The 229716-nt window shown below is 67.1% G+C and carries 208 protein-coding genes, 9 tRNA genes, 1 other RNA gene and 1 riboswitch (1 of these 219 only partly in view); of the genes, 167 read left to right on the plus strand and 51 right to left on the minus strand.

The features are described from left to right. Positions 1–174 precede the first annotated feature (174 nt). The 3 genes from IEW85_RS02260 to IEW85_RS02265 all read left to right on the plus strand — a co-directional run bounded on the left by IEW85_RS02260 (position 175) and on the right by IEW85_RS02265 (position 5720). The gene (locus IEW85_RS02260; protein ID WP_229658735.1) at positions 175–3480 is read left to right on the plus strand and encodes a restriction endonuclease; all 3306 of its coding nucleotides are present in this window, start codon (positions 175–177) and stop codon (positions 3478–3480) included. A 63-nt stretch (positions 3481–3543) separates the two neighbouring features. After that, positions 3544–5013, plus strand: coding sequence for a type ISP restriction/modification enzyme (locus tag IEW85_RS14270; protein ID WP_229658736.1), 1470 nt, complete (start codon positions 3544–3546; stop codon positions 5011–5013). Positions 5014–5126: 113 nt separating this feature from the next. Next, on the plus strand, positions 5127–5720 hold the full coding sequence (locus IEW85_RS02265; protein WP_188682520.1) for a DUF4145 domain-containing protein: 594 nt from the start codon (positions 5127–5129) through the stop codon (positions 5718–5720). Between the two features lie 173 nt (positions 5721–5893). Here IEW85_RS02265 and IEW85_RS02270 read toward each other — a convergent pair whose 3' ends face one another. Beyond that, positions 5894–8308 carry an ATP-dependent DNA ligase gene (locus IEW85_RS02270; RefSeq protein ID WP_188682521.1) on the minus strand — a complete coding sequence of 805 codons (2415 nt, stop codon included), beginning with the start codon at positions 8306–8308 and terminating at the stop codon, positions 5894–5896. Positions 8309–8468: 160 nt separating this feature from the next. Here IEW85_RS02270 and IEW85_RS02275 point away from each other — a divergent pair, with 160 nt between their 5' ends. Beyond that, positions 8469–8870 (plus strand): SHOCT domain-containing protein, encoded by a 402-nt coding sequence (locus tag IEW85_RS02275; RefSeq protein WP_188682522.1) that lies wholly within the window; start codon positions 8469–8471, stop codon positions 8868–8870. A 3-nt stretch (positions 8871–8873) separates the two neighbouring features. On the opposite strand, the gene IEW85_RS02280 is transcribed toward IEW85_RS02275, so the two are convergent. Then, entirely contained in the window at positions 8874–9668 is a 795-nt protein-coding gene (locus tag IEW85_RS02280; RefSeq protein ID WP_188682523.1) for an alpha/beta fold hydrolase, read from the minus strand. Between the two features lie 133 nt (positions 9669–9801). Between IEW85_RS02280 and ku the strand changes: the two genes are divergently transcribed. Further along, on the plus strand, positions 9802–10668 hold the full coding sequence (ku, locus tag IEW85_RS02285; RefSeq protein ID WP_188682524.1) for a non-homologous end joining protein Ku: 867 nt from the start codon (positions 9802–9804) through the stop codon (positions 10666–10668). 52 nt (positions 10669–10720) lie between these two features. Here the strand turns inward: ku and IEW85_RS02290 are convergent, their stop codons facing one another. Beyond that, the gene (locus tag IEW85_RS02290; RefSeq protein WP_188682525.1) at positions 10721–11155 is read right to left on the minus strand and encodes a DoxX family protein; all 435 of its coding nucleotides are present in this window, start codon (positions 11153–11155) and stop codon (positions 10721–10723) included. Between the two features lie 101 nt (positions 11156–11256). On the opposite strand from IEW85_RS02290, the gene IEW85_RS02295 reads away from it, so the two are divergent. Beyond that, complete coding sequence (locus IEW85_RS02295; protein ID WP_229658737.1) at positions 11257–11751, plus strand: MarR family winged helix-turn-helix transcriptional regulator; 495 nt, start codon at positions 11257–11259, stop codon at positions 11749–11751. Positions 11752–11787: 36 nt separating this feature from the next. On the opposite strand, the gene IEW85_RS02300 is transcribed toward IEW85_RS02295, so the two are convergent. After that, entirely contained in the window at positions 11788–12426 is a 639-nt protein-coding gene (locus IEW85_RS02300; RefSeq protein ID WP_188682527.1) for an NUDIX domain-containing protein, read from the minus strand. An 82-nt stretch (positions 12427–12508) separates the two neighbouring features. On the opposite strand from IEW85_RS02300, the gene IEW85_RS02305 reads away from it, so the two are divergent. Together IEW85_RS02305 and IEW85_RS02310 are read left to right on the plus strand one after the other, a co-directional pair. Further along, positions 12509–13810 carry a M16 family metallopeptidase gene (locus IEW85_RS02305; protein ID WP_188682528.1) on the plus strand — a complete coding sequence of 434 codons (1302 nt, stop codon included), beginning with the start codon at positions 12509–12511 and terminating at the stop codon, positions 13808–13810. A 266-nt stretch (positions 13811–14076) separates the two neighbouring features. Then, on the plus strand, positions 14077–15129 hold the full coding sequence (locus IEW85_RS02310) for a Fic family protein (protein ID WP_268234650.1): 1053 nt from the start codon (positions 14077–14079) through the stop codon (positions 15127–15129). A 57-nt stretch (positions 15130–15186) separates the two neighbouring features. On the opposite strand, the gene IEW85_RS02315 is transcribed toward IEW85_RS02310, so the two are convergent. Next, on the minus strand, positions 15187–15486 hold the full coding sequence (locus tag IEW85_RS02315; protein WP_188682530.1) for a MoaD/ThiS family protein: 300 nt from the start codon (positions 15484–15486) through the stop codon (positions 15187–15189). Between the two features lie 2 nt (positions 15487–15488). Beyond that, a complete protein-coding gene (moaA, locus tag IEW85_RS02320; RefSeq protein WP_188682531.1) occupies positions 15489–16634 on the minus strand; it encodes a GTP 3',8-cyclase MoaA in 1146 nt (381 codons plus the stop codon). Positions 16635–16674: 40 nt separating this feature from the next. Here moaA and IEW85_RS02325 point away from each other — a divergent pair, with 40 nt between their 5' ends. From IEW85_RS02325 to IEW85_RS02380, 12 genes are all read left to right on the plus strand, one after another. After that, positions 16675–18108 (plus strand): molybdopterin molybdotransferase MoeA, encoded by a 1434-nt coding sequence (locus tag IEW85_RS02325; protein ID WP_188682532.1) that lies wholly within the window; start codon positions 16675–16677, stop codon positions 18106–18108. Beyond that, on the plus strand, positions 18101–18592 hold the full coding sequence (gene moaC / locus IEW85_RS02330) for a cyclic pyranopterin monophosphate synthase MoaC (RefSeq protein WP_188682533.1): 492 nt from the start codon (positions 18101–18103) through the stop codon (positions 18590–18592). The genes IEW85_RS02325 and moaC overlap by 8 nt, the downstream gene beginning before the upstream one ends. A gap of 22 nt (positions 18593–18614) precedes the next feature. Further along, positions 18615–19151 (plus strand): MogA/MoaB family molybdenum cofactor biosynthesis protein, encoded by a 537-nt coding sequence (locus IEW85_RS02335; RefSeq protein ID WP_188682534.1) that lies wholly within the window; start codon positions 18615–18617, stop codon positions 19149–19151. Between the two features lie 5 nt (positions 19152–19156). Then, positions 19157–19648 carry a molybdenum cofactor biosynthesis protein MoaE gene (locus tag IEW85_RS02340; protein ID WP_188682535.1) on the plus strand — a complete coding sequence of 164 codons (492 nt, stop codon included), beginning with the start codon at positions 19157–19159 and terminating at the stop codon, positions 19646–19648. Further along, positions 19649–21502: a gamma-glutamyltransferase family protein gene (locus IEW85_RS02345; protein ID WP_188682536.1), complete on the plus strand. Its 1854-nt coding sequence runs from the start codon at positions 19649–19651 to the stop codon at positions 21500–21502. Positions 21503–21711: 209 nt separating this feature from the next. Further along, a complete protein-coding gene (locus IEW85_RS02350) occupies positions 21712–22473 on the plus strand; it encodes a GntR family transcriptional regulator (protein WP_188682537.1) in 762 nt (253 codons plus the stop codon). Between the two features lie 99 nt (positions 22474–22572). Beyond that, positions 22573–23571 (plus strand): Bug family tripartite tricarboxylate transporter substrate binding protein, encoded by a 999-nt coding sequence (locus IEW85_RS02355; RefSeq protein ID WP_188682538.1) that lies wholly within the window; start codon positions 22573–22575, stop codon positions 23569–23571. Between the two features lie 2 nt (positions 23572–23573). Next, entirely contained in the window at positions 23574–24026 is a 453-nt protein-coding gene (locus IEW85_RS02360) for a tripartite tricarboxylate transporter TctB family protein (protein ID WP_188682539.1), read from the plus strand. A gap of 13 nt (positions 24027–24039) precedes the next feature. Then, the gene (locus IEW85_RS02365; protein ID WP_188682540.1) at positions 24040–25629 is read left to right on the plus strand and encodes a tripartite tricarboxylate transporter permease; all 1590 of its coding nucleotides are present in this window, start codon (positions 24040–24042) and stop codon (positions 25627–25629) included. A gap of 15 nt (positions 25630–25644) precedes the next feature. Continuing rightward, complete coding sequence (locus IEW85_RS02370) at positions 25645–26586, plus strand: ABC transporter substrate-binding protein (RefSeq protein ID WP_188682541.1); 942 nt, start codon at positions 25645–25647, stop codon at positions 26584–26586. A gap of 1 nt (position 26587) precedes the next feature. Beyond that, positions 26588–27484 (plus strand): ABC transporter permease, encoded by an 897-nt coding sequence (locus IEW85_RS02375; RefSeq protein ID WP_229658738.1) that lies wholly within the window; start codon positions 26588–26590, stop codon positions 27482–27484. Then, a complete protein-coding gene (locus IEW85_RS02380; RefSeq protein ID WP_188682542.1) occupies positions 27481–28257 on the plus strand; it encodes an ABC transporter ATP-binding protein in 777 nt (258 codons plus the stop codon). The genes IEW85_RS02375 and IEW85_RS02380 overlap by 4 nt, the downstream gene beginning before the upstream one ends. 295 nt (positions 28258–28552) lie before the next feature. Here the strand turns inward: IEW85_RS02380 and IEW85_RS02385 are convergent, their stop codons facing one another. Genes IEW85_RS02385 through IEW85_RS02395 form a run of 3 tightly spaced genes read right to left on the minus strand, consistent with a single transcriptional unit; the run spans position 28553 to position 31609 of the window. Beyond that, positions 28553–29170, minus strand: a complete 618-nt coding sequence (locus IEW85_RS02385) for a GntR family transcriptional regulator (RefSeq protein ID WP_188682543.1) — start codon at positions 29168–29170, stop codon at positions 28553–28555. Then, entirely contained in the window at positions 29167–30639 is a 1473-nt protein-coding gene (gene tcuA / locus IEW85_RS02390) for an FAD-dependent tricarballylate dehydrogenase TcuA (RefSeq protein ID WP_188682544.1), read from the minus strand. Before tcuA ends, IEW85_RS02385 begins: the two co-directional genes overlap by 4 nt. A 49-nt stretch (positions 30640–30688) precedes the next feature. After that, on the minus strand, positions 30689–31609 hold the full coding sequence (locus IEW85_RS02395; RefSeq protein ID WP_188682545.1) for a LysR family transcriptional regulator: 921 nt from the start codon (positions 31607–31609) through the stop codon (positions 30689–30691). Between the two features lie 243 nt (positions 31610–31852). Here IEW85_RS02395 and IEW85_RS02400 point away from each other — a divergent pair, with 243 nt between their 5' ends. The 5 genes from IEW85_RS02400 to IEW85_RS02420 all read left to right on the plus strand — a co-directional run bounded on the left by IEW85_RS02400 (position 31853) and on the right by IEW85_RS02420 (position 38584). Then, complete coding sequence (locus tag IEW85_RS02400) at positions 31853–32947, plus strand: PrpF domain-containing protein (RefSeq protein ID WP_188682546.1); 1095 nt, start codon at positions 31853–31855, stop codon at positions 32945–32947. A gap of 73 nt (positions 32948–33020) precedes the next feature. Then, entirely contained in the window at positions 33021–34127 is a 1107-nt protein-coding gene (locus IEW85_RS02405; protein ID WP_188682547.1) for a twin-arginine translocation signal domain-containing protein, read from the plus strand. Between the two features lie 31 nt (positions 34128–34158). Beyond that, complete coding sequence (locus tag IEW85_RS02410) at positions 34159–36204, plus strand: tripartite tricarboxylate transporter permease (protein WP_188682548.1); 2046 nt, start codon at positions 34159–34161, stop codon at positions 36202–36204. Positions 36205–36228: 24 nt separating this feature from the next. Beyond that, entirely contained in the window at positions 36229–37440 is a 1212-nt protein-coding gene (locus IEW85_RS02415; protein WP_188682549.1) for an MFS transporter, read from the plus strand. 46 nt (positions 37441–37486) lie between these two features. Continuing rightward, positions 37487–38584, plus strand: coding sequence for an isocitrate/isopropylmalate dehydrogenase family protein (locus tag IEW85_RS02420; protein WP_188682550.1), 1098 nt, complete (start codon positions 37487–37489; stop codon positions 38582–38584). 167 nt (positions 38585–38751) lie between these two features. On the opposite strand, the gene IEW85_RS02425 is transcribed toward IEW85_RS02420, so the two are convergent. Further along, on the minus strand, positions 38752–39195 hold the full coding sequence (locus IEW85_RS02425; protein ID WP_188682551.1) for a hypothetical protein: 444 nt from the start codon (positions 39193–39195) through the stop codon (positions 38752–38754). Between the two features lie 19 nt (positions 39196–39214). Next, the gene (gene dapB, locus IEW85_RS02430; RefSeq protein ID WP_188682552.1) at positions 39215–39976 is read right to left on the minus strand and encodes a 4-hydroxy-tetrahydrodipicolinate reductase; all 762 of its coding nucleotides are present in this window, start codon (positions 39974–39976) and stop codon (positions 39215–39217) included. A 139-nt stretch (positions 39977–40115) separates the two neighbouring features. On the opposite strand from dapB, the gene IEW85_RS02435 reads away from it, so the two are divergent. The 4 genes from IEW85_RS02435 (at position 40116) to IEW85_RS02450 (ending at position 44747) form a co-directional block, all read left to right on the plus strand. Next, positions 40116–40946 carry a DeoR/GlpR family DNA-binding transcription regulator gene (locus IEW85_RS02435; protein ID WP_188682553.1) on the plus strand — a complete coding sequence of 277 codons (831 nt, stop codon included), beginning with the start codon at positions 40116–40118 and terminating at the stop codon, positions 40944–40946. Next, positions 40943–42067, plus strand: a complete 1125-nt coding sequence (gene galT, locus IEW85_RS02440; RefSeq protein WP_188682554.1) for a galactose-1-phosphate uridylyltransferase — start codon at positions 40943–40945, stop codon at positions 42065–42067. The genes IEW85_RS02435 and galT overlap by 4 nt, the downstream gene beginning before the upstream one ends. A 1-nt stretch (position 42068) precedes the next feature. After that, positions 42069–43217 (plus strand): galactokinase, encoded by a 1149-nt coding sequence (gene galK / locus IEW85_RS02445; RefSeq protein ID WP_188682555.1) that lies wholly within the window; start codon positions 42069–42071, stop codon positions 43215–43217. A gap of 84 nt (positions 43218–43301) precedes the next feature. Further along, a complete protein-coding gene (locus tag IEW85_RS02450) occupies positions 43302–44747 on the plus strand; it encodes a sugar porter family MFS transporter (protein WP_188682556.1) in 1446 nt (481 codons plus the stop codon). A gap of 60 nt (positions 44748–44807) precedes the next feature. Here the strand turns inward: IEW85_RS02450 and IEW85_RS02455 are convergent, their stop codons facing one another. Further along, positions 44808–45989 carry a heparan-alpha-glucosaminide N-acetyltransferase domain-containing protein gene (locus IEW85_RS02455; RefSeq protein WP_188682557.1) on the minus strand — a complete coding sequence of 394 codons (1182 nt, stop codon included), beginning with the start codon at positions 45987–45989 and terminating at the stop codon, positions 44808–44810. 76 nt (positions 45990–46065) lie between these two features. Here IEW85_RS02455 and dapA point away from each other — a divergent pair, with 76 nt between their 5' ends. From dapA to dapF, 13 genes are all read left to right on the plus strand, one after another. Then, positions 46066–47028 (plus strand): 4-hydroxy-tetrahydrodipicolinate synthase, encoded by a 963-nt coding sequence (dapA, locus tag IEW85_RS02460; protein WP_188682558.1) that lies wholly within the window; start codon positions 46066–46068, stop codon positions 47026–47028. Between the two features lie 67 nt (positions 47029–47095). Continuing rightward, the gene (locus IEW85_RS02465; protein WP_229658775.1) at positions 47096–48730 is read left to right on the plus strand and encodes a ribonuclease J; all 1635 of its coding nucleotides are present in this window, start codon (positions 47096–47098) and stop codon (positions 48728–48730) included. Between the two features lie 94 nt (positions 48731–48824). Further along, a complete protein-coding gene (locus IEW85_RS02470) occupies positions 48825–51959 on the plus strand; it encodes an FtsK/SpoIIIE family DNA translocase (RefSeq protein ID WP_188682560.1) in 3135 nt (1044 codons plus the stop codon). A gap of 27 nt (positions 51960–51986) precedes the next feature. Continuing rightward, positions 51987–52616 carry a CDP-diacylglycerol--glycerol-3-phosphate 3-phosphatidyltransferase gene (gene pgsA / locus IEW85_RS02475; RefSeq protein ID WP_188682561.1) on the plus strand — a complete coding sequence of 210 codons (630 nt, stop codon included), beginning with the start codon at positions 51987–51989 and terminating at the stop codon, positions 52614–52616. Then, positions 52616–53284: a CinA family protein gene (locus IEW85_RS02480; RefSeq protein WP_188682562.1), complete on the plus strand. Its 669-nt coding sequence runs from the start codon at positions 52616–52618 to the stop codon at positions 53282–53284. Before pgsA ends, IEW85_RS02480 begins: the two co-directional genes overlap by 1 nt. 74 nt (positions 53285–53358) lie before the next feature. After that, positions 53359–53817, plus strand: a complete 459-nt coding sequence (locus IEW85_RS02485; protein WP_188682563.1) for a helix-turn-helix domain-containing protein — start codon at positions 53359–53361, stop codon at positions 53815–53817. A gap of 146 nt (positions 53818–53963) precedes the next feature. Then, a complete protein-coding gene (locus tag IEW85_RS02490) occupies positions 53964–54458 on the plus strand; it encodes a MarR family winged helix-turn-helix transcriptional regulator (RefSeq protein ID WP_188682564.1) in 495 nt (164 codons plus the stop codon). Then, positions 54455–54673, plus strand: a complete 219-nt coding sequence (locus tag IEW85_RS02495; protein ID WP_188682565.1) for a DUF3046 domain-containing protein — start codon at positions 54455–54457, stop codon at positions 54671–54673. The genes IEW85_RS02490 and IEW85_RS02495 overlap by 4 nt, the downstream gene beginning before the upstream one ends. A 207-nt stretch (positions 54674–54880) precedes the next feature. Next, on the plus strand, positions 54881–55936 hold the full coding sequence (recA, locus tag IEW85_RS02500; protein WP_188682566.1) for a recombinase RecA: 1056 nt from the start codon (positions 54881–54883) through the stop codon (positions 55934–55936). A gap of 26 nt (positions 55937–55962) precedes the next feature. After that, on the plus strand, positions 55963–56661 hold the full coding sequence (locus IEW85_RS02505; RefSeq protein ID WP_188682567.1) for a regulatory protein RecX: 699 nt from the start codon (positions 55963–55965) through the stop codon (positions 56659–56661). 27 nt (positions 56662–56688) lie between these two features. Further along, entirely contained in the window at positions 56689–58215 is a 1527-nt protein-coding gene (miaB, locus tag IEW85_RS02510) for a tRNA (N6-isopentenyl adenosine(37)-C2)-methylthiotransferase MiaB (protein WP_188682568.1), read from the plus strand. Positions 58216–58218: 3 nt separating this feature from the next. Beyond that, entirely contained in the window at positions 58219–59133 is a 915-nt protein-coding gene (gene miaA / locus IEW85_RS02515; RefSeq protein ID WP_188682569.1) for a tRNA (adenosine(37)-N6)-dimethylallyltransferase MiaA, read from the plus strand. 70 nt (positions 59134–59203) lie between these two features. Beyond that, a complete protein-coding gene (dapF, locus tag IEW85_RS02520) occupies positions 59204–60157 on the plus strand; it encodes a diaminopimelate epimerase (RefSeq protein ID WP_229658740.1) in 954 nt (317 codons plus the stop codon). A 36-nt stretch (positions 60158–60193) separates the two neighbouring features. Here dapF and IEW85_RS02525 read toward each other — a convergent pair whose 3' ends face one another. Continuing rightward, on the minus strand, positions 60194–60823 hold the full coding sequence (locus IEW85_RS02525) for a class I SAM-dependent methyltransferase (protein WP_188682570.1): 630 nt from the start codon (positions 60821–60823) through the stop codon (positions 60194–60196). A 266-nt stretch (positions 60824–61089) separates the two neighbouring features. Between IEW85_RS02525 and hflX the strand changes: the two genes are divergently transcribed. Further along, entirely contained in the window at positions 61090–62664 is a 1575-nt protein-coding gene (gene hflX / locus IEW85_RS02530; protein WP_188682571.1) for a GTPase HflX, read from the plus strand. Then, positions 62661–64688, plus strand: a complete 2028-nt coding sequence (locus IEW85_RS02535; RefSeq protein WP_308420859.1) for an ATP-dependent DNA helicase — start codon at positions 62661–62663, stop codon at positions 64686–64688. The genes hflX and IEW85_RS02535 overlap by 4 nt, the downstream gene beginning before the upstream one ends. A gap of 19 nt (positions 64689–64707) precedes the next feature. On the opposite strand, the gene lexA is transcribed toward IEW85_RS02535, so the two are convergent. After that, a complete protein-coding gene (lexA, locus tag IEW85_RS02540) occupies positions 64708–65424 on the minus strand; it encodes a transcriptional repressor LexA (protein WP_188682572.1) in 717 nt (238 codons plus the stop codon). A 223-nt stretch (positions 65425–65647) separates the two neighbouring features. On the opposite strand from lexA, the gene IEW85_RS02545 reads away from it, so the two are divergent. From IEW85_RS02545 to IEW85_RS02570, 6 genes are read left to right on the plus strand one after another with little or no spacing between them, the layout of a single operon-like run. After that, on the plus strand, positions 65648–65974 hold the full coding sequence (locus IEW85_RS02545; RefSeq protein WP_188682573.1) for a LysM peptidoglycan-binding domain-containing protein: 327 nt from the start codon (positions 65648–65650) through the stop codon (positions 65972–65974). Positions 65975–66018: 44 nt separating this feature from the next. Further along, a complete protein-coding gene (locus IEW85_RS02550) occupies positions 66019–67188 on the plus strand; it encodes a histidinol-phosphate transaminase (RefSeq protein WP_188682574.1) in 1170 nt (389 codons plus the stop codon). Positions 67189–67199: 11 nt separating this feature from the next. Beyond that, complete coding sequence (gene hisB / locus IEW85_RS02555) at positions 67200–67832, plus strand: imidazoleglycerol-phosphate dehydratase HisB (protein WP_188682575.1); 633 nt, start codon at positions 67200–67202, stop codon at positions 67830–67832. Beyond that, the gene (gene hisH, locus IEW85_RS02560; RefSeq protein WP_188682576.1) at positions 67832–68470 is read left to right on the plus strand and encodes an imidazole glycerol phosphate synthase subunit HisH; all 639 of its coding nucleotides are present in this window, start codon (positions 67832–67834) and stop codon (positions 68468–68470) included. The genes hisB and hisH overlap by 1 nt, the downstream gene beginning before the upstream one ends. 19 nt (positions 68471–68489) lie before the next feature. After that, positions 68490–69254, plus strand: a complete 765-nt coding sequence (gene priA / locus IEW85_RS02565) for a bifunctional 1-(5-phosphoribosyl)-5-((5-phosphoribosylamino)methylideneamino)imidazole-4-carboxamide isomerase/phosphoribosylanthranilate isomerase PriA (RefSeq protein WP_188682577.1) — start codon at positions 68490–68492, stop codon at positions 69252–69254. Beyond that, on the plus strand, positions 69251–70114 hold the full coding sequence (locus IEW85_RS02570; protein ID WP_188682578.1) for an SseB family protein: 864 nt from the start codon (positions 69251–69253) through the stop codon (positions 70112–70114). Before priA ends, IEW85_RS02570 begins: the two co-directional genes overlap by 4 nt. Here the strand turns inward: IEW85_RS02570 and IEW85_RS02575 are convergent. The 4 genes from IEW85_RS02575 to IEW85_RS02590 form a co-directional block, all read right to left on the minus strand. After that, a complete protein-coding gene (locus IEW85_RS02575; RefSeq protein ID WP_188682579.1) occupies positions 70083–70568 on the minus strand; it encodes a MarR family winged helix-turn-helix transcriptional regulator in 486 nt (161 codons plus the stop codon). The two genes, IEW85_RS02570 and IEW85_RS02575, sit on opposite strands and share 32 nt — an antisense overlap. A gap of 92 nt (positions 70569–70660) precedes the next feature. Beyond that, entirely contained in the window at positions 70661–71338 is a 678-nt protein-coding gene (locus IEW85_RS02580; protein WP_188682580.1) for a PepSY domain-containing protein, read from the minus strand. Between the two features lie 86 nt (positions 71339–71424). Then, complete coding sequence (locus IEW85_RS02585) at positions 71425–72108, minus strand: PepSY domain-containing protein (protein ID WP_188682581.1); 684 nt, start codon at positions 72106–72108, stop codon at positions 71425–71427. A gap of 31 nt (positions 72109–72139) precedes the next feature. Then, positions 72140–76054: an FtsK/SpoIIIE domain-containing protein gene (locus IEW85_RS02590; protein ID WP_188682582.1), complete on the minus strand. Its 3915-nt coding sequence runs from the start codon at positions 76052–76054 to the stop codon at positions 72140–72142. A gap of 198 nt (positions 76055–76252) precedes the next feature. On the opposite strand from IEW85_RS02590, the gene IEW85_RS02595 reads away from it, so the two are divergent. From IEW85_RS02595 to smpB, 14 genes are all read left to right on the plus strand, one after another. Next, the gene (locus tag IEW85_RS02595; RefSeq protein WP_188682583.1) at positions 76253–77476 is read left to right on the plus strand and encodes a TadA family conjugal transfer-associated ATPase; all 1224 of its coding nucleotides are present in this window, start codon (positions 76253–76255) and stop codon (positions 77474–77476) included. Beyond that, positions 77473–78330: a type II secretion system F family protein gene (locus IEW85_RS02600; protein WP_188682584.1), complete on the plus strand. Its 858-nt coding sequence runs from the start codon at positions 77473–77475 to the stop codon at positions 78328–78330. Before IEW85_RS02595 ends, IEW85_RS02600 begins: the two co-directional genes overlap by 4 nt. Then, a complete protein-coding gene (locus tag IEW85_RS02605) occupies positions 78327–79268 on the plus strand; it encodes a type II secretion system F family protein (RefSeq protein ID WP_188682585.1) in 942 nt (313 codons plus the stop codon). Before IEW85_RS02600 ends, IEW85_RS02605 begins: the two co-directional genes overlap by 4 nt. Positions 79269–79333: 65 nt before the next feature. After that, a complete protein-coding gene (locus IEW85_RS02610; RefSeq protein ID WP_188682586.1) occupies positions 79334–79489 on the plus strand; it encodes a hypothetical protein in 156 nt (51 codons plus the stop codon). Continuing rightward, on the plus strand, positions 79464–79892 hold the full coding sequence (locus tag IEW85_RS02615; RefSeq protein ID WP_188682587.1) for a TadE/TadG family type IV pilus assembly protein: 429 nt from the start codon (positions 79464–79466) through the stop codon (positions 79890–79892). Before IEW85_RS02610 ends, IEW85_RS02615 begins: the two co-directional genes overlap by 26 nt. Further along, positions 79879–80340 carry a hypothetical protein gene (locus IEW85_RS02620; RefSeq protein WP_188682588.1) on the plus strand — a complete coding sequence of 154 codons (462 nt, stop codon included), beginning with the start codon at positions 79879–79881 and terminating at the stop codon, positions 80338–80340. Before IEW85_RS02615 ends, IEW85_RS02620 begins: the two co-directional genes overlap by 14 nt. Beyond that, on the plus strand, positions 80337–80768 hold the full coding sequence (locus IEW85_RS02625; protein ID WP_188682589.1) for a pilus assembly protein TadG-related protein: 432 nt from the start codon (positions 80337–80339) through the stop codon (positions 80766–80768). Before IEW85_RS02620 ends, IEW85_RS02625 begins: the two co-directional genes overlap by 4 nt. Before the next feature lie 161 nt (positions 80769–80929). Next, positions 80930–82477 carry an AbgT family transporter gene (locus IEW85_RS02630; RefSeq protein WP_188682590.1) on the plus strand — a complete coding sequence of 516 codons (1548 nt, stop codon included), beginning with the start codon at positions 80930–80932 and terminating at the stop codon, positions 82475–82477. A 35-nt stretch (positions 82478–82512) separates the two neighbouring features. Next, positions 82513–83709, plus strand: a complete 1197-nt coding sequence (locus tag IEW85_RS02635) for a M20 family metallopeptidase (RefSeq protein WP_188682591.1) — start codon at positions 82513–82515, stop codon at positions 83707–83709. A 16-nt stretch (positions 83710–83725) separates the two neighbouring features. Beyond that, complete coding sequence (locus IEW85_RS02640) at positions 83726–84748, plus strand: Lrp/AsnC family transcriptional regulator (protein ID WP_188682592.1); 1023 nt, start codon at positions 83726–83728, stop codon at positions 84746–84748. Between the two features lie 41 nt (positions 84749–84789). After that, on the plus strand, positions 84790–85905 hold the full coding sequence (gene prfB / locus IEW85_RS02645) for a peptide chain release factor 2 (protein ID WP_188682593.1): 1116 nt from the start codon (positions 84790–84792) through the stop codon (positions 85903–85905). A gap of 1 nt (position 85906) precedes the next feature. Then, positions 85907–87457 (plus strand): cell division ATP-binding protein FtsE, encoded by a 1551-nt coding sequence (gene ftsE / locus IEW85_RS14275; RefSeq protein WP_229658741.1) that lies wholly within the window; start codon positions 85907–85909, stop codon positions 87455–87457. Continuing rightward, the gene (gene ftsX, locus IEW85_RS02655) at positions 87454–88371 is read left to right on the plus strand and encodes a permease-like cell division protein FtsX (protein WP_188682594.1); all 918 of its coding nucleotides are present in this window, start codon (positions 87454–87456) and stop codon (positions 88369–88371) included. Before ftsE ends, ftsX begins: the two co-directional genes overlap by 4 nt. A gap of 48 nt (positions 88372–88419) precedes the next feature. Next, the gene (smpB, locus tag IEW85_RS02660) at positions 88420–88941 is read left to right on the plus strand and encodes an SsrA-binding protein SmpB (protein ID WP_188682595.1); all 522 of its coding nucleotides are present in this window, start codon (positions 88420–88422) and stop codon (positions 88939–88941) included. A gap of 6 nt (positions 88942–88947) precedes the next feature. Here the strand turns inward: smpB and IEW85_RS02665 are convergent, their stop codons facing one another. Further along, entirely contained in the window at positions 88948–89208 is a 261-nt protein-coding gene (locus tag IEW85_RS02665; RefSeq protein ID WP_188682596.1) for a DUF6480 family protein, read from the minus strand. Between the two features lie 127 nt (positions 89209–89335). Here IEW85_RS02665 and IEW85_RS02670 point away from each other — a divergent pair, with 127 nt between their 5' ends. From IEW85_RS02670 to IEW85_RS02695, 6 genes are read left to right on the plus strand one after another with little or no spacing between them, the layout of a single operon-like run. After that, positions 89336–90289 (plus strand): metal ABC transporter solute-binding protein, Zn/Mn family, encoded by a 954-nt coding sequence (locus tag IEW85_RS02670; protein WP_188682597.1) that lies wholly within the window; start codon positions 89336–89338, stop codon positions 90287–90289. Next, positions 90282–91094, plus strand: coding sequence for a metal ABC transporter ATP-binding protein (locus IEW85_RS02675; RefSeq protein WP_188682598.1), 813 nt, complete (start codon positions 90282–90284; stop codon positions 91092–91094). Before IEW85_RS02670 ends, IEW85_RS02675 begins: the two co-directional genes overlap by 8 nt. After that, the gene (locus tag IEW85_RS02680; protein WP_188682599.1) at positions 91094–91960 is read left to right on the plus strand and encodes a metal ABC transporter permease; all 867 of its coding nucleotides are present in this window, start codon (positions 91094–91096) and stop codon (positions 91958–91960) included. The genes IEW85_RS02675 and IEW85_RS02680 overlap by 1 nt, the downstream gene beginning before the upstream one ends. Continuing rightward, positions 91957–92664, plus strand: a complete 708-nt coding sequence (locus IEW85_RS02685) for a metal-dependent transcriptional regulator (RefSeq protein WP_188682600.1) — start codon at positions 91957–91959, stop codon at positions 92662–92664. The genes IEW85_RS02680 and IEW85_RS02685 overlap by 4 nt, the downstream gene beginning before the upstream one ends. Before the next feature lie 13 nt (positions 92665–92677). Further along, positions 92678–93148: a fluoride efflux transporter FluC gene (locus IEW85_RS02690; RefSeq protein ID WP_229658778.1), complete on the plus strand. Its 471-nt coding sequence runs from the start codon at positions 92678–92680 to the stop codon at positions 93146–93148. Next, positions 93145–93540, plus strand: a complete 396-nt coding sequence (locus IEW85_RS02695; RefSeq protein ID WP_188682602.1) for a fluoride efflux transporter FluC — start codon at positions 93145–93147, stop codon at positions 93538–93540. Before IEW85_RS02690 ends, IEW85_RS02695 begins: the two co-directional genes overlap by 4 nt. A 191-nt stretch (positions 93541–93731) precedes the next feature. Here the strand turns inward: IEW85_RS02695 and IEW85_RS02700 are convergent, their stop codons facing one another. The 6 genes from IEW85_RS02700 to IEW85_RS02725 all read right to left on the minus strand — a co-directional run bounded on the left by IEW85_RS02700 (position 93732) and on the right by IEW85_RS02725 (position 98632). Continuing rightward, positions 93732–94004 (minus strand): hypothetical protein, encoded by a 273-nt coding sequence (locus IEW85_RS02700; protein WP_188682603.1) that lies wholly within the window; start codon positions 94002–94004, stop codon positions 93732–93734. 224 nt (positions 94005–94228) lie between these two features. Beyond that, positions 94229–94604, minus strand: a transfer-messenger RNA (tmRNA) gene (gene ssrA / locus IEW85_RS02705). A gap of 101 nt (positions 94605–94705) precedes the next feature. Further along, positions 94706–95530: a histidinol-phosphatase gene (hisN, locus tag IEW85_RS02710; RefSeq protein WP_188682604.1), complete on the minus strand. Its 825-nt coding sequence runs from the start codon at positions 95528–95530 to the stop codon at positions 94706–94708. Continuing rightward, positions 95527–96597 carry a ribosome small subunit-dependent GTPase A gene (rsgA, locus tag IEW85_RS02715; RefSeq protein WP_188682605.1) on the minus strand — a complete coding sequence of 357 codons (1071 nt, stop codon included), beginning with the start codon at positions 96595–96597 and terminating at the stop codon, positions 95527–95529. The genes hisN and rsgA overlap by 4 nt, the downstream gene beginning before the upstream one ends. Beyond that, positions 96594–97958, minus strand: a complete 1365-nt coding sequence (gene aroA, locus IEW85_RS02720) for a 3-phosphoshikimate 1-carboxyvinyltransferase (RefSeq protein ID WP_229658742.1) — start codon at positions 97956–97958, stop codon at positions 96594–96596. Before aroA ends, rsgA begins: the two co-directional genes overlap by 4 nt. A 32-nt stretch (positions 97959–97990) precedes the next feature. Next, positions 97991–98632 (minus strand): DoxX family protein, encoded by a 642-nt coding sequence (locus IEW85_RS02725; RefSeq protein ID WP_188682607.1) that lies wholly within the window; start codon positions 98630–98632, stop codon positions 97991–97993. 148 nt (positions 98633–98780) lie between these two features. Between IEW85_RS02725 and IEW85_RS02730 the strand changes: the two genes are divergently transcribed. Both IEW85_RS02730 and rsrA read left to right on the plus strand, forming a co-directional pair. Further along, positions 98781–99401 (plus strand): sigma-70 family RNA polymerase sigma factor, encoded by a 621-nt coding sequence (locus IEW85_RS02730; RefSeq protein ID WP_188682608.1) that lies wholly within the window; start codon positions 98781–98783, stop codon positions 99399–99401. Then, complete coding sequence (rsrA, locus tag IEW85_RS02735; RefSeq protein ID WP_188682609.1) at positions 99398–99739, plus strand: mycothiol system anti-sigma-R factor; 342 nt, start codon at positions 99398–99400, stop codon at positions 99737–99739. Before IEW85_RS02730 ends, rsrA begins: the two co-directional genes overlap by 4 nt. Positions 99740–99859: 120 nt before the next feature. On the opposite strand, the gene IEW85_RS14685 is transcribed toward rsrA, so the two are convergent. Genes IEW85_RS14685 through IEW85_RS02745 form a run of 3 tightly spaced genes read right to left on the minus strand, consistent with a single transcriptional unit; the run spans position 99860 to position 104459 of the window. Further along, positions 99860–99934: a 50S ribosomal protein bL37 gene (locus IEW85_RS14685; protein WP_373286539.1), complete on the minus strand. Its 75-nt coding sequence runs from the start codon at positions 99932–99934 to the stop codon at positions 99860–99862. A gap of 33 nt (positions 99935–99967) precedes the next feature. Beyond that, a complete protein-coding gene (locus IEW85_RS02740) occupies positions 99968–100579 on the minus strand; it encodes a GDSL-type esterase/lipase family protein (RefSeq protein ID WP_188682610.1) in 612 nt (203 codons plus the stop codon). Between the two features lie 19 nt (positions 100580–100598). Further along, complete coding sequence (locus IEW85_RS02745) at positions 100599–104459, minus strand: multifunctional oxoglutarate decarboxylase/oxoglutarate dehydrogenase thiamine pyrophosphate-binding subunit/dihydrolipoyllysine-residue succinyltransferase subunit (RefSeq protein ID WP_188682611.1); 3861 nt, start codon at positions 104457–104459, stop codon at positions 100599–100601. Between the two features lie 170 nt (positions 104460–104629). On the opposite strand from IEW85_RS02745, the gene guaB1 reads away from it, so the two are divergent. The 6 genes from guaB1 (at position 104630) to IEW85_RS02775 (ending at position 111379) form a co-directional block, all read left to right on the plus strand. Next, positions 104630–106087, plus strand: coding sequence for a GMP reductase (gene guaB1, locus IEW85_RS02750; RefSeq protein WP_188682612.1), 1458 nt, complete (start codon positions 104630–104632; stop codon positions 106085–106087). A 124-nt stretch (positions 106088–106211) separates the two neighbouring features. Continuing rightward, complete coding sequence (locus tag IEW85_RS02755; protein ID WP_188682613.1) at positions 106212–107600, plus strand: hemolysin family protein; 1389 nt, start codon at positions 106212–106214, stop codon at positions 107598–107600. Next, positions 107597–108670 (plus strand): hemolysin family protein, encoded by a 1074-nt coding sequence (locus IEW85_RS02760; protein WP_188682614.1) that lies wholly within the window; start codon positions 107597–107599, stop codon positions 108668–108670. The genes IEW85_RS02755 and IEW85_RS02760 overlap by 4 nt, the downstream gene beginning before the upstream one ends. A gap of 63 nt (positions 108671–108733) precedes the next feature. After that, positions 108734–109672, plus strand: coding sequence for a metal ABC transporter solute-binding protein, Zn/Mn family (locus IEW85_RS02765; RefSeq protein ID WP_188682615.1), 939 nt, complete (start codon positions 108734–108736; stop codon positions 109670–109672). Then, complete coding sequence (locus tag IEW85_RS02770) at positions 109665–110495, plus strand: metal ABC transporter ATP-binding protein (protein ID WP_373286536.1); 831 nt, start codon at positions 109665–109667, stop codon at positions 110493–110495. Before IEW85_RS02765 ends, IEW85_RS02770 begins: the two co-directional genes overlap by 8 nt. Continuing rightward, a complete protein-coding gene (locus IEW85_RS02775; protein ID WP_308420860.1) occupies positions 110492–111379 on the plus strand; it encodes a metal ABC transporter permease in 888 nt (295 codons plus the stop codon). Before IEW85_RS02770 ends, IEW85_RS02775 begins: the two co-directional genes overlap by 4 nt. Here the strand turns inward: IEW85_RS02775 and IEW85_RS02780 are convergent. Then, positions 111362–111793 (minus strand): Fur family transcriptional regulator, encoded by a 432-nt coding sequence (locus tag IEW85_RS02780; RefSeq protein WP_188682616.1) that lies wholly within the window; start codon positions 111791–111793, stop codon positions 111362–111364. The genes IEW85_RS02775 and IEW85_RS02780 overlap by 18 nt on opposite strands. A 37-nt stretch (positions 111794–111830) precedes the next feature. Between IEW85_RS02780 and IEW85_RS02785 the strand changes: the two genes are divergently transcribed. After that, entirely contained in the window at positions 111831–112265 is a 435-nt protein-coding gene (locus IEW85_RS02785; protein ID WP_188682617.1) for an HIT family protein, read from the plus strand. 166 nt (positions 112266–112431) lie between these two features. Here the strand turns inward: IEW85_RS02785 and IEW85_RS02790 are convergent. After that, positions 112432–112515: transfer RNA gene (locus IEW85_RS02790), tRNA-Leu, on the minus strand. 198 nt (positions 112516–112713) lie between these two features. Here IEW85_RS02790 and hrpA point away from each other — a divergent pair. Continuing rightward, positions 112714–116739, plus strand: coding sequence for an ATP-dependent RNA helicase HrpA (hrpA, locus tag IEW85_RS02795; protein ID WP_188682618.1), 4026 nt, complete (start codon positions 112714–112716; stop codon positions 116737–116739). Positions 116740–116742: 3 nt separating this feature from the next. Here hrpA and IEW85_RS02800 read toward each other — a convergent pair whose 3' ends face one another. Then, the gene (locus IEW85_RS02800) at positions 116743–117429 is read right to left on the minus strand and encodes a lysophospholipid acyltransferase family protein (protein ID WP_188682949.1); all 687 of its coding nucleotides are present in this window, start codon (positions 117427–117429) and stop codon (positions 116743–116745) included. A 47-nt stretch (positions 117430–117476) separates the two neighbouring features. Between IEW85_RS02800 and IEW85_RS02805 the strand changes: the two genes are divergently transcribed. The 4 genes from IEW85_RS02805 to IEW85_RS02820 all read left to right on the plus strand — a co-directional run bounded on the left by IEW85_RS02805 (position 117477) and on the right by IEW85_RS02820 (position 121921). Then, positions 117477–118187 (plus strand): alpha/beta hydrolase, encoded by a 711-nt coding sequence (locus IEW85_RS02805; protein ID WP_188682619.1) that lies wholly within the window; start codon positions 117477–117479, stop codon positions 118185–118187. After that, positions 118168–118560, plus strand: coding sequence for a hypothetical protein (locus tag IEW85_RS02810; protein WP_188682620.1), 393 nt, complete (start codon positions 118168–118170; stop codon positions 118558–118560). Before IEW85_RS02805 ends, IEW85_RS02810 begins: the two co-directional genes overlap by 20 nt. Positions 118561–118642: 82 nt before the next feature. Further along, positions 118643–120472, plus strand: coding sequence for an AMP-dependent synthetase/ligase (locus IEW85_RS02815; RefSeq protein WP_188682621.1), 1830 nt, complete (start codon positions 118643–118645; stop codon positions 120470–120472). A 78-nt stretch (positions 120473–120550) separates the two neighbouring features. Continuing rightward, positions 120551–121921, plus strand: a complete 1371-nt coding sequence (locus tag IEW85_RS02820; RefSeq protein WP_188682952.1) for a class II 3-deoxy-7-phosphoheptulonate synthase — start codon at positions 120551–120553, stop codon at positions 121919–121921. Positions 121922–121975: 54 nt separating this feature from the next. On the opposite strand, the gene IEW85_RS02825 is transcribed toward IEW85_RS02820, so the two are convergent. Together IEW85_RS02825 and IEW85_RS02830 are read right to left on the minus strand one after the other, a co-directional pair. Continuing rightward, positions 121976–123523: a protein kinase domain-containing protein gene (locus IEW85_RS02825; protein ID WP_188682622.1), complete on the minus strand. Its 1548-nt coding sequence runs from the start codon at positions 123521–123523 to the stop codon at positions 121976–121978. A gap of 18 nt (positions 123524–123541) precedes the next feature. After that, positions 123542–124636, minus strand: coding sequence for a polyprenyl synthetase family protein (locus tag IEW85_RS02830; protein ID WP_188682623.1), 1095 nt, complete (start codon positions 124634–124636; stop codon positions 123542–123544). Positions 124637–124658: 22 nt separating this feature from the next. Here IEW85_RS02830 and dinB point away from each other — a divergent pair, with 22 nt between their 5' ends. The 24 genes from dinB (at position 124659) to nrdR (ending at position 152562) form a co-directional block, all read left to right on the plus strand. Next, a complete protein-coding gene (gene dinB / locus IEW85_RS02835) occupies positions 124659–125873 on the plus strand; it encodes a DNA polymerase IV (protein ID WP_188682624.1) in 1215 nt (404 codons plus the stop codon). Between the two features lie 81 nt (positions 125874–125954). After that, positions 125955–126362, plus strand: coding sequence for an SCO2097 family morphological protein (locus IEW85_RS02840; RefSeq protein ID WP_188682625.1), 408 nt, complete (start codon positions 125955–125957; stop codon positions 126360–126362). A gap of 445 nt (positions 126363–126807) precedes the next feature. After that, complete coding sequence (mraZ, locus tag IEW85_RS02845) at positions 126808–127239, plus strand: division/cell wall cluster transcriptional repressor MraZ (protein WP_188682626.1); 432 nt, start codon at positions 126808–126810, stop codon at positions 127237–127239. A gap of 144 nt (positions 127240–127383) precedes the next feature. Then, positions 127384–128391, plus strand: a complete 1008-nt coding sequence (rsmH, locus tag IEW85_RS02850; RefSeq protein ID WP_188682627.1) for a 16S rRNA (cytosine(1402)-N(4))-methyltransferase RsmH — start codon at positions 127384–127386, stop codon at positions 128389–128391. Then, positions 128388–129062 (plus strand): cell division protein FtsL, encoded by a 675-nt coding sequence (gene ftsL, locus IEW85_RS02855; protein ID WP_188682628.1) that lies wholly within the window; start codon positions 128388–128390, stop codon positions 129060–129062. Before rsmH ends, ftsL begins: the two co-directional genes overlap by 4 nt. Before the next feature lie 25 nt (positions 129063–129087). Then, positions 129088–130878: a peptidoglycan D,D-transpeptidase FtsI family protein gene (locus tag IEW85_RS02860; protein WP_188682629.1), complete on the plus strand. Its 1791-nt coding sequence runs from the start codon at positions 129088–129090 to the stop codon at positions 130876–130878. 71 nt (positions 130879–130949) lie between these two features. Beyond that, entirely contained in the window at positions 130950–132635 is a 1686-nt protein-coding gene (locus tag IEW85_RS02865; RefSeq protein WP_188682630.1) for a UDP-N-acetylmuramoyl-L-alanyl-D-glutamate--2,6-diaminopimelate ligase, read from the plus strand. Further along, positions 132632–134146, plus strand: a complete 1515-nt coding sequence (locus IEW85_RS02870) for a UDP-N-acetylmuramoyl-tripeptide--D-alanyl-D-alanine ligase (RefSeq protein WP_188682631.1) — start codon at positions 132632–132634, stop codon at positions 134144–134146. The genes IEW85_RS02865 and IEW85_RS02870 overlap by 4 nt, the downstream gene beginning before the upstream one ends. Beyond that, complete coding sequence (gene mraY / locus IEW85_RS02875; protein ID WP_188682632.1) at positions 134140–135246, plus strand: phospho-N-acetylmuramoyl-pentapeptide-transferase; 1107 nt, start codon at positions 134140–134142, stop codon at positions 135244–135246. The genes IEW85_RS02870 and mraY overlap by 7 nt, the downstream gene beginning before the upstream one ends. Continuing rightward, positions 135243–136832 (plus strand): UDP-N-acetylmuramoyl-L-alanine--D-glutamate ligase, encoded by a 1590-nt coding sequence (murD, locus tag IEW85_RS02880; protein WP_188682633.1) that lies wholly within the window; start codon positions 135243–135245, stop codon positions 136830–136832. The genes mraY and murD overlap by 4 nt, the downstream gene beginning before the upstream one ends. Before the next feature lie 43 nt (positions 136833–136875). After that, the gene (gene ftsW / locus IEW85_RS02885; RefSeq protein ID WP_188682634.1) at positions 136876–138174 is read left to right on the plus strand and encodes a putative lipid II flippase FtsW; all 1299 of its coding nucleotides are present in this window, start codon (positions 136876–136878) and stop codon (positions 138172–138174) included. A 45-nt stretch (positions 138175–138219) separates the two neighbouring features. Beyond that, positions 138220–139338: an undecaprenyldiphospho-muramoylpentapeptide beta-N-acetylglucosaminyltransferase gene (gene murG, locus IEW85_RS02890; protein ID WP_188682635.1), complete on the plus strand. Its 1119-nt coding sequence runs from the start codon at positions 138220–138222 to the stop codon at positions 139336–139338. Beyond that, complete coding sequence (gene murC / locus IEW85_RS02895) at positions 139335–140771, plus strand: UDP-N-acetylmuramate--L-alanine ligase (protein ID WP_268234641.1); 1437 nt, start codon at positions 139335–139337, stop codon at positions 140769–140771. Before murG ends, murC begins: the two co-directional genes overlap by 4 nt. Continuing rightward, positions 140768–141571, plus strand: coding sequence for a cell division protein FtsQ/DivIB (locus IEW85_RS02900; protein WP_188682636.1), 804 nt, complete (start codon positions 140768–140770; stop codon positions 141569–141571). Before murC ends, IEW85_RS02900 begins: the two co-directional genes overlap by 4 nt. Positions 141572–141879: 308 nt before the next feature. Then, positions 141880–143136: a cell division protein FtsZ gene (ftsZ, locus tag IEW85_RS02905; RefSeq protein WP_188682637.1), complete on the plus strand. Its 1257-nt coding sequence runs from the start codon at positions 141880–141882 to the stop codon at positions 143134–143136. Positions 143137–143180: 44 nt separating this feature from the next. After that, positions 143181–143924: a purine nucleoside phosphorylase YfiH/LACC1 family protein gene (locus IEW85_RS02910; RefSeq protein ID WP_188682638.1), complete on the plus strand. Its 744-nt coding sequence runs from the start codon at positions 143181–143183 to the stop codon at positions 143922–143924. Next, positions 143921–144688, plus strand: coding sequence for a YggS family pyridoxal phosphate-dependent enzyme (locus tag IEW85_RS02915; RefSeq protein ID WP_188682639.1), 768 nt, complete (start codon positions 143921–143923; stop codon positions 144686–144688). The genes IEW85_RS02910 and IEW85_RS02915 overlap by 4 nt, the downstream gene beginning before the upstream one ends. A 48-nt stretch (positions 144689–144736) precedes the next feature. After that, a complete protein-coding gene (locus IEW85_RS14280; RefSeq protein ID WP_229658743.1) occupies positions 144737–145408 on the plus strand; it encodes a cell division protein SepF in 672 nt (223 codons plus the stop codon). A gap of 38 nt (positions 145409–145446) precedes the next feature. Beyond that, positions 145447–145734 (plus strand): YggT family protein, encoded by a 288-nt coding sequence (locus IEW85_RS02925; protein ID WP_188682640.1) that lies wholly within the window; start codon positions 145447–145449, stop codon positions 145732–145734. A gap of 133 nt (positions 145735–145867) precedes the next feature. Beyond that, positions 145868–146827, plus strand: coding sequence for a DivIVA domain-containing protein (locus IEW85_RS02930; RefSeq protein ID WP_188682641.1), 960 nt, complete (start codon positions 145868–145870; stop codon positions 146825–146827). 102 nt (positions 146828–146929) lie between these two features. Next, the gene (locus tag IEW85_RS02935; protein WP_229658744.1) at positions 146930–147529 is read left to right on the plus strand and encodes a signal peptidase II; all 600 of its coding nucleotides are present in this window, start codon (positions 146930–146932) and stop codon (positions 147527–147529) included. Beyond that, on the plus strand, positions 147526–148482 hold the full coding sequence (locus IEW85_RS02940; protein ID WP_188682642.1) for an RluA family pseudouridine synthase: 957 nt from the start codon (positions 147526–147528) through the stop codon (positions 148480–148482). Before IEW85_RS02935 ends, IEW85_RS02940 begins: the two co-directional genes overlap by 4 nt. A gap of 18 nt (positions 148483–148500) precedes the next feature. Further along, positions 148501–152049, plus strand: coding sequence for a DNA polymerase III subunit alpha (dnaE, locus tag IEW85_RS02945; protein WP_188682643.1), 3549 nt, complete (start codon positions 148501–148503; stop codon positions 152047–152049). A 9-nt stretch (positions 152050–152058) separates the two neighbouring features. Continuing rightward, complete coding sequence (nrdR, locus tag IEW85_RS02950; protein WP_188682644.1) at positions 152059–152562, plus strand: transcriptional regulator NrdR; 504 nt, start codon at positions 152059–152061, stop codon at positions 152560–152562. Positions 152563–152642: 80 nt separating this feature from the next. On the opposite strand, the gene rpe is transcribed toward nrdR, so the two are convergent. From rpe to IEW85_RS02995, 9 genes are all read right to left on the minus strand, one after another. Then, a complete protein-coding gene (rpe, locus tag IEW85_RS02955; protein ID WP_188682645.1) occupies positions 152643–153311 on the minus strand; it encodes a ribulose-phosphate 3-epimerase in 669 nt (222 codons plus the stop codon). 9 nt (positions 153312–153320) lie between these two features. Then, complete coding sequence (locus tag IEW85_RS02960) at positions 153321–154922, minus strand: RsmB/NOP family class I SAM-dependent RNA methyltransferase (RefSeq protein ID WP_229658745.1); 1602 nt, start codon at positions 154920–154922, stop codon at positions 153321–153323. Next, positions 154919–155977, minus strand: a complete 1059-nt coding sequence (fmt, locus tag IEW85_RS02965; RefSeq protein WP_188682646.1) for a methionyl-tRNA formyltransferase — start codon at positions 155975–155977, stop codon at positions 154919–154921. Before fmt ends, IEW85_RS02960 begins: the two co-directional genes overlap by 4 nt. Continuing rightward, positions 155958–156503 (minus strand): NUDIX domain-containing protein, encoded by a 546-nt coding sequence (locus IEW85_RS02970; protein WP_188682647.1) that lies wholly within the window; start codon positions 156501–156503, stop codon positions 155958–155960. Before IEW85_RS02970 ends, fmt begins: the two co-directional genes overlap by 20 nt. Beyond that, positions 156500–157045 carry a peptide deformylase gene (gene def / locus IEW85_RS02975; protein WP_188682648.1) on the minus strand — a complete coding sequence of 182 codons (546 nt, stop codon included), beginning with the start codon at positions 157043–157045 and terminating at the stop codon, positions 156500–156502. The genes IEW85_RS02970 and def overlap by 4 nt, the downstream gene beginning before the upstream one ends. Positions 157046–157061: 16 nt before the next feature. After that, positions 157062–158423: an HNH endonuclease signature motif containing protein gene (locus IEW85_RS02980; RefSeq protein ID WP_188682649.1), complete on the minus strand. Its 1362-nt coding sequence runs from the start codon at positions 158421–158423 to the stop codon at positions 157062–157064. 72 nt (positions 158424–158495) lie between these two features. Further along, complete coding sequence (locus tag IEW85_RS02985; RefSeq protein ID WP_188682650.1) at positions 158496–159359, minus strand: PD-(D/E)XK nuclease family protein; 864 nt, start codon at positions 159357–159359, stop codon at positions 158496–158498. A 57-nt stretch (positions 159360–159416) separates the two neighbouring features. After that, a complete protein-coding gene (locus IEW85_RS02990; RefSeq protein WP_188682651.1) occupies positions 159417–162011 on the minus strand; it encodes a DEAD/DEAH box helicase in 2595 nt (864 codons plus the stop codon). Further along, positions 162008–164077 carry a site-specific DNA-methyltransferase gene (locus tag IEW85_RS02995; protein ID WP_188682652.1) on the minus strand — a complete coding sequence of 690 codons (2070 nt, stop codon included), beginning with the start codon at positions 164075–164077 and terminating at the stop codon, positions 162008–162010. The genes IEW85_RS02990 and IEW85_RS02995 overlap by 4 nt, the downstream gene beginning before the upstream one ends. A 190-nt stretch (positions 164078–164267) precedes the next feature. Between IEW85_RS02995 and IEW85_RS03000 the strand changes: the two genes are divergently transcribed. From IEW85_RS03000 to IEW85_RS03190, 39 genes are all read left to right on the plus strand, one after another. Further along, positions 164268–164341 (plus strand) — tRNA-Gly (locus IEW85_RS03000). A gap of 33 nt (positions 164342–164374) precedes the next feature. After that, positions 164375–164445, plus strand: a tRNA-Cys gene (locus tag IEW85_RS03005). Between the two features lie 52 nt (positions 164446–164497). After that, positions 164498–164569 (plus strand) — tRNA-Val (locus tag IEW85_RS03010). Positions 164570–164592: 23 nt separating this feature from the next. Beyond that, a tRNA-Gly gene (locus tag IEW85_RS03015) sits at positions 164593–164666 on the plus strand. A gap of 107 nt (positions 164667–164773) precedes the next feature. After that, positions 164774–164916, plus strand: a riboswitch (FMN riboswitch). A gap of 94 nt (positions 164917–165010) precedes the next feature. Continuing rightward, the gene (gene pnuC / locus IEW85_RS03020; RefSeq protein WP_188682653.1) at positions 165011–165733 is read left to right on the plus strand and encodes a nicotinamide riboside transporter PnuC; all 723 of its coding nucleotides are present in this window, start codon (positions 165011–165013) and stop codon (positions 165731–165733) included. After that, complete coding sequence (ribD, locus tag IEW85_RS03025; RefSeq protein WP_188682654.1) at positions 165730–166842, plus strand: bifunctional diaminohydroxyphosphoribosylaminopyrimidine deaminase/5-amino-6-(5-phosphoribosylamino)uracil reductase RibD; 1113 nt, start codon at positions 165730–165732, stop codon at positions 166840–166842. Before pnuC ends, ribD begins: the two co-directional genes overlap by 4 nt. A 2-nt stretch (positions 166843–166844) precedes the next feature. Then, the gene (ribB, locus tag IEW85_RS03030; protein WP_188682655.1) at positions 166845–168848 is read left to right on the plus strand and encodes a 3,4-dihydroxy-2-butanone-4-phosphate synthase; all 2004 of its coding nucleotides are present in this window, start codon (positions 166845–166847) and stop codon (positions 168846–168848) included. Next, positions 168845–169345: a 6,7-dimethyl-8-ribityllumazine synthase gene (gene ribH / locus IEW85_RS03035; protein WP_188682656.1), complete on the plus strand. Its 501-nt coding sequence runs from the start codon at positions 168845–168847 to the stop codon at positions 169343–169345. The genes ribB and ribH overlap by 4 nt, the downstream gene beginning before the upstream one ends. Positions 169346–169398: 53 nt before the next feature. Further along, positions 169399–169662 carry a phosphoribosyl-ATP diphosphatase gene (locus IEW85_RS03040; protein WP_188682657.1) on the plus strand — a complete coding sequence of 88 codons (264 nt, stop codon included), beginning with the start codon at positions 169399–169401 and terminating at the stop codon, positions 169660–169662. A gap of 12 nt (positions 169663–169674) precedes the next feature. After that, complete coding sequence (gene hisG, locus IEW85_RS03045; RefSeq protein ID WP_188682658.1) at positions 169675–170538, plus strand: ATP phosphoribosyltransferase; 864 nt, start codon at positions 169675–169677, stop codon at positions 170536–170538. Between the two features lie 11 nt (positions 170539–170549). Further along, positions 170550–171320: an imidazole glycerol phosphate synthase subunit HisF gene (gene hisF, locus IEW85_RS03050; protein ID WP_188682659.1), complete on the plus strand. Its 771-nt coding sequence runs from the start codon at positions 170550–170552 to the stop codon at positions 171318–171320. Further along, a complete protein-coding gene (gene hisI, locus IEW85_RS03055) occupies positions 171320–171691 on the plus strand; it encodes a phosphoribosyl-AMP cyclohydrolase (protein WP_373286540.1) in 372 nt (123 codons plus the stop codon). The genes hisF and hisI overlap by 1 nt, the downstream gene beginning before the upstream one ends. Beyond that, entirely contained in the window at positions 171691–173283 is a 1593-nt protein-coding gene (locus IEW85_RS03060) for a chorismate-binding protein (protein ID WP_188682660.1), read from the plus strand. Before hisI ends, IEW85_RS03060 begins: the two co-directional genes overlap by 1 nt. Next, the gene (locus tag IEW85_RS03065) at positions 173283–173885 is read left to right on the plus strand and encodes a Trp biosynthesis-associated membrane protein (RefSeq protein ID WP_188682661.1); all 603 of its coding nucleotides are present in this window, start codon (positions 173283–173285) and stop codon (positions 173883–173885) included. The genes IEW85_RS03060 and IEW85_RS03065 overlap by 1 nt, the downstream gene beginning before the upstream one ends. A 58-nt stretch (positions 173886–173943) precedes the next feature. After that, entirely contained in the window at positions 173944–174321 is a 378-nt protein-coding gene (locus IEW85_RS03070; RefSeq protein WP_188682662.1) for an HGxxPAAW family protein, read from the plus strand. 7 nt (positions 174322–174328) lie between these two features. Then, positions 174329–175135: an indole-3-glycerol phosphate synthase TrpC gene (gene trpC / locus IEW85_RS03075; protein ID WP_188682663.1), complete on the plus strand. Its 807-nt coding sequence runs from the start codon at positions 174329–174331 to the stop codon at positions 175133–175135. 11 nt (positions 175136–175146) lie between these two features. After that, positions 175147–176436 (plus strand): tryptophan synthase subunit beta, encoded by a 1290-nt coding sequence (gene trpB / locus IEW85_RS03080; protein ID WP_188682664.1) that lies wholly within the window; start codon positions 175147–175149, stop codon positions 176434–176436. Next, positions 176433–177209 carry a tryptophan synthase subunit alpha gene (gene trpA, locus IEW85_RS03085; RefSeq protein WP_188682665.1) on the plus strand — a complete coding sequence of 259 codons (777 nt, stop codon included), beginning with the start codon at positions 176433–176435 and terminating at the stop codon, positions 177207–177209. Before trpB ends, trpA begins: the two co-directional genes overlap by 4 nt. Continuing rightward, the gene (locus IEW85_RS03090; protein WP_188682666.1) at positions 177206–178759 is read left to right on the plus strand and encodes a sodium-dependent transporter; all 1554 of its coding nucleotides are present in this window, start codon (positions 177206–177208) and stop codon (positions 178757–178759) included. The genes trpA and IEW85_RS03090 overlap by 4 nt, the downstream gene beginning before the upstream one ends. Next, a complete protein-coding gene (locus IEW85_RS03095) occupies positions 178759–178863 on the plus strand; it encodes a methionine/alanine import family NSS transporter small subunit (RefSeq protein ID WP_188682667.1) in 105 nt (34 codons plus the stop codon). The genes IEW85_RS03090 and IEW85_RS03095 overlap by 1 nt, the downstream gene beginning before the upstream one ends. 23 nt (positions 178864–178886) lie before the next feature. Continuing rightward, on the plus strand, positions 178887–179888 hold the full coding sequence (gene lgt / locus IEW85_RS03100; RefSeq protein WP_188682668.1) for a prolipoprotein diacylglyceryl transferase: 1002 nt from the start codon (positions 178887–178889) through the stop codon (positions 179886–179888). 171 nt (positions 179889–180059) lie between these two features. Further along, on the plus strand, positions 180060–184676 hold the full coding sequence (gltB, locus tag IEW85_RS03105) for a glutamate synthase large subunit (protein WP_188682669.1): 4617 nt from the start codon (positions 180060–180062) through the stop codon (positions 184674–184676). Then, a complete protein-coding gene (locus IEW85_RS03110) occupies positions 184669–186135 on the plus strand; it encodes a glutamate synthase subunit beta (protein ID WP_188682670.1) in 1467 nt (488 codons plus the stop codon). The genes gltB and IEW85_RS03110 overlap by 8 nt, the downstream gene beginning before the upstream one ends. A 94-nt stretch (positions 186136–186229) precedes the next feature. Beyond that, positions 186230–187747, plus strand: a complete 1518-nt coding sequence (gene pyk / locus IEW85_RS03115) for a pyruvate kinase (RefSeq protein WP_188682671.1) — start codon at positions 186230–186232, stop codon at positions 187745–187747. Between the two features lie 60 nt (positions 187748–187807). Beyond that, a tRNA-Leu gene (locus IEW85_RS03120) sits at positions 187808–187888 on the plus strand. A gap of 29 nt (positions 187889–187917) precedes the next feature. Next, the gene (locus IEW85_RS03125; RefSeq protein WP_188682672.1) at positions 187918–188535 is read left to right on the plus strand and encodes an ANTAR domain-containing response regulator; all 618 of its coding nucleotides are present in this window, start codon (positions 187918–187920) and stop codon (positions 188533–188535) included. 16 nt (positions 188536–188551) lie between these two features. After that, complete coding sequence (gene ilvD, locus IEW85_RS03130; protein ID WP_188682673.1) at positions 188552–190309, plus strand: dihydroxy-acid dehydratase; 1758 nt, start codon at positions 188552–188554, stop codon at positions 190307–190309. A gap of 271 nt (positions 190310–190580) precedes the next feature. Then, positions 190581–192404, plus strand: a complete 1824-nt coding sequence (locus tag IEW85_RS03135) for an acetolactate synthase large subunit (RefSeq protein WP_188682674.1) — start codon at positions 190581–190583, stop codon at positions 192402–192404. A 10-nt stretch (positions 192405–192414) separates the two neighbouring features. Then, complete coding sequence (gene ilvN / locus IEW85_RS03140; RefSeq protein ID WP_188682965.1) at positions 192415–192957, plus strand: acetolactate synthase small subunit; 543 nt, start codon at positions 192415–192417, stop codon at positions 192955–192957. 42 nt (positions 192958–192999) lie between these two features. After that, positions 193000–194028, plus strand: a complete 1029-nt coding sequence (ilvC, locus tag IEW85_RS03145; RefSeq protein WP_188682675.1) for a ketol-acid reductoisomerase — start codon at positions 193000–193002, stop codon at positions 194026–194028. Positions 194029–194120: 92 nt separating this feature from the next. Further along, complete coding sequence (serA, locus tag IEW85_RS03150) at positions 194121–195719, plus strand: phosphoglycerate dehydrogenase (RefSeq protein WP_188682676.1); 1599 nt, start codon at positions 194121–194123, stop codon at positions 195717–195719. Beyond that, positions 195716–197332 carry a methionine--tRNA ligase gene (gene metG / locus IEW85_RS03155; RefSeq protein ID WP_188682677.1) on the plus strand — a complete coding sequence of 539 codons (1617 nt, stop codon included), beginning with the start codon at positions 195716–195718 and terminating at the stop codon, positions 197330–197332. Before serA ends, metG begins: the two co-directional genes overlap by 4 nt. A 3-nt stretch (positions 197333–197335) precedes the next feature. Beyond that, positions 197336–198403 (plus strand): 3-isopropylmalate dehydrogenase, encoded by a 1068-nt coding sequence (locus tag IEW85_RS03160; protein WP_188682678.1) that lies wholly within the window; start codon positions 197336–197338, stop codon positions 198401–198403. Next, positions 198400–199473 (plus strand): branched-chain amino acid aminotransferase, encoded by a 1074-nt coding sequence (locus IEW85_RS03165; protein WP_229658746.1) that lies wholly within the window; start codon positions 198400–198402, stop codon positions 199471–199473. The genes IEW85_RS03160 and IEW85_RS03165 overlap by 4 nt, the downstream gene beginning before the upstream one ends. Positions 199474–199554: 81 nt before the next feature. Continuing rightward, a complete protein-coding gene (locus IEW85_RS03170; RefSeq protein ID WP_188682680.1) occupies positions 199555–200337 on the plus strand; it encodes a fumarylacetoacetate hydrolase family protein in 783 nt (260 codons plus the stop codon). A 29-nt stretch (positions 200338–200366) separates the two neighbouring features. Continuing rightward, positions 200367–201908 carry a glutamate--tRNA ligase gene (gene gltX, locus IEW85_RS03175; RefSeq protein WP_188682681.1) on the plus strand — a complete coding sequence of 514 codons (1542 nt, stop codon included), beginning with the start codon at positions 200367–200369 and terminating at the stop codon, positions 201906–201908. Positions 201909–202019: 111 nt separating this feature from the next. Beyond that, positions 202020–202091: transfer RNA gene (locus IEW85_RS03180), tRNA-Gln, on the plus strand. A 32-nt stretch (positions 202092–202123) separates the two neighbouring features. Continuing rightward, positions 202124–202199 (plus strand) — tRNA-Glu (locus IEW85_RS03185). A gap of 75 nt (positions 202200–202274) precedes the next feature. After that, a tRNA-Glu gene (locus IEW85_RS03190) sits at positions 202275–202350 on the plus strand. 170 nt (positions 202351–202520) lie between these two features. Here the strand turns inward: IEW85_RS03190 and IEW85_RS03195 are convergent. From IEW85_RS03195 to IEW85_RS03210, 4 genes are all read right to left on the minus strand, one after another. After that, positions 202521–202691 carry a hypothetical protein gene (locus IEW85_RS03195; RefSeq protein WP_188682682.1) on the minus strand — a complete coding sequence of 57 codons (171 nt, stop codon included), beginning with the start codon at positions 202689–202691 and terminating at the stop codon, positions 202521–202523. 376 nt (positions 202692–203067) lie between these two features. Next, positions 203068–203460, minus strand: a complete 393-nt coding sequence (locus IEW85_RS03200) for an MmcQ/YjbR family DNA-binding protein (RefSeq protein ID WP_188682683.1) — start codon at positions 203458–203460, stop codon at positions 203068–203070. Then, positions 203461–204072 (minus strand): class I SAM-dependent methyltransferase, encoded by a 612-nt coding sequence (locus IEW85_RS03205; RefSeq protein ID WP_188682684.1) that lies wholly within the window; start codon positions 204070–204072, stop codon positions 203461–203463. It lies immediately after the preceding gene. Positions 204073–204158: 86 nt separating this feature from the next. Beyond that, positions 204159–205409, minus strand: coding sequence for an HNH endonuclease signature motif containing protein (locus tag IEW85_RS03210; protein WP_229658747.1), 1251 nt, complete (start codon positions 205407–205409; stop codon positions 204159–204161). 115 nt (positions 205410–205524) lie between these two features. Between IEW85_RS03210 and thiL the strand changes: the two genes are divergently transcribed. Continuing rightward, positions 205525–206667, plus strand: coding sequence for a thiamine-phosphate kinase (thiL, locus tag IEW85_RS03215; RefSeq protein WP_188682686.1), 1143 nt, complete (start codon positions 205525–205527; stop codon positions 206665–206667). A 13-nt stretch (positions 206668–206680) separates the two neighbouring features. On the opposite strand, the gene IEW85_RS03220 is transcribed toward thiL, so the two are convergent. Then, entirely contained in the window at positions 206681–208024 is a 1344-nt protein-coding gene (locus IEW85_RS03220) for a UDP-glucose dehydrogenase family protein (RefSeq protein WP_188682687.1), read from the minus strand. Positions 208025–208063: 39 nt separating this feature from the next. Next, positions 208064–208882 (minus strand): IclR family transcriptional regulator, encoded by an 819-nt coding sequence (locus IEW85_RS03225; RefSeq protein WP_373286537.1) that lies wholly within the window; start codon positions 208880–208882, stop codon positions 208064–208066. A 173-nt stretch (positions 208883–209055) separates the two neighbouring features. Between IEW85_RS03225 and leuC the strand changes: the two genes are divergently transcribed. The 6 genes from leuC (at position 209056) to IEW85_RS03255 (ending at position 215549) form a co-directional block, all read left to right on the plus strand. Beyond that, positions 209056–210504: a 3-isopropylmalate dehydratase large subunit gene (gene leuC, locus IEW85_RS03230; protein WP_188682688.1), complete on the plus strand. Its 1449-nt coding sequence runs from the start codon at positions 209056–209058 to the stop codon at positions 210502–210504. A gap of 10 nt (positions 210505–210514) precedes the next feature. Beyond that, positions 210515–211114 (plus strand): 3-isopropylmalate dehydratase small subunit, encoded by a 600-nt coding sequence (leuD, locus tag IEW85_RS03235; protein WP_188682689.1) that lies wholly within the window; start codon positions 210515–210517, stop codon positions 211112–211114. Positions 211115–211227: 113 nt separating this feature from the next. Further along, the gene (murA, locus tag IEW85_RS03240; protein WP_188682690.1) at positions 211228–212550 is read left to right on the plus strand and encodes a UDP-N-acetylglucosamine 1-carboxyvinyltransferase; all 1323 of its coding nucleotides are present in this window, start codon (positions 211228–211230) and stop codon (positions 212548–212550) included. Between the two features lie 50 nt (positions 212551–212600). Further along, the gene (locus IEW85_RS03245; RefSeq protein WP_229658748.1) at positions 212601–213359 is read left to right on the plus strand and encodes a lysophospholipid acyltransferase family protein; all 759 of its coding nucleotides are present in this window, start codon (positions 212601–212603) and stop codon (positions 213357–213359) included. Next, complete coding sequence (locus IEW85_RS03250) at positions 213352–214386, plus strand: NAD(P)H-dependent glycerol-3-phosphate dehydrogenase (protein WP_188682691.1); 1035 nt, start codon at positions 213352–213354, stop codon at positions 214384–214386. The genes IEW85_RS03245 and IEW85_RS03250 overlap by 8 nt, the downstream gene beginning before the upstream one ends. A 5-nt stretch (positions 214387–214391) precedes the next feature. Continuing rightward, complete coding sequence (locus IEW85_RS03255) at positions 214392–215549, plus strand: D-alanine--D-alanine ligase family protein (protein ID WP_188682692.1); 1158 nt, start codon at positions 214392–214394, stop codon at positions 215547–215549. A gap of 21 nt (positions 215550–215570) precedes the next feature. On the opposite strand, the gene IEW85_RS03260 is transcribed toward IEW85_RS03255, so the two are convergent. Next, positions 215571–216092 (minus strand): DUF3515 domain-containing protein, encoded by a 522-nt coding sequence (locus IEW85_RS03260; RefSeq protein ID WP_188682693.1) that lies wholly within the window; start codon positions 216090–216092, stop codon positions 215571–215573. A 50-nt stretch (positions 216093–216142) separates the two neighbouring features. On the opposite strand from IEW85_RS03260, the gene IEW85_RS03265 reads away from it, so the two are divergent. The 4 genes from IEW85_RS03265 to rsmD are packed head-to-tail and all read left to right on the plus strand — an operon-like array spanning position 216143 to position 220937. Beyond that, entirely contained in the window at positions 216143–217189 is a 1047-nt protein-coding gene (locus tag IEW85_RS03265; protein WP_188682694.1) for an LCP family protein, read from the plus strand. After that, a complete protein-coding gene (locus tag IEW85_RS03270; RefSeq protein WP_188682695.1) occupies positions 217189–218172 on the plus strand; it encodes a DAK2 domain-containing protein in 984 nt (327 codons plus the stop codon). The genes IEW85_RS03265 and IEW85_RS03270 overlap by 1 nt, the downstream gene beginning before the upstream one ends. A gap of 2 nt (positions 218173–218174) precedes the next feature. Continuing rightward, on the plus strand, positions 218175–220361 hold the full coding sequence (locus tag IEW85_RS03275; RefSeq protein ID WP_188682696.1) for an ATP-dependent DNA helicase RecG: 2187 nt from the start codon (positions 218175–218177) through the stop codon (positions 220359–220361). Between the two features lie 27 nt (positions 220362–220388). Beyond that, the gene (gene rsmD / locus IEW85_RS03280; protein WP_188682697.1) at positions 220389–220937 is read left to right on the plus strand and encodes a 16S rRNA (guanine(966)-N(2))-methyltransferase RsmD; all 549 of its coding nucleotides are present in this window, start codon (positions 220389–220391) and stop codon (positions 220935–220937) included. A gap of 16 nt (positions 220938–220953) precedes the next feature. On the opposite strand, the gene IEW85_RS03285 is transcribed toward rsmD, so the two are convergent. Continuing rightward, complete coding sequence (locus tag IEW85_RS03285; RefSeq protein ID WP_229658749.1) at positions 220954–222294, minus strand: aminotransferase class I/II-fold pyridoxal phosphate-dependent enzyme; 1341 nt, start codon at positions 222292–222294, stop codon at positions 220954–220956. Between IEW85_RS03285 and coaD the strand changes: the two genes are divergently transcribed. The 9 genes from coaD to IEW85_RS03330 all read left to right on the plus strand — a co-directional run bounded on the left by coaD (position 222295) and on the right by IEW85_RS03330 (position 229671). Then, on the plus strand, positions 222295–222777 hold the full coding sequence (gene coaD, locus IEW85_RS03290) for a pantetheine-phosphate adenylyltransferase (RefSeq protein ID WP_188682698.1): 483 nt from the start codon (positions 222295–222297) through the stop codon (positions 222775–222777). It abuts the gene before it with no gap. Between the two features lie 26 nt (positions 222778–222803). Then, a complete protein-coding gene (gene galU / locus IEW85_RS03295) occupies positions 222804–223730 on the plus strand; it encodes a UTP--glucose-1-phosphate uridylyltransferase GalU (protein ID WP_188682699.1) in 927 nt (308 codons plus the stop codon). Positions 223731–223813: 83 nt separating this feature from the next. Beyond that, positions 223814–224365, plus strand: a complete 552-nt coding sequence (locus IEW85_RS03300; RefSeq protein WP_188682700.1) for a YceD family protein — start codon at positions 223814–223816, stop codon at positions 224363–224365. 27 nt (positions 224366–224392) lie between these two features. After that, positions 224393–224596: a 50S ribosomal protein L32 gene (gene rpmF, locus IEW85_RS03305; RefSeq protein WP_188682701.1), complete on the plus strand. Its 204-nt coding sequence runs from the start codon at positions 224393–224395 to the stop codon at positions 224594–224596. A gap of 16 nt (positions 224597–224612) precedes the next feature. Then, complete coding sequence (gene rnc / locus IEW85_RS03310) at positions 224613–225350, plus strand: ribonuclease III (protein ID WP_188682702.1); 738 nt, start codon at positions 224613–224615, stop codon at positions 225348–225350. 19 nt (positions 225351–225369) lie between these two features. Then, positions 225370–226281, plus strand: a complete 912-nt coding sequence (gene mutM, locus IEW85_RS03315; protein ID WP_188682703.1) for a bifunctional DNA-formamidopyrimidine glycosylase/DNA-(apurinic or apyrimidinic site) lyase — start codon at positions 225370–225372, stop codon at positions 226279–226281. A 41-nt stretch (positions 226282–226322) separates the two neighbouring features. Continuing rightward, positions 226323–227540, plus strand: a complete 1218-nt coding sequence (locus IEW85_RS03320) for an LCP family protein (protein ID WP_188682704.1) — start codon at positions 226323–226325, stop codon at positions 227538–227540. After that, the gene (locus tag IEW85_RS03325; protein WP_188682705.1) at positions 227540–228751 is read left to right on the plus strand and encodes a glycosyltransferase family 4 protein; all 1212 of its coding nucleotides are present in this window, start codon (positions 227540–227542) and stop codon (positions 228749–228751) included. The genes IEW85_RS03320 and IEW85_RS03325 overlap by 1 nt, the downstream gene beginning before the upstream one ends. Then, entirely contained in the window at positions 228748–229671 is a 924-nt protein-coding gene (locus IEW85_RS03330; protein ID WP_188682706.1) for a glycosyltransferase family 2 protein, read from the plus strand. The genes IEW85_RS03325 and IEW85_RS03330 overlap by 4 nt, the downstream gene beginning before the upstream one ends. Here IEW85_RS03330 and IEW85_RS03335 read toward each other — a convergent pair. Further along, positions 229641–229716, minus strand: the end of a protein-coding gene (locus IEW85_RS03335; RefSeq protein WP_188682707.1) for a glycosyltransferase family protein. It continues 2045 nt past the right edge of the window; the window shows 76 of its 2121 coding nt (coding positions 2046–2121); the start codon falls outside the window, past its right edge — the gene reads right to left on this strand; the stop codon is at positions 229641–229643. The two genes, IEW85_RS03330 and IEW85_RS03335, sit on opposite strands and share 31 nt — an antisense overlap.

Genomic DNA, 229716 nt, shown 5'->3' on the forward strand with positions numbered 1-229716 from the left:
TCCTGCAGTGATCCTCCATCATCCGCACTGCCCGGTCCTTGAACTCCGGGGTGTAGAACGTCCTGGTCCTGCTCATAGTCCGATCCTCCTGAATCAAGTAGGTCGGAACAAAACCCAGGACGGTTCATACGTCATACAACGGGCGAGTTCAGTAGCTTGAGCATAATGGTCCCTATGGCTTCACCAGGAGAGATCACGCTCGGACACGTCCTCGAGAGCTACTTTGAGAATCACACCGACTACCGTGATCGGGGCGACAAGTTCGAGCGGCTGGTCCGGACCTTCCTCACCACAGCTCCGGAGTGGGCCGACCAATTCTCCGACGTGTGGTTGTGGAAGGACTATCCCGACCGAGGCACCCGCCGTGACAACGGCATCGACCTGGTGGCCAAAGACCGCTTCACCGGTGGGCTGACAGCGATCCAGTGCAAATTCCACGACCCCACCGTCGCGATCGACAAGGGCGGGGTGCAGTCCTTCATCGCTGAGGCCACCCCGGAGGAGTTCGAAGACCGGATCTTCTTCCATACTGCGTTGAAGCTTGGCCGTGAAGCCGAGCGGACCTTGGCTCAGAACAATGTCCGAGTGGTCGACCTGCCCCAGATGGACCGGGCCGACATCGACTGGAGCGAGTTCCGGATTGAAGCCCCCGACCGGATGGTCCATAAGTCACAGAAGAAGACCCCCTTCGAGTACCAGCGGAGGGCCATTGACGAGGTCGCTGCAGGTTTTGCCGACGGGGACCGGGGCAAGATGATCATGGCCTGCGGTACGGGCAAGACCTACACCAGCCTGAACATCATGCTGGAGCAGACCCCAGTCAGCGGGTTCGTGCTGTTTTTGGTTCCCTCTATCGCTCTGCTTGATCAGACTCTGCGCGAGTGGAAGCGGGACTCCACCGAGGAGTTCCGGGCTCTGGCTGTCTGTTCGGATGTGAAGGTCGGTAAGAACCAGGACGAGGACATCTCCACCACGGAGCTGGTCGTGCCTGCCACCACGAATCCTGAGGCTCTGCTGCGGCGCCGCGCGGCTGGGGCTAACTACGCCGGCCGGACCGTGGTCTTCTCGACCTACCAGTCGATCGAGGTCATCCACCAGGCCCAGCAGCAGGGCTTCCCCGAGTTCGACATGATCATTTGCGACGAGGCCCACCGCACCACCGGTGCCACCGTTGCGGGCCAAGACGAGTCGGCCTTTACCAAGATCCACTCCAACAGCTACATCGCCGGGGCAAAGCGACTCTACATGACCGCCACTCCACGGGTCTTCGACGACGCAGCCAAGAAGAAGGCCGACGAGAAGTCCGTGGTCGTCGCTTCCATGGACGATGAGAACCTCTACGGGCGTGAGTTCCACCGGCTCGGCTTCGGCGAAGCCGTCGAGCACGGGCTGCTGACCGACTACAAGGTCCTCATCCTCGCGGTGAACGAAAACTCCGTGAACCGCCAGCTTCAGGGACTGCTGACAGACGACGACGGTGAACTGAAGATCGACGACGTCGCCAAAGTCGTCGGCTGTTGGAACGGACTCTCCCGCCGTGGCAAGGAAGACGACCAGCCCGGCGAAGTCCGGGCGATGCAGCGGGCAGTGGCTTTCGCGTCCAACATCAAGGAATCCCAGAGAGTGGCCGGGATGTTCGAGCGCATCACTGCCAAGCTCTCCGACGACACCGAGGGCGCGGGCCTTCTCTGCCAGGCCGAGCACGTCGACGGCGGAATGAACGTCGCTGAGCGCACCGGCAAGCTCAACTGGCTCGAGGCCGAGCCGGAGGACAACGAGTGCCGGATCCTCACCAACGCCCGCTGCCTCTCCGAAGGCGTGGACGTCCCTAGTCTGGATGCGGTGCTGTTCCTCAACCCCAGGAACTCTCAGGTCGATGTCGTCCAGTCCGTGGGCCGGGTCATGCGTAAAGCCAAGGGCAAGGACTACGGCTACATCATCCTGCCTGTCGGCATCCCTGTGGGTCAGGACCCCGCCACCGCGCTGAAGGACAACAAGAAGTACAAAGTCATCTGGTCGGTGCTGAACGCCCTGCGGTCCCACGATGACCGGTTCGAGGCCATGGTCAACAAGATCGACCTGGGCGAGAAGACACCGAATATTGAGATCGGCTCCGTCGGCGGCGACGAGACCGATGACGAGGCTTCGGTCACCACCAGCCAGCAGCTGACACTGGACCTGGACTTCAGCGGCCTGGAGAACTGGCGAGAAGCTATCTACGCCAAGATCGTCCAGAAGGTCGGCGACCGCGAGTACTGGGAGAACTGGGCCGGCACCATCGCCGACGTCGCTGACCGACACACACAACGGATCACCGCCCTGGTGAAGAACGACCCCGCCCCAGAGGTAGAGGAGAAGTTTGACACCTTCGTCGAAGCCCTCCGCCACAACCTTAACGAAGGCATCACCGCAGATGACGCGATCTCGATGCTCTCCCAGCACCTGATCACCAAGCCGGTCTTCGCTGCCCTGTTCGAAGGCTATGACTTCGCGGCGAACAACCCGGTATCCCAGGTCATGCAGGAGATGATCGACACTCTTGAGGGCAACAACCTCGACGCCGAAACCGCAGAGCTGAACAAGTTCTACGCCTCCGTGGCCCGTCGCGCCGAAGGTATCGAGAACGCCGAGGGCAAGCAGAAGATCATCAAGGACCTCTACGAAGACTTCTTCAAGAAGGCCTTCCCCAAACAGGCCGACGCCCTTGGAGTGGTCTACACCCCGGTGGAGATCATCGATTTCATCGTCCACGCTGTCGATGACCTCTCGAAGAAGCACTTCGACCGCGGCCTAACCGATGAGGGCGTCCACGTCCTCGACCCATTCACCGGCACCGGCACATTCATCGTCCGGCTGCTGCAGTCCGGGGTCATCACTCCGCACGACCTGGCCCGAAAGTACGCCAATGAGCTGCACGCCAACGAGATCATGCTCTTGGCCTACTACGTCGCCGCGATTAACATCGAGGCGACGTACCACGGCTTGGCCAAAGCCCAGGAGGGCGAGGCTGACTACCGGCCGTTCGAGGGGATCGTCCTCGGTGACACCTTCCAGATGACCGAAGAAGACAACACCTTCGATTTGGAGCTTTTCACCTCCAACAATGAACGCGCCAAGCGCCAGCTGGCCACCGACATACGGGTCATCATCGGTAACCCGCCCTACTCATCAGGGCAGACATCGGCCAACGACAACAACGCCAACGCGTCTTACCCGACGCTGGATGAGCGGATCCGTACCACCTACGCGGCAAAGACCCACGGGCAGAACAAGAACAGCCTCTACGACTCATACATCCGCGCCATACGTTGGGGCACTGACCGCATCGGCGACCAGGGGATCCTCGCCTACGTCAGCAACGGTGGGTACATCGACTCCAACTCAGCCGATGGTCTGCGCAAGACCTTCATCGAGGACTTCGACCAGCTCTATGTCTATAACCTCCGCGGCAACACTCGAACCCCTGGGGAGAGGAGATAAATCAACGGTCGCACTGTTTATGCGGAAGGAGGACAAACTTTTGGCTCCGGTAGCCGAGCCACAGTGGCGATCGTCGTGGGCGTCAAAGATCCGAACCACTTTGGCGACTGCGAGCTCCACTACCGGGACATCGGCGACTTCTTGAGCACTGAAGAGAAACTCGGCCTAATCCGCGAATCCACCATCGACTCCACCGCATGGGAAACCATCACACCCAACGCCAAGGGCGAATGGATCAACCAATCCAGCGACATCTTCGACACCCTCCTGCCGCTGGGCGACAAGAAGGGTGACACTGGCATGACCCCGGTGTTCAAGACCTACAGCCCGGGGCTCCAGACAAACCGCGACGCGTGGGTCTACAACTTCTCCCGCGACGCCGTCTTGCGGAACGTCGTGACGATGACCCAGACCTATGATGAGGTCCGTTACGCCTACCACACTGAACCCAGAGCCAAACGGAACGAGAAAGACGTTGCTGCCTGGCTCAGCGAACATCTGTCCTTCTCAGATCCGACCCAGATCTCGTGGGCACGGTCTCTCCGGAACTTCGTTGCTCGTGACCGCGAGTTGAAAATGGCTCCTGACAGCCACCGCGTGGGCCTCTATAGACCATTCACGAAGCAACACGTGTTCTTCGGGGCTGGTTACAACCACGAACGCAGCCAGCTTCCCTCGATGTTCCCCACTCCGGAACACTCAAACTACGGTTTTTACCTCCACGGCATTAACCCGGGCCAACCATTTGCGCTCCTAGCCACGGACCAGATTCCCTGCCTGGACCTTTTCGGCAAGGCTGGGCAGTTCTTCCCCCGCTACACATGGAAGCCGATAGAGGATGCTGAGACTGACCTGCTCAGCGGGCTCTCGGACTCCGATTCTGGTGAGGTAATTGATGGCTACAAACGGGTCGACAACATCAGCGACGAGACGCTCTCCCGCTATCAGAATGCATTCGGGCAAGACGTCACGGGGGACGCTATCTTCGCCCACGTCTACGCACTGCTGCATTCCGAGCAGTATCGGACCACCTTCTCAGCGGAACTCACGCGTCAGCTTCCCCGACTTCCGATGCCAACGTCCACGGCTGATTTCTGGGCGTTCGCAGAGACGGGTCAGAAGCTCCTCAACCTGCACATCAACTACGAGACAGTCGACCCCTACCCGCTCGTGGAAGAGAGCGCCTTCGAGGGGGACGACGATGCAAGCTTCTACCGTGTCGAAAAGCTGAAGTGGGGCGGCAAAGCACGCGCTGCAGATAAGACCCGCCTGGTCTACAACTACAACATCACGCTCTCCGGCATCCCAGATGAGGCTCACGAGTACATGCTGGGCAGTCGCAGTGCCCTGGAGTGGCTCATCGACCGTTACCAGGGCAAAAGGGACAAAGCTTCCGGCATCGTCAACGACCCGAACGCCTGGGCCGACGAGCATGAGGAGCCGCGCTATATTCTCGATCTCATCAAGCGGGTGACTACGGTTAGCGTTGAAACTGTCCGTCTCACCAAGTCATTGCCTGATCTGCGAATCTGAAAAATGGTTTCAGGCATGAACTTGGGACGGTCGGAGCAGGTCATAGGAGAGCGGGGGTTGGGGTGAGCATAAAAGGCCGGCACGCGTGGAACTGCCAAACATGTGCTAAAGCGGTGATTCTCGAAGTAATTGAATCTTGGTGGGTTAATCCAGAGGGTGAATGGGACGATTTTGAGCCCTATGAATGGCTCGTAGGAAAGTGTCCTGGTTGCGCGGGGCCCTATGTGCTAACTCGAGAGAGTGATCCAGATTGGCGAGAGCGTTATTATCAAGATGAGCCAGTAGCGGAGATGCCATATGTGCAGAGCTTCCCGGAAACTCATCGTGCTCTGTCACGCGCGGTCCCGTTGACCGTGAGGGAGTCATATGACGAAGCGATTTCTTGTTTTCGTTCAGGTCTAAACACCGCTGCGGTCATTATGGCGAGAAGAACGGTTGAGCTTGTTTGCAAAGAACAAGGTCTTAGCGAAGGGACTTTAGCGCAGAAGCTCCGTAAGATGAGGGAACAAGATCTCATCGATGAGAGGCTATTCGACTGGTCGTCCGTGGCGAAGGACCTCGGCAATAATGGGGCGCACGATTTTAATCCGGTCGCGCGTGAAGACGCCGATGATGCGCTCCTGTTCACGGAAGCCCTAGCAAGTTATCTCTACACGTTTGCTGAACGGTATGAGACCCACAGGCGGCGCGAAGTAGCGAGCGACTAGATGACTCGGTCCGACTAGCGGTTTACGGGAAATTGCCGCGCGTCTGCGCCCAGTCGCCGGCATATTGGATTTCCACGAGGGTAGTCCCAACTTTAGTGTTCTCGAATGCGGCAGTACGACGCGTGGCTGTGCCCGCGCGTTAGGCTTTGTCCTTTACAAGCTTCCGGGGACTCTTAGTAAGTGCCCACGGTCCGCCACGCGGGATGACGCAGCCGGTGGTCGCGAGTGAGGCCTGAGTGCTTCACCTCAGCCTGAAGCTTCGGGGTCACCCAAGTGGCGTCTGAGGAGTCCTCATCGGGGACGTCGTCCACTGGGGGAGTCTTGCGGACCAGCTTCTCGAGCTGAGTTCGGAGGTCCTTTAAGTCAGCACCGCTGAAGCCAGCGCCGACCCGGCCGGCGTAGTGGAGCTCGCCGCTGTCGTCGGGAAGTGCCAGCAGCAGGGAACCGAAGGTGTTCTTGCGGCTGCCCTTGCCCTGGCGCCAGCCGATGATGGTGACGTCCGCATGGTTGTCGTGCTTGATCTTCACCCAGTCCTCAGACCGGCGGCCGGCGGCGTAGGTGCTGTCAGTGCGCTTGCAGACTATCCCCTCCAGCTTCAGCTCCTCGCTGACCTCCATGGCTTCCTCGAGGGAATCGCCCAAGTCACCCGGGGCCTGGACACGTTGCCCCTCGCTGACCAGGTCCATGAGGATTCGTCGACGTTCTGAGTAAGGTTCGCCCGTCAGGTCGCCGTGCTCAGCGGCGTGCAGCACGTCGAAGAGCATGTAATGGACAGGGGTCTTCTTCGCGGCCTGCTCGATCTCGCGCTTCTTGGTGAGCCGCCCGCGCTTCTGGAGCAGGCCGAAGTCAGGACGACTGTTCGAGTTCAGCGCGACGACTTCGCCGTCCACGATCGTTCCTTCGGGGACGAGATCAGCCAGCTCAGTGAGCTCAGGGAAGGTTCCCGTCAGGTCTTTGCCGTTGCGGCTGCGCAGTGTGGCGCCGTCGGCGTCGACCCTGGCCAGTACCCGGTACCCGTCCCACTTGCCCTCGAAGGTCCATCCCTTCCCACGGATGTCTGCGGGCTTGCCGAGTGTGGCGAGCATAGGGGAGGGGAACTCCACGTCCTGCGGCTGAGACGGCGCCTCCTTGTCGGCGCTCTCAGCCTCCGAGCGCTTCGGCTGCTTCTTCATCAGGCGGATCAGCCATTGCTTGTCCTCATCACCAGCCTTCACCAGGGCGTAGCGCCGCGGCTTGCCGCCCAGGCCGCCGTCGGGCTGTCCGTGGAGGGTGAAGACCACCTTTGCCTCTTCCCACTTCTCGATGTCCACGGTGCCGGAGTCCCAGATGGTGACCTCACCGCCGCCGTACTCGCCCTTGGGGATGGTGCCCTCGAACTCGGCGTACTCCAGCGGATGGTCCTCGGTTTGCACGGCCAGTCGCTGAGTTCCCTGCTTCAGCGGCGGCGCCTTCGGAACTGCCCAGGAGACCAGGACACCGTCACGCTCCAGGCGGGTGTCGTAGTGCAGGCGGGTGGCGTGATGCTCCTGGATCACGAAGATGGGGTCCTCGCTGCGCGCGGCGGGGGAGGCGGCGGGGACCGGTTCCGGTGTCTTGCCGGCGTCGCGCATGGAGCGGTAGGTGGTGAGCCGGTCCTCGGGGTCGTCGGTGGGGGAGAGCGGAGATCCGAAGTCCTCCAGGGGGTCGACTCCCTCGGCTACCCGTTCCATGACCTGGCGGAAGTCCAGATGCTCCAGATCGGGGTCTTCTAATTCCTCCCAGGTGCGCGGCGCGGCCACATAGGGGCCAGCCGAGGAGCCCGGGCGCCCGCGCAGCGAGTAGGGGGCGACGGTGGTCTTGTTCCAGTGGTTCTGCGACCAGTCGATGAAGACCTTGCCCTTGCGCTGGGACTTCTTCATGGAGCTGATCACCTCGTCCGGGTGATCCTTCTCCAGGGAGGTCGCCAGCTCCTTGGCGACGTCGGAGACCTGCTCTGAGGTGTAGGAGCCGTCCAACGCTGCGTAGAGGTGCACCCCCTTCGAGCCGGAGGTCACCGGGACCGATGGCAGGCCCATGTCATCCAGGATCTCGCGGCACCAGCGGGCCACCTGTGCGCATTCGGGCAGTCCTGTGCCCGGGCCAGGGTCCAGGTCCAGGACCAGCCGGTCGGGATTGCGGCGCTCCGTAGGGGAGGGGCTCTTCTTACCTGCCTGTTTGGGTTCGCCGTCGAACCGCCACTGCGGCACGTGCAGCTCCAGGGCTGCGACCTGCCCGAACCACGCCAGCTCGGCCTCTGAGATGGCCACGGGATAGGTGTTCACGTGATCGGAGTGCTGCAGCGCCAGGCGATGGACCCACCGGGGTGCGGAGTCCTCGAGGTTCTTCCGGAAGAATGCGTCATTGGGCTCATCGGCAGTGCCCACGCCGTCGGGCCAGCGTTTGCGCGTGACCGGACGGCCGAGGACATGGGGCAGCATGACTGGCGCCACCGTCTGGAGGTACTCGATGACCTCGGCCTTCGTGGTGTCTGAGGCAGGGAAGAGCACCTTGTCCAGATTGGTGAGCTTCAGCTTCTTCCCGGAGATGGTGACGGTCTCCTGTGTGCCCATAGGGGCAGTGAATCATGTGCTGGGCCAAGGGTGAACAGTCCGGTCCTTTGAACGGCTCGTCATATCGATTCCCACGCTGCGATCGGTGAGTAGGATTTCAAGACATCGCACTGACAGAGGGGACAGAAAGATGCTTGGTGGTAAGAAGGGCTTGCGGGATATGAGCCGCGGATTCGAAGATATCTCGAAGGCCAAGGCCGACATGAAGATCGCTCGGGCCAAGACTCCTGAGGAAGCCCTTGGTCTTATGGAAGCGCAGCGAGATCGTCACCTAGAGCTGGCAGCGAAGCATCAGTCGAAGGCACGAGGTATTTTCACCGGACCCGCTGAACTTCGGGCGGCTAAAGCATCTGAAGCGAATGCCAACCAGTATCAGCGGAAGATAGACAAGCTGACCAAGAAGAATCCTCACCTGCAGAAGGACGCGGTTCAGCCAGTCGACCAACAGGTAGAGCCGAGCGTGGCCCAGAAACTGGAGGACTTGAAGCGCCTGTACGACCAGGGCATCGTCTCGGCTGAGGAATATGAGCAGAAGCGGGTGCAGCTGCTCGAGCAGCTCTGAACTTCAGCTGGAGAGGAACCGCCGCAACACCTCGGTGAACACCTGCGGCTGCTCCGCGTGCACCCAGTGGCCGGCGTTCTTGATGGTGGTCTGGAAGACCCGTGGGAACAGCTCGCGCATCACCGGCTCGGCACGTTCTTCCACGTAGTCGGACTTCGCTCCGGCGATCCACAGCACCGGGCCCTCGTACTGCTCCTCGCTGAACTCGGGGAAGTCGCCGATCTCCGCCAGGCTCTCGTGCAGCAGGTCCAGGTTGGACTTCCAGGCCAGGCCCTCGGGCCCGCTCTCCAGGCTCTGCAGCAGGAACCCGCGCACCATGTCCTCCGGGATGGGCTCGCGCAGCTGTGCGTCGGCATCGCGGCGTGAACTCAGCTGCTCCAGGTCCAGCTGGCGCAGGTTACCGAGCAGGTGGTCGAACTCATCCATGTTCTCCCGCTTCACCGGGGAGATGTCCACGATCACCAGGCTGCGGATCAGCTCCGGGTGCCGTAGCGCCAGGCACATGGCGACCTTGCCGCCCATCGAATGCCCCACCAGGTGCACCGGCTCCTCGGCCGCAGCTCCGGAACGCAGCTGCTCGGCCACCAGGTCAGCCTGCTCGATGTAGCTGAACGTCTCCGTCCAGTCCGAATCTCCATGATTGGGCAGATCCACCAGCACCGAACGGAACTCAGGCTGCAACGCCTTGGCGATCTGGGTGAAGTTCTTCCCCTGCCCGAAGAGCCCATGCAGGAAGACCACCGTCTGATCGGCGTCGCCGAGAGTCTGAGTGCTGAGGGAGAACGAACGGTCGGTCATCACGAGCCTTCCTGCTGTGCTGTCGTGTGCTGCGCCAGTGCTGAGGTTGTGCCGCGCCCGCGCTGCAGATGTGCTGAGCCGGACCAGGTCATGCGCCCTCGCCACTCTACGCGCTGGATGTTTGGATGGGCCCATGCGAGCTATCTGGTCAGGGGAAGTGTCCTTCGGGTTGGTCAGCGTGCCGGTCAAGCTGTACTCGGCCACGCAGAGCCACGATGTCAGTCTCCATCAGGTCCACGACGCCGACGGCGGGCGCATCCGCTATCAGCGCCGCTGTGAGGTCTGTGAGAAGAAGATCGACTTCAAGAACATCGACCGCGCCTATGACGACGGCGAATCCACGGTGGTCATCACCAAAGACGAAATGGAGGAGCTGCCGGCGGACGAATCCAAAGAGATCGCCGTCGAGCAGTTCGTGCCCGAGGAGCAGATCGACACCCTTGTCCTGGACAAGGCCTACTTCTTGGAACCCGCCGGAAAGTCTGCGAAGTCCTATGTGCTGCTGCGCCGGACCCTGGAGGACGCCGAGCGCGTCGCCGTCGTGAAGTTCACGCTGCGCTCCCGCACCCGACTGGCCGCCCTGCGGGTCCGCGACGACGTCATCATCCTGCAGACCATGCGCTGGGCCGATGAGATGCGCGATGCCGACTTCGACATCCCCCAGCCCAAGGTCTCCAAGAAGGAGCTGGAGATGGCGGCCTCCCTGGTGGAGTCCTACTCGCAGGACTTTGAGCCCGAGCGGTTCACCGACGAATACCAGGAGCAGCTCCAGGAGCTCATCGACGAGAAGCTGGAACACGGTGAGGAGATCGACACTGAGGCCACCTTCGGCGAGCCGGAGGAGGACGAAGGCCAGGGCAACGTCGTCGACCTTATGGAAGCGCTGAAGAAGTCCGTGGACGATCGGCGGAAGAAGAGCAGCGGCGGGTCTGGGAAGTCCGGCGGCTCCAAGTCTGGGAGTTCCAAGTCCGGGGGCTCCAAACAGAAGAAAGCCAGCTGACCCGAGCCTCAAGGGCTCAGGCCAACTGGCCTTCAACGGTGCTGCTCAGGCGTCAGGCCGCCCGGTTGAGGAGTCGGTCCACGCTGAAGCGGCCGGCGCCGCGGGCGGTGAGGATGATCAGCCCAGCGAAGATCGCCAGGACCAACTCGTAGCCGCCGGCGTCGACGAAGATCCCCGCCTCCAGGTGCACCAGGAACAGGGCGCTGAGCATGCTGATCACGTTGATCAGTGCCACCAGCGGGGTCAACACGCCCAGGATCAGCAATGCGCCGCCGACCAGCTCGGCGAAGGTCACTACGCCTGCCGTGACAGACGGTGCCGGCACGCCCATGCCCGCGAAGGAGTCGCCGGTTCCGGCGATGGTCCACTCATCGAACTTCTGCCAGCCGTGGGCGATGAGGATGATGCCCAGGGCGACGCGTGCCACCAGCAGGGCGAGGTCGGTGAGGATGGGGCTCTTGGACGAGGGGTTCACCAGAAGGCGCACGGGCTCTCTCCTGTTCGTTGGTGTTGCCAAGGTTGTAGGTACAACGAAAACCGTAGAGCATGAATAGTTGTAGCTACAAGCTGATGCGGGATAATGAGAGAGTGAACACTCGTTGGCTCTCCTCCCGTGAACTGTCCTCCTGGGCCCGGCTGGCCTCCATCCTGGAGGCGTTGCCGCCCCTGCTGGACTCTCAGCTGCGCCATGACGCCGGACTGACCCACTTCGACTACCGAGTGCTCGCCCTGCTCTCGGAGACGGAGGGACGCACGGTCCGGATGAGCTTCCTGGCCAAGGCCAACAACGCGACGCTGCCGCGGCTCTCTCACGTGATCCAGCGGCTGGAGGAGCGCGGCTATGTCGAAAGGCTCGCCTCAGCCGAAGATCGCCGGGCCACCGATGTCTGGCTCACCGACGAAGGGTGGGAGAAGATCCGCTTCGCCGCCCCGGGGCACGTGGAGATGGTCAGAGAGCATGTCCTGGACCCGCTCACCGAGGAGCAGGTGGACCAGCTCGGCACGATCGCCGAGCAGATCCTTCGCCGCCTGGATCCCGACGGAGAGCTGCGGCCCATCTACGGAAAGCACGACGACGACTGAGCAGCTCTGCCCCTGTCGACCGCTGGTGAGCCAGCCTCAGGGGCGGATCTCAGCTGCCCGCGGGTGATCAGTCCAGGGCGCGCGGGCCTCGCGGAGCTCTCCGGCCCCGGTGCGGACTGCGTGCAGCGCCAGGATGCCGTTGGCCGCGCTCGGGTTATGGATCCTGCCGGAGAGCACGGCCTGCACCGCCTCGGCCAACGGCAACCAGGCGGTGGTGATCTCGGCTTCCTCCGCCTCACGGGTATGGCGCTCAGCCTCAGGAACCTCGGTGAGGCCCTCGGCCAGGTAGATGCGGATGGCCTCATTGTTGGCGCCCGGGGTGGTGTAGAAGTCCAGGAGCGTGGACCAGGTCTGAGCCTGCAGATCCGCCTCCTCGACCAGCTCGCGCTGGGCTCCCTCCAGCATGGGTTCGCCGTCCACATCCAGCAGTCCCGCCGGGATCTCCCAGAGCTTCATCCGCACAGGGTGCCGGTACTGATTGATCAGCAGCACCCGGTCCTGCTCGTCCACCGCCAGCACGGCTACGGCGCTGAGGTGCTTGAGGTAGACCCGGCGCAGCGTCTCACCGCGCTCGCCGAAGGTGAAGGAGTCCTTCACCGCATCGAAGATCGGAGTGGTCAGAACCTTCTCGGAGCTCTGGACGGGCAGGTCAGCGGGGGAGTCCTGGATGCTCATACCTCACCCTATGCACGAAGGGAGACATTTGTGCAGAACCCGGACGCGGACGGCGTCGCTGACTCCTGTACCCTGACTCCCTATGCGCGTGACGATCGAACCCCATACCGAAGGCATCCTCAACGCCGACCTCGGCTCCACCGTCCGGCGCACCGTCCTCCCCTCAGGAGTGCGCGTGCTGACCGAGGAGATGCCCGGGCAGCGCTCGGTCACCATCGGGTTCTGGATCGCAGTGGGCTCCCGGGATGAGGCTGACCACCAGCACGGCTCCACCCACTTCCTGGAGCATCTGCTGTTCAAAGGCACCCAGCAGCGCTCCGCCCTGGACATCGCCGCGGCCTTCGATGCCGTGGGCGGCGAATCCAACGCCATGACCGGCAAGGAGTCCACGTGCTATTACGCCCGGGTGCTGGATGCGGACCTGACCATGGCCGTGGAGGTGCTGACCGATATGGTCACCTCCGCCACCATCGACCCGGCAGAGATGGAGACCGAGCGCGGGGTCATCCTCGAAGAGCTCGCCATGGACGAGGACGACCCGATGGATGTGGTCCACGAGCGCTTCGGCGAACAGGTCATGGACGGTCACCCGCTGGGCCGGCCCATCGGCGGCACCCCTGAGGAGATCAATGCCGCCACCCGCGACGACGTCTTCGCCCATTTCAAGCGCTGGTACACCCCCGGCGAGCTGGTCATCACCGCCGCCGGCGGCCTGGACCACGATCACCTCTGCCGCCTGGTCACCGAGGCCCTGGGGAAGTCCTCATGGGACATCAGCGTCCCAGGTTCGCCGGCTGAGCGGCGCGTGGGCCACGAGGAGCTCATCCCGGTCCGCGAAGGCGTGGAGACCATCACCAAACCCATCGAGCAGGCTCAGGTCATCCTGGGCGGGCGTGGCGGCTCAGCCTCTGACCCAGACCGGTTCGCGCTCTCGGTGCTGCATGCAGTCCTGGGCGGAGGCATGTCCTCCCGGCTCTTCCAAGAGGTCCGCGAGCGCCGCGGCCTGGCCTACTCCACCTACTCCTTCTCCGCAGCCTTCACCGACGCCGGCCACTTCGGCCTCTACGCCGGCTGCCTGCCGGAGAAGGTCGACCAGGTCACCGGCGTGCTGACCTCCGAGCTGGAACGCATCGCCACCGAGCCGGTCACCGAGGAAGAACTCGCCCGCGCCAAGGGCCAGCTGCGCGGCGCCACGGTGCTTGGCATGGAGGAGACCTCCTCGCGGATGTCCCGGCTGGGCCGGGCCGAGCTGGTCCGCGGCGAATTCGTGGACATCTCAGACACGCTCAGCCAGCTGGACCACGTCACCGCCGAGGACGTGCTGTGCGTGGGCCGCCGCATGGCGGAGTCGCCGCGCGCGGTGACAGTGGTCGCGCCGAGCTGAATCCGGGGCCGCTGAATCCGGGGCCGCTGAATCCGGAGCTTTGTAAGAAAACTAGTGTTTTTCTTGGACGGTGGCCCTGCTGCTCCAAGAAGACTTACATTCCTCTCCTGTGAATGTAAGTAAATCCCTCGTATGCTTACATTGTGAAGCCAGAGTAGTTCAGCCCGGAAGCGCCAGGCGCGCTCCGTCGCATCCAGGGTGTAGACCCTCGAACCCAGAAGAGCTGGGAGACCCATGCCTTCCTCCCGGAGGATCTGCCCCTTGAGCTGGCTCTCAGTCCCGAAGTCCAGCTCACGCTCGGACAAGCAGATCGCGCGCTGGGTGGGCTCAATGCATTCCTGTCCCTGATTCCCAATCCACAGCGGCTCGTCCGACCCTCCCTGTCTCGTGAAGCGGTCTCGACCTCGGCGCTCGAAGGGACATACGCGTCCCTGGAAGAGGTCATGGAGGCCGACTACCTGGATGAAAAGGCTCCAAGCGCTCAGGTCCGTGAAGTTCGAAACTACTTGGACGCAGCAGACCGTTCACTGGAGCTGTTGAAGACTCGTCCTGTCTCCCGACGACTTCTGGAAGAGCTTCAGCTCATTTTGGTCAAGGGCACGCGAGGGGAAGCCTACGACTCTGGGCAGATCAGGCAGAGGCAGGTATTCATCGGTGGCAGCGGCCGGTCCGTCCAGGACGCACGCTTTGTCCCGCCACCGCCGGGAGAGGCGTTGGACGAAGGAGTTTCATCATGGGAAAAGTGGATCAACACTGCTGAACGCATCCATCCTCTGGTGCGGGTGGCGCTCGGTCATTACCAGTTTGAGACATTACATCCGTTCTCCGACGGAAACGGACGCATCGGCCGGCTGGTGGTCACGCTCCAGCTCATCGACCAAGGGTTGCTCGACTACCCGGTTCTGAACCTGGCGTCCTGGCTAGAGCCACGACGTGATGAGTATATCGATCGTCTGTTGGCAGTCAGCCAGCGGGGAGCCATGGACGATTGGCTGGCGTTCTTTCTTCGAGGTGTGGCCGAGCAGGCAGAAACTACGACAAATACGATGAAGGACCTTCTGGCGCTTCGAGACAGCATGCTGAACCAGCTGCGGGAAGCGAAGGACCGGAGCATTGCCACGCGAATCGCCGGGGATCTGATCGAGACACCGATCTTTGACGTGGCGACCGTCGCCCGCCGCTACGCGGTTACTCATCAGGCGGCGAGCAATGCAGTACGCAAGCTGAAGGAGCTGAACCTAGTCGAGCAGGTGGGGCAGAGCGACTATAAGCGGCTCTACATCTCTCGGCACGTTATGGAGATTCTGAATTCCCTCTGATCGCGAGGCACTGAACGGTGCGGCTGAGCCCGAGCAGTCCTCAGGACCCTCTGACCCTCACCCCCCGGCAAACGGGGGCAGCACATCCAGCTGGTCGCCGGGGGAGAGGGCGCCGGTCTCGCGCTTGGTGCGCACGCCGTTGACCAGGAACGAGCTGCGTGAGCACACTCGCTCCAGCGACGGTGCCGCGATCAGCTCGGGCAGTCGGCTCAGGAACTCATCCAGCCCTTGCCCCTCGCTCAGCGGCAGCTGGCGCTCCTCGGCACCGGCGGCCTCGGCCGCGCCGGCGTAGAAGCGGACCGTGACCGCACCAGTGGTGGTGCTGCCGGCGTCGGGAACTGTGGTCTCTGCGCTCATGCTCAGCCTCCGATCGCGCTCATCGAACGTCCCGGCCGGTGGAAGGACTCCAGCTCGAAGCCGGGCCGGTCCGTGCCGTGGGCGGCGGGCTTGACCCACATCGCCTCAGCCCACCGCTGGGCCACATCGGCGTCGGTGGCCTCCGGGTCCCGAAGGATGTGCATCAGATCGAACTCCTCGTTGGAGAACAGGCAGCTCATGACCCGACCCTCCGCGGTGATGCGGGTGCGCCGGCAGTCGGCGCAGAACGGCTCGGTCACCGAGGCGATCACGCCCACCTTTCCCAGGAAGGCACCGGCACCGTGTGCGCCGGCGTCGTGCTTGTCATCGTCGTCCTTGTCGTTGCCGTGCGGCTCATAGACGTCGAAGCGCTCGGCCGGGGCGCCGTCGCGGTTCTCCTGCGACGGGACCAGCCGGAACCGCTGGGACAGCAGCTCACGGGTCTCGGCGGCACTGACGGTGCCTTCGCGCTTCCAGTTCTCCTCGCCGTCCAGGGGCATCTGTTCGATGAACCGCAGCTCATAGCCCTGCTCCAGGGACCAGGCCAGCAGCTCTGGGGCCTCCTGGTCGTTGATCCCGCGCATCAGCACTGCGTTGATCTTCAGCGGCGTCAGCCCGGCCTGTGCAGCGGCCTCCACTCCGGTGAGCACCTTGTCCAGCGAATCCCGGCGGGTCAGCTGTGCGAAAGTCTCCCGATGCAGCGAATCCAGGGAGACGTTGATCCGGCTCAGTCCGGCGTCGGCCAGCGCCTGGGCCTTCTTCTCCAGGCCGATCGCGTTGGTGGTCATCGCGATCGGCAGCTCCGGGTGATCGGCACGCAGCCCAGAGATGATCTCCAGCAGATCGGCTCTGACCAGCGGCTCACCACCGGTCAGGCGCAGCTCCCGGATGCCCAGAGTCTCCACACCGATCCGCACCAGACGCCGGATCTCATCCGGGGTCATCAGCTGGTCCTTCTTCAGCCACGGTAGACCCTCGGCAGGCATGCAGTAGGTGCAGCGCAGATTGCACTTATCGATCAGCGAGATCCGCAGATCCGTGGCTCGGCGCCCGAAGGAGTCCACCAGGCCGTGGGCAGGGTCAGCCCCTTCGACGTCGCGGGGGAGCGAGGGCATCCCCAGGGCAACGGGTGCAGCCGATCCAGTCATCCCTCCAGTCTAAAGGGCTGCGGTACGTAGACTGGAGCCCATGTCCTCCGATTCCCAACGCGCCTCCGTGGAGACGCACATCCAGCGGCTGACCGACGTCCTGGGTGCCGCGATCAGCAGCCGCGCCGTCGAGACCGTCCAGCTCGCCACCAGCGGGCTGGTGGGCCGACTGGCCGCTGAGACCGTCACTGCCCCCATCCCGCTGCCCGGGTTCGACAACTCGCAGATGGACGGGTTCGCTGTGCGGATCCACGACATCACCCCCGACGACGCCGGCCGGGCCACGCTGCCGCTGGTCGGTGCCGTCGCCGCCGGCTCCGACCACGCCGAGCTCCCACCCGGTGCCGCCATGGCGGTGATGACCGGTGCCCCCATCCCAGAGGGCGCGGATCTGGTCATCCCGGTGGAGAAGACCACAGCAGGCTCCTTCGATCACATGGAGCTGCCCGAGGAGCCCGAAGCCGCTCCGGAGGCCCCGCACCACCGCAAGCACCGCTTCTTCGGCTATAAGGCGCCGCTGCTGCTGAGCACTGAGCTCTACCAGACCGAACCGGCCGAATCGCCCCTGGAGGCCGGCACCAGCGTGGAGTTCCTCGGACTGACCCCGGCTGACCTGGAGCCCGGGAGGTTCATCCGTCGGGCCGGCTCCGACATCGCCGTGGGGGACACCCTGCTGGAGCCGGGCATGGTGCTCACCCCCGCCCGGCTGGGCGTGCTGGCCGCCTGCGGATTCACTGAGGTGCCGCTGCTCAGCCGCACCAAGGCCCTGGTGCTCAGCACCGGAGATGAGGTCCGCACCCCGGGCTCCGACCTGCGGCCCGGCCAGCTCTATGACGCGAACTCATCGCTGATCGCCGCCACTCTGGAGACGTTCGGCTGTGTGGCTGAGACCGCCCGGGTGGGCACCGATGACCCCAGCTGGTTCATGGAGAACCTGGAGGCGCTGGTGGCACTGCACCACCCGCATGTCATCGTCACCGCCGGCGGCATCAGCAAGGGCGCCTATGAGGTGGTCCGCCAGGCCCTGGGCGGCCGCGGTGTGGAGTTCGGCTCCGTGGCCCAGCAGCCCGGCGGCCCGCAGGGCTGGGGCCTGATCCATGTGGAGAGCCCGGGGCGCGAGGACCCGCCGGTGGCCGTGATCGCACTGCCCGGGAACCCGGTCAGCTGCGCGGTCAGCCTGGAGACCTTGGTCCGGCCTGCGCTGGCCTCCATGGGTCCGGTGTGCCCGCCGCAGCGCCGCGTCTCTGTGAAGCTGACCGAGCAGCTCAGTTCGCCTGCGGGCCTGCGGCAGTTCCGTCGCGTCCGGTTCACCGGCGAGGATGAGGTGGAGACTGTGGGCGGACCGAGTTCACACCTGCTGGGACACCTGGCGCAGGCCGATGCCCTGCTGGAGATCCTCGAGGAGGACACAGACCTGCCTTCCGGCACCGTCCGCGAGGCCATCCTGCTGACCGAAAGGAGGGCTCATGGCTGAGACCTCACATCTGACCCACGTCCGCTCCGACGGCAGCGCCCATATGGTGGACGTCTCCGCCAAGGAGGTCACCTCCCGCACCGCTCGGGCCCAGGCCGTGGTCACCACCACCGAAGAGGTGGTCAGCCTGCTCGGCCAGGACGGCCTGCCCAAGGGCGACGCCCTGGCCACCGCCCGGATCGCCGGGATCATGGCCGCGAAGAAGACACCCGAGCTGGTGCCGCTGTGCCACCCCCTTCCGGTGGCCAAGGTGACCGTGGACTTCCAACTCCAAGTCCCCGACGCCGCCAGCGTGCTGATCACCACTGAGGTCAAGACCACCTCCCGCACCGGTGTTGAGATCGAGGCGCTCACCGCCGCCTCCGTAGCCGCACTGACCCTCTATGACATGATCAAAGCCGTAGACAAGTCTGCCGTGATCAGCGACCAGAAGGTCCTGGCCAAGAGCGGCGGAGCCAGTGGGGAGTGGAGCCGCGATGACTGAGCAGGGTATGAGCGAGAGTGGCATGACTGAGACTCCGGAGAGTACTGACCGGATCATCGCCCCGGTGATCGTCTCCACCCGGGCCGCCACCGGTGCCCGTGAGGACGAATCCGTTCCGGTGATCGCCGAGTTCGCCGAGTCCATCGGCTTCGGCTGCCGGCCCTCAGTGATCATCCCCGACGGCGAGGGTGTCCTCGCCGCACTCTCTGAGCTGCTGGTCCAGGTGGCTCCCGCGGTCATCATCACCTCCGGCGGAACCGGGCTGACCCCGGATGACCTCACCCCGGAGTACACCAAGCCGCTGCTGGACAAGGAGGTCCCCGGGATCATGGAGGCGGTGCGCGCCCACGGGAGGGAGAACACTGCGCTGGCCGCATTGAGCCGCGGAGTCGCCGGCGTGGCCGAAGGCACCGTGATCGTGAACCTGCCCGGTTCCCCGAAGGCAGTCCGCGAAGGCATGGAGGTCCTGGTGGAGCTGCTCCCGCATCTGTGCGACCAGGTGGCCGACATCCGCAAGCACGATGTCTGGGGCGGAGACGGCCGCAGGAGCGCTGAGTGACCGGGATGTCAGAGGCTTCAGGTGATGCGCCGCTGAACCGTGAAGGACTCTCCGGCGGCCACTCCCAGGACAGCGCAGAGGACCGCGTGGTCGCCGCTTTTCTGAGCGAGGAGACCCTGGACCCGGCCCGTGCGGAGGCCGAGGCCTGGTCGCAGCGGGCGGGCGCCGTCGTCGTCTTCTCCGGGATCGTGCGCAACCACGACGCCGGCCAGCCGGTGCAGAAGCTGAACTACACCGCCCATCCCAGTGCGGAGCGGCGGCTGCAGGAGGTCGCCCTGGAGCTGGCCTCCCGGTATGAGAGTATCCGCCTCTGGGTGGGCCACCGTGTTGGTGCCCTGGAGATCGGCGACCACGCCCTGGTGGCCGCCGTGGCCTCCGGGCATCGGCAGGAGGCCTTCGCCGCCTGCGCAGAACTGGTGGAAGAGATCAAAGCCGAAGTGCCGATCTGGAAGGAGCAGTTCTTCGCCGACGGCACTCGAGAATGGGTGGGACTATAGATGCACCACATGCACGCCGAGGACCAGACCACGCGCCCCACGCTTGAGGGGCGGTTCGGGATGTCAGCCTCCACCCACTGGTTGGCCACGGCGGCCGCCCAGTCTGTGCTGGAGCGCGGCGGCAACGCCTTCGACGCCTCCGTGGCCGGAGCCTTCGTGCTGCATGTGGTGGAGCCCCACCTCAACGGACCTGCCGGCGATATGACCGGCGTCTTCGCCGCTGCGGAGGAACCCCAGCCGCAGATCCTGATGGGTCAGGGTCCCGCACCGGCCGGGGCCAGCCTGGAGCATTACCGCAGCCTGGGCCTGGAGAAGGTGCCAGGAGCCGGTGGCCTGGCCGCGGCGGTGCCTGGAGCCGTGGATGCCTGGCTGGTGCTGCTGAAGGACCGTGGCACCTGGGAACTCGAGGACGTGCTCAGCTATGCCATCGACCTGGCCGAGAACGGCTATCCTGCGCTGTCGCGCATGTGCTCGCTGATCGAAGGCGTCAGCGAGCTCTTCACCCAGCACTGGCCCAGCTCCGCCGCGCTGTGGATGCCCGGGGGAGAGGTGCCGCAGCCCGGCCGCCTGCTTGTCAACACGGAGTACGCTGCGGTGCTGCGCGGTCTCATCCGTGCGGGGGAGCCGCAGGGTGGCGAGGACGGTCTGGTCGACCGGGTCGCGCGGATCGAGGCGGCCCGCCGCGAATGGAAGACCGGTGAGGTGGCGCAGCGTTCGGCCGAGTTCATCGCCCAGGCCCACCGGCATTCCGACGGCGGCGACTACGCCGGTGTGATCACCGCCGAGGACTTCGCAGCCTTCGACGCCGGCTACGAGGCCGCGGTGACCGTGGAGTTCCGCGGGCACACCATCGCCAAGACCGGTGCCTGGGGTCAGGGGCCGGTGCTGCTGCAGGCGCTGAAGATTCTGGAAGGCTTCTCCGACGATCAGCTCGATCCCGGTACGGAGGCCGGCGCCCACCGGATCCTGGAGGCGCTGAAGCTGGCCCTGGCCGACCGGGACACCTACTACGGCGAGGCCGCTGCTGGCAGCGGCGTGCTGGAGCATCTGCTCAGCGAGGACTATGCCGCCCAGCGCCGGGCGCTGATCACCGAGGAGGCCTCCCACGAGTTCCGCCCCGGCCAGATCCCTGGCGTCCGGGCCGTCTGGCCGCCGCTGCACCAGGAGGATCCGACCGCGGCCGGTGCCGGCGGAGCAGGGGAGCCCACCGTGAGCAGGCCGGCGTCGGCGTCGTCGTCCTCTGCTGCGGAGCAGGCGGCCGAGCGCCGCGGCGACACCTGCCACATCGACGTGGTGGACCGCTGGGGGAACATGATCTCCGCGACGCCCTCGGGCGGCTGGCTGCAGTCCTCGCCGGCGGTTCCGGGACTGGGCTTCTGCCTGGGCACGCGGCTGCAGATGAACTGGCTGGACCCGAAGTCGCCCTCGGCGCTGAAGCCCGGGACGCGGCCGCGGACCACGCTGACTCCCACGCTGGTGCTCAAAGACGGCCAGCCGACCATCGCCCTGGGCACGCCCGGAGGTGACCAGCAGGATCAGTGGCAGCTGCCGATGCTGCTGCGCATGCTGATCGGCGGGCACACTCCGCAGCAGGCCATCGATGCGCCCACGCTGCACACCACCTCCAGGGCGGGATCCTTCTGGCCGCGCACCTGGGAGCCGGGCGGGGCCGTGGTGGAGGACCGTCTGGGCGAGGCGCTGATCAGTGGGCTGGAGCGCCGCGGGCACAAGGTGACCCGCGCCGGAGACTGGTCGCTGGGCCGGCTCTCCTGTGTGACCCGTGACCCGCAGACCGGCCGGCTCCAGGCCGCGGCCAACCCGCGCGGGGCCCAGGGCTACGCCGCCGGCCGCTGAAGTCTCCTTCTCTTCCTGCCGAATTGCGTACCCCGTTGTCGACAATCGGGTACGCGATCCCCGTATTCACCACATTCCGGTACGCGATTCGGGAGATTCCGTCGATTCCAGCGGCGACGCAGCCTCTGTAGCCCGGATGTAGCGATCCCGATACCTCGGGGCAACACTGAGAAACCACGGCGAAACACGCGCTCCATAGCGTCGTAGCCATGTATACAGATGTGTCGACAGGGGCGAATACGGCCGCAGCGTCCGTGGTCGGCTCCGCCCGGGGGCAGGCCACCGGCTCGGCCTCGGATACCGTCTACGCCGCACTGCGCGATGACCTGCGCGCCGGCACGGTCTACCCCTGGGACCGACTGACCGAGAAGACGGTGGCCGCCCACTTCAAGGTCTCCCGGACGCCGGTGCGCGAGAGCATCGCTCGGCTCGTGGCCGAAGGTCTGCTCCAGCGCCACCACGACGGCTTCGGCCTGGTCTTCCCGGATCCGGAGACCCTCGGCGGGCTCTATGAGGCGCGCCTGGCCCTGGAGCTGCAGGGCATCCGCCGCGTCGCCGAGGGCACCGCCGACTACGACCAGCAGACCCTGGACGAGCTCACCCGCGAGTGGGAGGCGCTGCAGGACCACCCGCCGGAGGCCAGCCCCCGGTTGGTGGCCGAGGACGAGAAGTTCCACAGCCGCCTGCTCGGCGCCGCCGGGGAGCCCGCGCTGGTCGCCGTCCTGGGCCACGTCAACGACCGCATCCGCGCCCTGCGCATGTACGGCTACATCACCAGCGATCGGCTGGCCAGCGCCACAGCTGAGCATCTGGAGATCCTGCGGCTGCTGCACGGGCAGGACTATGACCAGGCGCAGACCGTGCTCACTCAGCACATCAACACCTCCCGGAACGCCGCACGGTCCCGGGCCCTGCACGACAACCCCGCCAGCGGCTTCCTGCGCCAGTCGCCCTATCTGGGCGGACCATGAGCGCACCCAGTCCGACGCCGGCACCCAGCCCGACGCCGACGGCCCGGCACCCAGCCCACCAGCCCCTTTCCCACACTGCTCCATCGAGGAGGAGAACCCATGCCGAAGACCGGACCGCTGAGCGCGCTGACCCTGGCGGCCGCGCTGGTCGCCCTGTCCGCCTGCGCCGAGGGGGACGTGGAGGTCACCGCACAGGATGACTTCCCGAACACCGGTATCGAGATGGTCATCCCGTATCCGCCCGGCGGCGGCTCCGATGAGCTGTTCCGGATGATGGCCCGCCACGCCTCCGAGGAGCTGGGCGTGGAGATCACGCCCACCAATGTGGACGGTGCCACCGCCACGGTGGGCTCCCGCCAGGTGCTGGACTCCACGCCGGACGGCTACACCATCCTGGCCTCCCACCAGGTGATCTCCGGGGCGTATCACAACGAGATCGTCGACTATGGCTTCGAGTCCTTCGAACCCATCGCCCTGGGCACGGTGACCCCTCATCTGCCCTCCATCAGCACGGAGTTCGCTCAAGAGCACGGGATCGAGGACCTCCAGGACTTTCTGGATCACGTGGAGGCCAACCCCGATGACGTCAACTGGGGCTTCACCACCGGTTCTGAGGATCACTACAGCATCGCCGCGATCCTCGACGGTGCCGGGTTGGACCCGGGCAGCCTGAACTACGTCAACTATGACGGCACCGGACCGCAGTACGCCGGCGTCGTCGCCGGAGAGATCCAGGGGATGACCGGTGACTACGCCTCCGCACAGGGCTATATCGAGGACGGCAGCCTCATGCCGCTGGGCATCGTGGCTGAGGACCGCGACGACAACCTGCCCGAGCTGCTCACGGTGGAGGAACAAGGTGTGGACCACACGCTGACCGTGGACCGCGGCTTCTTCGCCCCGGAGGGGACGCCTGAGGAGCACATCGAGGTCATCGCCGAGGCCTTCGAGGCCGCCATCAACAGCCCTGACTTCCAGGAAGAGGTGGAGGCGGCCGGCTCCTACGCCCATTTCCTGGGTCCGGAGGAGTACCAGGATCATCTCGATGACCTCGACGAGGCCATGGCCAGCCTCGCCGATGAGATGCAGGAGTTCTGAGCATGGCTGATCGCGTCTTCGCCGTCGGGCTGATGGTGCTCGTGGCCGCCTTCTGGCGGGAGACCGCCGAGCTCGCCGGGGCCTCCGGAGGCTCTCCGGTGGGACCGGCCTTCGTGCCGCGCGTCGTCCTGGCCCTGATCTTCGGACTGTCCGTGCTGCTGCTGGTCCAGAGCGTCCTGCAGGCCGAGAAGGCCGTGCGGATGACCGGCATCAGTGACTTTCTGAAGCTGCACTGGCGTGTCCCTGTGCTGCTGGCCGGATTCGGAGTCTATGTGGCGCTGATGGAGGGTATCGGCTTCACCTGGGCCTCGGTGGCCTTTCTGTTGGGCTCCTTCGCGCTGCTGATCCGGGAGTACTCACGGGGGATCCTCATCGCCTCCGCCGTCATCGCTGTGGGCCTGCCGTTCGGCCTGGAGTGGCTGTTCGAATCCGCTCTGAACACGTTCCTGCCCTAGGGGAGAGGAAGACATGGACCTCGTACACATCCTCGACGCCGCCGGAGAGATCCTGGCGCCGATGACGCTGCTGAGCATCATGCTCGGCGTGTTCTTCGGCATCATCGCCGGCTCCATCCCCGGGTTCACCTTCACCATGGCCCTGGTGCTGGCCTTCCCGTTCACCTTCGCCATGGGGCCCATCCCGGGGCTGGCGCTGATGGTGGGCATCTATATCGGCGGACTCTCCGGAGGCCTGATCGCCGGAACGTTGTTGGGCATCCCCGGCACGCCGTCCTCGGTGGTGACCATCTTCGACGGCTATCCGATGACCAAGAACGGGGAGCCGGCCCGAGCCCTGGGCATCGGCATCGGAGCTTCGGTGATCGGCACCATCCTGGGCGCGATCGTGCTGTTCCTGCTCGGTCCGCTGATCGGCCGGCTGACGTTGAACTTCGGGCCCTGGGAGATCTTCTCCCTGGTGCTCTTCGCGCTGACCCTGGTGGCCGGACTCTCCGGCGATCACCTGGTCAAGGGCCTGATCTCCGGGCTGCTGGGTGTGCTGATCGCGATGATCGGGGTGGCGCCCACCGGCCAGCTGCGCTTCAACTTCGAGAACCCGCAGCTGCACGGCGGCCTGGACGCCATTCCGGTGCTGATCGGGCTCTTCGCGGTCTCCCAGCTGCTGATCAACGTGGAGGAGTCGCGGGTGGACACCCGCGGCACCGGCTCAGTGCATAAGATACGGCTGCCCGTGCCGCGCGTGCTGAGAGACCTCTGGCGGGAGAAGGTCAACGTGGGCCGCTCCTCCATGATCGGCACCTTTGTGGGCACCCTGCCCGCGGCCGGGGCGGAGTCGGCCAACTTCATCAGCTACGACCGCGCGCAGAAGGCAGAGAAGAAGGAACCGGAGCGCTACGGCAAGGGCCACCCGGGCGGCATAGTCGCCTCCGAGGCCTCCAACAGTTCCGTGGCCGGCGGCGCGTTCATCCCCACCATCTCGCTGGGCATCCCCGGCGATGTGGCTCAGGCGATCATGATGGGCGCGCTGATCCTGCACGGGATCGCACCCGGTCCCGGGCTCTTCGAGCGTGAGCCGGTGCTGGTGAACTCCGTCTACCTTTCGATCATCGTGGCAGCCGTCGGGGTGCTGATCATCCAGACCCTGCTGCTGCCCTTCTTGGCCCGGGTGACCCTGGTGCCCAAGGCGGTGCTGGTGCCCAGCGTCCTGGTGATGACCGCCGTCGGCGCCTTCGCCCTGAACAACCGGACCTTCGACATCTGGCTGGTGCTGGTCTTCGGCGTCATCGGCTACTTCCTGGTGAAGCTGGGCGTGCCGCTGCCGCCGATGATCCTCGGCCTGATCCTGGGCGGAACCATGGAGCAGTCGCTGATCCGCGCCCTGCAGATCGACGACCAGGTCTCCGCGTTCATCACCCGCCCGATCTCCGGCATCTTCCTGGCCCTGGCGCTGGCCTCGCTGATCTTCGCGCTCTGCCGCGGCATCCGCGGCACCCAGCGCCGCCTCCAGGAATCGTCTGATCAGGGCACCCCTGAGCAGGACGACGACGCCGACGGTTCCGAGGCCGAGACCTCCCATCTGACCGACACCCGCACCACCTGAGAAGAGGAGAACCTTATGAAATCCCCACGCACTCTGCTCCCCGCCGCCGCGGTGATGGGCTCGATGCTGCTGGTCAGCTGCACCGGTGAGCCCGACGGATCTGCCGAAGGCGATGACGAGGTGATCACGGTGGCCACACAGCGCCAGCCGCACCTCTACGCCCCCTACGTCTATGAGGACTTCGCCCCGGAGGGTGTGACCATCGAGGTGGTCCCGATGGACAACTCCACCGACCAGGTCCAGGCGCTGATCTCCGGAGACGTGGACTTCGCGCTGACCGGTGTCCCAACCGTCATCACCAGCGTCTCCCAGGGTGAGGATGTCACGCTGATCGGCTCCGGCGCCGACGGCGGCAGCGGCCTCATCGGAGACGCAGACATCGACGGCATCGCCGACCTCGAGGGACGCGAGATCGCCCACGTCCCCGGCTCCTCCCAGGAGATGGCCCTGCGGACGCTGCTCGAGGAGGAGGGGCTGGACCCGGACACCGATGTGGAGCTGGTGAACCTGGGCTATGCGGATATGTATGACGCACTCAGCGCAGGAGACGTGGATGCCTTCGCCGGTGCTGAGGTGGGAGTCTCCATGGCGCTGCTGGACGGCTTCGAGCCGGTGGGCGACATCTATGAGACCCCCTTGGGCTCGGTGAACATCGGCTTGGCCACCACCGGCACCCTGGCTGAGGAGGATCCCGAGCTGGTCGACCAGATCCTGGATGCCCATGCTGAGGCGGTTCAGGAGCTGGAGTCCGACGAGGAGGTCTGGATCGAGGGCGCGGCCACCCAGTTCGGCTTCGAGGAGGAGGTCCTGGAAGAGGCGGTGCAGAACATCTGGCTGGGCTCCGAGATCGATGAGGAGTACCGCAGCAGCATGGAGGCGCTCACCGAGAACATGGTGGAGCTGGACGTGATCGACGAGGCCCCGGAGATCGACGACGTGGTCACCGAGGTGGACTGATATGACCGCCACTCTGACCCACGAGAAGACCGCGGAGGCCGCCGCTGAGCCGCAGGCTCCGGCACCACGGCAGATGCCCCGCCTGCGCTCTCCCCGCTGGGGTCGCCTGGTCCTGGCCTTCCCGGTCCCGCTGGCGGTGCTGCTGATCTGGCACCTGGGCGTCCAGTTCGGCTGGACCCTGCCCTTCGGCATCCGCATGGCACAGCTCCCGACGCCGGCCGATGTGGGCGTGCGCCTGGCTGACCTGTTCGTCGGCGGCCTGCTGCCCAGCCCCTTCAGCGGGGAGGTCTACCAGCACATCTGGGCCAGCCTGGTGCGGGTGGCCTACGGCTTCGGCCTGGCTGTGGCGCTGGCCGTTCCCTTCGGCGTCATCCTGGGGCGCTCGGCCCTGGTGATGAAGCTCTTCGAACCCACCATCAACGTCATCCGGCCCATCCCGGTGACCGCCTGGGCGCCGTTGGCGCTGATCATCATCGGCATCGGAGACCGCTCGGCGATCTTCCTGGTCTTCCTCGCGGCCTTCTTCCCCATGCTCATCAGCACCGCCGCAGCCGTGGCCCAGGTGCCGCCTCGGCTGCTGGAGGCCGCGGCCATGCTGGGCATGCCGCGCTGGAAGCGGATGGTCGCCGTCGTCGTGCCCTCCTCCATCCCCGGGATCTTCAGCGGTCTGCGCGTGGGGCTGGGACTGGCCTGGGCGCTGCTCGTGGTCGGCGAGATGGTCGGCATCAACATCGGTCTTGGCGCCATGATCTTCGAGGGCCGGCAGCTCAACCAGATCGACCTGATCATGGCCGGGATGGTGATCATCGGCGTGCTCGGTTTCCTGACCGACCGCCTGCTCACCGCCCTGCTGAAGCTGCTGTCCCGAGGTCGTCCCGTTCTGCAGGAGGTCGCATGACTGCATCAGTGAAGACCGGCGCCATCTCCATCCGAGGAGTGGGCAAGAGGTACAGCGAGGACGCCCCCTGGGCGATGCGCGGATTCGACCTGGAGGCGGCTCCGGGGGAGCTGGTCGCCATCGTCGGGGCCAGCGGCTGCGGCAAGAGCACCGTGCTGCGCATGGTCTCAGGCTTCGAGGGGCCCACCGAAGGGGAGATCAGCCTGGACGGTGCGCCCATCAAGGCTCCGGGGCCGGACCGCGGGTTCGTCTTCCAGGACTACGGGCTCTTCCCCTGGCTGACCGTGGCCGAGAACGTGGAGTTCGGTCCCAAGCAGGCCGGCCTGGGACGGGCCGCACGTAGGGAGCGGGTCCAGGAGTATCTGGAGCTGGTGGGACTGACGCGGGTGCGCGCCTCCTATCCGCATCAGCTCTCCGGAGGCATGCAGCAACGCGTGGCCATCGCTCGCGTGCTGGCCAATAAGCCCACAGTCATGCTGATGGATGAGCCCTTCGGGGCGTTGGACGCGCTGACCCGTGAGCAGATGCAGGCAGACCTGGCCGATATCCGGCGCCGGGTGGGGACCACGGTGCTGTTCGTGACGCACAGCATCGAGGAGGCGGTCCAGCTGGCCGACCGCGTGGTCATCATGACCGGCGGGATGTCCCATGGGGTTCCGGGGCACATCCGGCGGATCGTCGACATCGAGCTCGGTGAGGAGCGCGACCCCACCAGCACGGCCTTCACCGACCTCGAGCGGGCCATCTCAGAAGAGGTCCACGCCAAGCTCTGACCTGCCAGCGTCGAATTGCGTACCCCGTTGTCGTGAATGGAGCACACGATTCGCGTATTCACCACAACGCGGTACGCAATCCGGCGCCGCCCCAGAGCTGCTGGGGATCAAGCACGTCGTTTCGCGGCAGCGAGCAGATCAACTCCATGGCCGCATATCGGGTTCAAGGTTTCCCCCGTAGGTGAGATCACCAGTGGCCCGCAGGACATCGGCCGACACGAGGCCAGCCTCGGCTACAACCCAGCCCGCGAGTCCTCATGCGGTCGACGAGGAGAGCTGGTGACTCCGGGCCGGTTCAACGCTGGCGAAGGGCTGACTCCAGATGCTGGCGCATGAGGTCTGCGGCCTCAGCAGCCCGGTGGGCATCGATATGGCGCACGAGCTCTGTATGCTCCTCGATGGACTTCTCCCACCTCTCATCGGTGCGCAGCGTGGTGGGTGTCACCGACATGGACTGCACCCCGTATTTCCGGTTGGCCTCCAGCAGGAACGGATTGCCGGAGGCCTGCCAGATCTCTTCATGGAATCGGTAGTTCAGGTCACGCCGCAGCTCCGATGAGGGGTTTTTCAAGCCCTGCTGCTCAGCCAAGGAAGCTTCCAAACGGATGATGGTGTTCTCGCTGCGACGCATCGCCGCCAGTCGGCAGGCCTCAGACTCGAGCAGAGCGCGGGTCTCATACAACTGGCCCAGCCGTTCCTCGTCCCAGACCGTCACCCGGGTACGACGATTTTGCCGCTCTGCCAGACCATCTTCGATCAGTCGGGCGACTCCCTCTCGGACCGGGGTCCGAGAGGTGCCCGTCAGATCAGCTATGGCGCGCTCATTCAGATCGTCTCCCTGTGCCAAGGTCCCATCGAGGATCTTGGCCCGGAGCTGGTCATATACCACATCGACCTGAGAGTTCTTCGTCATGAAGCCGCGCACCGTCCCGCAATACGTCCGAATACGATTCCCGCAGCGAGTCCAGAGCCTCCGGGATAGTTCTCGCTAAACAGTCCACCGAGTGCTTCGCCGCATGCGAAGAGCCCAGGGATCGGGGTCCCGTCCAACTTTAGTACACGGGCGCATTCGTCCCCTTTGAGCCCACCGAAGGTGAAGGTGATACCGCACGTGACGGGATAGGCATAGTATGGTGGCTCCGAGATGGCGTTGGCCCAGTTCGATTTCACCGGCGCAGTACGCGCGATTCGGCCATCTTTGACATTGGGATCGAACTCCGCAGAGGTATCGATGGATCGGTTGAACGCCGCTATGGTCTCTTCCAGCCCAGTCTTGTCTATGCCGGTCTGTGCGGCGAGCTCCTCCAGCGAGCCTGCGATGTGCTCGCCCACGCCAGGCACCTCGTACTCCTCAGCGCGCAGCATCGGCCGCAATGGGGCATCGAAGATCTGCCAGGCGATGGCCCCAGGCTGCATGAGCACCTCTTTGCCGTACTTGGCGTAGGTGAGGTTGCGGAAGTCTGCCCCCTCATCCACAAATCGTCGACCTTGACGGTTTACGATGATTCCAAGGGGGTAGCTCTGCCGAGTCAGACGGTTGGTGACCTCAAAGTTGGACTCATTGCCCACGAAACCTGCGTCCCACTGCGTGGCGTGGCCGGACGACCAGTCCCCGCCCTTGGCTGCGCCCAGGGCAATGGCCTCTTCGAGCATGGTGCCGGTGTTGAAGGGCGTGCCGCGGGTCACCGCGTGGTACCACTGCTGCCCCATGTGTTCGGCGCGCATCTGTCTGCTTGCTTCAAAGCCTCCGCTGCCCAAGACAGTTGCCTCGGCACGAACAGCATATTCTTCACCGTCCTTTTCGAACACGACGCCGGTCACCGCACCTGCCACTTCCACAAGGCGAGTTGCACGGGCTTCGTAGATGACCTCTATGCCCGACTCTGCGGCGATGGCGAAGTGATCGCGCATGAGGCCTTCACCGCCGTCGACGTTGCCCACATGCAAGCCGCCCCAAAAGAGGAAGCTGCCATCCGGGCGCTCATATGCCTGGCGCTCGTACATAAGGCGGTACTTCATCCCCTTGGCTTTCAGCCACCGCATATCTCCTGAGACTCGGGATGTCAGTGTCTCAGTCATCCGAGGATCATTCCGCCCCCGGGTGACCTTCTTCAGGTCGGCGGCGTAGTCCTCCGCTGTGTAAGCCGGAACCTCACTGCGGCTGTGGCGCTCATCCGGCTCGACCAGGTCCTTCAGGCTCTCAAGACCCTCATGGGTCATTCGCGTGGCACCAGCGGTGAAGTAGCTGTTGCCACCTGCTTGCTCCTTCGGGGCAGCCTCCAACATCAGGACCGTTTTACCTTCGTCTCGTGCAGCATGAGCCGCGCACATCGCTGCATTGCCGGCCCCGACCACGAGGACATCTGCTGTATAGGTGTACATTAGGGCTCCTAGGGTATACCAAGAGACCTAAGAAGCATGCCAACTGCTCTTATGTGGTGTCAACACCTCGGCCCTTACGCCGCGCCACGTCCATGAGGATGGATCGGAAGGCCACCTCGGCAGGCGAGTAGACCCGTTCTTCGCGCTGAGCCATCATTACGGAACGGACCGGCCCTTGCTCTCCCAGCGACAGCACGCGGACATCGGGGTGTTGTACGGCTACTGCTCCACGCGGCGCCATGGCAACCCCAATGCCGACACTGACCATGGCCTGAACTTCCTGGTAGTTATTGGCGTACAGCGTGATGGACGGCCGGAAGCCTGCGCTCTCTGTGGCGCGCTCAAGGACTTCGACGACGGGGTGGCGGTTGGCCCGCACGATCCAGGACTCGTTGCGCAGCTCTTCAAGGCGCACCTCTCCGCGCTCTGCGAGTGGGTGGTGCCTGGAGACCAGGATCACCGATTCTTCTTTGAAGAGTTCCTCCACGCGTGCGCCGTCGATGTTCACCGGATTCCATGGGTACTCCCAGAGGAAGGCGATGTGGGAGCGGCCTCGCTCCAGGTCATCCATAAGCAGATCCAGTCGACCGCTCTTGAGGGCGAGGTTGATCGCCGGATAGCGAGACTTGAAGGTTTCGATGACCTCCGGCAGAAAGGAGGCTGCAACAGTCGGGAACGCGCCGACGATCAGCGATCCGCGGTTTCCTTCAGCCAGGTCCTTGAGGTCTGCGGAGGCGGCATCGAGCTGGCGAAGCACCTTTCGCGCATGGTTGACCAGAATGTGGCCAGCATCAGTGGGAACGATGCCGCGAGCCCTGCGCCTGAGCAGCGGCTGATCCACCTCACGCTCAAGCTTCTTCAGCTGTTGGGAGACGGCTGAGGCGGTGTAGTCGAGCTCATCTGCGGCGGCGGTGACCGAGCCGTGCTCGACAACATGGACAAGAATTGCAAGCCTCTGAGGGTTAAGCATTTAGTGATTCTAAACTATTGCTAACTTGCTGTTCCAGAATGTTCACTCTCGGGATCAGCGAGTCTAAAACTGCCCATAGTGGCCCTCCGTGTCGTAGTGAGGTGCTCCGGGCGGGCCATGAATCCTAGAAGCCCTCTCCATGAGTTAAGTTCTACTACGTATGTAGTCAGCAAATGAACATTGATTTCATATGTGGTCGCCACCACACTCGTCTATGACCCAGCGAAGTGTGATGGAGGACATATGGCAGAGGTTACGGGAACCTGGATCCGTGGAGGCACCAGCAAATGCTGGGTGTTTGAGACCGAGGACATAGAGGCCACCGGTCTCACCCCGGATGAGTTCCTGCCCCGCATCTATGGTAGCCCCGACCATCGGCAGCTCGACGGCGTGGGTGGTGCCACCTCCACGACCAGCAAAGCCATGCTGCTCTCCCGCTCGGAGGAACCAGACATCGACGTCGTCTACACCTTTGCCCAGGTGGGGATCGACGAGCTCAAAGTCGATTGGGGCAGCAACTGCGGTAACTGCTCAAGTACAGCCGGCCTTTATGCCGTGGAGCAGGGCTGGGTGGAACTAGCCCAGGACATGACTTACGTTCGCACCTATAACACCAATACCGGTCAGCTTATCGTTCAGCGTATCCCCACCCCTGGTGGCGCGCTGCCGGAGAGCCCCACTGCAATGATCCCTGGCACCTTGTACCCGGGATACGAAGTCGGACTGGGCTTTGTGGAACCGTCTGGAAAGACCTTGGGAGCGCTGCTGCCGACAGGCAGAACCCGCGAGGACCTCTCCGTCGCCGGCACCTCATGGCCGGTGACCTTGGTCGACGCCGGTGCCCCGGCGGTCATCCTCCCGGCAGAGGCCGTGGGCCTCGTCAAGATTCCTCATGAAGACTGGACCGATGCTGTTCGCGCACGCCTGGCAGAACTGGACCAGGTACGGCGGGCCGGTGCCGTGGCCATGGGAATGGCCACCACAGCCGGCGAAGCCGAACGTGCGGTACCCAAACTGGGAATCGTGGGACCCTCCCGCACAGACGGTGCGGACCTGGAAGTGCTCATGCTCTCCATGGGCCACCCTCACCCAGCTATGCCGATTACCGGAAGTGTCGCGATGACCATGGCGTCATTCACCGCCGGGACATGGCCAGCAGAATTCGCTGACGCTGACGCTGACCCGCAGAACCTGCGGCTGCGCACTCCAGCTGGTGTGATCGCCACATTCGCCGATGATTCAGGACCCCAGCTCATCGTTGGAGCCGATCGGACCGCCCGGACCCTGGCCTCGGCCAGGCTTCATCTGCCTGCACCTGTTCCTATGACAGCAGTCTGAACTTCACCCTACGGGACCTGCCTCAGGAGCTGGTCTGTGACCCATCTGCACCCGAATCTTCAAGGATAATGCAATGTCACATCGTATCTCCCGGAGAAACTTTTTCCAACTGGGCGCCCTCGGCGGAGCTGCTGCTGCGCTCTCTGCATGCGCCCCACAGCAAGCTGCTTTCAACCCGTCCGGACCGGGCATCATCGACACTGTGGTTCCCTACGCCACCGGCGGCGGCACGGACAGCTGGGCGCGCTTCATCGCTCCCTATTTCGCCGATGTTCTCGAGGACGCACAGCGTTTCCAGATCGAGAACATCACCGGCGGGGAGTCTGTCACCGGCACGAACGCCTATGTGGATTCTGGAGTCAACGACGGCTCCTATCTCCTGGTCAGCTCAGGAACCACCTATTTCAACGGGATCCTCGAGCAGGAGAACGTCCGCTATGACTTCACTGGAATGACGCCGCTGGTGCTGCATGGGACCGGATCGGTGATGTATTCAGGAGCCGACAGCGGCATCACCTCCATGCAGGAGCTGCTCGAGCGCGGCACTGAGGCAACGTTCGGCGGCATCTCCGCGGCAGGTCTGGACCTGCTTCCAGTGCTTGCCGTCGAAGTTCTCGGCGGGGGCATCACCAGTGTCTACGGCTTTGAGGGCAATGGCCCCATCCGTTTGGCCTTGGCACGTGGTGAGATCGACGTCGGATTCGACACCACCTCCACCTACTTGGGGCAGATCAAGCCAGAAGTGGATGCCGGGGAAGCCTTTCCGCTGCTCTCAGTGGGAGTCCTCGACGATAACGGCGAGGTGGTGCGCGACCCCGCGATGCCCGAGATCCCCACCCTGGAAGAGATCCATCGGGATCTTCACGGCACCGGCCCCTCCGGTCCGGCATACGAGGCGTACCAGGCTTTTGTCACCTCTGGCTTCTACTACCAGAAGGGCTTCTGGACCAACGCAGGCGATGACGACGACGAACTGCAGGACCTCTACGCCGAGGCGGTGGAGACCCTCAACAGCGACGAGCAATTCCTTGAGGAAGCCGCAGGCGCCCTGGGTGGATACGAGCTCATGCCTGGAAAAGGCAACTTCGAGGCATTCCGGGACTCGCTGAACATCAGCCAGGAGACCCTCGACTTCACCAAGACATTCCTCACCGAAGAGCACGGTGCGGCCCTGGCCTGAACCTGCCGACTGAGACAGAAAGTACCTAGACATGTTTGAAGCAGCCACTGAGGCGCTATCCAGTTTCGCGGATCCCGCGATGCTGCTCTACCTTGGCGCCGGAGTTTTGGTCGGGTTGATCATCGGTGTGATTCCTGGCCTGGGTGGAACTGGCGCAGTAGCCGTTCTCCTCCCGTTTGTCTTTGTTCTTGAACCCAATCAGGCCATTGCGCTGATCATCGGCGCAGTCGCGGTGGTCCACACCTCAGATGTCATCACCTCGGTGGTCCTGGGCATACCTGGGTCAGCCTCAGCGGCAGTGTTCCTGCTGGATGGCAACACCATGGCGAAGAAGGGCGAAGGCGGACGCGCCCTGTCTGCCAGTTTCATCGCCTCAACCCTAGGCGGCCTACTCGGCATTGTGGCGCTGACCCTTGTGATCCCGGTGGCGCGCCCCGTGGTGACAGCTTTCGGCTCACCGGAGATCTTTATGCTGATCCTGCTGGGTATCTTCCTCACCGCCCTGCTCTCTCAGGGCAATATGCTCAAAGGCCTGCTCATCGCCTCCTTCGGGCTGGCTTTGGGCATGATCGGCATGTCCCCGGTCTCAGCGGAGTATCGCTACACCTTCGGCTCTGAGTACCTGATGGAGGGCATCGGCCTGGTCGCGGTGGCTCTGGGTATCTACGGTGTCGCCGAGATCATTGACCTGGTGGCGCAGCGTGCCGCCGTCGCAGATAAGAAGGACATGGCACTTGGCGGCGGCTGGAGCAAGGGTGCCCGTGACGTCTTCCGCTACAAGGGCGATGTGCTGCGCGGCTCTGCGGTGGGCATCGGATCCGGCATCCTGCCCGGCGTCGGCGCCACGGCAGGGGCTTGGTTGGCCTATGGTCAGGCTCGAGCCATCGGCAGCCGAAAGCAGGATGCACGTTTCGGCAAGGGTGATCCGCGCGGTGTGATCGCTCCGTCGGCAGCTAGCAACGGGATCGAATCCGGTGCGCTTATCCCCACGCTGCTCTTCGGCGTTCCCGGGGCCGCACCGTTTGCGCTGCTGCTGGGTGTGCTGCTGATCTTCGGGATTCAGCCTGGCCCGGATCTCATCGAACAGGATCTGGACCTGGTGTACTTCATCGTCTGGTCCTTCGCGATCGCTGCGGTGGTCGGCGCAGTGTTGGCCTTCTTCATGGCACGCCCGCTGGCCAAGCTGAGTTTCGTCCGGTTCCCTGTGCTGGCCGCCGCGCTGGTGCCGCTGCTGTTCATGAGCGGATTCCAAGAACCGCTGAACCTCAATGTCTTCTACGTGATGCTCGCCCTGGGTGTGGTCGGATGGATCTGCAAGATCACTAACATTCCGCGTGCGCCTTTCTTGATCGCCTACGTTCTGGCTGTTCCGCTGGAACGCTACTACTTCATCACCGTCTCGGCCTTCGAACCGGGCGAATGGATGACCCGCCCGTTCGTCGTCGTCGTGGCTCTGCTCCTGGTGGGCGTGACCGGCTACCAGATATGGAAACGCAGCCGCAGGTCAGCCTCGGCCTCTGAGAACCAGGCGAGCGCGACGGCGCCGGACGGAACAGCTCCCCATGGTTCAGAGCTCGAACCGGTGCCTGAGAAAGAGGGTGAGGCTGAGGCCGAGCCGGAATCCTCGCCGACGCCTCCGTCTTTCGTGCATCTGCTGGTCAGCGGCGGCATGTTGCTGTTCTTTATCGCCGGCCTGCTGTTGGCCGCTGGCTTCTCTGATACTGGCCGGCTGTTCCCCTTCATCGTGGGTGGCCTCGGCGTCGCACTGAGTCTATGTGCTCTGGTCAAAGATATTCGGGAGACCCGGTCTTCAGGTGGTCTGGGCCGGGTCGGTGCCGCGTTCAGAGATCAGCTCAAAGTGGTCGGCATCTCCCTGGCCTGGATCCTCGGTTTCATCTGGCTGGTGCTCTTGGTGGGTATGTTTGTGGGCACTGGCATCTTCTCTTTGGTTTTCCTGCTGGTGGTGGCCAGAATGAAGCCACTGCCCGCAGTGATCTACACAGCGGTGATCGTAGCGGCGTTGTGGGCGCTGACGGAGTTCGCCGAGCTGATGGCTCCGGTGGGCTGGTTCCTCTAGGTCCACCGGATCGAACGCAGAGTGATGACTCGACGACTGCGACGTGCCCGTGGTGGTCGCTGGCTGTGGACCATCTGCCTGGCCGCCGTTTTGGCTCAAACGGCGTTGCACCTGATCCGCCCGGTCACCAGCTATAAGGTGTTGGATCTGGGTGGCACAGCCACGGTCATCGGGGCCATCACTGCTGCCTATGCGTTGCTGCCGGTTCTGGCGGCTTCTCAGGTGGGTCGACTCTCGGACAATCGCTCGCGGTTGGGTCCGTGGATGATCCTGGGCGTGGCCGTGATGGCCTTCGGCTCAGGCCTGCTGGTGCTGGCCTGGGGCATGACACTCATGATTATCGGTTCGGCGCTTCTGGGGCTCGGGCACTTGGTGTTGACCATATGCATCCAGGCGGTCATTGCCCGGCGTGCTGTCCACGGCGGGCTGGAGGCCGGCTTCGGGTGGTTCACCGCAGCGAACTCCATCGGGCAGATGATCGGCCCGTTGTTGGGAGGCTGGTTGGTCGATGTGGGCCCATCAGGTTTGGCCATCAATATGGCACTGCTGCTGGGTCTGGTCATCGCGCTGCTGAGCGTTCCAGTGATTGTGGCCGGGCGGCGCGAGTTCACCTTGCCAGTGCACGCTGAAGGTCCACAAGACTCTGCCTCGGGGCGCAGCAGCTGGTCTCTGGTGCGCATGCCGCGGGTCGGGGTGATCCTGTACTGCTCGGTGGGTTTCGTGGCGATGGTGGATATATTGGCCGCGTTCATGCCGCTGATCGGCGAGCAACGGGGAATCTCTGCCACGGTGATCGGGGCTCTTCTGGCGGTCCGGGGCGCAGCATCGGTGGTTTCCCGGGTGGTGCTGCCTTGGGCGGCTGATCAGTATCGCAATGAAACCTTGCTGCTCTCCAGCCTCCTCGGGGCGGCCGCCTGTTTCGCCACCATGCCCTTCGTGTTGGAGACCATGTGGCTGGCCGTGATGTTGACGGTGATCGGCGGTTTCACTCTGGGCATCGGCCAGCCGGTCACCATGGGGATGATCTCCACTGCCGTGCCCTACGATCGCCGCGGTCAGGCTCTGGCGATTCGGCTGATGAGTTCACGCGCCGGTCAAGTAGTGATCCCCCTGGGTGCTGGGGCTTACGCAGGTGTCCTCGGGCCTGTCGCCGCACTTCAGCTGGCTGTCTTCGTGCTCATCAGCGCAGCGGGAGTGTCAGCTTTCATGGTCCGTGGGAATCCGCCGGATGAGTAGGCACCGAGCGGCGAAATCTGGACAGAATGACATGACAGGAGATGAGATGGAAGACATTTCGGCGCTGCAGCTGGCGCTGTTCGATGGGGATGGAATCGGGCCTGAGGTAGTCGCTGCGACCGAGCGAGTGCTCGAGGCGGTCCTTGAGGCCGCACACGTGGCGTGGGAGCCGATTCGGACACCCATAGGCTTCGCTTCGCTGGAATCTGAAGGGACTACCTTCCCCGCCCGTGCCCTTCAGCTTGCACGCACAGCCGATGGGATGGTGCTCGGCCCGGTCTCACATCTGGACTACCCTGAGGCCACGGCCGGTGGGATCAACCCCTCTGGAACTTTGCGCCGTGAACTGCAGCTTTATGCCAATGTTCGGCCCGCACGGACCTATGACGGCGTTCCCTGGCCCGCACAGGGTCCCTTCGACCTGGTGATCGTCCGTGAGAACACTGAAGGCTTCTATGCCGACCGCACCATGCACATGGGTACCGGTGAGGTCATGCCTACCCCGGACCTAGCGATGTCCTACCGGAAGGTCACCCGCGAGGGGTCCCTGCGGATTGCCCGCCATGCGTTCGAGCTGGCGCTGCGTCGTCGTCGTTCGGTCACCGCAGTGCATAAGTCCAATGTGCTGCGGGTCAGCGACGGCTTATTCCTCGAGTGTGTCCGCCAGGTGGCTGCCGACTACCCGGATGTCGAGTATCAGGAGGAGCTGGTTGATGCGGCGGCTGCTCTGCTGATCCGGGATCCTGCCCAGTTCGATGTCATGGTCACGACCAACATGTTCGGCGATATCCTCTCCGACGAGGCCACTGAGCTCTCCGGTAGCATCGGCCTGGCTGCCTCCCTCAACGTGGGCGAACAGTATGTCATGGCCCAGGCGCAGCACGGTTCTGCGCCTTCCCTCGCCGGAAAGGACGTGGCGAACCCGGCTTCGCTCGTCGGATCTGCCGCAATGCTGCTGGCCCATCTGGGTCGTCGTCGTGGCCAGGAGGCATTGCTCCGTGCCGCCGCAGGCATCGAAGACGGACTCGAGCATCTGGTCACTTCACCTGAGACTCGTACGCGCGATCTTGGGGGCACACTGGGCACTCAGGAGTTCGCCGAGAAGGTGGCGGCAGAGGCGGCACAGCGGGTCGAGCAACGCTGAACGGGTGTTTGCCGGACGCGCGCTTGACACCATTCCGGATGCATTTGCCGCGGAGGGGTGGCGCACGCCGACCTCACCTCACCGCATTGCGTACCCCATTGTGGTGAATGCGCGGATCGTGTACTCCATTCACCACAATGGGGTACACGATCCGGCCGGCGCCGCCCTCAGCGGGTCTGCTTCTCCATGGCGATGGCCCTGCGCATGGTCTTCCGCGCCCGCGCCCGGTCTGAGGCCACGTCATAGGCGATCGAGAGCCGGAACCAGCTGCGCCAGTCCTCGGGGTTCGACTCCGCCTCGGCGGCATAGCGCTGGAACTGCTCATCGGCCTGGGTCTTATCCGCCCGGCCGCCGGGGGAACGCTCCACCGTGTCCTCGGGCAGGCCGTCCTCCGCGTCGAGGATCCGGCCCAGCCGCTCGGTCCTCCAACCGAAGGAGATCTCGCGCCAGAGCACCCACGCGCCGATGGCCACCAGCAGCAGCACGCCCACGCCGATCCCGCGGGCCAGCAGGTCATCCACCCGCAGGAAGCGGAATGCGCTGACCACCGCACCCACCAGGAAGATGGAGAGCAGGGCGATCATCACGCCCGTCCAGAACTTCGCTTTCACTCGGTGAGTCCTCTCCGGCCTAGAGGCCCAGGTCCAGGTAGCCGTCCAGCCCGTGGGTCAGACCCGGGCGGGAGGCGGCGGTGCGCAGGCCCAGCAGCACGCCGGGCATGAAGGAGGCGCGATCGAAGGAGTCGTGCCGGAAGGTCAGCTGCTCACCGGCCGAGCCCAGCAGCACCTCCTGGTGGGCCACCAGTCCGCGCAGGCGCACCGAGTGGACGTGGATGTCCTCCACCACGGCGCCCCGGGCGCCGCCGGGGTCTTTCTGTGTGGCATCAGGGGAGGGCCCGACGCCGGCCTCCCGCCGCGCCTGTCCCATCAGCTCCGCGGTCCGCGCGGCAGTGCCGGAGGGGGCGTCCACCTTACCGGGGTGGTGCAGCTCGATGATCTCGGCGGATTCGAAGTACTGCGCAGCTTTGGCCGCGAAGGCCGAGGCCAGCACGGAGCCCAGGGCGAAGTTCGGGGCGATCAGCACGCCGACCTGCGGGTTCTGCTCCAGCAGGGCCTCCAAGCGGGCCAGGCGCTCGCCGTCCCAGCCGGTGGTCCCGACCACGGCGTGGAGTCCGTTCTCCGCGGCGAAGCGCACATTGTCCTCGGTGACGTCCGGGACGGTCAGATCCACGATATGGGTGGCCCCGGCCTCCAGGACCTTCTTCAGCGAGTCACCGCGGCCCAGCGCGGCCACCAGCTCCATATCCTGTGCGTTCTCAACGGCCTTCACGGCCTCGGATCCCATCCGCCCTTGGGCGCCCAGGACGGCTGTACGAATGGCTGCATCACTCATGGGACCAGACTATCGCCCAGAGGCTTGTGTTCAGTTCTGTTGGATTCTGTTGGAACATGGTGTTTAATGAGGGCCGTCACATCTCAGATCAGACACCTCACAGATCAGCATCACACACCACAGACAGGAAGGATACGGCGTGCTGGCAGCTCAACGGCGAGCGGCGATCCGCAGTCTCATCGAGGCCGAAGGGGCCCTCAGCGTGGCCGACCTCTCGGGGCGCTTCGAAGTCTCCGATATGACCATCCGCCGCGACCTCGACGTTCTGGCCGCCGAAGGTCACCTGGCCAAGGTCCACGGCGGCGCGGTGGCCGCTGAGGAGACCGAACCCCACCGGCGCACTGAGGAGCCCGGCTTCGAGGCCAAGTTCCTCCAGCAGGAGGCCCAGAAGAACGCCATCGCGCAGGAGGCCCTCGCCCTGGTCGAACCCGGGATGTCCGTAGGTCTCTCCGCCGGCACCACCACCTGGACCCTGGCTCAGCGGCTGACCGCCGTGCCTGACCTGACCGTGGTGACCAACTCTCCGCGCATCGCAGACACCTTCCACACGGTCGGCGACAGCCAGATCGTGATCCTCACCGGGGGAGTGCGCACCCCCTCCGACGCCTTGGTCGGACCCCTGGCGGTGAACTCGCTGAAGACCCTCCACTTGGACCTGCTCTTCTTCGGCACCCACGGATTCTCCGCCCGCACCGGCTTCACCACGCCCAACCTGCTCGAGGCCGAGACCAACCAGGCCCTGATCGGCACCGCCCAGCGCTCCGTGGCCCTGGCCGACCACAGCAAATGGGGAGTGGTCGGCATCGCGACCTACGCCGCGTTGGACGAGATCCACACCCTGATCACCGACGCCGGTCTGGGCCGCCGCGCCCGGCAGGAGCTTGAAGAGCACGTGGAGCACGTGATCCTCGCCCAGGCCGGATCCGACCAGACCGCACCCGAAGCGCCCACCCCGAGGAGCCGTCCATGAATCTGACCCATGCCCATCTCGCCGACGGGCGCGACATCTTCTTCTTCGACGATGAGCCGCGCCAGCGCAGCGTCGAGGACCGCCGCGAGATCACGCGCCCCGAAGGCGGCAACGAGATGCGCTTCGACCCCTTCCTCCAGGAGTGGGTGGCCATCGCCGCGGCCCGGCAGAACCGCACCCACCTGCCCAGCAGCGACCAGTGCCCGCTGTGCCCCTCCACCGAGGAGCGCTTCAGCGAGATCCCGCAGGCCCAGTACGACGTGGCCGTGTTCGAGAACCGTTTCCCGTCCTTTCGCGGGGATCAGCCGGTTCCCGCCGATCGGCTGAGCACCGCCGACGCCGAGGAGGAGGCCGCCGGCCTGCTCCAGCCAGGCTCCGGCCGCTGCGAGGTCGTCTGCTTCACCGATGAGCACACCTCCCAGCTGGCGCAGGCCTCCACCACCCGCATGCGCACTGTGGTGGACGCCTGGGCCGCCCGCAGCGAGGCCCTGCTGCAGATGCCCGGCGTGGAGCAGGTCTACTGCTTCGAGAACCGCGGCGAGGAGATCGGGGTGACCCTGCACCACCCGCACGGGCAGATCTACGGCTACCCCTTCATCACCCCGCGCACCCGCCGGATCCTGGACTCCGCCGCTGACTATGAGCAGCGCCGGGGCTCGGACCTCTTCGCCGATGTGCTCGCCGCCGAGCAGGCCGACGGCAGCCGGATCGTCCGCCGCACTGAGCATTGGACCGCCTTCATCCCAGCCTGGGCCCGTTGGCCCCTGGAGCTGCAGATCTGGCCCAACCGGCCCATCGAGCGGCTTCCGGAGCTCACCGACGCCGAACGCGACGACTTCGCCGAGCTCTACCTGGACATGCTGCGCCGCGGCGACCAGCTCTTCAGCGGCCGGCTGCCCTATATCTCCGGCTGGCAGCAGGCCCCGCGCTCAGCTTCCGAAGGCCTGATGCGCCTGCACTGCCAGCTCTTCTCCATCCGTCGGGCGGAGAACAAGCTGAAGTACCTGGCCGGCTCCGAATCCGGCATGGGCGTGTTCATCAACGATATCGCTCCCGAGGAGATGGCCCAGCGCCTGCGCGACCTCGCAGGCAGCACCGACCGCGCAGAACAGGAAGCCTGAGATGGCCGAACAGCTGACACAGGGGACCTGGGCCGCCCCGGGCCGGGTCAACCTCATGGGCGAGCACACCGACTACAACGGCGGCTTCGTCCTGCCCTTCGCCCTGGGCCAGACCACCACGGTCGCCGCATCCCTCCGGCAGGACCGGACGGTCACCGTCCGCTCCACCCCCGACGACGCCGACCAGCCCAGCCCAGCCGTCGAGTTCAGCCTGGAGGGCCTCGCCCCCGGCGGCGTGGAGGGCTGGGCCGCCTATGTGGCCGGCACCCTCTGGGCCCTGGAGCAGGCCGGATACCGGGTGCCCGGCCTGGACCTGCAGGTGGACTCCACTGTGCCGGTGGGTGCGGGGCTCTCCTCCTCGGCGGCGCTGGAGTGCGCCGTCGGGCTGGCCGCCGCTGAGCTGGGCGGTCAGAGCATCGACCGCCTGCAGCTGGCCGGTCTGGCCCAGCGCGCGGAGAACGACTTCGTGGGGATGCCCTGCGGAATCATGGATCAGGTCGCCTCGCTGGCCGGGGCCGAGGGCCATGCCGTGCTGCTGGACACCCGCAGCCTGGAGGTGGAACAGGTGCCCTTCGCGTTGAAGGAGGCGGGCCTGTCCCTGATGGTCATCGACTCCCGCGCCGAGCACCGCCTGGTGGACGGCGAATACGCCGCCCGACGCCGCCAGTGCGAGCAGGGTGCCCAGCTGCTGGGCCTGCAGAGCCTGCGCGAGCTCAACGACGCCGGCACCACAGCCGAGCAGCTGGCTCACCGCCTGGAGGGCTTCACCGAGGACGAGGCCATCCTGCGTAGGCTCCGCCATGTGCTCACCGAGAACGACCGCGTCCTGGCCGCCAGGGACGCTCTGCGTGCCGGCCGGCCCGCAGACTTGGGTGTGATTCTCACCTCATCGCATGTCTCTCAGCGGGATGACTTCCAGATCACCGTTCCGGAGACCGACACCATGGTGGAGGCGCTGCTGGAGCACGGAGCCTTGGGAGCGCGCCAGGTCGGAGGCGGCTTCGGCGGATGCGTGATCGCCCTGGCGCCCTCCGAAGAGGTTCCGAAGCTGCTCGCGGCAGCCGAAGCCAATGCCAGTGACCGGGAGTACAGTAGGCCGCTGGCTCTGACGGCGCAGCCCTCATCAGGGGCTCGCCGCATCACCGATTGACGGTCCGGATCTGCAACACGGTCCGGACCTGGATCACGGTGTGGAACTGAACCTCAGAAAGACTCTCAACGAGGAGACCTTGGAATGACATCAGTACGATCGACATCGTCTGAGACGAACTCCGGAAGCGTGGCGTGGGTGGTCCTGGTGGCCGCCTTCGGCGGCTTCCTCTTCGGCTTCGACGTCGCCGTGATCAACGGCGCTGTCCAGCCGCTGCAGGAGGAGTTCGACCTGGGCGAGCTCAGCCTCGGCTTCGCCGTGGCCTCAGGACTGCTGGGCGCGATGCTCGGCGCGTGGGTCGGAGGGCCCATCGTGGACCGCATCGGCCGTGTGCGCTCGATGCAGATCGCCGCAGTCCTCTTCTTCCTCTCCGCCATCCTCTCCGGACTGGCCTTCACCGCCTTCGACTTCGTGCTCTGGCGCATCCTGGGCGGCATCGGCGTCGGTATGGCCTCCGTGCTGGCCCCGGCCTATATCGCAGAGGTCGCCCCCACTCGGATGCGTGGACGTCTGGGCTCGATGTGGCAGATGGCCATCGTGCTCGGCATCTTCTTCTCCGCCGTCTCCAACGCCTTCCTGGCCAATCTGGCCGGCGGTGCCGGATCGGAGTTCTGGCTGGGACTGGACACCTGGCGCTGGATGCTCATCGCTGAGGCTGTCCCGGCGCTGATCTATGGCCTGCTGGCCCTGTCCATCCCGGAGTCTCCGCGCTACCTGGTCGGTCGCGGCCAGGAGGATAAGGCACGCAGGGTCCTCTCCGAGATCGTGGGAATCTCCGGCCGCGAAGAGCTGGATCAGAAGGTCGCGGAGATCCGCGAGACCATCAACTTCGAGGCTCGGCAGAAGCTGAAGGACCTGATGGCCTCCGGCAAGATCATGCCCATCGTGTGGGTGGGCATCGGCCTGGCGGTCTTCCAGCAGTTCGTCGGCATCAACGTGATCTTCTTCTACTCGGACACGCTCTGGCAGTCCGTGGGCATCCCGGAGGAGCAGTCCCTGCTCATCCAGATCATCTCCACCTCGGTCAACGTGCTCTTCACCGTGGTCGGCATCGTGATCGTGGACAAGGTCGGCCGGCGCATCCCGCTGGCGGTGGGTTCGGCCGGCATGACCGTCACGCTGGGTGTGCTCGTGCTGGCCTTCAGCCAGGCTGAGGTCCAGAATGCCGCCGACGGCGCAGTGACCCTGCCCGAGCCCTGGAACCTGATCGCGCTGATCGCCGCGAACCTCTTTGTGGCCTTCTTCGCCGCCACCTGGGGTCCCTTCATGTGGCTGCTGCTGGGCGAGATGTTCCCCAACCGCATCCGTGCGGTGGCCCTGGGCGTCACTGCGGCGTTCAACTGGCTGGCGAACTTCGTCATCAGCCTGTTCTTCCCCTACATGGCCGAGCTGTCGCTGGTCTTCGCCTACGGCCTCTACGCCGTGGTCGCGCTGATCTCCCTGATCTTCGTGCTCAAGTGGGTCCCGGAGACCAAGGGCCGCGAGCTGGAGGACATGCAGGAGGGCGCCTACCAGCGTCCCGAGCGCTGATCGTCGGACCCGGGGTGATGAGCACCTGAGTGCTCCCTGAGGAGCTCAGGGACGTGGAGTTCAGGGACGTGGACCCGCCATGGAGGCGCTGGCCCGATGGGTCAGCGCCTCCAGCGGTCCTCGGCGCCTGAGCAGCACCTTGACCAGGCCCAGCCCCAGCGCTCCCAGCAGCATTCCGGTCAGGATCGTGGCCTCCCCGCAGTCCCGGAGGAGGTCGGGGGCGCCCAGGACCGGGCCGCCGTCGTCGTCGGTTCCCCTCCAGAGATGCAGGACGATCAGGTGGCCCACGTAGAGGCTCAGCGGCATCGCCCCTGCCCCGATCAGCGGGGCCAGCACCCATCTGAGCCGTTCGGTCACCAGCAGGCAGACGCCGAGCACCAGCATGGCGCAGCCGATGGTGTGTACCAGGTCCACTGTGGAGCCCTCATGCGGGGTCACCAGGCCGAACCACCCGGGGTCGGTCACCAGCGGCACCTGGTGGGTGCCGGTGAGCAGTTCGCCGCGCAGGTAGCGCTCCTGCAGCGGGAGATTCTCCAGGATGCGTGAGGCCACGCCCGGCATCATCAGTCGGCCCACCAGATACCCGGCCCCGGCCAGGATGGCTCCGAGGCCCACCAGGTTCAGCGCCGTGGAGCTGCGGTCCAGACGCAGCCTCCCGATGGCCAGCCCGGCGAAGAGATAGGCCGGCCAGATCAGCAGCGGGTAGTAGCCGGTCAGCGCCAGATCCATGCCGAGGACCGGGGAGACCGCCAGATCCCCGAAGCTGGGGGAGTGCCAGAGCCTCCACTCATGCGGGAAGCCCTCCAGCCGCTCACGCAGAGCGTTCTGCAGCCACCAGAAGGCCACCGGGGCGAACAGCACCCAGCCGGTGGCCACGGCGAACAGCGCCCGGGCGCCCAGGCGCAGAAAGGGCAGAGCCAGCAGGAACAGCAGTCCGTAGTGGACCAGGATGATGGCCACCCCGGAGTCCAGCATGGCCGCCCCCATGCCCAGGACCACGATCAGCCCGGCGCGCACGGCGATGACCTTCCGGTCCCAGGCCACCCGGGCGTTGGAGCGGTCGGCCTCGGGGCCGCCGGTCAGCAGGGCGATCCCCACTCCGGCCAGCAGGGCGAAGAGGGCGGCGGGGCGTCCGGTGAACAGCATCCCGGCCCAGGTGGGATCATCGGTGAGCTCATCGGTGGTGGGCAGAACGTGGACCGCCATCATGCCCAGCAGAGCCAGCCCGCGGGCCGCATCCACCCCCGAGATCCTCGAGCCCGCTCGGGAAGCGCGTCTGAGAGTGTCGGCTGACTTCACAGACGGTAGGCTACTGCCTATGGCAGGACACCACGAGCCCACGCATGACTTCGACCCTTACCTGGCTGAGGGCGAAGTCAAACACCCTGATCAGACAGACCCATACTTCGGTCACCTCATCACGGCCATGGTCACTCCGTTCACCAAGGAGGACGAGGTCGACTACGAGGCCTTCGAGGCGCTCGCCGATAAGCTCGTCAACGAGGGCAACGACGCCCTCGTGGTCTCCGGCACCACCGGAGAGACCTCCACGCTGGAGGACGACGAGAAGGAAGGCCTGGTCCGGGCCGCCAAATCGGCTGTGGGAGACCGTGCGAAGATCATCGCCGGCACTTCCACCAACCACACCTCCCATGACTTGGAGGTGGCCAAGCGTGCCGAGCGCGCCGGCGCCGACGGACAGCTCGTGGTCACCCCGTACTACAACAAGCCCAGCCAGGACGGCGTGCTGGCCCACTACACCGCAGTGGCCGACGCCGCAGACCTGCCGCTGATGATCTATGACATCCCCGGCCGCACCGGCATCCCGGTGGCCACCGAGACCATCCTCCGACTGGCCGAGCACCCCCGGGTGATGTGCCTGAAGGACGCCAAGAACGACATCACCGCCACCACTGAGGTGCTGACCAAGACGGACCTGGAGATCTACTCCGGCGACGACCAGAACGTCCTGGCCTGGATGGCCATGGGCGCGGCCGGCGTCGTCTCCGTCACCAGCCACGTGGCCGCACCGACGTTCCGTCGCATGATCGACTCGGTGCTGAACTATGACCTGAAGGAGGCGCGCATCGCCCACGGCGAGCTGGGCCCGGTCATCCGTGGCATGATGACCCGCGTCCAAGGTGCCGTCTCCTCCAAGCTGGCACTGAACTGGCTGGGCTTCGGCATCAACACAGACGTCCGGCTTCCGCTGGTGGAAGCCAATGAGCAGGAGAAGGAACTGGTTCTGGCCGACCTCCGCGAGGCTGGCTGGAACCTCTGATTTGAAGGAGAACACCTACGTGGCAGCAGAGCGCCTGATCACCCCGCCCAAGCTCAAGAACGGCACCATGCGGATCGTGCCGCTGGGCGGACTCGGGGAGGTCGGACGCAACATGGCCGTCTTCGAGCTGGACGGGAAGATCCTCATCGTCGACTGCGGCGTCCTCTTCCCGGAGGAGGAGCAGCCGGGCGTGGATCTCATCCTGCCCGACTTCAGCTACATCGAAGACCGCCTGGACGACGTCGTCGGCCTGGTCCTGACCCACGGTCATGAGGACCACATCGGTGCAGTGCCCTATCTGCTGCGCCGCAAGCCCGACATCCCGCTGATCGGCTCCCAGCTGACCCTCGCCCTGATCGAGGCCAAGCTGCAGGAGCACCGCATCAAGCCCTACACTCTGGCGGTGAAGGAGGGTGACGTCGAGGACCTCCACCCGTTCCAGTGCGAGTTCGTGGCGGTCAATCACTCCATCCCGGATGCGCTGGCAGTGTTCATCCGCACCGAGGCAGGCACCGTCCTGCACACCGGCGACTTCAAGATGGACCAGCTGCCCCTGGACGGCCGGATCACCGATCTGCGCCACTTCGCCAAGCTGGGCGAAGAGGGAGTGGACCTCTACATGTCCGACTCCACCAACGCGCACGTCCCCGGCTTCACCACTCCGGAGAAGGAGATCGGCCCGGTCATCGAGCAGGTCTTCGGCCGCTCCGAGCGGCGGATCATCGTGGCCAGCTTCTCCTCCCACATCCACCGCGTGCAGCAGGTGCTCGACGCCGCCGAGGCCCATGGGCGCCGGGTGGCCTTCGTGGGCCGCTCCATGGTGCGCAATATGGGCATCGCCGCCAAGCTGGGCTATCTGAACGTGCCCGAGGGCATCCTGATCGACATCAAGAAGGTGGATCAGCTTCCGGACAATGAGGTCGTCCTCATGTCCACCGGCTCCCAGGGCGAACCCATGGCGGCCCTGTCCCGCATGGCCAACGGCGACCACCAGGTCCAGGTGGGCGAGGGCGACACGATCATCCTGGCCTCCTCGCTGATCCCCGGCAACGAGAACTCGGTCTACCGGGTGATCAACGGGCTGATGAAGCTCGGTGCCGATGTGATCCACAAGGACAATGCCAAGGTCCACGTCTCCGGCCATGCCTCCGCCGGCGAGCTGCTCTACACCTACAACATCCTGCAGCCGAAGAACGCGATGCCGGTGCACGGCGAGACCCGTCACCTCATCGCGAACGGAAAGCTGGCTGAGGAGACCGGTGTGGATCCGGACCAGGTGCTGCTGTGCGAGGACGGCTCCGTGGTGGACCTGCGCGGCGGTGTGGCTCGCCATGTGGGTCAGGTCGAATGCGGCTATGTCTACGTGGACGGCTCCTCCATCGGCGAGATCACCGACTCCGACCTCAAGGACCGCCGCGTCCTGGGGGAGGAGGGTTTCATCTCCGTGATCACCGTGGTCAACCGTCAGACCGGCCAGATCGTCTCCGGCCCGGACATCCACGCCCGCGGTGTGGCCGAGGAGGACAAGGTCTTCAAAGACATCAAGTCCAAGATCGCCCGTGCCCTGACCGAGGCCATCCAGGACAACAAGGAGCACACCACCCACCAGCTCCAGCAGATCGTCCGCCGGACCGTCGGCTCCTGGGTCAACCGGAAGCTGCGCCGGAAACCGATGATCGTTCCGGTGGTCGTCGAGACCTGAGAGGTCCCGCGCTGATCGAGCACACCAACCTGGACGCAGGCCAAAGGTGTGCCGATCAGTGACGTGACGCGCCGATGCCGGTAGGTTAGGTGGCATGGCGACACGTACTTCCCCCTCGCGAGCCGCCAGCACCTCGGGTAAGAGCTCCAAGAGTGCGAACGGCCGCGCGACGACGTCGAAGAATCAGAAGAAGACTGCCCAGGATGAGCCCCAGGGCAGCATCTTCGCCACTGCTGTGCGCGGACTGTGGATGGCATTCGCAACCCCGGCCGGCGGAGCGATGCGCGGCATCGGACGGCAGATCAAGATCCACCCGGATGACCGCCGGGACAGCGCAGGACTGGTGTTCCTGCTGCTGGCCGCGGTGACCGCCGTCGTCGACTGGTGGGGAATCCGCCACACCGATCACTGGCTGCCCGGAGTGGTCCACGGCGGCACCGCCGGGACCTTCGGCTGGGCCTCCGTGATCCTGCCGCTCGTGCTCTTCGTGACCGCCGTCCGCTACTTCCGGCATCCCCAGGAGCACGACGACAACGGCCGCGTCGCCATCGGCCTGACCGTCATCCTGTTCTCCGCCGCCGGCCTGGCGCACCTCTGGAACGGCGCCCCGCCGCTGAACACCGCCTTCGAGGACATGCTCGCCTCCGGAGGCATCATCGGCTACCTGATGGCTGTGCCGCTGGCCTCGCTGATCACCCCCTACCCGATGTGGGTGCTCCTGGGCCTGCTGCTCGGCGCCGGCATCCTGGTGGTCACCGCAACCCCCGTGCGCCGGATCCCGGACCGGATCGCCGTGGCCAAGAACTACATCGTGGGCGAGAAATCCTCCGAGCCCGTCCTGGACGACACCCTGCCCATAGGCGGCCAGGCGCAGCAGAAGGAGGCCGAGGAGCCCGCTCCGAAGAAGGCCGCACCCCGTCGCGCCAAGAAGCAGGAGGCGGAGGAGGCCTTCGCCGAGGAGACTCCCGCCGAACCCGTTGAGAAGCCCAAGAAGGGCCTGTTCTCCAAGCTCATGGGCGCCGATGACCACGAGGAGGAGCCTGAGCTCTACGACGTGGACAGCGAGGAGGCCGCCCGCGCCGCCGAGGGCGCCTTCGACCAGGGCGCCGTGGAGCGCGAATCCACCTCCGACGCCGCCGATCAGGGTTCCGCCGTGCCGCCGGGGGTCAAGCGCCCCACTGCTCAGGAGCTCGCCATCCAGCGCGCCCGCGAGAAGGCCGGCGCCGATCAGGCCGCCCAGGCGCAGGAGCAGGCGGGAGGGCCGGCAGCCCAGACCGCGGCTCAGCGTGCTGTGCAGTCCGAGGCCAAGCCCTCGTTGCAGGAGACCACCGTCCAGGAGTCCCCCGCGGCTCCCTCGGACCTGCCCGTGCGCTCCGAGCAGCTCGAACTGGCCGGGGATGTCACCTATACCCTGCCGGATCAGTCCATGCTGCCTGCTGGACCGCCGGCCAAGGAACACACCACCGCCAATGACGAGATCGTCGAGGCGCTGAACCAGACCTTCGCCCAGTTCAAGGTGGACGCGCAGGTCACCGGCTTCTCCCGCGGTCCCACGGTCACCCGCTACGAGGTGGAGCTGACCCCGGGCACGAAGGTGGAGAAGGTCACCTCTCTGGAGAAGAACATCTCCCTGGCCGTGGCCTCCAATGAGGTCCGCATCCTGTCTCCGATCCCGGGCAAGTCCGCGATCGGCATCGAGATCCCGAACAAGGACAAAGAGGTCGTCGCCCTGGGCGATGTGCTGCGCTCCAACGCCGCACGCAAGACCGAGCACCCTATGGTCATGGGTGTGGGCAAGGACATCGAGGGCGGCTACGTGGTGGCCAATCTCGCCAAGATGCCGCATATGCTGGTCGCCGGTGCCACCGGTGCCGGCAAGTCGGCGTTTGTGAACTCCATGGTGACCTCCATCCTCATGCGGTCCACCCCGGATGAGGTCCGCATGGTCATGGTGGACCCCAAGCGTGTGGAGCTCACCGCCTACGAGGGTGTGCCGCACCTGGTCACCCCCATCATCACCGACGCCAAGAAGGCCGCCGAGGCGCTGCAGTGGGTCGTCAAGGAGATGGACAACCGCTACGACGACCTCGCCCACTTCGGCTATAAGCATGTGGACGACTTCAACAAGGCCGTCCGCGCCGGGAAGATCCAGCTGCCGCCGGACTCCAAGCGTGTGCTGCGGCCCTACCCCTACCTGCTGGTGATCGTCGACGAGCTGGCCGACCTGATGATGGTGGCCCCGCGCGACGTCGAGGACTCCATCGTCCGCATCACCCAGCTGGCCCGTGCGGCCGGGATCCACCTGGTGCTGGCCACCCAGCGTCCCTCGGTCAACGTGGTCACCGGTCTGATCAAGGCCAACGTGCCCTCCCGTATGGCCTTCTCGACCTCTTCGGCCACCGACTCCCGCGTGGTGCTCGACTCCGTCGGTGCGGAGAAGCTGCTGGGTCAGGGTGACGCGCTGTTCCTGCCCATGGGCTCTGCCAAGCCCATGCGTGTCCAGGGTGCCTGGGTCAACGAGTCCGAGGTCCACGGCGTGGTCGACCACGTGAAGTCCCAGCTGAAGGCTCAGTACAGCGAGGACGCCGTCCAGGCCATGGAGCCCAAGAAGAAGGAGATCGACGAGGACATCGGCGATGACCTCGAGCTCCTGCTGCAGGCCACCGAGCTGGTGGTCACCACGCAGTTCGGCTCCACCTCCATGCTGCAGCGCAAGCTGCGTGTGGGCTTCGCCAAGGCCGGCCGTCTCATGGACCTCATGGAGTCCCGCGGAGTGGTGGGGGAGTCCACCGGCTCCAAGGCCCGCGACGTGCTGGTCGCCCCCGAGGAGCTGCCCGAGGTGCTGGCCACCATCAAGGGCGAGACTCCGCCGGCCGAGCCCTCTGAGGACGCCCCGGACGCCTACCAGCAGGACGTGGTGGAGTATGAGCCCGGTCAGTCGGTGGCGGCCGCCCCCGCGGATGCCGCTGCTGCAGCGCCCGTTCAGGAGGAGGCTCCGGTCCCTGACTACGACGCCGGCCCCGCACCCACCGCGGAGACTGAGGCTGTGCGCCCCCAGCGCAGCGGCCCGGTGCCCTCGGGCGGATCCACCACTTCGGGGATGTCCAGCGCCGACCTGATCGCCCGCGATCTGGCCGAGCGCACGCAGGCTCTGCCCACCGCCACGGACTACTACGACGAGGACGGCGCGACAGGTTCTGAGGATGCGTGGCAGCTCACCGGGCGCTGAGCCAGGGTGAATTGCTAGAGTCTCGCTATGGTCGAGCCCAATAACGCACCGCTGTTCAACATCGCGAACGTCCTGACGATGCTTCGCATCGCCCTGGTGCCAGTCTTCGTCTGGTTCCTGCTGCTCGACGCCGAAGGCTCGCTGACCGAGGCATTCGGCGGTGGGCTGGAGGCTCAGAACGGCGGATGGCGGTGGGCGGCCGCCGGGCTCTTCGCCGCCGCGATGATCACCGATAAGATCGACGGCGACCTGGCCCGCTCGCGGAACCTGATCACTGACTTCGGCAAGATCGCCGACCCCATCGCGGATAAGACGCTGATCGGCGCAGGCCTGATCATGCTCTCGCTGCTCGGCGAGCTGCCCTGGTGGGTCACGCTGGTGATCCTGGCCCGCGAGCTGGGCATCACTGTGCTGCGCATGGTGATGCTGCGCACCCAGGTCATGCCCGCATCCCGCGGCGGCAAGCTCAAGACTGTCCTGCAGACCGCAGGCCTGCAGCTGATGCTGCTGCCGCTGGTGGTCATCGCCGGTTGGCTGGCTGATGTCGCCTTCTGGATCATGATCGCCGCCCTGGTGGTCACAGTGGTCACCGGTGCGGACTATCTGATGTCGGCTCTGCGGCTGCGCCGCGAGTCCAAAGGGGCAGGGGCAGCCTGATGTCCGGGCGTCAGCACAACTGGCTGGATGAGCACGGCGCCGAGGTCCACGGGGGAGCCCAGGCGGTGGCCGCCGAGGCGGAGGAGACCTCTGATCCGGTGGAGATCATTCAGCGCGGAGCCCACCGCGGACTGACCGTCGCCACCGCTGAATCGCTGACCGCCGGATCTCTGGCGGCCCGGCTGGCAGACGTGCCGGGCGCCTCGGCAGTGCTGCTGGGCGGCGTCGTCGCCTATTGCAATGAGGTAAAACATCATTTGCTCGATGTGGATGCCGAACTGCTGGAGACCCAGGGCGCGGTGGATCCCCCAGTGGCCGCCGCCATGGCGCGCGGGGCAGCTGTGGCCACCGACGCCGACATCGGGATCTCGACCACCGGTGTGGCCGGGCCCGAGCCACATCAGGGCAAGGACGTCGGAACCGTCTATCTGGGCCTGGCCTGCAGAGATGAGGCCGTTCAGCGTTTGGGGCTGCGTCTCCCCGGTGACTGCGAGGAGGACCTGCAGCGGGCTTCGGAAGGCGACGGCGCGCCGTGGCTGGCCGGTTCTCTGCTGTTGGATCTGGACGGGGATCGGGCCGGAATCCGGGAGGCCTCCGTGGAGGGAGCGCTGAAACTTCTCGACGATTTCCTGCACACAGAGCCTTCCGGTATCGGCGAACCGCGTTAGAGTGGGAACAATCCCGGGAGAGATTCGGTTGATCCCGGGTGTAATGAGGGCTACGAGTCCGAAGGAGAGAGTCCATGGTGCGACAGCCAGTCACCGTCAACGGCGTCACCCGGTGGAAGGATATGGACGCCGAAGGCGCAGTCACCGCCGAGACCAAGGAAGCCAAAGCCGTCGTGCTTCGGCAGGAGATCGGTGATGTGCTGCGCAGCATCCGCCAGGCTGAGGGCCGCACCCTCCGCGATGTATCCCACGATGCCCGCGTCTCCCTGGGATACCTCTCCGAGGTGGAGCGGGGGCAGAAGGAAGCATCCTCCGAGCTGTTGGCCTCCATCTGTGCCGCACTCGACGTCCCGCTCTCCGCGATGCTCGGCCAGGTGGCCGAACGCGTGGCAGTGGCCGAGGGCGTGCACGTTCCGGACACTGTGCCCACCGAGTTCCAGCGTGAGTTCGGCCAGCCGGTGGACGGCGGAATGGTTCCGGATGCAGTGCCTGAGGAGTTCGCGAACGAGCAGTTCGCCCGCAGCTGCGGCTGATGTCGGTCGCCTCCGGGCGATCAGTTGAAAGACGTGTGGGGAGAGGGTCCTTCATCAGGGCCCTCTCCCTTTTCATGTCCGGCCGCGGTGTGCGCCTGCGCCCGTACGCTTTCTCTCTTCGGCGCCTGGGTCTCTACACTGTTGGGATGACCACTGAGGGGCGGCGGAGCACGGTCCGCGAGCTGGAGCGTGAGTTCAATCGGCTCTTCGTGCGGCGACGGTTCAACGCCCTGCAGATCGCCCGGCGCCTGGACCCGGAGATCGAGCCGGCCTCCTATTCGGTGCTGGCCGCGCTGCAGCATGACGGCCCCCAGCGGATGACCTCCATCGCCCGGCAGCTGGGCATCGGCAAACCCACGCTGTCCCGTCAGCTGGCCACCTTGGCCGAGCGCGGGCTGGTCACCAAGGACACCGACCCGCTGGACGGACGCGCCCAGCTGATCTCGCTGACCCAGGAGGGTCTGGAGCGGCTGCAGGGCGCCCAGCAGGAGCGGGCCGAACGCTATCTGACGATGTTGGAGACCTGGGAGGAGCACGAGATCGAGACCCTCTCCGGACTGCTGTCCAAGCTCAACCGCACCTATGCAGACTTCGACGCCGCACACGCCCCGGCCTGCGGTGCCGAGGAGGTGCGGCCATGAGGCTCAGCCGTTTCTGGTTCCTGATGGAGGAGGAGTTCGGCAGCGGCTACGCCCATGTGCTGGCCGACTCACTGGTGCTCAGCGACTATCAGAAGACCGTCAATGATGCCCTGGGCTCCGGTGTGGCGCCCCGCGACGTATGGGACGCCGTCTGCGATCAGCAGGAGGTCCCCACCGAGCGTCGCCTGGGACGGGACATCCCGCCCAAGCGGTGAGCGACACGCGGGTCCACCTCTTCGAACCTATGTTCGATGTCGCGATAAGCTCGTGACAGATTCCGCCACAGAGGATCTCAGTGCTGCTGCGGCACGCGCAGGACTTCACAGCACGGAGCGTGTCACGCATCCATGTCAGTGGATCTGCGTAGTCTCGACGGCGTAAGCAATCAGCAGCGAAGAACATCGAATGAACGAGGTGTAGTCATGGCAGTCAGCCAGGACCGGCAGAAGGCGCTGGACGCGGCGCTCGCGCAGATCGACAAGCAGTACGGCAAGGGCTCGGTGATGCGTCTGGGCGATGAGACCCGGGCGCCGATCGAGACCATCTCGACCTCCTCCATCTCCATGGACGCCGCACTGGGCATCGGAGGCTTTCCCCGCGGCCGTGTGGTGGAGATCTACGGCCCGGAGTCCTCGGGTAAGACCACTGTGGCCCTCCACGCTGTGGCCAACGCGCAGAAGAACGGCGGCATCGCCGCGTTCATCGACGCTGAGCACGCTCTGGACCCCACCTACGCCGAGAAGCTGGGCGTGGACACAGACTCCCTGCTGGTCTCCCAGCCGGACACCGGTGAGCAGGCCCTGGAGATCATGGACATGCTGGTGTCCTCCGGCTCCCTGGATGTCGTGGTCATCGACTCGGTGGCGGCCCTGGTGCCGCGTGCTGAGATCGAGGGCGAGATGGGCGACGCCCACGTCGGCCTGCAGGCCCGTCTGATGTCTCAGGCGCTGCGTAAGATCGCTGGTCGCCTGGGGCAGACCAAGACTACTGCGATCTTCATCAACCAGCTGCGTGAGAAGGTCGGCGTCTTCTTCGGCTCCCCGGAGACGACCTCCGGCGGTAAGGCGCTGAAGTTCTACGCCTCGGTCCGTGTGGACGTCCGTCGCATCGAGACCCTGAAGGAGGGCACCAACGCAGTGGGCAACCGCACTCGCGCCAAGATCGTGAAGAACAAGATGGCTCCGCCGTTCAAGCAGGCCGAGTTCGACATCCTCTACGGAGAGGGCATCTCTCGTGAGGGCGGCCTGATCGACGTGGGCGTGGAGAACGGCCTGATCAAGAAGTCCGGCGCCTGGTTCACCTATGAGGGAGACCAGCTCGGTCAGGGCAAGGAGAAGGCTCGCCAGTTCCTCAAGGACAACCCGGACCTGGCCGATGAGATCGAGCATAAGATCCGCGTGAAGCTCGGCGTCATCACCGAGGACGACTCCTCCGATCAGGGTGGACCGGATCTGAAGCCCGTGGGAGAGACTGCCTGAGCAGTCCCGTCCGGACGGAGTGAGCGATGTCTGAGCAGCAGGAGAAGCTGGAGGCCCTCCGCGCAGCTGTGGTCCAGATCCAGGACGGGACCGCTGAGAGCGGGCTCTTCCAGGACGGGCCGGCCCAGGCGGCGGAGCAGTCCCCGGCCGCGGAGCAGTCCGAGGTTGCCGACCCCGCGGCCGAGGAGGAGTCCTCCCCGCGCTCCCAGTGCGAGGACAGCCGCAACGACTACGAGAAGGCCCGCGCCGTGGTCCTGCGCAAGCTGACCGGTTCGGCCAAGAGCCGGCACCAGCTGGCCGAGTCGCTGCGTGAGCGGGAGTTCGAGGAAGCGGTCATCACCGAGGTCCTGGACCGGATGGAGCAGGTCCACCTCCTCGACGACGCCGACTTCGCCCGCACCTGGGTGCGCACCCGGCACGAGATGAAGAACCTGGGCCGGGCCGCTCTGCGCCGGGAGCTGAAGGAGAAGGGCGTCGAGGATGCCCTGGCCGAGGAGGCTCTGGAGCAGATCAGCACTGAGGATGAGGACGCCGCTGCCCGGCAGCTCGTGGCCAAGAAGCTGCGCGGCACCACAGTCCCCATGGGCAACGGACCCGAGGAGCGCAAGGAGCGGGACAAGCACACGCGTCGCCTGGTCTCTATGCTCGCCCGGAGGGGCCATTCTCCCGGTGCCGCCTTCCAGATCGTGCGGGAAACGCTGGACGAGCGGGCCGCACATCAGTGAGCCGGCCTTCAGTAGAATTGGTCAGTGATGACAGCGACCGCCGTGACAGACACCGCGAACACTGAGGCCGCCGGACGCACCTATGAGGTGCGGACCTTCGGCTGCCAGATGAACGTCCACGACTCCGAGCGGATCTCCGGGCTCCTGGAGGATGCCGGCTACACCCGCGCCGACTCCGAGGGGACCCCGGACCTGGTCGTCTTCAACACCTGCGCCGTCCGTGAGAACGCGGACAATAAGCTCTACGGCCACCTCGGCCAGCTGCGCAGGACCAAAGAGGCCCGTGAGGGCATGCAGATCGCCGTGGGCGGCTGCCTGGCGCAGAAGGACCAGAACGCCGTCCAGGAGAAGGCTCCCTGGGTGGATGTGGTCTTCGGCACCCACAACATCGGTTCCCTGCCCACGCTGCTGGCGCGCTCCCGCCACAATGAGGAAGCCTCCATCGAGATCCTCGAATCTCTGGAGACCTTCCCCTCCACGCTGCCGACCAAGCGGGAATCCGTGCACTCCGGCTGGGTGTCCATCTCTGTGGGCTGCAACAACACCTGCACCTTCTGCATCGTGCCCTCGCTGCGCGGCAAGGAACGCGACCGACGCCCCGGCGAGATCCTGGCCGAGGTTCAGGCTCTGGTGGACGACGGGGCCGTGGAGGTCACCCTGCTGGGCCAGAACGTCAACACCTATGGCGTGGAGTTCCGTGACCGCGGGGCTTTCGCCAAGCTGCTGCGCGCCTGCGGCACGATCGACGGCTTGGAGCGCGTCCGGTTCACCAGCCCTCATCCGGCCTCCTTCACCGATGACGTCATCGACGCCATGGCCGAGACCCCCAATGTCATGCCGCAGCTGCATATGCCCCTGCAGTCCGGCTCGGACAAGGTCCTGAAGGATATGCGCCGCTCATACCGGGGCAAGAAGTTCCTGAGCATCCTGGACAAGGTCCGTGAGCGCATCCCGCATGCCGCAGTGACCACCGACATCATCGTGGGCTTCCCCGGCGAGACCGAGGAGGACTTCGAGGACACGATGCGGGTGGTCGAAGCCTCCCGCTTCTCCTCGGCCTTCACCTTCCAGTACTCGCCGCGCCCGGGCACCCCTGCCGCCACTATGGAGGATCAGGTGCCCAAGGAGGTCGTCCAGCAGCGCTTCGACCGCCTGATCGCCCTGCAGAACCGGATCACCGCCGAGGAGAACCAGAAGCAGGTCGGCACCCAGCAGGAGCTGCTGGTCACCGCGGACTCCGGTTCCAAGGGCTCCGAGACCGGACGGCTCACCGGCCGAGCCCCGGACAACCGGCTGGTCCACTTCTCCGTGCCCGAAGGTGCTGAGATCCCGCGCCCCGGTGACTTCGTGACCGTGCCGATCACCGACGCCGGCGGCCACCACCTGCTGGCCGATCCCAGCTCTGCGGAGCAGTACAGCCTGAGTGCCTCACGGGCCGGCGAGGCCTGGGACCGCTGGCAGGCCGACTCCTGCGGTGTGGGGACCACTCAGGTCTCCGGTGATAGGCCAGGGTCGGTCTCCCTGGGCATGCCCAGCCTGCGCATCGGCAGCTGACCCGTGACCACAGACCAGACACCGCTGGTGGTCGTGGCAGGCGCCACCGCCTCCGGAAAGTCCGCACTCGGCGTCGAGCTGGCCCAGCGGCTGGCCGAACAGGGCCGGCCGGGGGAGATCATCAATGCCGACTCCATGCAGCTCTACCGCGGGATGGACATCGGCACCGCCAAGATCACCGCTGAGGAGATGCAGGGGATCCCGCATCACCTCCTGGACGTCCTGGACATCACCGAGGAGGCCTCGGTGGCCGCCTTCCAGGAGCAGGCCCGGGAGCTGATCGCCGCCATCCGCTCCCGGGGGAACACCCCGGTGATGGTAGGCGGCTCCGGACTCTACATCCGGGCCGCCACCGATGTCATCGAGTTCCCGCCCACCGACCATCAGCTGCGCGGCGAGCTGACCCAGCAGCTGGAGGAGAAGGGGGCTGCGGCGCTGCGGGAGCAGCTGCGCGCCGCTGACCCGGAGTCGGCCTCAGTGATCAAGGACGACCGCCGGCTGGTCCGCGCTCTGGAGGTGGTCCGGCTGACCGGACGCAGCTTCAGCTCCTATATGCCCCAGCGGATCTACGAGCCCTCCCTGGGCGAGGTCATCCAGCTGGGGCTCTCCCTGCCGCGGGAGCAGCTGCATGAGCGCATCGCCCGGCGTGTGGACCTCATGGCCGAGCAGGGGCTGCTCGAGGAGGTCCGCCGCCTGGCCCAGCAGGGTCTGCGCGAGGGGAAGACCGCCTCCCGCGCCATCGGTTATCAGCAGCACCTGCAGGTGCTCGACGGCGAGCTCACCGAGGCCGAAGCCTTGGAGTCCACCACCGTGGCCACCCGCAGATTCGCCCGCCGCCAGGAGACCTGGTTCCGCGCCGACCACCGGCTGCAGTGGATGAGCGGCTCGGAAGAGGCCATGGAAGCTCTGGCGGCATGACAGCGTTGACCTCACAGAGACCACCGCAGCCCTGACTGTCCCCAGCCCGCCGAAGAACCCGGAGCGCCCCTTGCCACATCACTTCTCAGCCCTCGACGCCCTGGCCGGAACTCCCGTGACCAAGGCCCACGCCACCGGCAACGACTTCGTCATGCTCGCCGACGCCGACGGCCGGTACAGCGTCGACGCCGACCAGGTGGCTGCGCTCTGCGATCGCCACCTGGGCATCGGAGGTGACGGACTGATCCGCGCCGTGCCTGCCCACCGCAGCCACGACGCCGCCGCCGAGGAGCTGCTCTCCACAGCCGGTCTCTCCAGCACCGATGAGGCGCCCCTGTGGTTCATGGACTACCGCAACGGCGACGGCTCCATCGCCGAGATGTGCGGCAACGGCGTGCGCGCCTTCGCCCACTTCCTGCTGGCCGAGGAGCTCATCGCACTGGAGGAGGGCCAGGAACTCACCATCCTCACCCGTGCCGGACTGCGCACCGTCCGCAAAGTGGCTGAGGGCTATGCCATCGGAATGGGCATCTGGTCCTTCATCGACCCGGAGCTCGCCCAGAACAACGCCTCCGACGCCCTGGTCATGGCCCGCGGCCTGGAGGACCCCCGTCCGGCGCTGAGCATCTCCATGGGCAACCCGCACACTGTGGTGGCCCTGCCGGAGGCAGAGACGCTCGAGGCCCTGGACCTGACCGAGAAGCCCACAGTGGATCCGGTGCCCCCGCACGGGACCAATGTGGAGTTCGTCGTGCCCGGAGAGCCGCTGGTGGAGGACGGCGTCGGGCATGTGCGCATGCGCGTCCACGAGCGCGGTGTGGGGGAGACCATGTCCTGCGGCACCGGTGCCTGCGCGGCGGCGGCCGCGGTGCGGGTCTGGGCCGCTCAGGACGGCGTGGACACCTGGGCCGTTCAGGTGCCCGGCGGTGACGTGATGGTCCGGTTCATCCCGCGTCAGGACGGCGCAGAGGATGTGGAGCTCTCCGGGCCGGCAGAACTGGTGATGAGCGGGACGCTGCGCTGAACCTGCGGCGGGCCCTGATCAGCCCTGTTTCCCTGATCAGCCCAGACCAGCGCTGCGCCGGACTCTGAGCAGACGGAAACCCTTATCCGTCTCGGGACGGTCGGCGGAGAAGTCCTCGCCCACGGAGGCGAGCATGGAGCGGATCCAGGTGAGCAGCGAGTCTGCCCCGAGGTTCTTCTGGACCACCATCCAGGCCTCGGTGTCCTCAGCCAGCCGCGGCAGCCACAGCTCCAGCAGCTCATGCAGAACCTTCTTGCCCACACGGATGGGCGGGTTGGACCAGATGGTGTCGAAGCGCACCGCCGAGGGGACCTCCTCAGGGGCCATGACCTGCACGTTCTCCAGGCCCAGTGCGGCGGCGTTCTCCGCGCAGAGCGTGCGGGAGCGCTCATTGACGTCCACCGCCCAGACCGTGGCCTTCGGGGACCGCATCGCCATGGTCAGGGCGATGGGACCCCAGCCGCAGCCGATGTCTAGCAGATGGCCCGTGGGCGCAGGGTCCGGCACATGCTTCAGGAGCACAGCGGTGCCCTTGTCCACCCCCTCGGGGGAGAAGATCCCACCGGCGGTGCTGACGGTCACCGGTCTGCCCTCGAGTTCGACCTGCAGGCGGCGGCGTTCGAAGGGACTGTCCGGAGAGACGGAGAAATAATGCGAGGAGCTCACCCGTTGATCGTAGTATGATTGACCCCATGTGGATCTACTTCATCTGAGTGCCCCGGTCTCGCTGAGACGCCTGTCTGGGCCACCCTGCTCCCGCCTGATGCGCGGTCGAGCCTGAACACCGTCCACATCTGAGCAATCCGCTCAGCGTATAAGCCCCGCTCATCCCCTCAAGAGCGCTCTGCCATAGGACGATGTCCCCGCCGAGCCGTAGGATGGGTGGACCACAGCGGGCAGGGCCGGGGGAAGCCTCGGTCCTTCAGGAGACTATGACGAAGAAACACGAGACCACACCCTCCGCCGACCAGGCGCAGCCGCAGCACGCCGAGCAGCAGGAGGAGACCAGCCAGTCCTCGATCGATGCGACCATCGAGCGCATCCTCGCGGCCGATGACACCAGCCGTCAGCGCGGCGTGTTGGATGAACGTGCCCGCGAGCTCTCCTCCGTGGAGGTGGAGCACGCAGACACCGACGGCGAGCAGTACGATCTCTTCGAACGTCGCTCGCTGCGCCGCGTGGAGGGACTCTCCACGGAGCTGGAGGACATCACCGAGGTCGAGTACCGCCAGCTGCGCCTGGAGCGTGTGGTGCTGGCCGGCATCTACGTGGGCGGACAGTCCGCTGAGGCTGAGCACTCGCTGCGTGAGCTCGCCGCTCTGGCCGAGACCGCTGGCTCCACTGTCCTGGACGGCTTCCTGCAGAAGAAGTCCACCCCGGATCCGGGCACCTTCTTCGGCTCCGGCAAGGCGGAGCAGATCCGCGAGGCCGTGGCCGAGGTCGGCGCAGACACGGTGATCGTCGATTCCGAGCTCGCCCCCTCCCAGCGCCGCGGTCTGGAGGACATCGTGAAGGTCAAGGTCATCGACCGCACAGGCCTGATCCTGGACATCTTCGCCCAGCACGCCCAGTCCCGCGAGGGTAAGGCGCAGGTGGAGCTGGCCCAGCTGGAGTACCTGCTTCCGCGTCTGCGCGGCTGGGGCGACTCCATGTCCCGTCAGGCCGGTGGCCAGGTGGGCGGCGCCGGAGCCGGTATGGGCTCTCGCGGCCCCGGTGAGACCAAGATCGAGCTGGACCGTCGTCGCATCAACCAGCGGATGGCCAAGCTGCGCCGCGAGATCGCGAATATGAAGCCCGCCCGTGAGGCCAAGCGTGCCAACCGGCGTCGCAATGCAGTGCCCTCGGTGGCCATCGCCGGCTACACCAACGCCGGCAAGTCCTCGCTGCTGAACCGCCTCACCGACGCCGGTGTGCTGGTGGAGAACGCCCTGTTCGCCACGCTGGATCCCACGGTCCGCAAGGCCAGCACTCCGGACGGCATCGGCTATACACTCTCGGACACGGTCGGGTTCGTCCGTGCCCTGCCCACCCAGCTGGTGGAGGCCTTCCGCTCCACCTTGGAGGAGGTGGCCGACGCCGACCTCATCCTGCACGTGGTGGATGCCTCCCACCCGGAGCCGGAGGGGCAGATCGCCGCAGTGCGCCAGGTCCTCGCCGATGTCGAGGCCCATGAGGTGGACGAGATCATCGTCCTGAACAAGGCCGATGCCGCCGAATGGGACGTGGTGGAGCGCATCCGTCGCCGCGAGCCCCACACGGTGTTGGTCTCGGCCCGCACCGGCGAAGGCGTGGAGGAGCTCAAGGAGCTGATCAGCCAGTCCATCCCGCGGCCCAACGTGCCGCTGGAGCTGCTGGTGCCCTATGCCGACGGGGACATCGTCTCGCGTCTGCACGCCGAGGACGTGGAGATCCTCTCCACCACCTACACCGAGGAAGGCACACAGCTCAGCGTCCGGGTACGCCCGGAGATGACTGCTGACCTGGCGAAGTACCAGGTGACTGCGTGACCGAGACAGCCACCCGGTCCACCGGCTACACCCAGTCCCTGCAGCTGCTCGACCACGCCGTCTCCGCCATGGGCGGGGTCAAGCGTGAGGGGCAGTCCGAGATGACCAAGACGGTGGCCATGGCGCTGCGGAAGAAGCGGCACCTGCTGGTCCAGGCCGGCACCGGCACCGGTAAGTCCCTGGCCTATCTGGTGCCCGCCGTGGTCCATGCTTTGGACTCCGAGCGCCCGGTGCTGATCTCCACGGCCACGCTGGCTCTGCAGGCCCAGATCATGGGCCGGGACCTGCCGCGGCTGCTGGAGAACCTGGACGAGGAGCTGGAGAGGCCGGTGGACGTGGCTCTGGTCAAGGGCCGGGCCAACTATGTGTGCAAGCACAAGCTTGACGGCGGCTTCCCCGAGGAGGACGACGATCAGGCGCTGTTCTCCGTGGCCGCGGAGCCCGGCGGCGGCGTGAGCACCTTCGAGCCGAGCTCCCGGCTGGGCAAGGAGATCGTCATGCTGCGCGAATGGGCGCAGACCACGGAGACCGGAGACCGCGATGACCTGCCCGAGGGTGTGACCGATCGCGCGTGGCGGCAGGTCTCGGTCAACGCCGTGGACTGCATCGGCGCGCGGAAATGCCCGATGGCGGCGGAGTGCTTCTCCGAGCTGGCTCGGCAGGAGGCCCAGGACGCCGACCTGGTGGTCACCAATCACGCCATGCTGGCCATCGACGCTTTCGAAGGTCTGGAGGTGCTGCCCGAGCATGATGCGGTGATCGTGGATGAGGCCCATGAGCTGGCCGAGCGGGTGACCTCTGCGGTGACCGCCCAGCTGTCCTCGCAGATGATCCAGGCGGCTGCCTCCTCGGCCCGCAAGCACACCGCCATCAATGTGGAGGGACTGCAGAGTGCGGCCACAGCGGTGGAGGCCGCCTTCCACCTGGTGGAGTCCGGGCTGCTGCCCCGTGGGCTCAACCCGCAGCAGTCCGAGGCCGTGGAGCTCGCCCGCAATGCCGCCCGCACGGCGCTGTCGGACTCCAAGCCCTCCGGGGATGCAGAGGCCGACGCCGGCCGCAAGACGGCCCGAGCTCGGCTGCAGGCGGTGCAGGACACCGCCAACCGAATGTTGGAGTCCCCGCAGACCCCTGATGTCATCTGGTTGAGCCGGCCGGGAAGCTTCAGCCCGGGCAAGGGCTATCAGGAGGCCTCTCTGGAGGAGTCGCCCCTGATCTATGTGGCGCCCACCTCTGTGGCGGCGCGTCTGCGCGAGGGCCTCTTCGGGGACCGGACTGTGGTGCTGACCTCAGCCACGCTGACCATCGGCGACAGCTTCGACCCGGTGGCCGGGTCCCTGGGCCTGGTGGGGGAGAAGGCCCCGGACTGGGATGCCGTGGATGTCGGCAGTCCCTTCGACTACCCCAAGCAGGGGATGCTCTATGTGGCCCAGCACCTGTCGGCGCCCTCGCTGAAGACTGCCGAGCAGCAGCGTGATGAGCTGGCAGGTCTGATCGAGGCCTCGGGCGGGGCCACCCTGGCGCTGTTCTCCTCACGCCGTGCGGCGGAGGATGCGGCCGAGGACCTGCGGGAGCGGCTGAATGTTCCCATCCTCTGTCAGGGCGACTCGACGATGTCCGCACTGGTCAAACAGTTCGCCGAGGAGGAGGAGACCTGTCTCTTCGGCACGATGAGCCTCTGGCAGGGAGTGGACGTCCCCGGGCGGTCCTGCCGGCTGGTGGCCATCGACCGGATTCCGTTCCCTCGGCCGGATGACCCGCTGAACAGTGCGCGCAGCCAGGAGATCGCCCGCAGCGGCGGCAACGGATTCATGCAGGTGGCAGCCACCCATGCGGCCACGCGGCTGGCTCAGGGCGCCGGACGCCTGATCAGGACCGCCGAGGACCGCGGAGTGCTGGCCATCCTGGACTCACGGCTGGCCACCGCCCGGTACGGCGGCTTCCTGAAGAAGTCCATGCCGGACTTCTGGGCCACCACCGACGGTGACGTTGCCCGAGGCGCTCTCTCCCGCCTGGCCACGGGCTGAGCGGGAGAGAGCTGAGCGCTCAGAGGCTGCGCAGCACGGTGACGACTTTGCCCATGATGCTGGCCTCGTCACCCAGGATGGGTTCGTACATGCGGTTCTGCGGCAGCAGCCACAGGTGCCCGTCCCTGCGCTTGAGCGTCTTCACCGTGGCCTCCTCATCCAGGAGTGCTGCGACGATATCGCCGTTCTCAGCATCCTGCTGGCCACGCACCACCACCCAGTCGTCCTCGAAGATCCCGGCCTCGATCATGGAGTCTCCGCGGACCTGAAGCATGAACAGCTCGCCCTCACCGGTGAGCTGGCGCGGCAGCGGCATGACGTCCTCCACCTGCTGCTCAGCGAGGATCGGACCGCCGGCGGCGATGCGTCCCACCAGAGGCACATCGGCGGTGCGCGAATCAGAGTCTGCCCGGTAGGCGTCCAGATCGGCCACCGGTGCAGCGGACTCGGCAGCCTCCTGGCCGGCCTCCTGCAGGAGCAGCTGACCGGAGGAGTCGCGGATGACCTCCATCGCCCGGGGCTTGCCGGGCACACGCTTGAGATAGCCCATCTCCTGCAGGCGAGCCAGCTGGTGAGTCACCGAGGAGAGGGAGGCCAGGCCGCAGGCATCGCCGATCTCACGCATGGACGGCGGGTAGCTCCGCTCCGCCAGTGACTCCTGGATGATGTCCACGATGCGGCGCTGCCGCTCGGTCAAGCGGGGGACGGTGTCTCCCTCTGCTGTGTTCCTGGCCATTGCTCTGCCTCTCTTGCCGTTGCGGACACCCTGGAGGAGTGCCCTGCAGATCTGCCTGTCACGGATTCATGTCAGTGCCTGCTGATGGACTGTGCCGTATTCGAAGATATGACCAGATTACTCGAAATCGTAGACGTGTTCCATGATTTTCGAGGCCGCGCCTGGAACATACTCGAAGATATGTGCTAAAAATAGAACACAGGTTCGAAAGAGAGGATCCATCATGCACACCACGATGCGGCTCACCCGACGCGGTCGACTGCTGGTCTTCGGCATGCCCGCCCTGGCTCTGCTGACTGCCTTCGTGGTCGGGATGTTCTTCCTGGCCGGTGCACTGGTCAATCAGGCCCAGGCGTCCTCCGCCGAGGTCCCCGGTGTCAACGCTGAAGAGGTCCAGGTCGGTGCCGGCGACACCCTCTGGGACATGGCCTCCGAGGTGGACTCCGATCAGGAGGTCCGCGAGCTGATCTCGCAGATCGCGGAGCTCAACGGGCTGGAGAGCTCCGAGCTGGAGCCCGGCCAGACCCTCTTCGTCCCGGTGGAGGACTGACCCGCGCACTGAAGCCGACCGGGCTTCGCCGATAGGATGGCCGGGTGACGACACCGCAGGAAGACTCGAAGAAACAGCGCTCCCAGAAGCTCGCGGCCCTGCCGCTGCGTGAGGAGCTGCGCGGGCAGGAGCCCTACGGCGCTCCTCAGCTCACCGTCCCGGCCATGCTCAACGTCAATGAGACGACCTATGACGTTCCCGCCGATGTGGTGGAGGCGATCACCGAGCAGGTCCGGCGCGCGGCCACCGAGCTGAACCGCTATCCGGACCGCGAGTTCACCGCCCTGCGGGAGAAGCTCGCCCACTACCTCAGCCGGGAGAGCTCATTGGAGGCTCCGCTGAGTGCGGAGAGCATCTGGGCCGCCAACGGCTCCAACGAGATCATGCAGCACATCTTCCAGGCTTTCGCCGGGCCGGGGCGCTCCGTGCTCTCCTTCCCTCCCACCTACTCCATGTACCCCCTCTACGCGCGGGGAACCTACAGCGACTACATCGCCGGTGAGCGCGAGGAGGACTTCACTCAGTCGCCCGAGAGCGTGGCGCAGCAGATCAGGGCCCACCGTCCCAATGTGGTGATCCTCTGCTCACCGAACAACCCCACCGGCACCGCCCTCAGTCTGGATGTGGTCGAGGCCGCCTATGAGGCCGGTGAGGATTCCCAGGCCATGGTCATCGTCGATGAGGCCTACGGCGAGTTTCGGCAGCAGGGCACCCCCTCGGCGCTGGAGCTGCTGCCCGGCCGCGAGAGGCTCATCGTCTCCCGGACCATGAGCAAGGCCTTCGCCCTGGCCGGGGGGCGGCTCGGCTATCTCGCCGCAGCCCCCGAGGTCGCCGACGCCCTGCGTCTGGTGCGCCTGCCCTACCACCTCTCAGCCGTCACCCAGGCCGCCGCAGAGGCCGCCCTGGACCACAGCCAGGCGCTCATGGCCAATGTGGAGCGCATCAAGACCCAGCGTGACCGGATCGTCTCCGAGCTGGGGGAGATGGGCCTGGATCCGAAACCTTCTGACGCAAACTTCGTCTTCTTCGGGGGTCTGCAGGACGAGAAGACGGCCTGGCAGCACCTTCTGGAGGACGGCATCCTCATCCGCGATGTCGGGATTCCCAGGCATCTGCGGGTCACCGCAGGAACCGAGGAGGAGACCACCTCCTTCCTGGAGTCGCTGCGGCAGCACCTCGCGGCCGAGTCTCCCCGTGCAGCGGCCCGCGGATAGACTGGCTGACTATGGGAGCAGAACAGAACCAGGCGCAGCTGATCGGTGACCGTGTGGCCGAGATGGAGCGCATCACCAGTGAGTCCAGTGTGAAGGTCCGGATGGATCTCGACGGCACCGGCCGGTCGAACATCAGCACCAGCGTGCCGTTCTACGACCATATGCTGACCGCCCTGGCCAAACACTCGCTGATCGACCTCGACGTCGAGGCCACCGGCGACACCCACATCGACGTCCACCACACCGTTGAGGACACCGCCATCGTCCTGGGCGAGGTGCTGCGCACCGCTCTGGGTGATAAGCGCGGCATCCGCCGCTTCGGCGAGGCCACCGTCCCGCTGGACGAGGCCTTGGCCCACGCCGTGGTCGACGTCTCCGGGCGTCCCTACCTGGTGCACAGCGGTGAGCCGGAGGGCCAGCAGTACCATCTGATCGGCGGCCACTTCACCGGTTCCATGACCCGCCACGTCTTCGAGGCGATCACCTACCACTCGGGGATCTGCCTGCATATGCGCCTGCTCGGCGGCCGGGATCCGCACCACATCGTCGAGGCGCAGTTCAAAGCCTTCGCTCGCGCCCTGCGCGCCGCCGTGGAGAGCGACCCCCGAACCGATGACATCCCGTCCACGAAGGGAGCCCTCTGATGGCGGCACCCGAGGTCGTCGTCCTCGACTACGGCTCGGGGAACGTCCACTCGGCAGTGCGCGCCCTGGAGCGCGCCGGCGCCTCCGTCTCCCTGACCCGGGACACCGATGCCGTGCTCAACGCTCATGGCCTCGTGGTCCCGGGCGTGGGCGCCTTCGCCGCCGTCATGGACGCGCTGAAGGCCATCGATGCTCCGCGCTGGATCGGTCGCCGCATCGCCGGTGGACGACCGGTCCTGGGCATCTGCGTGGGACATCAGATCCTCTTCGAACGCGGCGTGGAGCACGGCATCCCCGCCGAGGGCATGGGGGAGTGGCCCGGTGAGGTCACCGCCCTTCCCGAGGACGCTGTGGTTCCGCACATGGGGTGGAACACCGTCCGTCCGCCGGAGGGCAGCGTGCTCTTCGAGGGCATCGAGGACGAGCGGTTCTACTTCGTGCACTCCTACGCGGTGCAGAACTGGAGCTTCGATGTCACCATCCCGGAGATGTCCCAGCCGAAGGTGACCTGGTCCCACCACGGCGCCGACTTCATCGCGGCGGTGGAGAACGGGCCGCTCTCCGCAGCACAGTTCCACCCGGAGAAGTCCGGCGACGCCGGCATGCAGCTGCTGCGCAACTGGACCACCAGCCTGTAGAGGAAAAAGAGAGAGACTCATGACTGACACTGACACCACTGTGCCCGGCGGCGTTCCGGCCCTGGAGCTGCTGCCCGCCGTCGACGTCGCCGATGGTCAGGCCGTGCGCCTGGTCCAGGGCGAGGCCGGCTCGGAGACCGGCTACGGCGATCCGCTCGAGGCCGCACTGACCTGGCAGCAGCAGGGCGCTGAGTGGATCCACCTGGTGGACCTCGACGCCGCCTTCGGCCGCGGGAACAACCGCGAGGTCATGCGCCGGGTGGTGGATGAGATCGACATCAAGATCGAGCTCTCCGGCGGCATCCGAGACGATGAATCCCTGGACCGAGCCCTGGAATTCGGCGCAGCCCGGGTCAACCTGGGCACCGCCGCCCTGGAGGATCCGGACTGGACCGCCCGCGCCATCGAGCGTCATGGCGATGCCATCGCAGTGGGCCTCGACGTGCGCGGCGAGACGCTGGCCGCCCGCGGCTGGACCAAGGAGGGCGGCAACCTCTGGGAGGTCCTGGAGCGCCTGGAGAGCGCCGGCTGCCCGCGCTATGTGGTCACTGACGTCACCAAGGACGGCACCCTGCGCGGCCCCAACACCGAGCTGCTGGCCCAGGTCAGCGCCAAGACCAACAAGCCTGTGGTGGCCTCCGGCGGCATCTCCTCCATCGAGGACGTCCAAGCCCTGGCCGCCATGGTCTCCTCCGGAGTGGAGGGCGCCATCATGGGCAAGGCCCTCTATGCCGGCAAGTTCACCCTGCCCGAGGCGCTGAAGGCGGCTGCACAGTCCGCATGAGCGGCAACGAGCTTCCCGGGCACATCGCGGCGCTGCTGCAGCGGCAGAACCGCGATGAGGACGGACACGCCGCCGACTCCGCGGGGATCACCTGGGAGGGGCGCGACCTCTCCGGTGAGGGCAACCCGCTGCACACCTTCGACGGCGACGACGGCCTGGCCGCCCCCAGTCTGGTCCGTGCCCGGGAGGCTCTCATCGCCGGTGAGGCCGCTGAGGCCGACTTCGTGGCGGCCCTGGCCGGTGTCCGGCTCTTCGTGCCGGTGCTGGCCACCGGCGAGGGCGACGCCGAGCACGGGGATAAGCAGTCCGACATCTCGCTGATCAGCATCCGTTCCAAGGACGGGCGGCGGACCATGCCGGTCTTCTCCTCAGTGGAGGCGCTGACCGGCTGGCACTCCGAGGCCCGGCCCGTGGCCGCAGAGACCGAGCGGGTCATGCTGGCCGCCCTGGCCGAGGACGCCGAGCTGGTGGTCCTGGACCCCGGCTCCGAGCTGGCCTTCGTGGTTCGTACCCCTGCCGTCACCGCCCTGGCCCAGGGCAAGCAGTGGACGCCGGCCTATGCCGATATGGAGGTGGCCCAGGCGCTGGAGGGGATCCTGCCCGAATGCCCAGGGGTCCAGCGCCTGGAAGTCCGCCCTGCCCAGGGCATCGCCTCAGTGACCGTCTCAGGCCGGCCGGTGGCCGGCGGCGGTGCGGGGCCGGAGCTGCTGGTCGGCGTCGTGCCCGAGCACAGCCTGGATGAGGTGGATGTGCGCCTGGCGCTGGCCAGTGTCCAGGCTGCGCTGGGCGATCTCCAGCTGCTGCGCGAGCGTGCCGATTCGGTCACGCTCACTGTTCTTCCTCAGCAGCCTCCGCGTTAGCCACCGTCTCCTGGATCTGCACGCAGATCTGTTGCAGCACTGCGGCCTGCTCATCGTCCAGGGCCGGGTGGAAGAGCTGCTTGATGTGCTGTCCGTGCACGGCGCGAGCCTCCTCGAAGACGGCCACACCCTCCTCGGTCAGCTGGGCGGTCATGCCGCGGCGATCGTTCGGATCGGTGCACCGGGTGATCAGCCCACGGGTCTGCAGGGCTTTGACCTGGTAGGACAGCCGTGAGGGGGAGAAGACCATGCGCTCAGCGAGTTCGCCCATGCGCAGCTGGTTGCCCCCGGCCTCAGCCAGCAGGAGCAGCAGGTTGTAGTCGCTCAGCCGCAGGCCGGTGGTGGAGAAGAGCCGCTTCTCCATGCGGTCGCTGATCACGGCGGAGGTCTCGAAGAAGGCGCGCCAGGCGTGGGCTTTGGGGGAGAACCCGGTGAGATTGTGCTGGGCGGACATCCCTTACACCTCCCGATAAGCGTGTGCCGACACGAAGAATGGCCCGGCTCGTACAGAGCCAGGCCATTCTATCCGGTCATGCCGCAGAGGGCTCAGGAGTCGGTCTTGAGGACCTCTCCGGTGGCCACATCCACGTAGACCTCGACGTCGTTGGCCAGCTCGACCTCCCAGACCACTGTGCCGTCCTCGGTGTCCAGCTCGGCCTGTTCCACCTCAGCGCCGCCCTCCTCGGCGGCGGTGGTCAGGGCCTCGATGATGTCGATCTCAACAGCCTCGGCCTTCTCCTGGTCGTCACTGTCGATGCCGTCGTCCTCAGTGTCGATGATCTCGAAGCTCTCGCGGTCCACCTCGAGCTCCCACTCGGTCTGACCGTCATAGACGAAGATCTCGAAGTACTCGTCATCGGTGTCCAGCTCGGTGACCACGCCGTCGGGGTACTCGTCCAGAGCGGCCTCGATGGCCTGGAACAGCGGCTCATCGGGCGTCTCACCGTCCTCATCCTCGGTTGCGGCGCCATCCTGCGCGGCCTGGTCGTCGGCGTCATCCTGCTGGTCGTCCTGGGCTGCGTCCTCCTGAGCGACGTCGTCCTGGTCGTCAGCCTGATCGCCGTTCTCAGTGCCCACGGTGACCGGCGAATCCGGCTCACCGTTGCCCTCGGTGTCCAGGGCGTCGTCGGGGCCGCAGGCGGTCAGTGCCAGGGCGCCGACGGCGGCCACGGAGAGGAGTGCGAAGGGGGCCTTGCGAGCGGTGGTCATCTCTGTATTCATCATGACTCCATTCTGCGGATGCCGGATGAGAAGACGATGAGACGTCGCAGGGGCGTCGTGTCTCAGTGGAGTTTCGCCTCAGTCGACCCTCATTCGCCGGCGCCCTCATCCGGCGGGTTGTCCGGGTCGCCGCCGATGTTGTTGTCGCGCAGCGGGTCATCGCCTTCGGGGACGATGGCCGCGTTGTTGGCGTCGATGACAGTGGTGCTCTCGGTGCCGGTGCCCTCCACGGTCACCGTCCAGACCACCAGCCCGTTCTCGCGGGGCTCCAGCGTCGCCTCAACGATGTTGCCTGAGGCCTCGCTTCGCGCGATCTGCATGGCGCGCAGCATCGGCACCTCAGCGTTCTCGGCGAGCTCGAGGAGCTCCTCATCGGCCTCGGTCTGGCTGACCTCTTCGACGTAGTGCTCGCCCTCCTGGTCGGTGGCGGCGCTGACCATGGTGTCCTCCACCAGGACGTCGACCACCATGCCGGTCTCGCCCTCCTCGCGCTCAGCGGTGAAGCCCACGGCCTGGCCCTCATGCTCGGCGATGACGGTGTTGACCGCCGCCATGCCCACGTCCTGGGAGATGTCGATGTCCTCGGTGCCGTGCGGGTTCTCTGCCGAAGGCTCGGCCGAGGGGAGGTAGGTGTCGTCCTCATCCACGTCTTCGGGAAGCTCCGGGACGGCGTCGTCATCAGCGCAGGAGGCCAGCAGAGAGGCGGACAGGAGGATGCCCAGCACGGCGGAGGAGCTGCGCACAGGGCGGGACGAGGAGCCGAAGAGATGCATATCCCCATATCTACCGCGATCACCTCCACACTCACTGAATATGACCTGGAGGAGCAGGAGATGCCCATTGCACCAGCATCGGGTTCTCCGGGCGCAGCAGAACTGCCCGCCCGGGCACCGGACGTCCCAGCACCGGCACCGACATGGCGAAGGCATCGCCCTGAGAGCGGTGGGTGGGGCTGAGCAGCATATTGCTCGGGCCGCCGCGGGCACGGTGGGCCCAGGGGATGGTGCTGAAGACTGAGGCTCCGGGTGCGGCGGTGGCCACCACGCGGACTCCGCGCAGCAGCAGCTGCTCCACCCTCTGATGCTCGGCCGGGCCGAGCCGGTCGGCGTCGTCGATCAGCAGGACCGCCGGCAGGTCCTCCTCGCCGGGCGGGGGCCCCAGCTGGTCCGCGGGCTCCAGCTGCTCCCACCAGCGGAGGCGTTCGCCCAGCGGGGCGTCCAGCTGCTGGGTCAGCAGTCGCAGAGCTGAGGTCTTGCCCATCGCCCGGCTGCCGAGGATGAGGCTCACTGTCCCCAGTTCGAGGGCCGCTGGGGCGTGGGTGAACTGCGCGATGCCGATCACTGGTGCGGGGATGCTCCCCGGACCGTTGACTGTCTGCACCGTCGGCGCTCCGGGAAGTCGGTCCCAGGACAGCTCCTCAGGCAGCGGATGCACGCTGATCGGCGGTGGCGCTGACGTGGGCAGCCTGGAGTCCGGATCCGGTACCGGATCCTCAGCCGCCGAGACCAGCTGCACCTCCAATCCCGGGGCGGGATGCTGCGGATCCACCAGCACTCCGCGTCCGGGCAACGCATCCACCGGTCGCAGCTTGGGCCACATGAAGCTGGTGTCGGTGGAGACCCCATAGGGCAGATAGATTCGGGTGGGAACCCGTGCGCCCAGCTTGCCGCTGACCAGTTCGCGCCCGCCGGAGAGCACAGCAGAGATCCCGACGCCGTACCCTTCGCTGATCAGTGTGCCCAGTGCGTGATCCATCAGCCCGGGCCCGGAGCTCTGGGCGGCCATATGCCATTGGGCATGCCCACTCATCAGGATGATCAGCGGGGTCCGGTCGCGCTCGCGGCTGATGCGGCGCAGTGTCAGCTCTTCCTTCAGTGCGGCCAGCAGATGCTCCATCTCCGGCATATGTTCCTCGGTCACCCAGCTGCCCACTCGCGGGTGATCCCGCAGCTTCTCCAGGGAGCGGTCACCGTCCAGCAGGTAGAGGTGCACCGGCTCCTCGCCGGCCAGCAGCTGAGCGGCCACGGCGCTGAGCGCCTGCACCCCTCCGGAGCTTCCCTCGCCGATCAGTGCCATGCTCCGCGGGGTTCCTGGGCGGAGGTCCAGCGGCCACTGATCCTGCCGGGAGGGGTCATCGACGGCGGCGAGCATCGGTGCGGATCCGCGCTCCCCGGAGCCCGCTGTGGCCATCACCTCCTCAGGAAGAGCGGGAAGCAGGGGAGTGTGCGGCCGCCGTCGGGCATCCCCGACGCCGTCCAGCAGTTTCACGATCCGTGGTGCGGTGTCCTCCCAGTTCCCGTCGGGCGCAACCGGTGGAGGGGCTGAGGCAGGTTGGGCGCTCAGCCGTTCGGAGCCGGAAATCAGCCGGGCGGATTGGAAGGGCAGCGGCGCCTCTCCGGGCCGGCGGATGATGCCACGGCCCGGAAGGTCTCGGGGGATATGTCCGGCCTCGGGGGTGCCCACCAGGTCCTGGGACTCGTCCTCGCCGCGCAGCCGCAGGGTGATCACCGATCCGATGTTCGCGCGGATGTCCGGGGTCACCACGCCCTGGGGACGCTGGGTGGCCAGCACCAGATGCAGTCCCAGGGAGCGGCCCAGCGTGGCAAGTCGCATGAGCTCATCCATCGTGTCCGGGAGCTCATGGGAGAAGATGCGGAACTCATCGATGACGATCAGCATACGGGCCAGCGACTTCTCCGACTCCACCCGCCGGTATTCGGCATAGTCGCCGGCGCCTGCCTCCAGGAAGAGCCGTTCGCGGCGCTTCAGCTCCGAATGGATGCCCTCCAGCGTCCGTTCGGCCTGAGCTTGGGAGAGGTCGGTGACCAGCCCCAGGGAATGCTCCAGGCGGTCGATGGTCTGGAAGGTGGAGCCGCCCTTGAAGTCGAAGAGCACAAAGTTGACCTCCTCCGGTCCGTAGGCGGCCGCCCAGCCGAGCATCAGGGACTTCAGCAGCTCAGACTTTCCGGATCCGGAGGTCCCGGCCAGCAGGATATGAGGACCGTCGTTGACCAGGTCCAGCATCTCCGTCCCCTCGGTGCCCCGGCCCAGCTCAGCGATCAGACTGCGGCGGGCCGAGCGGGCCATCAGCGGATCCGGCAGCGCGGCATCGTGCTGGCGCGGAATGCCCGGCGCACCGCCGCCCTCGGTGCAGTGAGGCAGAGCCAGGCGCAGCAGCTCGGCCATGGTCTGAGCCGCAAGCCCGTCGGCCTGCAGCTGGTGGGCCCGGTCGGTGGCGCCCTGCTGGTCCTCCTCGCGGTCCTCCGAGATGCCGGGCTCCACCGTGCCCTCCACCAGATCCACCCGCTGCAGCTGATCCTGCGGGGACGGAGCGCGCTCCGCCTCCAGAGCCCCGGGGGAGGAGGTCACCACATGCCAGCCTCGGGCCGCAGCACGCTGCACCAGCAGTGTGCCGGTGCCCTCCGGGGCGATCAGCACGCCGGGCGGTCCCTCGGAGACGACCTTCGGCAGGTCCTCCGCCCGCAGCTGGGCGGGCGGCAGGATGCCCACCTGGTCCAGGTCCTCGACATCGGCGGGCAGCTGAAGTCGCACATCCGGGACCAGCAGCAGCGGAGGCCTGCTGCGGGCGGGCCGGATCAGCAGCTGCAGCAGGATCCACCGCAGCAGGCGAGTGACCTCCCGCTGATGCCCGCTGAGCAGGGTGTGGGTCCCCGCCGCCAGGCACAGTGCGGCCCCGGTGCGGACCGGCGTCTCCGGCGGAGCGGCGGCGGTGGAGGTGGGAAGCTCCAGCTGAGAGGACACCAGGGCGGTGCCCAGCCGGACGGTGGCGGCCGGCATCGGGGCGGTGGCGCCCTCGCGGAGGATATGACTGATGCGTCCCGGAGTGGGCAGAGTGAGGTCGCGGCGTCGGCCCCAGATCTCGGCGGCCTCCTTCAGGGCGCGCCGATAGCGCCGGCGTCGCCGGGCCGCGTCGAGCACAGTCCCCAGCGCCACCAGGGCCGAGGCGGCGCTGAAGAGCAGGAAGAACCACATGCCGGTCACCGTCACCAGCACGATGCCGGCCACCAGTGGGACCAGGGCCATCACCAGCATCATGCGGTGTTTGCCCTCCGGAGGCTCGCCGTCCACCAGTTCGGCCGGAGTCGGCCAGCGTCCGCCGGCGGCCGGGACGGGTCCGCGGAGCAGCTCGAAGGTGCTGGTGCCCAGGGTCAGAGGTTCTCCGCTGGCCCAGGGGAGGGACCTGCCGCCGTCCTGGACGCGGATGCCGCGTTCGCCGATGTCCAGCCTCACCTGGTCGCGGCCCAGAGCCGCGTCGGCTACTGCGATGTCACCGGCGCGGCCGATGCTGCGGCTGCCGCGGGTCAGCGGCAGGAGGCGGCCGGCGTCGGGACCTTGGTCGATGCACAGCCACAGCCCGGCGGTGCGGGATGACCTGCCTCCTGCGGCCGTCAGAGGCTGTGGGGAGAGGACCACCACCATGCCGGGGTGGATCTGCGGAGCATCGGCAGGCAGATCGGACAGCGGTGTCCCTGCGGTGCTGCTGTGCAGCTCTCGGCCGCTGCTTCTGGCGAGGTGGGGGAGCTGCTCGGCGATCCACTCCAGCAGAGCAGTGTGCAGCTGGGCGCCGCTGGGTGTGCGCAGCCCGCTCATGGCCAGGCGCAGCTCATGGGGCATGCGGCCTGCGCAGCGGTGCAGCGCGGCCCATTCCTCGGGCCTCAGGGCGGCCGGGGCGTGGACCACGGTGATGGTCAGAGACATGCGCCGCATCCTAGGGCGGCGAGCGGCACCCCGCAGCCGAGTTCTCCGATCCTGTGGAGATCATTCCATCTATACATGGAATATTCATTGTTTATCCACAGATTCTCCAGCTTGCTGGAAGAAAACGTTCAGGAGTGGTTGAGTAATTCCGTGTGAAGCACTGAATGCTGTGGTTGCCGAAGGGGAGGGAGGGCGCGGATGGACGCGTTGGCCATCGTGGAGAGCGAAGTCCGCGAGCAGATCCGTGAACGCGGGCTCGACCCTGCCGCCGACCGCCCCAGCGTCAGCGATCTCGTGGAGACCGCAGTCGGGGAGTATGACAAGCGCTCCCTGCTGACCACGCTGCCGCTGCTGGGCCCCATCGACCGGGCGGTGAAGCAGGTGATGGACTCCGTGGCGGGTTTCGGAGAGCTGCAGCCGCTGCTCGATGACAGCTCCGTGGAAGAGATATGGATCAACGGCGCCAATGAGGTCTTCGTGGCGCGCAACGGACGCTCCGAGCTGACCTCGGTGACGCTGAGCGAGGACCGGCTGCGCGACCTGGTCGAACGGATGCTCAAATCCTCGGGCCGACGGTTGGACCTCTCCTCACCATTCGTCGATGCCTCGCTGCCGGACGGGTCTCGGCTGCATGTGGTCATCCCGGACATCACACGGCGCTGGGCGGTCAACATCCGCAAGTTCATCGCCCGCGCCTGCTCTTTGGAAGACCTGACGGCCTCCGGCTCGCTGAGCTCGGCGGCGGCCGGCTTCCTGGAGGCCGCAGTGGCCGACGGCTGCAATGTGCTCGTCTCCGGAGCCACTCAGGCGGGCAAGACCACCATGCTGAACTGCCTGAGCTCGGCCATCGGTCCGCGGGAGCGGGTCCTCACGGTGGAGGAGATCTTCGAGCTCGACGTCCCGCTGCGCGATGTGGTGGGGATGCAGTGCCGTCAGCCCAATCTGGAGAACGAAGGCGAGATTCCGCTGCGCCGGCTGGTGAAGGAGGCGCTGCGGATGCGCCCGGATCGGCTGCTGGTCGGGGAAGTTCGCGAGGCCGAGAGCATGGATCTGCTCGTGGCTCTGAACAGTGGCCTGCCGGGCATGTGTACGGTCCATGCCAACAGTGCCAGAGATGCTCTGACCAAGATCGCCACGCTTCCGCTGCTCTCCGGGCCCAACGTCACCCGAGACTTCATCCTCCCCACGGTGGCCTCCTGTCTGGACCTGGTGGTCCACTGCGTGCGCGACCATCAGGGGCGGCGGTACGTGGAGGAGATCCTCGCCGTGGGCTCCCGGGTGGAGTCCGGCACCATCGAGACCACCACACTGTTCAGCCGTCAGGACGGTGAGCTGGTGCCCTCAGGTGCTCCGCTGTTCGACCTGCCCAAGCTCTCGGGGCAGGCGCGCCGACAGCTCGAGCGCGAGGGCGCGATCGGATGAGCCTGCTCCTCGGTCTCTGCCTCGGCCTCGGTCTGCTGTGCATCTGGTGGTCCTTCTGGCCGCGGACGCGCAGGCCTGCGCCGCGCAGCAGACGCCCGGGGAGGATCCAGAAGCTGCTGGCTGAGGCCGGTCACCCACGCCTGACTGTGCCGGCGGTGCTCGCCGCGACCTTCTTCTGCGCCCTGACGGCCTTCCTCGCCGTGGTGCTGCTGACCCAGGCCCTGCCGGTGGCGCTGTGCTTCAGCCTCTTCGCCTCGGCGCTGCCCTGGGCCGCGCTGAACTGGCAGGCCTCCAAGCGACGGGCAGTGCTGCGTGAGCTCTGGCCCGACGCCGTGGACCACCTCCGCTCTGCGGTCCGCGCCGGGATGTCCCTGCCTGAGGCGCTGTCCCAGCTCGGACAGTCGGGTCCCGAACCGCTGCGTGAGCCCTTCGCCGAGTTCGCCCGCGACTATCGCTCCGGCCAGACCACAGAGCTGGCCCTGCAGCGGCTGCGCGAACGGCTGGCCGACCCGGTGGGAGACCGGATCGTGGTGGCGCTGAACATCGCTCGGGAGGTCGGCGGCTCGGATCTGGGCAAGCTGCTGAGCACGCTGGCCGAATTCCTCCGCGAGAACGCCCGCACCCGCAGCGAGCTGGAGGCCCGGCAGAGCTGGACCCGCAATGCGGCCAAGCTGGCGGTGGCGGCTCCCTGGATCGTGGTGCTCCTGCTCTCCACCCAGCCGGAGGCCGCCGAGGCCTACCGCGGGATGACCGGACTGGCCGTGCTGGGCGCAGGTCTGGCGATCTCCGCCCTCTGCTACCGCGTCATGCTGCGCCTGGGCGCCCTGCCGAGCGAGGAGCGGGTCTTCGCATGACACAGACGACCATCTGGGCGGTGGCTGCCGGGCTGGGACTGGGGCTCGGCCTGGTCCTGATGCTGCGCTCGCTGCCGGTGACGAACAGGCCCAGCTTCGAGGAGCGGGTGGCGCCCATGCTGCGCTCCTCGGCCGCGGGCGGCGTCGACCTCTTCGCCGAGCCCCGCAGCCTGGTCTCGCTCTCAGTGGCCCAACGGATCTTCGGCCCTGTGCTGCGGGAGGCGCTGAAGCAGCTGGACCGGTTCAGCATCGACGCCGAGCAGCTGCGCCGCCGGCTGGACCAGGCCGACGCCGGCATCTCCGTCAGCGAGTACCGCATCCAGCAGCTCGGCTGCGCCGCAGGTGGTGCGCTGCTGGCCGCTGGGACCAATGCCGTGGCCTTCTTCAGCGGCAGCTTCTATGGGCTCCTCGCCCTGATCAGCATCCTTGTGCTCACCGTTCTGGGCTTTGCGCTGCGGGACAACCTGCTCTCTGCCCAGGTGCGACGCCGCCAGTCCCGGATGCTCTCCGAATTCCCGACCATCGCCGAGATGATCGCCCTGGCGGTCAGCGCAGGGGAGAGCGCACCCGGCGCCTTCGAGCGGGTCAGCAGAGTCTCCCGGGGCGAGCTCAACTCTGAGCTGCGCAAGGTGCTGGCCCAGGTCCGCTCCGGCACCAGCTTCACCCAGGCGCTGAAGCAGATGTCCGCGCGGGTCCAGTCACCGCCCATCTCACGATTCCTCGAAGGGATCATCGTGGCCATGGAGCGCGGCACACCGCTGGCCGATGTCATGCACGCCCAGGCCCAGGACGTGCGAGACCTGGGCAAGCGCGAACTGATGGAGACCGCCGGGCGCAAAGAGCTCAGCATGCTGGTCCCGGTGGTCTTCGGAATTCTCCCGTTGACGGTGATCTTCGCACTCTTCCCAGGGCTCGCCCTGCTGTCCATCGGGCCCTGACCTCCGCTGCGCCGCCGACCGACCACAGACCTGACCACTCATCATCCACAACAGAAGGGGACACTATGCTGAAGCAGCTTCACACCGAGGAACGGGGCGATGTGCCCGGATGGGTGATGATCTGCCTGATGTCGGCCGTGTTGGTGGCCGGACTCCTGGCCATCGCCCAGCCCGCCCTGCAGAGCCTGTTCAACGATGCCATCGACCAGGTCTCCCAGTGACAGGGAGCGTGCGCTGAAGCACCAGGGCGCCCTGAGAGAGGAGCGCGGGGCCGCCACGGCTGAGTTCGTCATGGTCTCGGCCCTGCTGGTGCTGCTGACCATGATGATCCTGCAGCTGGCCTTCCTGGTCCACGTGCGCAACACCCTCATCGACGCCGCCTCCACCGGGGCCCGGCTGGGAGTGCTGCATGACCGCACGGCGCAGGACGGGGCTGAGCGGACCGCTGAGCTGATCAGCGGATCGATCACCGCCGCCCATGCCGAGGACATCAGCTACGAGTACGTGCCCAGCGGCGAGGGCCGGAGCCTGCGGATCACCGTCAGGACCCAGGTCCCTCTGCTGGGTCCGTATCTGGGCGCGGGGGAGCTGGAGGTCAGTGGGAACGCCTATGAGTTCGACTGAGCCTCAGCGCCCTCCCACACTGCTGCGAAGACTCCATGAGGAGGAGACGGGATCCTCCCTCATCGAATTCACCCTGCTGGGCACGCTGCTGCTGATCCCCGTGATCTATCTGCTGATCGCCATCTCCACAGTGCAGGCCGCCGCCTATGCCGGTGCCGGCGCTGCAGACCAGGCTGCCAAGGTCTTCGTGTCCTCCTCCGCAGAGGGGCAGGAGCGTCAGCTGCGCAGCGAGGCCGCCGTGGAGGCCGCGCTCGCAGACTTCGGCGTGGACTCCGCCCGCGCCGAGGTCAGCCTGGACTGTCCCGCGGGATCCTGCGAGCAGAGCGGAGACATCGTGGCCTTCACAGTAGAGATCAGTGTGCCGGTGCCGCTGGTTCCGGCCCTGGGCTCCTGGCAATCCACCCTGGTCACCGTCAGCTCCACCTCGGCCCAGGTGCAGAGCGGATGAGCGTGTCCGAACTGCAGCGCGAGGACCGGGGCCAGTCCTCTGTGGTGATCCTGGGCATGCTGGTGATCCTGCTGCTGACTGCGGCCGTGGTGGCCGGGGCCACAGCGGTGAATCTGGAGGCCCGCAAGCTGCTCAGCGCGGCCGACGGCGCTTCCTCGGCTGCGGCGCAGAGCGCCTCGGCGGCCGGAGCCTCACCGAGCCTCAGCGAGAACCAGGTCCGAGCCGCGGCCCAGGACTATCTGAGCGACAGCGGCGCGTACCAGCGCTTCACCGCCGTGGAGATCACCCAAGCCTCCACCGCCGACGGCGGCGCCACCGCCCAGGTGGAGCTGGCGGCCGCTGTGGAGCTGCCCATCCTCAGCTGGGTGTTGCCCGCTCAGGTCACCGTCACCGCCGAATCCCACGCCCGGGTGAGCCTGAACAGATAGCGGCACCGATCGGACAGACAGGCATCTCCACGGCCCTTCCTGATGAGCGATCCGGTCATTGATAGCGGGATATCTGGTGCGATGTGGACTATTCGGCTCATCACAGCGCAGGGTGTCTACGGTGGAGAGGGTCACGCGCACCGCCTGCCTAGGAGATACCCATGAACTCAGGCTCGCAGGATGACTCGCAGGTCATCGCCACCTCCTCCGGGCGCGGAGCCCGAGTGCTCGGCGCCATCGAACGGGTCGGCAACAGGCTTCCCCATCCGCTCTACCTCTTCCTGATCATGGCCGCGCTGGTGGCGGTGGGATCCACCATCGCCCACGCCTTCGGCGCCCAGACTATGGACCCCGCCACCGGAGAGCCGCGAGCCGTGGAGGGGCTGCTGACCGCAGACGGGGCGGTCTATGCGCTGACCAGCATGATCGAGAACTTCGTCTCCTTCCCGCCGCTGGGCCTGATCATCACCGTCATGCTCGGCATCGGGCTGGCCGAACGGGTCGGGCTGCTCAGCGCCTTCATGCGAGGTGCGGTCTCCTCGGCTCCGCCCTGGGCGCTGACCTTCGTGGTGGTCATCGTCTCCATCATGGGCAATCTGGCCTCCGACGCCGCCATGGTGATCATTCCGCCTCTGGCGGCCGTGGCCTTCTACGTGGTGGGCCGCCACCCGCTGGCAGGCTTCGCGGCCTCCTACTGCGCCGTCATCGCAGGTTTCAGCGCCAACTTCATGATTGCCGGAACCGATGTCCTGCTGGCCGGCATCACCACCTCCGGAGCCCAGATCGTGGACCCGGAGATGACGGTGACCCCGCTGGCCAACTGGTACTTCATGGCCGCGTCCACCCTGGTGCTGGCCGTGGCCATCACACTGACCTGCACGCGCTATCTGGAGCCGCGTCTGGGCTCCTTCACCGGTCATATCGATGTGGACACGGAGGCTCCGATCACGCGCGAGGAGAAGCGGGGCATGTCCTGGGCCGGGGCCGCGATGGTCAGCTTCATCGCTCTGGTGGCCGCCGTCGTGATCCCAGGGGGCTCTCCGCTGCGTGGGGAGGACGGCGGCGTCCTTCAGTCGCCCTTCATGGACTCCATCCCGGTGCTGATCCTGTTCTTCTTCATCATCGGTGCGGTCACCTACGGTGTGGTCTCCGGCTCGCTGACCAGCGCCTCCGAGGTGCCGCAGCATATGGCCGATGCGCTGAAGGACCTGGTGCCCTTCATCGTGGTCATCTTCGTGGCCGCCCAGGCCATCGCCTGGTTCGACTGGTCGGGTCTGGGCATGCTCGTGGCCACCAGCGGCGCAGAAGCCCTGGAGGCGGGCAACCTGGACGGAATGAGCGGGCTGGTGCTCTTCAGCATCTTCGTGATCATCCCCAACTTCTTCATCCTGTCAGGCTCTGCCCAGTGGGCCCTGCTGGCCCCGATCTTCGTGCCGATGTTCATGATGGTCGGCATCGACCCGGCCTACACCCAGGCTGCCTTCCGCATCAGCGACTCAGCCTTCAACCCGCTGGTCCCGGTCAACCCGATGCTCCCGGTGGTGCTGGGCCTGATGCAGCGCTTCGCCCCGAAGAGCGGCCTGGGCACGCTGTTCAGCATCGTGCTGCCCTTCACCGTGGTGGTCTGGGTGGTCTGGATGATCCTCTTCCTGATCTGGGGCGGCTTCGAGCTGCCCATGGGCCCCGGCCATGAGCTCTACCTGGACTGATCCGAATCCGAGAACCGAACAGAGGAGACAACACTGTGACTGCTGACATCAGCGCACTGCGCGAGGAGATCGCTCCCCAGCTCCAGAGAGTCCTCCCCATCCTGGAGGATGTGGCACAGGACCTCCACTCCCACCCGGAGATCCGCTTCGAGGAACACCACGCGGCCCGCCGCCTGATGGCTGAGGCCCGTGACGCCGGCTTCGAGGTCGAGGCCCCCTACGCCGGACTGGACACGGCCTTCGTGGGGAGGTGGTCGGCACCGGGCAGCACAGGGATCTCGCCGACCATCGCCGTGTTCTGCGAATTCGATGCGCTCGAAGAGATCGGCCACGCCTGCGGGCACAACATCATCGCCGCCGCCGGACTGGGGGCGGGGATGCTGATCCGGCAGATCCTGCTTCAGAGTGGAACTCCGGGGCACCTGATGCTCATCGGCAGCCCCGCGGAGGAGGGCGGAGGGGGTAAGGTCCCCATGATCGAGGCCGGCGTGCTCGACGGAGTGGACCTGGCCATGATGGTCCACCCCGCAGGCGAGGACGCCGTCTCGGCCACCATCCTCTCCCGCGTGGCCTTGGAGGTCAGCTTCACCGGCCGCGCCAGTCATGCCGCAGGGGCGCCCCACCGCGGACGTAACGCACTGGATGCGGCCACGCTCTCGCTCACTGCCATCGGGCTGCTGCGCCAGCAGCTTCCCGACGACGCCCGGGTCCACTCGATCATCACCGACGGCGGCCAGGCGCCCAACATCATCCCGGAGCACACCGCGCTGCGGGTCTTCGTCCGCTCCGAGACCCGGGACGCCCTGCTGGAGGACATCCTGCCGCGGGTGGAGAAGTGCTTCGAGGGTGCGGCACTGGCCACCGGCTGCGAGGTCAGCGTCACTCAGCCCACCCCGGCCTACTACTCGATGATCACCAACCCGGTGCTCGGTGCGCTGGCCGAGGAGGTCATGGCCGAGCTGGGCCGTCCGGTGCAGGAGGCCGGGACGCTGGGATCGACCGATATGGGCAACGTCTCCCACCTGGTCCCCTCCATCCACCCGCTGGTCAGCCTGGGGGAGGGTCTGGTCCCGCACACCCGCGAGTTCGCCGAGCGGGCCGGCTCCTCCGACGCCTCGGCGCCCATCGCTGACGGTGCGGCCCTGCTGGCGATCACCGCGCTGGCCGCTTACCGGGACACCTCTGTGGTGGAGCAGGCCCAGCGCGCCTTCGACAGCCGGGCGCAGGCCTGAGGTCTCATAGGCACCGATGCGACTGACGGAGACCGACTTCGAACTCGTCGACGCCCTCCAGGACGATGTGCGCCGGCCCTGGACGGAGCTGGCCCGTCAGCTGGGGCGCTCGCCGGCGACGGTTCGGCGTCGTTGGCACAGCCTGCAGGAGGCGGGTGCGGCCTGGTTCTCCACCTATCCGGGGCCGGGATCCGGGGCTGAGTTCGCCGTGGTGGAGGTGGTCTGCGCCCCGGAGGATGTCACCGCGCTGGCCAGCCGTCTGGCTCAGCACCCGAAGATCATGACGGTCTCCGAGGTGACGGGCGACATCGACCTGCTCTGCTGGGTGGTGGCCGAGGATATGACGGTGCTGCGCGAGGTGATCCGCCACGGCATCGGTGCCGCACCCGGGGTCCGCGCGGTGCGCGACGCCCCGGTGACCAGCCTGTACTCCGACGGCTCCCAATGGAGGGCGGGTGCGCTGCCGGGCTCGCATCATGCCCGCAGGACCGGCGGCTCCGCCGCTGCGGCGGAGCTGAGCCGCAGCATCGCCGAACCACGGATGGGCAGGATGACCCGCCGGCTGGAGCAGGACGCGCGCACCTCCTCGGGCGCCCTCTCGGAGGAGCTGGCGCTGAGTCCGGCCCACACCAGACGGCTGCTGACCCGGACGCTGCAGGGTCGGATCCTGACTCAGCGGGTGGATCTGGCCACCGACGGCAGCCTGTTCACCCACGCCATGGCGCTGCACCTCTCCGTGCCGCTGCAGGAGCTTGACCGGGTGGCCCACCGGATCAGCAGACTGTCCGACACCCGGCTCTGCGCAGCGGTGGCGGGGGAGCGGCACAACCTGCATGTGGTCATGTGGCTGCGCTCCCTCTCCGGGGCCAAAGCGGCCGAGGAGGCAGTGCTGCGCGATGAGGACATCAGGGTGCGCGGGCGCCGGACCGTGTTGCACTACCACAAGCGTCTGGGCCACCTCTTCGACGACGCCGGCCGCCACACTGGTGTGGTCAGCTGGGTCCCCTCAGGATCCGTACCACGGACTCGCAGTCGCTGATGGAGCTGAACCGGGGCCGCTGACGGTAGTGTAGAGACGTTATGGCAGACATCGATTTCCCCACCGAGCTCCAGGAGCTGCGCGACACGCTGCGGCGCATCACTGAGGTCATCGACCTCGAGGCCCTCGCGAAGGAGGTCTCCGATCTGGAGCAGCAGGCCGCTGACCCCAATCTCTGGGACAACCAGGAGAACGCCCAGCGCGTGAACTCCCAGCTCAGCCATAAGCAGGCTCAGCTGCAGCGGATCAGGAAGCTCGCCGGCCGCATCGACGACGTCGAAGTCATGGTGGAGATGGGTCAGGAGGAGGGCGACGCCGACACGGTGGCCGAGGCCGCCGAGGAGGTCGCCTCCGTCCGCAAGGCTCTGGAGTCCTTGGAGATCGTCACCCTGATGTCAGGCGAGTACGACGAGCACGATGCGGTGGTCACCATCCGCGCCGGCGCCGGCGGTGTGGACGCGGCAGACTTCTCCGAGATGCTGCTGCGCATGTACACCCGCTGGGCAGAGAACCGCGACTGGGACGTGAAGGTCCTCGACACCTCCTACGCAGAAGAGGCCGGACTGAAGTCGGCCACCTTTGAGATCAAGGCTCCCTACGCCTTCGGCACGCTCTCAGTGGAGGCCGGAACCCACCGCCTGGTGCGCATCAGCCCCTTCGACAACCAGGGCCGCCGCCAGACCAGCTTCGCCGCAGTGGAGGTCATCCCGCTGATCGAGGGTGCAGACTCCGTGGAGATCGACGAGAACGACCTGCAGATCGACACATTCCGCTCCTCAGGCCCCGGCGGCCAGTCGGTGAACACCACCGACTCCGCGGTGCGCATCACCCATAAGCCCACCGGCGTGGTGGTCTCCATGCAGAACGAGAAGTCGCAGATCCAGAACCGCGCGGCCGCCATGCGCGTGTTGGAGGCCCGTCTGCTCCTGCTGCAGAAGGAGCAGGAGGCCGCAGAGAAGAAGGAGCTCGCCGGAAACATCAAGGCTTCCTGGGGCGACCAGATCCGCTCTTACGTGCTGCACCCGTACCAGATGGTCAAGGACCTGCGGACCGGCCACGAGACCGGCAACGCGGATAAGGTGCTCAACGGCGAACTCGAGGGCTTCATCGAGTCCGGCATCCGCTGGCGCAGCCAGGGCGGAGAGGACTCCCAGTAAGGTGATCCGCTTCGACCACGTCACTCGCCGCTATCAGCAGGATGGGCGGCCGGCGCTCGACGACGTCTCCATCGAGTTCGAGCGCGGTGACTTCGTCTTCCTGATCGGTGCCTCCGGCTCGGGGAAGTCCACGCTGCTGCGGATGATCCTGCGCGAAGGTCTGCCGCAGAAGGGCAAGATCACCGTGGCCGGCCAGAACCTGGGGCTCATGTTGGAGAAGCGTGTCCCGGACTTCCGGCGCAGCATCGGCATGGTCTTCCAGGACTTCCGCCTGCTGCCGGATAAGACCGTCTTCGAGAACGTGGCCTTCGCGATGCGCGTGATCGGAGCCCCGCGCTCCACCATCCGCAAGCGGGTGACCAAGGTCCTCGAGCGGGTGAACCTGGATCACCTGGCCAAGCGCTACCCCCATGAGATCTCCGGCGGTGAGCAGCAGCGTGCGGCCATCGCCCGCGCCATCGTCAACGAGCCGGCCATCCTGCTGGCCGATGAGCCCACCGGCAACCTGGATCCGCGCGCGGCCGAAGAGGTCATGAAGATCCTGCGCTGGATCAGCTCCTCCGGGACCACCGTCATCATGGCCACCCACGACCGCCCGATCGTCGATTCCATGCGGCGTCGGGTGGTGCAGCTGCACCGCGGCGCACTGGTCCGCGACCAGCAGCGCGGCACCTATGACCCGCCCGTGGGGTCCGAGGCCTGGGAGCTGCTGCGTGTGGAGGAGGCCGACTCCGGTCTGCGCGCCTCGGACCCGACGCCGGCTCACCAGAAGGACGACGACGCCGAGGCCTCGGCATCCGAGCCCGAGGAGAGCGCCGCCGTGGACAAGCCGGAGAAGACCGGTCCTTCGCAGGCCGCAGCGGCCGACAAGGCTCCGGCGGAGGAGCCCGAGCCGGAGCCGGAACTCGAGCTTGAGCCGGAGTCGGAGCCGGAGCCGGAGCCCGCGCAGGAGGAGAGCATCCGCGTGGTCTGGCCCTCCAGAGACTCCCGCGAGAGCACCGCAGAGGTGCCGGAACCCAAACGCGACTTCGACGGCACCGAGCTGCCCGATCTCAGCCGCGACGGCTACGAGGAGGACGAGCCCACCGATCAGGTCAACCCCGCTGAGGGGCCTGTCGAGGAACCCGCACCGGCCCCTGCTCCCAGCGAGCATGACCCAGAGCTCGTCGGAGATGATCCGCAGCCTTCGGCCGAGCCGGCCCCCGCCGTGCCCTTCCGGACGCGGCCGCAGGAGGCCAAGAAGCACCGACTGGACTGGCTGGCTCATCCTGAGCGGGACGAGATCTCCGAGCAGGACGAGGCCTCCGAGGAGGACGAGGGCTCCAGCGCGGAGGAGAACACCCGGCGGCTGGCCCGTCCGGCCTCCTCGCCGGCCGATGTCTCCAAGGCGCAGGCCCCGCGCCCGATGGCGCCCTCCGACGGGAAGTCCGAGACCCCGCGGCCGAAGTCCTCCGCCTCCCAGTCCACCTATACCGATGCCCGCCGCACTGCTGAGCAGCTGGGTATCCCCCGATCTCGCAGAGGCTTCTGGCGCCGAAGGAGGGACGGATGAATCGCCTGCTCTATATGCTGCGCGAGACGCTGACCTCGCTGCGCCGCAATGTGGCCATGGTGGCTTCGGTCATCCTGGTCACGTTCATCTCACTGACCTTCGTCGGGGCAGCAGCCCTGATGCAGACTCAGGTCAACCAGATGACCGAGGACTTCTACGACCGCCTCGAGGTCTCGGTCTTCCTCTGCACGGAGAGCTCCTCCCAATCGGCCTGCCCCACCGGTGCGGTGACCGAGGACCAGCGTGAGGGGATCGAGCAGTCTCTGGAGGAGGGCGCTGCCAGCCAGTACGTCTCCAGTTACCGCTACGAGTCCCAGGAGGAGGCGCTGGAGAACTTCCTGGAGGGCAACGAGGATTCGGCACGCGCTGACAGCGTGGAGGCCTCGGATATGCCCGAGTCCTTCCGCATCCTGCTCCATGAGCCGGAGGAGTACCCGATCGTCACCGAGCTGTTCGCGGCGGCGCCCGGAGTGGAGACGGTGGCCGATCAGCAGGAGACGCTGGACCAGATCTTCTCCATCCTCAACGGGCTGACCCTGGTGGCGCTGATCATCGCCACGGTCATGATCGTGTGCGCAGTGCTGCTGGTGGCCACCACCATCAGACTCTCGGCCTTCAGCCGACGGCGCGAGACCGGCATCATGCGCCTGGTGGGTGCCTCGAAGTCGATGATCCGCGGGCCCTTCGTCTTCGAAGGCGTCTTCGCCGCCGTCGTGGGTTCGCTGCTGGCCTGTGCCGCCACCTGGGCCATCGCAGAGTTTCTGCTGGGCCAGTGGCTCTCCCAGCAGGTGCCCGGCATCCGGTTCATCGACTCTTCGGACTCCTGGATCATCATGCCGCTGCTGGTGTTGATCGCAGCGGTGCTGGCGGTGTCTGCCTCCTGGCTGACGGTGCGCCGCTACCTGCGTGTATGATGAAGGGCTGTTCCCCCAGCCAGCGGACGCCGATGAGGAGGTGGCACGATGGGTAAGCACAGCTCTTCTCCCAAGAAGAAGGGGTCCAAGAATGAGAAGGACCCCAATAACCACACGGTGGCCACCAATCGGCGTGCCCGTCATGACTACAGCATCCTGGACACCTATGAGGCGGGGATGGTGCTCAGCGGCACCGAGGTGAAGTCGCTGCGGCAGGGGACCGCCAACCTCACCGAGGGCTTCGCGGCCTTCTCACCCAGCGGGGAGCTGTGGATGGAGAACGTCCACATCCCGGAGTACCTCAACGGTACCTGGACCAACCATGCGGCCCGCCGCAAGCGGAAGCTGCTGCTGCACCGCAAGGAGCTCATCAAGATCTCCCGCCAGGCGCAGGACCCCGGTCTGACGGTGGTGCCGCTGCGGCTGTACTTCAAGGATGGCCGCGCCAAGGTGGAGATCGGCATCGCCAAGGGTAAGCGCGAGTTCGACAAGCGTCATGCCCTGAAGGAGAAGCAGGACGCCCGCGAGGCTCAGCGCGCCATGCGTTACCGGAACCTGCGTTCCTCCTGATCCGGGTCAGCTGAGAAGTCCGGCGATATAGCCGACGAAGACCAGCCCGACCAGCAGCACCACCCCGATCACCACGGCCGTGATGGCCAGTCCGTTGCGCGGCGGCCGTGCCGGCGGCGGAGATGGAGGCGAGGCCGTGGCGGAGTTCGACTCCGGGGGAGTCTCTCCCGGGCGGGGATCTCCCGTGATGCCCTCCGGATCCGGGTCCAGGTTCGGGTTCCGCCATGTCTCATCGCGTCCATAGCGTTCGCTGTCAGGACCGCTCATCGGAGTCATCACCCTCTGCCGTCATCTGAAACACCTTGTCAGTCCCACCCTAGGAGGGTGCGCCGCTCACCGTGAAGGATGCTCGCCCGAATTGCTTTTTAGGGATGCTTAAACCATGCTGGGAGTCATGATGCCGAAGTCTTCCGCCGCTCTCATCGCGCCCGCTGTGGCAGCCTCGCTGGTCCTCACCGCCTGCGCCCCCGGAGAAGGGGAGGAAGGAGAGGGCAAGCCCCTGGTGATGACCACGTTCACCGTGCTGGAGGATATGACCGCAGCCGTGGCAGGAGATCACGTGGAGGTCCGCTCCATCACTCCCGCCGGGGCCGAGGTCCATGAGTACGACCCCACGCCGCAGGACGTCCGCGTCGCCGCGGAGGCCGATCTCATCCTGGAGAACGGCCTGCACCTGGAAGAGTGGTTCGGCCAGTTCATCGACCAGTCCCAGGCCCCATCGGTCACCCTCAGCGAGGGCGTGGAGACCCGCCCGGTCACCCGTGTCCCCGGACATCCGGATGAGCAGTCTGAGGAGGACATGCCCGTGGACCCTCACGCGTGGATGTCCCCGCAGAAGGCGCTGATCTACGTGGAGAACATCGAGGAGGCGCTCAGCGAGCTGGCCCCTGAGCACGCCGATGACTTCGCCGCCAACGCCCAGGACTACTCCGAGGAGCTGGAGGAGCTCATCGCGGAGACCGAGCAGCGGGTGGAGGACCTGGATGGGGAGATCCATGTGGTCAGCTGTGAGGGCGCCTTCGGCTATCTGGCCGATGAGTTCGGACTGCAGGAGCATTACCTCTGGCCGCTGAACGCCGACGGTGAGGGCACACCGCAGCAGGTCGAGGCCCAGATCGACTATGTGCAGGAGCACGAGGTCCCCACGGTGTTCTGCGAGTCCACGGTCAACTCCGGTCCGCAGGAGCAGGTGGCTGAGGCCGCCGGCGCCGAGCTGGGGGAACCGCTGTATGTCGACTCGCTGTCCGAGGATGACGGCCCGGTCTCCAGCTATCTGGAACTCTTGGAATACGACATCGATCTCATCCTCGAGGCAGCGAAGGCGGATCTCCCCGGTGAACATGACTGAGGCACCCGGCACGGAGCCCAACCTGTATCCTGCCGTCGCCGCGGCGCAGCTCAGCGCCGGCTACCCCGGAGTGCTCGCCCTGGACGGGGTGGACGTCACCCTGCAGCGTCGCAGCATCTGCGCGCTGGTGGGCGCCAACGGCTCCGGCAAATCCACCCTCTTCGCCACACTGCTGGGCCTGCGTCAGCCGCTGGCCGGTCAGGTGCGGCTCTTCGGAGAGTCTCCGCACCACGCCCGACGCCGGAACCTGGTCAGCTATGTGCCCCAGCACGAGCAGATCGACACCACCTTCCCGATCACAGTGGAGCAGGTGGTGATGATGGGCCGCTACGGCCATATGGGCTTCACCCGTCGCCCCAAGCCGGCCGACCGTGCTGCGGTGGACAAGGCGCTGGAGCAGGTGGGGCTGGGGGACCTGCGCCGCCGAGCCATCGGTGAGCTCTCGGGCGGCCAGCGAAAGCGGGCCTTCCTGGCCCGGGCCATCGCCCAGCAGGCCCCGCTGATGCTGCTGGACGAGCCCTTCGCCGGAGTGGACCGCAGCTCGGAGCAGCTGATCGTCTCGGTGCTCCACCAGCTGCGCGACGCGGGAGCCACGCTGCTGGTCTCCACCCACCATCTCGAAGGGGTGGGGGAGCTGGCCGATGAGGTCATCCTGCTGCACCGCCGTGTGCTCGCCGCCGGCCTGCCCGAGGACGTCCTGACCGAGGAGCAGCTGGGCCGGGCCTTCGGCGCGGTGCTCTCAGAGCCGCTGGCCCAGACCCCGGAGGATCCGCTGGCTGAGCGCGGAGAGGAGCGTGGCCTGTGATGGAGCTGCTGACCCAGCCTTTGGAGCTGCCGTTCATGCAGAATGCGCTGATGGTGGCCGTGGCCGCCTCCGCCGTCTGTGGCCTGCTCTCCTGCTGGCTGGTGCTGATGGGCTGGTCCCTGATGGGGGAGGCCGTGGCGCATTCGATCCTGCCCGGCGTCGTGCTGGCCTATGCCTTCGGCGCCCCGATGGCAGTGGGAGCCTTCGTCTTCGGGATGCTGGCAGTGCTGCTGATCGGCGGGATCAACAACACCTCCACGCTGAAGCATGACACCGCCATCGGTGTGGTCTTCACCTCGCTCTTCGCCTTGGGACTGGTGCTGATCTCCCGGACGCCCAGCGAGACCCACCTGCAGCACATCCTCTTCGGCAATGTGCTGGGAACTTCGCGGGGTGACCTGTACCAGGTGGCGGCGCTGGGGCTGCTGACTGCGGCGGTCCTGCTGCTGCTGCGTCGGGACTTCACCCTGCTGGCCTTCGACCGCACCCACGCGCACAGCATCGGGCTCTCCACCGGAGTGCTCTCGGCGCTGCTGCTTTCTCTGCTGGCGCTGACCACGGTGACCGCGCTGCAGACCCTGGGCATCATTCTGGTGGTGGCCATGCTGGTGATCCCCGGTGCCACGGCCTTCCTGCTCTGCCGGACCTTCGGCCAGATGCTGGCCGTGGCCTCGGTCTCGGCGGCGCTGGCCGCCGTGGTGGGGGTCTATGCGAGCTACTGGCTGGACATCTCCACCGGCGGATCCATCGTGCTGGCCCAGGCGGCCCAGTTCTCGCTGGCCTATGTCTTCGCGCCGCGCAAGGGCCTGCTCGGCCGGCTGCGTCGAAGCCGTCCGCTCAGCCCGGCCGATAGACTGGCCTCATGACGCCCCGCACCTCTGCCCAAGGTCGCTCGACGGCGACCTCGACGGCGACCACCTCGGTGGAGGACTACGCCAAGACCATCTATGGGCTCTCCGAATGGGACGACGCCACGGTGACCGCATCGGCCCTGGCGAAGACTCTGGGAGTCTCCAACCCCTCGGTGACGCTGATGATCCGCAAGATGGCCGATCTCGGTCTGGTGGATCACCGTCCCTACGCTCCCATCCGGTTGAGCCCTGAGGGCCGGCAGCTGGCGCTGGCCATGGTGCGCCGGCACCGGCTGATCGAGACCTGGCTGGTCCGTGAGCTCGGCTACGGCTGGGAGGAGGTCCATGACGAGGCCGAGCGCCTGGAGCATTCCGTCTCGGAGAAGTTCGTGGATCGGCTGGATGATCGTCTGGGCCGCCCGCGGGTGGATCCGCACGGCGACCCCATCCCGGGCCCCGATCTGTGCCTTCACCATCCGGAGACCGAGCTGCTCTGCCGGGTGCCGGAGTCTGTGGACGTCCGCCTGGAGCAGGTGGACGATTCGGTGCCGGAGGCCCTGCGTGTGCTGGCCGACCGGCAGGTGGAGATCGGTGCGCAGGTCACTGTGGTCAGCGCGGAGGATGGCGATGTGGTGCTCGCCCCGGCCCAGCAGGGTGCGGGAGAGCACATCCGTCTGGAGCATGCGCTGGCCCATGCCATGCGTGTGAGCGTGCTGTGAGGGGAGTCCTGTGATGCAGCAGGCTGTCTCCCTGGCTCGTCTGATCCCTCTGGTCGCCCTGGCCGGTGCCGCAGGTGCTCTGCTGCGCCTGCTGATGGCCGAGTTCTTCCCGGAGCAGGGCATGAAGTTTCCGTGGACCACTCTGGCGGTGAACGTGGTCGGATCAGCGGCCCTGGGGCTGCTGGTGGGTGTGGTCTCGGCCCGCCCGCGTGTGCCCGGCTGGGTGCTGCCGGTGCTTGGCACCGGACTGCTGGGTTCCTTCACCACCTTCTCCTCGGTGATCCTGGCGGTGATGCCCTCAGCCCCGGGCGGGTTCTTCGAGGAGCTCAGCGCGGCCACCTATGTCAGTCCCGGTGTGGTGGAGATGTTCTCCTATCTGATGATCAGCATCATCGGCTGCACTGCGGCTGCGGCCGGCGGGTTGACCGTGGGCAGATCGGCCTTCGGCTGTGGGGACCATACCTGTGAGGAGAGCCGAGCATGACGGCATCGCTGACCCTCGCGGTCCTCGCCGGTGTGGCCCTGGGCGGGGCCGCCGGTGCGGTGCTGCGGCTTCTGCTGGACCGCCTGCTGCCCTTCGGCATCCTGGCGGCGAACACGCTGGCCTGCCTGGCCCTGGGCTTCCTCTTCGGCGCCTTCTCAGCTCACGGGGGAGAGGGTCAGGAGCCGGCCGACGGGATCTTCTCGGAGCCTCTGGCGGCGGTGCTGTCCTTCGGCCTGCTGGGCGCGCTGAGCACCTTCGCCACGGTGTCGCTGCGCGTGGCCCAGCTCTGGATGAACGATCAGAAGCCGCGAGCCATCAGCACCTGGACCGTCCACGTGGTGCTGGGCTTCGCCGCCGCCGCGGCAGGAGTCCTCCTCAGCGGCTGGCTCTGAGCGGAGACCGCTCTGGCTGGCACGGCGCTCGTGACGAATAGTACGAGTGCAGAGGCTCCCCACCACTAGCGCGTTCCCAACTCCTTGCTGACCGGTCTGGGCTGATCAACGATGTAGACCACCTGGAACCCGTGGAGTCAGTCTTCAGGACTCGATCAGGATGCCGTCAGTGCTCGGGCAGAGTAGGGCCATCATTCGGAATCTTCGGCCTGCCCCAGCGTGTGCTGGGCCAGGAAGGTCGCGCTCCTGAGAGTGAGGCGTGGTTCCGCCTGCCGGAGGGCGCGGGTGAGCTTCATGCTGTCACTACGTGAGTCTGGTGTCTGCGCCCGGACTTCTTCTGCCCACATCAGGGCAGCGTGCGGCGGCTGTCCGCTCTGCGGCAGATCACCGCCGAAGATATCCCGCAGCCGCTCCCGTGGATCTTCTGCATCGCCGAAGAGTTTGGCTCTCACTGCGTCGAACATCGTGACCTCTTGGGCTCAGCGCGATGGACGGAACGTCGTGCTGTTGAGGCTGTCAGCCGTGATCAGTCGCTCCGATACAGCAGTGTGTGATCACATACGCGCGGAATTCTGGCGGTTTCGGCGGAAATAACGGCACAATCTGATCACGGCACCGGTCGGAGTCTACCGCCCCCTGACACGCAGAAAGGACGACATCCCGAAGGATGCCGCCCTTTATGCGCAGTTGGTGGAGCCGCCGGGAATTGAACCCGGGTCCGATCTGGATTCACATGGGCTTCTACGAGCGTAGTCTGCTCATAGTGTTGCTCGGTCCCAGGCGTCACGCAGACGAGCGCCTGACAGACCCAGCCGTGTGAGATCTCGACCGGCATCCCCACGACGAGGATGACAGTCCAGTGGCTATCTAGCTGATGCCAGACACTGAGGCGATAGCAGACTCAGGCTGACAGACTCGCGTCGCTGCAATCAGGCAGCGAGGGCGAAGTCAGTGCGCTTAGATTCGGCACTTAATTGGTTGCTCAAGGGGTTTTAACGTGGTCACTTGGCGTCCACGGCTCGCTTCCCCATGCTCAACTCAGATCGTCGAAACCGATCGGCCCCTTATGTGGTTGTCAATAACCATCCGCCGCCTAAGACGCAGAACGTCTGGACAGCGGCCCTTCAGTGTAGTTCAACGAGCCCTGACCGGGCAATATTCCCGCTCAGTCCTTCTCCCAGGGGGTGGGGGAGTCGGCGGCCAGGGCACCGAGTGCGGCCTCGTGGAGCAGGCCGTTGGTGGCCAGCCCGTTGGTCCCGGAGCAGCCGGGCTCTCCGCCCAGTGAGGTGAAGCGTCCGCCCGCCTCCTGGACGATGGGCACCAGGGCCGCCATATCGTGCAGGTCCAGCTCCGGCTCCGCGGCCACGTCCACCGTGCCCTCGGCCACCATGCAGTAGGACCAGAAGTCGCCGAAGGCGCGGGTCCGCCACACCGTCTCGGTGAACTCCAGGAAGTTCTGGCTACGACCGATGGCCCGCCACCCGGTCAGCGAGGAGTAGGAGAAGAAGGAGTCCTCCAGCTTGGATACTTTGGAGACGTTGAGCTGTTTGGCGGAGGAGAGTGACTTGCCCGTGTAGGCGCCGCCGTCCTTGGCCGCCCACCATCGCCTGCCCAGTGCCGGGGCGCTGACCAGGCCCACCACGGGCTCGCCGTGGTCGACCAGGGCGATCAGCGTGGCCCAGACGGGGACGCCGCGGATGAAGTTCTTAGTGCCGTCGATCGGATCGATGATCCAGCGCCGCGGGCCGGAGCCGGAGGAGCCGTACTCCTCGCCGTAGATGGCATCCCGGCCGCGTGCACGGCCCAGCTGTCCACGGATCAGCTCCTCAGCCTGACGGTCGGCCACCGTGACCGGGGTCAGATCGGGCTTGGTCTCCACCTCGAAGTCCATGGAGCTGAAGAAGGACATCGTCTGGGAGTCCACGGAGTCCGCGAGCATATGCGCAAGGCGCAGATCCTCGGTGTATGGGCTGGTGCCGGCAGTATTCATGGCTCCACGCTACCCAGTCGCTTCTCTCCCGGGCCTTCTGACGCGCCGGAGAGCGAGGCCAGCAGGCCGCGCAGCGATTTCAGCCGGGCGGGCCCGTGCTCACCGGCCCGTCCCTGCCCCACCCAGGCGTCCAGGGCGCAGCCGCCCTCAGGGGACTCATGGGCGCAGCCCGGCTCGCAGTCGGCGGATCCCTCCACGAGATCCTCGAAGGCGGCCAGGACATCATCCGGATCCACATGGGCCAGCCCGAAGGACCGGATGCCGGGGGTATCGATGATCCAGCCGTTCGCCTCCGGCAGCAGCAGCGCCACAGCCGAGGAGGAGGTGTGCCGTCCGCGTCCGGTCACCGCATTCACCCCGCCGGTGGCACGGTCAGCCCCGGTCAGCGCGTTGACCATCGTGGACTTCCCGACGCCGGAGTGGCCGCTCATCGCGGTCACGCGGCCGCCCAGCAGCTCCTGCAGCTCCTCCACGGCCGAGGCCGAGAGATCCCGGCTCTCGCTGGCACGTGAGGAGACCACAGTGTTCAGGTTCAGCTCGGCATAGTGGCTGACCAATCCTGCCGGATCCGCCGGGTTCTCGGCGAGGTCCGCCTTGGTGATCAGCAGGATCGGGATGATGCCGGCGTCGTAGGCGGCCACCAGGGCGCGATCGATGAATCCGGTGCGCGGCTCAGGATCCGCCGCGGCCACCACGATCAGCAGCTGATCCGCATTGGCCACGATGACGCGCTCGGCCTCGTCGGTGTCATCGGCGCTGCGGCGCAGCAGTGTGCTGCGCTCCTCGATCCGCACCAGCCGGGCCAGGCTGCCCTCCTCGCCGCTGGTGTCTCCCACCAGGCCGACGATGTCGCCGGGCACCACCGGAGTGCGCCGCAGGGCCTTGGCCCGCACAGCAGAGACCGCGCGGTCGTCCAGAGAGACCGTATAGCGGCCCCGATCCACGGTGACCACACGTCCCAGCTCAGCATCGGAGTAGGTGGGCGACTCCTTGGTCCGGGGCCGGGAACCCTTCTTATTCGGGCGCACCCGGACCTTGGACTCGTCCCAGTTCTCCCATCTGTTCACGCTGCAGGGGCCTCTTCGATGAGGGAGCGCCACAGCTCGGGGAAGGTCGGCATGGTCTTCGAGGTGCAGCCGATGTCCTCCACCAGCACCTCAGGCACGCGCAGGCCCAGAACCGCACCGAAGGTGGCCATGCGGTGATCGGCGTAGCTGAGCACTGTGGCGCCGCTGCGGACCGGAGCGGTGATCCGGAAGCCGTCGGCGGTCTCCTCGGCCTTTCCGCCCAGACGCCGGATCTCAGCCACCAGGGCGGCCAGCCGGTCGGTCTCATGGCCGCGCAGATGCTCCACCGAGGTGAAGGTGGTCGGCTCGGCGGACAGAGCCGCCAGGGCGGCCACAGTGGGGGTCAGTTCGGCCGTGCCGTCCACGGTGCCGGGGGAGTGGACCCGGGGTGTGCCGTCCTCGGCCAGGACGCCGCGCACCGTCAGGGTCACCGTCTCGCCGCCGGGCTCCTCTGCGGTGGCGACCTCGGCGCCGAACTGCGGCAGCAGCTCGGTCCAGCGGCGCCCGATCTGGGTGGACTCCTTGGGCCAGCCGCGCATGGTGACCTCGCCGCCGGTGGCCGCGGCGGCCACCAGGAAGGGTCCGGCATTGGAGAGATCCGGCTCCACCCGTGCGGTGAAGGCGGGGATGGGGCCGGGGGAGACGCTCCAGGCGAAGGGCTCGGAGTCGTCCACCTCCACGCCGGCTTGGCGCAGGACCTGAACGGTCATGGCCACATGCTCGGAGGAGGGCACGGCCTGGCCCGTGTGGCGCAGCCGCAGCCCCTGTCGCATGCGCGCTCCGGCCAGCAGCAGTCCGGAGACGAACTGTGAGGAGGCCGAGGCATCGATGGCGACCTCGCCGCCCTCCAGGTCGCCCGGGGACTCCACAGTGAAGGGGAGGTATCCGGGCTCGCCGTCGTCGGTGATCTGCGCGCCCAGGGAGGACAGACCCTCCAGCACGGCGCCCATGGGTCGGATGCGGGCCTCCGAGTCGCCGTCGAAAGCCACGCGGCGCCCGGTCAGGGCGGCGGCAGCGGGCAGGAAGCGCATGACGGTTCCGGCCAGCCCGCAGTCCACCTGGGCCGGGGCCTCGGAGGCCTCCGGGGCCAGCGGGACAGGGGTCAGGCGCACGGCTGCCTCGCCGGTGCCCTCCCAGTCCTCGATGTGTTCCACCTCGGCGCCCAGGGACTCCAGGGCCTGGAGCATCAGGCGGCTGTCCCGGGACTCGAGGGCGTTGACCACCACGGAGGGACCCTCGGCCAGTGCGGCCAGCAGCAGGTAACGGTTGGTCAGAGACTTCGAGGCGGGGACGGTCACCTCGCCACAGACCGGTGCCCCCGCCAGGGGAGCAGGCCAGGCCTGGTCACCGGACGAGGGCACCTCAGCAGTATGAGAGGTCACAGCGCGGCCGTTCAGCGCACGTCCTTGGACTTCTTCTCGGCGGTCTTCGCCGCCTGGGAGATCGCTTTCTTGGCGTCCTTCTCCGCACGCGCGAAGTTCTTCTTGGCGTCCTTCTCCAGAGACTTGGCGGCCTTCACCGCGTCATCGCCGAGATCCTCAGCCCACTTGATGGTCTTTTCGCGGAACTTGGCGCCCTTCTTCTTGGACTGCTTGGCGATGTGCTCAGCGCGCCAGGACAGGGAGGGCTTGCCGGCCAGGTCCACCGAGGCGATGCCCAGACCGCCCAGGACGGAGACGTTCTTCAGCAGAGTGGTGCGCTGGGCGACCACATCCTCCTCGGTCTCCAGGGGTGCGGAGCGGTACTCGGCGTAGGAGTTCAGCTTGTGGACGCCGCACAGGGTCAGCGCGGCCAGACGCGGGAACTTGCCCACGGCCAGGGCCAGGCCTGCGGCCACCTCGACGCCGCCGAGCACCTGGGTGGTGCGCTGCGGGTTGGAGGTCAGCGGCTCAGTCTGGGGGACGAGTGCTCCGATCTCCTCCAGGGTCGGCCCCAGCGTCGCAGCGGCCTCCTCGGTGTTGCGGAGCCGATCGACGCCGTCGGCGATGAAGCTCGCACCGAGCAGCGGACGGGCGACTTTGCGGATGAGGGACATGGAATCCTCCTGTAGGCGGGCGCTCAAAGCTTGTCCAGGAGACAATCTACCGAATCGGGCCGACTCCCGCAGGAATGTCCGGAGTCGATCGGTCGTTGAGTCCCATATGACAAGTGCGGTGATCACTGCCCCGGTAGACTCTTGGGCAATGACTGAGAGCACAGAGAGTCCCGACGTCGACCTGGCGGCAGAGACTGAGACGCAGCGTCGTGCCAGATTTGAGCACGAGGCGATGCAGTATGTGGATCAGCTCTACTCGGCGGCCATGCGGATGACGCGTAATCCGCAGGATGCCGAGGACCTCGTCCAGGAGGCCTACACGAAGGCGTATTCGGCCTTCCACCAGTACAAGCCCGGCACCAATCTGAAGGCCTGGCTGTACCGGATCCTGACCAACACCTACATCAACATCTATCGGAAGAAGCAGCGCCAGCCTCAGCAGGCCAATACGGACACCGTGGAGGACTGGCAGATGGCTCAGGCCGCCGAGCACACCAGCTCGGGGCTGCGCTCAGCCGAGGCTGAGGCACTGGACCACCTTCCGGACTCGGACGTGAAGAACGCCCTCCAGCAGATCCCCGAGGAGTTCCGCCTGGCGGTCTACTTCTCGGATGTCGAGGGCTTCGCCTATAAGGAGATCGCCGAGATCCTGAACATCCCCATCGGCACGGTGATGTCCCGGCTGCACCGCGGGCGCAAGCTGCTGCGCGAGCTGCTGACCGACTACGCCCGTGAACGCGGCTTCAAGAAGCAGGAGGCCAAGAAATGAGCACCGCCGAATCTGACTACCCCGTCACCGGCGCCGGCAAGTGGTTGCAGGAGAACTGCCTCAACGGCGACTGCGAGGAGACCGATGAGCGCATGGAGCGCATCTACGAGTACCTCGACGGCGCGCTGAGCCGGAGCGACATCGAAGAGGTCCAGGCGCATCTGGACGACTGCCCGGACTGCGCCTCGGTCCATGACCTGGAGTGCATCATCCGTGCCACAGTGCGCCGCTCCTGCGTGGAGCAGGCTCCGGAGACCCTGAAGGTCAACATCCTGGAGAAGATCAGCGAGCTGCGTGTGGAGGCCGGTCACGGCGCCCAGGGCAGCGAGCACCAGTAGGTCTTCTGAAGGACTCCCGCGCTCCACGGATGTGAAAGGGCCCCGGCGGACTCATTCCGCCGGGGCCCTTCTCGTCTCAGCTGCCTGCTGACAGCCGTGAAGAACTCGCGAAACTCCTGATCAGGAGTTGGGGCGCTTGCCGTGGTTCGCGTTGTTCTTCCGGCGGTCGCGGCGCTTACGTCCACGCTTACTCATAGCGGCCTCCTTCAGATCGGCAACCCGACCATCTTACGTCACCGGCTCTGACAAGCCCAACCACTGGTACCAGCCGCGGTGGAGCACCAGCCAGGCGATCAGGCCGTAGCCGGCCTGTCCCGGACGGCCTCCGTTGGCGGCCAGGTCGCCGCGCCACTGCTCGTGGTGCAGCAGCGGACGGTAGGTGTCCACATACACGTGGGAGCGCCGCGAGGCGACGTCCTGGTAGGCGGCGTTGAGCTCGGCGATGCGCTGATTGCGCTCCTCGTCCAGCGTCGGCACCGGACCGACCACCAGGCAACGGATGCCCTCCTGGCTGGCGCGGTCCAGGATGTTGGCCAGGTTCAGCCGCGACCGGGCTGAGCTGGCGCCGTCGAGGTCGGCGTCGTTGAGGGCGAGCAGGAGGAACTTCTCCGTGTTCTCAGCGGCACCCGCGGAGAACCGAGGCATGGCCTCCTCCTGCCAACGGCGGGAGAGCGCCTCGGTCCCCTCGCGGGGCATCGCCAACACGTAGTGCTCGAGGTCCACAGTCTCCACCGGGGTCTTGGCCAGCACGCGGCCGAACCAACCGAGTGCCCGGGGATCACCGATTCCGCTGAGCAGCTCGTTGCCGAGGGCGACGAGCCTGATGTGACGTGGTTCCATTGCCGACAGCCTACAGGCCTCAGAGGTCCAGGTGGGGGAAGGCCTGCGCGAGCAGAGCCTCCAGCTCCTTGGCATGACGCTTGGCCTGGCCCACCGAGGTGGCCGCAGACTCCGAGCGTGCCACCAGACCCAGTTCCTGGGACAGCAGCGGTTCGAGGTTCATGCCGAGGAACGGCCACGGTCCCTGGTTCTCGGGCTCGTCCTGTGCGTAGACGAACTCCGCATCGGCCGAGAAGCGGTTCAGCTCCTCCTGCAGCTGCTCCACCGGCATCGGGTAGAGCTGCTCCAGGCGCACGATGGCGGTGGTCTCGTCGTCGTGCTTGGCCCGGGTGGCGACCAGATCGTAGTAGAGCCGGCCCGAGGTGATCAGCACGCGCCTGACCTTCTGCGGATCCACCTCGCGGTCGCCGATGACCTCCTGGAAGGTGCCCTCGGTGAAGTCCTCCACGGCGTTCGCCGCGGCCTTCAGGCGGAGCAGCTGCTTCGGGGAGAAGACGATCAGCGGACGGCGCGGACGGGCCACAGCCTGGCGGCGCAGCAGGTGGAAGTAGTTCGCACCGTCGGAGGGCATGACCACGGTCATGTTGTCCTGAGCGCAGAGCTGCAGGAACCGCTCCGGACGCCCGGAGGAGTGGTCCGGGCCCTGGCCCTCGTAGCCGTGCGGCAGCAGCATGACCACGCTGGAGCGCTGGCCCCACTTCTGCTCGGCGGAGGAGATGAACTCATCGATGACGATCTGGGCGCCGTTGACGAAGTCGCCGAACTGAGCCTCCCAGAGCACCAGGGCGTTCGGGTTCTCCACGGAGTAGCCGTATTCGAAGCCCAGAGCCGCGTACTCGGAGAGCAGCGAGTCGTAGATGAACAGGCGAGCCTGATCCTCGGTGAGGTTCTTCAGCGGGTACCACTCATCGCCGTTGATCCGGTCGTGGAAGACCGCGTGACGCTGCACGAAGGTGCCGCGGCGGGAGTCCTGGCCGGCCAGACGGACCTCGGTGCCCTCCATGAGCAGAGTGCCGAAGGCCGCGATCTCGGCGAAGCCCCAGTCGATGCCGCCTTCGCGGGACATCTTGGCGCGCTTCTCCAGCAGGGACTTCAGCTTCGGGTGAGCGGTGAAGCTCTCGGGGATGTTGGTGTGCACCTCGCCGATGTGGGCCAGCGTGTCCTCGGAGACCGCAGTGTCGGTGGCCGAACGCTCCGGAGTGCTCTCCTCCTCCTCGGAGGCGGTGGGAGCCAGCGTTCCGCCGCTGTCGGAGCTCTCCACGGTGGAGACCGGCTGGGTCTGGGCCGCGTGGGTCTCGGTGAAGACCCGCTCCAGACGCTGACGGTAGTCCTGCAGCGCCTGGTCGGCCTCTTCCTGGGTGATGTCGCCTCGTCCGACCAGCGCCTCGGTGTACAGCCGGCGGGTGGTGCGCTTGGCCTCCACCAGGTTGTACATCTTCGGCTGGGTCATCGACGGATCGTCGCCCTCGTTGTGACCGCGGCGGCGATAGCACACCAGGTCGATCACGACGTCCTTGTTGAACCGCTGGCGGTAGCGGAAGGCAAGCTGGGCCACACGCGCCACCGACTCCGGGTCATCGGCGTTGACGTGGAAGATCGGCGCCTGGATGGCCTTGGCCATATCGGTGGAGTAGGTCATCGAGCGCGCCGAGTACGGTGCGGTGGTGAAGCCGACCTGGTTGTTGACCACCACGTGCACGGTGCCGCCGGTGCGGTAGCCGCGCAGCTGCGAGAGGTTCAGGGTCTCTGCCACCACGCCCTGTCCGGCGAAGGCGGCATCGCCGTGGACCAGCAGCGGCATCACGGAGAAGGAGTTCAGGTTGTCGGCACCCTGGTCCAGGCGGTCCTGCATCGCGCGGACCACGCCCTCCAGCACGGGGTTGACCGCCTCCAGGTGGGAGGGGTTGGCCGCCAGGTAGACGCTGGTGGAGTTGCCGCGGTCGGAGGTGAACTCGCCGCGGGTTCCCAGGTGGTACTTCACGTCGCCGGAGCCCGAGCCGGCCTCGCGGCCCTCGAACTCTCGGAAGACCTGTGCGTAGGTCTTGCCGGCGATGTTGGTCAGCACGTTGAGGCGTCCGCGGTGGGCCATGCCGATGGCCACCTCGTCCAGGCCCTCGTCCGCGGCCTCGGAGAGGACGACGTCCAGCAACGGGATCAGGGACTCGCTGCCCTCCAGGGAGAAACGCTTCTGGCCCACGAACTTGGTCTGCAGGAAGGTCTCGAAGGCCTCCGCGGCGTTCAGCCGGCCCAGGATGCGGAACTGCTCGTCCCGGCTGGGCTTCTCATAGGGGTGCTCGATCTCGTCCTGGAACCAGTGGCGCTCCTCCGGGGACTGGATGTGCATGTACTCGACACCGGTGCTGCGGCAGTACGAGTCGCGGAGCACACCCAGGATGTTGCGCAGCGGCAGCATGTCCTTGCCACCGAAGCCGCCGGTGGGCCATTCGCGGTCCAGATCCCACAGGGTGAGGCCGTGGGACTCGATGTCCAGATCGGGGTGGTGGCGCATCTTGTACTCGAGAGGATCCACCGAGGCCATCAGATGACCGCGCACCCGGTAGGAGTGGATCAGCTGCTGGATGCGGGCGACCTTGTTGATCTGATCCTCAGGGTTGACCTGGATGTCGGCGGACCAGTGGATCGGCTCGTAGGGGATGCGCAGGGCCTCGAAGATCTCCTCGTAGAAGCCGTCCTTGCCGAGCAGCAGCTCGTGGATGGTCTTGAGGAACTCGCCCGAGCCCGCACCCTGGATGACGCGGTGGTCATAGGTGGAGGTCAGGGTGATGATCTTGGAGACGGCCAGGTTGTTCAGGGTCTTCTCGGAGGCACCCTGGAACTCTGCCGGGTACTCCAGAGCGCCGACGCCGACGATGGCGGCCTGGCCCTTGGACAGGCGCGGCACCGAGTGCACGGTGCCGATGCCGCCCGGGTTGGTCAGCGAGACCGTGGTGCCGGCGTAGTCGGCCGGGGTCAGCTTATTGTCCCGGGCGCGCTTGACGACGTCGTCGTAGGCGGCCCAGAAGTCGGTGAAGCTCATGTCCTCGGCGGCCTTGATGTTCGGCACCACCAGAGCGCGGGTGCCGTCCGGGCGAGGCATGTCGATGGCCAGGCCGAAGTTCACATGCGCCGGCTGGATGGAAGCGGGCTTGCCGTCCTTGAAGTCATAGGTGACGTTCATCGACGGGTGGGCACGCAGTGCCTTGAGCATCGCGTAGCCGATGACGTGGGTGAAGGAGATCTTGCCGCCGCGGGTGCGCTTGAGGTGGTTGTTGATCACCGTGCGGTTGTCGATCAGCAGCTTGGCCGGCACAGCGCGCACCGTGGTCGCCGTCGGGACTTCCAGGGAGGCGTCCATATTCGCGGCGATGGCCTTGGAGATGCCCTTCAGGACGGTGACCTCGTCCTGCTTCTCCTCTGCGGGGGCCTCGGACTTCTTGTCCTTGGAGGCGGCCGGCTCGGAGGGGATGGGGGTGGTGTCGGAGTCCTTGGCCTTCTTGGTGGTGGGCGTCTTGGGAGCCACCGGCTTGGAGGCCGCGGACTTTTCGGAGGAGGACTTCTGGGCGCTCTCGGGATCGGCGGGGGTGGCCGAGGCCGGAGTCGTCTCCTGGGCGCTCTGCTGGTTTCCGGCCGAGGGCTTGGTCTCGCTCTGGCTCCCGGCCGAGGACCTTGCCGACTCCGAGGTGCCGTTCTGCGCGGTCGGGGAAGAGGTCTGGGAGCCTGATGAGGAGCTCTCTGCCTCACCCTCCAGCCTGCGGAAGATGTCTGCCCATTTGCGGTCCACCGAATTCGGGTCGTCCCGATACTTGTCGTATATGTCGGCGACCAACCATTCGTTCCCGGGGAATTCTTCCGCAAGACGGCTGGACGTTAGCTCTGGCACTGTGGATACGCCTCTTCCATATGTGTTCTGTGGTTGCCCGGCACGGCTTTGTGCGGGCTACGGTTGTCCGTCACCGGAGTCCAAGCATAGTGACTCGAACTACGTCGTTGCCACCGCCCGCGGTATCGTGTCAGACGCCGAACGTCCCTTCGAAGCGGAAGCTGAGCTCAATGAAGTTCCTCAATCAGCCTGTCACGGATCTGACCTACGCGGACGTGTTCCTGGTTCCGTCCCGTTCTGAGACTGTCTCGCGCATGGAGACCGATATCTCGGCAGATGACGGAACCGGCTCCACGATTCCGCTCGTGGCGGCAAATATGACGTCTGTGACCGGCCGTCGGATGGTGGAGACCATGGCCCGCCGCGGGGGACTGGGCGTGCTGCCCCAGGATGTCCCGCTGGAGGTCATCCGTCAGGTCACCGAGTGGGTCAAGGGATGTCACCCGGTCTTCGAGACCCCGCTGAAGGTGACGCCGCAGGACACGCTGCTTGATGTGCTGCACCTGATGGACAAGCGCAACCACCCGGCGGTCTGCGTGATCGATGACGAGATGCGCTTGGCCGGCATCGTCAACGCCGAGGACGGCACGGGCGTGGACCGCTTCTCCTCGGTGGCCTCGGTGATGCGCATGCCGCAGATCCGTTTCACCGCCGCCGAGGTCGAAGAGTCCGGGCTGGAGAGCATCTTCGAGCAGATGGACGCCGCCGGCGCCGACTACGCCCCGGTGACCGAGGCCGACGGCACGCTGGCCGGTGTGCTGACTCCGCGCGGCGCGCTGCGCTCCACCCTCTTCCGCCCCAACCGCGACGCCGAGGGCCGGCTGAAGGTGGCCGCCGCCGTCGGGATCAACGGTGACGTGGAGTCCAAGGCCTCCTCCCTGCTGGAGGCCGGTGTGGACGTGCTGGTGGTGGACACCGCCCACGGCCACCAGCGCAAGATGTTCGAGGCGCTCGGTGCTGTCCGCCGTGCCGTGGAGAGCACCGGGCTGGTGGTCCCTATCGTGGCCGGCAATGTGGTCTCCGCCGAGGGCGCGCGGGATCTCATCGAGGCCGGTGCCGACATCATCAAGGTCGGTGTGGGACCTGGCGCCATGTGCACCACCCGCATGATGACCGCTGTAGGCCGCCCGCAGTTCTCCGCCGTGCTGGAGTGCGCCGAGGCCGCCCGCGAGCTGGGCAAGCACATCTGGGCCGACGGGGGAGTGCGTCACCCCCGTGACATCGCCTTGGCCCTGGCGGCCGGTGCCTCCCAGGTGATGGTGGGATCCTGGTTCGCCGGAACTCACGAGTCGCCCGGCGATCTGCTCAGCGACAGCCAGGGGCGCCGCTATAAGGAGAGCTACGGCATGGCCTCCTCGCGTGCGGTGCAGAACCGCACCGCTTCCGAGGGTGCCTTCTCCCGGGCCCGGAAGGGGCTGTTCGAGGAAGGCATCTCCACCTCCACCATGTACCTGGACCCCGCCAAGCCCGGAGTGGAGGACCTGCTGGACTCCATCACCGCCGGAGTGCGCTCTTCGATGACCTATGCCGGTGCATTGGATCTGCAGGAGTTCCGTCAGCGGGCCATCGTGGGTGTGCAGTCCGCGGCAGGCTATGAGGAGGGCAAGCCGGTGAGCGCCAGCTGGTGACCGCGGCCGCTGTGCGGCGGTCGGGGTGCGGTAGGATTCTGCACCTATGGAGTATCGACAACCGGGCTTCGCCGGAATTCTCAGCACCTGTCCCCCCGCTGATGTGCGGAGGTGCATCCTCTAGGTGGAATGGCTCCTGCTCGGCGTCGGCCTGCTGCTCATCCTGGGCAACGGCTTCTTCGTCGCCGTGGAATTCTCACTGGTAGCACTCGACCAGCCCACTGTTCAGCAGTCCATCGATCGCGGAGACAAGCGATCGGTGCCGCTGATGAAGTGCCTGAAGTCGCTGTCCACCCAGCTCTCCAGCTGTCAGCTGGGCATCACGCTGAACACTCTGCTGATCGGCTATGTGACCGAACCGGCCCTGGGCTCCCTGCTGGAGAGCCCCATGGAGGCAGTGGGCGTGCCCGATGCCGCCGCCGGGGCCGTCTCGCTGTTCGTGGCTATGCTCATCGCCACGCTGGTCACCATGCTGATCGGCGAGCTGGTGCCCAAGAACTTGGCGGTGGCGGAGGCCTTCCGCGTAGGCCGGGCGCTGGCGCGGCCCCAGCTGGTCTTCACCGCGATGTTCAAGCCGCTGATCATCATGCTCAACGGCTTCTCCAACAAGGTCCTTCACCGCTTCGGCCTGGAGGTCAAGGAGGAGCTCTCCGGCGCGCGCACCCCTGAGGAGCTCTCGGCGATGGTGCGCCGGTCGGCCAGCCTGGGCACCCTGGACGAGGGCACCGCCACCTTCCTGGACCGCACGCTGCGGTTCTCCGATCAGACAGCGGCCGATGCCATGACCCCGCGGCTGCGCATGGCCACCATCGACGCCGAGGCGCCGCTGACCGAGCTCATCGAGCTGGCCCGCAGCACCGGCTACTCCCGCTTTCCGGTGTTGGGTGACTCGGTGGATGAGGTCCGCGGCGTGACCCACGTGAAGAAGGCGGTGGCCGTCCCGCGTGAGAAGCGTGAGGGCCTGGTGGCCGCCACGCTGATGTCCGAGCCCACCCGGGTGCCCGAGACCATCCACCTGGACGCTCTGCTGCCGGTGCTGCGCGAGGCTCCGCTGCAGGTGGCCATCGTGGTTGACGAATACGGCGGCACCTCCGGAGTGGTCACCTTGGAGGACCTCATCGAGGAGATCGTCGGCGAGGTCGCCGATGAGCATGACCGCATCGCCCCGGGCGTGCTGCAGGCCGCCACGGGGGACTGGTACTTCCCGGGGCTGCTGCGCCCCGATGAGATCAACGCACAGATCCTGGAGCTGCAGATCCCCGACGACGCCGCCTATGAGACCGCCGCAGGCTACGTCCTCTCCGCCCTGGGCAGGATCGCCGGAGTCGGCGATGAAGTCGACGTCGAGGGTGGACGCCTGGTGGTGGCCGGCATCGATGGCCGGCGCATCGACCGGCTGCGCTTCATCCCTGATCCGGAGGCTCGCCGGGCCGCCCAGGAGGCCGCCACGGCGCGGGCCCGCAAGCTCGCCGAGGCCCGCGAGGAGCATGCCCGAGCAGGTGATCGCCGATGACCGGGGATCTCTTCGGGCTGGTCTGGCTGGTGGTCCTGCTGGCCGGCAACGCCTTCTTCGTGGCAGCGGAGTTCGCTGTGCTCAGCGCCCGTCGCAGTCAGATCGAGCCCAAGGCCGAGGCCGGCTCCAAGCGCGCCAGGACGGCGCTGTACTCCATGGAGCATGTCTCGCAGATGTTGGCGATCTCCCAGCTGGGCATCACCGTCTGCTCGCTGCTGATCCTGCTGGTCTCGGAACCGGCCATCCACCATCTGCTCACCGATCCGATGGTGGCTCTGGGCATCCCGTATGCCGCCGCCAGCGCGGCGGCCTTCGTGGTGGCGCTGCTGTTCGTGAGCTTCCTGCATGTGACCTTCGGCGAGATGGTCCCGAAGAACACGGCAGTCTCCATCGCCGATAAGGCGGTGCTCTTCGTGGCCCCGCCGCTGGTCTTCCTCTACCGGGTGTTCCTGCCGATCATCTGGGTGCTGAACACCTTCGCCAACCTGATGCTGCGTGCGATGCGGGTCACCCCGCGCGATGAGGTGGTCTCCACCTTCACTCTGGAGGAGATGGGCTCCATCGTCGCTGAATCCAAGCGCGGGGGAACGGTTCGCGATGAGTCCGGCGTCATCGCCGGGGCCCTGGAGTTCAGCGACTACACGGCTTCCACCGTGATGATTCCGCTGGAGGAGGTGGTGACCGTACCGGTGGACGTCACCCCCAAACAGGTGGAGAAGGCCGTGGGCCGCACCGGATTCTCCCGGTTCGTCGTGGTGGATGAGGAAGGGGCCTTCACCGGCTATGTCCATCTGAAAGACATCATGGGGCTGCCCGAGTCCCGCTCGGCCGATCCCATCCCGGTCACCGCAGTGCGTTCGCTGGGCAATATGTCTCCGGCGGATGAGGTGGATGACTGTCTGGCCCAGATGCAGCGCACCGGCTCCCATGTGGCCCGTGTGATCGATCAGGGCGGTCAGACCGTGGGCGTGCTCTTCCTGGAGGATGTCCTGGAGGTGCTGGTCGGTGAGATCCATGACGCCACCCAGTCCCGGGACTCGCGCCGGCATCACACTGTGGAGGACGCTTAGGGCAGTGCATCAGAGGACAGTTGAGATTTGTTCTCATTAGCAAGGAGGAGTAATCTTCTCGCTATGCATTCTTCTCTTCTGCGTCCGGCTGCGCTGACTGCGGCCGCCCTGCTCGCCCTGACCGCCTGCAGCGATGACGGCGGCGGCGAGACCGGTGCCGCGGGGGCCGGAGGTGAGGACACCGGGCTGCTGATCGTCGCGCCCACCGATGTCTACGCCGACCTGGCCCAGCAGGTGGTCGGCGACAGCGCCGAGGTGGAGGCCCTGGTGGACAGCCCCGCCATCGATCCGCACTCCTATGAGGCCTCTCCGCAGGATCGCCTGCTGGTGGAGGAGGCCGACGTCGTGCTGGCCAACGGAGGCGGCTACGACTCCTATATGAACCAGCTGGCGGACTCCGCCGGGATCGGTGAGGACGTCTACCAGGTCATCGAGGGGGAGAACGAGCACTCCCACGACTGGGACGGCGAGTACGCGAACGAGCACATCTGGTACGACCTCCAGCTGATGAGTGAGTTCGCCCTCGAGTTCTCCGAGCATATGACGGAGCTGGCCCCGGACAACGCCGAGGCCTATGAGGAGAACGTCCAGGCCCTCTCCGAGGAGATCGATGGTCTGCTCGAGCGCACCCGGCAGATCGACGCCGAGGGCCTGTCCTACTTCGCCACCGAGCCGGTCTCGCAGTTCCTGCTGCTCGACGCCGGTTTCGAGGACCTCACCGAGGAGGAGTTCCTCAACGCCGTGGAGCACGGTGAGGACGTCCCCGCACGGCTCTATCAGGACTCCCTGAACCTGGTCACCGAGGGGAAGGCCGACATGCTGGTCTACAACCCGCAGACCGAGACCCAGCAGTCCCAACACATCCGCGAAGCCGCTGAGGACGCCGGCCTGCCGGTGCTGGAGTTCAGCGAGACCTTTCCCGACGACGTCGACGACTTCCTGATCTGGATGGACGAGAACATCAGCCAGGTCGAAGAGACTGTGGAGGAGCTGCGTGGCTGAGGTCGAACCCGACGGCGGACGCGCACCCGTGCTGCGCCTGGACGATGCGACGATCGGGTTCCACGGACGCACCCTCTGGCAGGATCTGAGCCTCGACCTGGTCCCCGGCGAGTTCCTCGCCGTGCTGGGTCCCAACGGCTCGGGGAAGTCCACTCTGCTCAAAGTCCTGCTGGGCCTGCAACGGCTCAACAGCGGCCGCGTAGAGATCGCCGGCCGCCCCGCCCGCCGCGGCAGCAGTCGGGTGGGCTACATCCCGCAGCAGCAGACCCTGCCGGTGGAGACGCCGCTGCGCGCCCGCGATCTCATCGCCATGGGCCTGGACGGACACCGCTTCGGTCTGCGCACCCGCCCCAGGGCGCTGCAGGCCACAGTGGACCAGCTGCTGGAGGATGTGGGCGCCACCGACTACGCCGAGATGCCGGTGGGGCTGCTCTCCGGAGGCGAGCAGCAGCGCCTGCGGGCCGCCCAGGCGCTGGCCTCCGACCCTGACGTGCTGCTCTGTGACGAGCCCCTGCACTCCTTGGACCTGCACCACCAGCAGGCGGTCACCGAGCTGATCCGCCGGCAGGCCCAGGAGCGCGATGCCGCAGTGGTGTTCGTGACCCACGAGATCAACCCGGTCATCGAACATGTGGACCGGGTGCTCTACTTCGCCCGCGGCCAGTACCGCATCGGTACACCGGAGGAGGTCATCCGCTCCGAGGTGCTCTCCGAGCTCTACGACTCCCCGGTGGACGTCATCGAGCACCGCGGCCGCCTGGTGATCATGGCCGATCACGTCGAAGGCGACCACTGCCACGTGGACCATGGAGGCGTCCTGTGATCGAGCGCATCACCTCATCCTTCAGCACCGACGGCTACTGGGACCTCTTCCAGCTGGTCCAGAACTCTGTCATCACCGCCGGCGTGCTCGGCCTGATGGGCGGGCTCATCGGCATCTTCATCATGCTGCGGCGCACCGCCCTGGTGGTCCACGGCATCGCGGAGATCAGCTTCGCAGGAGCCGCCCTGGCGCTGCTGGCCGGCGTCGACGTCGTCGCAGGCTCTGCCGTGGGCGCGGTGGTGACCGCGCTGCTGATCGGCGTGCTGAGCCTCAAGGACAAGGACACCTCTGGGGTCACCGGTGTGCTCATGCCGTTCGGCATGGGGCTGGGCATCCTCTTCCTGCACCTCTATCAGGGGCGCTCGTCCAACCAGTTCGGCCTGCTGACCGGTCAGATCGTGGGTGTGGACGATATGCAGACTCAGACGCTGGTGACCGGTTCGGTGATCATCACCGCGGTGCTGATCGTGATCTGGCGTCCGCTGATGTTCGCCTCCGTGGACCCGCAGCTGGCCGCCGCCCGGGGGGTCCACGTCAGTGCGCTCTCCATCCTCTTCATGGTGCTGCTGGGATCAGCGGTGGCCATGTCGGTGCAGGTGGTGGGCGCTCTGCTGGTGCTTTCGCTGCTGGTGGTGCCCTCGGCCGCGGCGCTGAAGATCTCAGTGCGTCCGCTCTCGGTGGTGCTCTTCTCCATGGCCTTCGCGCTGGTCTCCGCCGTGGGCGGGATCATGCTGGCGCTGATGGGCACGGTGCCGATCAGCCCCTACATCACCACGATCAGCTTCCTGATCTATCTGGTCTGCCTGGGGATCGGACGCGGACGCCGGATCCGACGTCAGCACCAGGTGGCCGAGGTGATGGCCCGCTCAGCCCGGCAGGCTTGAGCACTTGGCGCAGTAGCCGAAGATCTCCAGGGTGTGCTGCACGTCGGTGAAGCCGTTCTGATCGGCCAGCTCACCGGCCCAGCTCTCGATGTCCGGGGCCTGAAACTCCACGGTCAGTCCGCAGCTGCGGCAGACCAGGTGGTGATGGTGCTCCTCGCGCTCGCACAGTCGGTAGATGGCCTCACCGTCGTCGGGACGCAGCACATCCAGCAGACCCTCCTCCTGGTGGGCCTGGAGCACACGGTAGACCGTGGCCAAGGAGACCTTCTCTCCGCGCTGGTCCAGGACCCGGTGGAGGTCCTGGGCACTGACGAAGTCTTCCAGAGAGTTCAGCGCGGCCCAGACGGCACGCTTCTGACGCGTGGAACGGCCCCGCGGTGCGCCCGCGGCAGGGGAGGAGGCTTCTGTACTCATGCTTGTCACAGGGTAGCAGGCGGCTACAGTGGAAATTATGAGCACAGTCTTCACCAAGATCATCGACGGCGAACTTCCCGGGCGCTTCATCTGGCAGGACCAGAAGTGCGTGGCCTTCCTCTCGATCGCGCCGCTGGCCTACGGCCACACCCTGGTGGTGCCGCGTCAGGAGATCGACCGCTGGACCGACGCCGACCCCGAGCTGGTCACCCATCTGACCGCTGTCGCCCAGCGCATCGGCACTGCCCAGGTGGAGGCCTTCGGCTCCCTGCGGGCCGGGCTGACCATCGCAGGCTTCGAGGTGCCGCATCTGCACCTGCACGTCTGGCCCTCGAACTCCATGGAGGACCACGACTTCGCCAACGCCCTCGAGGACCCGGATCCGGCTCAGATGGATGAGGCCGCAGAGAAGCTGCGCGTGGCCCTGCGCCTCATGGGAGAGACGGAACAGGTGCCGGAGGAGGAAGCCTGAGCGGATTCTGTGGCCCCGCGGCCTGGGTTGAGTGGCGGCCCCACGGCCTCTCCTCCCGTATGGCCGATCTTCGGGAGGAGCCCGGGGCGGTCCGAAGCACGTTCCGCCTCCCAGCGCATACGCGAAGGGCTCCGGACCTTTCGGTCCGGAGCCCTTCGCTTCCTTGTGCGCGAGGGGGGACTTGAACCCCCACGCCCGTGAAGGCACTGGCACCTGAAGCCAGCGCGTCTACCTATTCCGCCACTCGCGCAAGACGGGAAATCCTTGGACTTCCCTGCTCTGAACGACGCTTTCCGGTCTCGTTATCCCTCTGCGAGGAGGGCTCCTGATCCCGGCTTCAGCGCCGAACAGCGAGAACTACTCTAACCCGAAGATCTGGCGAATGCATAATCGAGACCCGCAGGCGCTCGGAACCCGCGGATTCTCGGGGTTGTAGACTCGTACAGTTATGCCTGAGACCGCCTCGCAGCAGACTGCCCGGAAGAGCGCTGAGTACTCCGTCGCCGCCCTGAACTATCCGGTGCAGCTTCCGGTCACCGGTGAGCGGGAGACGATCCTGGAGGCCCTGAGCGAGCACCAGGTGGTCGTCGTCGCCGGTGAGACCGGTTCCGGCAAGACCACCCAGCTGCCCAAGATGCTGCTGGAGCTGGGCATCCACCAGGACGGCATCATCGGTCACACCCAGCCCCGCCGGCTCGCCGCGCGCACTGTGGCGGAGCGTCTGGCCGAGGAGCTGGGCACCTCCGTCGGTGAGGACATCGGCTACCAGGTCCGCTTCACCTCAGAGGTGTCGAAGGGCACAGCGGTGAAGCTGATGACCGACGGCATCCTGCTGGCCGAGATCCAGCGGGACCCGCTGCTGAAGCGCTATGCGGCCATCATCATCGACGAGGCCCACGAGCGCAGCCTGAACATCGATGTGATCCTCGGCTATCTGCGCCGCATCCTGCCCAAGCGTCCCGATCTGAAGGTGGTCATCACCTCAGCCACCATCGACCCGGAGCGCTTCGCCCGCCACTTCACCCGCGAGGAGCTGCCGGAGGACTCCGAGGAGCTCCCCGAGGACACTCCGATCATCGAGGTCTCCGGGCGCACCTTCCCCGTGGAGATCCGCTACCGCCCGCTGCGCCCCGAGGCCGCCGAAGCCGAGGATGAGTTCGGCCAGGCCCAGGACCCGGCCCACGCGGAGGAGGAGAAAGATCTGCTGGACGGCGTGGCCGAGGCGGTCCAGGAGCTGGCAGACGAGCCCGACGGCGACATACTGATCTTCTTCCCCGGTGAGCGTGAGATACGCGACGCCGCCGATCACCTCACCGATGTGGTCCGCCGTGACCGCCGCCTCTCCGGCTCTGAGATCCTGCCGCTCTTCGGACGGCTCTCCATGCAGGAGCAGAAGCGGGTCTTCAGCTCCTCAGGTCGGCGCAGGATCGTGCTGGCCACCAATGTGGCAGAGACCTCGCTGACCGTGCCGGGCATCAAATACGTGATCGACACCGGCACCGCCCGCATCTCGCGGTACTCCACCCGAACCAAGGTGCAGCGGCTGCCCATCGAGCCGATCTCCCAGGCTTCGGCGAATCAGCGCTCCGGCCGTGCCGGACGCACCTCGCCCGGTGTGGCCATCCGGCTCTACTCCGAGGAGGACTTCGCCTCCCGGCCGGAGTTCACCGATCCGGAGATTCTGCGCACCTCGCTGGCCAGTGTGCTGCTGCAGATGTCGTCTATGGGCATCACCCGCACGCCGGGGGAGCTGCTGGAGTTCCCCTTCGTCCAGAAGCCCGACTCCAAGGCCGTTCACGACGCCGTCCGGCTGCTCACCGAGCTGGGCGCCCTGGAGAAGTCCGGCACGGTCACCACCACCGGTCGGCTGCTCTCCCGTCTGCCGGCCGACCCGCGGCTGGGCCGGATGATGGTCGAGGCCGGCCGCCGCGGCTGCCTGGAGGAGGTCACCGTGCTGGTGGCCGCCCTGTCCATCCAGGATCCCCGCGAGCGTCCCACTGAGGAGCGGGCCCAGGCCGATGAGCTGCACCGCCGCTTCACCGATGACACCAGCGACTTCTCCGCGCTGCTGAACCTGTGGCGCTATCTGCAGCTGAAGCAGGAGGAGCTCTCCGGCAATCAGTTCCGCAAGCTCTGCCGCCGGGAGTACCTGAACTATCTGCGCGTCCGCGAATGGCAGGATCTGGTGGTCCAACTGGCCGAGATCGCCCGCGATGCCAAGCTCGGGGATCTGCCCAAGGGACGGAAGGCCTCCTCCCTGGCCAAGAACCCGGCGGCCAACAGCGATGCGGTCCACCAGTCGCTGCTCTCCGGGCTGCTGAGCCATATCGGCCTGTACTCGCCCAAGAACCGTGACTATCAGGGTGCCCGCGGCACCCGGTTCGCCGTCTTCCCCGGCTCCGGGCTGTTCAAGAAGAACCATGACTGGGTGATGGCGGCCGAGCTGGTGGAGACTTCCCGGCTCTGGGCCCGAATGGTGGCCCGGGTGGATCCTGCCTGGATCGAACAGCTGGCCCCGCATCTGACCAAGACCTCCTATTCGGAGCCGCGCTGGAGCTCCCGCAAGGGCGCTGTGGTGGCCAGCCAGAAGGTTACGCTCTTCGGCGTCCCGGTGATCGCTGACCGCCAGGTCCTCTACGCCAAGGTGGATCCCGTCTACAGCCGCGAGCTGTTCATCCAGCGCGCCCTGATCGAGGGGGACTGGAACACCCGCCATCACTTCGATCGCAGGAACCGGGAGCGCTTCCAGGAGATCGAGGAGCTGGAGAACCGCACGCGACGCAAGGATCTGCGCGCCTCCGATGAGGAGCTCTTCGCCTTCTTCGACGCCCGTCTGCCTGCCACGATCGTCTCCCAACGCCACTTCGACACCTGGTGGAAGAAGCAGCGCCACGAGACCCCGGAGCTGCTGGACCTGGGAGAGGAGCACCTGCTGGCCGATTCGGCCGAGGAGGTGGACGTCGAGGCCTTCCCGGAGCACTTCGACCACGACGGTCTGGCTCTGGAGCTGCGCTACGAGTTCAACCCCAGCCGCTACACCGCCGGCAGCACCAGCTCCGACGGCATCACCGTCCGGGTCCCTGTGCTCTTCCTGAACCAGCTGCAGCCCCACCGCTTCACCTGGCTGATCCCGGGCCTGCGCGCCGAGCTGATCACCCACCTGATCCGTTCCATGCCCAAGCAGGTGCGCAAGAACTTCGTCCCCGCACCGGATGTGGGCGCCCAGGCCCTGGAGCGGCTCGAGGCCGACTATGAGCCCGGAGCCGACCCCCTGGAGCCCGCCCTGGCCAAGGTCCTGCAGCAGCTGCGCGGCCATGTGGTGGATCCCGGCGTCTTCGACGTCTCCACCCTGCCGGATCATCTGCGCTTCACCTTCGCGGTGATCAGCGAGAAGGGCCGTGTGCTGGACTCAGGCACCGATCTGGAGGAGCTGAAGGTCCGCTTCTCCTCGCAGGGCCGCGCGGCCATCAGCCGGGCCACCAGCGGTCAGCAGGGCGAGGGCACGACGCCGACGCCGGCCTCCGCAGCAGGTGCCCGGTCAGCAGGCGGTCAGTCCGGTGCGTCCCAGGCAGGTGGTGAGGCGGCCGCAGTCTCTCAGGCTCGCGAGCAGACCTCCTGGACCTTCGGGCACATCCCGCGAGAGATCACCGCCGTGGTGTCCGGACGCGCGGTCACCGGCTTCCCGGCGCTGGTCCCCGACGGCGTCGGTGTGCGCTGCGCCGTGCAGGACTCGGCGCTGGAGCAGGCTCGGGTGCACAGGGGCGGCGTCGTCGCCCTGCTGCGGGCCGTGCTGCCCTCGCCGCAGCGCTATGTGGTCGATCATCTGAGCAACCGGGAGCGGGTGGCCTTCGGGCAGTTCTCCCAGGTGGAGGAGATCGTCGCCGACGCCACCACCGCTGCCCTGCAGCATCTGATCCCGGGGGAGCCGGGGTCCTCGGCCGATCTGCCCTTCACCCAGGAGGAGTTCGAGGAGATCGCCCGCAGCGCCCGCGCCGAGCTCATCGAGACGGTGCTGACGCTGACCGATCTGATCGCCCAGTCGCTGACCGCGGCGGCCGAGCTGCGCTCGCAGCTGCAGGGAGTCCGCTCCGCGGCTCTGCATCCGGCGGTGGGGGATATGACCGCCCAGCTGGATCAGCTGGTCCATCCCGGCTTCGTCACCGCCACCGGCTATGAGCAGCTGCGGCATATGCCGCGCTATCTGCGGGCCGTGCAGACCCGCCTGGAGCGGCTTCAGGCCGGTCAGGGCGTGCCCAAGGACGCCACGGATACGCAGCAGGTCCAGCAGCTGGAGGATGAATACGACGCCGCCGTGGAGGCTGTTCCGCCGCAGCTGCCGGTCCCGGAGCCGCTGCGCGCGGTCAAGTGGATGATCGAGGAGCTGCGGGTCAACCTCTTCGCCCAGCAGCTGGGCACGGCTCAGACGGTGAGCACCAAGCGGGTGCGCAAGGCCATCAAGCAGGCGGCCCGCTGAGGCTCAGCCCTCGGCCTTCTTCTCCTGATCGAGCTTGCGCTTCATATCGGCGGCGTAGACGTCCACATACTCCTGACCGGAGAGCCGCATGATCTGGTACATGATCTCGTCGGTGACCGCCCGCTGGGCGAAGCGGTCGGTGGCGTTGTCGTAGTAGGCGTCGAAGTGGATGGGTTCGCCGATGATCATGCCCACCCGCCGCAGGTTGGGCACCTTCTTGCCGATGGGCTGGACCTTCTCGGTGCCGATCATCGCCACCGGGATCACCGGGACGCGGGTGTTCAGCGCCAGACGGGCCACGCCCAGCTTGCCCCGGTAGAGGCGGCCGTCGGGGGAGCGGGTGCCCTCCGGGTAGATGCCCAGCAGGGCGCCCTCGCGCAGCGCCTCCTCAGCGGCGGAGAGCGAGTTCTGGCTGGCCTGGCCTCCGGAGCGGTCCATCGGGATCTGGCCGCTGATCTCGAAGAACTTCTTCTGCGCCAGACCGCCGGGGCCCTTCTTCACGAAGTAGTCCTTCTTGGCCAGGAAGCGCACAGGGCGCGGCACCTTCACCGGCAGGAACACCGAGTCGGAGAAGGAGAGGTGGTTCGAGGCCAGGATCGCCGGGCCCTCGGCGGGAACATTGTCGAGTCCCTTGACCCAGGGGCGGAATGCGGTGTTGACCAGCGGTGCGACGGCGAAGGTCTTGGCCATGTAGTAGAACGACACGCCCACCACTCTAAAGCCTCTAAGGTGAACCTATGGGAAAGGCTCATGTCGGCGTCGCCGTCTTCCACGGCTTCACCTCCACCACGGCCAGCATGCGGCCTGTGGCCGATGCGCTCACCGAGGCCGGATACCGCGTGGATCTTCCGCTGCTGCCCGGTCACGGCACCAGCTGGGAGGAGCTGGCGCAGACCCCGCACCAGGACATCATGCGGGCTGCGCTGGCCTCCTTTGACCGGCTGGCCGCGCGCTGCAGCCAGGTGGCTGTGGTCGGCCTCTCCATGGGCGGGGCGCTGGCCCTGCATGTGGCCGCACGCCGCCGCGTCCTCGGCGCGGTGACCATCAACCCGGGCCTGCGGCTCAAGCCGTTGACCGGACTGGGCGCAGCAGTGCTGGGCCGGGTGCGCCGCAGCGTGCCCTCCATCGCCGGGGACATCGCTCGGCCCGGTGTGGTGGAGGAGGCCTATCCGGTGACTCCGCTGCGCGCCGTCGTCGGGCTGGACCGGATCTTCCGCGAGGTCCGCGGGGAGCTGGATCGGGTGCGAGCCCCGGTGCTGCTGCTGCGATCAGCGCGGGACAATATCCTCCCGCCCTCCTCGGCCGCTACCCTGGAGAAAAGTCTGCGTCCGTGCCAGCTGCGGACCGTGCTGCTGCACCACAGTCTGCACGTGGCCACGCTGGACTACGACGCCGACATCATCACTCGGACAACACTGGAGTTCCTCGATGAGCAAGAAGCGCGATGACGGACAGGGGTCTTCCCGGCGGAGCCGGCCGGTGAGGAACTATCGGATCGAGAGCGATCAGCCCGGCAACCGCCGCCCCGGCGGACCGCCTGCCCGCGGCCCGCGGGACCACACCGTGGACGACAGCGGCCTGGACGACTTCACCCCGCCCAACCCAGGGAACCCGCTCGCCGGGGCCAAGCCGGGTGTGGTCCTGGGCGCTGCGCTGGCGCTGCTGGGCATCGTCGCCCTGGTGGTGGTGCCCTTCCTGCCCATCAGCGCACCCACCTGGACGGTGCCGGCGCTGATCGGCGTCGTGCTCCTCGGTCTGGTGGTCCTCTTCATGCAGATGCCGCGGCACCGCTCCGACGGCGGCGACGGTGCCCAGGTCTGAGGCCCTCTGCTACTGTGATGAACAACACAGGAGGCGTCCAGCTTCCTGCTGGCCCCCGCAGAACACGCAAGGAGCAGTGAACGTGAAAGAGAACACCGTCCCGGCAGTCATCGACGTCCCTGCGGAGCTGAACATCACTGACCTTTTGGAGCGTCAGGCTGATGCGGATCCCGAGAACATCCTCTTCGGTCGTCAGCTGAGCCCGGGGGAGTGGACCGACATCTCGGCCGCGGAGTTCCGCGCCGATGTCATAGCCCTGGCCAAGGGCCTGGTCGCCGAAGGTGTCCGGACCGGAGACCGGGTCGGCATCATGGCGGCCACCCGCTATGAGTGGACTCTGCTGGACTTTGCGATCTGGTACTCCGGGGCCGTGACTGTTCCGATCTACGAGACCTCTTCGCCCTCTCAGGTGGCCTGGATTCTGGAGGACGCCGGGGTGAGCGTGGTCTTCGCCGAGCGTTCTGAGCATGAGCGCGTGGTGGACCGCGCCATCAGTCAGGAGAAGCTCGAAGGCGTCCGCCACATCTTCCAGATCGAGGGTGAGGACCTGGACGAGCTGCGCGCGGCCGGCCAGGAGATCGGCGATGAGGAGATCGAGACCCGCCGCACCGCCGCCGGGCTCTCCGACGTCGCCACCATCATCTACACCTCTGGGACCACCGGCCGGCCCAAGGGCTGCGAGCTGACCCACGGCAACTTCGCTGAGCTGAGCCTGCAGACCCTGCAGATCATCGGGCATGTGGTCCATAAGCAGGCCTCCACGGTCATGTTCATCCCGCTGGCCCACGTCTTCGCACGGTTCATCTCCGTGCTGGCCGTGGCCGCCGGATCCCGCGTGGGCCACACCTCGGACATCAAGGACCTGGTGGACGACCTCGGGACCTTCCGCCCCACCTTCCTGCTGGCGGTGCCCAGGGTCTTCGAGAAGATCTACAACGCCGCCCTCATGAAGGCCCAGGGCGAGGGGAAGGGAAGCATCTTCGAGAAGGCCGCGGATACGGCCATCGCCTGGTCCAAGGCCAGCCAGGCCGGCAAGGTGCCCTTCGGTCTGAAGCTCAAGCACGCTGTGTTCTCCAAGCTGGTCTACTCCAAGCTCCACGCCCGGATGGGCGGACAGGTGGCCCACGCCGTCTCCGGCGGATCGCCGCTGGGGGCGCGCCTGGGCCACTTCTTCCACGGCATCGGGGTCACCATCCTCGAGGGTTACGGCCTGACCGAGACCACCGCACCCATCACGGTGAACACCCCGGAGCAGCTGAAGATCGGCACCGTGGGTCTGCCGCTGCCCGGCAACGCCGTGCGGATCGCCGAGGACGGCGAGATCCTCGGCCGCGGTGTCTGTGTGTTCCCGGGCTACCGCAACCGCCCGGAGGAGAACGCGGAATCCTTCGTGGAGCTCGACGGCCAGAGATGGTTCCGCACCGGAGACATCGGCGGCCTGGACGAGCAGGGCTATCTGACCATCACCGGCCGCAAGAAGGAGATCCTGGTGACCGCCGCGGGCAAGAACGTCTCCCCGGCACAGCTGGAGGATCAGATCCGCGCCGACGCCATCGTCTCCCAGGTGGTCGTGGTGGGAGACAACCGGCCCTTCGTGGCCGCTCTGCTCACCCTGGACCCGGAGACCCTGCCCCAGTGGCTGGAGCGTCAGGGGATCGCCCAGGACACCCCCATGCCTGAGCTCATCGAGGACCAACGCGTCATCGACCACATCCAGTCGGTGATCGACAAGGCCAACCAGAGCGTCAGCCGGGCCGAGTCCATCCGTGACTTCCGCCTGCTGGAGAAGGACTTCACCATCGAGTCGGGCCATCTGACCCCCTCGCTGAAGATCAAGCGGCCGGCCGTCATGGACGACTACGCCGAGCAGGTTGAGGCTCTCTACCGGGATGCCGCCGCGGCGCGCGGATGAGCCTATTAGGCACAGGCTCACACCGCGCTTTACGCTAGTGCGGTGACTACTACGCCAGAGCCCCGTAGCGACGCCCTGTTGACCGCACCCGGAGAGATCCTGCACACCGGTGCCGCCGACTATCCCGGCTTGGACGAGTGGCGGAACCTGCCGCTGAAGCAGCAGCCGGACTGGCGTGGCCACCCCGACTTCGACTCCTCCTACGAGCAGCTGTCCTCCAATCCGCCGCTGGTCTTCGCCGGCGAGGTGGACAAGCTCAAGCGCCGTCTGGCCAAGGTGGCCAACGGTGAGGCCTTCCTGCTGCAGGGCGGCGACTGCGCCGAGACCTTCGACGGCGTCACCGCCGATAAGATCAGCGCCCGGGTCAAGACCATCCTGCAGATGGCCGTGGTGCTGACCTACGGCGCCTCCCTGCCGGTGGTGAAGATGGGCCGCATGGCCGGCCAGTACGCCAAGCCGCGCTCCTCGGATATGGAGACCCGCGGCGATGTGACCCTGCCGGCCTTCCGCGGGGAGATCGTCAACGGCTACGACTTCACCGAGGAGTCCCGGATCCCGGATCCCAAACGGATGGTGGAGGCCTACAACAAGTCAGCCTCCACGCTGAACCTCATCCGTGCCTTCACCGAGGGCGGCTTCGCAGATCTGCGCGCCGTCCAGCAGTGGAACAAGGGCTTCATGGAGAACCCGGCGCATGCCAAATACGAGCAGATCGCCGGTGAGATCGACCGCGCCGTGCGATTCATGGAAGCCTGCGGCGCCGACTTCGAGGGCCTGAAGCGCACCGAGTTCTACTCCGCCCACGAGGCGCTGCTGCTGGACTACGAGCGGGCTCTGACCCGTATCGACTCCCGCACCGGCCAACCCTACGTGACCTCTGGCCACTTCGTGTGGATCGGGGAGCGCACCCGTGAGCTCGACGGCGCCCACATGGACTACCTCTCCCGGGTCCAGAACCCGGTGGGCGTGAAGCTGGGCCCCAACACCACCGCGGAGACCGTCCTGGAGATCATCGAGAAGCTGGATCCCAACCGGGAGCCCGGCCGACTGACCTTCATCTCCCGCATGGGCGCTGCCAACATCCGCGAGAAGCTCCCCGCCCTGGTGGAGACCGTGCGGGACTCGGGCGCGAAGGTCGTCTGGGTCACCGACCCCATGCACGGCAACACCATCACCGCGAAGAACGGCTACAAGACCCGCCGCTTCGACGACGTCATGGACGAGGTCCGCGGCTTCTTCGAGGTCCACCAGGCGGCCGGGACCTACCCGGGCGGTCTGCACGTGGAGATGACCGGCGACGATGTGGCCGAGTGCCTGGGCGGCTCCGATGAGATCGACGAGAACGCCTTCGACGAGCGCTACGAGACCCTGGTGGACCCGCGCCTGAACCACAAGCAGTCGCTCGAGATGGCCTTCCTCGTGGCCGAGGCGCTCAAACCGGTCAAGTGACCAGCTGATGATCCTCCCCGCAACTGGGAGGCTCCCGCTACTGGGAGGCTCCCGCTACTGGGGGCCTCCCAGGCTGGGGATGATGGCCGGGCTCAGCCCCAGGAACCATGCCAGCAGGGTCACCACCGATCCCACGATCATCACGATCGCCACAGTGAGCCAGGCGCGCGTCGGCGTCGGGGACTCCAGATGGACCGTCGGACGCTGGCGGTCCTTCTTGCTCTCCGGGCGCCGATGCTGCCGCTCCCGGCGGGCTGACTGCTCCGCGGCCTCTGCGCTGAGTGGACTGGATCCTCCCTGGCCGCGGCCCACAGCCGAGAACTGTGTGGTCTCCTCCTGTGCCTGCGGAGTATAGGAGGCCTCCGGAGGGGCATAGCTCATCGTGGGGACCTCGGCCACGGTCTGGCGGTCCTGCTCGGCCAGAGTGGGCCAGCCGCCCGCCGGCTGGGTGTGGTCCAGCGCGGCGTCGACGTCGTCGTCCCAGCTCTCAGGCTCATCCCGGGTGGGGAAGTCCTCCGGCAGCGGGCCATCCCGCTCTGCGCCCACGATCTCATCGACGTTCGAGGGCTTCGACGAAGGTTCGGGCGCAGCCGGCTCGGCCGCCGCACCCGCTGCGGCCGAGCCGAGGACGGCGGTGCCGGCAGCAGCCGCACCCTCGGTGCCGGAATCCTCGGCGGGACCCCCGTGGAGGCGCTGGTGCTTGCGCAGCGCGCCGTCGAAGTCCAGCTGCTCATCGGTGAGCTCCTCGCGGGTCTCGCGCAGCAGGGCCAGGAGCTCATCGGCATTCTTGGGCCGTCCGACCATCTTGGGCTGTGTGGCGGTGGTGACCAGCTCATCCAGCGCCTGGTCCAGTCCGGGAGCATACTTCGAAGGCTCCGGGACGGTGGAGTTCACGTGCTGGAAGGCCACACGGACGGGTGAGTCGCCCGTATAGGGCTGGACCCCGGTGAGCATCTCGTAGAGCAGGATGCCGGTGGCATAGATGTCCGCGCGCTCATCGGCACCCTCGCCGGAGAGCAGCTCGGGGGAGATATAGGCGACGGTTCCCATCAGCGTGGAGGTCCCCGAATGGTGGGTGGCCGCACGTGCCAGGCCGAAGTCGGCCAGCTTGATGCTGCCGTCGCGGGAGACCAGGACGTTCTCCGGTTTGATGTCGCGGTGCACCAGCCCGGCGCGGTGGGCCGCGCCCAGACCGCCCAGGATCGCCTCGAGGTAGGTCAGCGCCAGCCGGGGCGTCATCGGCCCCTTCTTCAGCAGCGTGCGCAGCGTGGCCCCGGGGACGTACTCCATCACCAGATAGGCGGTCTCGCGGGTCTGGCCCTGGTCGAGCACCTGGACCACATGGGGGTGGGAGATCAGCGCCGAGTTCCGTGCCTCCTGCTCGAAGCGGTCGACGACCTTGCGGTCCTCGGCCATATGCGGGAAGAGCACCTTGAGCGCCACACGGCGGCCCAGCCGGCGGTCCTGGGCCACGTACACCGTGGACATGCCGCCGCGGGCCACACGATCCTCGATCACATAGCGTCCATCGATCTCAGACCCCATCCAGGGGTCCATCGATTCGGTCTCCTGCTCGCCGGAGGAGGGCTGTTCGGTGCTCACCCGCCCAGGGTATCGGACCTACCGGCGGCGATGGACGAGCCGCTCGCGGACCTGCGCGAACTCCTCCAGGACATCCTCGGCCACACCGGCTGCGCGCAGCGCCTCCTCGGCGCTGCGGCTCTGCTCGGTGAGCGCCTCGATGCTGCGCTCCACTTCGTCCAGCGCCCCGGAGGAGACGAGGATCTCGCGGGCTCGGTCCACCTGCGCCTCGGTGAGGTTCGGATCGCCGAGCATCGCAGTCAGCTCCGCAGACTCCTCGGCAGGGGAGCGGAACAGGCCGTAGGCGATCAGCTCGGTGCGCTTGCCCTCGCGCAGATCATCGCCTACCGGCTTGCCCGTGGTCTCGGGATCCCCGAAGATACCCAGGATGTCATCGCGCAGTTGGAAGGCCTCGCCCACCGGCAGGGCCGCGGCGGCGAAGGCATCGGTGAGGTCCTGGGAGCCGCCGGCCAGAGCGCAGCCGAGCACCACCGGGTACTCGGTGGAGTACTTCGCGGCCTTATAGCGCAGCACGCCGCGGGCCCGCGCCACCGCTTCCTCCTCAGTGGGGGCGGGGTGGCCCACCTCGGCCAGCACATCGAGGTACTGGCCGGTGATCACACTGGTGTGCATGCGCTGGAAGGTCTCCCGGGCGGTGTTTCCGCTGCGCGCGGCGGCCCCGTAGGCCAGCTCGGCCTGGGCATAGGCCTCGCCGGCCCACGCCAGGGCGAGGTCTCCGGAGAGGATGGCGCCGCTGGTGCCGAAATGCGCAGCGTCGCCGCTGAACTCCTCGCTGCGGTGGAGCTCCTCGAAGCGGATATGGGAGCTGGGCTGACCGCGCCGGGTGGAGGAGCGGTCGATCACATCGTCATGCACGAGGGCGGCCGCCTGGAAGAGCTCCAGCGCGACGCCGAGCTCCTCGGCTCCGGCCGCCGGGTCACCCCCGGCGCCTCGCCAGCCGATCCACCCAAGCACCGGGCGCAGCTTCTTGCCGCCGCGGGTCAGCTCGCTGAGCGCATCGACCAGCGGGGCACCGTCGGGGGAGATGGCGGAGACCTCCGCGCGACGCTCTTCGAGGAAGGCGGCGCAGCGGCGGTTGACCTGGTCGATGAAAGCGTCACGCGAGAATGTCACCGCACCACCGTACCCTGGAGACATGGCTTCTGATCCGGCTTCACCCGGTGGCGCGGGCGGCTCCCGTGTGCTGGCACATGCGGATATGGACGCCTACTACGTGGAGGTGGAGCTGCTGCGCCGCCCGGAGCTGCGCGGCCGCAAGATCATCGTGGCCCAGGACTCCGGCCGCTCCGTGGTCCTCTCCGCCTCCTATCAGGCCCGTGCGGACGGGGTGCGTTCCGCCATGCCGCTCTCCCGCGCCCGCCAGCTGAGCCCTCATGCCCTGGTGCTGGAGCCGACCATGCACCGCTACCGGGAGATCTCGGCGCAGATCATGGCCTACTTCGCCACGATCACCGACCGCGTGGAGCAGCTGAGCGTGGATGAGGCCTTCCTGGACCTCACCGGCGCCCGACGCCGGCTGGGCAGCCCCGAGCAGATCGGCCGGATGATCCGGAGCGACATCCGCGAACAGTTCGGTCTGCCGGTCACCGTGGGCATCGCGGACCGGAAGTTCATCGCCAAGATCGCCTCCACTCGGGCCAAGCCGGACGGACTGCTGCTGGTTCCTCCGCCGCGCCGGGTGGAGTTCCTGCACACGCTGCCGGTGCGGGCGCTGTGGGGAGTGGGCGGCAAGACCGCCGCAGCCCTGGAAGGTCTGGGCATCTCCACGGTGGAGCAGCTGGCCCATACTCCGGCGGACTCCCTGCGCCGCCGCTTCGGCGTCCACGGCGAGCAGCTGCACCGGCTGGCCTGGGGAGAGGACGACCGCGAGGTTGAGACCGAGCGGGCCGAGAAGAGCATCGGGGCGGAGGAGACCTTCGCCGAGGACATCGCGGAGGAGAAGGTGCTGCGCGAGGAGCTGCTGCGGCTCAGCCATAAGGTGGCTGGGAGACTGCGCGCCTCCGCCATGACGGCCCAGGGGGTGGCGCTGAAGCTGCGCTACCGGGACTTCGAGACCCACACCCGCAGCGCCACGCTGCCTCACCCCACCCATTCGGGGCTCACCCTGTACTCCACGGCGGTGTCTCTGCTGGAGAAGATGGGGGAGCGGCCGCAGCCGGTGCGGCTGATCGGAGTGCGCGCCGAGCGGCTCCAGCACCACGTCGGCGCCCTGCAGCTGAGCTTCGATCGGGCTGAGACCAACTGGGTGGATGCGGAGAATGCAGTGGACGCTGTGGCACGCCGGTTCCCGGGGGCCTCAGTAGCTCCGGCATCTCTGCTTTCCCGGGAGCCTCGCCCTGAGATAGAATGATCTCCCAGGTACAACCAGTTCTGTGGAGCAGCTCCGCAGGGCCGGTTGACCGCCGAAGCCGAGACCGCGAGGAGCCTCACGATGCCACTGTCGGAGCGCGAGCAGCGCATGCTCAAGGAGCTGGAGGAACAGCTTCAGTCGGAGGACCCCAGCTTCGCCAGCTCGATGCAGGAAGCACCTGCGGGGAAGCTCAATGTCCGCAACCTGGTGCTCGGCCTGCTGGTCGCCGTGGGCGGCATCGGAGTCCTGATCTTCGGCATCTCCAACCAGTGGATCTGGTTGGGTGTGATCGGTTTCCTGATCATGGGTCTGGGCGTCTACTTCGCCACCACCGGAGGCCCCTCGGGCAGCGGCTCCTCTGCTGACGGAGACTCCGGAGGCAACGGCGGCGGAGGTGGCGGAGGCCCACGCTCCTCCACTCCGAGCCCCTCGGGCTCCTTCATGAGCGGCCTGGAGCAGCGTTGGGAAGAGCGCCGCCGCCAAGACTGACTCCACCAGACTTCTGAACGAGGACCCCTCTCCGATGCGGAGAGGGGTCCTCGTCGTCTCAGGGACCTCCACCGTCCACCACGGTCTCCGCTGCGCGCCTCTCCTTCCACCCCGCTCCACAATCACCACGGCACCCCACCTCCTCCACTTCCCACCACCTCCTCCACTTCCCACCACTGAGGCCGTCCATCCCCGTCGGAACGGGGCTCTGGGCGGCTTTTTGTGTGCTCGGGACGCGCCTGGCGTGAAAATCCCTCCACCCTCCACCACCACGCGCCCGCACACCTGTTTTCCCTGGTCACAGGCGGGCTGGCAGAGGCTGTTCATCGAAGAAGCACCCCGTACAACCCCTGTGCAGCATTGCGTGTGGGGGAAAGTGGGGTAAAGTGGGGGATGCAAGAGAGATGAGGGTGTCCCTACTCGGACATGTGAGGTGGTGGTTGCCGTGTTCCTCGGCACCTACACGCCTCGGATGGACGACAAAGGACGTCTGATCCTTCCCGCGAAGTACCGCGAGGAGCTGGCCGAGGGTCTGGTCCTCACCCGCGGGCAGGAGCGCTGCATCTACGTGTTCAGTGCTGAAGAGTTTCAGAACGTGCACCGCCAGATGCGCCAGGCCCCTCTGACCTCACGCCAGGCACGCGACTACATCCGCGTGTTCCTCTCGGGAGCCTCGGACGAGGTCCCCGATAAGCAGGGGAGGGTCACCATCCCTCCCGGGCTGAGGGAATACGCGGGCCTCGATCGCGAGGTCACAGTGATCGGCGCGGGTGACCGCGCAGAGATCTGGGACACCGCGGCATGGAACGCCTACTTGGAGGAGAAGGAGTCGGAGTTCTCGTCCACCGACGAGGAAGCCATCCCCGGACTCTTCTAGGAGCAGACGGTGCTGGAGGCCTTGGATGAGTTCTCCCGCCGCCCGGCACGTTCCCTGACGTCTCTTCCCCGATGTCAGGTGACTGCGGAGCGGATGGGGAGCTGGTCCAAGGATTCACGTCAGAGCAGGACGAGTGGAGGCGACATGGCAGAGCGCGCAGCGGCTGACCGGCATGTTCCGGTGATGCTTGACCGCTGCGTCGGGCTGCTCGTCGCCGGGGCGGAGAGCATCCGCGCTCAGGGCTCGATCCCCGTGGTCATCGATGCCACCCTCGGCATGGGCGGCCACTCGGAGGCCCTGCTGCGCTCCAGCGATGACCTCCAGGTCATCGGACTGGACCGAGACCCCCAGGCCCTGGAGATGGCGGGGGAGAGGCTGATCTCCTTCGGCAGCCGGTTTCGCGGAGTCCGCACGGTCTATGACCGTGTGGACGAGGTTGCCGAGGAGCATCTGCAGCCCGGGCAGCAGCTCGCCGGTGTCCTCTTCGACTTGGGCGTCTCCTCCCTGCAGCTGGATGAGGCCGAGCGCGGCTTCGCTTACTCCTATGACGCTCCGCTGGACATGCGTATGGACTCTTCCGAGGACTCCCCGGACGAGTCGGTGGCCGAGCTCCTGGCTCGAGTCGATGAGCAGGAGCTGCGCGGGATCATCCGTGAGTACGGAGAGGACCGCTCGGCCGGCCGAATCGCCAGGGCCGTCGTGGCCCGGCAGCGCGTCACGCCCTTCACCACCACCCAGGACCTGGCTCAGGTCATCGACCAGGCCGTGCCTGCGGTGGCCAAGCGCACCGGAGGCCACCCCGCCAAACGCACCTTCCAGGCGCTGCGGATCGCGGTGAACCGTGAGCTGGAGGTGCTCTCCGAGGCTCTGCCCCACGCGTTGGACGCCCTGGACCTCGGCGGACGGGCCGTGGTGCTCAGCTACCACTCCCTGGAGGACCGGATCACCAAGCGGGCCTTCGCCGCACGGACCACCTCCTCGGCTCCGGCCGGTCTGCCGGTGGAGCTGGAGGAGCATAAGCCCACCTACCGCGCCGTCACCCGCGGCGCTGAGGGCCCCGAAGAGCAGGAGATCGCGGCCAACCCGCGAGCCGCCTCTGCGAAATGCAGATCAGTTGAGAAGATCAGAACGGCCATGAGGAGCGAGCGATGAGCGCAGAAGCACGTGCAGATGACGCACTGCGGGCTGTCCGGGGCAACACCGCCCGGAAGCTGGACTCCGCGCCGCTCGAGCACCAGGAGAGCCTCCGCTCGGCCAAGCCTGTGCTGCGGGCCCTCCCCAAGGTCAAGGAGCGTCAGAGGGGACTGCTCGCCGGCATCATCGGACTGCTGGCCGCTGCGCTGGGCATCGTCTTGGCGGTGAACATCCACGTCTCCAGCACCCAGTATCAGGTCGTGGAGCTGCAGAACCACTACACCTCGCTCAGCCAGCAGAACCAGGCGCTGGCCCAGCAGGTCCAGCACCGCCAGTCGCCGCAGTCGCTCTCCGACAACGCCGTCTCCCTGGGCATGGTCATGCCGGCCTCCGCCGGCTCCTTCGACCTGGCCAGCGGTGCCGTCGCAGGTGAGGCGCCTGCCGCTGACTCCTCGGACCGGCCCTCGAGCTTCGTCTCCGCTCCCGTGCAGCCCGGTGACGAGGCCGCCGCCCCGGTGGATGTGGCCGATGAGGTGGCCGGTGCGCCGTCGGGAATGCTCGGCTCCGGCGCGTTGGACACTCTGGAGGGCCCCGTCGGCGGGCACAATGGGGAGGAGGCCTCGGGCGGCACAGAACAGTCCGCGGAGGACCTCAACGGAGGGACCATCCCGGCCCCCGGTCTGAACTAGCGCCCGATAAGGGGGAGACGCACCCATGGGAGCAGCCTCCGCGGCCCGCAGCACGACCATGATGTCCCAGCGGATGAGGATCGCACTGGCCTTCATGGCTGTGGTCCTGCTGGTCATGGGGCTTCGGCTCTTCCACGTCCAGGGCCTCGACACCTCCGGCCACGCGCAGGCCGCCGTCTCCGAGCGCCTGCGCAGCGTCCCCGTCCCCGCCGAGCGCGGCGACATCCTCGACACCCAGGGACGCGTCATGGCCACCTCCGTGGACCGCTACGACCTCGTGGTGGATCAGCGCCTGGTGGATGACTTCCGGGAGCGCGACGAGGACACCGGTCTGATGACCACCGTCTCCATCGAATCCGCCATCGATGAGCTAGCCGAGATCGTGGATGAGGATCCCGAGGCGCTGGCCGAGGACATGACCGGCGACTCCCACTACACCGTGGTGGCCGCATCGGTGACCCCCGAGGAGGAGGAGCGCGCCCTGGAGGTCGGCATCCCAGGCCTCTACTCCGAGCAGGTGCCCCAGCGCAGCTACCCCTCCGGCCCGGTCGCCGGCAGCATCCTGGGCTTCATGGGCTCCGACGGCCCGCTGGAAGGCGTGGAGAGCGTCCACGACGACGTTCTGGCCGGTCAGGACGGCGAACGCATGTATGAGATCGGCGCCAGCGGCGTGCGGATCCCCACCGCCACCTATGAGGAGATCCCTGCCGAGCACGGTCAGGACGTCCAACTGACCATCGACCAGGACCTCCAGTGGTTCGCTCAGGAGGCCATCGCCCAGAAGACCAACCAGTACAACGCCCAGTGGGGCAATGCCACCGTGGTGGACCTGCAGAGCGGCGAGATCCTGGCCATGGCCGACTCAGAGACCGTGGACCCCTCGGACCCGGGGGAGGCCGATGAGCTCTTCCGCCGTCCGCTGGCCCTGACCCAGGACTTCGAGCCTGGCTCCAGCGGCAAGGCGGTGACCTTCGCCGCCGCGTTGGAGGAGGGTGCGCTGAGCCCCACCGATGAGTTCACCGTCCCGGACGAGTACACCGTGGACGGCGAGACCATCCAGGACGCCCGGCCCCACGAGGATTACGAGATGACCGCCGCCGGCATCTTCGCCCGCTCCTACAACACCGGCACGGTCATGATCGGCAACGAGCTGGATGAACAGACCCGGTATGAGTACATGCGCGACGTCGGCCTGGGCGAGCCCATCGACATCGGCCTGGGCATCGAGGGCGAATCCATCCTGCGGGCCCCGGACGAGTGGGATCGCCGCCAGCCGCTGAGCACCCAGTTCGGCCAGGGCTACACCAGCACCGTCCTGCACACCGTCCAGCAGTACCAGGCGCTGGCCAACGACGGCGTCCACGTCCCGCTGAGCGTGGTGGACTCCTATGTGGACTCAGAGGGAAACGTCGCCCCCTATGAGACCGAGGAGCCCGACCGGATCTTCTCCTCGGAGACATCGGAGGAGATGATGCGGATGCTCGAGGGCGTGGTGGAGTACGGCAGCGCGCCGGAGGCCGCCATCGAGGGCTACCGCGTGGGCGGCAAGACCGGTTCGGCGGAGGCCGCCGGTGAGGCCGGAGGCTTCGACGGCTACACGATGTCCTTCGTCGGCGTCGCGCCGCTGGACGATCCGCAGTATCTTGTCTCGGTGGCTGTGCACCGTCCGCAGGGCGAGTGGGGCGACTGGGAGGTGGCCGACACCTTCCAACAGATCATGAGCCACACGCTGAGCACCTACAACGTGCCGCCCAGCGGTGCCGAGGATGAGAGCTACGACGGCTTCGTCGGGGATAATCAGGACTACTCCTGGTGACCCGGAGCTGACTCAGCCCACGGGGCACCTGCCCCTGCCCGACCAACGAGATCTTCGAAATGAGAGAAGCTATGCCCCCATCAGAGACCCGTCTCTCCGTCGCTGAGCAGGACAGCGTGCTGCGGCCCCAGCGGGTGACAGGAACCGATGTCGGGCAGCTGCGCGAGGTCCTCCACGGGCTGGGCTATGACCCGCTGCTGACCCCGGTCAGCGGCGCGGCGGAGAAGATCCGTCTCACCGGCACCGCCATGAACCCCAACGCTGTGGGGCAGGGCGACCTCTTCGTGGCCGTCTCCGGCGCCCGCGCCCACGGAGCCGACTTCGTCCGCGACGCCGTGGAGGCCGGCGCCGCCGCAGTGCTCACCGACGCCGCCGGAGTGGACAGGGTCCGTGAGGCGTTGGGCTATGTCCTTCCGGTGATTCAGGTGGAGAAGGTCCGCGACTCCGCTGGCCCCGCCGCCGCCACGATCTACGGCAACACCGCCGACTCCGGCCCCGCCCTCTTCGGCGTCACCGGCACCAACGGCAAGACCACCACCTCCTACTTCCTGCGCTCCCTGCTGAACCAGGTGATGGCCCGGCGCGAGAAGCTGACCGGGCTGATCGGCACCATCGAGATCGCCGCCGGCCAGGAGACCATCCCCTCGCAGCTGACCACCCCGGAGGCGGTCCAGCTGCACAGCCTCATGGCCCTGTTCCGGGAACGCGGAGTGGGGGCCGCGGCCATGGAGGTCTCCTCCCATGCCATCAGCTACCACCGGACCTCAGGGCTCTTCTACGAGGTGGCCGGCTTCACCAACCTCACCCAGGACCACCTGGACCTGCACGGCTCCATGGAGGAGTACTTCGCCGCCAAGGCCCAGCTCTTCGCCCGACGCCGTACCCGCACCTCGGTGATCACTGTGGACGACCCGTGGGGCCACCAGATGGCCTCGGCGGCCTCCGGAGAGGTCATCACCCTGGCCACCGCCGGTCAGCCGATGGAGGTGGACTGGGAGGTGGTCGACATCGAGCTCTCCGGCCTGGGCCACGCCTTCACCCTGCATCACGCGCGCAGCGGAGAGCGGATCCGCACCCGCACCGGCCTGCCCGGTCGCTTCAACATCTCCAATGCGGCGCTGGCCGCCGTCATGGTCCTGGAGTCCAAGAACACCGAGTTCAGCCGTGCGGAGGTCGTCGAGGCCCTGGAGCAGGACGACCCCTTCACCATCAGCGTGCCCGGGCGCATGCAGGTCATCGGCACCTCTCCGGCGGCCATCGTGGACTTCGCGCACAACCCGGATGCCATGATCCGCACGCTGGAGGCCGCCTCTGAGACGCGCCAGGGCGACGGCAAGATCATCCTGGTCATCGGCGCAGCGGGGGAGCGGGACCGCTCCAAGCGTCCGACCATGGGCGCGATCGCCGTGCGTATGGCTGATCACGTGATCATCAGCGACGACGACCCGCACCGCGAGGACCCGGCCCAGATCCGTCAGGAGCTCATGACCGGAGCCCAGGAGGCCGTGGAGCTGGGCGAGCTGAGCACGGTGCTGGAGGAGGTCTCTCCGCGGGCCGACGCCATCGAGCGCGCCGTCTCATCGGCCTCTCATGAAGACACGATTATCCTTGCTGGCCGGGGTCACGAGGTCTACCAGGACTTCGCCGGTGAGCATCACCCCATCGATGATCGGGCAGAGCTGCGTGCGGCCCTGCTCCGCCATGGCTTCGCGCCGTTGGAGGACGCCGGTCGTCAGAACGGAGGAGAGACAGCATGATCGAGCTGACTGCCGCTGAGGTGGCATCAGCGGTGTCCGGGCGCCTGCGCGGCGTCGCGGATCCCGAGGCCCTGATCGTGGACTCGGCCGACACTGATTCCAGGAACATGGCCCTCTCGGCCTCCGGGCACGGGGCCCTGTTCGTCGCCAAGCCCGGCGAGGTCACCGACGGCCACCGCTTCATCGACGCCGCCCTTCAAGCAGGCGCTGCGATGGTGCTGGCCGAGCGGGAGACCGAGGCCGCCGACGGAACGCCCCACCCTGCGGTGATCGTCGAGGACGTGGTCGCCGCCATGGGCCGGCTGGCCGCAGAGATCGTCACCCGTATCCGGGCCCACTCCGAGACCACGGTCATCGGCATCACCGGATCGGCGGGCAAGACCACCACCAAGGATCTGCTGAAGTCGCTGTTGGGGCCTGAGGGTCCCACGGTGGCGCCGCAGGGCTCCTACAACGGCGAGGTCGGCCTGCCCCTGACCATCTTCACCGCCTCCCTGGACACCCGCTACCTGGTCCTGGAGATGGGCGCCGACGCCCCCGGGAACATCCGCCAGCTCTGCGAGATCGTCACCCCGGACATCGGTGTGGTGCTCATGGTGGGCTCGGCCCACGCCGGAAAATTCGGCGGCGCCGATAAGATCGCTCAGACCAAGGGCGAGCTGGCCGAGGCCGTGCCGGCAGAGGGCCATGTGATCCTCAACGCCGACGACGTCCAGGTCAGCGCCATGGCTTCCCGTGCCCATGCGCCCATCACCTGGTTCGGCGAGGGGGAGCAGGTCGAGATCCAGGCGCAGTTCCTCACCCTCGACGACGCCGGGCGCCCGGTCTTCACCCTCGCCCACCATGACGAGGACAGCGCGACCACCACGGGGATCCGGGTGGTCAGCGGCCTGACCGGATCCCACCATGTGACCAATCTGCTGGCCGCCGCCGCGGCCGCCCTGCGCGCCGGCGTGGCCTTCGAGGAGGTCGCTGCGCGGCTCACCGGGCTGGGCCCGGGCTCGCGTTGGCGCATGGAGCGCACCGAGCGTGCCGACGGCGTCACCGTGATCAACGACGCCTATAACGCCAACCCCGAGTCCATGCGGGAGGCGCTGAAGACCCTGGCCCGGATCACCCGGCCGCAGCAGGGTCCCCAGCGCCGCAGCGTGGCCGTGCTCGGCGCCATGCTCGAACTCGGCGATGAGCACAACATCAAGCACATCCAGCTGGGCGAGACCGTGGTACGGCTGAACATCGATCAGCTGCTCGTGGTGGGCCAGGAGGCCTACCAGCTCTACCGCGGCGCCGTGGCGGAGGGCAGCTGGAACGAGGAAGCCCACTGGGTGGAGGATCTTCAAGAGGCTGAGGCCTACCTCACCAGTGAGCTTCGTGCAGGGGATGTCGTGTTGTTCAAGTCCTCGAACGGCGTGGGCCTTAGACTTCTTGGAGATAGGATCGCGGCCAGTACCGGTGCTGCCGTGAGCACAGACGACCTCACCGGAGACGGGAAGGCAGGTTCGCAGTGCTAGGTGTAGTGATCGGCTCCGGCCTGGGGCTGCTCCTGACGCTGCTCGGCACCCCGCTGTTCATCCGGCTGCTGGTCAAGCGGGGATACGGACAGTTCATCCGAGACGACGGGCCCACATCCCACCACGTGAAGCGGGGCACCCCCACGATGGGCGGTGCCGTCATCCTGGTGGCGGTGGTGCTCGCCTATCTGGGCGCCCACGCCTTCCTGCTGCTGACCAGCGACGCCGCCCAGGGCCCCACGGCCTCCGGGCTGCTCCTGCTGCTGCTCATGGTGGGTATGGGCCTGGTCGGCTTCGCAGACGACTTCGCCAAGATCAGCAGGAAGCAGTCGCTGGGCCTGACCCCCTGGGCCAAGATCCTGGGACAGGGCGCAGTGGGTGTGCTCTTCGCCGTGCTGGCGCTGAACTTCCCCAACCCTGAGGGGCAGACCCCGGGCTCCACCGCCATCTCCTTCGTGCGGGAGACCGCCCTGGACCTGGCCTTCGCAGGCCCGATCATCGGCGGCATCCTCTTCGTCATCTGGGCGAACATCATCAACACTGCGGCCACCAATGCGGTGAATCTGACCGACGGTCTGGACGGCCTGGCCGCCGCGGCCACCGCCATGGTCACCGCGGCCTACACGATCATCGCCATCTGGCAGTCCAACCAGGGCTGCGGGATGGCCCGTGCCGTGGACGAGGTCTGCTACGAGGTCCGCGACCCCATGGATATGGCCATGCTCGCCGGCATCATCACCGGCGCCCTGGTCGGCTTCCTGTGGTGGAACACCTCGCCCGCCAAGATCTTCATGGGTGACACCGGCTCTCTGGCGCTCGGCGGCGCCCTGGCCGGCTTCGCCATCCTGACCCACACCCAGCTGCTGTTCATCGTGCTGGGTGGCCTCTTCGTGATCATCACCTGCTCGGTGATCATCCAGGTGGGCTACTTCAAGCTCTCCGGCGGCAAGCGAATCTTCAAGATGGCTCCGCTGCAGCATCACTTCGAGCTCAAGGGCTGGGCTGAGGTCACTGTGGTGGTCCGCTTCTGGATCATCTGCGCAGTGGCCGTCGGACTGGGCCTGGCCGTCTTCTACGGAGAGTGGGTAGTCACGCAGTGACGGGCGAGCAGACTCCCGAACCTCCGCGCGAACCTTCGGTCCTACCCGATCTGCGCGGCTGGGATGCCGAATGGAAGGGCCTGCGCGCCGTCGTCGCCGGTCTGGGCGTCTCGGGCTTCTCGGCCGCGGACACACTGGCCGAGCTGGGCGTCCACGTCACCGTCCTGGAGGGGCGCAACACCGAGAAGCAGCAGAACGACGCCGCCACACTGAAGATCGTGGGGGTCACCGAGGTGCGGCTGGGCTCGGAGCACACGGGGTCGCTCCCGCAGGTCCCCGACGCCGAGGGCACTCTGGCTGTGCCCGATCTGCTGGTCACCTCTCCGGGCTGGCGGCCCGACTCCACGCTGATCGCCCAGGCCCGCGAGCAGGGCGTGCCGGTGTGGAGCGAGATCGAGCTGGCTTGGCGCCTGGGCACACGTCCCGGGGCGAAGAACCCCGACTGGCTGGTGCTCACCGGGACCAACGGCAAGACCACCACGGTCATGATGCTGGAGTCCATGCTCATCGCCGACGGCCGCCGCGCCATCGCCTGCGGCAATGTGGGCGTGCCGGTGCTGGACGCGATCCGCGATCCGGAGGGCTTCGACGCCCTGGCGGTGGAGCTCTCCAGCTTCCAGCTGCACTACACCGAGCGTCTGAACCCGCTGGCCTCTGCCGTGCTGAACATCGCCGAGGACCATGTGGACTGGCACGGCAGCTTCGAGGGCTACCGCGCCGATAAGGCGAAGATCTTCGAGAACACCCAGGTGGCCTGCGTCTACAACGCCGAGGAGAAGCTCACTGAGGACATGGTGGCCGAGGCGGACGTCCAGGAGGGCTGCCGGGCCATCGGCTTCACCACGCAGACCCCCGGGCTCTCCATGCTCGGCCTGGTGGACGACATCCTGGTGGACCGTGCCTTCTTGGCCGACCGCAGCCGCCAGGCCCTGGAGCTGGGCGCGCTGGCCGACTTCGGCCTGACCGGCCAGGGCGGGGCCCCGCAGCATCTGGTGGCCAATACGCTGGCGGCGGCGGCACTGGCTCGTGCGGCCGGCGTCGAGCCTGCCTCCATCCGTCAGGCGATCCTGGACTATGAGCCCGGTGATCACCGCATCCAGCCGGTGGCCAAGTCCGGCGATGTGCTCTGGATCAACGACTCCAAGGCCACCAACCCGCATGCGGCCGCCGCCTCGCTGCGCAGCTTCACCGACATCGTGTGGATCGCCGGGGGACTGCCCAAGGGTGTGGTCTATGACGAGCTGGTGGCTGAGATCGCACCGCGGCTGCGTCAGGTGATCCTCATCGGCGCAGACTCCTCTCAGCTGCGGTCCAGCCTGGAACGACACGCGCCCTCGGTCCCGATCATCGGTCCCGGCGTGCGAGATGATGAGTCCGAGCTCTCCGCGGAGAAGCTGCGTAGCACCGATGGCGACGCCGCGATGCGTGCGGCGGTGGCCGAGGCGGCACGGCTGGCCCAGCCCGGGCAGACTGTGCTGATGGCCCCGGCGGCCGCATCCATGGACCAGTTCGAGTCCTATGGGCACCGCGGACAGGCCTTCATCGATGCCGTGGCGGAGCTGATGGACAGCAGGGAAGATCACTGACCCTGCACACTGACCAGGACGAGGACCCGGGAGGAGGATCTCGATGACCACAGACCTCACCCCGGAGGAGCGCCGGAAGAATCTGCGCCTCGTCGAGGATTCGGAGCAGTCCTCCGCCGAAGAGCGTCCCAGCGACGGCAGCCTCGGCCGTCAGTGGCGCGAGGAGCGCCAGGCCCGCCGCGCCACCCGCATCACCCGCATGTGGGGCTTTCTGGAGGGCGGCAACCCCTATACCAACTATTGGCTGATCCTGGGCGCCACACTGGCCCTGGCGGCCATCGGCCTGACCATGGTGCTCTCCTCCTCCTCAGTGGACGCCTTCGGCGAATCGGGGAGTTCCTTCACCCTCTTCACCCGTCAGGGCATCTGGGCGATCATCGGCGTGGTCGGCCTCTTCCTGGCCTCGCGGGTGCCCACCCGATGGCTGGGCGCCATCGGGTGGTTCCTGATGATCCTCTCCTCTGTGCTGCTGGCCCTGGTGGCCTTCACCCCGCTGGGTGTGGAGGGCGGCGGCTCCACCAACTGGATCCGCCTGGGCCCGGTGCAGGGACAGCCCTCCGAGATCGCCAAGCTGGCCCTGGTCCTCTGGGGCTCAGCGGTCCTTGCGCGCAAGGGCCGGCTGGTCCAGCAGTTCTCCCATTGGATGATGCCCTTCGTGGTCCCCGGATCGCTCTTCGTGCTGCTGCTGGTCCTGTTGGGCGGCGACCTCGGCACCAGCCTGATCATCCTGGTGCTGGTGGGCACTCTGCTCTTCACCGCCGGTGTGGCCCTGCGCTACTTCCTGATGAGTGCGGGTGCGGCCGTGGCCGCCGTCGCAGCGCTGATGTGGGTGACGCCGTACCGTATGATGCGCGTCTACGCCTGGCTGGGCATGAACTGCGATCACCCCAGCGAGCCCTGCCACCAGACCGAACAGGGCTTCTACGCCCTGGCCTCCGGAGGCTTCTGGGGTGTGGGCCTGGGCCAATCCCGGCAGAAGTGGGCCTATATCCCCGAGGTGGAGAACGACTTCATCTTCACCATCATCGGTGAGGAGCTCGGCCTGTTGGGCACGCTGCTGGTCCTCGGCCTCTTCGCCGTGCTGACCCTGGGCATCTTCCGCGTGGCCGCAGCCTCCACCGACCGCTTCACCCGACTGGTCTGCATGGGCACCGCGGCCTGGCTGGTGGGTCAGTCCTTCATCAACATCGGCATGGTCACCGGCCTGCTGCCGGTGGTCGGTGTGCCGCTGCCGTTCATCTCCTACGGCGGCTCGGCACTGACCTGTGCACTGATCGCAGTGGGTGTGATCCTGAACTTCGCCCGGCGCCAGCGGCTCGACGCCCAGCGCCAGCAGTCATAATGGAGAGGATGAATCTCACTGCCCACCATGAGACATAAGGACGTTATGCGCGAACCCTCTGTGGTCCTCGCCGGCGGCGGCACCGCCGGCCACATCTCACCGATGCTGGCCATCGCCGACGCCGTCGCCCGCCTCGCCCCCGGTGCACGCCAGACGATGATCGGCACCGAAGTCGGCCTGGAGACCCGCCTGATCCCGGCCGCGGGCTATGAGCTGGAGACCATCGAGAAGGTCCCCATGCCGCGCAGGCCCTCCCGGGACCTGCTGAAGTTCCCCGGCCGCTTCAGCGGCGCGGTCAAAGACGCCGAGCAGATCATCCGCAGCCGTGAGGCCGATGTGGTCATCGGGGTGGGCGGCTATGTCTCCACTCCGGTCTATGTGGCCGCCAAGCGCGCTGACGTGCCGGTGGTGCTGCATGAGGCCAATGCGCGCCCAGGGTTGGCGAATAAGCTGGGCAACCGCTTCTCCGCCTTCTCCGGTGTGGCCTATGAGAGCACCCCGCTCAAGGGCGCCCAATGGGTGGGTATGCCCATGTCCCGGGAGATCTCCCAACTGGACCGCGACGAGGAGAAGGCCGCGGCCCGGGAGCGTCTGGGGCTTGATCCCGAGCGCACCACGCTGGTGGTCACCGGAGGCTCCTCCGGGGCGCTCTCGCTGAACTGTGCCGTCTCCGCGGCCTTGGAGGATCTGCTGGCCACCGGCGCCCAGGTGCTGCACCTGACCGGCCGCGACAAGGCGGTGCTGGATGAGGCCGGCGAGCCGGTTCAGGCTGAGGGCTACCACCAGCGCGAGTACCTGGACGGCATGCAGTCCGCCTACGCCGCAGCCGACCTGATCGTGGCCCGCGCCGGTGCCGCCACCGTCTGTGAGGTGGCCGCCGTCGGGCTCCCCGCCGTCTTCGTCCCGCTGCCCATCGGCAACGGGGAGCAGGAGCTCAACGCCCGGGAGCTGGTGGACGCCGGCGGTGCGCTGCTGGTCAAGGACGAGCACTTCACCAAGCCGTGGATCGGCCGCAACATCGTTCCGCTGCTCAAGGATCCGCGCCTGCTGCTGACCATGGAGAAGCACGCCGCCGAGCGCGGCATCACCGACGCCGACGAACGGATGGCCCGCGCCGCTCTGCGGGCCGCCGGTTACGACCTCGACCAGGAGGCCGCTGAGTGACTGCCCTGAACGAACTCGGCCATGTCCATTTCCTCGGGATGGCCGGAGTCGGCGTCTCTGCGGTGGCCCGTCTCATGCAGGCCGCCGGGGTGGCCATCTCCGGCACCGATGCCAAGGACCTGCCCGTGCTGGAGGAGTTCCGCTCCGCCGGAGCTGCTGTGCGGGTGGGATACGCCGCCGAGAACATCGCCTCCGTGGAGGAGGAGATCGGCTCGGAGGTCTCCACGATCATCGCCTCCTCCATCGCTGCGGCCGGCAACCCGGAGTACGACGAGGCGGTGCGCCGCGGGATGACCGTGCTGCACCGCTCCGAGGGTCTGGCGGCCACGATGGCCGGCAAGCGGGCCGTGGCCGTGGCGGGGACCCACGGAAAGACCACCACCTCCTCGATGACCACGGTGCTGCTGGAGAAGGCCGGGCTCTCACCCACCTTCGCCGTGGGCGCCACCGTCTCCGGCCTGGGCGTCAACGCCGCGGCCGGTGAGGGGGCGTGGTTCGTGGCCGAGGCCGATGAGTCCGACGGCTCTCTGCTGAACTACGCCCCCGAGGTCGCCATCATCACCAATGTGGAGGCCGACCACCTGGACCATCACGGCACCGCTGAGGCCGTGCACCAGGTCTTCATCGACTTCACCCGCCGGATCACCGAGGGCGGACAGCTGATCCTCTGCGCCGACGACGCCGGCGCCCGCCGCCTGCTCGCCGATGTGCGCGAGGAGCTGGTCCAGCGCAGCATCAGCGTGGTGACCTACGGCTTCGCCGAGGACGCCGATCTGCGGATCACCGACCATTCCGAGATGCTGGCCGGGGGAGTGGGCCAGCATCTGCGGGTCGAGGCCTTCGGGGTGCCCGCCGATGTGCGGCTGACCGCACCGGGACGGCACAACGCCTGCAACGCGATGGCCGCTCTGGCAGTGGGCCTGCGTGCCGGCCTGGAGCCCGAGGTCTGCGCCGATGCCCTGGAGCACTTCCAGGGAGCATCCCGCCGCTTCGACTTCCGCGGTGAGGCCGGGGGAGTCCGCGTCTATGACGACTACGCCCACCACCCCACCGAGGTGGCCGCTGTGCTGCAGGCGGCGCGCTCCACCGCCGTCGGGAAGGTCCATGCGATCTTCCAGCCGCATCTGTTCAGCCGCACCCAGCTCTTCGCCGAGGAGTTCGCCCAGGCGCTGCGGGCGGCCGACGATGTGGCCGTGCTGGACATCTACCCGGCGCGCGAGGAGCCCATCCCCGGCGTCAGCGCCGTGCTGATCAGCGCTCCGCTCTTCAGCGGGGAGTCCGCGCCCACGGGTGCTCTGCTCTCCCGTCGGGGAGCAGTGGAGCATGTGGCCGCGGCCGCTGAGTCCGGAGACATCATCCTGACTCTGGGTGCGGGCGACGTCACGGCTCTGGGCTCGGAGGTCACAGCGGCCCTGCAGGATCAGTCCCGGTGAGACGGAAGTCCGACCGGGAGGACCCGGACATCTTCCAGGAGGAGGATGAGAGCTCCCCGCTGAGCTTCCCGGAGCCGGAGGCTGTGGGCCAGCGGCGCCGCCGGCGTCGTGGGCTGCTGCTGATCCTCATCGGCCTGCTGGCGCTGGTCGGGATCGTGGCCACGCTCTATTTCTCCCCGCTGCTGACCATCCGCACGGTCACGGTGGAGCGCAATGATCTGCTCACCGATGAGCGCGCCCGGGAGCTGCTGGAGCCGGTCTACGGACAGCCGCTGCCCCAGGTGGGCAACCGGCAGATCGAGGAGCTGCTGGCCGAGGAGTCCGTGGTGGACGAGGTCATCGTCCAGGGGCAGCTGCCGGACACCCTCCAGGTGGAGATCCTGGAGCATCCGCCGGTGGCCGAGGTCCGTCAGGACGATGAGCTGCTCTTCTACAACGAGCAGGGCGATGTCATCCGCACCTTCGAGGAGGGGGAGACGGATGAGGCCGAGGGTTATGCCACCCCGGAGATCAGCAGCGAGGCGGCTCTGGACAGCGAATCGGTGTTCGGAGCCATCGTCTCGGTGCTCGGCGAGCTGCCGGGGCCGGCGCGGGACTCCATGGAGTCGGCCACTGCGGAGTCCATCGACTCGGTGCAGCTGGTCCTCGAGGACGGCCGCACGATCGTCTGGGGCGGCGAGGAGCGCGGTCCGGAGAAGGCCGCCGTGCTGGAGGCCATCCTGGACTCTGATGCCCCGGAGTTCACCGAGGTGGAGACCATCGACATCTCCACACCGGACACACCGATCACACAGGACTGAACACTCGCGGCCCCGCTGTAGGGTGGTCAGCGACGAACGGACTCGAACCTCTAAGGTTCAAGTGCAACTTGAACGTTGCTGGGGGTTCGGGCAGAACAGAAGAATGTCATGAGTACGGAGGCTCCCGTCTGCTTGGGACGAGCCGCTGCGACGTCGGAGTCGTCTCCGGCCCGGTATGACCGCGAACCATACCGGTCCGGGCCAGATGACTCAGACGGGTTGAGACAGTGAGGAGTCGCGCTGCGGCTCACACAGGCAGCGGGAGCCTTCGTGCCTCTGAGATCTGAGACGAGCAAGGGACTAACAACGTGGCAGCACCGAACAACTACCTGGCCGTGATCAAGGTCGTCGGCATCGGTGGCGGCGGCGTCAACGCCGTGAACCGGATGATCGAGGTCGGCCTGCGCGGCGTCGAGTTCATCGCCATCAACACCGATGCCCAGGCTCTGCTGATGAGCGACGCGGACGTCAAACTCGACGTCGGACGCGAGCTCACCCGCGGACTGGGAGCCGGCGCGAACCCCGAGGTCGGCCGTGAGGCCGCCGAGGACCACGCCGAGGAGATCGAAGAGGTCCTGCGCGGCGCCGACATGGTCTTCGTCACCGCCGGCGAGGGTGGTGGCACCGGCACCGGCGGCGCTCCTGTGGTCGCCCGCATCGCCCGCTCCCTGGGCGCACTGACCATCGGTGTGGTCACCCGTCCCTTCACCTTCGAGGGCCGCCGCCGTGCGACCTCCGCCGAGGCAGGCATCGAGGCGTTGCGCGACGAGGTCGACACCCTGATCGTCATCCCGAACGATCGTCTGCTCTCCATCTCGGATAAGAACGTCTCCGTCCTGGACGCATTCCGCTCGGCGGATCAGGTCCTGCTCTCGGGTGTCCAGGGCATCACCGACCTGATCACCACCCCGGGCCTGATCAACCTCGACTTCGCCGACGTCAAGTCCGTGATGCAGGGCGCAGGCTCCGCACTCATGGGCATCGGCTCGGCCAACGGCGAGGACCGCGCGGTCAAGGCGGCCGAGCTGGCCATCGCCTCCCCGCTGCTGGAGGCCTCCATCGACGGCGCCCACGGCGTGCTGCTCTCCATCCAGGGCGGCTCGGACCTCGGCCTCTTCGAGATCAACGAGGCCGCACGTCTGGTCCAGGAGGTCGCGCACCCCGAGGCCAACATCATCTTCGGTGCGGTCATCGACGACGCCCTGGGCGACGAGGCACGCGTGACTGTGATCGCCGCCGGCTTCGACCAGGTCGACGTGACCTCGGCGCCGCCGCAGCAGGCTCCGGCCCAGCAGGCGCCGCGCACCTCCTCCCCGCAGCCCGCCCGTCAGGCACCGCCGGTCCCCGGCACCGTGCCGGGCACTGTTCCGGCCGCCGGAGCAGGGGCAGGTGCGCAGACAGCCTCCTCCCAGGACACCGCTCCGCAGGAGCGCGCCTTCCCAGAGCAGCAGCAGGCAGCCCCTGCTGGGCAGCAGGAGAAGGAGGAGGAGATCCCGGACATCGTGGAGTCGGACTACTCCGGCGGTCGCAACGACGATCTGGATGTCCCCGACTTCCTGAAGTGAGTCTTTCGGCGAGAACCTTCCCATCGCAGTGACACGGAGGCGACGTGGACACACCGCTCTGGTGGCATGATGATGCCGCAGGTGGTGTCCGCGTCGCCTTCACGTCTGTCCGGGCAGGAAATCTCGGAACCCATGTGGGCGATCCCGCCCGGGCCCTGGAGAACAGGCGCAGCCTGGAGGAGCACCTCGGTCTGGAGGTCGGCTCGGTGCACTACCTCCAGCAGATCCATTCCTCCCGCGTCCTCGACGCCTCCTCCGCGCAGCTCCCCGGGCCGGAGCAGCCGGCCCCGGAGGCCGATGCCTGGATCTCGCCACGCGGTGTCCAGCCGCTGGCCGTGATGGGCGCGGACTGCCCGCCCATCCTCTTGGCCGGCGCCACATCCTCCGGCGTGGTCACCGGTGCCGCCCATACGGGCCGGCCGGGACTACTGGGCGGGGTCCTGGAGAATACGGTGAGCGCCATGCGCAGCCGAGCTCGCGAGCTCAGCGAGCCTGGAGCCATCACCGCCTGGATCGGCCCAGGAGCCTGCGGGCAGTGCTATGAGATCCCGGAAGAGATGGTGGATCAGATCGCCGCCGAGCGTCCCGCCATCCGCTCCCGCACCCGCTGGGGCACGGCAGCCCTGGATCTGAAGGCCGAGGCCGCACAGGTCCTCAGTGAGGCCGGCATCGAGGTGGTGGACACCGCCGGCTGCACGATGGAGGACGAGTCGCTCTTCTCGCATCGGCGAAGCTCCCAGCAGGGTGCCGCGCCCGGGCGCATCGCCGGGATAATCTGGACGCCGTGAACAGCCGATACGCAGAGCAGAGCACCGCAGATCCCCGCACCGCCGAGCTGACGGAGAGCCTTTCGGCCGTTGAACGGCGCATCACCCGCGCCGTGGAGGCCGCCGGGCGTGAGCAGCGTCCCGAACTCATCGTGGTCACCAAATACTTCCCCGCTGAGGACGTCATCCGGCTCTACGACCTGGGAGTCCGGGATGTGGGCGAGAACAAGGACCAGGAGGCCTCCGCCAAGGCCCGCGAGGTGGCCCAGGCGCTGCGGGCACGTGACGCTCAGGCCTACGACGCTGACCCGCTGCGCTGGCACTTCATCGGCCAGCTGCAGTCCAATAAGGCCAAGTCGGTGGCCGGCTATGCCCATGCCGTGCACTCGGTGGACCGCGGCTCGCTCCTGAAGGGACTGAAGAAGGTCGCCGCCGAGCGCGCGGAGCCGCTGGGCTGCCTCATCCAGGTGGACCTGCGCGAACAGGTGGAGGAGGGCGCCCGCGGGGGAGCCGCACCCGAGGAGGTCCCCGCCCTGGCCGCCGGGATCTCCGAGGCGCAGGGTCTGCGCCTGGCGGGGCTCATGGCCGTGGCCCCCCTGGGGGAGCCGGCGGAGGAGGCCTTCGCACGGCTGAGTCGGCTGCACGCCGAGCTGCTGGCCGAGCACCCGCAGGCGGGCATGGTCTCGGCCGGGATGAGCGGTGACCTGGAGCAGGCCGTGGCCCACGGCGCGACACACCTCCGGATCGGACGCGATGTCCTCGGGGAGCGCCCCTATGCCCGGTAGGCTCGAAGTCGCGCAGCGAGAACCCGATTCTTCCCCAGGAGACCCCTCATGGCCGGTGCATTCAAGAAGACCATGATCTACCTCGGCTTGGCCGACGGAGACGACTACAGCGACGAGAGCTTCAGCAACGAGCAGAAGAGTGCCCCGCGCAGTTCCGAGTCTGCTCCTGAGGCCCGCAGCTCCGCACCTGCCCCCGCCGAGCGTCAGCCCTCCGCGCGATCCTCTTCGCCGGCTGTCACGGCTCAGCAGGCCACAGGTGCTGTCCCCACCGCAACCGAGAGCAGCGCCGTCGTGCCGCTGAACACCGGGGAGCAGGCCGGAGCCTCCTCCGTGCAGCAGTACAACAGCAGCAACCTGGCTGTGGACCCTGACTACCGGGCTCCTGTGACCCCGATCAAGCGTGCCCCCTCCTCCCGCGACGAGAGCTCCGAGATGCGAAAAATCACCACTGTTCACCCGCGTTCCTACAACGACGCCAAGGTCATCGGTGAGTCCTTCCGGGACAACATCCCGGTCATCATGAACGTCACGGAGATGGGCGAGGCGGAGGCCAAGCGTCTGGTGGACTTCTCCGCCGGCCTGGTCTTCGGCCTGGGTGGGTCCATCGAGCGCGTCACCAATAAGGTGTTCCTGCTCACCCCGAAGAACGTCGAGGTCCTGGCCGAGGAGCGCGCGGCCGCAGAGGCACCCTCCTCCGCTCAGTTCTTCAACCAGAGCTGAACTGCATCTGCGCCGGCACTGAAGTAGTCTGAACCACTGTGGATCTCATCACCGCGCCCCTTTACCTGCTGCTGGTCGTCTTCCAGCTGGCTCTGGTCATCCGGATCATCTTCGACATCACCCAGCAGTACGCCCGATTCTGGCGACCCAAGGGACCAGCCCTGCTGCTGGCCATGTCCGTCTATGCGGTCACGGATCCGCCCATCAAGGCGATCCAGAAGCGTGTGCCGCCGCTGCAGCTGGGCGGCGTCGCGCTGGATATGGGCTTCCTCATCACGTTCTTCGCCGTGGTGATCGCTCAGATGGTGCTGCGCGGCTTCGCCTGAGCCTGTCTGAGGGCCTGCTGAACGCCCCAGGTCGAATGTGAAAGTCTCACTTGAAGGTTCAGGTCGAAGGTGAGGAACCCACATGGGTATCCTGTGCGGTGACCAATGGACTTTTTCGATGAGGTGACACCGCATGGCTCTGACACCAGACGACCTCCTGAACAAGGAATTCCCGGAGACCAAATTCCGTCCCGGCTATGACAAGGACGAGGTCGACGACTTCCTGGACGAGGTGGTTGTCGAGTGGCGACGGCTGATCCAGGAGAATGAGGACCTGCAGGCGCAGGTGACCTCCCTCGAGGAGCAGATCGAGGAGAACCCCTCGAACCTCGAGCCGGACGACCTCAACGACGCTGGCCTCTCCGGCTACGCCGGAACCTCTGCTGAGGTCACCGGAACTTTCGCTCCCGTCACCGACGAGGAGGAGCAGGAGGAGCCGGCCGAGGCTGAGGAGCCGGCCGCTGAGGAGTCTGCTGTCAGCGCTCAGCCCGAGTATGCACCAGGCACCGCACCGGCTCAGCGCCGTCCGGAGCCCGCCGAGGCTCCTGCCGCCGCCGCTGCACCGGCGGCCGACGAGGCCAATTCCGCAGCCGGTGTGCTGGCTATGGCGCAGAAGCTTCACGATCAGTACGTGGCCGAAGGTGAGCAGACCCGCGCGGCTTACATCTCCGAGGGTGAGCAGACTCGGGCCGCCTACATCTCCGAGGGTGAGCAGACCCGTGCCCAGTACATCTCCGAGGGTGAGCAGAAGCGTGAGGAGCTGGTCAACGAAGGCCAGACCACGCGCGATGAGCTCATCGCCGAGGGCGAGCAGACCCGCGAGGAATACGTCACCGAAGCTGAGCGCAAGCGCCAGGAGATCGTGACCGAGGCCGAGACCCGCGCCAACACCATGATCGAAGAGGCCGAGCTGACCTCCTCCCGGACGCTGTCCGCCCTGGAGCGGAAGAAGTCCGAGCTGGAGGGCAAGGTCACCGAGCTCACCAGCTTCGAGCGCGACTACCGCGCCCGTCTGAAGGACTACATCGAGGGCCAGCTCAACGATCTCAACAGCCGCGGCTCCATCGAGAAGGAGACCACCGGCGCCGAGTAGGAGAGCCGCTCAGTGTCGCCTGGAGAAGGGGCGGCGGGGGACCGATGCGTCCCCTGCCGCCCCTTCTCGCATGCGCACAGAGACACAGAGTAAGGTGGATGGGTGTCTGAATCGGTTGCCGGATCCTCCCGCCCGCAGCGGGGCCCCACGCGCAGAGCTGCCCTGATCCTCGCGGCCCTCATGGCGGTGGGAGCCTGGGTGCTGGACCAGGGGACCAAGCTCTGGGTGGAGCGCACCCTGGAGCTCCATGAGCAGGTGGAGGTCCTGCCTCCGGTGCTCTACTGGCGGCACCACCTCAACCCCGGAGCCGCCTTCTCCATGGGGACCGATCACACCTGGTTCTTCACCCTGATCATGACGGCTGTGCTGATCTTCGTGATCTGGCACTCCCGGAAGCTGGGCGGCTCCTGGCCCTGGACCCTGGGGCTGGGCGGACTGGCCGGCGGCGTGGCCGGCAATCTGACCGACCGCCTCTTCCGGCCCATGCACCCCGCCGACGGCGGAGAGCACGTCTTCGGCCTGGGCGCGGTGGTTGACTTCATCGCCGTGCCGAACTTCGCGGTGATGAACGTGGCCGATATCTTCATCACCTGCTCCATGATCGGGATGTGCCTGCTGATGCTCACCGGCCGCAACATCGACGGGAGCCGTGAAGGACGCGAGAGCGAGCCCGCGGATGCTGAAGAGGACAGCGCCGGATGAGCCTCGAGGAGACCACCTTCACCGTGGACCCCGCCTCCGGAGGGCGCCGGGCCGACGCCGTGCTCTCGGCCCAGTTCGAGATCTCCCGCACGGAGGCCGCCCAGTGGCTGGCCGCCGGATTCGCCCGTTGGGGCCAGGACCGGACGCAGGGACGTGCGGCCGGAGCCCCGATCAAGAAGTCTGAGAAGCTGGACGCCGGAGCAGTCATCACCGTGGAGGTCCCGGAGCAGGAGGACCCGCTGGCAGTGAAGGAGGAAGTCGTGCAGGATCTGAGGCTGCTGCATGAGGACGAGGATCTCGTAGTCGTGGACAAGCCGGTCGGCGTTGCGGCTCATCCCTCCCCGGGGTGGAGCGGCCCCACTGTGATCGGCGGACTGCTCGGCCAGGGCGTGGAGATCGCCACCTCCGGAGCGCAGGAGCGCCGCGGCATCGTCCATCGCCTCGATGTGGGCACCTCCGGGATCATGGTGGTGGCCAAGACGGAGCGGGCCTACAGCGTGCTCAAGGACGCCTTCCGCGACCGGACGCCCAAGAAGACCTATCACGCGCTGGTCCAGGGCCTGCCGGATCCGGTGGACGGCACCATCGATGCCCCCATCGGTCGCCATCCGGGACATGACTGGAAGTTCGCCGTGCTCGACGGCGGCCGGGAGTCCCGCACGCATTACCGCCTGCTGGAGGCCTATGGCCGGGCCAGCCTGATGGAGATCCAGTTGGAGACCGGCCGCACCCACCAGATCCGGGTGCACTTCTCGGCCATGGGCCATCCCTGCGCCGGGGATCTGACCTATGGGGCGGATCCGCGCATCGCCTCGGATCTGGGCCTGACCCGGCAGTGGCTGCATGCGGTGGAGCTGGGCTTCACCCACCCCGCCTCCGGGGAATGGGTCAGCTTCCGTTCGGAGCATCCGCAGGATCTGGCTCAGGCTTTGGACATTCTGGAGAACGGCTGAGGAAGGGGACCGGAGACTATGGCCACGAGCGGCGATTTCGTCCACCTGCATAACCACACCGAGTACTCCATGCTCGATGGGGCCGCCAAGATCGGTGAGCTCTTCGAACAGACCCAGAACCTCGGGATGCCTGCTGTGGCCACCACTGACCACGGCTTCCTCTTCGGGGCCTATGAGTTCTGGAAGACCGCCCAGCAGTATGACGTCAAGCCCATCATCGGGCTGGAGGCCTATCTGACCCCGGGCACGCACCGCTCCGAGCGTCGGCGTGTGAAGTGGGGCGACGGTGTCGTGGGCCAGAAGGACGTCTCCGGCGGCGGTGCATATACGCATATGACCATGTGGGCGGAGGACACCGCCGGCATGCACAATCTCTTCCGGCTGGGGTCACTGGCCTCCATGGAGGGCTACTACTTCAAGCCCCGTATGGACCGGGAGCTGCTTCAGACCTACGGCAAGGGCATCATCGCCACCACCGGCTGCCCCTCCGGTGAGATCCAGACCCGCCTGCACCTGGGCCAGTACGAGGAGGCCAAGCGGGCCGCCGGCGAGTTCGAGGACATCTTCGGCAAGGGCAACTTCTACTGCGAGCTGATGGACCACGGCCTGGAGATCGAGCGGAAGGTCAAGAACGACCTGCTCAAGCTGGCCAAGGACCTGAACCTGCCGCTGGTGGCCACCAACGACCTCCACTACACCCACCAACACGACCACAAGTCCCACGGGGCGCTGCTGTGCGTGCAGTCGAACGCCACGCTGGATGACCCCAACCGGTTCAAATTCGACTCGGAGGAGTTCTTCCTCAAGTCTCCGGCGGAGATGCGCGACCTCTTCCGCGACTTCCCGGAGGCCTGCGACAACACTCTGGAGATCGCCGAGCGCTGCCAGGTGGAGTTCGACGAGTCGGCCTCCTATATGCCGAAGTTCCCCACTCCGGAGGGGGAGACCGAGGACACCTGGTTCCGCAAGGAGGTGGAGCGCGGGCTCGACTACCGGTTCCCGGGCGGCATTCCCTCCGATGTGCGTGACCAGGCCGAGTACGAGATCGGCATCATCAACCAGATGGGCTTCCCGGGCTACTTCCTGGTGGTGGCCGACTTCATCAGATGGGCCAAGGAGAACGGGATCCGTGTGGGACCCGGCCGAGGCTCCGGTGCAGGCTCCATGGTGGCCTATGCCATGCGCATCACCGACCTGAACCCGCTGGAGCACGGCCTGTTCTTCGAGCGGTTCCTCAACCCGGACCGTGTCTCCATGCCCGACTTCGACATCGACTTCGATGATCGTCGCCGCTCCGAGGTCATCGACTATGTGGTGCGCAAATACGGCGATGAGCGCGTGGCGATGATCGTCACCTACGGCACCATCAAATCCAAGCAGGCGCTGAAGGACTCAGCCCGTGTGATGGGTGAGCCCTTCTCCACCGGTGATCAGCTGACCAAGAAGATGCCGCCGGACGCCCAGGGCAAGCCCATGCCGTTGGGGGAGATCTACGACGAGAAGTCGGCCCGCCACTCCGAGGCCGGCGAGATGCGTGAGTTCCTGGACTCCGATCCGCGGATGAAGGAGATCTTCGATCTGGCCTCCGGTCTGGAGGGCCTGAAGCGCCAGTGGGGCGTGCATGCGGCCGGCGTCATCATGTCTTCGGATCCGCTGCTGGACATCATTCCGCTGATGAAGCGTGAGCAGGACGGCGCCATCATCACCCAGTTCGACTATCCGATCTGTGAGTCGCTGGGTCTGATCAAGATGGACTTCCTGGGGCTGCGCAACCTCACGATCATCTCCGACGCCCTGGAGAACATCCGGAAGAACCGGGGCGTGGACATCGACCTGGAGACCCTGGAGCTGGACGACCGTCCCTCTTATGACCTGCTGGCCAGCGGCAAGACCCTCGGCGTCTTCCAGCTGGACGGTTCGGGCCTGCAGTCGCTGCTGAAGGCGATGAAGCCCGATAACTTCGAGGACATCTCCGCGACCATCGCCCTCTACCGTCCTGGTCCGATGGGCGCGAACTCGCACACCAACTACGCACTGCGCAAGAACGGAGCGCAGGAGGTCACCCCCATCCATCCGGAGCTCGCCGAGCCCCTGGAGGAGATCCTCTCCACCACCTACGGCCTGATCATCTATCAGGAGCAGGTGATGGCCATCGCCCAGAAGGTGGCCGGCTACTCCCTGGGCCAGGCGGACATCCTCCGCCGTGTGATGGGTAAGAAGAAGAAGGCCGAGCTGGATAAGCAGCAGGTCGGTTTCTTCGGCGGTATGACGGAGAACGGCTTCTCCGAGGAGGCCGCCCAGGCGCTGTGGGACATCCTGCTGCCCTTCTCCGACTACGCGTTCAACAAAGCCCACTCCGCGGCCTACGGACTGATCGCATATTGGACCGCCTTTCTGAAGGCCAACTACCCGGCTGAGTACATGGCGGCGCTGCTGACCTCTGTGGGTGAGAACCGCGACAAGCTGGCCATGTACCTCTCCGAGTGCCGCCGCATGGGCATCACCGTCTCCGCCCCCTCGGTCAACGACTCCGCGCTGACCTTCACCCCGGTGGGTGATGACATGATCCGCTTCGGCATGGGTGCTGTGCGCAATGTGGGCTCCAATGTGGTGGCCGGCATGGTGGAGGCCCGCGAGGAGCAGGGAGCCTATGAGAGCTTCTCCGACTTCCTCAAGAAGGTCCCCATGCACGTCTGCAATAAACGGACCATCGAGTCGATGATCAAGGCCGGTGCCTTCGACGAGCTGGGCCATACCCGCCGCGCCCTGGTCACGATCCACGAGCAGGCCGTGGATCAGGCGATCAGCCATAAGAAGAAGTCTCAGCAGTATGAGACCGACATCTTCGGCGCGATGGCCGGCGAGGACTCCGATATGGGCGACATCGACGGTGTGGCCGTCCCGCAGATGCCCGAATGGGATAAGAAGGACAAGCTGGCGTTCGAGCGCGAGATGCTGGGGCTCTATGTCTCCGACCATCCGCTCCAGGGCCTGGAGCGCGTGCTGGCCCAGCACGCCGATCGCTCCATCACCTCGCTGCTGAGCGAAGACGGCCCGCCGGACGGCACAGTGGTGACCATCGCCGGGATGATCACCGGTCTGCAGCGGCGCATCGCCAAGAGCTCGGGCAATCCCTATGCCCGTCTGGAGGTGGAGGACCTGGCCGGCACCATCGAGGTCATGTTCTTCGGCAAGGCCTATCAGCCGGTGTCCATGGTCCTGGCCGATGATCTGGTGGTGGCCATCAAGGGCCGGCTTCAGCGGCGCGAGGACGGCGGCGTCTCCATCTCGGCCCAGGACATGATCGTCCCTGATCTGGAGGGGGAGGGTGCCAGCACCGGACCGGTGGTGCTCTCGCTGCCCACGCAGCGGGCCTCCGAGAAGGTGGTCAGCCAGCTGGGGGAGACCCTGCAGCGCCACCGGGGCAGCAATGAGGTGCACGTGAAGCTGCTCTCCGGGGACAAGGTGGAGCTGATGCGCCTGGGTCCGGACTACCAGGTCACGCCCTCACCGGGTCTCTACGGTGACCTCAAGGTTCTTCTGGGGCCCAGCTGCCTGGAAGGATAGGATGCCCCTATGTATTGTCCGTACTGCAGGCATGACTCGTCCCGTGTGGTGGATTCCCGCATGCTCGACGACGGGTCCGGCATCCGCCGACGCCGTCAGTGCCCGGTGTGTTCCAAACGCTTCACCACGATGGAGACCACCTCGCTGAACGTCATCAAGCGCTCCGGGGCCGCTGAGCCCTTCGACCGTTCCAAGGTCATCAACGGCGTGCGCAAGGCCTGCCAGGGGCGTCCGGTCTCCAGCGACGACCTGGCGGTGCTGGCCCAGGAGGTGGAGGAGGCCGTCCGCGCCTCCGGAAACGCCGAGGTGGACGCCAACGACGTCGGGCTGGCCATCCTGGGTCCGCTGAAGAAGTTGGACGTGGTGGCCTATATGCGCTTCGCCTCCGTGTACCGGGGCTTCAACGATCTCGACGACTTCGAGTCCGCCATCGAGGAGCTGCGCCGCGAGGAGCAGATCCCGTCGACGTCAGATGGTGCAAAAGTCGTGCAGCCGAGGTTCGGCTTCCGGTAGACTCCCAGATATCCGGCGGTGCTCTCTTCAGGGGAAGGTTGAGAGCACCGCCGGTTCTCTCGTATCTGGGGGTCTGAGCCCTAGCTGAAGGGCACCTTCTGGACCAGCCCGCGCAGCTCAGCGATGGCGGCGTCGGGGTCCTGTGCGGAGTACACCGAGGAGCCGGCCACGAAAGTGTCGGCACCGGCCTCGGCGGCGCGCTCGATGGTCTCGATGCTGACTCCGCCGTCGATCTGCACGGCGATGTTCCCGCCCAGATCGTCTACGGCCTTCCGCGCCCGGCGGATCTTGGGCAGCACCAGGTCCAGGAACTTCTGTCCCCCGAAGCCCGGCTCCACCGTCATCAGCAGCAGCATGTCCAGCTCACCGAGCATGTCCAGATACGACTCGACGCCGGTGGCCGGCTTCAGGGCCATGGCCGCTTCGGCGCCCTGGCTGCGCAGCTCGCGGGCCAGCCGGATGGGAGCCCCGGCGGCCTCCGCATGGAAGGTCACCGACTCACAGCCCAGTTCGGCGTACTTCGGCGCCCACACATCCGGGTCCTCGATCATCAGATGGATGTCCAGGGGGAGGTCGGTGACCTTCCTGATCGACTCCACCACCGGCAGTCCCAGGGTGAGGTTGGGGACGAAATGGTTATCCATGACGTCCACGTGGACGGCGTCGGCGGAGCTGATGCGGGAGAGCTCCCGCTCCAGGTTCGCGAAGTCAGCGTTGAGGATGCTGGGGTGGATGCACGGTGCGCTCATAGTCCGATCCTACTGTTCCTGCACCTGGAGACGCCCCGGCTTATGCAGCAGTGCGAAGAACATCGCGTCGGTGCCGTGGGCGTGGGGCCACAGCTGGACCAGCTTGGAGCTGATGGAGCCCCCCTCGGCCTCCTGCCCGGCGGTGGCCTCCATGGCCTCCGCGCCTGCGGGGAGGGAGGCTGAGGCCATGGCCTCATGGGCATCCAGCAGCTGCAGCTCCGGATGGCGGCGCAGCACATCCTCCACCTGGACCAGCGTCTCGGCCGGATGCGGGGAGCAGGTCACATAGGCCAGCACGCCGCCGGGGGCCAGGACCCCGACCCCGGCGTCCAGCAGCTCTTCCTGCAGCACGGTCAGCTCGGCCAGATCGGCGGGCCTGCGGCGCCAACGCGACTCGGGGCGACGGCGCAGCGCGCCCAGACCGGTGCAGGGAGCGTCGATCAGGATGCGGTCGTAGCGTTCGGATGTCTCAGCGATGCTGCGACCGTCTCCGGCGCGCACGCTCCAGGCCTCGGCCGGAACGGCGGAGAGGGCCTTGGTGACCAGCTCGGCACGGTGGGCGGCGGGCTCATTGGCCAGCAGCGTGGCTCCGTGCTCGGCGGCCAGGGCGGCCAGCAGTGCGGCCTTGCCTCCGGGGCCCGCGCAGAGATCCAGCCAGCGTTCTCCGGCCACATCAGGGTCTGTGGTCTCCGGAGTCCAGGCTCCGGCCAGGGCACGGGCGATCCACTGGGAGCCGATGTCCTGGACACGCAGCTCGCCCTCGGGGACGCCGGGCAGCCGGCCCACATCGCCTCCGCGGAAGACGGCGGCGCCCTCCACCAGATGGGAGGCCGCAGCACCTGCCTCCAGGGCCGAGGCCAGGCGCTTCTGCCCGACGCCGGGCAGCTCCACCAGGTGGACTTCGGGGGAGGCGTTGTCGGCGGTGAGCAGTTCCTGAAGCTCTTCGCCGCGGCCGTGCATCTTCAGGGACTGCTTGAGTGCGCGGACCACCCAGGCGGGGTGGGCATGCTGCAGGGCCAGGGCGGCGTCGCTGCCAGCTTCCTCAGCGCCGGAGATCTCCTCCACCCACTGCTCCATAGACTTCTCGCTGACCCTGCGCAGCACGGCGTTGACGAAGCCGGAGGGGCCTGCCCCGATCTCGGCGCGCACCAGCCCCACGGTCTCGTTCACGGCCGCATGGGTGGTGACCCGCATGGCCAGCAGCTGGTGGACGCCCAGGCGCAGCGCGTCCAGGATGGGGGCATCCAGCTGATCGAGCCCGCGGTCCACACAGCGCGACAGGATGGAGTCATAGGTGCCCTGAGCACGCAGGGCGCCGTAGGTCAGCTCGGTGGCGAAGCCGGCGTCGCGGCGGTCCAGCGTGGCCCGGCGGATCTCAGCGGGCAGCACCAGGTTGGCGTAGGCGTCATCGCGGCTGACGGCGCGCAGCACTTTGAAGGCGGCGGTGCGGGCCGGATCCGCCCGGCGGCTGCGCTGGGAGGGAGCCTTCTGGCTGTAGCGGCGGCCCTGGCCCTGCCGGCCCCGCTCTCCCTGCTGGTTGCGCTGGCCGCGGTTGCGCTCGCGCCCCTTGGCGTTGCGGCGGCTGCCGTCCGAATGGGGAGTCTGGCTCACTGTGCGTCCTCGTTCCTGTTCGATCCTGCGCCGGGTCCCAGCACAGTGCGTCCCTGCAGACCGCGGAACCAATCGGCCGCATTGAGCATCTTCTTGCCTGCAGGCTGCACGGCGCTGAGCACTACGGGGGCGCCGTCGCCGGCCTTCATCAGCACAGTCTTCCCGGAGCCGCCCCGATCGGCTGCGGCCTCGAGGACCTCACCGGCGGCTGCTCGTCCCCAGGCCTCGGGCAGCACCGCCTCATAGGCGCGGGCGACGCCGAGCTTCACCCGATCCTCCCCGTTGAGCGTCCAGGCCCCGGGCTCCGGGATGGTCGCGTTGATGCGGCGGATGATCTCGGCCGCAGAGGCGGAGGGGTCGATGAAGGCGTCCTCACGGCTGAGTTTGGGAGCCAGGCTGGGCTCGCCCTGCTGAGGCTGCGGCGCGGAGGTCCCCGTCAGCAGCTCGGGCAGCAGAACGCGCAGCAGCGAGGAGCCGGAGCGGGTGAGCGTGGTGAGCATGGAGCCCGCCGACGCATCCGCCGGCAGCGGATGCTCCACCAGTCCGTGGACCGGTCCGGTGTCCATGCCTGTCTCCAGCTGGAAGACCGTGGCGGCGGTGACCTCCTCGCCGTTGAGGATGGAGTGCTGCACCGGGGCGGCGCCGCGGTACTTGGGCAGCCAGGAGTAGTGGAGGTTGACCCAGCCCAGCGGCAGCGCGTCCAGAGCCGGCTGGGGGAGCAGCGCACCATAGGCGACGACCACGCCCAGCCGGGCGCCCGTGGTGGCCAGCTGCTCGGTGACGGTGTCATCCACCCGGGCCGCACGGATCACGGGGATTCCGGCCTCCTCAGCGGCCTGCGCCACGGGGGAGGGGGTCAGACGCTTCTTGCGGCCCACCGGCGCGTCCGGGCGGGTGAGCACTGCGGTGATCCGGACGCCGTCGGCCAGCAGGGAGCGCAGGCAGTCGGCGGCGATCTCCGGGGTGCCGGCGAAGAGGACAGGCGCGGAGCCGACGGAGCTGGAACCCAGGTCGGCGACGGACTCCGCCAGCGTCTCAGGGGTGTGATGGATCATTGGTCTCCTCCTGTCGTCCGGCGGCCGTCGCCTGTTCCTGGGCTTCGGCGGGGGTGAACCCGAAGCTGGTGATCTCTTCCAGCGCCCAATCCCGCACGCCGGTCAGGACGTTGAGCTCATGCGGGACCACCGGCTCGGGCAGCTGGTCCAGACGGAACCACTGCAGGGCGGCGGACTTCTCCGGCTCCTGCACGGAGGGGGTGCCCTCCCAGCGGCTGACGCTGAAGAAGAAGTCCACGCGCTCGTCGATGGGTTCGCCGCTGATCCCGGTGCGATGCATGACGGTCAGCGGCACGAGATCGGCCTCCTCGATGCGCACACCGAGCTCCTCGGCGGCCTCGCGCACGGAGGCGGCGTGCACCGTCTCACCGCGCTCCACATGGCCGGCCGCGCCGAAGGCCCAGTGGCCGTCCATATAGCCGGTGCCCTGCCGATGATTCAGCAGGACTTCGAGGGCTTCGGCCTCCTGGGCGGGACGGGTCAGCAACACATAGGCGGCAGGGATGACGTGGAAGCGTTCGGTCACGACGCCGTCCTGCCGTAGTCGCGCTCGCGGAGGGTCTGCAGGGCGCGACGCTTCTCCTCGCCCCGCAGGCGGTCGAGGAAGAGCTTGCCGTCGAGATGGTCCAGCTCATGCTGGAAGCAGGCGGCCAGCAACCCGGTGGCCTCGACCTCGAGGCGGCTGCCGTCGGGCGCCAGGCCGGTGAGCCGAGCCTGCTGGGGGCGGGCCACGGGGCCGTAGATCTCCTTGACCGAGAGGCAACCCTCCTTCAGAAGATTCTCCTCCTCGGCGAGACCCTGCTCGTTGTCCCGCGGGGTGAACTCGGGCTCGCCGCTGAGCTCGAGCACCGGATTGATCACCGCGCCGCGGACGCCGGCGACGCCGTAGGTGAAGATGCGCAGGCCCACTCCCACCTGGTTGGCGGCCAGGCCGATGCCGCGCGCATCATCCATGGTGTCGTACATATCCTCCACCAGCGAGAGGATGCGATCATCGATGCTCTCCACCGGCGAAGTGGGAGTGCGCAGGACAGGGTCCCCGATCATACGGATGTTCAGAACGGACATGCCTACGATTCTCTCATCATGCCGCGGCGCGTACGGCCGTGGGCATGGCTGAGGGTCGGCCCGTGGCTGGGGCTGCGGACCGGTCCGTGGGCGGCGGCAGGTGGCCAGCCGTCTTCAGCAGGTGATGTCTGCGGCAGAGCGTCCAGAGGTTCTGCCCCTCGGTCTGGCCTCCAGCGCCGTCTCTGCCGGAATCGCGCCAGGGTCTCTGGTGATCGATATCGCAGTTCTCGGCGGGGACCTGGCAGCCCGGGGCCTGACAGGTGCCGTCCCGGAAACGGATGGCCTCCCGCAGGATCTTCGGGACGAAGCGTCCCCGGTATCTCACCGACAGGACATCGGGGTCCTGTGTGTCCGAGCCCAGCGCCTCTGCGTTCCGCACTCCCAGCTCGTACCAGGTGACGCGTGTGCCGGAGTGGCCCAGGAGTCTGCGCACCACCTGCGCGGGCAGCGTGAAGCTGCGGTCGCGACTGAGGGCAGGGGCCTCAGCATCCCCGCTGAGGGTCTCCAGCGGCACCAGGAGCCCCACACTCACATCTGCGGGACGCTCCTGGGCTCCGCGGCCGCTCAGCAGCCAGCCCGCGAGCAGGTCCGCTGTGCGCTGCTCCAGCGTGCGGGTGTCGCCCGCACCACGTGAGGCGGGAAGGTCAGGCCCAGTCGATGAGGGGTCTTCCGCCCCAGCAGCCTCCGGGACCACCGAGGGATCGTGGGGGATCGCCTGCTGAGGGCTGCGGGCCACTGCGTTGAGCCGGCGTCGGATCTGCTCGGCGGTGACCGTGGGCAGCAGGGCGGTCAGAAGGCTCACTCCGTCCTCGAGGTGGGTGACGGAGACCCGGCGCTCGCGCTGGGCCTCCTGGTTCCGTCGGGCTGCGGCCTCGGGCTCTCTGGCTGCGATGAAGCGCCGCAACCAGGCCGCCAGCTCTCCTGGAGTATGTTCCTCCGCGTAGGCGCAGCCGCGCTGGTCGAGCAGGGCGACGTTCTCCGGGCTGAGGAGAGTCAGGGAGCTGCGCGCCATCTGCAGCAGATGCTGCACACCGATCCGGCCCTGGCAGAAGCTGTCCCAGGTCCGGGGCAGACGCTCCTGGGCCAGGGAGGCCGCAGCAACCAGCTCGCCCACATAGTGTTCGGAGGCCTGGAGGGCCTGTGCGGCGTGGAGGACGGCCGCGCGCCGAGCCTCCACGGGGGCGTCGGGAGCACCAGGTGGGAGGGGAGCGCTGGTGAGGTGCGAACTGCCGTCCTCGACCGCGCTCCGGTTCTCGACGCGGCTCACGTAGGTGAGGATCTGCCGGATCTGCTGCGCCTGGGCCTGGCGTATCTTGCGCTCAGCCGACCGCAGAGACGCCGTCTCCGGATCCATCAGCTGTGCGATACCCCTGTCCATGAATCGAATATACATTCGAATGAGGCAGGGTTCAATGGCTCTGCAGAACTTTTCCGGCGGAGCAGTCTGTCCTCAGCTCACCATCGGAGTCGGGGCCGGCGGGGGAGCGATGGGCTGCAGGGCCGGCCCGGCGGAGCTGGTCACGCGGGCATGTCCCCACACCTGTCGCAGTGCCCAGAATTTGTGCCAGTGACTCTTCAGCGCCTCGGGCTTGGCCTGCAGCGGCACCACCTCGGCCTCAGAGATCGCCACACCCAGCAGCACCGGGTTCTGACCGGCGTAGGTCCAGGGCTCCCAGGTGCCGGCGGCGGCGTCCAGCAGCTGCTCCTCGGCCTGCATGCCGGCCACCAGCTGCATGACCACCGAGTCGCTCAGCGGCTTGGCCCGACCGTCCCGGGTGAGCCCCTTGGTCTTGAAGTCCAGGATGCACAGCCGCCCGCCGATCTCCGCGATCAGGTCCAGCGTCCCGGCGTAGCCCACTGTGTGGTTCCATACCGTCACCTCGGCCGCCACCGGCTTCACGCCGTAGAGCTGCCACCACTCGTCGAAGCGGTCTGCGAATCGCGTCTCGCCGTGGCCGGCCAGGGTTTCGCGGGCCTGATCTGCCGTATGTGGCTCTTCCAGCTCGCGCAGCGCAACCTGCTCGGCGTAGTTGTGCACCCGGTCTCCGCGTTCGGCGGCGGCGTCGCGGAAGCGCTCCGCGGCGGAGGAGGCCTGGCGGGCCAGCGACTTCAGCGTGGAGGCCGATCCGACGGCCCCGGCCAACCGCGAATCCTGGGAGAGTTCGGTGGCGGCCATATGGCCGGCCCAGCCGGTCAGATCCTTGTGCTCCTGGCCGATCACTGTGGTGATTGAGGGGACTTCGGGGGCAGAGGAGGAGGACCGGGAGTACATCCGGCCGTATTCGGTGGCGTGTGCGAGAGCTGGCTGTGTCATCGCGCTCCAGTCTCCCATGGGGCGGCAGGCGCAGGGGTCAGCTCACCGGTGCTCAGCTCAGTATCGGCTTCCGCGCTCCTGGAAGAGCCGTTCGATGTCCTGCTCACCCGTGCTGGCGTCGAGATCCTCCTCGATTCCGGGGATGCTGAGATCCAGAGCCATCAGGTCCTCGCGGAGGACGATCACCGCCTGGGCTCCGCGGACCACCTGGCTGTTCTGCTGCGCCCACCGAGCCAGCCCCGCCCACTTCGGCCCGGTATCGGCCTGTACATGCCGGTGAGGTTCGACGACGTCCAGTTGGATCTCTCCGCCCACATCGTAGAAGAAGAGGAAATCTGGATAGAGCAGTTCGGTCTGCCCGCCGTGGCGATACGGTACGGCCAGCCCATGCTGGGAGCGCGAAGGGTTGCGATACCAGCTGACCAGGTTGGCGCGTTGGGTCTCCTTCTCCAGCACTCGATCTTCCCAGGAGGTCAGCTTGGCGGGGAAGCGCTCTGCCAGAGGATGGTCCTCGGGGGCCTGGTAGAGGTGGCCGGCATAGGTGGGCAGCGATTCGCTGACTGCCTGATCGCCGCTCCCGCGGATCACCTTGGTCGACGCTGAGTAGGACTCTGGCGGATGAAGCGTAGTCGATATGACGCCGTCGTCGTCACTCCAGATCTCCTCGAAGGCCCGCTGCTGCGCACGAGGGAGCTCCTTGGCCACGGTATTCGTGTATTCGCGCTGCCACTCAGCGAAGAGTCCTGCAGCTGCCTGTTCCACCGCCCGGACAATGATCTGAGCCATGTCCTCGGTCTTGGTCAGTGCTGCGATCTCGCTGTACAGCTGCTGCTCATCCACGATCCCACCGTGCTCCTCGACCTCTTCGGCGCGGTGGTCGAAGAACCATTCTGCGATGCCGTCGGGCAGGATCTTCTTGGCGTGGTCGAATTGGCGCTTCACGTCGATGGCAGAGGCCTGGACTCGGGCGCCGGGGTCCTGCACGGCGCGGGAGAAGGCGCCGTCCTCGCCGCGGTCGAACACTGAGGCGGAGAGGTCCAATGTCCGGACCTCCTCCTCGAGCTCGGCGAGGGTCTCGCGATGATTCTGGCGTTCCCTGGCCACGGCGCTGATGAGATGATTGCGGGCACGCCTCCCTGCTCGCAGCTCGATGGCACGCCTGTTCTCCGTCGGTTGGTTGAGAAGCTGTGCCAGCTGCAGGAGCCGTTCGGTCTCCGAGCGCCACGAACGGCTCCTCCTCTGGACGGTTGGCAGCGCTCGCAGGGCGTCCCATACGGGGTGCTCGTCGGGCAGTGCCGGAACACAGGCCACCGGTTCCACCGAGACGGCCACTTCGGCGCCGAACTCACTGCTGTCCAGTGAGGCCACCACACGGGCCACCTCGTGGCTGTCATAGAGCGGAAGATAGAGGGTCACCGCATTCAGCGACTCATCGGTGTCGATACGCCGGGCCAGGGGAGTGCGGACCATGCGGCCCATCAGCTGAGCGATGGAGGTCGGATCCTTGGCGCTGCGCAGGGAGAGCATGACCTCAGCTCGAGGGCAGTCCCAACCGGTGGTCAGAGCCTGTTTGAAGAGCACTGCACGCACGCGACGGTCCTGATCGATGCGATCAGGAGCGATATAGCGCAGCTCCCGGCCCCCGGAGATCTTCACCGGAGCGTGGGTGTCGAAGGAATGGGCCACCGCATCCCCCTGGAGGATGTCCCATTCGGACTCCAGGGTGTTGAGGATCTCCGCAACACGGCTGTCACTGATGCCCGCCTCGACCTGCAGGACCAGCAGCGGCTCCACGCGCGGCTCCCCAGTGGCCTCTGCATGCCGTTTCCAGGCCGCATCGGAGGCTTTCAGCGACTGAACGGCCTGGCCGATCAGCGTGGATTCGGCTGGTTGGCGGTCACCGGGGTGACGCACGATGATCTGATCCTTGAGCAGCCCCGACTCGCGCACCTCACCCGCCGGCACTCTGACTGCGCGAGTGGTCCTGCTGTGTCGCCTCATGCCTTGGAAGAAGCGCTCCGGGGTGGCGGTGATGCCATAGATCACCGGAGTCGCGGGCTGGGCATGTCCGCTGAAGTGGGAAGCGTCGCCCCCATGGGACAGCCTCTCGATGATGGTGGCCTTGCCCGCAGCGGTTCCCTCGGTGCCCTTATGGGCCTCGTCGATCACCAGGAGGAGGTTCTCCTGATACTGGTGGACAGATTCGGCGATGATCTCCCAGAGCCCGTGTTCGCGGGTGTCGGAGTCTCGCATGGAGCTGGTCCCGCTGCCGAAGAGCTGAATGTGGGCAAAATGGACTCTGCCGCGGCGCAGAACAGGGTCGTCGAAGGAGCTGTCGATCTCGATGAGATCGTCTTCGCCGAACTCGGATCCGGAGAGGAGCATCTTGTCGCGGGTCTGGCGGTTCAGAGCCGGGTCATCGGTGACCCAGAGAACGGTGAGATCCGGGTTCCCAGACTCACCCTCCTGCCCGAACCTCAGCTGTTCCAGAACATGCGTGGCGATGACCGTCTTGCCTGCGCCGGTCGGTGCAGTCAGTGCCACGGTGGTCTGCTCTCCGTCACGCTGACGGAAGTCCTGCTGGGCATAGGACAGGCGCGCAACGCTCTGCGACACGGCATCCTGCTGGTAGTCGGTCAGCTCGAAAGTCATGCATCATCCCCGGTCAGGTTCTCGAAGTGCCGCAGGTAGTCGTCATAGAGGCGGTGGGTCCTTCCCCGAAGCTCGCCGGGCAGCCGTACCGTGACGGCGGCATACTCCGCCGAGGAGCCGGTGATGACGTAGACGTGTTCAGGAAGCTCGTCACGCTGCTGGGCGCGGCGATTGAGCTCCTGCAGGAAGGGCTCGGCCGCATCGATGTCGGCCAGCACGGCGTAGCGATCCGTGCAGTCCCAGCCGCGTTCGGCCGGATCATCGATGCGCCTGCCTCGGGCGCCTGTGCCGAGCCACAGCAGCGGAGCCAGGACCCTGAACTCCTTGTCCCGACGGACGCGGGAATCCTGGAGATACGTCACCTCGAAGAACTCGAGGTTCGCCGGGATGCCCTCCGAATAGCGCGAGCCGTCCGGGCGCTCTCCGGTGACGACCGTGGCCAGACGGGGGCGCGTCACATAGCGGAAGACTCCCCGGTCCTCCCACTCGGGGTCGCCAGGCTGGTGCCCGGCTTTCGAGAGCCTGCGCGCGTCCTTATCGGAAAGCTCGTTGTTAGTGACCAGAATCGATTGCCGGGAGCCGCCGTCCTCTGCGTTGAGTCGGATGACTGCCTCCGCTGTGGAACCGGAGCCGCCGAAGAAGTCGAGGACGACGGCATCCTGCGGCGCGGCGAGTCGGATCCACCGCATGAGGACCTCATGGTCCTTGGGGAAGGGGAAGCGTTTGTCGCCCAGGACGTCCTGCACGTGGCGACCGGCATGTGTGCGCTGGCGCTCGAAGACGGACATGACCACCTGGCCAGTGGTGTCGATGAGCGGCCGTTTGAGGCTGATGGGCTTGGTGTGATCCTTGCGGAAGATCACCCAGCCGCCGTCGATGGCCTCCTGCATGCGTTCAGGGGAGCTGAAGGCCCAGCCACGTGAAGGCACCGGGACGGGCTTTCCGGTGGCAGGATGGAGGACGTCGTATGTCTCCCCTCCACCGCCTGGCCATGAGATGTCTGTGTCTCGGCATAGGCGCCCATCGGGCAGGAAATAGACATTGCGCGCCATCGCCTGCACCGGCGAGTCCTTCGGCTGCTTCTTGAACCATGCGCGCATCTCGGCCGTGGCGGCGTCCTCATCCGGACCGTGCTCGGCCCAGACCTTCTCACCCTGCGCGAGGACCTCATGGACTCCAGGCTTCTCCTCGCGCCATCGGATCTCTCGCTCCCCGAGCGCATCGAGCCGTCGCGCGTAGACCAGCATGTAGTCGGCCCCGTTGGAGACGTAGCGCGCATCATTCTTGCGTCCGCCCTGCCAGACGACATCGGAGATGAAGTTCTCCTTGCCGAAGATCTGGTCCATCAGCATGCGGAGGCGGTGGTGTTCGTCGTCGCCGATGGCGACCATGATCACCCCGGCGTCCTTGAGCAGTCCGCGGGCCTGACGCAGGCGCTTCTCCATGAAGGAGAGCCATTTCGAGTGCTTATACGGATCCGCCTGCTGGACATAGCGGTCGTTGTAGATCCACCCCTTATTGCCGGTGTTATAAGGCGGGTCGATGTAGATCAGGTCCACGGCGCTGCGATGCGTGAGGTGAAGCATCTGCAGGGCGTGGTGGTTCTCGCCGCTGATCACCACATGGTTCGGATCGTCATCTGCGCCGTGGTCGATCTTCTGCACTGATCGCAGGCCCGGATAGATGGGCTCGTCGAACTCGCGCACCACGACGAGCTCTGCGGCGGAGAGTGTGATCTCGCCTTCGGCCCCGAGCGCGGTCACGCGGCGCTCTGACCCGCTGCCCTCCACCGACTGGACACGCCATGTGGGGACTTCCTCCTTGGACTCAGGGGTGTGGGCCCGCAGGGTCACGCGGCATCCCGGCAGGACGGGATGTTCCGGGAGGGACACGAGCTCGGGGAGGTGCCGGTCGAAGACCAGGCCGAAGCGGCGGTTCTGGCGAAGCGCGCGCACTTCCTTCTCCAGAGTCTGCGCGGTGTTCGGATCGCGCTCCCGGACTTTCGCGATCGCCGCGTCGAGCACAGTCGTGTGGGCGGTACGCCGTCCTGAAGTCCTTGCTGACACTGGCCCTCCCTGTGCTCGTCGGTGTCGTGCCTGAATTCAATGTATACATTGAAGCACCGGGCGCACAGAAGTGTTTCGGGGGTGTTGAGGAGCTCGATTTGTCGAACGCTGAAAAGGTGCGTTAGAGTTTCATGTCGTCGCAAACGGCACGGAGGGCCTCGTCGAGAGGGCCGAAGGGCCAAGGCGATATGCGGATGTAGCTCAGCTGGCTAGAGCATCACCTTGCCATGGTGAGGGTCGCGAGTTCGAATCTCGTCATCCGCTCGCGGGACAGGAAGAACCCGGAAGGTAAGACCCGGTGGGGTGGCCGAGTGGCGAGGCAGCGGCCTGCAAAGCCGTATACGCGGGTTCGATTCCCGTCCCCACCTCGGAAGGTTCCGGCCTGCCGGAACCGGTACAGTTGAATAAAGAACTGAGTACGCGTGATTGGCGCAGCGGTAGCGCGCTTCCCTGACACGGAAGAGGTCACTGGTTCGATCCCAGTATCACGCACGGAATCCCTTGACGGATTTCACGCGGATGTAGCTCAGCTGGCTAGAGCATCACCTTGCCATGGTGAGGGTCGCGAGTTCGAATCTCGTCATCCGCTCAGCAAGAGAGGAAGCCCCGGTCCATATGGGCCGGGGCTTCTTTGCTCTCCGTGACGCCTGCCCTGACGCCGATGGCCGCGGGTATGGCACACTGGAATGCATCACTTTTCGTGCTCCGGGGTCGGTGAAAGTCCGAACCGGCGGTCATAGTCCGCGACCCGCAGTCATCTCAGAACCCCTGGGACGGCTCGGTTGAACCGGTGGAACTCCGGTACCGACAGTCACAGTCTGGATGGGAGCAGCACGAAAACCGATATCCGCCCTGTGAAGAGGCGCATATCGGCCTCGGCGTCTCACGTCGTCATCCCCGGAGCCTCGAACCTCCGGAGGAGAGACGGACAGTATGGAGACGCTTCGCTGGCTGCTGGAAGCCGAGATCGTCATCGCCGGCAGCGCCCTGCTGCTCCGCGAAGTCATCGGCAACGGCTTCGGCCTGGTCTGCGCCCTGGGCGGGATGTTCCGCAAGGTCTGGGCCTGGCCTGTGGGCATCGCCGGCAACCTCATCCTGCTCACCGTCTTCATGGGCTCCTTCATCGGCCTGGATGACAACCCCTCGCTGCTCGGCCAGGCCGGACGCCAGATCATGTTCCTGGCCGTCTCCATCTACGGCTGGGTCCGCTGGACGCAGAGCCGACGGCGGCGCAGCGCAGACCAGGACGGCGGCGCCATCACCCCGGAGTGGGCCAGCTGGCGGGTCCGCATCGGTCTGATCGTCACGATGATCCTGGGCACAGCGGCCCTCACCCCACTCTTCCGTTCGCTGGGCAGCTGGGAGCCGGTCTGGGCCGACGCCTGGACCTTCGTGGGCTCTCTGCTGGCCACCTATGGCATGGCCAAGGGCTGGGTGGAGTTCTGGCTCATCTGGGTGGCGGTGGACATCGTCGGCGTCCCCCTGCTGTGGTCGGCCGGCTACTACGCCTCGGCCTTCATGTACCTCTTCTACGGCGTCTTCACCCTCATCGGCTTCTTCGTCTGGTGGCACGCCAATGCGAAGGCCAAACCCAAGCCCAGCGTGGAGACCATCCACCTGGATCCCACGCTCTCCGCGCCGGAGGACCAGCGATGAGCACCGCCCAGCCCACTCAGCAGAACCACGTCTACGAGACCCACATGCGCCGCGCCCTGCAGGAGGCTCTGCGCGGGGCCCGCGGTGCCAATCCGCTGGTGGGGGCCGTCCTGGTCTCCGCCGACGGCGAGATCCTCGCCGTGGGCCACCACCGCGGGGCGGGCAGTCTGCATGCCGAACGCGACGCCCTGAATCAGCTGGAGGCCCGTCAGGACCTGGACCTCACCTCGGCCACGCTCTATTCCACGCTGGAGCCCTGCCGTCACCAGGGCAGGCAGCCGGCCTGCACTGAGGCCGTCCTCGACGCCGGCGTCGGGCGCCTGGTCTACGGGGCCGCGGACACCACCGAGGCCGCCGGGGGAGGCGGCCGCCGACTGGCCGAGGCCGGCGTCGAGGTCACCGGCGGTGTCCTCGCCGAGGACTGTGAGCGGCTGAACCACCGCTGGAGCCTGGCCCAGGAGCAGGGGAGGCCCTTTGTGACGGTGCACCTGGCGCAGAGCCTGGATGCGAAGATCGCCGCCTCCGACGGCACCAGTCAGTGGATCACCTCCGCCACCTCGAGGGCGCACAGCCACCGGGTCCGCCAGCGGGTGGACGCCATCCTGGTGGGCACCAACACCGTGTTGGTGGATGATCCGCGGCTGACTGCCCGCGACGGGCAGGGGAACCTCACCGTGCATCAGCCGCTGCGCAGCGTGCTGGGCCTGCGGGAGGTCCCCGCCGAGGCCGCACTGCGCCGCGGCAGTCCCGAGGGCCAGGGCTGGAGGCACCTGCGCACCCGGGATCCCCTCGAGGCCCTGCGCACCCTGGCGGCAACCACCCACCAGGGCCACCCGGTGCGCCATGTGCTGGTCGAAGGCGGGCAGAGTGTGCTCTCGGCCTTCGTGGCCTCTGACCTGGTGGACGAGATCTTTGCGTATCAGGCGCCCATCATCCTGGGTACCGGACGCTCCAGCATCGCCGACATCGGCGTCACCACGCTGCAGCATGCTCCCCGCTATGAGCTGGACCCCGCCGACGGCGGACCGGTGCAGCTCATGGAGGCCGATGTCTGCACCCATCTTCAGCCGAGCAGCGCCTCTGCGCCGCAGAAGGAGACCAGTCACTGATCATGTTCACCGGAATCGTCACCGGACTCGGCACTGTGCTGCAGCGCCGCCCCCGGCAGGATCACACCGGCGCCGAGTCGGGCGTGGAGCGCCTGACCTTCAGCGCCCCCGGCCATCTGCAGGGCCTGGAGCTGGGCGGCTCCATCGCGGTCAACGGCGTCTGTGTCAGCGCCGTGGAACTGGACCACAACCTCGAGGAGATCTCGGTGGAGCTCATCCAGGAGACGCTGCGGCGGACCTCATTGGGCGCGCTGGACATCGGCCATGCGGTGAACCTGGAGCGCTGCCTGCCCTCCGGCGCGCGGCTGGACGGCCATGTGGTCCAGGGCCATGTGGACGGTCTGGGCCGTCTCATCGAGCGGGACCCGGCCGACGGCCGCCACCGCTTCAGCCTCAGCTCGGAGCTCGCACCCTATCTCGCGGAGAAGGGCTCCATCGCCGTGGACGGCGTCTCGCTGACCGTCACCGCGGTGAGCGGGCCTGAGGCCGCTGAGCCGTGGTTCGAAGTGGGCCTGATCCCCACCACGCTGGCCGAGACCACGCTGGGCCGTCTGGAGCTCGGCGGCCCGGTGAACCTGGAGGTGGATGTGCTGGCGAAGTACACCCGCCGCATGCTCGGCTTCCAACAGCCCGACGCCGGCTCCTCCCGGCTGCCGGCCATCGCTCAGCCCGAGACCCCGGCCCCGGTGCTGGATCCGGTGGACCTGGCCCTGGAGCAGCTGGCCGCGGGGCGACCCGTCGTCGTGGTGGACGACGCCGACCGGGAGAATGAGGGCGACATCATCTTCCCGGCTTCGGCCTCCACCCAGGAGCTCATGGCCTTCACCATTCGGCACAGCTCGGGCGTGCTCTGCGCTCCGATGAGCGCTGAGCGCGCCGCCTATCTGCAGCTGCCGCCCATGGTCACCGACAACGAGGATCCCAAGGGCACCGCCTACACCATCAGCTGCGACGCCGACGCCTCCCGCCACCGGCAGATCACCACCGGGATCAGCGCGGCGGACCGGGCGCTCACCGCCCAGCTGCTGGCCTCCTCGGCATCCGTCCCTGATGACCTGACTCGCCCGGGCCACGTCTTCCCGCTCATCGCTCATGCCGAGGGTGTGCTGGGGCGGGCCGGCCATACCGAGGCGGCCGTGGACCTCTGCGTGCTGGCCGGGGCGCCCGCCGTCGGGATCATCGCGGAGCTGACCCATGACGACGGCGAGATGATGCGTCTGCCCGCGCTGCGCGAGTTCGCCGATGAGCACGGCCTGGCGCTGATCTCCATCGAGGACCTGATCCGCCGTCGCGGCGGCACCCCGATCCCGGAGGAGGCTCCGGTGCCGGTGGACGCTGAGGCGCTGACCCGCGGGGACCTGGTGGACGCCGGTCCGGTGGTCACGCTGCCCACCGACTACGGGACCTTCGCCGCCCAGGTCTGGACGGAGCACAGCACCGGCCACGAGCACATGCTCATCTCTGCCCAGGGGCACCACCCTCAGCAGAACGGCCAGGTCAGCCGCCCGCTGATCCGCATGCACTCCGAATGCGCCACCGGAGACGTCTTCGGCTCCCAGCGCTGCGACTGTGGGACCCAGCTGATCTCAGCCTTGGAGTCCATCCAGCGTGACGGCGGCCACCTGTTGTACCTGCGCGGCCATGAGGGCCGCGGGATCGGCCTGGCGGACAAGATGCGGGCCTACCACCTGCAGGAGCAGGGTGCGGACACTGTGGAGGCCAACGAGATGCTGGGCCTGCCCGCCGAGCAGCGCGACTTCACCGGAGCTGCGGCCATCCTGCACGGGGCAGGGATCACCCGCCTGCAGCTGCTGACCAACAACCCGGAGAAGGTGCGCGTGCTGCGCGAGGCCGGGCTCGACGTCGAACAGGTCCCCTCCACCGGCGTGGTCCATGAGGCCAACCGCCGCTATCTGGAGACCAAGCGCGACCGCATGAACCATCTGCTGGACCACCTCGGACTCACCGACGCCCACGACGAACAAGGAGAGCACCAGAGACTATGAGCAGGACCGGAACACCTGAGATCCCCGCCCAGGAGATCGCCGAGCTGACCGAATCCGCCCAGACCCTGGGCCTGCGGGTGGCCGTGGTGGCCTCCCGCTGGCACACCGAGGTCATGGGTGGGCTGACCGCAGGAGCCCAGCGCTTCCTGAACGCCATCGGCGTCACCGAATACACCACCCTGCAGGCACCCGGCAGCTTCGAGCTGCCGGTGCTGGCCTCCCACGCCGCCCAGACCCATGACGCGGTCATCGCCCTGGGCGTGGTCATCCGCGGCGGAACCCCGCATTTCGACTACGTCTGCTCCGCGGCCACCGACGGGCTGACCCGGGTCTCGGTGGAGAGCGGCACCCCGGTCGGATTCGGCCTGCTGACCTGTGACGATGACCAGCAGGCGCTGGACCGGGCCGGGCTCGAGGGCTCCAAGGAGGACAAGGGCTATGAGGCCGCTCACGCAGCCGTGGCCGCCGCCGTGGAGATCACGCGTCTCGACGCGTGAGAGCCCGCTGACCCAAATCGCGGGGGAACGGGTGTTCGGCGTAGTCTGGGGACGTGAAGACCTTCGATCAGCTCTATGCCGAACTCGCCGCCAAGGCCGCCGAACGTCCGGAAGGCTCCCGAACCGTCGCAGCATTGGACGCCGGAGTCCATCACATCGGCAAGAAGGTCGTCGAAGAGGCGGCCGAGGTCTGGATGGCCTGCGAATACGAGTCGGATGCTGAGGCCGCGGAGGAGATCTCCCAGCTGCTCTACCATCTGCAGGTCATGATGCTGGCCAAGGGGCTCAAGCCCGAAGACGTCTATCGCTATCTGTAGAGAAAGATGAACATGCTGCGCGTAGCTGTGCCGAATAAGGGCGCCCTGTCCGAGGCCGCCATGGAGATCCTCAAAGAGGCGGGATACCTCCAGCGCCGTGACCGCAAGGAGCTCGTCCTGGTGGACGAGGAGAACGGCGTCGAGTTCTTCTATCTGCGTCCCAAGGACGTGGCGATCTATGTGGGCCAGGGCATCATCGACCTGGGCATCACCGGTCGCGACCTCTTCGACGACGCCCAGGTGACCACCGGGGCCGAGGAGGTCATGGGGCTGGGCTTCGGCCGGGCCACCTTCCGTCTGGCCGCCCCGCAGGGCCGCTTCACCTCGGAGCAGGACCTGGCGGGCAAGCGGATCGCCACCACCTATGACGGGCTGCTGGAGGGCTGGTTCGCCCAGCAGCAGATCCCCGTGGAGGTGGTCCACCTCGACGGCGCCGTGGAGTCTGCGGTGCGCCTGGGCGTGGCCGACGCCATCGCTGACGTCGTGGAGACCGGCAACACACTCAAGGCCGCCGGCATGGAGACCTTCGGCACTCCGATCCTGGAGTCCGAGGCCATTCTGATCTCTGCCACCGGTGAGCGCTCCTCGGTCGGCGACCAGAACGGCGCCGACCGGCTGATCCGCCGTCTGCAGGGCGTGCTGACCGCCCGGCACTACGTGATGATGGAGTACGACGTCCGCCGAACCGACCTGGACGCGGTCACCGCTGTGACCCCCGGCCTGGAGTCGCCCACCATCTCCTCGCTGGCCGATGAGAATTGGGTGGCCGTGCGCTCCATGGTCCCGGCCAAGAAGACCAACCAGCTCATGGACGAGCTCTACGAGCTGGGCGCCCGCGCCATCCTGGTCACCTCCATCAAGGCTTCCCGGGTCTGAGGCGGCGCACGATGAGTCTTGCCATCCGAGTCATCCCCTGTCTGGACGTCGACGCCGGCCGTGTGGTCAAAGGTGTCAACTTCGAGAATCTCCGCGACGCCGGCGACCCGGTGGAGCTGGCGCACCGGTACAACAGTGCAGGCGCCGACGAGCTCACCTTCCTCGACGTCACCGCCTCCAGCTCGGCCCGGGAGACCACCTATGACGTGGTCACCCAGACCGCCCAGGAGGTCTTCATCCCGCTGACCGTGGGTGGGGGAGTCCGCACCGAGGCCGATGTGGACCGGCTGCTGAAGTCGGGGGCGGATAAGGCCTCCATCAACACCGCCGCCGTGGGCCGTCCGCAGGTGATCGACGAGATCGTCAACCGCTTCGGCAATCAGGTCCTGGTCCTCTCCCTGGACGCCCGGCGCACCGAGGACTCTTCGGTGGCCTCCGGCTATGAGGTGACCACCCACGGCGGCCGGAAGGGCACGGGCATGGATGCCGTGGCCTGGTGCCGCGAAGCCTCCGAGCGCGGCGTCGGGGAGATCCTGCTGAACTCCATCGACGCCGATGGCACCCAGGACGGCTTCGACACCGAGATGATCTCCGATGTCCGGAAGGTCACCTCAGTGCCGATCATCGCCTCCGGCGGTGCGGGGAAGCCTGAGCACTTCCCGCCGGTCATCGAGGCGGGCGCCGACGCCGTTCTGGCCGCCAGCATGTTCCACTTCGGCCCGGTGGATATGATCACCCGGGTCAAAGACGCCATCCGCTCTGTCGGATACCCCGTGAGGTGATCCCCCTGGACGCTGAGACCTATACCTTGGACGAGGACATCCGCAGCCGGCTGCGGATGGACACCTCCGGCCTGGTGCCGGCCATCGCGCAGGACGCCGGAACCGGCGAGGTCCTGATGATGGCCTGGATGAACGAGGAGGCTCTGGCCGCGACTCTGGCCACCCGCGAGGGGACCTACTGGTCGCGTTCGCGCCAGGAGCTCTGGCGCAAGGGAGCCACCAGCGGCAACACCCAGCGTGTGGCCAGCGTGGCCCTGGACTGCGACGGCGATACCATCCTGCTGCGTGTGGAGCAGCAGGGACCCGCCTGCCACACCGGCGCGCCCACCTGCTTCAGCGGCCGGGAACTGACCCTGGGGGAGGCCTCCTGATGCGGCGCTTCGGAACCATCACCCCTTCTGCGCAGGAGTTCGCCGAGCTGGCGAGCTCCCATAAGGTCATCCCGGTCAGCATGACGCTGCTGGCTGACGGACATGCGCCGCTGAGCATCTACCGCTCGCTGGCCATGGATGAGGGTCGGCCGCGTCCGGGCAGCTTCCTGATGGAGTCCGCCGCCCCCGGCGCGGGCTGGTCGCGGCACTCCTTCATCGGGGTGAACTCTCTGGCCACGCTCACCGAGTCCGAGGGCCGCGCCCACTGGCTGGGCGAGGTTCCTGCCGGGCTGCCCCAGGAGGGGACCACGGCTGAGGTGCTGCGCGACAGCCTGGAGTTTCTGGGCAGTCGGCCCTTCCACGAGGAGCTGCCGCATCTGACCTCCGGACTGATCGGCTATGCCGGCTGGGAGACCGTCCGTCATTGGGAGCGTCTGCCCAACCCGCCCCAGGACGATCTGGGTCTGCCCGAGATGGCGATGAACCTGGTGGGCGATCTGGTCATCCACGACAACCGCAACGGCACTGTGACCCTGGTGGCCAATGCGATCAACCGCGACGGCCGGGACACCGGGGTCGAGGCCGCCTATGCCGATGCTGTGGCCCGACTGGACTCCATGCGGATGAAGCTCTGTGAGCCGGTGGATCCCGGCCTGGCCTCCGCCGAGCAGGGCTGGGCCGCCGCAGTGGAGCAGGACCTGACGGACCGGGTGCAGCACACCTGGGATGAGGGTGAATACCTGGCGACGCTGGGGAAGGCCAAGCACGCCATCGTGGACGGCGAGGTCTTCCAGATCGTGGTCTCCCGCCGCTTCGAGGTCGAGACCCAGGTGGATGCCCTGAGCGTCTACCGGATGCTGCGGCTGTTGAACCCGAGCCCCTATATGTACCTCTTCCACTTCGAGACTCCACCCGCCGAGGGTCAGGAGCGCGGCGAGCCCTACCAGCTGGTGGGTGCCTCTCCCGAGGCTCTGGTCACCGTGGACGAGCAGCCCGGGGGAGAGCGGATTGCGGTGACCCATCCGATCGCCGGGACTCGGCCGCGCGGCAAGACTCCGGTCCACGACCAGGAGCTGGCCGAGGATCTTCTGGCCGACCAGAAGGAGCGGGCCGAGCACATCATGCTGGTGGACCTGGCGCGCAACGACCTTGCCAAGGTCTGCGAGCCCGGCTCCGTGCAGGTCACCCAGTTCATGGCGGTGGAGCGCTTCTCCCACGTCATGCACCTGACCAGCCATGTCCAGGGCGTGGTGGCCGAGAGCTCCAGCGCCTATGACGTGCTGGCCGCGACCTTCCCCGCCGGCACGCTCTCCGGCGCGCCCAAGCCGCGTGCCCTGCAGCTGCTGGACGAATGGGAGCCCCAGCGCCGCGGCATCTACGGGGGAGTGGTCGGCTACTTCGACCTCTCCGGCCGGATGGATGCCGCCATCGCGATCCGCTCCGCCGTGCTGAAGGACGGACGCGCCTATGTGCAGTCCGGCGGCGGGATCGTGGCCGACTCCGACGACGACGCCGAACGTCTGGAGACTGTGAACAAAGCCGCCGCGCCGCTGCGCGCGGTGCTTGCCGCCGACCGGCTCGAGGAGGGCTGATGGCACGAGCACTCACCCGTCGCAACGTGGTGCTGCTGGCGATCCTGGGCGGTGCGCTGCTGATGATCGCCACCACCCAGACCTGGATCACCGCCGGTGGGGTCGACGACCTCAGCGATACCCAACACGTGGAGATCTCCGGCACCGACGTGGCCGATACGGTCACCGCCATGGCCTTGGTGGGCCTGGCCGGTGCGCTGGCGCTGACCATCGCGCGGAAGGTGCTGCGCCATGTCATCGCCGGTCTGCTGATCGCCGCAGGCGTCTTCTCGCTGATCACCATCAGCAGTGTGGTCGCCGCCCCCGAGGAGCGCGCCGTGGAGGCTCTGGGCGAGGTCACCGGGACCACGGAGCAGGCGGCCTCCTATGAGATCGCCGGCGTGGTGTGGCTGGCCATGGCCGGAGGTGTGATCCTGGTCGGCACCGGTCTTCTGGTGCTGCTGGGGTCCTCCCGCTGGAAGGACTCCGCGGCCTCGAAGAAATACGATCGGGACGCCTCGGGCGCCGCCGCGGCCTCGGCCGAGGAGGACCCGGATGAGTTCGACCTGTGGGACGGCCTGAGCGCCGGAGACGACCCCACCGACCGCAGCGCTCCGAGCTAGAGCCGCAGCTCATATCTGGCAGAATAGACGCGGAACACACTTCACCGAGAGGGATTCGATGACCACCACTGACCAGCGCACAGTCCGCGACGTCGAGCAGCAGTCCGTCGATGATGAGTTCATCCACCATGACCACATCGGTCACGGCTCGACTCCCGCCGCCTGGACGTTGAGCCTGACGATCGTCCTGGGCTCAGTGATCGCCGGAGTCGGCTTCATCATCCCTGACTGGATCGTGGCCGGCGTCGGCTTCGCCCTGATGCCGGTGGGCATCATCCTCGGCATCGTCATGAAGAAGATGGGCCTGGGCGTGGAGATGGACGCCAAGGCTGTGCTCACGCGTGGTGAGGACCCGCGCCGCCACCAGGGGCCGGCCACCCCGGACAACACCCGCGGCGGTGTGGAGAAGCGCCGTCCGGCCGCCTCCACCGACTGATCCCCAGATGGCCACAGTTCTCGACTCCATCATCGAAGGGGTCCGCGAGGACCTCTCTGCTCGGAAGGCGGACACCCCGCTGACCGAGATCACCGCGCGGGCGGCTGCGACCGCACCGGCCCTGGACGCCTACTCCGCGCTCAAGGGAGGCCGCGAGGACGCCTCCGGTGTGCGGATCATCTCCGAGGTCAAGCGCTCCTCGCCCTCGAAGGGCGAGCTGGCAGACATCCCGGATCCGACCGAGCTGGCCCAGGCCTATGAGCAGGGCGGGGCGTCGGTGATCAGCGTGCTCACCGAGCGCCGCCGCTTCCGCGGATCCCTGGCCGATCTCGCCGCCGTGCGCGCCGCCGTGGACATCCCGGTGCTGCGCAAGGACTTCATGGTGGAGGAGTACCAGTTCCATGAGGCCCGGGCCTACGGGGCTGATCTGGTGCTGCTGATCGTCGCCGCGCTGGACGACGCCCAGCTGCGCGACTTCCTCGCGCTGACCCACGACCTGGGCATGAACGCCCTGGTGGAGGCGCACACCGAAGAGGAGATCGAGCGCGCCGTGGCCGCCGAGGCGAAGATCGTCGGGGTCAACGTGCGCAACCTCAAGACTCTCGACGTGGACGTCGCCCACTATGAGGCGATGGCGCGTCACCTGCCCGCCGAGGCTGTGCGCATCGCCGAGTCCGGCGTGGACGGCCCCGGCGTGGTCGCCGACTATGCCCGACAGGGCGCCGACGCCGTGCTGGTCGGCGAAGCCCTGGTCAAGGACGGCGAACCGGCCGAGGCGCTCCGTCGCTTCCGCGCGGCGAGCCTCACCCGCTGAAGGAGACACAGATGACGTACCGCGAGCATGAGGGACCCTACTTCGGCGACTACGGCGGGCGATGGATGCCCGAGTCCCTGGTGGCCGCCCTCGACGAGCTCGAGGAGACCTTCCGCAAGGCCAAGGCCGATCCGGTCTTCGCCGAGGAGTTCCAGGCGTTGTCCCGGGACTACACCGGACGGCCCTCCCTGCTGACCGAGGTGCCGCGCTTCGCTGCGGAGGTCTCGGGCCGCGAGGACGGTGCGCGCATCTTCCTCAAGCGCGAGGACCTCAACCACACCGGCTCCCATAAGATCAACAACGTGCTGGGCCAGGCTCTGCTGGCCCGCCGGATGGGTAAGACCCGGCTGATCGCCGAGACCGGCGCCGGCCAGCACGGCGTGGCCACTGCCACCGCCGCCGCCCTGATGGGCATGGAGTGCGTGGTCTACATGGGCGGTGCCGACACCCGCCGCCAGGCGCTGAACGTGGCGCGGATGCGTCTGCTCGGCGCCGAGGTCATCCCGGTGGAGCACGGCGCGAAGACGCTGAAGGACGCCATCAACGAGGCCCTGCGCGATTGGGTGGCCAGCGTGGATAACACCCACTACGTCCTGGGCACTGTGGCCGGGCCGCATCCCTTCCCTGAGATGGTCCGCTACTTCCACCAGGTCATCGGCGAGGAGGCCCGTGAGCAGATCCTCGAACTGACCGGGAGGCTTCCCGACGCCGTGTCCGCCTGCGTGGGCGGCGGCTCCAACGCCATCGGCCTGTTCCACGGCTTCCTGGACGACGAGTCCGTGGCCATCTACGGCTATGAGGCCGGCGGCGACGGCATCGAGACCGAACGTCATGCCTCGGCCATCACACTGGGCCGCTCCGGGGTGCTGCACGGTGCACGCTCCTACCTGATGCAGGACGCGGACGGCCAGACGGTGGACTCCCACTCCATCTCGGCTGGACTGGACTACCCCTCGGTGGGGCCTGAGCACGCCTACCTGGCCGACGCCGGCCGTGTGACCTATGAGCCCGTCACCGACGCCGAATGCATGACCGCTTTCGAGCAGCTCTGCCGCACCGAGGGCATCATCCCGGCCATCGAGTCCTCCCACGCCCTGGCCGGTGCAGCACGGCTGTCCGCCTCCTGGGGCGCCGAGGGTGCCGATAAGACCATCATGGTCAGCCTCTCCGGCCGCGGGGACAAGGACGTGGAGACCGCCGCACGGTGGTTCCAGATGCTCCCCGGGCAGGATGACGCCCCCGAGCAGGACGAGTCCGCGGCCCAGGCCGCCGAGGCACCGCAGACAGGAGTGCAGAGTTGAAGACCGCTGACGCTATCGACCGGGCCAAGGCCGAGGGCCGCCGCGCCTTCATCGGCTACCTGCCCGCCTGCTATCCCGATCTGGCCACCAGTGTGGAGGCCGCCGTGCAGCTGGCGGAGAACGGCGCGGACATCATCGAGATCGGTGCTCCCTACTCGGACCCGGTCATGGACGGCCCGGTCATCCAGCAGGCCACCACGGAGGCGCTGGGCAACGGCTTCCGCATCGCGGAGCTCTTCGAGGTGGTCCGCCAGGTCACCGAGCGGACTGAGGCCGCCGTCGTCGTGATGATCTACTACAACCTGATCGACCGCATGGGTGCTGAGGAGTTCGCGCGCAGCCTGGCCGAGGCCGGGGGAGCGGGAGCCATCACCCCGGACCTCATCCCGGATGAGGCCGCCGACTGGATGGCCGCCACGGAGAAGTACGGTCTGGACCGCATCTTCCTGGCCGCCCCCACCTCCTCGCCGCAGCGTCTGCATCGCATCGCCGCAGACTCCCGGGGCTTCGTCTACGGGGTCTCGCTGATGGGCGTGACGGGTAAGCGCGCCGCTGTCTCCGACGCCGCCGAGCGCGTGGTCGAAGGCACCAAGGCCGCAGGCGCGGAGCGCGTGTGCGTGGGCCTGGGCGTCTCCACCCGTGAGCATGTCGAGGAGATCGGGCGCTACGCCGACGGTGTCATCGTGGGATCCGCACTGGTGGCCGCGCTGCGCGACGGCGGCCCTGAGGCAGTGGGCACGCTGACGGCCGAACTGACCGGGAGGTCTTCATGAGCCAGGAGGCATCAGCCCCGCAGCGCCCCCGACTGCGGGAGAGCTTCACGGGGCGGACCGCCTTCATCGTGGTGGCCGTCGGGTCAGCCGTCGGCCTGGGCAACATCTGGCGCTTCCCCTACGTCACCTATGAGAACGGCGGCGGCGCCTTCCTGATCCCGTATCTGGTGGCGCTGCTGACTGCGGGTCTGCCGATCCTGCTCTTCGACTATGCGATCGGCTACCGCTTCCGGGGATCTCCCCCGCTGGCCTTCAAACGGCTGCACCCCAAGGCTGAGGCCATCGGCTGGTTCCAGGTGGGCATCTGCTTCCTGATCGCCATCTACTACGCCGCCATCGTGGCCTGGGCCGCCATGTACACCTGGTTCTCACTGACCCAGGCCTGGGGCGACGACGCCGCCGGCTTCTTCTTCGGCGAATACCTCCAGTACGACGAGGGCGGCACCGCCGGGACCGGAATCTCGGTGGACTTCGTGGCCCAGGTGGGCTGGCCGCTCATCGTGGTCTGGCTGATCCTGCTGGCCGCGCTGGCCGCAGGTGTGCGCAAGGGCATCACCCGGATCTCACTCATCGGCCTGCCGGTGCTTCTGCTCATGTTCGTGCTGCTGGTGGGCTACTCGCTGACCCTGGAGGGTGCGGTGGACGGCCTCAACGCGCTGTTCACCCCGGAGTGGTCCGCCCTGTCGGACCCGACCGTGTGGATCCAGGCCTACGGCCAGATCTTCTTCAGCCTGTCGGTGGGCTTCGGCATCATGATCACCTACGCCTCCTACCTGAAGAAGAGGTCCAATGCCTCGGGCTCCGGTCTGGTGGTGGGCTTCTCCAACTCCTCCTTCGAGCTGCTGGCCGCCATCGGCGTCTTCGCCGCCCTGGGCTTCCTGGCCGCAGGCGCTCCGCTGGACGAGGTGGCGGAGTCCGGGCTGGGCCTGGCCTTCATCGCCTTCCCGACCATCATCGCCGAGGCCCCGGCCTCGGCCCTGCTGGGCGTGCTCTTCTTCGGCTCCCTGGCCATCGCCGGACTGACCTCGCTGATCTCCATCATGGAGGTCGTGGTCTCCTCGGTGAAGGACAAGACCGGCTGGTCCCGCCCGCTGGCAGTGGCCGTGGCCGGCGGCTCCGCCGCCGTGGTCTCGGTGACGCTGATCGGCGGCGTCTCCGGACTGACCATCCTGGATGTGGTGGACGCATTCTCCAACAACATCGGCATCGTCAGCGCCGCCCTGGTGGCCGTCTTCCTGGTGACCTGGGTGTTCCGCCGCATGGATGTGCTGGCCGAGGGACTCAACGCCTACGGCTCCTTCCGTGTGGGCCCGGTGTGGAAGGCCCTGATCGGCGTCGTGCTGCCGGTGGTCCTGGGCTACCTGCTGATCCTGGATGTGCAGGACAAGGTCCAGAACGGCTATGAGGGCTATGACAGCTGGGTGCTGGGCACCTTCGGCTGGGGCGCCCTGGCGCTGATGCTCGTGCTGGCCGTGGGCATGAGCCTGCTGCGCTGGAACACCAGCTCAGCCATGCACCTGGAGAACCCCGAGACTGAGGAGGCCGCCTGATGGATGCTGCTGCCGTCATCATGATGATCGTGGCTCTGGTGACTGTCTGGGGAGGGCTGATCGGAGCGATCGTGCACCTGGCTCGGAACCCTGACGAATCCTGAGAAACCCTCCGGGAGGAACTGATATGTTGACGGCCATGATCACTGCTGGCTTCCCTGCACCACCCACCGACGGCGTCGACGTCTTCGGACCGTTGAGCATCTCCTTCTATGCCGTCTGCATCCTCATCGGTGCGGCTCTGGCGGTCTGGTTGGCCGGCAGGCTCTGGGAGTCCCGCGGGGGTACCAAGGAGAACGTCTTCGACGCCACCATCTGGGCAGTCCTGCTGGGCTTCCTCGGTGCGCGGCTGTACCACGTGATCACCTCGCCGGACGCGTACTTCGGCCCCGAGGGAGAGATCTCCCGGATCCCCGAGGTCTGGAACGGCGGCCTGAGCATCATCGGCGCGGTGATCTTCGGCGCCCTCGGCGTCTGGATCGCCTGCCGCCGCTACGGCATCCGCTTCGGCGCCTTCACCGATGTGCTGGTGCCCGGCGTGCTGCTGGCCCAGGCCATCGGCCGCTGGGGCAACTGGTTCAACCAGGAGCTCTACGGCGCCCCGACCACCCTGCCCTGGGGCCTGGTCATCGACACCTCCCAGCGCCACCAGCCGCTGCCGCTGGGGGCGGGCTCCGAGACCGCCTTCCACCCGACCTTCTTCTACGAGTTCGCCTGGAACCTGATCGGCGTCGCCGTCCTGCTGTGGCTGTTCCAGCGCTTCCAGTTCAAGACCGGCCTGCTCACCTGGTCCTATGTGGCCTACTACGCGCTGGGCCGCTTCTGGATCGAGAGCCTGCGCTACGACGAGCTGGCCAAGTCCACGCAGTTCCCGCTGAGCGAGTTCGGCATCGACTGGCGTCTGAACCAGATCATCATGCTCGTGGTCTTCCTCATCGCGATGGTCATGCTGGCTCGCCTGTGGTCCCAGCGTCCGCGCACCGATGAGGAGCTGCAGGAGGAGCTGCGCATCTACCTCACCGAGGAGGAGAAGAAGTCCGACGACTCCGAGACCGAGGACGTGGGCGAGGAGGAGGAAGAGGGCTCTGACGATGACTCCGAGACCTCTTCATCATCTTCCACATCCTGAGATTCGATTTGCCTCACCCGTCCCGGGCGAGGAGGATAAATCTGATCAGGAGCCGCAAGGAAGCGTAGACTGGGCTAGACCCGTGCCCGAATGCTCCGAAGACTTGAGGGAGTCGCACCCACCGTCGTCCCCTCCCCATCGCCGTTCGCATGCGGAGGAAGGAATAGCGCCATGTCCGCTGAGGTCCTGTCTGATGAGAATGTCATCAGCCCCTTTGTGCGCTTTGCCGCCTATCCCGAGAAGGCGGGTCTCTACGACCCGGCCAATGAGCACGAGAACTGCGGCATGGCCGCCATCGCCACACTGCGTGGCGAGCCGGGCCATGACATCGTCGACCACGCCCTGGTCGCGCTGCGCAACCTGGAGCACCGAGGAGCTGTGGGTGGTGACGTCGGCACCGGTGACGGTGCGGGCCTGCTGACCCAGATCCCCGATGAGTTCTTCCGCGCCGTGGTGGACTTCGACCTGCCCGCAGCAGGGGAGTACGCCGCCGGCACCGCCTTCCTGCCGCAGTCTTCCGCCGAGCGCGAGCAGATGGCCTCCTCCCTGGAGGACATGGTCGGTGAGCAGGGCCTGAAGGTCCTGGGCTGGCGAGAGGTCCCCATCGACTCCTCGATGATCGGCACGCTGGCCAAGGAGTCCATGCCGCACTTCCGGCAGCTCTTCCTGGCCCTGGCCGATGAAGACTCCCCGGAGTTTCAGGAGTCCGCCTCCGGGTCCTTGGACCAGCGGGCCTGGCGCCTGCGCAAGCGTGCGCAGAACCGCCTGGGCGTCTACTTCCCCTCGCTGTCCTCGCAGACCATCGTCTATAAGGGCATGCTGAGCACTGCGCAGCTGGAGCCGTTCTTCCCGGACCTCTCAGACCAGCGCTTCAAGACCACGTTGGGCATCGTCCATTCACGGTTCTCCACCAACACCTTCCCGTCCTGGCCGCTGGCGCAGCCCATGCGCAACATCGCCCACAACGGCGAGATCAACACGGTCAAGGGCAACCGGAACTGGATGCGTGCTCGTCAGTCCATGATGTCCTCGGAGCTGCTGGGGGAGGACCCGGAGTACCTCTTCCCGATCTGCACCCCGGGCGCCTCGGACTCCGCCTCCTTCGACGAGGCCGCCGAGCTGCTCATGCTCTCCGGGCGCCCCCTGTCCCAGGCCATGCGGATGATGATCCCGGAGGCCTGGGAGAACCACAGCACCATGGACCCGAACCTGCGGGCCTTCTACCGCTACCACTCCATGCTCATGGAGGCCTGGGACGGCCCGGCCGCCATCGCCTTCTCTGACGGTAGGCAGGTCGGTGCGGTGCTGGACCGCAACGGTCTGCGCCCGGCCCGCTATTGGGTCACCGACGACGGCCTGGTGGTCATGTCCTCAGAGGTGGGCGTCATCGACATCGAGCCCTCCACCGTGGTCCGCAAGGGCCGCGTGGCACCGGGCATGATGTTCCTGCTCGACACCGTCGAGGGACGCATCATCGAGGATGACGAGATCAAGTCCGAGTTCGCCTCCGCCCAGCCCTGGCAGGACTGGGTGGATGAGAACCTGATCGATCTCAAGGAGCTGCCCGAGCGCCTGCACGTCCGCCATCCGGCGGAGTCCGTGCGGCTGCGCCAGCAGACCTTCGGCTACACCCACGAGGAGCTCAAGGTCCTGATCGGCCCGATGGCCTCCACCGGCGCCGAGCCGTTGGGTGCCATGGGGACCGACACCCCGATCGCTGTGCTGGCCGACCGCCCGCGGCTGCTCTTCGACTACTTCATCCAGAGCTTCGCCCAGGTGACCAATCCGCCGCTGGACGCCATCCGCGAGGAGCTGGTGACCTCACTGGGCCTGCACATCGGGCCCAACGGCAACCTGCTGACCAATGACCAGGTCAAGGCCAAGCAGGTGGCCCTGGACTTCCCGGTGATCGACAACGATCAGCTGGCCAAGATCTCCAACATCCGCAACGACGAAGGCCAGAAGATCGCGATGAAGGTCCGCGGCCTCTACCGGGTGGGCAGCTCCGAGGAGGAGTTCCGCCAGCGGATCCGCGAGATCTGTGAGAAGGTCTCGGCCGCGGTGAACCGCGGAGTCAGCTACATCGTGATCTCCGACCGCGACTCCAATGCGCAGTGGGCCCCGATCCCGTCGATGCTGCTGCTCTCGGCCATCCACCACCACCTGCTGAAGTCGGCCAACCGCACCCGTGCCTCGCTCATCGTGGAGGCCGGTGACGTGCGCGAAGTCCACCATGTCGCCTGCCTGATCGGCTACGGCGCAGCAGCGGTGAACCCCTACCTGGCCATGGAGACCGCAGAGGACATGGTCCGCCGCGGCGAGATCAACAACGTCTCCGAGTCCCAAGCGGTGCACAACCTGCTCACCGCACTGGGCAAGGGTGTGCTGAAGATCATGTCCAAGATGGGCATCTCCACGGTGGCCTCCTACTGCGGCGCCCAGACCTTCGAGGCTGTGGGCCTGGCCCAGCACGTGGTGGACCAGTACTTCTCCGGCACACACTCGCCCATGGGCGGCGTCGGGCTGGATATCCTGACCAAAGAGATCCAGGAGCGCCACGCCAAGGCCTATCCGCCGGACGGCAACGATCTGGGCCGCGGGGACGAGCTGGAGGTCGGCGGCGAGTACCAGTGGCGCCGCGAGGGCCCGCCGCATCTGTTCAACCCGGAGACCGTCTTCAAGCTGCAGCACTCCACGAAGTCGCGCCGCTACGACATCTTCAAGCAGTACACCGAGTCCGTGGACGAGCAGTCCGAGGCGCTGATGACCCTGCGTGGGCTGCTGAAGTTCAAGGCCAAGCGGGATCCCATCCCGATCAGCGAGGTCGAGCCGGTCTCCGAGATCGTCAAGCGCTTCAACACCGGTGCGATGAGCTACGGCTCCATCTCCCAGGAGGCGCACGAGACCCTGGCTGTGGCCATGAACCGGCTGAAGGCACGCTCCAACACCGGTGAGGGCGGCGAACACCCGGCCCGCCTGGTGGATCCGGAGCGCCGCAGCGCGATCAAGCAGATCGCCTCGGGCCGCTTCGGCGTGACCAGCCAGTACCTGACCCACGCAGACGACCTGCAGATCAAGATGGCCCAGGGAGCCAAGCCCGGTGAGGGCGGCCAGCTCATGGGCAAGAAGGTCTACCCCTGGGTGGCCGAGACCCGTCACTCCACCCCCGGCGTGTCCCTGGTGTCCCCGCCGCCGCACCACGACATCTACTCCATCGAGGATCTCGCACAGCTGATCTATGACCTGAAGCGTTCCAACACCGACGCCCGGGTCCACGTGAAGCTGGTCGCGCTCAACGGTGTGGGCACTGTGGCCGCCGGTGTGACCAAGGCGAAGGCCGACGTCGTGCTGATCTCCGGCCATGACGGCGGCACCGGCGCCAGCCCGCTGAACTCGTTGAAACATGCCGGCGCCCCCTGGGAGCTCGGCCTGGCCGAGGCTCAGCAGACGCTGATGCTCAACGGTCTGCGCGAGCGCGTCACCGTGCAGGTGGACGGTCAGCTCAAGACCGGCCGCGATGTGGTGATCTCCGCGCTGCTGGGCGCTGAGGAGTACGGCTTCGCCACCGCCCCGCTGGTGGTCTCGGGCTGCATCATGATGCGCGTCTGCCATCTGGACACCTGCCCGGTGGGTGTGGCCACGCAGAACCCCACGCTGCGTGAGCGTTACACCGGCCAGGCCGACCACGTGGTCAACTTCTTCGAGTTCGTGGCCCAGGAGGTGCGCGAGTACCTGGCGGAGCTCGGCTTCCGCAGCCTGGACGAGGCCATCGGCCACATCGACTCCCTGGACATGGACGATGCCAAGCGGCATTGGAAGACCGAGGGGCTGGACCTGGACTCCGTGCTCGGCGGCTACGACCCCGAGGACCCGGTGACCTCGCAGATGCTGCGGCGCACCGCAGGACAGGACCATGAGCTGGAGAAGCACTTCGACATGGCGCTGATCGAGCAGGCTCAGGCGGCCATCCGCCAGGGCCAGCCGGTGCACCTGGAGTCCAAGGTGATCAACACCGACCGTTCCGTGGGCACTATGCTCGGCCATGAGGTCACCAAGGCCCAGGGCCTGAGCACGTTGGAGAACAACACCATCACCGTGGACCTGCATGGGGAGGCCGGCCAGTCACTGGGCGCCTTCCTGCCCCACGGTGTGACGCTGCGGCTCTCCGGCGATGCCAACGACTATGTCGGCAAGGGCCTCTCTGGCGGACGGATCGTGGTCCACCCGGATCCGGCCGCGCCGCTGACTGCGGAGGACAACGTGATCGCCGGCAACGTGCTGGGCTACGGCGCGACCTCCGGCGAGATGTTCCTGCGTGGCCAGGTCGGCGAGCGCTTCCTGGTCCGCAACTCCGGTGTGACCGCAGTGGTGGAGGGCATCGGCGACCACGGCTGTGAGTACATGACCGGCGGTCAGACGCTGATCATCGGCCCCACCGGCCGGAACTTCGGCGCCGGCATGTCCGGCGGCACCGCCTTCGTCCTGGACTTCGAAGAGCAGAAGCTCAACGCTCAGGCACGGACCAAGGGCGATCTGCTGCTGCTGACCCCGGATGAGGAGGACCGGCAGATCGTGCTGGACCTGCTGCGTCGGCATGTCGAGGAGACCGGTTCCGAGGTGGCCGAGCGGCTGCTGGCCGATCCTGATGACACTTTCTCACGCATCACCAAGGTGCTCCCGCGCGACTACGACGCCGTGCTGCGCGCCCGGTCCGAGGCCCTGGATGAGGGCATGGACCCCGACAGCGATGAGGCATGGCAGAAGATCCTGGAGGTGACCCGTGGCTGATCCGCGCGGCTTTCTGAAACATCGTGAGCGTCAGAGCAGGCCCTCACGCCCGGTTCCGGTGCGCATCATGGACTTCAACGAGGTCTATGAGCGCAATGAGCGGGGCCTGGTCCAGACCCAGGCCAGCCGGTGCATGGACTGCGGCATCCCGTTCTGCCACACCGGCTGTCCGCTGGGGAACCTGATCCCCGAGTGGAACGACCTGATCTGGCGGGACCAGTGGGAGGAGGCCTCCTCCCGACTGCATATGACCAACAACTTCCCAGAGTTCACCGGACGGGTCTGCCCCGCTCCCTGTGAGACCTCCTGCGTGTTGGGCATCAACCAGCCGGCGGTGACCATCAAGCAGTCTGAGGTGGAGATCGCCGATGAGGCCATCTCCCGCGGCTATGTGGAGCCGGTGCTGCCACAGCGGCTGACCGGCAAGACCGTGGCCGTGGTCGGCTCGGGCCCGGCCGGCCTGGCCGCCGCCCAGCAGCTGACCCGCGCCGGTCACACGGTGGCCGTCTATGAGCGTGACGACCGCCTGGGCGGACTGTTGCGTTATGGCATCCCTGACTTCAAGATGGAGAAGCAGCACGTCGACTTCCGCATCGACCAGATGCAGACCGAAGGCACGCGCTTCTACACCTCCACCGAGATCGGTGCGGACATCACCTGGGATTCCCTGGGGGAGAGCTATGATGCCGTCGTCGTGGCCACCGGCGCCATGGTCCCGCGCGACCTGCCGGTCCAGGGCCGCGGCCTGAGCGGTGTGCATTTCGCCATGGAGTACCTGGTGCAGTCCAATAAGGCGGTGGCCGGAGACGAGGTCCCGGACCAGATACACGCCGAGGGCAAGCATGTGGTCGTCCTGGGCGGGGGCGACACCGGTGCCGACTGCATCGGCACCGCCCACCGCCACGGCGCGAAGTCGGTGACCACACTGGCCATCGGCAAGGAGCTGCCCACGCAGCGTCCCGAGCATGAGCCCTGGCCCATGGACCCGCGGGTCTTCGAGGTCTCCAGCGCCCATGAGGAGGGCGGTGAGGTGAAGTGGCTGGCCTCCACGGTGGAGATGCTCGGCGATGAGAACGGCAACGTCCGTGCGCTCAAGGTGGCCGAGACCCAGTACAACGAGGACGGCTCCCGCACGCCCAAGCCGGGCACGGAGAAGGAGATCCCTGCGGATCTGGTCCTGCTGGCCCTGGGCTTCACCGGAGCCGAGCAGCAGACCCTGACCTCGCAGCTGGACGTGGAGTTCGCCAAGCGCGGCAACATCGAGCGCGCGGAGGACTACCAGACCAATGTTGAGGGTGTGTTCTCGGTGGGCGATGCCGGCCGCGGAGCCTCCCTGGTGGTCTGGGCGATCGCTGAGGGCCGGGCCGTGGCCAAGGAGGTCGACGAGTTCCTCGAGGGCTCCTCGCGGCTGCCGGCTCCGGTCAAGCCCAGCGACCAGCCGATTTCCCTGTCTGCTTGATAGGGTCGTGCTGAAAGACACACTGGCCCAGCGTCGTGCCGGAACTTTCTGAGACATCACCCCTCGAAGCAATCCGGAAAAGACAAGGTGAGGCATGAGACACGCCAAGATCGTCGCGACCTTCGGGCCGGCTACTGCCGGCTATGAGATAACCCGCCAGCTCATCGAAGCAGGCGTCGACGTCGCACGGGTGAATATGAGCCACGGCGACTACACCGTCCACGAGGCGACCTACAACACCGTGCGCGAGGTCTCCAAGGATCTGCGCAAGGCAGTGGCGCTCTTCGCTGACCTGCAGGGTCCGAAGATCCGCCTGGGTCGCTTCGAAGACGATGCCAAACATGAGCTGGCGGTGGGCGACCGGTTCACCATCACCACAGAGGACATCAAGGGGACCAAGGAGCGGTGCTCCACCACCCTGAAGACTCTGACCCAGGACGTCGCCCCCGGCGACACCCTGCTGATCGATGACGGCAAGGTCTCGCTGCAGGCCCTGGAGGTCACCGACACCGATGTGATCACCGAGGTGGTCGTGCCGGGCCCGGTCTCCAACAACAAGGGGATCAACCTGCCCGGAGTCGCCGTCTCCGTCCCTGCGCTCTCGGAGAAGGATGAGGAGGACCTGCGCTGGGCCCTGCGCACCGGCTTCGACATGATCGCGCTGAGCTTCGTCCGCGACGCCGCCGACATCGAGGCCGTGCACCGCATCATGGATGAGGAGGGCCGCCGCGTCCCCGTCATCGCCAAGGTCGAGAAGCCACAGGCCGTGGATGCGCTTCAGGACATCGTGGACGCCTTCGACGCCATCATGGTCGCCCGCGGCGATCTGGGTGTGGAGCTTCCGCTGGAGGAGGTCCCGGTGGTGCAGAAGCGAGCTGTGGAGCTCGCCCGCCGCTGGGCCAAGCCGGTCATCGTGGCCACCCAGGTCCTGGAGTCCATGATCGACAACCCGCGCCCCACCCGTGCGGAGGCCTCTGACTGCGCCAACGCAGTCCTCGACGGCGCCGATGCGGTCATGCTCTCCGGTGAGACCTCTGTGGGCAGGTACCCGGTCCGCACGGTGGAGACCATGTCCAACATCATCCGGACCACTGAGGTGAAGGGTCTGGAGCGCATCCCGCAGCTGGGCACCCGCCCCAAGACCCGCGGCGGTGCGATCACCCGTGCGGCCAACGAGATCGCCGAGACCCTGGAGATCGACTACCTGGCCACCTTCACCCGGTCGGGCGATTCGGCCCGGCGGCTGTCCCGGCTGCGCCCGATGCAGCCTGTCTTCGCCTTCACCCACGTGGAGCACACCCACAACGTCCTCTGCCTGAGCTGGGGCGTGCAGCCCCGCTGGGTGGACTTCGCCGGGCACACCGATGAGATGACCGCCCAGGTGGACCAACAGCTGCTGGAGGAGGGCATCGCTCAGCCGGACGACCTGGTGGTCATCGCAGCCGGTTCGCCTCCGGGCCAGGCCGGCACCACCAATATGCTCAAGGTGCACCGCATCGGTGACCTGCCCGAGAACCAGGACATCGAGTCGCTGCGCCGCGGCGATGTGCCGCCTCCGAACAAGGAGCCGGTGGGGCCCTGGCCCGCTCAGAGTGCCGCAAGTGCGCGATAGACAGCAGAACAGCTGATTGAAGCTCCCCCAGCATCTCGCGCTATGCTGGGGGAGCTTCATGCCCGAATGGCGGAATCGGTAGACGCGCTCGACTCAAAATCGAGTACCTCAGGTGTGTGGGTTCGAGTCCCACTTCGGGCACCGACTGCCACGCAGACCGAAGGAGAACCGTGAGCGAAGAGCAGCAGGAGGCGCAGGCCCCTGAGGACAGCGCACCCCAGGGCCGGCGGGTCCTCGTCGCCGAGGACGAGACGCTGATCCGCCTCGACATCGTGGAGATTCTCACCGGCGCCGGATACGAGGTCGTCGGGGAGGCGGACAACGGGGAGAAGGCTGTGGAGCTCGCTCGCGAGACCACACCGGACCTGGTGGTCATGGACGTGAAGATGCCTGTCATGGACGGCATCTCTGCGGCCAGGACCATCGCCGAGGAGCGGATCGCCCCGGTAGTCATGCTCACCGCATTCTCCCAGCGCGACCTGGTCGAGTCCGCCCGTGAGGCCGGGGCCATGGCCTATGTGGTCAAGCCCTTCAGTCAGAACGACCTGATCCCGGCCATTGAGGTGGCCGCTGCTCGGTTCGACGAGATCCGGGCGCTGGAGGACGAGGTCACCTCGCTGGCCGATAAGTTCGAGACCCGCAAGCTGGTGGACCGGGCAAAGTCGGTGCTGACCTCCAAGATGGGGCTCTCCGAGCCCGAGGCATTCCGGTGGATCCAGAAGACCTCGATGGACCGGCGTCTCTCTATGCGAGAAGTTGCGGAGACGGTCATCGATCAGATGGGCTGAGGGATAGAATCGGCCTATGGCCGAGAGCACCCCAGAGTCCACCGCACCGTTCACCCCTCCCACCCCTGTCACCGGGCCCTCCTCGCCGGAGAAGCCGCGCAGCTGGCAGGTGACCGACGGTTACACCCGGGCCCCGGCCCGCGGCATGCTCCGCGCCGTCGGCATGGGCGACGACGACTGGTCCAAGGCCCAGATCGGCATCGCCAGCTCCTGGAACGAGATCACCCCCTGCAACCTCTCCCTGGACCGCCTGGCCAAGGCCTCCAAGGAGGGTGTGCACGCCGGTGGGGGTTACCCACTGGAGTTCGGGACCATCTCGGTCTCCGACGGCATCTCCATGGGCCACCAGGGGATGCACTACTCCCTGGTGTCCCGTGAGGTCATCGCCGACTCCGTGGAGACCGTCATGCAGGCCGAGCGCCTGGACGGCTCCATCCTGCTGGCCGGCTGCGACAAGTCCCTGCCCGGCATGCTCATGGCCGCGGCACGACTCAACCTCTCCAGTGTCTTCCTCTACGCCGGCTCCATCATGCCCGGCACCGCCCGCTTCTCCGACGGTTCGGAGAAGGAGGTCACCTTGATCGACGCTTTCGAGGGCGTGGGCGCCTGCGCCCGCGGCACGATGAGCGAGGCCGATCTGGACGTCATCGAGCGCGCCATCTGCCCCGGCGAGGGCGCCTGCGGCGGCATGTACACCGCCAACACCATGGCCTGCATCGGTGAGGCCTTGGGCATGTCCCTGCCCGGCTCGGCCGCACCGCCCTCGGCGGACCGCCGCCGCGACCACTACGCGCATAAGGCCGGCGAAGCCGTGGTGGAGCTGCTGCGCCAGGGCATCACCACCGGAGACATCCTGACCAAGAAGGCCTTCGAGAACGCCATCGCGGTGACCATGGCCTTCGGCGGCTCCACCAACGCTGTGCTGCACCTGCTGGCCATCGCCCGCGAGGCCGGCGTGGACCTGGAGCTGGAGGACTTCAATCGCATCGCGGACCAGGTCCCGCACCTGGGCGACCTCAAGCCCTTCGGCCAGCATGTGATGGCTGATGTGGACAAGGTCGGGGGAGTGCCGGTGGTCATGCGTGCCCTGCTGGATGCCGGACTGCTCCACGGCGATGCCCTGACGGTGACCGGAAAGACCGTGGCGGAGAACCTCGAGTCCATCAACCCGCCGGACATCGACGGCACCATCATCCGCAACCTGGACAATCCCATGCACCGCAACGGCGGCATCGCCGTGCTGCGCGGTTCCCTGGCGCCGGAGGGGGCGGTGGTGAAGTCCGCGGGCTTCGACGCCGAGGTCTTCGAAGGCACCGCTCGGGTCTTCGAGCGGGAACAGGCCGCGCTGAAGGCCCTGGAGGAGGACAGGATCCAGGCCGGCGACGTCGTCGTCATCCGCTATGAGGGCCCCAAGGGCGGCCCAGGCATGCGCGAGATGCTCGCCATCACCGGTGCCATCAAGGGAGCCGGACTGGGCAAGGACGTCCTGCTCATCACCGACGGCCGCTTCTCCGGCGGCACCACCGGGCTGTGCATCGGCCACATCGCCCCGGAGGCGGTGGACGGCGGCCCCATCGCCTACATCGCCGACGGTGACACCATCCGGGTGGACATCGCCGGCCGCAGCATCGAGCTGCTGGTGGAGGAGTCCGAGCTCGAGGCCCGCCGGCAGAGCCCGGGCTGGGAGCCGCTGCCGCCGTATGTGACCACCGGTGTGTTGGGCAAATACGCCAAGCTGGTCCGCTCGGCCGCAGAGGGTGCCTACTGCGGCTGAGCGGCCCGTCCGCACGCCATAGGGGCCTCAGGGTCCACATCATGAGACGCCCATGCCGGGTGTTGACACGTATCACACCTGCGGGAATGATCGTAGACATGCGCCAGCAGCTAGTCGTAGTGGTACCCGTCATTCGCCCCGCCGGGGAATGAGCGGACCGTTGCACATGCACTGACGCGCTTGCGATCGTTCACCCCGGCACGAGGGCCCCTGACCAGGGACTCCGACAGCCGGGGTTTCGTCTGTGCAGGGGCAGATAGGGATTGAGGCTATGTTGACGACCACCACCACCGATGCACGGCTCTACGGCCCAGGGCGCACTGTGGCGCCCGAGGAGGTCACCGGATCCCAGGCCATCATCCGCAGTCTGGAGGAGCTCGGGATCACCGATGTCTTCGGCATCCCCGGCGGGGCCATCCTGCCCACGTACGACCCGCTCATGGACTCCTCGACGATCAATCATGTGCTGGTCCGCCACGAGCAGGGCGGCGGCCATGCCGCTCAGGGCTACGCCATGGTGACCGGAGAGGTGGGCGTGTGCTTCGCGACCTCCGGACCCGGGGCCACCAACCTGGTGACTCCGCTGGCCGACGCGAATATGGACTCTGTGCCGATGGTGGCCATCACCGGACAGGTCAATGCTCAGGTCATCGGCACCGACGCGTTCCAGGAGGCCGACATCGTCGGCATCGCCACGCCGGTCACCAAGCACGCCTTCCTGGTGACCGACGCCGACGACATCCCGCAGATCATGGCGGAGGCCTTCCACCTGGCCTCCTCCGGGCGTCCGGGTCCGGTCCTGGTGGACATCACCAAGTCCGCCCAGACCGCGAAGACCACCTTCTCCTGGCCGCCGAAGCTGGAGCTCAACGGTTATAAGCCGGTCACCCGCGGCCACGCCAAGCAGGTCCGTGAGGCGGCCAAGCTGATCCAGGACAGCCGGCGTCCGGTCTTCTACATCGGCGGCGGCATGATCAAGGCCGAGGCCGCTGAGGAGTTCCGCGAGCTGGCCGAGACGGTGGGCGCACCGGTGGTCAACACTCTGATGGCCCGCGGCGCCTTCCCTGACTCCCATGAGCTCAACGTGGGTATGCCGGGCATGCACGGCACCGTCTCCGCCGTGGCCGCCCTGCAGAAGTCCGATCTGCTGATCACCCTGGGTGCCCGCTTCGACGACCGCGTCACCGGGCAGCTGGACAGCTTCGCCCCGGAGGCCAAGGTCATCCACGCCGATGTGGACCCCGCGGAGATCTCCAAGAACCGGCTGGCCGATGTGCCGATCGTCGGCTCGCTCAAGGAGATCGTCCCGGAGCTGAAGACCGCCTACGAGGACGTCGTCGCCAAGGAGGGCGAGCCCGATCTGAACGCCTGGTGGCGTCAGCTCAGCCGCATCCGCGACACCTACCCGCTGGGCTGGACGCCGCCGGAGGACGGCAACATCGCGCCTCAGCAGGTGATCCAGAAGATCGGCGAGGCCGCAGGGCCGGAGGCGGTCTATGTGGCCGGCGTCGGGCAGCATCAGATGTGGGCGGCCCAGTTCATCGACTATGAGCGTCCGCGGCAATGGCTGAACTCTGGCGGACTGGGCACGATGGGCTACTCCGTGCCGGCCGCCATGGGTGCCGCCGCCGGCAACCCCGGCCGCACAGTCTGGGCCATCGACGGCGACGGCTGCTTCCAGATGACCAACCAGGAGCTGGCCACCTGCGCGATCAACAACATCCCGATCAAGGTCGCCGTGATCAACAACTCCAGCCTCGGCATGGTCCGCCAGTGGCAGACCCTGTTCTACGAGTCCCGCTACTCCAACACGGATCTGAACACGGCGCTGAACCCCGACGGCGACGAGGTCGTGCGCATCCCCGACTTCGTGAAGCTCGCCGAGTCCTACGGCTGCGTGGGGCTGCGCTGTGAGCGTGAGGAGGACCTCGACGACGTCATCGCCCAGGCCATGGCCATCAACGACCGCCCGGTCGTGGTGGACTTCGTGGTCAGCCGTGACTCCATGGTCTGGCCGATGGTCCCGGCCGGAGTCAGCAACAGCGACATCCAGGTCGCCCGGAACATGACCCCTGACTTCGACGAGGAGGAATAAGGTGAGTGCTGTGAACCAGAGCCAAGGCTCCCCGGCCCCGGGGGCGGTCCAGCGCCGCACCCTCTCCGTGCTGGTCGAGGATGTCCCGGGCGTGCTGTCCAAAGTCTCCGGGCTCTTCTCCCGGCGTGCCTTCAACATCCATTCCCTCGCCGTGGGGCCTTCGGAGATCGAGGGCCTCTCACGCATCACCGTGGTGGTGGATGCCGACGCCGAGCTTCTCGAGCAGATCACCAAGCAGCTCAACAAGCTCATCAACGTCATCAAGATCATCGAGCTGGCACCGGCGAACTCGGTCCAGCGCGATCACCTGCTGATCAAGGTCAAGGCTGACTCGCCGACCCGTCTGCAGGTGACCCAGGCCGTGGATCTCTTCCGCGCCAAGATCGTGGACGTCTCAGTGGACTCTCTCACCATCGAGGCCACCGGCGCTCCCGATAAGCTCAACGCACTGCTCGAGGTCCTCGAGCCCTACGGCGTGCGCGAGATCGTCCGTTCCGGGACGCTTGCGATCAGCCGCGGCTCGAAGTCCATGACCGACCGCGCACTGCGCTGAAACACTGCAATAGTCAGCAAGACGAACTGAGGAGATCTCGAAGTGACTGACCTCTATTACGACGACGACGCCGACCTCTCGGTCCTCTCCGGCAAGAAGGTCGCCGTCATCGGATACGGCTCCCAGGGCCACGCCCACTCCCTGTCCCTGCGCGACTCCGGTGTGGACGTCGTCGTCGGCCTGAAGGAGGGCTCGAAGTCCAAGGCCAAGGCCGAGGAGCAGGGTCTGACCGTCAAGCCGGTGGCCGAGGCCGCCAAGGAGTCCGACGTGATCATGATCCTGGTGCCGGACCAGCACCAGGAGAGCGTGTACCAGCAGGAGATCGCCCCCAACCTGGAGGCGAACAACGTCCTGCTGTTCTCCCACGGCTTCAACATCCGTTTCGGCTTCATCAACCCGCCGGAGGATGTCGACGTCGCCATGGTCGCCCCGAAGGGCCCGGGCCACGTGGTCCGCCGCGAGTATGAGGCAGGCCGCGGCGTGCCCGCGCTGATCGCCGTGGAGCAGAACCCCTCCGGCCAGGCCAAGGACATCGCCCTGGCCTACGCCAAGGGCATCGGCGGCACCCGCGCCGGCGTCATCGAGACCACCTTCACCGAGGAGACCGAGACCGATCTGTTCGGTGAGCAGGCAGTGCTCTGCGGCGGTGCCTCCCAGCTGGTGCAGTACGGCTTCGAGACTCTGACCGAGGCCGGCTACAAGCCGGAGATCGCCTACTTCGAGGTGCTCCACGAGCTCAAGCTCATCGTGGACCTGATGGTCGAGGGCGGTCTGACCAAGCAGCGTTGGTCCATCTCCGACACCGCTGAGTTCGGCGACTACGTCTCCGGCCCCCGCGTGATCTCCCCGGAGGTCAAGGAGAACATGAAGGCAGTTCTGGCCGACATCCAGTCCGGCGCCTTCGCCCAGCGGTTCATGGACGACCAGCGCGCAGGCGCCAAGGAGTTCGAGGAGCTGCGCAGGAAGAACGAGTCGCACCCGATCGAGCCCACCGGCCGGGAGCTGCGCAAGCTGTTCTCATGGATCAACGACCAGGAGGACGACTACACCGAAGGCAACGCCGCACGGTGAATGCCTAAGATAGTGGGGGTCGGTCTTCGGACTGGCCCCCACTCTTCTTCGTCAGACCCCCAGAACACCGCCGCTACCACGAAGGAACTCCGTTGAGCACTCGCCCCGTCGTCGTCCTCGCTGAGGAACTCTCGCCCGCCACCGTCGAGGCCCTCGGGCCGGACTTCGAGATCCGTCAGTCCGACGGAACCGACCGCGCCCGCCTGTTCGCCGATCTGGCCGATGCGGATGCGGTCATGGTCCGCTCCGCCACCCAGGCCGACGCCGAGGTCTTCTCCCAGGCTCCGCGCCTCAAAGTCGTCGCCCGCGCCGGTGTGGGACTGGACAACGTGGACGTCAAGGCTGCGACGGAGGCCGGCGTCATGGTGGTCAACGCGCCCACCTCCAACATCGTCTCCGCCGCGGAGCTGACCTGCGCCCACATCCTGGGCCTGGCCCGGAACATCTCTCCGGCGCATGAGGCGCTGAAGGCAGGGGAGTGGAAGCGCTCCAAGTACTCCGGCGTGGAGCTGCAGGACAAGGTGCTGGGCGTGGTCGGCCTGGGCCGCATCGGCGGTCTGGTGGCCGAGCGTATGAAGGCCTTCGGCATGGAGATCATCGCCTTCGATCCCTACGTGACCTCAGCCCGCGCCCACCAGCTGGGCGCCCAGCTGGTCACGCTGGAGGAGCTCTACGAGCAGGCCGATGTGGTCACCGTCCACATGCCCAAGACCCCTGAGACCATCGGGATGATCGGCCCCGAGCAGTTCCGCACCATGAAGTCCTCCGCCTTCGTGGTCAACGTGGCCCGCGGCGGCCTCATCGACGAGGAGGCCCTGGAGACTGCCCTGGAGGCCGGTGAGATCGGCGGTGCCGCGATCGACGTGTTCTCCGCCGAGCCCTCCACGGACCTCCCCTTCTTCAGCCGCGAGAACGTGGTGGTGACCCCGCATCTGGGCGCCTCCACCGCGGAGGCCCAGGAGAAGGCCGGCGTCTCCGTGGCCAAGTCGGTGCGTCTGGCGCTGGCCGGCGAGCTGGTGCCGGATGCGGTGAACGTGGCCGGCGGCGCCATCGACGAGCTGGTCCGCCCGGGCATCCCGCTGATCGAGAAGCTGGGCCGGGTGCTCAACGCCCTGGCCTCCGATGCCTTCACCGATGTGGAGACCGAGGCGGCAGGCGAGATCGCTGAGCTCAACGTCTCCGCCCTGCAGCTGGCAGCTCTGAAGGGCCTGTTCACCGATGTGGTCTCCGAGCAGGTCTCCTACGTCAACGCTCCGGTGCTGGCCGAGCAGCGTGGGATCGCCACCCGGCTGACCACCACCAGCGAGGTGGAGGACTACCGCAATGCGCTGACCGTGCGCGGAGCCACCTCCTCGGGCACCAACCTGGAGGTCCGGGGCACTCTGACCGGGCCCAAGCAGATCGAGAAGATCGTGGGCATCAACGGCTACGACCTCGAGGTGACTCTGACCGATCACCTGGTGATCTTCGAGTACGCGGACCGCCCCGGCGTCGTCGGCGCACTCGGCCGGATCCTGGGGGAGAAGGGCGTGAACATCGCCGGGATGCAGGTCTCGCAGAGCGCCAAGCAGGGCAGCGCCTTGGCCGTGCTGGCCGTCGACGCCGCACTTCCGACCGGTGTGCTCGAGGAGATCAGCGCCGAGGTCGGCGCCACCCTGGCCGCTGAGGTGGATCTGGAGGAGCATCAGTGAGCAAGCCGTCCTACTACATGACCACCGCGATCACCTACCCCAACGGTGAGCCGCATATCGGTCACGCCTACGAGTACATCTCCGCCGACGTGATGGCCCGCTTCAAGCGGATCGATGGCTACGACGTCCGCTTCCTCACCGGCACCGATGAGCATGGCCAGAAGGTCCAGCAGACCGCGGAGAAGGAGGGGATCACCCCCTACGAGCTGGCCACCCGCAACGCGCAGGCCATCAAGACGGTGGATGATGAGGTGCTGGGCATCTCCTACGACCGCTTCATCCGCACCACCGATGAGGACCACTACGAGGCCTCCCAGGCGATCTGGCGCCGCATGGTCGACGCCGGGGACATCTACCTGGACACATACGCCGGGTGGTACTCGGTGCGCGATGAGCGCTTCTTCACCGAGGAGGAGACCGAGGTCCGCGAAGACGGTGAGCGCTACGCCGCCGAGACCGGCACCCCGGTGACCTGGACCGAGGAGGAGTCCTACTTCTTCCGACTCTCGAAGTACACCCAGCCGCTGCTGGACTTCTACGCCGCGAACCCGGACTTCGCGGGTCCGCGCTCCCGCTTCAACGAGGTCATCCGCTTCGTGGAGCAGGGCTTGGAGGACCTCTCCATCTCCCGGACCACCTTCGACTGGGGTGTACCGGTGCCCAAGGACCTCACCGAGGGTGAGACCAGCCTGGACCACGTCATGTACGTCTGGGTGGACGCTCTGACCAACTACTTGACAGGCGCCGGCTTCCCCGAGGTCGACTCCGAGGCCTTCGGCCGCCGCTGGCCCGCGGACCTGCACATCATCGGCAAGGACATCTCCCGGTTCCACTGCATCTTCTGGCCGGCCTTCCTGATGAGCGCGGGGCTGGATCTGCCCAAGCGTGTGATGATCCACGGCTTCCTGCACAACGCCGGCGAGAAGATGTCCAAGTCCGTGGGCAACGTCGTGGCACCCGCGGCCTGGACCGAGACCTACGGCCTGGACGCGGTCCGCTTCTTCCTGCTGCGTGAGTTTCCCTACGGCCAGGACGGCTCCTACACCCACGACGCCGTGGTGGGCCGGAAGAACTCCGACCTCGCCAACAATCTGGGCAACCTCGCTCAGCGCAGCCTTTCGATGATCGTGAAGAACTGCGAGGGCGCGGTCCCGCAGCTCGGTGAGCTCACCGAGGAGGACCGGGCGATCCTGGCCCAGGCCGAGGAGCTGCTGGAGATCTCCCGGAAGGCCTATGAGGTCCAGGACTTCCACCATGCGCTGGAGCGCACCTGGTTCGTCCTGGGAGAGGCAAACGCCTACTTCGCCGAGATGGCGCCCTGGCAGCTGAAGAAGACCGATCTGGAGCGCATGGGAACTGTGCTCTACGTGACCGCCGAGGTGCTGCGGAAAGTCTCCCTGCTGGCCCAGCCGGTGATGCCGACCTCGGCTACCAAGCTGCTGGACGCCCTGGGCGTGCCCGCATCCGGCGACGCCGGCGCCACCGACGCCTCGAACGAGGGCCCGCGCAGCTTCGCCGCCTTCGGTGAGGCCCTGGAGCCCGGCACCCCCATCGACAAGCCCGAGCCGGTCTTCCCCCGGCACGAGGACCCCGACGAGAAAGCTGAGGCCTGACCTATGGCAGAGCAGTTCGACATCGCTGTCATCCCTGGTGACGGCATCGGCCCCGAGGTCATCGCCGAGTCCCGCAAGGTCCTCGACGCCGTCCTGTCCGGCGTGGAAGCGCAGGTCAGCTACACCGAGTACTCCCTGGGTGCGGCCCACTGGCTTGAGACCGGCGAGACCCTCTCGGAGGAGACGCTGGAGAAGCTCAAGCAGCACAGCGCCATCCTCTTCGGCGCCGTCGGGGCCGACCCGTTGGACGCCCGGATCCCCTCGGGTGTGATCGAGCGCGAGCTGCTGCTGGGCCTGCGCTTCAATCTGGACCACAGTGTGAACCTGCGCCCCTCCCAGACCTTCCCCGGAGTCTCCACTCCGCTGGACGGCGAGGGCGACTTCGACTTCGTCGTGGTGCGTGAGGGCACGGAGGGCCCCTATGCAGGCAACGGCGGCCAGCTGCGCCGCGGCACGCCCCAGGAGATCGCCACCGAGGTCTCGGTGAACACCGCCCACGGTGTGCGCCGTGTGGTCCGGGACGCCTTCCTCCGGGCGCAGGAGCGCTCGAAGAAGCTGACCCTGGTGCATAAGAACAACGTGCTCACCTACGCCGGTGACCTGTGGACCCGCACCACCCGGGAGGTGGCCGAGGAGTTCCCCGAGGTCACCTGGGACTATATGCACGTCGACGCCGCCACCATCCACATGGTCACCGATCCGCAACGCTTCGATGTGATCGTCACCGACAACCTCTTCGGCGACATCCTCACCGATCTGGCCGCGGCGATCACCGGGGGCATCGGGCTGGCCTCCTCCGGCTCCATCAACGCCGAGGGCGTCTACCCCTCGATGTTCGAGCCGGTGCACGGCTCGGCACCAGACATCGCAGGCCAGCAGATCGCCGATCCTACTGCTGCGGTGCTCTCCTCGGCCCTGATGCTCGATAATCTGGGTCTGACAGAGGCTGCGCGCGCCGTGGAGCAGGCCGTGCATGCCCAGCTGACCGAATGGGCGCAGGCCGGCACCACCGGTCTGAGCACCGCCCAGCGCGGCGACGCCTTCGTCGCGAAGATCAAGGAGACACTGTGAAGTTCGACGTCGTTCCCCACCCGAACCCCACCGACCCTGCGCAGATCGTCGAGGTGCTGAAGAACCCCGGATTCGGGACCAACTTCAGCGACCACACGGCGGTGATCGACTGGACCGCAGAGGCCGGGTGGCAGAACGCGCGTGTGGAGGCCTACGCCCCCATCACCCTGGACCCGGCGGCGGCCGTGCTGCACTACGCCCAGGAGGTCTTCGAGGGGATGAAGGCCTACCGCCACAGCGACGGCGGCATCTGGACCTTCCGTCCCTTCGCCAATGCGGCCCGGATGAACAGGTCCGCCCGTCGCATGGCGCTGCCGGAGCTGGATGAGCAGGACTTCGTCCAGTCCCTGGAGCAGCTGGTCTCCGCGGACCGAGACTGGGTCCCCTCCGGTGAGGGGGAGGCCCTGTACCTACGTCCCTTCATGTTCGCCTCCGAGGCCTTCCTGGGCGTGCGCCCGGCCAAGGAGATCTCCTACCGGGTGATCGCCTCACCGGCGGGCAACTACTTCGGCGGCGAGCTCAAGCCGGTGAAGATCTGGGTCTCCCGCGATTACGTCCGGGCAGCTCCCGGAGGCACCGGTGCAGCCAAGACCGGCGGCAACTACGCCGGCTCCCTGCTGCCGCAGCAGCAGGCCGCGGAGAAGGGCTGCGACCAGGTCCTCTTCTTGGACCCGCTGCACGACAATGCCATTGAGGAGCTCGGCGGCATGAACGTCTTCCTGGTGACCGACGACGGCCGGATCATCACCCCGGAGCTCACCGGCACCATCCTGGAGGGCATCACCCGCGATTCGGTGCTGCAGCTGGCCCGGGACCGCGGCCTGACCGTGGAAGAGCGCCGCATCACTCTCGACGAGTGGGAGGCCGGCGTGAACGACGGCACCATCACCGAGGTCTTCGCCTGCGGCACCGCCGCGGTGATCACCCCCATCGGCGAGCTGCTGGACGGGGAGAAGACCATCGCCTCCACCGGCACCGGTGAGGTCACCCAGGCCATCCGCGAGGAGCTGCTGGGCATCCAGACCGGAGCGGTGGAGGACCGCCACGGCTGGATGCACCGCCTGGCCTGACCGTTCGGAGCTGAGCCAGGCGCGTTCGCCGACAAGTGCGCCACACCGACGCCTCACCGTGTGGGCGATAGACTGGCGGATATGCGCATTGCACGATTCGTCACAGACGCTGAACCGTCCTATGGCCTGGTCACAGGCGAGCCGGGGGAGGGGACCATCACCCAGCTCGTCGGCGACCCCTTCTACCAGGGCATCCAGCAGGTGCCCGGAGTGGAAGCCACCCATCAGCTGGAGGATGTCCGGCTGGTGGCGCCGATCATCCCGCGGTCCAAGGTGATCGGCGTCGGGAAGAACTACGCCGACCACGCGAAGGAGATGGGCGGCGAGGCTCCGGTCTCCCCGCTGCTGTTCCTGGTGCCCAACACGGCGGTCTCCGGACCCAATGAGCCGGTGACCCTACCCTCCTTCTCCGAGGAGGTCAGCTATGAGGCCGAGCTGGCCGTGGTCATCGGCCGCATCTGCAAGGACGTGCCGGTGGAGCGCGTGCCGGAGGTCATCTTCGGATACACCGTGGCCAATGATGTGACCGCTCGGGACGCCCAGCGCACCGACGGCCAGTGGGCCCGCGCCAAGGGCTTCGACGGCTCCACCCCGCTGGGTCCGTGGATCGAGACCGAGCTGGACCCGGAGGATCTGACCATCATCGGCCAGCTCAACGGCGAGACCGTCCAGGACGGCACCACCGCAGACATGATCTTCGGCGTCCCCGAGCTCATCTCCTACATCTCCCAGGCCTTCACGCTGCTGCCCGGCGATGTCATCCTCACCGGCACTCCGGCCGGTGTGGGGCAGCTCGGCGCGGGTGACCGCTTCGACGCCGAGATTGAGGGCATCGGCACCCTCACCAACCACTTCCGCAACTGAGACCGCTGACAGGAGCGATTTCCAAGATCATGACCACCCCCGTGGCTCCTCCGAAAGACATCCCCGCAGTCGACGCCAGCACCCCGGTGCGCGTGCGCTTCTGCCCCTCGCCCACCGGTCTTCCGCATGTCGGTCTGATCCGCACGGCGCTGTTCAACTGGGCCTACGCCCGGCACACCGGCGGCAAGCTGATCTTCCGGATCGAGGACACCGACGCCGCCCGGGACTCCGAGGAGTCCTACCAGATGCTGCTCGAGGCCCTGCGCTGGTTGGGCATCGACTGGGACGAGGGTGTGGAGGTCGGCGGCCCGCACGGCCCCTACCGGCAGTCTCAGCGCGATGACATGTACCAGGACGTGCTGGTCAAGCTGAAGGAGGCCGGCTTCGTCTACGAGGCCTTCTCCTCCCCGGAGGAGGTGGAGGAGCGCCATAAGGCCGCTGGGCGCGACCCCAAGCTGGGCTATGACAACTATGACCGGGAGCTGACCGAGGAGCAGAAGGAGGCCTTCCGGGCGGAGGGCCGCGAGCCGGTGCTGCGCTTCCGGATGCCGGAGGAGGACATCACCTTCACCGACCTGGTGCGCGGTGAGATCACCTTCGGCGCCGGATCCACCCCGGACTTCGTGGTGGCCCGGGCCAACGGCAAGCCGCTCTACACTTTGGTGAACCCGGTGGACGATGCCCTCATGGAGATCACCCATGTGCTGCGTGGTGAGGATCTGCTCTCCTCGACGCCGCGGCAGATCGCCCTGTACCGGGCGCTGCACGCTGTGGGGGTGGCTTCTCACATGCCGGCCTTCGCGCATCTGCCCTATGTGATGGGCGAGGGCAGCAAGAAGCTGTCCAAGCGCGATCCCGAGTCCAACCTCTTCCTGCACCGCGACCGCGGCTTCATCCGTGAGGGGCTGCTGAACTACCTGGCGCTGTTGGGCTGGTCACTCTCGGCCGATGAGGATGTCTTCACCGTGGAGCAGCTGGTGGAGAACTTCGACGTGGCCGATGTGCTGGGCAATCCGGCGCGCTTCGACGTGAAGAAGGCTGAGGCCATCAACGGCACGCATATCCGCCGCTTGGAGGCTCAGGACTTCCGCGACCGCCTGGTGCCCTACCTGCAGCAGCTGGAGCTGGTGGGTGAGGAGCTCACTGAGCGTCAGGGCGCTCTGCTGGACGGTGCTGCGCCGCTGGTCCAGGAGCGCATCGCTCTGCTGGCAGAGGGCGCGGACATGATGGCGTTCCTCTTCGTGGCCGATGAGGAGCTGGAGATCGACTCCAAGGCTTTCAGCGGGTTGGGGGAGAAGGAAGTGGTCCTGGAGACCCTGGATGCCTCCACGGCGGCCCTGGAGAGGCTCGGCGAGGCTGAGTGGACCACGGAGAAGATCGAGGAGGCTCTGCGGGAGGCGCTGATCGAGGGGATGGAGCTGAAGCCGCGCAAGGCCTTCGGCGCTGTGCGCTCGGCCGTCTCCGGGCGCAAGGTGTCCCCTCCGCTCTTCGAATCCATGGAGCTGCTGGGCCGCGGATCATCCCTGGCGCGACTGGCTCATTTCCGGGCCGAGGTCGTCGCTCGGGACTGATTTTGCATCTGCTGGGAAGTCTCGTGTAAAGTATTTATCCGTTGCTGGGGCGCGCAGGAGACACTCCTGAAGGCCTCGGAACGAGGGTAATCGAATAGAGAATCCCAGTATTGGGCTATGGTGTAATCGGCAACACGACGGTTTCTGGTACCGTTATTCTAGGTTCGAGTCCTAGTAGCCCAGCGGATCGATTCTTGTGGGAATTGATCACAACTGGCCCCATCGTATAGCGGCCTAGTACGCCGCCCTCTCACGGCGGTAACGCGGGTTCGAATCCCGCTGGGGTCACCACAAGGCGTGAGGCCTCGGATCCACCTGATCTGGGGCCTCACCTCTGTGATGATGAATAATCGAATACTGGTCTATGGCCCCATCGTATAGCGGCCTAGTACGCCGCCCTCTCACGGCGGTAACGCGGGTTCGAATCCCGCTGGGGTCACCATAGATAAAAGCGCTTCTGGATTTTCCAGGAGCGCTTTTCTTGTGTCTGGGATTACTTTTCTCGGTGATCGGTGATGCGGCGGCCTCGGAGACTCCGGCCTCGCCCGTCTGTCGAAGCGCGGCGCCGAGGACTTGGAGGTCCTCCAAGGTCTCCACGGATGGGACGCGGCCTCAGTGCAGGCTGAGGCGCCGAAAGAGGGCGTTCTCGAAGCGAGTGCTGCCGGGGAGATTCCCGGAGACGGTCCTGCGGACCGCGGCCGTTGTATTCCACGGCGGTCCCTCGGCGAGGATCTCGTGGATGTCGAAATGGTCTCCGGGCAGGACCGGAAGACGAGCTCCCACCATGCGTCCATGGCACACCGGGTGGTCCGGTGCCCGCCGAGGGCGTGACCGCTGTAGAAGACGTACACGAACTTCTGCTCGAGGCTGTCGAGCATCAGTCCTGAGCCGTCCCGGCTCCAGCGCGGAGAGGAAGAAGCCTGCGGGGATCAGGATCGCCGACACCAGGATGCCGGCGCGAGAAGTCCACTCCCAGAAGCCGGTGAGCGAGGTCTGTTCGGTCTGGATGAGGCAGATCAGACCGAGGATGATGAGGACCCCGGCGTGACCCCGGCGCGGAAGACGGTCTTCTGGAGGTCGGTGGCCTCTGTTGTGTTATGGGCCATGCGACTGAGGAACCATCCTCCGCCTCAGGACTGCGGCGGAGGCTGCGACCCGTTCACCGGCCGAAGGTCTCCGGGTCCACCGGGCGCTCTCGGCGCGGCACGTTCCTCTCCACCACCAGCAGGTAGGACTCGGTGACCAGGTCATCCACGAGCTCGGCGTCGATCCCGCCGCCGGGGCAGAGACTGATCCAGTGCCGCTTATTCATGTGATCGCCCGGCGTGATCTCCGTGTAGGCCTCGCTCAGCGTGGCAGAGTCCTCCGGACGGGCCTTGAGGATCACCTGTGGCTCTCCGGTGACCTGAGTCTGGAGCATGAAGACTCTGCCGCGGACCTTCCAGACATCCCAGTCCTCGCCGAAGGGCCTGCTCAACTCCGCACCGGGGAGCTCCTGGGTGCGCGCAGGGGCTCTCTCCTGCAGACCGGTGCCTTCCGAAGCTGTGTCCATTCAGCGCACGCGGGGCTTGATCGCTCGGATAGAAGCGTGCGGCCGTGCGTCGGGATCTGCTCGCTGGTGGATATCGCAGATGGTGAAGTCGGCAGCGTGGAGCTCACCGGCGAAATGGTCCACGGACCATCGATAGGCCGGGGTGATGGCATGCTCGAAGCGGTCTGTGCGTGGGTGGCGGAAGAACCCGACCAGGAGCTCGCCCCCTGGCCGCAGAAGCCTGTGAATCTGTGTCAGGGAGAAGCCCATCTGTTGCGGTGGGATGTGGATCAGCGAGTACCAGCACAGGACACCTGCGAGGGTAGCTGTGTCTGCCCCGGTACTGTTCAGCGATGCCGTACGAAAGTCGACTCCCGGGAATTCTCCGCGAGCATAAGCGGTGAACTCCGGCACCGGATCGACGCCACGGATGTCCGCGCCCGCTCTGTGCAGGAAGTCAGTCCAATGACCAGGACCGCAGCCTATGTCGAGCACCGGCCCCACGATTCGGCGACCCCAGATGCGGATGTGGTCGCTGTCGTCAGGATGCATCTGGTCCACGGCGCCCAGGACGGCCGCATACTCGTCAGCCTGCTTTCCGTAGGCGCTCTGGACCTCAGGGTCGACCTCCATGCCCACAGCCTACGTCGAGGCGGATCTGGACACGCAGGCCTTGGGCCAGTGGGTGGAGCAGCAGCGCTGATCGAACTGGCGCTGATTCAACGGTCAGCCACCGGATCGGGAGGGCGCAGATATCCGTGGGACTTCATCCGATGATGTCTTCGGCAGAGAGCCTGAAGATTCGTCCCGGAGGTCGGCCCCTCCGGCCAGGGGATCCGATGATCCAGATCGCAGTGCTCCGCCGGAACCGAGCAGCCCTCGGCGCGGCAGGTCCGATCTCGGAACGCCACCGCATCACGCAGCCGCCGCGGAGCGAAGCGGCCCTGGTATCTGATCTGCAGGATCTCGTCCTCAGCGATCGATGCTCTGCGCGTCACTGCTTCATACCAGCGGTGCTGTGATCCTGGTGTGGAGGCCAGCTCCCGCACAGCTTGGGCGGGGGCGGCCCACGTACCGTCGGCGCTGACGGCGGGGTCATCACTCTCGCCGGTCAGAGTCGCCTCCGGCACCATGATCGCCAGGGAGGCCTCCACGGGGGCGCCGCCCACCCGGCCGTCCAGCAGCCATGCGGCCAAGAGGTCAGCCTCGCGCTGACCGAGCGTCCGCGGGTCGTGAGGCTGCAGGTCGGGGTCGGTGACGTCGGGGCCGGTCGGATCGGAGCCCGCGCTGGTCAGACCAGGGGAATGGGCCGGCGTCTCCGCAGCTTCGGGCTCCCGCGGCTGCGGCCAGTCCAGGCCCCGCGCGGCGGCACGGAGGCGCTTCTCGATGGCGGCGGCCTGCACAGTGGGCAACAGCGCCTGCAGCAGGCTCACGCCGTTCTCCAGGTGTTGAAGGTGGACGTGACGGTGTTGCTGCGCATGCTCACAGCTGCGGGCGAACTCTTCTGGTCCCAGTCGTGCCACATAGCGGTTCAGCCACCGCCTGAGCTGTACCGCGGTGCTCTCCGGTGCCTTCTTCGCCGCGGCGGCGTCCAGGGCCTCCACATGATCAGCGGACTCCAAACCCACCGCCGCATCAGCCACCAGTCGTAGCCTCTGCTGATCGACTGCGCCCTCACCGAAGGCCCTCCACATCTGCGGCAGCTCGCGGCGGGCGAAACGCGCGGAGCTCAGCAGCACCGCCACTGTCCGTTCGCTCATCCGCAGGTCCAGGGCCAGCTGATGGACCGGAACCTTCCGGGCCTCCCGACGGGCATGCAGCGGCAACTCGGCGATCCTCTCCTGCGCCTCCAGCGCGTCCTGATGCTCCAGCATGGCCAGCAGCTGCGCCGCCTCCGCCTGACGGGCCAGAACCTGGAACTGCCGGGCCGCGGTCAGCGGATCGGGTGCAGGCGCGCCGGGCTCAGGCATCCTGTCCCGCACCCTCTGCCGCACCTCATCACGTTCCATGACTGAAGCCTAAGCGGAGGGGGTGACATGAATCGTTGACAGCGCTCTGAGCTGGGACGTGACACCATAAGGAGCTATGGAGAGGTCCCCACGCACTGTTGCCCAGGCGGGCGAGGACGCCGTCCTCACAGCCATCCTGGAGGTCATCACCCCGCATAACGACGCCGTCGCCGAGCAGCACGGCCAGGCGCTCGCCGTGGGACCCGGCAATGACGACGCCGCCGTCCTCGCCTTCACCGCCCGGCCCTCATCCGGCAACACCCAACCCACCGCGGAGGTCGTCCTCACCACGGACACCATGAGCGAGGGCCAGGACTTTCGCCGCCAGTGGTGGCTGGGCCCGGGCAGCACCTCAGTGGCCCACGAGCCTGCCGAAGAATGGCCTATGGATGTGGGCACCAAGGCGGCTGCCCAGAACCTCTCCGACATCAGTGCCATGGGTGCCGTCCCCACCGCGCTTCTGGTCAGCCTGACCCTGCCCGCCGACATCCCGGTGGACTGGGTGGGGGGCTTCTTCCGCGGCATGGTCCGCGCCTGCCGCGCCGAAGGCGCCGAACGCTGTGTCATCGCCGGGGGAGACCTCGGCAGCGGAGACACCATCTCCGTGACCCTCACCGCCCTGGGCCAGGCAGAGGGAACCCCGGTGCTGCGCCGCAGCGGCGCTCAGCCCGGAGACATCCTCGCCGTGGCCGGACCGTTGGGACGCGCCGCCGCAGGCTTCGAGCTCCTCGAGCACAGCTCCGCCCCCGGGCACAGCACAGTCCGAAGCGCCGAGCAGGAGCAGCTCTGGGAGCGCCATTCAGAGCTGATCCGGGACTGCCGGGCCGCCCAGCAGCGGCCCGATCCGCCGCTCACCGCAGGCCCGGTGGCCGCCTCCCAGGGCGCGACCGCAGCCATGGACATCTCCGACGGTCTGATCCGCGACGCCGGTCGCCTCGCCTCCGCAGCAGGCGTCAGCCTGCGCCTCGACGACGCCGTCCTGGAGGCCGAGGCCGCTCAGCTGGAGCCCATCGCGGCCCTGCTGGGCAGAGATGCACAGGCCGCCCGCGGCTGGGTCTTGGCCGGGGGAGAGGAATACGCGCTGCTGGCCACCTTCGCCGCCGGCGTCGGGCTCCCTGAGGGTTTCCGGCGCATCGGAGAGGTGCTGGAACACAGAGACGGCGTGCCCCGTGTGATCACAGAGCACGCCGTCTCAGCGGGTGGCTGGAGCTCCTTGTAGAGCTCCCTGCCGATCAGAGGCCGTCGTAGAACCGTCCCAGCTGGGCGAAGGTCCATCCGGCCTTCTCCCAGTCGGCGGCGGGCAGGACGTTGCGGGCGTCGACGAAGCGCTTCTGCGCCACCAGACCGTCCAGACCCGCCGGGGTGAGCTCCTTGAACTCGTTCCACTCTGTGGTCAGCACCACCAGGTCGGCGTCCTTGGCGGCGTCGGCCAGCGACTCCACGTACTCCAGGCGCGGGAAGCGTTTGGCCGCGTTGGCGTTGCCTTCGGGATCATAGACCGAGACCTCTGCACCGGCGGTGTAGAGGCGGTTGGCCACATCCAGGCCGGGGGAGTCGCGCACATCGTCGGAGAGCGGCTTGAAGGTCACGCCCAGCACGGCGATCCGCTTGCCGGCGAGCTCGTCCAGGATGTTCTCGGAGAGGGTGACCACGCGCTCGCGGCGGCGCAGGTTGATCTTGTCCATCTCATCGAGGAACGTCATCGTGTGGTCAAGGCCCAGCTCGCTGACGCGGGTCTGCAGCGCCCGGATGTCCTTGGGCAGGCAGCCGCCGCCGAAGCCGACGCCGGCGTTGAGGAACTTGCGGCCGATGCGGGTGTCGAAGCCGATCGCGTCGGCCAGCGTGGTGATGTTGCCGCCGACGGCCTCGGTGACCTCGGAGAAGGCGTTGATGAAGCTGATCTTGGTGGCCAGGAAGGCATTGGCTGCGACCTTCACCAGCTCAGCGGTCTCGAAGTCGGTGCTGATCCAGGGGGTCTCGCGCTCCAGCGCCTCGGCGTAGACCTCGCGCAGCACGGCTTCGTCGGCGTCGGAGTCGGTGCCCACCACCAGACGGTCGGGGGTCAGCGTGTCCTTCACCGCGAAGCCCTCGCGCAGGAACTCTGGGTTCCAGGACAGGGAGACGTTCACTGCGTCCCGGGACTTCTCCTCGACCAGTCCGGCCAGGCGGCGGGCGGTGCCCACCGGGACCGTGGACTTGCCGACGATCAGCGAGTCCTTGGTGATGCCCTCGGCCAGGCCGACGGTCGCGGCGTCGACGTAGGTCAGGTCTGCCCCGGTGCCCCCGGGTTGCTGCGGGGTGCCCACTGCCACGAAGTGGACATCCGCCCAGGCGCCGACTGTGGAGTAGTCGGGGTCGGTGATGAACCGCAGCTTGCCGGAGTCGACATGCTTGCGGATCAGCTCGGGCAGGCCGGGCTCGTGGAAGGGCAGCTCACCGCGGGAGAGCGAGTCGATCTTCTCCGGATCGACGTCCACGCCGATCACATCGAAGCCGAGCTCCGCCATGCAGGCGGCATGGGTGGCGCCCAGATAACCGGTACCTATAACACTGATGTTCAAAGTCACGGGCCCCATCCTAAGCGCTCAACGCGGAGAGTACGGTGAGAACACGGATCAGGGGCGGCGCCCCGGGTCTGGGAGGCTCTGTTCTGCGGCCTCCGGATTCTTCCGCACCAGCTCGGTGAGCTGATGGGCGGCCTGGACGACGACGGCGGCGTGCATCCGTCCCGGTTGGCGCGAGAGACGCTCGATGGGCCCGGAGATGGACACGGCTGCGATCACACGGCCGGAGGGCCCGCGCACCGGTGCTGAGACCGAGGCGACGCCGGCTTCGCGCTCGCCCAGGGACTCGCCCCATCCGCGACGCCGGACGCCGGCCAGCACCGTGGGGGTGAAGCGGGCGCCCTGCAGGCCCTCCACCAGGCGCTCGTGGTCCTCCCAGGCCAGCAGGACCTGGGCGGCCGAGCCGGCCTTCATAGAGAGTTGGGTGCCCACCGGGATGGAGTCGCGCAGGCCGATGGGCCGCTCGGCGGAGGCCACGCAGACGCGCGAGTCGCCCTGGCGGCGGTAGAGCTGAGAAGACTCTCCGGTGGCGTCGCGCAGCTTCAGCAGGATGGGGCCCGCCGCGGAGACCAGACGGTCATCGCCGGCTGCCGAGGCCAGCTCGGCCAGTCGGGAGCCGATCACATAGCGTCCGCGGACATCCCGGCTCAGGAAACGGTGGTGGACCAGGGCGCTGGCCAGGCGGTGCACAGTGGGCCGGGCCAGGCCGGTGCACTCCACCAACTGGGCCAGTGAGGCCGGTCCCGCCTCGAGAGCGTCGAGGATCATCACTGACTTGTCGATGACCCCGATTCCCGAGGGTGAGTTCAGGGGTCGCGGCGGATCCGCCGGAAGCGAGGGAGGCTGCGAGGCTGAAGGCTGGCTGGGCATGGTTCCCATCCTACTGCGAACCGACTGAGTGATCTCAAATAGTGAGAACCCCCTCCCAGGGTATGGAACCCCCGTCATAACGGTGTTTCTCTGGTGATACCGCCAATTCGCCGCCGCAGCCCGCCACCTCCTGGGCTGAGGCCGGGACAAGGGCTCATACGGAAGGGAACCCGATGACCGCGGAGAAGCCGCTCACTCTGGCAGAGAAGGTCTGGCGCGATCACGTCGTCGCGCCGGGCGAGGAGAAGGACGGGCAGCGTTCTCCTGACCTGCTCTACATCGATCTGCACCTGGTCCACGAGGTGACCAGCCCGCAGGCCTTCGAGGGGCTGCGCCTGGCAGGCCGCCCCGTGCGCCGCCCGGATCTCACCATCGCCACGGAGGACCACAACACTCCCACACTCGAGATCAACAAGCCCATCGCGGATCCGGTCTCCAAGAAGCAGGTGGACACGCTGCGCGCCAACGCCGAGGAGTTCGGCGTGCGCATCCACTCCCTGGGCGATGACGACCAGGGCATCGTCCACGTGGTCGGCCCGCAGCTGGGCCTGACCCAGCCCGGGATGACCGTGGTCTGCGGAGACTCCCACACCTCCACCCACGGTGCCTTCGGCGCGCTGGCCATGGGCATCGGCACCTCCGAGGTGGAGCATGTGCTGGCCACCCAGACCCTGCCGCTCAAGCCTTTCAAGACCATGGCGATCACCGTGGACGGCACGCTGAAGCCCGGTGTCAGCTCCAAGGACATCATCCTGGCGGTCATCGCGAAGATCGGCACCGGCGGCGGCCAGGGCTACGTCCTGGAGTACCGCGGCGAGGCCATCCGGCAGCTCTCCATGGAGGCTCGGATGACCATCTGCAACATGTCCATCGAGGCGGGCGCCCGCGCCGGCATGATCGCCCCGGACGAGACCACCTTCGAGTTCGTGAAGGGCCGGCCCCACGCCCCGCAGGGTGAGGACTGGGACGCCGCCGTGGAGTACTGGAAGTCCCTGGGCACCGATGAGGGGGCGGAGTTCGACGTCGAGGTCATCCTCGACGCCGATGAGCTCGAGCCCTTCGTCACCTGGGGCACCAACCCCGGTCAGGGCGTCAGCCTCAACGACGCCGTCCCCGCGCCCGGCGACTTCACCGATGAGGTGGACCGCGACTCCGCCGAGCGCGCCCTGACCTACATGGATCTGGAACCGGGCACCCCCATGAAGGACATCCGGGTGGACACCGTCTTCCTGGGCTCCTGCACCAACTCCCGTATGGAGGATCTGCGGGCCGCCGCGGACATCATCAGGGGACGGGACAAGGACCCGGACATCCGCATGATCGTGGTCCCGGGCTCCCAACGGGTCCGCCTGCAGGCCGAGGCCGAGGGGTTGGACCAGGTGTTCAAGGACTTCGGCGCCGAATGGCGCTTCGCCGGCTGCTCCATGTGCCTGGGCATGAATCCGGACCAGCTGGCTCCGGGGGAGCGCTGCGCCTCCACCTCCAACCGCAACTTCGAAGGACGGCAGGGCAAGGGAGGCCGCACCCATCTGGTCTCCCCGGTGGTGGCCGCCGCCACCGCCATCCGGGGCACGCTCTCTGCGCCCTCGGACATCCTGAACCCTGCCCCCGTGCCTGCCTGAGGAGCCCGCCATGGAACCCATCACCACCCATACCGGCGTCGGCGTCCCGCTGCGCCAGTCCAATGTGGACACCGACCAGATCATCCCGGCCGTCTACCTGAAGCGGATCACCAAGACCGGTTTCGACGACGCCCTGTTCTCCTCTTGGAGGAAGAACCCGGACTTCGTGCTCAACCAGCCGGAGTACCAGCACGGCACCGTGCTGGTGGCCGGCCCCGACTTCGGCACCGGTTCCTCCCGTGAGCATGCCGTCTGGGCGCTGAAGGACTACGGCTTCAGAGCGGTCATCGCCTCGCGCTTCGCCGACATCTTCTACGGCAACTCGGCCAAGCAGGGGCTGCTCACCGCCAAGGTGGCCCAGACCGACGTCGAGCTGATCTGGAAGGAGCTGGAGAACACTCCGGGCGCTGAGGTCACCGTGGACCTGGAGAGCCGGACGGTGCGCTGCGGCTCGGTGGACACCACCTTCGAGATCGACAACTACACGCGCTGGCGCCTCATGGAGGGGCTGGATGATATCTCGCTCACGCTGAAGGAGGAGTCCTCCATCCGCGAATTCGAGGCCTCGCGGCTCCCGTTCAAGCCCAAGACCCTGCCTGCGCGCATCTGAGCCTTGACCGAATCGTTGCCTTCGCAGGCGGCGGAATTGGACAGTCTGCGGAGAAACGTTGGTTACAGTGGCATGGCGAGAATCCGGATCTATGAAGGGACCATCGAGTCGATATGGCCAAACTGCTCACCATCCAGGGTGGAAAGCCGCTCCAGGGCAGCGTCCGCGTCCGCGGCGCCAAGAACCTGGTCCCCAAAGCGATGGTCGCCTCGCTGCTGGGCAATGAGCCCTCGCAGCTGCGCAACGTTCCGGAGATCAAGGACGTCGAGATCGTCCGGAACCTGCTGCAGATCCACGGTGTGAAGGTCGACGCCGGCCCGGAGAACGGCGACCTCACGCTCGATCCGCGCCAGATGCGCAACGCTGAGCACTCGGAGATCGACGCCCACGCCGGCGACTCCCGCATCCCGATCCTCTTCTGCGGCCCGCTGATGCATAAGCAGGGCGAGGCCTTCATCCCTGACCTGGGCGGTTGCCGCATCGGCGATCGCCCGATCAACTACCACCTCGAGGTGCTGCGCAACTTCGGCGCTGTGGTGGACAAACAGGCGACCGGCATCCATATCACCGCGCCCAAGGGTCTCAAAGGCGCCAAGCTGGATCTTCCCTACCCCTCGGTGGGCACCACGGAGCAGGTGTTGCTGACCGCGGTGCTGGCCGAGGGCATCACGGAGCTGAAGAACGCCGCCGTGGAACCCGAGATCCACGATCTGATCGCACTCCTTCAGCAGATGGGTGCGATCATCTCGGTCAACACCGACCGCACCATCCGCATCGAAGGTGTGGACAAGCTCTCCGGCTATAAGCACCGCGCCATCCCGGACCGCAACGAGTCGGCCTCCTGGGCCTCTGCGGCCCTGGTCACCCGCGGCGACATCTACGTGGAAGGGGCGGCTCAGCGCGATCTGACCGCCTTCCTGAACACCTACCGCAAGATCGGCGGCGAGTTCGAGGTCGACGACGACGGCATCCGCTTCTGGCACGGGGGCGGACAGCTCCAGCCGCTGGTGCTGGAGACCGATGTGCACCCCGGTTTCATGACCGACTGGCAGCAGCCCATGGTCGTGGCGCTGACCCAGGCCCACGGCGTCTCCATCGTCCACGAGACCGTCTACGAGAACCGCTTCGGCTTCACCGATGCGCTCAAGCGCATGGGTGCCTCCATCCAGCTGCACCGGGAGTGCCTGGGCTCGAACCCCTGCCGGTTCGGCCAGCGGAACTTCCTGCACTCAGCAGTCATCTCCGGGCCCTCGGAGCTCAAGGGCACCACCATCGACATTCCGGATCTGCGCGGCGGGTTCTCGCATCTGATCGCTGCTCTGGCCGCCAACGGCACCTCCGAGGTGACCGGCATCGAGATCATCAACCGCGGCTACGAGCACTTCATCGACAAGATCAGCGGCCTCGGCGCCGACATCGAGCTGACCACGCGCTGAGCCCTCCGGGCTGCGCCGCACATCCTGCCTCCTCAGATAGGCTGTCTGCCGTGACTTCTGACGATCAGAGCAGCGCCGGACCGCGGCGCTCCGCCGCGTTCCGCATCGCCGCTGTGGTGGCCCGCCCCAGCCTGAACCTGCTGATGGGCAAGGACTGGCAGAGGATGGAGCGGCTGCCCTCCGGCGGCTACATCGTGGTGGCCAACCATGTGACGGAGCTTGACCCGCTGGCGGTGGCCCACGCGGTCTACATGGGTGGGAACACGCCGCACTTCCTGGCCAAGGACTCGCTGTTCAAGATTCCGGTGCTCGGCGCAGCTCTGCGAGGGCTCAAACAGATCCCGGTCATCCGCGATCAGCGTGAGTCGCATAAGTCGTTGACGGTGGCCCAGGAGGTCCTGGACGAGGGCGGGGCGATCATCATCTACCCTGAGGGCACACTGACCCGGGACCCGGACCTGTGGCCCATGCGCTCCAAGACCGGCGCGGCACGGCTGGCCCTGACCACCGGTGCTCCGATCGTGCCGATCACGCATTGGGGAGTCCAGGACTTCCTGCCGCCCTATGCCAAGGCCCCGCGCCCGCTGCCGAGGAAGAAGTACCGGCTGAACGTGGGCGAGACGGTGGACCTGGACGACCTGCGGGACCAGCCGCTGGGCCGCCACGTGCTGGCCGAGGCCACCGAACGGATCGAAGACGCCCTGACCTCCGGCGTCGCGGAGCTCCGCGATGAGGAGGCCCCCGACCATATCTGGGACCGTGCCCTGCGGCAGCGGGTCCCGCGCAGGCAGGTGCATCCCGATGAGTGATACTCCCGTGCAGAAGATCGCCGTGCTCGGCGCCGGAAGCTGGGGGACCACCTTCGCCAAGGTGATGGCAGACGCCGTGACCACCGGTTCGGAGGCCGTGGAGATCTCGCTGTGGGCGCGCCGCCCCGAGATCGCTGAGGAGATCGCCACTCGGCACACCAACAGCACCTATCTCGGTGAGACCGTCCTGCCGGAGGCCATCACGGCCACCAGCAGCCTCACCGAGGCAGTGGAGGCCGCCGACGTCGTCGTGCTGGCCGTGCCGGCCCAGCACCTGCGTTCCCACCTGGGCCAGCTGGCCGATGTCCTGGCTCCGCACGCCGTGCTGGTCTCGCTGATCAAGGGCCTGGAGCGCGGCACCGATATGCGCATGTCCGAGGTGATCGCCGCTGAGCTCGGACTCGAGCCCTCGCGCATCGCCGTGGTCTCCGGACCGAACCTGGCCATGGAGATCGCCCGAGAGGAGCCCACCGCCTCCGTGGTGGCCTGCGAGGGTGAGCAGACCGCCGAGCTGATCGCCGGGCTGTGCAACAACTCCTACTTCCGGCCCTACACCAACACCGATGTGGTGGGCGTGGAGATTGCCGGCATCGTCAAGAACGTGATCGCCCTGGCCGTGGGCATCTGCGACGGCCAGAACCTGGGGGACAATTCCAAGGCCTCGGTCATCACTCGCGGCCTGGCTGAGACCACCCGTCTGGCCACTGTGCTGGGCGGCCGGCTGGAGACCTTCTCCGGCCTGGCCGGGCTGGGCGATCTGGTGGCCACCTGCGCCTCCCCGCTGTCCCGCAACCGCTCGGCCGGCCGCCTGTTGGGCGAAGGCCTGAACACCGCGCAGGTGACCGAACAGCTCACCCAGACCGCTGAGGGGATGAAGTCCGGCTCCGCCGTGCTGGAGCTGGCCCGCCGCAACGGAGTGGAAATGCCCATCTCCGAGGCAGTGGTGGCTGTGCTCAACGGCTCCCTGGATGTGGACACCATCGCGTCCCTGCTGCTCGCCCGCGACCTCAAAGCCGAAGGAAAGTGATCGACATGGCCGCGAAGAACCAGACCGAGCACGCGAAGAAGCCCCGTGTGCTCGTGCTCTTCGGAGGCCAGTCCTCCGAGCATGCGGTCAGCTGCGTCACCGCGGCGGGTGTGCTCAACGCCATCGACTCCGAGCGCTTCGACGTGGTGCCGGTGGGCATCACCGCGGCCGGACAGTGGGTGCGTCCCACCCAGGATCCCAAGACCTACTCCTTCGTCGGCGAGCAGCTGCCCCGCGTGGCTCCCGCTGAGGCCACCGTGCAGCTCTTCTCCGGAGCCGCCGGATCCACTGAGCGTTCCACCGAGCTGCTGGAGATCGGCGCCGACGGCTCCGCCTCCTCCCTGGGAGAGGTGGATGTGGTCCTGCCGCTGCTGCATGGTCCCTTCGGCGAGGACGGCACCGTCCAGGGCATGCTCGAGCTGGCCGGCCTGCCCTATGTGGGCGCCGGTGTGCTGGCCTCTGCCATGGGCATGGATAAGCACTTCATGAAGATCGCCTTCGAGGCCGCAGGCCTGAAGGTCGGCCCCTACGTCACCATCACGGCCCGCCAGTGGGCCGATGACCCGGCTGAGGCCGTGGAGCGGGTCAAGGGGCTCCAGCTGCCGGTCTTCGTGAAGCCGGCGAGGGCCGGCTCCTCGGTGGGCATCACCCGCATCCAGGACTGGTCCCAGCTGGAGCAGGCCATCGCTGGGGCGCAGAAGCACGACCCCAAGGTCGTGGTGGAGCAGGGTCTGGCCGGCCGCGAGATCGAATGCGGTGTGCTCGGCGGCCGCGGGACCTCCCGCGCCCGGGCCTCGCTCTGCGGCGAGATCGTGGTGCACGACGGTTCCCAGGCCCACCAGTTCTACGACTTCACCGCCAAGTACACCGATGCCTCGGCCGCCGACCTGTCCTGCCCGGCGGACCTGCCGGAGGAGATCAGCGAGGAGATCCGCCGTCAGGCTGTCATCGCCTTCGAGGCGCTGGACGCCGAGGGCATCTCCCGGGCGGACTTCTTCTGCACCGAGGACGGCGAGGTGATGATCAACGAGGTCAACACCATGCCGGGCTTCACCCCGATCAGCATGTACCCGCAGATGTGGAAGGCCACCGGGATCGACTACCCGGAGCTGATCACCGAGCTGATCACTCTGGCCCTGGAGCGCCCCGCCGGCCTGCGCTGAGGCGCGGTCTGCGGCGCAGCCTCACTCGGAGACGTCGACCTCGTCCTCGGTCTCCTCGATCTCCTGCTCCACGGCGGTGCAGGTGCGGTCCTGCTCGATGTTCTCCACCGCGGGGCCCACCGAGACCATGGCCGTGGAGGAGGCCACGCGCTCCACGTCCAGGACCACTTCCACCGTGGGTTCGCGGCCGTAGCTGGTCAGCCGCCAGTTCTCGCCCTCCTCCACGGAGAGCCAGTCCACGCCGTCGGCGCTCACGCAGTGCTCCGTGCTGGGGCCCGGAGGCTGGACGCCGCAGCGCACCACGGCCGCAGCAGGGTCGCCCCATACGGCGGTGGACTGGGAATCGGTCTGGCGCAGGTCATGATCGCCGATGGACTCCGGCAGGGCCAGCATCACCTCGGCGCATTCCGGATCGGCGGCGTTCGGGGCCGGATCGACGGCGGCGGTGGAGGCGCAGGCCGTCGTGCTGAGAAGGGCGGAGCCGATGATGACCGCGCTCAGGGCGCGTCTTCGCGCAGGAGTGTCTTTCAGGGGTTTCTTCATGACTTATCCTTAGAGGCAGTCTACTCGCACAGCAAGATGGGGAAAATCAGATGACGCAGGAGATCTTCCACGAGGAGGATGAGGCGCAGCGCCGTCCCAAGCCTCGCAGACGCGGCCGCAAGGCTGTCTTCATCATCATGGCATCGATGGTCGTCCTGGTGGGCGGCGCGCTGATCGCGGCCCTGATGTATCTGAACTCACTCGGCGACGCCTATGACGATCAGGTCCAGACCTTCGAGCCTGAGGAGACCTTCCCGGAGGAGGCCGAGCGCCCGCCCAAGGATGAGGACGACGAGTCGCTGAACATCCTGCTTCTGGGTGCTGACTCCGGCGGTGGCTCCGGCGAGGAGGAGGAGCTGCCGATGGTCCCCGGCGGTGCCCGCTCGGACACGATGATGCTGGTGCACATCCCCGGAGACCGGGACAGCATGCAGGTCATGTCCATCATGCGTGACACCTGGGTCCCGATCCCGGGCCACGGCGAGGCCAAGGTCAACGCGGCCCTGACCTTGGGCGGCATCCCGCTGACCGTGGAGACCGTGGAGTCGCTGATCGATGTGCGCATCGACCATGTGGCCTCCATCGATCTGGCCGGTTTCCAAGGGCTGGTGGACGCCATGGACGGGGTCGCCGTGAACTCTCCGGAGGCCTTCCAGAGCACCGGCGGCTACAGCTTCTCCGAGGGGGAGCAGCACCTGGACTCCGAGCAGGCCATGGCCTTCGTGCGTGAGCGCCAGGCCTTCGGCGACGGCGACTACTCCCGTGTGCGCAACCAACAGGTCTTCATCCGCGGCGTCCTCGACGGCGTCCTCTCACCCTCCACCCTCTCCAACCCGGCCCGGGTCCACGACATGGTGGACACCTTCGCCCCCTACATGGTGGTGGATCATGAGCTGGACTCCGGTACGGTGGGATCCCTGGGCTGGGAGCTGCGGAACGTCGACGACGGCGGCATCGACATGTTCACCATGCCCAACCTGGGCCTCGGCACCTCCGCCGACGGCCAGTCCATCGTGGTCCATGATGCCGAGGCTGCCGCCGAGATCGGCGACGCCCTGCGCAACGACGAATTCCAGGAGTACGTGCAGAGCCGTTGATGGTCGAGCAGCAGCATAAGGGCAGGATCAGGGGCCATGCCGCCGTCCATCGGTGGTTCTTCCTGGCAGAGCAGGCTCTGCGCGCCCACGGGGACAGCCTGAACCGGCTCAACGTGTTCCCAGTGGCGGACTCCGACACCGGGGCCAATATGCTCGCCACGATGGCCGCTGCGCGGCAGGCGGCCGAGCAGAGCGAGGAGGACCTCGGCGCGCTGCTGGCCACCGCCGGCACGGAGGCCATGGCCGAGGCCCGCGGTAACTCCGGGACCCTTCTGGCCGTGCTGCTCTCCGGATTCGCCGAACCGCTGCACGGTCATGAACGTCTGACCATCGGCGCCCTGGACCAGGCCTTGGAGCACGGCAGCGTGCGCGCCTGGTCCGCGCTGAGCGATCCGGTGGGCGGGACCATGCTCTCTGTCCTGGACGCCGTGCGCGCCTGCGCCCGCCAGCAGGCCGCCGCTGCCGAGGAGCCCGAGAGCCGTACCGCTCTCATCGACTCCCTGGACTCCATGCTTGAGGTGGCGCGCCAGGCCGTGGTGGCCACCGAGGGGGAGCTGGAGGCGCTCACTCGCGCCGGCGTCGTCGACTCCGGCGGCACCGGGCTGCTCATCATCTTCGATGCTCTGCGTGCGGCGGTGACCGGCACTGAGCCGGACCCCCATCTGCTCGAAGGGCTGCACGGTCTGGAGCGGGAGCCGGCGGCCCAGCCGGCCGGAGCCGAGGACGAGGACCACGTGGAGATCATGTGCACCGTCCGCCTGGACCCGCTGGGGGCCGCCTCGCTGCGCCACCAGCTGGACGAGGTGGGGGAGTCAGTGATCATCACCCCGATCGACGCCGAAGCTGATGAGCAGGGCAGCTACCGGTGGCGCATCCATGTCCACGCCGGCACCGAGGAGGAGGCCTCCCAGGTCATCCACGCGTCCGGCGAGGTGACCACCTACACCGCAGCACCGCTCTACGGTGCCGAAACGGAGCACTGAGCGTGGCCTCCGACGTCTGCCCGAACACCTCCCTGGAGCGACTGCTCGGGGGCAAGGCCGCCGCCAAGCTGGAGAAGGAGTTCGGGCTCAGCACCGCCTCCGAGCTGCTGGACCACTATCCGCGCCGCTACATCGAATACGGGCAGCTCTCCTCCTTCGTGGATCTGCGCGAGGACGAACACGTCACCTTCATCGCCCAGGTGCTCAGCTGCTCGGAGCGGCGCATGCAGCGCCGCCGCGGCGTCCTGGTGGAGGTGATCGTCGAAGACATCGTGGGCGGGCGGCTCAAGATGGCCTTCTTCCAGGGCTGGAACGCCCGCCGCCAGCTGACCCCCGGCGTCCGGGCCATGTTCCACGGAAAAGTGGGCAGCTACGCAGGGGAGCTCACGCTGAACAACCCGGAGTTCACCGTGCTCGCCGATGAACAGGACGACGCCGCCGCTCAGCTGGGCGAGGGCAGCGCCCCGGTGCCGCTGTACCCGGCCAAGTCCGGGCTCTCCAGCTGGGAGATCCACCGCTGCGTGCAGATCCTGCTGGACCTCACCGATGTCCGGGCTTGGCCGGATCCGCTGCCCGACTCCGTCCGTGCGGCCGAAGGCCTCCCCAGCCTGGCCGAGGCGTACCGCATGGTCCACCGCCCCGAGGACCTCGGGGAGCCCGAGCGCGGCCTGGAGCGCCTGCGGTTCCAGGAGGCCTTCCTGCTGCAGGCGCTGCTGGAGCGCCGCCGCCAGCAGCTCCGCCAGACCCCCGCGGTGCCGCGGCCGTTCTGTGCTGAGGGTCTCCTGACCGCCTTCGACGCCCAGCTTCCCTTCGCCCTGACCGAGGGCCAGCAGCGCTGCGGGGAGCTGATCGCCCAGGACCTCTCCGGCAGTGAGCCGATGAACCGGCTCCTGCAGGGCGAGGTGGGCTCCGGCAAGACGCTGGTCGCCCTGCGCGCCATGCTCCATGTGGCCGACGCCGGCGGCCAGGCTGCCCTCATCGCGCCCACCGAAGTGCTGGCCGCCCAGCATGAACGCTCTCTGCGGCGCATGCTCGGCCCGCTCTGCGAGGGGGAGCGGCCCCAGCTGAGGCTCACGCTGCTGACCGGCTCGATGAGCACCGCCGAGCGGAAGAAAGCGCTGCTTGACATCGCCTCAGGCACCACGGACCTGGTGGTCGGCACCCATGCGGTGCTGGGCGAGCAGGTCCACTTCGCCGATCTGGGACTGGTGGTCATCGATGAACAGCATCGCTTCGGCGTCGAACAGCGCAATGCGCTGCGCAGCCGCTATGCGGCCACGCCGCATATGTTGGTCATGTCCGCCACCCCCATCCCGCGCTCTGTGGCGATGACAGCCTTCGGGGACCTGGAGCTCACCCTCTTGGAGGGTCTGCCCGGAGGTCGGCAGCCCATTGAGACGCATCTGGCGCAGATGACGCTGGGCCCGCGGGTCATCGGACGCGTGTGGGAGCGGATCGCCGAGGAGATCGCCCAGGGCCACCAGGTCTATGTGGTCTGCCCCAGGATCACCCAGAAGGACACCGGCGGCGCAGAGGGCCAGATGGACCGGGCCGGCGTGGACGAGGCCGCCGACGCTTCGGTGGAGCTCATGGCGGAGCGGCTGGCCGAACACCCGCTGCTCAAGGACGTCCGGCAGGCCCCGCTGCACGGCCGGATGGATGCGGAGACCACCGAGCAGACCATGCGTGCCTTCGAACGCGGTGAGATCGACCTGCTGGTCAGCACCACTGTGATCGAAGTCGGCGTGGACGTCCCCAACGCCACGGTGATGGCCATCCTGGATGCTGATGCCTTCGGGGTCTCCACCCTCCATCAGCTGCGCGGCCGCGTGGGCCGAGGATCCGCCCAGGGCCTGTGCCTGCTGGTCACCCGCCTCCCGGACGCCCACCCTTCCCTGGAGCGGCTGCGCGAAGTGGCCTCCCACAGCGATGGGATGCAGCTGGCCCGGCTGGATCTGGAGCGACGCCGCGAGGGAGATATACTCGGAGCCTCCCAGGCGGGCCGAGCCTCCTCGCTGAAGCTGCTGCGGGTCAGCCGGCATGAGCAGCAGATCGCCCGGGCGGCGGAGCATATCCGTCAGCTCAGCGAACAGGATCCGGGCTGGGAGCAGCACCCTGATCTGCGCGAGACGGTGGACGCCTGGCTCAGCGAGCATGAGCGGGCCGAGGAGTTCATCCAGCATGGCTAGTCGCACCGACGTCTTCAGGAGCTGCTGATGTCCAGGATCATCGCCGGCACACACAAGGGCCGTCGGCTGCACGCCGTGCCCACCGACGCCACCCGCCCCACCAGTGACCGGGTCAAGGAGTCGCTGTTCTCCCGCCTGGAGGGCTATGACGCCCTCATCGACGCCGTCGTGGTGGATCTCTTCGCCGGATCGGGTGCCCTGGGCTTCGAATCGCTGAGCCGCGGCGCCGCCTCCGCCGAACTGGTGGACAAGGCGGAGGCCGCCCACCGCACGCTGAGCCGCAACGCCGCCCTCTTCGGCGAGGTGACCAGCGTCCACAAGGCCGATGCGCTGCGCTATCTCAACGGCCGGCAGGGGCCGCCCATCGAGCTGCTCTTCCTGGATCCGCCGTATCAGCTGGGGGAGGAGGCCCTGGCCAAGATCCTGGCCGCCGCGCTCCCTCAGCTCCATGGGGCGGCCACTGTGGTGGTCGAGCGCGATGAGCACAGCCCGGAGCCCAGCTGGCCCGAGGGAATGGTCTGCTTCCAGGACCAGCGCTACGGCAGCACGCATATCTGGCTGGCCGAACCCACCTAGAGCGCCCGAACCCCGTCTAGAGCACCTTCGGCAGCCGGGAGACCATCCGGTCGATGCCCTCCTCCAAGGAGCTCAGCCGCTTGCAGAAGGCGAAGCGCACCAGCCGCCGCAACGGATCCGGCGCATCTGCACTGCGCTGGTCCGACCGGTGCTGGATGATCAGCGAGGACACCGGTATGGCGGCCACACCCACCTCCTCGGCCAGCAGTCGGCAGAAGGCCACATCGTCCAGATCAGTGGCCTCGGAGATGTCGGCCAGCAGGAAATACCCCGACGCCGCCCGGTTGGGGCGCAGCCCGGCGCTGTGCAGACCGCTGTGCAGCAGATCGCGGGCCGCAGCCAAGGAGGCCGCGTTCTCCGCGAAGAAGCCGCGGTCGTCCTGCAGGCCCTGGGCCACCGCCCACTGGAAGCCCGGACCGGAGGAGAAGGTCAGGAACTGCTTGACCCCGCGGATCCGGTTCACCAGCTCCGCTGAGCCGCAGAGCCAGCCGATCTTCCAACCGGTCAACGAGAAGGACTTCCCGGCCGAACCGATGGCCACGGCCACCTCAGCGGCACCGGAGATGGAGAGGATCGAACGATGCTGCTGGTCAGCCTCCAGCACCAGCTGCTCGTAGACCTCATCGCACATGATGACCAGGCCGTGACGCCGGGCGATCCCCACCGCCCGGCGCAGCTCCTGCTCCGTGAAGACCGTTCCGGTGGGGTTGTGCGGAGTGTTCAGCAGCAGCATGGAGGTCCGCTCGGTGACAGCGGCCTCCAAGGCGTCCATATCGGGGTGGAACTCCGGGCCGCTGAGCGGAACGCCCACGAGCTCGGCCCCGGCCAGGGCGGCCATGGAGCCGTAGGAGTCGTAATGCGGCTCGAAGGTCAGCACCTGGCTGCCCGGTGACGCGAAGGCTAGGATGCTGGCCGCGATGGCCTCCGTGGCACCGGTGGTGATCATAACCTCAGATGACGGGTCCAGGCTGATCCCGGTGCGCCGCAGGTGGTCCTCGGTCACCGCTTCACGCAGCACCGGCAGCCCCAGCCCCGGAGCGTATTGGTTGGAAGGTCCCACGGCAGGATCGGTCAGCGCCTGGGCCGCGGCCTGGCGCAGCCACTCGGGTCCCTCCCGGTCCGGGAAGCCCTGGCCCAGATTGACCGCCTCATGGGCGATGGCCGCCGCAGTGGTGCGCTCGTAGATGGTGGGAAGCACCGTGCCGGCGGCGTGGTCGAAGGTGTTGGCTCCGGCGGCGGATCGGGCCCAGGGGGAGGGCGGCGACAGCGGGTCGGCAGTGGGCTGTGCGGCGGAGGCAGGCGTCACGTGGTCCTGCGGAGACTTCGGGAGCATGGCGTTCATAGTAGTGTCGGACACATGCAGTCCGCAGTCTGTCCAGGATCCTTCGACCCGCTGCACAACGGCCACGTCGAGATCATCGCCCGTGCCACCAACCTCTTCGACGAGGTGATCGTGGCGGTCTCCGCGAATATGCACAAGGCGCCGCTGTTCTCCCTTCAGGAGCGGATCGAGATGACCCGGGAGACCTTCTCCTATGTCCGGGGCGTCACCGTGAAGCCGCTGGGCCAGGGCCTGCTCACCGACTTCTGCCGGGCCGAGGGGATCCACGCCGTGGTCAAGGGCCTGCGAGACAGCCGGGACCTGGCCTATGAAAGCCCCATGGCCACGATGAACCGTCATCTCTCCGGGCTGGAGACAGTGTATCTGCCCGCCGACGGGCACTACACCCATCTGTCCTCCACCCTCATCAAAGAGGTCCACTCCCTGGGCGGGGACATCTCGGACTTCGTGCCCCGGGCTGTGTTCCGGCGCCTCACCGACCGTGGCGCCAGCAGCTGAAACACCAAGTCGGCTAAGGTGTGCTCATGAGCTCGACGACTCCCATCCGCAAAGCTGTCATCCCTGCGGCCGGTCTCGGTACGCGTTTCCTGCCCGCCACCAAGGCTATGCCCAAAGAGATGCTGCCTGTGGTGGACGAGCCCGCCATCCAGTACGTGGTGGCTGAGGCGGCAGGTGCCGGCCTGGACGACATCCTGATGATCACCGGCAGCAATAAGAAGGCGATGGAGGACCATTTCGACTCCGCCCCGGCCCTGGAGGCCACGCTGCGCGCCAAGGGCGATGAGAAGAAGCTCGCCGCCGTGAGCAAGGCCACCGAGCTGGGCGACATCCACTACGTCCGTCAGGGCGAGGCCAAGGGCCTGGGCCACGCCGTGCTGTGCGGCAGGCAGCATGTGGGCGACGAGCCCTTCGCTGTGCTGCTGGGCGACGACCTCATCGATGAGCGCGATGAGCTGCTGACCACCATGCTGGAGACCCAGCAGCGCCTGGGCGGCTCGGTCATCGCAGTGATGGAGGTCCCGGAGGAGAACATCTCCGCCTACGGCGTGATCGACGCCGGCGGGCGTGATAAGGCTGAGGACCGCTTCACCGACTCCGGCGCCGAGGTCGTGCCGGTGGGCGGCATGGTGGAGAAGCCCGAGCCGGCCGATGCTCCGTCGAACCTGGCCGTGATCGGCCGCTACGTCCTGCACCCGGCCATCTTCGACCAGCTGGAGCAGACCCCTCCGGGCAAGGGCGATGAGATCCAGCTGACCGACGCGCTGGAGGCCATGGCCTCCAAGCCGGCCGAGGAAGGCGGCGGTGTGCATGCGGTCATCTTCCGTGGCCGCCGCTACGACACCGGCGATAAGCTGTCCTACATCAAGGCCGTGGTGACCCTGGCCGTGGACCGCGAGGACCTGGGCGCAGATCTGCGCGGCTGGCTCAAGGAGTTCGCCGCAGATCTCTGATAGACTGTTATGTCGGTCTTGATGTCTGCCGTCTGTCAAGAAGATTCACCAGAAGTTTTGCCGCGACGTTCCAAGGGGGAGTGATGGCGAAGTCCGAGCTCTCCGCGGATGTGAAAGAGCTGAAGGGTAAGCCCGGAACTCAGCAACATCTGAGCAGAACGGCTGCGGTCCCCGCAGATTTCGCGGCGGTGCTGGTCGGCTTCCCGGAAGGCAGCGATCTCGACCTCGACCTGCGGCTTGAATCTGTGCATGAGGGCGTGCTGATGACCGGCACCGCCTCCGCGCAGGTGGCCGGACAGTGCGGGCGCTGCCTCGATGAGATCGGCTATCCGCTCACTGTGGACGTCATGCAGCTGTTCGTCTACCCGGATCGGGCTCAGCCCGACTCCGAGGAGGCCGACAGTGAGGATGAGCGGGTCATCGGTGAGGAGCTCATCATCGACCTGGAGCCGGTGCTGCGGGACCTGATGGTCTCGGCCCTGCCGTTCCAGCCGGTCTGCCGAGAGGACTGCCCGGGGCTCTGCTCCCAGTGCGGATTCCGCATGGAGGAGGACCCGGAGCATGCTCACGAGCAGCTCGATCCCCGCTGGGCCGCTCTGGCGGACCTGGACTTGAACACTGACCAAGACAACTGACCACCATCGAGAGAGAAGAGAGACGCTGTGGCTGTTCCGAAGCGGAAGAAGTCCCGTGCCAACACCCGTCACCGCCGTTCCCAGTGGAAGGCTGAGACCCCCAAGCTGGTGAAGACTGTGGAGAACGGTCGCGTGGTGTACAGCAAGCCCCACCAGGCCAAGCTGGTGACCGATTCGGCCGGCTCCGCCCTGTTCTACGAGTACAAGGGTCGCAAAGTCGCCGACGCCTGATTCCCTTCGTACTGACGTGGAGGGACACGAAGAGCTTGTGAAGAGTCTCGGGGTGCATATAGCCCCCGAGACTCTTCGTCTTGCCCTGACACATCGCTCGTACTCCTACGAGAACGACGGCATCCCCACCAATGAGCGCCTGGAGTTCCTGGGCGATTCGGTGCTGGGATTCTCCGTCACCGACTACCTCTACCGGACCTATCCGGACCTGCCTGAGGGAGACCTCGCCAAGCTGCGCTCTGCGCTGGTGAGCACCCGGGCGCTGGCGCGCATCGCGCGCAGTCTGGACATCGGTCCGCATATCAGCCTGGGCACCGGCGAGCGCCGCACCAAGGGTCAGCAGAAGGATTCGATCCTGGCCGACACCATGGAGGCGCTCATCGGCGCGGCCTACCTCTCCACCTCACTGGAGACGGCCCGGAAGCTCGTGCTGCGCATGGTCACCCCGCTGCTCTCCGATGAGGAAGCCATGACAGCGGGCAAGGACTGGAAGACCACCATCCAGGAGATCGCCTCGGAGCGGGAGCTCGGCGACATCCGGTACGTGATCGAGGACTTCGGTCCCGACCACGACAAGTCCTTCACCGCCACGCTCACCATGGGCGGAGACTCCTACGCCTCCGGCTCGGGCCCCTCCAAGAAGGAGGCCGAGCGCGAGGCCGCCCGCGCCACAGTGGAGCAGCTGGTCGGACTCTCCGGCAGCGACGACATCCTCACCCTGGTCCTGGACCGGGCGCCGGGCGCCCCCGCCTGAGCCGAAGAGGAGGTCTGCAGTGCCTGAGCTTCCCGAAGTCGAAGTGGTGCGCCGCGGCGTCGAGACCTGGGCCGCCGGACGCACCGTCCTGGGCACTGAGGTCCATGACCCGCGCAGCCTGCGCCGCCACGCCGAGGGGACCGAGCAATTCATCAGCACCCTCACCGGGGCTCAACTCGGCACACCCCAGCGCCGCGGCAAATTCCTCTGGATCCCGCTGAGCTCCCCGGAGGCTGATCAGCGGGCGGGGGCCGCTCTGCTCATCCACCTGGGCATGAGCGGCCAAGTGCTCATCGAGGACAGCGAGGCGCCCCGGGAGAAGCACCTGAAGATCACCCTGCGGCTCAGCGCCCAAGAGCCGGCCCAGCTGCGCTTCGTGGACCAGCGGATCTTCGGCGGGATGCAGATCTCAGCCCTGGTGCCGGCGGAGCATCCCAGCGGTGCGGTGCCCGAGGGCGCGGCCCATATCGGTCCGGACCCGCTGGAGCCGGCTGTGACCGCCGAGCAGCTCTTCCGGGCGCTGCGCCGGCGCCGGTCCGGGCTGAAGCGGGCCCTGCTGGACCAGCAGCTGCTCTCCGGAGTGGGCAACATCTACGCCGATGAGGCACTCTGGCTCTCCGGGCTGCACTTCGCCCGACGCACCGAGACCATCACCCGGGCCGAGACGGCACGGCTGCTCAGCGCTGTCAGCGAGGTCATGGAGGCCGCGCTGGCTGCCGGCGGCACCAGCTTCGACGCGCTGTATGTGAATGTGAACGGCACTTCGGGTTACTTCGACCGCTCTCTGCAGTGCTATGGGCAGGAGGGGAAAGCCTGCGACCGATGTGCCCAGACCGGCGCGGAGACGCTGATCCGCCGGACCCCCTTCATGGGGCGGTCCTCCTTCTGGTGCCCGCGCTGCCAGCCCCGTCCGCGGCAGGGCCGCTGGTGACCTTTCACCAACTGTCAAGATTTCTCGGCTAGCATGAATGGGTGCACGACGAGCATCCTCCCCGGCCGGCGCACCGGCCCCGCCGCGCGCGGACCGGTGCTCAGCCTGGCGCGCCCACAGGCGATGCCCCACTGACCGAGGAGCAGGCCGCCGCGAAGAAGAAGCGTCGGCGCCGTCGCATCGCCGGCTGGACGCTGATCTCTGTGGCCGTGCTGGCCGTGGCCGCAGTCGCCGTCGTCGGGCTGTATCTGCATAATCTGCGCAGCGCCTTCGACGATCAGCGCAATGTCCTGGACCTCCAGATGGAGGACGAGACCGCCTATCGGACCAGCGACGACGTCATCAACATCCTCCTGCTCGGAAGCGACAGTCGCGGCGAGGAGGAGAGCGAATACCGCGAGCAGATCGGCGACGCCGACGGAGAACGCTCCGACACGATGATGTTGGTCCACATCCCCGAGGACCGCTCCGGCGTCTATGTCATGTCTTTGGTGCGCGACCTCTGGGTGGACGTCCCCGGTGGGGGTGAGGGGCGCGTCAACACCGCCTTCGGCTTGGGCGGCGAAGAGCTGGTGGTGGACACCGTCGAGGAGCTGCTCAACACCCATATCGACCACGTGGCGATGATCGACTTCACCGGGTTCAGCGATCTGACCACCGCTCTGGGCGGGATCTATGTGGACAACCCGCGGGCCTTCTCCGCCGGACAGCACAATCCGGCGTTCTTCCCCGAGGGCACCATCCGGCTGGAGGGCGACAACGCGCTGCGCTTCGTCCGGGAGCGCAAGGCGTTCCCCACCGGCGACTATGAGCGCGTGGAGAACCAGCAGCTCGTGGTCCAGGCCATCTTCGACCGCTTCCTGTCCACCGACACGCTGACCAACCCGCAGCGGGTCATGGATGTGGTCAACGGGATCGTGCCGTATCTGAGCATGGACGAGGGCCTCGACGCAGATGCGGTGGCGGGCTACGCCATGGAGCTGTCGGACATGCGCACCGATGACATCCACATGTTCACCATCCCCACCGGTGAGCATGCCACCACTGCGGCCGGCGCCCAGGTGATCCTGCAGGACGATGAGCAGATGGAGCTGTTGCGCCGCTCCCTGCGCAACGAGAACATGGACGGCTTCCTGGAGTACCTCGAGGCCCAGGACACCGACGCCGAGGAGGAGCAGCTGGCCGATCAGGAGCAGTCGCCTGAGGAGGCCGCCCCTGAGCAGGAAGAGACCTACACCGGTGAGGTCATGGCGGAGTGATGTCTCAGGCGAAACCTCGGCTGCAGCTCCTGATCCATTCCTACTGGCCTGAGAGCACCCCGCCGCAGCGCCGCTGGCAGCGGCTCACCGAGTCGCTGCGCGCCGACGGCTGGGAGGTGGATGTCATCACCCCGGCCGCCAATGAGCGCTACACCCCGGCCGAGCAGATGCCCACCGGCGCCTTCACGATGAAGCCCCAGGAGGGTCCCGCGGGGGAGAGCATCCGCCGCACTCGCTATCTGTTGCTGCGCAATTCGCGGGTGGGACGATTCCTCTCCGACGCCGTCTCCTCGGTCATGATGGTGCCGCGGGCCGTGACTGCGCCCCGGCCCGACGTCGTCCTGGCCACCGTCCCGGCCCTTCCGGTCATCTGCGCCGGATGGCTGGCCGCCCGGCTGCGCCGGGCGCCGCTGGTGGTGGATATGCGCGATGCCTGGCCTGAGCTGGCCCGTGAGGCCGAGGTCAGGGCCGGCCCCGCCGGACGCCTCATGGAGACCGTTGTCACCAGCATCCAGCGCCGCGCAGAACTCGTGGTGACCGTGACCGCCGGATTCGCCGAGCGGCTGCGCGACCGGGACGTGGACCGGGTGGAGACCATCAGCAACGGAGTCACCCTGGAGCAGATCCCAGAGCTGGAGCACCGCAGCCGCCGCGCCGGGGAGCTCCGGGTGGCCTATCTGGGCAACCACGGGGAGAGCCAGGCCCTGGAGACTGTGATCCGTGCGGTCAGGAGCATCTATGACCGCGGTGAGGTGGAGGTCACCCTGCGCCTGGTGGGCTCCGGAACCCAGAAGGAGCAGCTGAAGGAGCTGGCCCAGGGATGCCCCGCCGTGGAGTTCCACGACGCCGTCCACGGAGAGCAGGTCTGGGACCACTACCGCTGGTCGGACACCGCTCTGGTGAGCCTGCGCACAGACTGGGCCTCCTTCGCCTGGACCGTTCCCTCGAAGACCTTCGAACTGATGGGCCTGGGCAAACACATCACCGCCACCGTCACCGGTGAGGCCGCCGAGATCCTCGCCCACGCCGAGAACGTGGCCGTGGTGGACAGCAGTGCCGAGGCCCTGGTCGAGACCTTCACCGAGCTGGCCCGCGACCCCGAGTCCACGCCGGTCTCCAGCGCCGGACGCCGCTGGGTGGCCGAACATGCCGATCTGCCAAGGCTGGGGGAGCGCTACTCCCGGCTGCTGAAGACCTTCCTGCGCCCATGAGCACCCCCGCAAACACTCCCGCCTACGAGCACAGCTGGATCTGCGTCTGCACCTACCGCCGCAACGATCTGCTGGCGGAGCTGCTGGACTCGGTCCGCGCCGCCGGACGCGAGGATCTGGCCCCGCGGATGATTGTGGTGGACAACTCCGCCGCGGCTGAGGCCGAGGAGACCGTCCGCAGCCGCTACCCGGAGGCCCGGTACGTCCATGAGCCCGTGCCCGGCATCGCCGTGGCCCGCAATGCGGCCCTGGACGCCGTGCCCCAGGAGGCCCAGGCGGTGATCTTCGTGGACGATGACGAGCGGGTCCACCCCGGGTGGCTGGAGGCCCTGCTGGACTGCGCCCGCTCCAGCGGCGCGGACACTGTCTCCGGGCCCGTGGAATCGATCATCCCGGAGGAGGCCGCCGAGCGGATCGAGCGCACCGGCTTCATCCGGCGCACCGATTTCCTCACGGGCCCCTGGTCCTACCGTCCGGCCACCAACAACGTGCTGGTCCGTGCCGGATGGTTCACCCAACGCGGCTTCCGCTTCGACACCGCCTTCAACTTCACCGGCGGCGAGGATTCGGACCTCTTCGAGCGCATGCACTCCGCCGGAGCGGTCTCCTGGTGGTGCGCCGAGGCGCAGGTGGAGGAGGACGTCCCTGCCGAGCGGCTCACCGAGGACTGGATGCGCCGGCGCGGGATCCGTGCCGGTCATGTGCGGGCGCTCAAGCTCACCCGCCGTGGGCACGGACGGCTGCGCGTGGCGGCCGAGGGTGCGGCACGGCTGGCCTACGGCTCAGCCGCCTACGGAGCCCGGAGACTGCGACGCCGGCCGGTGCGCTATGTGGACGCCGCCTACCTGCGCGAGGGGCGCGGCATGCTCCAGGCCGCCCGCGGCTCCCACTACGAGGAGTACCGGCGCTCGGCCAGCTGACGGCGGGCGGCCTCGGCCGCCGCCTCCCGCTGGGGGATCTCCAGC

It is taken from the genome of Nesterenkonia cremea (genome assembly GCF_014642675.1).
In the GTDB taxonomy this organism is placed as follows: domain Bacteria; phylum Actinomycetota; class Actinomycetes; order Actinomycetales; family Micrococcaceae; genus Nesterenkonia; species Nesterenkonia cremea.

Bases quoted from the DNA above. Each gene is read 5' to 3' on its own strand.
- dapA (WP_188682558.1), top strand. From the start codon at position 46,066: ATGGCAGGACACCACGAGCCCACGCATGACTTCGACCCTTACCTGGCT.
- IEW85_RS02780 (WP_188682616.1), bottom strand. From the start codon at position 111,793: ATGAGTACAGAAGCCTCCTCCCCTGCCGCGGGCGCACCGCGGGGCCGT.
- IEW85_RS02450 (WP_188682556.1), top strand. From the start codon at position 43,302: ATGACATCAGTACGATCGACATCGTCTGAGACGAACTCCGGAAGCGTG.
- IEW85_RS03300 (WP_188682700.1), top strand. From the start codon at position 223,814: ATGGCGAAGTCCGAGCTCTCCGCGGATGTGAAAGAGCTGAAGGGTAAG.
- IEW85_RS02385 (WP_188682543.1), bottom strand. From the start codon at position 29,170: ATGACGAAGAACTCTCAGGTCGATGTGGTATATGACCAGCTCCGGGCC.
- IEW85_RS02370 (WP_188682541.1), top strand. From the start codon at position 25,645: ATGAAATCCCCACGCACTCTGCTCCCCGCCGCCGCGGTGATGGGCTCG.
- IEW85_RS02315 (WP_188682530.1), bottom strand. From the start codon at position 15,486: ATGAGCGCAGAGACCACAGTTCCCGACGCCGGCAGCACCACCACTGGT.
- IEW85_RS02260 (WP_229658735.1), top strand. From the start codon at position 175: ATGGCTTCACCAGGAGAGATCACGCTCGGACACGTCCTCGAGAGCTAC.
- IEW85_RS02800 (WP_188682949.1), bottom strand. From the start codon at position 117,429: ATGGCCAAGACCTTCGCCGTCGCACCGCTGGTCAACACCGCATTCCGC.
- thiL (WP_188682686.1), top strand. From the start codon at position 205,525: ATGGAGAGGTCCCCACGCACTGTTGCCCAGGCGGGCGAGGACGCCGTC.
- ribH (WP_188682656.1), top strand. From the start codon at position 168,845: ATGAGCAGGACCGGAACACCTGAGATCCCCGCCCAGGAGATCGCCGAG.
- IEW85_RS02280 (WP_188682523.1), bottom strand. From the start codon at position 9,668: ATGACCGACCGTTCGTTCTCCCTCAGCACTCAGACTCTCGGCGACGCC.
- IEW85_RS03270 (WP_188682695.1), top strand. From the start codon at position 217,189: ATGGTCGAGCAGCAGCATAAGGGCAGGATCAGGGGCCATGCCGCCGTC.
- IEW85_RS02305 (WP_188682528.1), top strand. From the start codon at position 12,509: ATGCGCGTGACGATCGAACCCCATACCGAAGGCATCCTCAACGCCGAC.
- guaB1 (WP_188682612.1), top strand. From the start codon at position 104,630: ATGAAGTTCCTCAATCAGCCTGTCACGGATCTGACCTACGCGGACGTG.
- IEW85_RS03160 (WP_188682678.1), top strand. From the start codon at position 197,336: ATGGCAGAGCAGTTCGACATCGCTGTCATCCCTGGTGACGGCATCGGC.
- ftsW (WP_188682634.1), top strand. From the start codon at position 136,876: ATGACCACAGACCTCACCCCGGAGGAGCGCCGGAAGAATCTGCGCCTC.
- IEW85_RS02670 (WP_188682597.1), top strand. From the start codon at position 89,336: ATGATGCCGAAGTCTTCCGCCGCTCTCATCGCGCCCGCTGTGGCAGCC.
- IEW85_RS03200 (WP_188682683.1), bottom strand. From the start codon at position 203,460: ATGGACACAGCTTCGGAAGGCACCGGTCTGCAGGAGAGAGCCCCTGCG.
- rpe (WP_188682645.1), bottom strand. From the start codon at position 153,311: ATGAGCGCACCGTGCATCCACCCCAGCATCCTCAACGCTGACTTCGCG.
- hflX (WP_188682571.1), top strand. From the start codon at position 61,090: ATGACGAAGAAACACGAGACCACACCCTCCGCCGACCAGGCGCAGCCG.
- IEW85_RS02665 (WP_188682596.1), bottom strand. From the start codon at position 89,208: ATGAGCGGTCCTGACAGCGAACGCTATGGACGCGATGAGACATGGCGG.
- galK (WP_188682555.1), top strand. From the start codon at position 42,069: ATGGCCGAACAGCTGACACAGGGGACCTGGGCCGCCCCGGGCCGGGTC.
- hisF (WP_188682659.1), top strand. From the start codon at position 170,550: ATGAGTCTTGCCATCCGAGTCATCCCCTGTCTGGACGTCGACGCCGGC.
- IEW85_RS02590 (WP_188682582.1), bottom strand. From the start codon at position 76,054: ATGTCTCTGACCATCACCGTGGTCCACGCCCCGGCCGCCCTGAGGCCC.
- ilvD (WP_188682673.1), top strand. From the start codon at position 188,552: ATGGCCGAGAGCACCCCAGAGTCCACCGCACCGTTCACCCCTCCCACC.
- IEW85_RS02600 (WP_188682584.1), top strand. From the start codon at position 77,473: ATGAGCCTGCTCCTCGGTCTCTGCCTCGGCCTCGGTCTGCTGTGCATC.
- IEW85_RS03095 (WP_188682667.1), top strand. From the start codon at position 178,759: ATGGATGCTGCTGCCGTCATCATGATGATCGTGGCTCTGGTGACTGTC.
- IEW85_RS03070 (WP_188682662.1), top strand. From the start codon at position 173,944: ATGACCACCACTGACCAGCGCACAGTCCGCGACGTCGAGCAGCAGTCC.
- IEW85_RS02325 (WP_188682532.1), top strand. From the start codon at position 16,675: ATGTCCTCCGATTCCCAACGCGCCTCCGTGGAGACGCACATCCAGCGG.
- IEW85_RS02700 (WP_188682603.1), bottom strand. From the start codon at position 94,004: ATGTTCGACGCAGTGAGAGCCAAACTCTTCGGCGATGCAGAAGATCCA.
- IEW85_RS02490 (WP_188682564.1), top strand. From the start codon at position 53,964: ATGACCACTGAGGGGCGGCGGAGCACGGTCCGCGAGCTGGAGCGTGAG.
- gltX (WP_188682681.1), top strand. From the start codon at position 200,367: ATGACCACCCCCGTGGCTCCTCCGAAAGACATCCCCGCAGTCGACGCC.
- IEW85_RS02485 (WP_188682563.1), top strand. From the start codon at position 53,359: ATGGTGCGACAGCCAGTCACCGTCAACGGCGTCACCCGGTGGAAGGAT.
- IEW85_RS02470 (WP_188682560.1), top strand. From the start codon at position 48,825: ATGGCGACACGTACTTCCCCCTCGCGAGCCGCCAGCACCTCGGGTAAG.
- IEW85_RS02930 (WP_188682641.1), top strand. From the start codon at position 145,868: ATGGCTCTGACACCAGACGACCTCCTGAACAAGGAATTCCCGGAGACC.
- dapB (WP_188682552.1), bottom strand. From the start codon at position 39,976: ATGAGTGATGCAGCCATTCGTACAGCCGTCCTGGGCGCCCAAGGGCGG.
- IEW85_RS02625 (WP_188682589.1), top strand. From the start codon at position 80,337: ATGAGCGTGTCCGAACTGCAGCGCGAGGACCGGGGCCAGTCCTCTGTG.
- IEW85_RS02985 (WP_188682650.1), bottom strand. From the start codon at position 159,359: ATGACACAGCCAGCTCTCGCACACGCCACCGAATACGGCCGGATGTAC.
- IEW85_RS02785 (WP_188682617.1), top strand. From the start codon at position 111,831: ATGAGCACAGTCTTCACCAAGATCATCGACGGCGAACTTCCCGGGCGC.
- hrpA (WP_188682618.1), top strand. From the start codon at position 112,714: ATGCCTGAGACCGCCTCGCAGCAGACTGCCCGGAAGAGCGCTGAGTAC.
- coaD (WP_188682698.1), top strand. From the start codon at position 222,295: ATGCAGTCCGCAGTCTGTCCAGGATCCTTCGACCCGCTGCACAACGGC.
- IEW85_RS03265 (WP_188682694.1), top strand. From the start codon at position 216,143: ATGACGCAGGAGATCTTCCACGAGGAGGATGAGGCGCAGCGCCGTCCC.
- IEW85_RS02725 (WP_188682607.1), bottom strand. From the start codon at position 98,632: ATGTCCCTCATCCGCAAAGTCGCCCGTCCGCTGCTCGGTGCGAGCTTC.
- IEW85_RS02585 (WP_188682581.1), bottom strand. From the start codon at position 72,108: ATGCATCTCTTCGGCTCCTCGTCCCGCCCTGTGCGCAGCTCCTCCGCC.
- IEW85_RS02605 (WP_188682585.1), top strand. From the start codon at position 78,327: ATGACACAGACGACCATCTGGGCGGTGGCTGCCGGGCTGGGACTGGGG.
- dnaE (WP_188682643.1), top strand. From the start codon at position 148,501: ATGGCCACGAGCGGCGATTTCGTCCACCTGCATAACCACACCGAGTAC.
- gltB (WP_188682669.1), top strand. From the start codon at position 180,060: ATGTCCGCTGAGGTCCTGTCTGATGAGAATGTCATCAGCCCCTTTGTG.
- leuD (WP_188682689.1), top strand. From the start codon at position 210,515: ATGGAACCCATCACCACCCATACCGGCGTCGGCGTCCCGCTGCGCCAG.
- lexA (WP_188682572.1), bottom strand. From the start codon at position 65,424: ATGGCCAGGAACACAGCAGAGGGAGACACCGTCCCCCGCTTGACCGAG.
- ku (WP_188682524.1), top strand. From the start codon at position 9,802: ATGCGAGCTATCTGGTCAGGGGAAGTGTCCTTCGGGTTGGTCAGCGTG.
- IEW85_RS02495 (WP_188682565.1), top strand. From the start codon at position 54,455: ATGAGGCTCAGCCGTTTCTGGTTCCTGATGGAGGAGGAGTTCGGCAGC.
- IEW85_RS02575 (WP_188682579.1), bottom strand. From the start codon at position 70,568: ATGTCCGCCCAGCACAATCTCACCGGGTTCTCCCCCAAAGCCCACGCC.
- lgt (WP_188682668.1), top strand. From the start codon at position 178,887: ATGTTGACGGCCATGATCACTGCTGGCTTCCCTGCACCACCCACCGAC.
- hisG (WP_188682658.1), top strand. From the start codon at position 169,675: ATGCTGCGCGTAGCTGTGCCGAATAAGGGCGCCCTGTCCGAGGCCGCC.
- IEW85_RS02765 (WP_188682615.1), top strand. From the start codon at position 108,734: ATGCATTCTTCTCTTCTGCGTCCGGCTGCGCTGACTGCGGCCGCCCTG.
- ribD (WP_188682654.1), top strand. From the start codon at position 165,730: ATGAGCACCGCCCAGCCCACTCAGCAGAACCACGTCTACGAGACCCAC.
- hisN (WP_188682604.1), bottom strand. From the start codon at position 95,530: ATGAATACTGCCGGCACCAGCCCATACACCGAGGATCTGCGCCTTGCG.
- IEW85_RS02545 (WP_188682573.1), top strand. From the start codon at position 65,648: ATGCACACCACGATGCGGCTCACCCGACGCGGTCGACTGCTGGTCTTC.
- trpC (WP_188682663.1), top strand. From the start codon at position 174,329: ATGGCCACAGTTCTCGACTCCATCATCGAAGGGGTCCGCGAGGACCTC.
- IEW85_RS03060 (WP_188682660.1), top strand. From the start codon at position 171,691: ATGCGGCGCTTCGGAACCATCACCCCTTCTGCGCAGGAGTTCGCCGAG.
- IEW85_RS02595 (WP_188682583.1), top strand. From the start codon at position 76,253: ATGGACGCGTTGGCCATCGTGGAGAGCGAAGTCCGCGAGCAGATCCGT.
- IEW85_RS03135 (WP_188682674.1), top strand. From the start codon at position 190,581: ATGTTGACGACCACCACCACCGATGCACGGCTCTACGGCCCAGGGCGC.
- IEW85_RS02375 (WP_229658738.1), top strand. From the start codon at position 26,588: ATGACCGCCACTCTGACCCACGAGAAGACCGCGGAGGCCGCCGCTGAG.
- IEW85_RS02940 (WP_188682642.1), top strand. From the start codon at position 147,526: ATGAGCCTCGAGGAGACCACCTTCACCGTGGACCCCGCCTCCGGAGGG.
- nrdR (WP_188682644.1), top strand. From the start codon at position 152,059: ATGTATTGTCCGTACTGCAGGCATGACTCGTCCCGTGTGGTGGATTCC.
- IEW85_RS03330 (WP_188682706.1), top strand. From the start codon at position 228,748: ATGAGCACCCCCGCAAACACTCCCGCCTACGAGCACAGCTGGATCTGC.
- IEW85_RS02410 (WP_188682548.1), top strand. From the start codon at position 34,159: ATGTTTGAAGCAGCCACTGAGGCGCTATCCAGTTTCGCGGATCCCGCG.
- IEW85_RS03255 (WP_188682692.1), top strand. From the start codon at position 214,392: ATGGCCGCGAAGAACCAGACCGAGCACGCGAAGAAGCCCCGTGTGCTC.
- IEW85_RS02870 (WP_188682631.1), top strand. From the start codon at position 132,632: ATGATCGAGCTGACTGCCGCTGAGGTGGCATCAGCGGTGTCCGGGCGC.
- IEW85_RS02760 (WP_188682614.1), top strand. From the start codon at position 107,597: ATGACCGGGGATCTCTTCGGGCTGGTCTGGCTGGTGGTCCTGCTGGCC.
- trpB (WP_188682664.1), top strand. From the start codon at position 175,147: ATGACGTACCGCGAGCATGAGGGACCCTACTTCGGCGACTACGGCGGG.
- dinB (WP_188682624.1), top strand. From the start codon at position 124,659: ATGGCTTCTGATCCGGCTTCACCCGGTGGCGCGGGCGGCTCCCGTGTG.
- IEW85_RS03250 (WP_188682691.1), top strand. From the start codon at position 213,352: ATGAGTGATACTCCCGTGCAGAAGATCGCCGTGCTCGGCGCCGGAAGC.
- IEW85_RS03260 (WP_188682693.1), bottom strand. From the start codon at position 216,092: ATGAAGAAACCCCTGAAAGACACTCCTGCGCGAAGACGCGCCCTGAGC.
- IEW85_RS02275 (WP_188682522.1), top strand. From the start codon at position 8,469: ATGAGCCGCGGATTCGAAGATATCTCGAAGGCCAAGGCCGACATGAAG.
- IEW85_RS02380 (WP_188682542.1), top strand. From the start codon at position 27,481: ATGACTGCATCAGTGAAGACCGGCGCCATCTCCATCCGAGGAGTGGGC.
- IEW85_RS02405 (WP_188682547.1), top strand. From the start codon at position 33,021: ATGTCACATCGTATCTCCCGGAGAAACTTTTTCCAACTGGGCGCCCTC.
- galT (WP_188682554.1), top strand. From the start codon at position 40,943: ATGAATCTGACCCATGCCCATCTCGCCGACGGGCGCGACATCTTCTTC.
- rsmD (WP_188682697.1), top strand. From the start codon at position 220,389: ATGTCCAGGATCATCGCCGGCACACACAAGGGCCGTCGGCTGCACGCC.
- def (WP_188682648.1), bottom strand. From the start codon at position 157,045: ATGTCCGTTCTGAACATCCGTATGATCGGGGACCCTGTCCTGCGCACT.
- IEW85_RS02805 (WP_188682619.1), top strand. From the start codon at position 117,477: ATGGGAAAGGCTCATGTCGGCGTCGCCGTCTTCCACGGCTTCACCTCC.
- IEW85_RS03220 (WP_188682687.1), bottom strand. From the start codon at position 208,024: ATGGGGCCCGTGACTTTGAACATCAGTGTTATAGGTACCGGTTATCTG.
- ribB (WP_188682655.1), top strand. From the start codon at position 166,845: ATGTTCACCGGAATCGTCACCGGACTCGGCACTGTGCTGCAGCGCCGC.
- pgsA (WP_188682561.1), top strand. From the start codon at position 51,987: ATGGTCGAGCCCAATAACGCACCGCTGTTCAACATCGCGAACGTCCTG.
- IEW85_RS02570 (WP_188682578.1), top strand. From the start codon at position 69,251: ATGAGCGGCAACGAGCTTCCCGGGCACATCGCGGCGCTGCTGCAGCGG.
- IEW85_RS03065 (WP_188682661.1), top strand. From the start codon at position 173,283: ATGGCACGAGCACTCACCCGTCGCAACGTGGTGCTGCTGGCGATCCTG.
- IEW85_RS02685 (WP_188682600.1), top strand. From the start codon at position 91,957: ATGACGCCCCGCACCTCTGCCCAAGGTCGCTCGACGGCGACCTCGACG.
- IEW85_RS02340 (WP_188682535.1), top strand. From the start codon at position 19,157: ATGTCAGAGGCTTCAGGTGATGCGCCGCTGAACCGTGAAGGACTCTCC.
- IEW85_RS02980 (WP_188682649.1), bottom strand. From the start codon at position 158,423: ATGGACAGGGGTATCGCACAGCTGATGGATCCGGAGACGGCGTCTCTG.
- IEW85_RS02730 (WP_188682608.1), top strand. From the start codon at position 98,781: ATGACTGAGAGCACAGAGAGTCCCGACGTCGACCTGGCGGCAGAGACT.
- IEW85_RS02610 (WP_188682586.1), top strand. From the start codon at position 79,334: ATGCTGAAGCAGCTTCACACCGAGGAACGGGGCGATGTGCCCGGATGG.
- IEW85_RS02840 (WP_188682625.1), top strand. From the start codon at position 125,955: ATGCCACTGTCGGAGCGCGAGCAGCGCATGCTCAAGGAGCTGGAGGAA.
- IEW85_RS02680 (WP_188682599.1), top strand. From the start codon at position 91,094: ATGGAGCTGCTGACCCAGCCTTTGGAGCTGCCGTTCATGCAGAATGCG.
- IEW85_RS02365 (WP_188682540.1), top strand. From the start codon at position 24,040: ATGGACCTCGTACACATCCTCGACGCCGCCGGAGAGATCCTGGCGCCG.
- IEW85_RS02990 (WP_188682651.1), bottom strand. From the start codon at position 162,011: ATGACTTTCGAGCTGACCGACTACCAGCAGGATGCCGTGTCGCAGAGC.
- IEW85_RS02630 (WP_188682590.1), top strand. From the start codon at position 80,930: ATGAACTCAGGCTCGCAGGATGACTCGCAGGTCATCGCCACCTCCTCC.
- IEW85_RS02860 (WP_188682629.1), top strand. From the start codon at position 129,088: ATGGGAGCAGCCTCCGCGGCCCGCAGCACGACCATGATGTCCCAGCGG.
- IEW85_RS02690 (WP_229658778.1), top strand. From the start codon at position 92,678: ATGCAGCAGGCTGTCTCCCTGGCTCGTCTGATCCCTCTGGTCGCCCTG.
- leuC (WP_188682688.1), top strand. From the start codon at position 209,056: ATGACCGCGGAGAAGCCGCTCACTCTGGCAGAGAAGGTCTGGCGCGAT.
- IEW85_RS02360 (WP_188682539.1), top strand. From the start codon at position 23,574: ATGGCTGATCGCGTCTTCGCCGTCGGGCTGATGGTGCTCGTGGCCGCC.
- hisB (WP_188682575.1), top strand. From the start codon at position 67,200: ATGGGAGCAGAACAGAACCAGGCGCAGCTGATCGGTGACCGTGTGGCC.
- galU (WP_188682699.1), top strand. From the start codon at position 222,804: ATGAGCTCGACGACTCCCATCCGCAAAGCTGTCATCCCTGCGGCCGGT.
- IEW85_RS02420 (WP_188682550.1), top strand. From the start codon at position 37,487: ATGGAAGACATTTCGGCGCTGCAGCTGGCGCTGTTCGATGGGGATGGA.
- murA (WP_188682690.1), top strand. From the start codon at position 211,228: ATGGCCAAACTGCTCACCATCCAGGGTGGAAAGCCGCTCCAGGGCAGC.
- rsrA (WP_188682609.1), top strand. From the start codon at position 99,398: ATGAGCACCGCCGAATCTGACTACCCCGTCACCGGCGCCGGCAAGTGG.
- recA (WP_188682566.1), top strand. From the start codon at position 54,881: ATGGCAGTCAGCCAGGACCGGCAGAAGGCGCTGGACGCGGCGCTCGCG.
- IEW85_RS02695 (WP_188682602.1), top strand. From the start codon at position 93,145: ATGACGGCATCGCTGACCCTCGCGGTCCTCGCCGGTGTGGCCCTGGGC.
- IEW85_RS03325 (WP_188682705.1), top strand. From the start codon at position 227,540: ATGTCTCAGGCGAAACCTCGGCTGCAGCTCCTGATCCATTCCTACTGG.
- IEW85_RS02400 (WP_188682546.1), top strand. From the start codon at position 31,853: ATGGCAGAGGTTACGGGAACCTGGATCCGTGGAGGCACCAGCAAATGC.
- IEW85_RS02355 (WP_188682538.1), top strand. From the start codon at position 22,573: ATGCCGAAGACCGGACCGCTGAGCGCGCTGACCCTGGCGGCCGCGCTG.
- moaC (WP_188682533.1), top strand. From the start codon at position 18,101: ATGGCTGAGACCTCACATCTGACCCACGTCCGCTCCGACGGCAGCGCC.
- IEW85_RS02865 (WP_188682630.1), top strand. From the start codon at position 130,950: ATGCCCCCATCAGAGACCCGTCTCTCCGTCGCTGAGCAGGACAGCGTG.
- IEW85_RS02270 (WP_188682521.1), bottom strand. From the start codon at position 8,308: ATGGGCACACAGGAGACCGTCACCATCTCCGGGAAGAAGCTGAAGCTC.
- IEW85_RS02300 (WP_188682527.1), bottom strand. From the start codon at position 12,426: ATGAGCATCCAGGACTCCCCCGCTGACCTGCCCGTCCAGAGCTCCGAG.
- ftsX (WP_188682594.1), top strand. From the start codon at position 87,454: ATGAATCGCCTGCTCTATATGCTGCGCGAGACGCTGACCTCGCTGCGC.
- murG (WP_188682635.1), top strand. From the start codon at position 138,220: ATGCGCGAACCCTCTGTGGTCCTCGCCGGCGGCGGCACCGCCGGCCAC.
- hisH (WP_188682576.1), top strand. From the start codon at position 67,832: ATGGCGGCACCCGAGGTCGTCGTCCTCGACTACGGCTCGGGGAACGTC.
- fmt (WP_188682646.1), bottom strand. From the start codon at position 155,977: ATGATCCATCACACCCCTGAGACGCTGGCGGAGTCCGTCGCCGACCTG.
- miaB (WP_188682568.1), top strand. From the start codon at position 56,689: ATGACAGCGACCGCCGTGACAGACACCGCGAACACTGAGGCCGCCGGA.
- IEW85_RS03090 (WP_188682666.1), top strand. From the start codon at position 177,206: ATGAGCCAGGAGGCATCAGCCCCGCAGCGCCCCCGACTGCGGGAGAGC.
- IEW85_RS02350 (WP_188682537.1), top strand. From the start codon at position 21,712: ATGTATACAGATGTGTCGACAGGGGCGAATACGGCCGCAGCGTCCGTG.
- pyk (WP_188682671.1), top strand. From the start codon at position 186,230: ATGAGACACGCCAAGATCGTCGCGACCTTCGGGCCGGCTACTGCCGGC.
- IEW85_RS02335 (WP_188682534.1), top strand. From the start codon at position 18,615: ATGACTGAGACTCCGGAGAGTACTGACCGGATCATCGCCCCGGTGATC.
- moaA (WP_188682531.1), bottom strand. From the start codon at position 16,634: ATGACTGGATCGGCTGCACCCGTTGCCCTGGGGATGCCCTCGCTCCCC.
- rsmH (WP_188682627.1), top strand. From the start codon at position 127,384: ATGGCAGAGCGCGCAGCGGCTGACCGGCATGTTCCGGTGATGCTTGAC.
- pnuC (WP_188682653.1), top strand. From the start codon at position 165,011: ATGGAGACGCTTCGCTGGCTGCTGGAAGCCGAGATCGTCATCGCCGGC.
- prfB (WP_188682593.1), top strand. From the start codon at position 84,790: ATGGCAGACATCGATTTCCCCACCGAGCTCCAGGAGCTGCGCGACACG.
- IEW85_RS02675 (WP_188682598.1), top strand. From the start codon at position 90,282: ATGACTGAGGCACCCGGCACGGAGCCCAACCTGTATCCTGCCGTCGCC.
- IEW85_RS02480 (WP_188682562.1), top strand. From the start codon at position 52,616: ATGTCCGGGCGTCAGCACAACTGGCTGGATGAGCACGGCGCCGAGGTC.
- IEW85_RS02395 (WP_188682545.1), bottom strand. From the start codon at position 31,609: ATGCTTAACCCTCAGAGGCTTGCAATTCTTGTCCATGTTGTCGAGCAC.
- IEW85_RS03210 (WP_229658747.1), bottom strand. From the start codon at position 205,409: ATGCCTGAGCCCGGCGCGCCTGCACCCGATCCGCTGACCGCGGCCCGG.
- IEW85_RS02465 (WP_229658775.1), top strand. From the start codon at position 47,096: ATGCGGATCGTGCCGCTGGGCGGACTCGGGGAGGTCGGACGCAACATG.
- IEW85_RS02810 (WP_188682620.1), top strand. From the start codon at position 118,168: ATGAGCAAGAAGCGCGATGACGGACAGGGGTCTTCCCGGCGGAGCCGG.
- IEW85_RS03170 (WP_188682680.1), top strand. From the start codon at position 199,555: ATGCGCATTGCACGATTCGTCACAGACGCTGAACCGTCCTATGGCCTG.
- ftsL (WP_188682628.1), top strand. From the start codon at position 128,388: ATGAGCGCAGAAGCACGTGCAGATGACGCACTGCGGGCTGTCCGGGGC.
- IEW85_RS02580 (WP_188682580.1), bottom strand. From the start codon at position 71,338: ATGATGAATACAGAGATGACCACCGCTCGCAAGGCCCCCTTCGCACTC.
- IEW85_RS03205 (WP_188682684.1), bottom strand. From the start codon at position 204,072: ATGGAGGTCGACCCTGAGGTCCAGAGCGCCTACGGAAAGCAGGCTGAC.
- priA (WP_188682577.1), top strand. From the start codon at position 68,490: ATGACTGACACTGACACCACTGTGCCCGGCGGCGTTCCGGCCCTGGAG.
- IEW85_RS02505 (WP_188682567.1), top strand. From the start codon at position 55,963: ATGTCTGAGCAGCAGGAGAAGCTGGAGGCCCTCCGCGCAGCTGTGGTC.
- IEW85_RS03225 (WP_373286537.1), bottom strand. From the start codon at position 208,882: ATGCCCAGCCAGCCTTCAGCCTCGCAGCCTCCCTCGCTTCCGGCGGAT.
- IEW85_RS02615 (WP_188682587.1), top strand. From the start codon at position 79,464: ATGCCATCGACCAGGTCTCCCAGTGACAGGGAGCGTGCGCTGAAGCAC.
- tcuA (WP_188682544.1), bottom strand. From the start codon at position 30,639: ATGTACACCTATACAGCAGATGTCCTCGTGGTCGGGGCCGGCAATGCA.
- IEW85_RS02345 (WP_188682536.1), top strand. From the start codon at position 19,649: ATGCACCACATGCACGCCGAGGACCAGACCACGCGCCCCACGCTTGAG.
- IEW85_RS02640 (WP_188682592.1), top strand. From the start codon at position 83,726: ATGCGACTGACGGAGACCGACTTCGAACTCGTCGACGCCCTCCAGGAC.
- IEW85_RS02620 (WP_188682588.1), top strand. From the start codon at position 79,879: ATGAGTTCGACTGAGCCTCAGCGCCCTCCCACACTGCTGCGAAGACTC.
- IEW85_RS02740 (WP_188682610.1), bottom strand. From the start codon at position 100,579: ATGGAACCACGTCACATCAGGCTCGTCGCCCTCGGCAACGAGCTGCTC.
- IEW85_RS02415 (WP_188682549.1), top strand. From the start codon at position 36,229: ATGACTCGACGACTGCGACGTGCCCGTGGTGGTCGCTGGCTGTGGACC.
- IEW85_RS14280 (WP_229658743.1), top strand. From the start codon at position 144,737: ATGGCCGGTGCATTCAAGAAGACCATGATCTACCTCGGCTTGGCCGAC.
- smpB (WP_188682595.1), top strand. From the start codon at position 88,420: ATGGGTAAGCACAGCTCTTCTCCCAAGAAGAAGGGGTCCAAGAATGAG.